This is a genomic window from Methylobacterium sp. 142-1Y (genome assembly GCF_057747795.1).
Map to the genome: position 1 here is coordinate 3,790,001 of NZ_CM173224.1, position 226,950 is coordinate 4,016,950.

Annotated in this window: 200 protein-coding genes, 2 tRNA genes, 2 rRNA genes and 2 pseudogenes (2 of these 206 only partly in view); 94 read left to right on the plus strand and 112 right to left on the minus strand. The window is 70.1% G+C overall.

The features are described 5' to 3' along the window. The 4 genes from AC3AOF_RS17345 to AC3AOF_RS17360 form a co-directional block, all read right to left on the minus strand. Positions 1-753 (minus strand): 23S ribosomal RNA (locus AC3AOF_RS17345) (it extends 2,050 nt beyond the left edge of the window). A 266-nt stretch (positions 754-1,019) separates the two neighbouring features. Next, positions 1,020-1,095: transfer RNA gene (locus AC3AOF_RS17350), tRNA-Ala, on the minus strand. A 41-nt stretch (positions 1,096-1,136) separates the two neighbouring features. Beyond that, positions 1,137-1,213: transfer RNA gene (locus AC3AOF_RS17355), tRNA-Ile, on the minus strand. Between the two features lie 155 nt (positions 1,214-1,368). After that, positions 1,369-2,852 (minus strand): 16S ribosomal RNA (locus tag AC3AOF_RS17360). The 16S and 23S rRNA genes sit together here with 2 tRNA genes alongside, the layout of an rRNA operon. Before the next feature lie 702 nt (positions 2,853-3,554). On the opposite strand from AC3AOF_RS17360, the gene cysC reads away from it, so the two are divergent. Together cysC and AC3AOF_RS17370 are read left to right on the plus strand one after the other, a co-directional pair. After that, entirely contained in the window at positions 3,555-4,073 is a 519-nt protein-coding gene (cysC, locus tag AC3AOF_RS17365; RefSeq protein ID WP_488346000.1) for an adenylyl-sulfate kinase, read from the plus strand. A gap of 107 nt (positions 4,074-4,180) precedes the next feature. Continuing rightward, a complete protein-coding gene (locus AC3AOF_RS17370) occupies positions 4,181-4,396 on the plus strand; it encodes a hypothetical protein (RefSeq protein WP_236989674.1) in 216 nt (71 codons plus the stop codon). Positions 4,397-4,400: 4 nt separating this feature from the next. On the opposite strand, the gene AC3AOF_RS17375 is transcribed toward AC3AOF_RS17370, so the two are convergent. After that, positions 4,401-4,703, minus strand: coding sequence for a hypothetical protein (locus AC3AOF_RS17375; RefSeq protein WP_236989673.1), 303 nt, complete (start codon positions 4,701-4,703; stop codon positions 4,401-4,403). Between the two features lie 278 nt (positions 4,704-4,981). Here AC3AOF_RS17375 and AC3AOF_RS17380 point away from each other — a divergent pair, with 278 nt between their 5' ends. The 7 genes from AC3AOF_RS17380 to AC3AOF_RS17410 all read left to right on the plus strand — a co-directional run bounded on the left by AC3AOF_RS17380 (position 4,982) and on the right by AC3AOF_RS17410 (position 12,832). Further along, on the plus strand, positions 4,982-6,484 hold the full coding sequence (locus tag AC3AOF_RS17380) for an ABC transporter substrate-binding protein (RefSeq protein ID WP_236989672.1): 1,503 nt from the start codon (positions 4,982-4,984) through the stop codon (positions 6,482-6,484). Continuing rightward, a complete protein-coding gene (locus AC3AOF_RS17385) occupies positions 6,484-7,428 on the plus strand; it encodes an ABC transporter permease (protein WP_488346001.1) in 945 nt (314 codons plus the stop codon). The genes AC3AOF_RS17380 and AC3AOF_RS17385 overlap by 1 nt, the downstream gene beginning before the upstream one ends. Beyond that, positions 7,425-8,330, plus strand: a complete 906-nt coding sequence (locus AC3AOF_RS17390) for an ABC transporter permease (RefSeq protein ID WP_488346002.1) — start codon at positions 7,425-7,427, stop codon at positions 8,328-8,330. Before AC3AOF_RS17385 ends, AC3AOF_RS17390 begins: the two co-directional genes overlap by 4 nt. Further along, positions 8,327-9,343: an ABC transporter ATP-binding protein gene (locus AC3AOF_RS17395; RefSeq protein WP_488346003.1), complete on the plus strand. Its 1,017-nt coding sequence runs from the start codon at positions 8,327-8,329 to the stop codon at positions 9,341-9,343. The genes AC3AOF_RS17390 and AC3AOF_RS17395 overlap by 4 nt, the downstream gene beginning before the upstream one ends. Next, a complete protein-coding gene (locus tag AC3AOF_RS17400) occupies positions 9,340-10,263 on the plus strand; it encodes an ABC transporter ATP-binding protein (RefSeq protein ID WP_488346004.1) in 924 nt (307 codons plus the stop codon). The genes AC3AOF_RS17395 and AC3AOF_RS17400 overlap by 4 nt, the downstream gene beginning before the upstream one ends. 231 nt (positions 10,264-10,494) lie before the next feature. After that, positions 10,495-12,072, plus strand: a complete 1,578-nt coding sequence (locus AC3AOF_RS17405; protein ID WP_488346005.1) for a gamma-glutamyltransferase family protein — start codon at positions 10,495-10,497, stop codon at positions 12,070-12,072. 7 nt (positions 12,073-12,079) lie between these two features. Then, the gene (locus AC3AOF_RS17410; protein WP_488346006.1) at positions 12,080-12,832 is read left to right on the plus strand and encodes a 2-keto-4-pentenoate hydratase; all 753 of its coding nucleotides are present in this window, start codon (positions 12,080-12,082) and stop codon (positions 12,830-12,832) included. A 400-nt stretch (positions 12,833-13,232) separates the two neighbouring features. Here the strand turns inward: AC3AOF_RS17410 and AC3AOF_RS17415 are convergent, their stop codons facing one another. Both AC3AOF_RS17415 and AC3AOF_RS17420 read right to left on the minus strand, forming a co-directional pair. Next, positions 13,233-14,423 carry a DSD1 family PLP-dependent enzyme gene (locus AC3AOF_RS17415; RefSeq protein WP_236989665.1) on the minus strand — a complete coding sequence of 397 codons (1,191 nt, stop codon included), beginning with the start codon at positions 14,421-14,423 and terminating at the stop codon, positions 13,233-13,235. A gap of 48 nt (positions 14,424-14,471) precedes the next feature. Then, positions 14,472-16,877: an EAL domain-containing protein gene (locus AC3AOF_RS17420; RefSeq protein ID WP_488346007.1), complete on the minus strand. Its 2,406-nt coding sequence runs from the start codon at positions 16,875-16,877 to the stop codon at positions 14,472-14,474. Between the two features lie 357 nt (positions 16,878-17,234). On the opposite strand from AC3AOF_RS17420, the gene AC3AOF_RS17425 reads away from it, so the two are divergent. The 6 genes from AC3AOF_RS17425 to AC3AOF_RS17450 all read left to right on the plus strand — a co-directional run bounded on the left by AC3AOF_RS17425 (position 17,235) and on the right by AC3AOF_RS17450 (position 23,620). Beyond that, positions 17,235-18,446 (plus strand): ABC transporter substrate-binding protein, encoded by a 1,212-nt coding sequence (locus AC3AOF_RS17425; protein WP_236989663.1) that lies wholly within the window; start codon positions 17,235-17,237, stop codon positions 18,444-18,446. A 4-nt stretch (positions 18,447-18,450) separates the two neighbouring features. Then, positions 18,451-19,695 (plus strand): cytochrome P450, encoded by a 1,245-nt coding sequence (locus AC3AOF_RS17430; RefSeq protein WP_488346008.1) that lies wholly within the window; start codon positions 18,451-18,453, stop codon positions 19,693-19,695. 330 nt (positions 19,696-20,025) lie between these two features. Further along, the gene (locus AC3AOF_RS17435) at positions 20,026-20,943 is read left to right on the plus strand and encodes an aldo/keto reductase (RefSeq protein ID WP_236989661.1); all 918 of its coding nucleotides are present in this window, start codon (positions 20,026-20,028) and stop codon (positions 20,941-20,943) included. Continuing rightward, on the plus strand, positions 20,933-21,646 hold the full coding sequence (locus AC3AOF_RS17440; protein ID WP_488346009.1) for an NADPH-dependent F420 reductase: 714 nt from the start codon (positions 20,933-20,935) through the stop codon (positions 21,644-21,646). The genes AC3AOF_RS17435 and AC3AOF_RS17440 overlap by 11 nt, the downstream gene beginning before the upstream one ends. After that, positions 21,643-22,974: an NTP/NDP exchange transporter gene (locus AC3AOF_RS17445; protein WP_488346010.1), complete on the plus strand. Its 1,332-nt coding sequence runs from the start codon at positions 21,643-21,645 to the stop codon at positions 22,972-22,974. Before AC3AOF_RS17440 ends, AC3AOF_RS17445 begins: the two co-directional genes overlap by 4 nt. Further along, on the plus strand, positions 22,967-23,620 hold the full coding sequence (locus AC3AOF_RS17450; RefSeq protein WP_488346011.1) for a class II aldolase/adducin family protein: 654 nt from the start codon (positions 22,967-22,969) through the stop codon (positions 23,618-23,620). The genes AC3AOF_RS17445 and AC3AOF_RS17450 overlap by 8 nt, the downstream gene beginning before the upstream one ends. Positions 23,621-23,823: 203 nt before the next feature. On the opposite strand, the gene AC3AOF_RS17455 is transcribed toward AC3AOF_RS17450, so the two are convergent. After that, positions 23,824-24,807: an MBL fold metallo-hydrolase gene (locus AC3AOF_RS17455; RefSeq protein ID WP_488346012.1), complete on the minus strand. Its 984-nt coding sequence runs from the start codon at positions 24,805-24,807 to the stop codon at positions 23,824-23,826. A gap of 297 nt (positions 24,808-25,104) precedes the next feature. On the opposite strand from AC3AOF_RS17455, the gene hydA reads away from it, so the two are divergent. Then, positions 25,105-26,601 carry a dihydropyrimidinase gene (gene hydA, locus AC3AOF_RS17460; protein WP_488346013.1) on the plus strand — a complete coding sequence of 499 codons (1,497 nt, stop codon included), beginning with the start codon at positions 25,105-25,107 and terminating at the stop codon, positions 26,599-26,601. A 58-nt stretch (positions 26,602-26,659) separates the two neighbouring features. Continuing rightward, a complete protein-coding gene (locus AC3AOF_RS17465) occupies positions 26,660-27,064 on the plus strand; it encodes a carboxymuconolactone decarboxylase family protein (RefSeq protein WP_488346014.1) in 405 nt (134 codons plus the stop codon). 437 nt (positions 27,065-27,501) lie between these two features. On the opposite strand, the gene AC3AOF_RS17470 is transcribed toward AC3AOF_RS17465, so the two are convergent. Then, positions 27,502-27,912, minus strand: a complete 411-nt coding sequence (locus tag AC3AOF_RS17470) for a GNAT family N-acetyltransferase (protein WP_488346015.1) — start codon at positions 27,910-27,912, stop codon at positions 27,502-27,504. 350 nt (positions 27,913-28,262) lie between these two features. Then, the gene (locus tag AC3AOF_RS17475; protein ID WP_488346016.1) at positions 28,263-28,736 is read right to left on the minus strand and encodes a PLP-dependent transferase; all 474 of its coding nucleotides are present in this window, start codon (positions 28,734-28,736) and stop codon (positions 28,263-28,265) included. 49 nt (positions 28,737-28,785) lie between these two features. Here AC3AOF_RS17475 and AC3AOF_RS17480 point away from each other — a divergent pair, with 49 nt between their 5' ends. Next, positions 28,786-29,229, plus strand: coding sequence for a PhzF family phenazine biosynthesis protein (locus AC3AOF_RS17480; RefSeq protein ID WP_488346017.1), 444 nt, complete (start codon positions 28,786-28,788; stop codon positions 29,227-29,229). Positions 29,230-29,445: 216 nt separating this feature from the next. Here AC3AOF_RS17480 and AC3AOF_RS17485 read toward each other — a convergent pair whose 3' ends face one another. Together AC3AOF_RS17485 and AC3AOF_RS17490 are read right to left on the minus strand one after the other, a co-directional pair. Next, positions 29,446-30,768: an MFS transporter gene (locus AC3AOF_RS17485; protein ID WP_488346018.1), complete on the minus strand. Its 1,323-nt coding sequence runs from the start codon at positions 30,766-30,768 to the stop codon at positions 29,446-29,448. 186 nt (positions 30,769-30,954) lie between these two features. Continuing rightward, positions 30,955-32,310, minus strand: coding sequence for an NAD(P)H-dependent oxidoreductase (locus AC3AOF_RS17490; protein WP_488346019.1), 1,356 nt, complete (start codon positions 32,308-32,310; stop codon positions 30,955-30,957). Between the two features lie 139 nt (positions 32,311-32,449). Here AC3AOF_RS17490 and AC3AOF_RS17495 point away from each other — a divergent pair, with 139 nt between their 5' ends. From AC3AOF_RS17495 to AC3AOF_RS17505, 3 genes are read left to right on the plus strand one after another with little or no spacing between them, the layout of a single operon-like run. Continuing rightward, positions 32,450-32,893 (plus strand): bleomycin resistance protein, encoded by a 444-nt coding sequence (locus tag AC3AOF_RS17495; protein ID WP_488346020.1) that lies wholly within the window; start codon positions 32,450-32,452, stop codon positions 32,891-32,893. After that, positions 32,890-33,336 (plus strand): bleomycin resistance protein, encoded by a 447-nt coding sequence (locus tag AC3AOF_RS17500; RefSeq protein WP_488346021.1) that lies wholly within the window; start codon positions 32,890-32,892, stop codon positions 33,334-33,336. Before AC3AOF_RS17495 ends, AC3AOF_RS17500 begins: the two co-directional genes overlap by 4 nt. 5 nt (positions 33,337-33,341) lie before the next feature. After that, positions 33,342-33,725, plus strand: coding sequence for a VOC family protein (locus AC3AOF_RS17505; protein ID WP_236992759.1), 384 nt, complete (start codon positions 33,342-33,344; stop codon positions 33,723-33,725). A 21-nt stretch (positions 33,726-33,746) separates the two neighbouring features. Here the strand turns inward: AC3AOF_RS17505 and AC3AOF_RS17510 are convergent, their stop codons facing one another. From AC3AOF_RS17510 to AC3AOF_RS17520, 3 genes are all read right to left on the minus strand, one after another. Further along, positions 33,747-35,693, minus strand: coding sequence for a potassium transporter Kup (locus tag AC3AOF_RS17510; RefSeq protein WP_442919255.1), 1,947 nt, complete (start codon positions 35,691-35,693; stop codon positions 33,747-33,749). A 152-nt stretch (positions 35,694-35,845) separates the two neighbouring features. Further along, positions 35,846-36,517 (minus strand): nucleotidyl transferase AbiEii/AbiGii toxin family protein, encoded by a 672-nt coding sequence (locus tag AC3AOF_RS17515; RefSeq protein ID WP_488346022.1) that lies wholly within the window; start codon positions 36,515-36,517, stop codon positions 35,846-35,848. Positions 36,518-36,521: 4 nt separating this feature from the next. After that, positions 36,522-36,785 (minus strand): hypothetical protein, encoded by a 264-nt coding sequence (locus AC3AOF_RS17520; protein ID WP_236989651.1) that lies wholly within the window; start codon positions 36,783-36,785, stop codon positions 36,522-36,524. A gap of 239 nt (positions 36,786-37,024) precedes the next feature. Between AC3AOF_RS17520 and AC3AOF_RS17525 the strand changes: the two genes are divergently transcribed. Both AC3AOF_RS17525 and AC3AOF_RS17530 read left to right on the plus strand, forming a co-directional pair. Beyond that, positions 37,025-38,086, plus strand: coding sequence for an SDR family oxidoreductase (locus AC3AOF_RS17525; RefSeq protein ID WP_236989650.1), 1,062 nt, complete (start codon positions 37,025-37,027; stop codon positions 38,084-38,086). Between the two features lie 119 nt (positions 38,087-38,205). Beyond that, positions 38,206-40,587 (plus strand): methyl-accepting chemotaxis protein, encoded by a 2,382-nt coding sequence (locus AC3AOF_RS17530; protein ID WP_488346023.1) that lies wholly within the window; start codon positions 38,206-38,208, stop codon positions 40,585-40,587. Between the two features lie 61 nt (positions 40,588-40,648). Here AC3AOF_RS17530 and AC3AOF_RS17535 read toward each other — a convergent pair whose 3' ends face one another. The 3 genes from AC3AOF_RS17535 to AC3AOF_RS17545 all read right to left on the minus strand — a co-directional run bounded on the left by AC3AOF_RS17535 (position 40,649) and on the right by AC3AOF_RS17545 (position 43,817). Continuing rightward, entirely contained in the window at positions 40,649-42,091 is a 1,443-nt protein-coding gene (locus AC3AOF_RS17535) for an alpha/beta hydrolase family protein (RefSeq protein ID WP_236989648.1), read from the minus strand. Between the two features lie 128 nt (positions 42,092-42,219). Beyond that, on the minus strand, positions 42,220-43,002 hold the full coding sequence (locus AC3AOF_RS17540) for a 2-keto-4-pentenoate hydratase (RefSeq protein WP_488346024.1): 783 nt from the start codon (positions 43,000-43,002) through the stop codon (positions 42,220-42,222). Beyond that, a complete protein-coding gene (locus AC3AOF_RS17545) occupies positions 42,999-43,817 on the minus strand; it encodes an SDR family NAD(P)-dependent oxidoreductase (protein WP_236989646.1) in 819 nt (272 codons plus the stop codon). The genes AC3AOF_RS17540 and AC3AOF_RS17545 overlap by 4 nt, the downstream gene beginning before the upstream one ends. Before the next feature lie 127 nt (positions 43,818-43,944). On the opposite strand from AC3AOF_RS17545, the gene AC3AOF_RS17550 reads away from it, so the two are divergent. Beyond that, on the plus strand, positions 43,945-44,616 hold the full coding sequence (locus tag AC3AOF_RS17550) for an RraA family protein (protein ID WP_488346025.1): 672 nt from the start codon (positions 43,945-43,947) through the stop codon (positions 44,614-44,616). Positions 44,617-44,829: 213 nt separating this feature from the next. Here the strand turns inward: AC3AOF_RS17550 and AC3AOF_RS17555 are convergent, their stop codons facing one another. Both AC3AOF_RS17555 and AC3AOF_RS17560 read right to left on the minus strand, forming a co-directional pair. Beyond that, entirely contained in the window at positions 44,830-45,453 is a 624-nt protein-coding gene (locus AC3AOF_RS17555; protein WP_236989644.1) for a flavin reductase family protein, read from the minus strand. Positions 45,454-45,457: 4 nt separating this feature from the next. After that, positions 45,458-46,402: pseudogene (locus tag AC3AOF_RS17560) on the minus strand (acetamidase/formamidase family protein). Between the two features lie 107 nt (positions 46,403-46,509). Between AC3AOF_RS17560 and AC3AOF_RS17565 the strand changes: the two are divergent. Next, positions 46,510-47,391 carry a beta-keto acid cleavage family enzyme gene (locus AC3AOF_RS17565; protein WP_488346026.1) on the plus strand — a complete coding sequence of 294 codons (882 nt, stop codon included), beginning with the start codon at positions 46,510-46,512 and terminating at the stop codon, positions 47,389-47,391. Positions 47,392-48,135: 744 nt separating this feature from the next. On the opposite strand, the gene AC3AOF_RS17570 is transcribed toward AC3AOF_RS17565, so the two are convergent. From AC3AOF_RS17570 to AC3AOF_RS17600, 7 genes are all read right to left on the minus strand, one after another. Next, complete coding sequence (locus AC3AOF_RS17570) at positions 48,136-49,050, minus strand: DMT family transporter (protein WP_488346027.1); 915 nt, start codon at positions 49,048-49,050, stop codon at positions 48,136-48,138. Between the two features lie 436 nt (positions 49,051-49,486). Next, positions 49,487-49,903, minus strand: a complete 417-nt coding sequence (locus AC3AOF_RS17575; protein ID WP_488346028.1) for an aminotransferase class IV — start codon at positions 49,901-49,903, stop codon at positions 49,487-49,489. Continuing rightward, entirely contained in the window at positions 49,900-51,243 is a 1,344-nt protein-coding gene (locus AC3AOF_RS17580; RefSeq protein WP_488346029.1) for an aspartate aminotransferase family protein, read from the minus strand. Before AC3AOF_RS17580 ends, AC3AOF_RS17575 begins: the two co-directional genes overlap by 4 nt. Further along, the gene (locus AC3AOF_RS17585; RefSeq protein ID WP_488346030.1) at positions 51,240-51,668 is read right to left on the minus strand and encodes a RidA family protein; all 429 of its coding nucleotides are present in this window, start codon (positions 51,666-51,668) and stop codon (positions 51,240-51,242) included. The genes AC3AOF_RS17580 and AC3AOF_RS17585 overlap by 4 nt, the downstream gene beginning before the upstream one ends. Positions 51,669-51,720: 52 nt before the next feature. Further along, the gene (locus tag AC3AOF_RS17590) at positions 51,721-52,872 is read right to left on the minus strand and encodes a Rossmann-fold NAD(P)-binding domain-containing protein (protein ID WP_488346031.1); all 1,152 of its coding nucleotides are present in this window, start codon (positions 52,870-52,872) and stop codon (positions 51,721-51,723) included. Positions 52,873-52,948: 76 nt separating this feature from the next. Next, positions 52,949-53,734, minus strand: coding sequence for a HalD/BesD family halogenase (locus AC3AOF_RS17595; RefSeq protein WP_488346032.1), 786 nt, complete (start codon positions 53,732-53,734; stop codon positions 52,949-52,951). A gap of 64 nt (positions 53,735-53,798) precedes the next feature. Continuing rightward, complete coding sequence (locus tag AC3AOF_RS17600; protein ID WP_236989637.1) at positions 53,799-54,659, minus strand: 2OG-Fe dioxygenase family protein; 861 nt, start codon at positions 54,657-54,659, stop codon at positions 53,799-53,801. Between the two features lie 1,096 nt (positions 54,660-55,755). Between AC3AOF_RS17600 and AC3AOF_RS17605 the strand changes: the two genes are divergently transcribed. After that, positions 55,756-55,980: a hypothetical protein gene (locus AC3AOF_RS17605; RefSeq protein ID WP_236989635.1), complete on the plus strand. Its 225-nt coding sequence runs from the start codon at positions 55,756-55,758 to the stop codon at positions 55,978-55,980. A gap of 273 nt (positions 55,981-56,253) precedes the next feature. Here AC3AOF_RS17605 and guaB read toward each other — a convergent pair whose 3' ends face one another. The 7 genes from guaB to minC all read right to left on the minus strand — a co-directional run bounded on the left by guaB (position 56,254) and on the right by minC (position 63,423). Next, positions 56,254-57,747: an IMP dehydrogenase gene (guaB, locus tag AC3AOF_RS17610; RefSeq protein WP_236989634.1), complete on the minus strand. Its 1,494-nt coding sequence runs from the start codon at positions 57,745-57,747 to the stop codon at positions 56,254-56,256. A gap of 389 nt (positions 57,748-58,136) precedes the next feature. Then, complete coding sequence (locus AC3AOF_RS17615; RefSeq protein WP_488349010.1) at positions 58,137-59,546, minus strand: flavin-containing monooxygenase; 1,410 nt, start codon at positions 59,544-59,546, stop codon at positions 58,137-58,139. A 77-nt stretch (positions 59,547-59,623) separates the two neighbouring features. Then, positions 59,624-60,526 (minus strand): alpha/beta hydrolase, encoded by a 903-nt coding sequence (locus AC3AOF_RS17620; protein ID WP_488346033.1) that lies wholly within the window; start codon positions 60,524-60,526, stop codon positions 59,624-59,626. Between the two features lie 3 nt (positions 60,527-60,529). Further along, positions 60,530-61,348 carry an SDR family NAD(P)-dependent oxidoreductase gene (locus AC3AOF_RS17625; RefSeq protein WP_488346034.1) on the minus strand — a complete coding sequence of 273 codons (819 nt, stop codon included), beginning with the start codon at positions 61,346-61,348 and terminating at the stop codon, positions 60,530-60,532. Between the two features lie 85 nt (positions 61,349-61,433). Beyond that, the gene (minE, locus tag AC3AOF_RS17630) at positions 61,434-61,694 is read right to left on the minus strand and encodes a cell division topological specificity factor MinE (protein WP_236989630.1); all 261 of its coding nucleotides are present in this window, start codon (positions 61,692-61,694) and stop codon (positions 61,434-61,436) included. Further along, on the minus strand, positions 61,691-62,506 hold the full coding sequence (minD, locus tag AC3AOF_RS17635; protein ID WP_236989625.1) for a septum site-determining protein MinD: 816 nt from the start codon (positions 62,504-62,506) through the stop codon (positions 61,691-61,693). Before minD ends, minE begins: the two co-directional genes overlap by 4 nt. A 140-nt stretch (positions 62,507-62,646) precedes the next feature. Continuing rightward, positions 62,647-63,423, minus strand: a complete 777-nt coding sequence (gene minC, locus AC3AOF_RS17640) for a septum site-determining protein MinC (RefSeq protein WP_488346035.1) — start codon at positions 63,421-63,423, stop codon at positions 62,647-62,649. A 231-nt stretch (positions 63,424-63,654) separates the two neighbouring features. Between minC and AC3AOF_RS17645 the strand changes: the two genes are divergently transcribed. The 3 genes from AC3AOF_RS17645 (at position 63,655) to fhuF (ending at position 67,554) form a co-directional block, all read left to right on the plus strand. Further along, complete coding sequence (locus AC3AOF_RS17645; protein WP_488346036.1) at positions 63,655-65,424, plus strand: hypothetical protein; 1,770 nt, start codon at positions 63,655-63,657, stop codon at positions 65,422-65,424. 172 nt (positions 65,425-65,596) lie between these two features. Continuing rightward, positions 65,597-66,847, plus strand: coding sequence for an MFS transporter (locus AC3AOF_RS17650; RefSeq protein ID WP_488346037.1), 1,251 nt, complete (start codon positions 65,597-65,599; stop codon positions 66,845-66,847). Further along, positions 66,844-67,554 carry a siderophore-iron reductase FhuF gene (gene fhuF, locus AC3AOF_RS17655; RefSeq protein WP_488346038.1) on the plus strand — a complete coding sequence of 237 codons (711 nt, stop codon included), beginning with the start codon at positions 66,844-66,846 and terminating at the stop codon, positions 67,552-67,554. The genes AC3AOF_RS17650 and fhuF overlap by 4 nt, the downstream gene beginning before the upstream one ends. A gap of 10 nt (positions 67,555-67,564) precedes the next feature. On the opposite strand, the gene AC3AOF_RS17660 is transcribed toward fhuF, so the two are convergent. The 5 genes from AC3AOF_RS17660 to AC3AOF_RS17680 all read right to left on the minus strand — a co-directional run bounded on the left by AC3AOF_RS17660 (position 67,565) and on the right by AC3AOF_RS17680 (position 72,663). Then, positions 67,565-68,740 (minus strand): glutathionylspermidine synthase family protein, encoded by a 1,176-nt coding sequence (locus AC3AOF_RS17660; protein WP_488346039.1) that lies wholly within the window; start codon positions 68,738-68,740, stop codon positions 67,565-67,567. Then, positions 68,740-69,390, minus strand: coding sequence for a DUF1190 domain-containing protein (locus AC3AOF_RS17665; protein ID WP_488346040.1), 651 nt, complete (start codon positions 69,388-69,390; stop codon positions 68,740-68,742). Before AC3AOF_RS17665 ends, AC3AOF_RS17660 begins: the two co-directional genes overlap by 1 nt. A gap of 24 nt (positions 69,391-69,414) precedes the next feature. Next, complete coding sequence (locus AC3AOF_RS17670; protein WP_236989617.1) at positions 69,415-69,813, minus strand: DUF350 domain-containing protein; 399 nt, start codon at positions 69,811-69,813, stop codon at positions 69,415-69,417. A 96-nt stretch (positions 69,814-69,909) separates the two neighbouring features. Next, positions 69,910-71,565, minus strand: a complete 1,656-nt coding sequence (locus AC3AOF_RS17675) for a methyl-accepting chemotaxis protein (protein ID WP_236989616.1) — start codon at positions 71,563-71,565, stop codon at positions 69,910-69,912. A 165-nt stretch (positions 71,566-71,730) separates the two neighbouring features. Then, positions 71,731-72,663, minus strand: coding sequence for a LysR family transcriptional regulator (locus AC3AOF_RS17680; RefSeq protein WP_236992757.1), 933 nt, complete (start codon positions 72,661-72,663; stop codon positions 71,731-71,733). 227 nt (positions 72,664-72,890) lie between these two features. Between AC3AOF_RS17680 and AC3AOF_RS17685 the strand changes: the two genes are divergently transcribed. From AC3AOF_RS17685 to AC3AOF_RS17705, 5 genes are all read left to right on the plus strand, one after another. Then, a complete protein-coding gene (locus AC3AOF_RS17685; protein WP_236992756.1) occupies positions 72,891-74,411 on the plus strand; it encodes an ABC transporter substrate-binding protein in 1,521 nt (506 codons plus the stop codon). Positions 74,412-74,421: 10 nt separating this feature from the next. Next, entirely contained in the window at positions 74,422-75,336 is a 915-nt protein-coding gene (locus tag AC3AOF_RS17690) for an ABC transporter permease (protein WP_488346041.1), read from the plus strand. Next, a complete protein-coding gene (locus AC3AOF_RS17695) occupies positions 75,333-76,253 on the plus strand; it encodes an ABC transporter permease (protein ID WP_488346042.1) in 921 nt (306 codons plus the stop codon). Before AC3AOF_RS17690 ends, AC3AOF_RS17695 begins: the two co-directional genes overlap by 4 nt. A 274-nt stretch (positions 76,254-76,527) precedes the next feature. After that, positions 76,528-77,943: a M20 family metallopeptidase gene (locus AC3AOF_RS17700; RefSeq protein ID WP_488346043.1), complete on the plus strand. Its 1,416-nt coding sequence runs from the start codon at positions 76,528-76,530 to the stop codon at positions 77,941-77,943. 268 nt (positions 77,944-78,211) lie between these two features. Then, complete coding sequence (locus AC3AOF_RS17705; RefSeq protein WP_236989612.1) at positions 78,212-79,825, plus strand: ABC transporter ATP-binding protein; 1,614 nt, start codon at positions 78,212-78,214, stop codon at positions 79,823-79,825. A gap of 31 nt (positions 79,826-79,856) precedes the next feature. Here the strand turns inward: AC3AOF_RS17705 and AC3AOF_RS17710 are convergent, their stop codons facing one another. Further along, positions 79,857-80,279: a hypothetical protein gene (locus AC3AOF_RS17710; protein ID WP_488346044.1), complete on the minus strand. Its 423-nt coding sequence runs from the start codon at positions 80,277-80,279 to the stop codon at positions 79,857-79,859. On the opposite strand from AC3AOF_RS17710, the gene AC3AOF_RS17715 reads away from it, so the two are divergent. Both AC3AOF_RS17715 and AC3AOF_RS17720 read left to right on the plus strand, forming a co-directional pair. After that, positions 80,278-81,501: an aminotransferase-like domain-containing protein gene (locus AC3AOF_RS17715; protein ID WP_488346045.1), complete on the plus strand. Its 1,224-nt coding sequence runs from the start codon at positions 80,278-80,280 to the stop codon at positions 81,499-81,501. The two genes, AC3AOF_RS17710 and AC3AOF_RS17715, sit on opposite strands and share 2 nt — an antisense overlap. A gap of 108 nt (positions 81,502-81,609) precedes the next feature. Next, the gene (locus AC3AOF_RS17720; protein WP_488346046.1) at positions 81,610-82,590 is read left to right on the plus strand and encodes a catalase family peroxidase; all 981 of its coding nucleotides are present in this window, start codon (positions 81,610-81,612) and stop codon (positions 82,588-82,590) included. Here the strand turns inward: AC3AOF_RS17720 and AC3AOF_RS17725 are convergent. From AC3AOF_RS17725 to AC3AOF_RS17740, 4 genes are read right to left on the minus strand one after another with little or no spacing between them, the layout of a single operon-like run. Then, positions 82,557-83,198, minus strand: coding sequence for a class I SAM-dependent DNA methyltransferase (locus AC3AOF_RS17725; protein WP_236992755.1), 642 nt, complete (start codon positions 83,196-83,198; stop codon positions 82,557-82,559). The two genes, AC3AOF_RS17720 and AC3AOF_RS17725, sit on opposite strands and share 34 nt — an antisense overlap. A 7-nt stretch (positions 83,199-83,205) precedes the next feature. Further along, positions 83,206-83,958, minus strand: coding sequence for a PIG-L deacetylase family protein (locus tag AC3AOF_RS17730; protein WP_488346047.1), 753 nt, complete (start codon positions 83,956-83,958; stop codon positions 83,206-83,208). After that, positions 83,958-85,094 carry an acyl-CoA dehydrogenase family protein gene (locus AC3AOF_RS17735; protein WP_488346048.1) on the minus strand — a complete coding sequence of 379 codons (1,137 nt, stop codon included), beginning with the start codon at positions 85,092-85,094 and terminating at the stop codon, positions 83,958-83,960. Before AC3AOF_RS17735 ends, AC3AOF_RS17730 begins: the two co-directional genes overlap by 1 nt. After that, a complete protein-coding gene (locus AC3AOF_RS17740; RefSeq protein WP_488346049.1) occupies positions 85,087-86,322 on the minus strand; it encodes a glycosyltransferase family 2 protein in 1,236 nt (411 codons plus the stop codon). The genes AC3AOF_RS17735 and AC3AOF_RS17740 overlap by 8 nt, the downstream gene beginning before the upstream one ends. 247 nt (positions 86,323-86,569) lie before the next feature. Between AC3AOF_RS17740 and AC3AOF_RS17745 the strand changes: the two genes are divergently transcribed. Together AC3AOF_RS17745 and AC3AOF_RS17750 are read left to right on the plus strand one after the other, a co-directional pair. Further along, complete coding sequence (locus AC3AOF_RS17745) at positions 86,570-87,211, plus strand: outer membrane protein (protein ID WP_236989605.1); 642 nt, start codon at positions 86,570-86,572, stop codon at positions 87,209-87,211. Positions 87,212-87,627: 416 nt separating this feature from the next. Then, positions 87,628-88,728 carry a hypothetical protein gene (locus AC3AOF_RS17750; protein ID WP_488346050.1) on the plus strand — a complete coding sequence of 367 codons (1,101 nt, stop codon included), beginning with the start codon at positions 87,628-87,630 and terminating at the stop codon, positions 88,726-88,728. Between the two features lie 70 nt (positions 88,729-88,798). Here the strand turns inward: AC3AOF_RS17750 and AC3AOF_RS17755 are convergent. The 7 genes and pseudogenes from AC3AOF_RS17755 to AC3AOF_RS17785 form a co-directional block, all read right to left on the minus strand. Beyond that, a pseudogene (locus tag AC3AOF_RS17755) lies at positions 88,799-89,455 on the minus strand (ABC transporter ATP-binding protein); the annotation flags it as partial. A 79-nt stretch (positions 89,456-89,534) separates the two neighbouring features. Beyond that, positions 89,535-91,340 (minus strand): branched-chain amino acid ABC transporter ATP-binding protein/permease, encoded by a 1,806-nt coding sequence (locus AC3AOF_RS17760; protein WP_488346051.1) that lies wholly within the window; start codon positions 91,338-91,340, stop codon positions 89,535-89,537. A 283-nt stretch (positions 91,341-91,623) separates the two neighbouring features. After that, the gene (locus AC3AOF_RS17765; RefSeq protein WP_236989601.1) at positions 91,624-92,484 is read right to left on the minus strand and encodes a branched-chain amino acid ABC transporter permease; all 861 of its coding nucleotides are present in this window, start codon (positions 92,482-92,484) and stop codon (positions 91,624-91,626) included. 24 nt (positions 92,485-92,508) lie between these two features. Continuing rightward, positions 92,509-93,705, minus strand: a complete 1,197-nt coding sequence (locus tag AC3AOF_RS17770; RefSeq protein ID WP_488346052.1) for an ABC transporter substrate-binding protein — start codon at positions 93,703-93,705, stop codon at positions 92,509-92,511. A gap of 45 nt (positions 93,706-93,750) precedes the next feature. Continuing rightward, positions 93,751-94,839 carry a mandelate racemase/muconate lactonizing enzyme family protein gene (locus AC3AOF_RS17775; protein ID WP_488346053.1) on the minus strand — a complete coding sequence of 363 codons (1,089 nt, stop codon included), beginning with the start codon at positions 94,837-94,839 and terminating at the stop codon, positions 93,751-93,753. Positions 94,840-94,873: 34 nt separating this feature from the next. Continuing rightward, on the minus strand, positions 94,874-95,983 hold the full coding sequence (locus AC3AOF_RS17780) for a mandelate racemase/muconate lactonizing enzyme family protein (protein WP_488346054.1): 1,110 nt from the start codon (positions 95,981-95,983) through the stop codon (positions 94,874-94,876). Positions 95,984-96,487: 504 nt separating this feature from the next. After that, complete coding sequence (locus tag AC3AOF_RS17785; protein ID WP_236989597.1) at positions 96,488-96,757, minus strand: hypothetical protein; 270 nt, start codon at positions 96,755-96,757, stop codon at positions 96,488-96,490. Between the two features lie 164 nt (positions 96,758-96,921). On the opposite strand from AC3AOF_RS17785, the gene AC3AOF_RS17790 reads away from it, so the two are divergent. The 4 genes from AC3AOF_RS17790 to AC3AOF_RS17805 all read left to right on the plus strand — a co-directional run bounded on the left by AC3AOF_RS17790 (position 96,922) and on the right by AC3AOF_RS17805 (position 102,144). Beyond that, positions 96,922-97,431 (plus strand): (2Fe-2S)-binding protein, encoded by a 510-nt coding sequence (locus AC3AOF_RS17790; protein ID WP_236989596.1) that lies wholly within the window; start codon positions 96,922-96,924, stop codon positions 97,429-97,431. Continuing rightward, positions 97,428-98,483: an FAD binding domain-containing protein gene (locus AC3AOF_RS17795; RefSeq protein WP_488346055.1), complete on the plus strand. Its 1,056-nt coding sequence runs from the start codon at positions 97,428-97,430 to the stop codon at positions 98,481-98,483. Before AC3AOF_RS17790 ends, AC3AOF_RS17795 begins: the two co-directional genes overlap by 4 nt. Further along, positions 98,476-100,701, plus strand: coding sequence for a xanthine dehydrogenase family protein molybdopterin-binding subunit (locus AC3AOF_RS17800; protein WP_488346056.1), 2,226 nt, complete (start codon positions 98,476-98,478; stop codon positions 100,699-100,701). Before AC3AOF_RS17795 ends, AC3AOF_RS17800 begins: the two co-directional genes overlap by 8 nt. 483 nt (positions 100,702-101,184) lie before the next feature. Beyond that, positions 101,185-102,144 (plus strand): D-2-hydroxyacid dehydrogenase, encoded by a 960-nt coding sequence (locus tag AC3AOF_RS17805; RefSeq protein WP_488346057.1) that lies wholly within the window; start codon positions 101,185-101,187, stop codon positions 102,142-102,144. Between the two features lie 333 nt (positions 102,145-102,477). Here the strand turns inward: AC3AOF_RS17805 and AC3AOF_RS17810 are convergent, their stop codons facing one another. Then, positions 102,478-102,888, minus strand: coding sequence for a tellurite resistance TerB family protein (locus AC3AOF_RS17810; RefSeq protein WP_488346058.1), 411 nt, complete (start codon positions 102,886-102,888; stop codon positions 102,478-102,480). A 543-nt stretch (positions 102,889-103,431) separates the two neighbouring features. On the opposite strand from AC3AOF_RS17810, the gene msuE reads away from it, so the two are divergent. The 5 genes from msuE (at position 103,432) to ssuD (ending at position 108,024) form a co-directional block, all read left to right on the plus strand. After that, positions 103,432-104,016: an FMN reductase gene (msuE, locus tag AC3AOF_RS17815; RefSeq protein WP_488346059.1), complete on the plus strand. Its 585-nt coding sequence runs from the start codon at positions 103,432-103,434 to the stop codon at positions 104,014-104,016. Continuing rightward, positions 104,013-104,960, plus strand: a complete 948-nt coding sequence (locus AC3AOF_RS17820) for an aliphatic sulfonate ABC transporter substrate-binding protein (RefSeq protein WP_488346060.1) — start codon at positions 104,013-104,015, stop codon at positions 104,958-104,960. Before msuE ends, AC3AOF_RS17820 begins: the two co-directional genes overlap by 4 nt. A 7-nt stretch (positions 104,961-104,967) precedes the next feature. Next, entirely contained in the window at positions 104,968-105,765 is a 798-nt protein-coding gene (gene ssuC, locus AC3AOF_RS17825; RefSeq protein WP_488346061.1) for an aliphatic sulfonate ABC transporter permease SsuC, read from the plus strand. Between the two features lie 31 nt (positions 105,766-105,796). Beyond that, entirely contained in the window at positions 105,797-106,624 is an 828-nt protein-coding gene (locus AC3AOF_RS17830; RefSeq protein WP_488346062.1) for an ATP-binding cassette domain-containing protein, read from the plus strand. 236 nt (positions 106,625-106,860) lie between these two features. Then, complete coding sequence (ssuD, locus tag AC3AOF_RS17835) at positions 106,861-108,024, plus strand: FMNH2-dependent alkanesulfonate monooxygenase (RefSeq protein WP_488346063.1); 1,164 nt, start codon at positions 106,861-106,863, stop codon at positions 108,022-108,024. Positions 108,025-108,083: 59 nt separating this feature from the next. On the opposite strand, the gene AC3AOF_RS17840 is transcribed toward ssuD, so the two are convergent. The 9 genes from AC3AOF_RS17840 to repA form a co-directional block, all read right to left on the minus strand. Beyond that, positions 108,084-108,584, minus strand: coding sequence for a type II TA system antitoxin MqsA family protein (locus AC3AOF_RS17840; protein ID WP_488346064.1), 501 nt, complete (start codon positions 108,582-108,584; stop codon positions 108,084-108,086). Positions 108,585-108,650: 66 nt separating this feature from the next. Continuing rightward, complete coding sequence (locus tag AC3AOF_RS17845; RefSeq protein WP_488346065.1) at positions 108,651-108,959, minus strand: type II toxin-antitoxin system MqsR family toxin; 309 nt, start codon at positions 108,957-108,959, stop codon at positions 108,651-108,653. A gap of 70 nt (positions 108,960-109,029) precedes the next feature. Continuing rightward, positions 109,030-109,323, minus strand: a complete 294-nt coding sequence (locus AC3AOF_RS17850) for a FitA-like ribbon-helix-helix domain-containing protein (RefSeq protein ID WP_488346066.1) — start codon at positions 109,321-109,323, stop codon at positions 109,030-109,032. A 66-nt stretch (positions 109,324-109,389) separates the two neighbouring features. Then, complete coding sequence (locus AC3AOF_RS17855; protein WP_488346067.1) at positions 109,390-112,608, minus strand: error-prone DNA polymerase; 3,219 nt, start codon at positions 112,606-112,608, stop codon at positions 109,390-109,392. Between the two features lie 238 nt (positions 112,609-112,846). Then, positions 112,847-114,349, minus strand: coding sequence for a DUF6504 family protein (locus AC3AOF_RS17860; protein WP_488346068.1), 1,503 nt, complete (start codon positions 114,347-114,349; stop codon positions 112,847-112,849). After that, a complete protein-coding gene (locus tag AC3AOF_RS17865; protein WP_236989583.1) occupies positions 114,267-115,007 on the minus strand; it encodes an ImuA family protein in 741 nt (246 codons plus the stop codon). The genes AC3AOF_RS17860 and AC3AOF_RS17865 overlap by 83 nt, the downstream gene beginning before the upstream one ends. Before the next feature lie 2,144 nt (positions 115,008-117,151). Then, positions 117,152-118,285: a replication protein RepA gene (locus AC3AOF_RS17870; RefSeq protein ID WP_488349011.1), complete on the minus strand. Its 1,134-nt coding sequence runs from the start codon at positions 118,283-118,285 to the stop codon at positions 117,152-117,154. A gap of 198 nt (positions 118,286-118,483) precedes the next feature. Next, positions 118,484-119,527, minus strand: a complete 1,044-nt coding sequence (gene repB, locus AC3AOF_RS17875; protein ID WP_488346069.1) for a plasmid partitioning protein RepB — start codon at positions 119,525-119,527, stop codon at positions 118,484-118,486. Beyond that, a complete protein-coding gene (repA, locus tag AC3AOF_RS17880; RefSeq protein WP_203157413.1) occupies positions 119,524-120,744 on the minus strand; it encodes a plasmid partitioning protein RepA in 1,221 nt (406 codons plus the stop codon). Before repA ends, repB begins: the two co-directional genes overlap by 4 nt. Before the next feature lie 245 nt (positions 120,745-120,989). On the opposite strand from repA, the gene AC3AOF_RS17885 reads away from it, so the two are divergent. After that, on the plus strand, positions 120,990-121,601 hold the full coding sequence (locus AC3AOF_RS17885; RefSeq protein WP_488346070.1) for a pyridoxamine 5'-phosphate oxidase family protein: 612 nt from the start codon (positions 120,990-120,992) through the stop codon (positions 121,599-121,601). A 68-nt stretch (positions 121,602-121,669) separates the two neighbouring features. On the opposite strand, the gene AC3AOF_RS17890 is transcribed toward AC3AOF_RS17885, so the two are convergent. Then, entirely contained in the window at positions 121,670-123,709 is a 2,040-nt protein-coding gene (locus AC3AOF_RS17890; protein WP_488346071.1) for a methyl-accepting chemotaxis protein, read from the minus strand. Positions 123,710-124,077: 368 nt separating this feature from the next. Between AC3AOF_RS17890 and AC3AOF_RS17895 the strand changes: the two genes are divergently transcribed. Next, positions 124,078-125,043 carry a C45 family autoproteolytic acyltransferase/hydrolase gene (locus AC3AOF_RS17895; protein ID WP_488346072.1) on the plus strand — a complete coding sequence of 322 codons (966 nt, stop codon included), beginning with the start codon at positions 124,078-124,080 and terminating at the stop codon, positions 125,041-125,043. 21 nt (positions 125,044-125,064) lie between these two features. On the opposite strand, the gene AC3AOF_RS17900 is transcribed toward AC3AOF_RS17895, so the two are convergent. The 6 genes from AC3AOF_RS17900 to AC3AOF_RS17925 form a co-directional block, all read right to left on the minus strand. After that, positions 125,065-126,822 (minus strand): ABC transporter ATP-binding protein, encoded by a 1,758-nt coding sequence (locus AC3AOF_RS17900; protein ID WP_488346073.1) that lies wholly within the window; start codon positions 126,820-126,822, stop codon positions 125,065-125,067. A gap of 401 nt (positions 126,823-127,223) precedes the next feature. Next, complete coding sequence (locus tag AC3AOF_RS17905) at positions 127,224-128,624, minus strand: DUF2142 domain-containing protein (protein ID WP_488346074.1); 1,401 nt, start codon at positions 128,622-128,624, stop codon at positions 127,224-127,226. Beyond that, on the minus strand, positions 128,621-129,310 hold the full coding sequence (locus tag AC3AOF_RS17910) for a TVP38/TMEM64 family protein (RefSeq protein WP_236989577.1): 690 nt from the start codon (positions 129,308-129,310) through the stop codon (positions 128,621-128,623). The genes AC3AOF_RS17905 and AC3AOF_RS17910 overlap by 4 nt, the downstream gene beginning before the upstream one ends. Beyond that, on the minus strand, positions 129,307-130,077 hold the full coding sequence (locus AC3AOF_RS17915) for a glycosyltransferase family 2 protein (protein ID WP_236989576.1): 771 nt from the start codon (positions 130,075-130,077) through the stop codon (positions 129,307-129,309). Before AC3AOF_RS17915 ends, AC3AOF_RS17910 begins: the two co-directional genes overlap by 4 nt. A 227-nt stretch (positions 130,078-130,304) precedes the next feature. Further along, positions 130,305-131,261 (minus strand): glycosyltransferase family 2 protein, encoded by a 957-nt coding sequence (locus tag AC3AOF_RS17920; RefSeq protein WP_488346075.1) that lies wholly within the window; start codon positions 131,259-131,261, stop codon positions 130,305-130,307. Then, entirely contained in the window at positions 131,258-132,232 is a 975-nt protein-coding gene (locus tag AC3AOF_RS17925; RefSeq protein ID WP_488346076.1) for a glycosyltransferase family protein, read from the minus strand. The genes AC3AOF_RS17920 and AC3AOF_RS17925 overlap by 4 nt, the downstream gene beginning before the upstream one ends. A gap of 218 nt (positions 132,233-132,450) precedes the next feature. Between AC3AOF_RS17925 and AC3AOF_RS17930 the strand changes: the two genes are divergently transcribed. After that, positions 132,451-133,500 carry an RHE_PE00001 family protein gene (locus AC3AOF_RS17930; RefSeq protein WP_488346077.1) on the plus strand — a complete coding sequence of 350 codons (1,050 nt, stop codon included), beginning with the start codon at positions 132,451-132,453 and terminating at the stop codon, positions 133,498-133,500. A 323-nt stretch (positions 133,501-133,823) separates the two neighbouring features. On the opposite strand, the gene AC3AOF_RS17935 is transcribed toward AC3AOF_RS17930, so the two are convergent. Continuing rightward, positions 133,824-134,069 (minus strand): type II toxin-antitoxin system ParD family antitoxin, encoded by a 246-nt coding sequence (locus AC3AOF_RS17935; RefSeq protein WP_488346078.1) that lies wholly within the window; start codon positions 134,067-134,069, stop codon positions 133,824-133,826. Positions 134,070-134,209: 140 nt separating this feature from the next. On the opposite strand from AC3AOF_RS17935, the gene AC3AOF_RS17940 reads away from it, so the two are divergent. From AC3AOF_RS17940 to glpK, 11 genes are all read left to right on the plus strand, one after another. Then, positions 134,210-135,007, plus strand: coding sequence for a DeoR/GlpR family DNA-binding transcription regulator (locus AC3AOF_RS17940; protein ID WP_488349012.1), 798 nt, complete (start codon positions 134,210-134,212; stop codon positions 135,005-135,007). Positions 135,008-135,156: 149 nt separating this feature from the next. Beyond that, positions 135,157-136,701 carry a glycerol-3-phosphate dehydrogenase gene (glpD, locus tag AC3AOF_RS17945; RefSeq protein ID WP_488346079.1) on the plus strand — a complete coding sequence of 515 codons (1,545 nt, stop codon included), beginning with the start codon at positions 135,157-135,159 and terminating at the stop codon, positions 136,699-136,701. A gap of 23 nt (positions 136,702-136,724) precedes the next feature. Continuing rightward, on the plus strand, positions 136,725-137,810 hold the full coding sequence (locus AC3AOF_RS17950; RefSeq protein WP_236989569.1) for an ABC transporter ATP-binding protein: 1,086 nt from the start codon (positions 136,725-136,727) through the stop codon (positions 137,808-137,810). A gap of 15 nt (positions 137,811-137,825) precedes the next feature. Next, complete coding sequence (locus AC3AOF_RS17955; RefSeq protein ID WP_488346080.1) at positions 137,826-138,911, plus strand: ABC transporter ATP-binding protein; 1,086 nt, start codon at positions 137,826-137,828, stop codon at positions 138,909-138,911. Continuing rightward, complete coding sequence (locus tag AC3AOF_RS17960) at positions 138,908-139,879, plus strand: carbohydrate ABC transporter permease (protein ID WP_207178149.1); 972 nt, start codon at positions 138,908-138,910, stop codon at positions 139,877-139,879. The genes AC3AOF_RS17955 and AC3AOF_RS17960 overlap by 4 nt, the downstream gene beginning before the upstream one ends. After that, complete coding sequence (locus AC3AOF_RS17965; protein WP_048449309.1) at positions 139,879-140,676, plus strand: carbohydrate ABC transporter permease; 798 nt, start codon at positions 139,879-139,881, stop codon at positions 140,674-140,676. The genes AC3AOF_RS17960 and AC3AOF_RS17965 overlap by 1 nt, the downstream gene beginning before the upstream one ends. 18 nt (positions 140,677-140,694) lie before the next feature. Continuing rightward, on the plus strand, positions 140,695-140,976 hold the full coding sequence (locus tag AC3AOF_RS17970) for a DUF2160 domain-containing protein (RefSeq protein WP_236989565.1): 282 nt from the start codon (positions 140,695-140,697) through the stop codon (positions 140,974-140,976). 73 nt (positions 140,977-141,049) lie between these two features. Further along, positions 141,050-142,795 carry an ABC transporter substrate-binding protein gene (locus AC3AOF_RS17975; RefSeq protein ID WP_488346081.1) on the plus strand — a complete coding sequence of 582 codons (1,746 nt, stop codon included), beginning with the start codon at positions 141,050-141,052 and terminating at the stop codon, positions 142,793-142,795. Between the two features lie 94 nt (positions 142,796-142,889). Then, the gene (locus AC3AOF_RS17980) at positions 142,890-143,129 is read left to right on the plus strand and encodes a type II toxin-antitoxin system Phd/YefM family antitoxin (protein ID WP_203157428.1); all 240 of its coding nucleotides are present in this window, start codon (positions 142,890-142,892) and stop codon (positions 143,127-143,129) included. Continuing rightward, positions 143,126-143,560 (plus strand): type II toxin-antitoxin system VapC family toxin, encoded by a 435-nt coding sequence (locus AC3AOF_RS17985; RefSeq protein ID WP_488346082.1) that lies wholly within the window; start codon positions 143,126-143,128, stop codon positions 143,558-143,560. The genes AC3AOF_RS17980 and AC3AOF_RS17985 overlap by 4 nt, the downstream gene beginning before the upstream one ends. 30 nt (positions 143,561-143,590) lie before the next feature. Beyond that, positions 143,591-145,084, plus strand: a complete 1,494-nt coding sequence (gene glpK, locus AC3AOF_RS17990; RefSeq protein ID WP_236989562.1) for a glycerol kinase GlpK — start codon at positions 143,591-143,593, stop codon at positions 145,082-145,084. 211 nt (positions 145,085-145,295) lie between these two features. Here glpK and AC3AOF_RS17995 read toward each other — a convergent pair whose 3' ends face one another. Both AC3AOF_RS17995 and AC3AOF_RS18000 read right to left on the minus strand, forming a co-directional pair. Further along, entirely contained in the window at positions 145,296-146,162 is an 867-nt protein-coding gene (locus AC3AOF_RS17995; RefSeq protein ID WP_236989561.1) for an NAD(P)-dependent oxidoreductase, read from the minus strand. A gap of 96 nt (positions 146,163-146,258) precedes the next feature. Next, positions 146,259-147,053 (minus strand): ABC transporter substrate-binding protein, encoded by a 795-nt coding sequence (locus AC3AOF_RS18000; protein ID WP_488346083.1) that lies wholly within the window; start codon positions 147,051-147,053, stop codon positions 146,259-146,261. A 175-nt stretch (positions 147,054-147,228) separates the two neighbouring features. Between AC3AOF_RS18000 and AC3AOF_RS18005 the strand changes: the two genes are divergently transcribed. Both AC3AOF_RS18005 and AC3AOF_RS18010 read left to right on the plus strand, forming a co-directional pair. Beyond that, positions 147,229-148,956 carry a PilZ domain-containing protein gene (locus AC3AOF_RS18005; protein ID WP_488346084.1) on the plus strand — a complete coding sequence of 576 codons (1,728 nt, stop codon included), beginning with the start codon at positions 147,229-147,231 and terminating at the stop codon, positions 148,954-148,956. Between the two features lie 251 nt (positions 148,957-149,207). After that, positions 149,208-149,486, plus strand: coding sequence for a hypothetical protein (locus AC3AOF_RS18010; protein ID WP_488346085.1), 279 nt, complete (start codon positions 149,208-149,210; stop codon positions 149,484-149,486). A gap of 84 nt (positions 149,487-149,570) precedes the next feature. On the opposite strand, the gene AC3AOF_RS18015 is transcribed toward AC3AOF_RS18010, so the two are convergent. From AC3AOF_RS18015 to glgX, 5 genes are all read right to left on the minus strand, one after another. Beyond that, entirely contained in the window at positions 149,571-150,227 is a 657-nt protein-coding gene (locus tag AC3AOF_RS18015; RefSeq protein WP_488346086.1) for an intradiol ring-cleavage dioxygenase, read from the minus strand. Positions 150,228-150,262: 35 nt separating this feature from the next. Continuing rightward, on the minus strand, positions 150,263-151,879 hold the full coding sequence (locus AC3AOF_RS18020) for a hybrid sensor histidine kinase/response regulator (RefSeq protein WP_236989557.1): 1,617 nt from the start codon (positions 151,877-151,879) through the stop codon (positions 150,263-150,265). A gap of 427 nt (positions 151,880-152,306) precedes the next feature. After that, on the minus strand, positions 152,307-154,226 hold the full coding sequence (locus tag AC3AOF_RS18025; RefSeq protein WP_488346087.1) for an AI-2E family transporter: 1,920 nt from the start codon (positions 154,224-154,226) through the stop codon (positions 152,307-152,309). Positions 154,227-154,492: 266 nt separating this feature from the next. Beyond that, positions 154,493-154,870: a response regulator gene (locus AC3AOF_RS18030; protein ID WP_236989555.1), complete on the minus strand. Its 378-nt coding sequence runs from the start codon at positions 154,868-154,870 to the stop codon at positions 154,493-154,495. Positions 154,871-155,051: 181 nt separating this feature from the next. Further along, on the minus strand, positions 155,052-157,331 hold the full coding sequence (glgX, locus tag AC3AOF_RS18035) for a glycogen debranching protein GlgX (protein WP_488349013.1): 2,280 nt from the start codon (positions 157,329-157,331) through the stop codon (positions 155,052-155,054). 194 nt (positions 157,332-157,525) lie between these two features. On the opposite strand from glgX, the gene AC3AOF_RS18040 reads away from it, so the two are divergent. Further along, the gene (locus tag AC3AOF_RS18040) at positions 157,526-157,954 is read left to right on the plus strand and encodes a CBS domain-containing protein (protein ID WP_236989554.1); all 429 of its coding nucleotides are present in this window, start codon (positions 157,526-157,528) and stop codon (positions 157,952-157,954) included. A 6-nt stretch (positions 157,955-157,960) separates the two neighbouring features. Here the strand turns inward: AC3AOF_RS18040 and AC3AOF_RS18045 are convergent, their stop codons facing one another. From AC3AOF_RS18045 to cobD, 3 genes are all read right to left on the minus strand, one after another. Continuing rightward, the gene (locus tag AC3AOF_RS18045; protein WP_488346088.1) at positions 157,961-158,242 is read right to left on the minus strand and encodes a hypothetical protein; all 282 of its coding nucleotides are present in this window, start codon (positions 158,240-158,242) and stop codon (positions 157,961-157,963) included. A gap of 103 nt (positions 158,243-158,345) precedes the next feature. Then, positions 158,346-159,641, minus strand: a complete 1,296-nt coding sequence (locus AC3AOF_RS18050) for a KpsE/RkpR family capsule polysaccharide export protein (RefSeq protein WP_236989553.1) — start codon at positions 159,639-159,641, stop codon at positions 158,346-158,348. A 105-nt stretch (positions 159,642-159,746) separates the two neighbouring features. Beyond that, complete coding sequence (gene cobD, locus AC3AOF_RS18055) at positions 159,747-160,745, minus strand: threonine-phosphate decarboxylase CobD (RefSeq protein ID WP_488346089.1); 999 nt, start codon at positions 160,743-160,745, stop codon at positions 159,747-159,749. Here cobD and cbiB point away from each other — a divergent pair. After that, the gene (gene cbiB, locus AC3AOF_RS18060; RefSeq protein ID WP_488346090.1) at positions 160,744-161,739 is read left to right on the plus strand and encodes an adenosylcobinamide-phosphate synthase CbiB; all 996 of its coding nucleotides are present in this window, start codon (positions 160,744-160,746) and stop codon (positions 161,737-161,739) included. The genes cobD and cbiB overlap by 2 nt on opposite strands. Before the next feature lie 4 nt (positions 161,740-161,743). Here the strand turns inward: cbiB and AC3AOF_RS18065 are convergent, their stop codons facing one another. From AC3AOF_RS18065 to AC3AOF_RS18100, 8 genes are all read right to left on the minus strand, one after another. Further along, positions 161,744-162,811 (minus strand): GSU2403 family nucleotidyltransferase fold protein, encoded by a 1,068-nt coding sequence (locus tag AC3AOF_RS18065; RefSeq protein ID WP_488346091.1) that lies wholly within the window; start codon positions 162,809-162,811, stop codon positions 161,744-161,746. Between the two features lie 122 nt (positions 162,812-162,933). Further along, positions 162,934-164,289: an MFS transporter gene (locus tag AC3AOF_RS18070; RefSeq protein WP_488346092.1), complete on the minus strand. Its 1,356-nt coding sequence runs from the start codon at positions 164,287-164,289 to the stop codon at positions 162,934-162,936. Between the two features lie 116 nt (positions 164,290-164,405). Further along, positions 164,406-165,389, minus strand: a complete 984-nt coding sequence (locus tag AC3AOF_RS18075; RefSeq protein WP_488346093.1) for an efflux RND transporter periplasmic adaptor subunit — start codon at positions 165,387-165,389, stop codon at positions 164,406-164,408. A 9-nt stretch (positions 165,390-165,398) separates the two neighbouring features. Then, positions 165,399-165,602: a DUF1656 domain-containing protein gene (locus AC3AOF_RS18080; protein ID WP_236989548.1), complete on the minus strand. Its 204-nt coding sequence runs from the start codon at positions 165,600-165,602 to the stop codon at positions 165,399-165,401. Then, positions 165,602-167,644, minus strand: coding sequence for an FUSC family protein (locus AC3AOF_RS18085; protein ID WP_488346094.1), 2,043 nt, complete (start codon positions 167,642-167,644; stop codon positions 165,602-165,604). Before AC3AOF_RS18085 ends, AC3AOF_RS18080 begins: the two co-directional genes overlap by 1 nt. Next, entirely contained in the window at positions 167,641-168,132 is a 492-nt protein-coding gene (locus AC3AOF_RS18090) for a MarR family winged helix-turn-helix transcriptional regulator (protein ID WP_488346095.1), read from the minus strand. The genes AC3AOF_RS18085 and AC3AOF_RS18090 overlap by 4 nt, the downstream gene beginning before the upstream one ends. 239 nt (positions 168,133-168,371) lie before the next feature. Beyond that, positions 168,372-168,740, minus strand: a complete 369-nt coding sequence (locus AC3AOF_RS18095) for a hypothetical protein (RefSeq protein ID WP_236989545.1) — start codon at positions 168,738-168,740, stop codon at positions 168,372-168,374. 85 nt (positions 168,741-168,825) lie between these two features. Further along, positions 168,826-169,059 (minus strand): hypothetical protein, encoded by a 234-nt coding sequence (locus AC3AOF_RS18100; RefSeq protein WP_236989544.1) that lies wholly within the window; start codon positions 169,057-169,059, stop codon positions 168,826-168,828. A 470-nt stretch (positions 169,060-169,529) separates the two neighbouring features. On the opposite strand from AC3AOF_RS18100, the gene AC3AOF_RS18105 reads away from it, so the two are divergent. The 3 genes from AC3AOF_RS18105 (at position 169,530) to AC3AOF_RS18115 (ending at position 171,947) form a co-directional block, all read left to right on the plus strand. Continuing rightward, the gene (locus tag AC3AOF_RS18105) at positions 169,530-170,450 is read left to right on the plus strand and encodes a sugar kinase (RefSeq protein ID WP_488346096.1); all 921 of its coding nucleotides are present in this window, start codon (positions 169,530-169,532) and stop codon (positions 170,448-170,450) included. 16 nt (positions 170,451-170,466) lie between these two features. Further along, positions 170,467-171,111, plus strand: a complete 645-nt coding sequence (eda, locus tag AC3AOF_RS18110) for a bifunctional 4-hydroxy-2-oxoglutarate aldolase/2-dehydro-3-deoxy-phosphogluconate aldolase (protein ID WP_236989542.1) — start codon at positions 170,467-170,469, stop codon at positions 171,109-171,111. Between the two features lie 206 nt (positions 171,112-171,317). Further along, positions 171,318-171,947, plus strand: coding sequence for a L,D-transpeptidase (locus tag AC3AOF_RS18115; protein ID WP_236989541.1), 630 nt, complete (start codon positions 171,318-171,320; stop codon positions 171,945-171,947). 282 nt (positions 171,948-172,229) lie between these two features. Here the strand turns inward: AC3AOF_RS18115 and AC3AOF_RS18120 are convergent, their stop codons facing one another. After that, a complete protein-coding gene (locus AC3AOF_RS18120) occupies positions 172,230-173,078 on the minus strand; it encodes an AraC family transcriptional regulator (protein WP_488346097.1) in 849 nt (282 codons plus the stop codon). 490 nt (positions 173,079-173,568) lie between these two features. Between AC3AOF_RS18120 and AC3AOF_RS18125 the strand changes: the two genes are divergently transcribed. Beyond that, a complete protein-coding gene (locus tag AC3AOF_RS18125; RefSeq protein WP_488346098.1) occupies positions 173,569-174,789 on the plus strand; it encodes an MFS transporter in 1,221 nt (406 codons plus the stop codon). On the opposite strand, the gene AC3AOF_RS18130 is transcribed toward AC3AOF_RS18125, so the two are convergent. After that, positions 174,790-175,167 carry a gamma-butyrobetaine hydroxylase family protein gene (locus AC3AOF_RS18130; RefSeq protein WP_488346099.1) on the minus strand — a complete coding sequence of 126 codons (378 nt, stop codon included), beginning with the start codon at positions 175,165-175,167 and terminating at the stop codon, positions 174,790-174,792. A 116-nt stretch (positions 175,168-175,283) separates the two neighbouring features. Here AC3AOF_RS18130 and moaA point away from each other — a divergent pair, with 116 nt between their 5' ends. Then, a complete protein-coding gene (gene moaA, locus AC3AOF_RS18135; RefSeq protein ID WP_236989537.1) occupies positions 175,284-176,333 on the plus strand; it encodes a GTP 3',8-cyclase MoaA in 1,050 nt (349 codons plus the stop codon). On the opposite strand, the gene AC3AOF_RS18140 is transcribed toward moaA, so the two are convergent. Both AC3AOF_RS18140 and AC3AOF_RS18145 read right to left on the minus strand, forming a co-directional pair. Then, positions 176,330-176,533, minus strand: coding sequence for a hypothetical protein (locus AC3AOF_RS18140; RefSeq protein WP_488346100.1), 204 nt, complete (start codon positions 176,531-176,533; stop codon positions 176,330-176,332). The genes moaA and AC3AOF_RS18140 overlap by 4 nt on opposite strands. Positions 176,534-176,696: 163 nt before the next feature. Next, entirely contained in the window at positions 176,697-177,911 is a 1,215-nt protein-coding gene (locus tag AC3AOF_RS18145) for an NADP-dependent isocitrate dehydrogenase (RefSeq protein WP_048433085.1), read from the minus strand. 307 nt (positions 177,912-178,218) lie between these two features. On the opposite strand from AC3AOF_RS18145, the gene AC3AOF_RS18150 reads away from it, so the two are divergent. Further along, the gene (locus tag AC3AOF_RS18150) at positions 178,219-178,965 is read left to right on the plus strand and encodes an RNA methyltransferase (RefSeq protein ID WP_236989535.1); all 747 of its coding nucleotides are present in this window, start codon (positions 178,219-178,221) and stop codon (positions 178,963-178,965) included. A gap of 124 nt (positions 178,966-179,089) precedes the next feature. Here AC3AOF_RS18150 and AC3AOF_RS18155 read toward each other — a convergent pair whose 3' ends face one another. After that, positions 179,090-180,103 carry an NADP-dependent oxidoreductase gene (locus tag AC3AOF_RS18155; RefSeq protein ID WP_236989534.1) on the minus strand — a complete coding sequence of 338 codons (1,014 nt, stop codon included), beginning with the start codon at positions 180,101-180,103 and terminating at the stop codon, positions 179,090-179,092. A gap of 188 nt (positions 180,104-180,291) precedes the next feature. On the opposite strand from AC3AOF_RS18155, the gene AC3AOF_RS18160 reads away from it, so the two are divergent. Next, the gene (locus AC3AOF_RS18160; RefSeq protein ID WP_488346101.1) at positions 180,292-180,696 is read left to right on the plus strand and encodes a DUF4174 domain-containing protein; all 405 of its coding nucleotides are present in this window, start codon (positions 180,292-180,294) and stop codon (positions 180,694-180,696) included. A gap of 66 nt (positions 180,697-180,762) precedes the next feature. On the opposite strand, the gene AC3AOF_RS18165 is transcribed toward AC3AOF_RS18160, so the two are convergent. Continuing rightward, positions 180,763-181,308 carry a hypothetical protein gene (locus tag AC3AOF_RS18165; protein ID WP_488346102.1) on the minus strand — a complete coding sequence of 182 codons (546 nt, stop codon included), beginning with the start codon at positions 181,306-181,308 and terminating at the stop codon, positions 180,763-180,765. Positions 181,309-181,456: 148 nt separating this feature from the next. Between AC3AOF_RS18165 and AC3AOF_RS18170 the strand changes: the two genes are divergently transcribed. From AC3AOF_RS18170 to AC3AOF_RS18190, 5 genes are read left to right on the plus strand one after another with little or no spacing between them, the layout of a single operon-like run. Beyond that, complete coding sequence (locus AC3AOF_RS18170; RefSeq protein WP_488346103.1) at positions 181,457-182,248, plus strand: phosphodiester glycosidase family protein; 792 nt, start codon at positions 181,457-181,459, stop codon at positions 182,246-182,248. Positions 182,249-182,291: 43 nt separating this feature from the next. After that, positions 182,292-182,795 carry a pantetheine-phosphate adenylyltransferase gene (gene coaD, locus AC3AOF_RS18175; RefSeq protein WP_488346104.1) on the plus strand — a complete coding sequence of 168 codons (504 nt, stop codon included), beginning with the start codon at positions 182,292-182,294 and terminating at the stop codon, positions 182,793-182,795. 30 nt (positions 182,796-182,825) lie between these two features. Further along, on the plus strand, positions 182,826-183,374 hold the full coding sequence (locus AC3AOF_RS18180; RefSeq protein ID WP_236989530.1) for a peptidylprolyl isomerase: 549 nt from the start codon (positions 182,826-182,828) through the stop codon (positions 183,372-183,374). A gap of 3 nt (positions 183,375-183,377) precedes the next feature. Beyond that, a complete protein-coding gene (locus tag AC3AOF_RS18185; RefSeq protein WP_488346105.1) occupies positions 183,378-183,839 on the plus strand; it encodes a hypothetical protein in 462 nt (153 codons plus the stop codon). Continuing rightward, positions 183,836-184,291: a peptidylprolyl isomerase gene (locus AC3AOF_RS18190; RefSeq protein WP_091746664.1), complete on the plus strand. Its 456-nt coding sequence runs from the start codon at positions 183,836-183,838 to the stop codon at positions 184,289-184,291. Before AC3AOF_RS18185 ends, AC3AOF_RS18190 begins: the two co-directional genes overlap by 4 nt. Positions 184,292-184,550: 259 nt before the next feature. Here AC3AOF_RS18190 and mobA read toward each other — a convergent pair whose 3' ends face one another. The 6 genes from mobA to AC3AOF_RS18220 form a co-directional block, all read right to left on the minus strand. Beyond that, the gene (mobA, locus tag AC3AOF_RS18195; protein WP_488346106.1) at positions 184,551-185,189 is read right to left on the minus strand and encodes a molybdenum cofactor guanylyltransferase MobA; all 639 of its coding nucleotides are present in this window, start codon (positions 185,187-185,189) and stop codon (positions 184,551-184,553) included. After that, positions 185,186-186,331 carry an Mrp/NBP35 family ATP-binding protein gene (locus tag AC3AOF_RS18200; RefSeq protein ID WP_488346107.1) on the minus strand — a complete coding sequence of 382 codons (1,146 nt, stop codon included), beginning with the start codon at positions 186,329-186,331 and terminating at the stop codon, positions 185,186-185,188. Before AC3AOF_RS18200 ends, mobA begins: the two co-directional genes overlap by 4 nt. 129 nt (positions 186,332-186,460) lie before the next feature. Next, on the minus strand, positions 186,461-187,234 hold the full coding sequence (locus AC3AOF_RS18205) for an ABC transporter ATP-binding protein (protein ID WP_236989527.1): 774 nt from the start codon (positions 187,232-187,234) through the stop codon (positions 186,461-186,463). Next, positions 187,231-188,268 carry a FecCD family ABC transporter permease gene (locus AC3AOF_RS18210; RefSeq protein WP_236989526.1) on the minus strand — a complete coding sequence of 346 codons (1,038 nt, stop codon included), beginning with the start codon at positions 188,266-188,268 and terminating at the stop codon, positions 187,231-187,233. Before AC3AOF_RS18210 ends, AC3AOF_RS18205 begins: the two co-directional genes overlap by 4 nt. Continuing rightward, positions 188,265-189,287, minus strand: a complete 1,023-nt coding sequence (locus AC3AOF_RS18215) for an iron ABC transporter substrate-binding protein (protein WP_488346108.1) — start codon at positions 189,285-189,287, stop codon at positions 188,265-188,267. The genes AC3AOF_RS18210 and AC3AOF_RS18215 overlap by 4 nt, the downstream gene beginning before the upstream one ends. 230 nt (positions 189,288-189,517) lie before the next feature. Further along, positions 189,518-189,727 (minus strand): TOBE domain-containing protein, encoded by a 210-nt coding sequence (locus AC3AOF_RS18220; protein WP_236989524.1) that lies wholly within the window; start codon positions 189,725-189,727, stop codon positions 189,518-189,520. A gap of 210 nt (positions 189,728-189,937) precedes the next feature. Here AC3AOF_RS18220 and AC3AOF_RS18225 point away from each other — a divergent pair, with 210 nt between their 5' ends. The 3 genes from AC3AOF_RS18225 to AC3AOF_RS18235 all read left to right on the plus strand — a co-directional run bounded on the left by AC3AOF_RS18225 (position 189,938) and on the right by AC3AOF_RS18235 (position 193,301). Further along, positions 189,938-190,447, plus strand: a complete 510-nt coding sequence (locus tag AC3AOF_RS18225; RefSeq protein WP_236989523.1) for a pyridoxamine 5'-phosphate oxidase family protein — start codon at positions 189,938-189,940, stop codon at positions 190,445-190,447. Between the two features lie 167 nt (positions 190,448-190,614). Beyond that, a complete protein-coding gene (gene pncB, locus AC3AOF_RS18230; RefSeq protein WP_236989522.1) occupies positions 190,615-191,907 on the plus strand; it encodes a nicotinate phosphoribosyltransferase in 1,293 nt (430 codons plus the stop codon). A gap of 257 nt (positions 191,908-192,164) precedes the next feature. Further along, the gene (locus AC3AOF_RS18235) at positions 192,165-193,301 is read left to right on the plus strand and encodes a diguanylate cyclase domain-containing protein (protein ID WP_488346109.1); all 1,137 of its coding nucleotides are present in this window, start codon (positions 192,165-192,167) and stop codon (positions 193,299-193,301) included. Positions 193,302-193,440: 139 nt separating this feature from the next. Here the strand turns inward: AC3AOF_RS18235 and hemC are convergent, their stop codons facing one another. Both hemC and AC3AOF_RS18245 read right to left on the minus strand, forming a co-directional pair. Next, positions 193,441-194,376 (minus strand): hydroxymethylbilane synthase, encoded by a 936-nt coding sequence (gene hemC / locus AC3AOF_RS18240; protein ID WP_236989520.1) that lies wholly within the window; start codon positions 194,374-194,376, stop codon positions 193,441-193,443. A gap of 112 nt (positions 194,377-194,488) precedes the next feature. Beyond that, entirely contained in the window at positions 194,489-194,788 is a 300-nt protein-coding gene (locus AC3AOF_RS18245) for an antibiotic biosynthesis monooxygenase family protein (RefSeq protein WP_488346110.1), read from the minus strand. A 215-nt stretch (positions 194,789-195,003) separates the two neighbouring features. Between AC3AOF_RS18245 and AC3AOF_RS18250 the strand changes: the two genes are divergently transcribed. After that, positions 195,004-195,483, plus strand: coding sequence for an RNA polymerase subunit sigma-70 (locus tag AC3AOF_RS18250; RefSeq protein WP_236989518.1), 480 nt, complete (start codon positions 195,004-195,006; stop codon positions 195,481-195,483). A 154-nt stretch (positions 195,484-195,637) separates the two neighbouring features. Beyond that, complete coding sequence (locus AC3AOF_RS18255) at positions 195,638-195,940, plus strand: carboxymuconolactone decarboxylase family protein (RefSeq protein ID WP_236992751.1); 303 nt, start codon at positions 195,638-195,640, stop codon at positions 195,938-195,940. 285 nt (positions 195,941-196,225) lie between these two features. Here the strand turns inward: AC3AOF_RS18255 and AC3AOF_RS18260 are convergent, their stop codons facing one another. Next, positions 196,226-196,690, minus strand: a complete 465-nt coding sequence (locus AC3AOF_RS18260) for an Hsp20 family protein (RefSeq protein ID WP_099899369.1) — start codon at positions 196,688-196,690, stop codon at positions 196,226-196,228. Positions 196,691-196,990: 300 nt separating this feature from the next. On the opposite strand from AC3AOF_RS18260, the gene AC3AOF_RS18265 reads away from it, so the two are divergent. Beyond that, complete coding sequence (locus AC3AOF_RS18265; RefSeq protein ID WP_236989517.1) at positions 196,991-198,010, plus strand: alpha/beta hydrolase; 1,020 nt, start codon at positions 196,991-196,993, stop codon at positions 198,008-198,010. Between the two features lie 48 nt (positions 198,011-198,058). Here AC3AOF_RS18265 and hisN read toward each other — a convergent pair whose 3' ends face one another. From hisN to AC3AOF_RS18285, 4 genes are all read right to left on the minus strand, one after another. Continuing rightward, entirely contained in the window at positions 198,059-198,850 is a 792-nt protein-coding gene (gene hisN / locus AC3AOF_RS18270; RefSeq protein WP_236989516.1) for a histidinol-phosphatase, read from the minus strand. Between the two features lie 92 nt (positions 198,851-198,942). Further along, positions 198,943-201,036: an AI-2E family transporter gene (locus tag AC3AOF_RS18275; RefSeq protein WP_488346111.1), complete on the minus strand. Its 2,094-nt coding sequence runs from the start codon at positions 201,034-201,036 to the stop codon at positions 198,943-198,945. Between the two features lie 126 nt (positions 201,037-201,162). Next, positions 201,163-203,172 carry a penicillin-binding protein 1C gene (pbpC, locus tag AC3AOF_RS18280; protein ID WP_488349014.1) on the minus strand — a complete coding sequence of 670 codons (2,010 nt, stop codon included), beginning with the start codon at positions 203,170-203,172 and terminating at the stop codon, positions 201,163-201,165. Between the two features lie 307 nt (positions 203,173-203,479). Next, the gene (locus tag AC3AOF_RS18285) at positions 203,480-204,409 is read right to left on the minus strand and encodes a GntR family transcriptional regulator (protein ID WP_488346112.1); all 930 of its coding nucleotides are present in this window, start codon (positions 204,407-204,409) and stop codon (positions 203,480-203,482) included. On the opposite strand from AC3AOF_RS18285, the gene pcaB reads away from it, so the two are divergent. From pcaB to AC3AOF_RS18300, 3 genes are all read left to right on the plus strand, one after another. Next, on the plus strand, positions 204,393-205,745 hold the full coding sequence (gene pcaB / locus AC3AOF_RS18290) for a 3-carboxy-cis,cis-muconate cycloisomerase (RefSeq protein ID WP_488346113.1): 1,353 nt from the start codon (positions 204,393-204,395) through the stop codon (positions 205,743-205,745). The two genes, AC3AOF_RS18285 and pcaB, sit on opposite strands and share 17 nt — an antisense overlap. A gap of 315 nt (positions 205,746-206,060) precedes the next feature. Then, positions 206,061-207,401, plus strand: coding sequence for a cation:dicarboxylate symporter family transporter (locus AC3AOF_RS18295; RefSeq protein WP_488346114.1), 1,341 nt, complete (start codon positions 206,061-206,063; stop codon positions 207,399-207,401). A gap of 70 nt (positions 207,402-207,471) precedes the next feature. Next, positions 207,472-208,878, plus strand: a complete 1,407-nt coding sequence (locus AC3AOF_RS18300) for a class II fumarate hydratase (RefSeq protein ID WP_236989511.1) — start codon at positions 207,472-207,474, stop codon at positions 208,876-208,878. Positions 208,879-208,973: 95 nt separating this feature from the next. Here the strand turns inward: AC3AOF_RS18300 and AC3AOF_RS18305 are convergent, their stop codons facing one another. From AC3AOF_RS18305 to AC3AOF_RS18330, 6 genes are all read right to left on the minus strand, one after another. Then, on the minus strand, positions 208,974-209,990 hold the full coding sequence (locus AC3AOF_RS18305; RefSeq protein WP_488346115.1) for a DUF808 domain-containing protein: 1,017 nt from the start codon (positions 209,988-209,990) through the stop codon (positions 208,974-208,976). Positions 209,991-210,692: 702 nt separating this feature from the next. After that, entirely contained in the window at positions 210,693-211,160 is a 468-nt protein-coding gene (locus AC3AOF_RS18310; protein ID WP_488346116.1) for a hypothetical protein, read from the minus strand. Beyond that, positions 211,145-211,549: a DUF2188 domain-containing protein gene (locus AC3AOF_RS18315; protein WP_236989508.1), complete on the minus strand. Its 405-nt coding sequence runs from the start codon at positions 211,547-211,549 to the stop codon at positions 211,145-211,147. The genes AC3AOF_RS18310 and AC3AOF_RS18315 overlap by 16 nt, the downstream gene beginning before the upstream one ends. A 107-nt stretch (positions 211,550-211,656) precedes the next feature. Beyond that, positions 211,657-213,339, minus strand: coding sequence for an efflux transporter outer membrane subunit (locus AC3AOF_RS18320; protein ID WP_488346117.1), 1,683 nt, complete (start codon positions 213,337-213,339; stop codon positions 211,657-211,659). A gap of 47 nt (positions 213,340-213,386) precedes the next feature. Then, on the minus strand, positions 213,387-216,524 hold the full coding sequence (locus tag AC3AOF_RS18325; RefSeq protein ID WP_488346118.1) for an efflux RND transporter permease subunit: 3,138 nt from the start codon (positions 216,522-216,524) through the stop codon (positions 213,387-213,389). 73 nt (positions 216,525-216,597) lie between these two features. Continuing rightward, complete coding sequence (locus tag AC3AOF_RS18330) at positions 216,598-217,902, minus strand: efflux RND transporter periplasmic adaptor subunit (RefSeq protein ID WP_488346119.1); 1,305 nt, start codon at positions 217,900-217,902, stop codon at positions 216,598-216,600. Positions 217,903-218,438: 536 nt separating this feature from the next. Between AC3AOF_RS18330 and AC3AOF_RS18335 the strand changes: the two genes are divergently transcribed. The 8 genes from AC3AOF_RS18335 to AC3AOF_RS18370 all read left to right on the plus strand — a co-directional run. Continuing rightward, positions 218,439-219,056 (plus strand): ParB-like protein, encoded by a 618-nt coding sequence (locus AC3AOF_RS18335; protein ID WP_488349015.1) that lies wholly within the window; start codon positions 218,439-218,441, stop codon positions 219,054-219,056. A gap of 775 nt (positions 219,057-219,831) precedes the next feature. Then, entirely contained in the window at positions 219,832-220,074 is a 243-nt protein-coding gene (locus AC3AOF_RS18340) for a hypothetical protein (RefSeq protein WP_236989503.1), read from the plus strand. Between the two features lie 141 nt (positions 220,075-220,215). Beyond that, positions 220,216-221,355, plus strand: coding sequence for an FtsW/RodA/SpoVE family cell cycle protein (locus tag AC3AOF_RS18345; protein ID WP_488346120.1), 1,140 nt, complete (start codon positions 220,216-220,218; stop codon positions 221,353-221,355). A gap of 105 nt (positions 221,356-221,460) precedes the next feature. Further along, the gene (locus AC3AOF_RS18350; RefSeq protein ID WP_236989501.1) at positions 221,461-222,576 is read left to right on the plus strand and encodes a UDP-N-acetylglucosamine--N-acetylmuramyl-(pentapeptide) pyrophosphoryl-undecaprenol N-acetylglucosamine transferase; all 1,116 of its coding nucleotides are present in this window, start codon (positions 221,461-221,463) and stop codon (positions 222,574-222,576) included. A 103-nt stretch (positions 222,577-222,679) separates the two neighbouring features. Next, positions 222,680-224,095, plus strand: coding sequence for a UDP-N-acetylmuramate--L-alanine ligase (gene murC, locus AC3AOF_RS18355; protein ID WP_236989500.1), 1,416 nt, complete (start codon positions 222,680-222,682; stop codon positions 224,093-224,095). A 15-nt stretch (positions 224,096-224,110) separates the two neighbouring features. Continuing rightward, entirely contained in the window at positions 224,111-224,794 is a 684-nt protein-coding gene (locus AC3AOF_RS18360; protein ID WP_488346121.1) for an endonuclease domain-containing protein, read from the plus strand. Further along, positions 224,791-225,711 carry a UDP-N-acetylmuramate dehydrogenase gene (gene murB / locus AC3AOF_RS18365; RefSeq protein WP_488346122.1) on the plus strand — a complete coding sequence of 307 codons (921 nt, stop codon included), beginning with the start codon at positions 224,791-224,793 and terminating at the stop codon, positions 225,709-225,711. The genes AC3AOF_RS18360 and murB overlap by 4 nt, the downstream gene beginning before the upstream one ends. Positions 225,712-226,214: 503 nt before the next feature. Next, on the plus strand, positions 226,215-226,950 hold the 5' portion of the coding sequence (locus tag AC3AOF_RS18370) for a cell division protein FtsQ/DivIB (protein ID WP_488346123.1). The gene runs 284 nt beyond the window's last position; 736 of the gene's 1,020 nt are visible here — the first part of the coding sequence; its start codon is at positions 226,215-226,217; its stop codon lies beyond the right edge, outside the window.

The window sequence follows — 226,950 nt, forward strand, 5'->3', positions numbered from 1 at the left end:
GCACCTTCATCCTGCGCATGGCTAGATCACCTGGTTTCGGGTCTAGAGCCACGAACTGAACGCCCTGTTCAGACTCGCTTTCGCTGCGCCTTCGCCTACCGGCTTAAGCTCGCTCGTAACTCTAAGTCGCTGACCCATTATACAAAAGGTACGCAGTCACCCAGAACGAATCTTGGGCTCCCACTGTTTGTAAGCATCCGGTTTCAGGAACTGTTTCACTCCCCTCGTCGGGGTGCTTTTCACCTTTCCCTCACGGTACTGGTTCGCTATCGGTCGCTGAGGAGTACTTAGGCTTGGAGGGTGGTCCCCCCATCTTCAGACAGGATTTCACGTGTCCCGCCTTACTCGTGTCCTGGCATTGGCTTGTCCCGTACGGGGCTGTCACCCATCCTGCCGGCCATTCCAGGCCGTTCCGGTAAGCGTCATGCCAGGCGCTGGCCTGGTCCGCGTTCGCTCGCCACTACTGACGGAGTCTCGTTGATGTCCTTTCCTCCGGGTACTGAGATGTTTCAGTTCCCCGGGTTCGCTTCAAACCCCTATGGATTCAGGATTTGATACCTTCTCGAACCGCCGTAGCGCAGGCCCACGGTTTCCCATGAACCCACGATACGGTGGCTGAAGGTGGGTTTCCCCATTCGGAGATCCTCGGATCAAAGCTCGTTCGCAGCTCCCCAAGGCTTATCGCAGCGTACCACGTCCTTCATCGCCTCTCAGCGCCAAGGCATCCACCAGATGCTCTTAAGGCACTTGATCGCTCTCATGATCGGTGTCCGGTGTGGTCGAAAGCCTTTGGCTTCGACCACGACCATCCACGGTCACGATAAAGACCGGCAGCAGGTTCTTTCGAACCCGCTGCCTTATGCTTGCCGAACGCACCCAGGTCCGCCGCTTTCGCAACGGCCCGGGCACATTCCCTCTTCACGATGTCAGATATCCGCAGCCACCCGCTGATGCGTCGATGGTGCGAAGCTCTTTGATCCGGACGACCCTCGACCTCACTGCCGATCGGCAGGGGAGGGTGGTGGAGCTGGACGGGATCGAACCGACGACCTCATGCTTGCAAAGCACGCGCTCTCCCAACTGAGCTACAGCCCCGAGTGGGACGTGCTCCAGCGGCAGAGGTCATCTCCTGATCCTGGTGGGCCTGGGACGACTCGAACGTCCGACCTCACCCTTATCAGGGGTGCGCTCTAACCACCTGAGCTACAGGCCCGTCGCTTGAGCCGCAGCCCAGCGTGTCCGGATGATGAGAAAGAGAAACGAAGACGGCGCGTCCCGCCAATTGGGTCCTGACTGGACCCTTGATCCAACGACGCCGTACGAGGAGAGGACCGGTCACCCGATCGTCCTAACAAACAGCATCCTTAGAAAGGAGGTGATCCAGCCGCAGGTTCCCCTACGGCTACCTTGTTACGACTTCACCCCAGTCGCTGACCCTACCGTGGTCGCCTGCCTCCTTGCGGTTGGCGCAGCGCCGTCGGGTAAGACCAACTCCCATGGTGTGACGGGCGGTGTGTACAAGGCCCGGGAACGTATTCACCGTGGCGTGCTGATCCACGATTACTAGCGATTCCGCCTTCATGCACCCGAGTTGCAGAGTGCAATCCGAACTGAGACGGCTTTTGGGGATTCGCTCCAGGTCGCCCCTTCGCTGCCCATTGTCACCGCCATTGTAGCACGTGTGTAGCCCATCCCGTAAGGGCCATGAGGACTTGACGTCATCCACACCTTCCTCGCGGCTTATCACCGGCAGTCTCCCCAGAGTGCCCAACCAAATGATGGCAACTAGGGACGTGGGTTGCGCTCGTTGCGGGACTTAACCCAACATCTCACGACACGAGCTGACGACAGCCATGCAGCACCTGTGTGCACGCCTCCAAAGAGGACAACGGATCTCTCCGCATAACATGCCATGTCAAGGGATGGTAAGGTTCTGCGCGTTGCGTCGAATTAAACCACATGCTCCACCGCTTGTGCGGGCCCCCGTCAATTCCTTTGAGTTTTAATCTTGCGACCGTACTCCCCAGGCGGAATGCTTAATGCGTTAGCGGCGCCACTGACCTGCATGCAGACCAACGGCTAGCATTCATCGTTTACAGCGTGGACTACCAGGGTATCTAATCCTGTTTGCTCCCCACGCTTTCGCGCCTCAGCGTCAGAACCGGACCAGACAGCCGCCTTCGCCACTGGTGTTCTTGCGAATATCTACGAATTTCACCTCTACACTCGCAGTTCCGCTGTCCTCTTCCGGTCTCAAGCCAACCAGTATCGAAGGCCATTCCGTGGTTGAGCCACGGGCTTTCACCCTCGACTAAATCAGCCGCCTACGCGCCCTTTACGCCCAGTGATTCCGAGCAACGCTAGCCCCCTTCGTATTACCGCGGCTGCTGGCACGAAGTTAGCCGGGGCTTATTCCTCCGGTACCGTCATTATCGTCCCGGAGAAAAGAGCTTTACAACCCTAAGGCCGTCATCACTCACGCGGCATGGCTGGATCAGGGTTGCCCCCATTGTCCAATATTCCCCACTGCTGCCTCCCGTAGGAGTCTGGGCCGTGTCTCAGTCCCAGTGTGGCTGATCATCCTCTCAGACCAGCTACTGATCGTCGCCTTGGTGAGCCGTAACCTCACCAACTAGCTAATCAGACGCGGGCCGATCCTTCGGCAGTCAAGCCTTTCCCCATAAGGGCGTATCCGGTATTAGCTCAAGTTTCCCTGAGTTATTCCGAACCGAAGGGCACGTTCCCACGCGTTACTCACCCGTCTGCCGCTGACCCCGAAGGGCCCGCTCGACTTGCATGTGTTAAGCCTGCCGCCAGCGTTCGCTCTGAGCCAGGATCAAACTCTCAAGTTGAAGAGCTGATCATAGCTGATCACAACTAAAACGGAGGCTCACGACCGACCGGCGTTTCCACCAATCGTGTGAGCACCGAAACGTTAAGACCAGCATCATCCTACTCACGATCCCACCCGAAGGCAGGATCCGCAGGGACGACGCCGTCCACGCTTCTCTTTCTCGTATGAACTTGTCAAAGAGCGGTCCGGTCAGAAACCGGGCACCATCGGCAAAAACGTGACCAGCGCCTGACCAAGGTCAGGCTCGCCGGCCCGGACTGTCTCGAAGATGGCTCAGCGACCGGTCCGCGGGAGCGGCCGGCGCCGATGGGTGGTCGTATAGGCCCTGCTTCCCGGACCCGTCAACCCCTCTGCGAAACTCGTGTGACAGAGGCCGCGCCGCTCGAGCCTAAGCCCGGATCTGCATGACACATGTAACCCGACTCGGCGCGGCAGACACAGCGTCCGACTGGCTTGATGGGCGTGCGGAGCCTCGCTTGACGGGCGGGTGCAACTTCCGGAAGAAGGCTGCCTGATTCGCCAAACGGGCTAGGCTGGATGGCCAGCCGCATCGATTGCGAAGGTCGCCATCTGAATGAACACCTCTGGTGATGCTGCGCCCTCAGAGCAGGTCGTCGCCCCGGCTGTCCTCCGAGCCGTACCCACGATCGGGAAGGGTGCACGAGCGGAGCTGAAGGGCCAGAAGCCGCTGATCCTCTGGATGACCGGCTTGTCCGGCGCCGGCAAGTCGACGATCGCGACCCGCGTCGAGGAGCGGCTGTGGCGTTGCGGCCATCACACCATGCTGCTCGACGGGGACAACCTGCGCTTCGGGCTCAACAGCGATCTCACCTTCACGGATGCCGCACGGATCGAGAACATCCGCCGGACGGCCGAGGTCGCTAAGCTGATGCTGGATGCCGGCCTGATCGTGATCTGCTCCCTGATCTCGCCCTTCCGGCGCGAGCGGATGCTGGCGCGCCAGCTGGTGGGTCCGGACGAGTTCCTCGAGGTCTTCGTCGACGCTCCTCTCGACGTTTGCAAGCGGCGCGATCCCAAGGGGCTCTATGCCCGCGCACTCGCCGGGCAGATCCCGAACTTCACCGGCATCTCGTCGCCCTACGAGCCGCCGGAGGCACCCGAGATTCATCTGCGGACGGATGCCGACGATGTCGACGCCCTGGCCGAGCAGGTTCTGGAGGCGTTGCGAATCCGGGGCGCCACGACCTGCGGTTCGTGACGACCCGTACTGCATGAGCCGGATGCGCTGTAAGCGGTGGTCCCGCCCGCGGCGCCACGCTATGTTGCACTGCAGCATAACGTGGCGCCGGAGCGGAGCGTAAGGCGATGGTCGAGATGATCCCCGTGGCGGAGGCGGCCGGATTCACGGCCGGGTGCCTTGCCATCCATGCCGCCCGGAGCTGGGCCGAGACCCTGACGCCGATTCTGGCTTACCTGGTTTTCGCCCTCGGCGTCTGCCTGCTGATCGTCGCTGGCATCCAGAACGCCGCCGATCCGGATCAGCTCGTCGCGATGATGACCGAGGCGATGGCGACCTACTGACAAATCAGGCGGCCGGAGGCTGGGCCTCGGACGAGGATGCCTCGGCTTTGGCCTCCTCGGCGCATTTGAGGCAGAGCTGCCGCTTGGCCAGCAGGGCGGCGACGGCGTTCGCGCCCTCGAAGCTGACGACGTGGCCGCATTCGAGCACGTTGAGCACCCGCTGATCCGGATCGTCGCGCTCGCCCGACGGATAGCAGCGGATCGCCGTCACGCGGCGCATCGGGATCTCTGCCTGCATGGCGATGCCCTGGAACCTCGTCTCGGGGCGGCGGAAACGCCGCGCCGCAGCGACCCAACCCAGGGTCACGCCGGACGCTCCATAGCACGGACGATGCCGTCACGCATGGGGCCTTGGCCTGCGTCACGTCGCGGGGGTGGGGCGCGCCGAGGGCGGATCACGCGCGGCGAGGGAAGATCTAACAATCCGCCGCGACGGGCATTGCACCGCTCCCCGCCGCGGGCGCAGAGTGGCGAGGACGATCGCAACCTCGGGGTGCCCGCTGGCACGGATGCTGCCTGCGAGCGTAGTCCGGACGGGAGTTCCGAACGCTCCCGGTTGCCGACGATCCTGCAGAAGGAAGCGCGATGCCGCGTCTCTTCACCGCCTGCCTGCTCGCGGGCCTCGCCCTCGCCGCCCCGATGGCGGGAGGCGTCCAGGCCCAGACCCTGCGCTTCGGCCTGATGGAGGATCCGGACGCCCTCGATCCGACATTGGCCCGCACCTTCGCCGGCCGAATGGTGTTCGCGGCCCTCTGCGACAAGCTGGTCGATACCGGGCCCGACCTGAAGCCGGTGCCGCAGCTTGCGACCGAGTGGGCGTGGTCCGACGACCAGAAGAGCCTCACGCTGAAGCTTCGTTCGGGCGTGCGCTTCCACGACGGCGAGCCGATGAACGCCGCCGCGGTGAAGTACTCACTGGAGCGCCACCTGAAGCTGCCCGGCTCGCAGCGCCGCGGCGAGATCGCGCCGATCGACACCGTCGAGGCGGTCGACGACCTCACCGTCAGGATCGCCCTGAAGACGCCGTTCGCGCCTTTGCTGGCGCAGTTCACCGATCGGGCCGGGATGATCGTCTCGCCCAAGGCCGCCGAGCGGCTGGGCGACAAGTTCGCCACCGCGCCGGTCTGCGCCGGACCCTACAAGTTCGTCGAGCGGGTGCCGCAGGACCGCATCGTGGTCGAAAAATTCGACGATTACTGGAACAAGGACGCGATCCAGATCCGGCGGATCGAGTTCCGGCCGATCCCCGACACCACGGTGCGGCTGACCAACCTCCGGGCCGGCCAGCTCGACCTGATCGAGCGGCTCGCTCCCACCGATCTACCCCAGGTGAAGCGCGACCCGAAGCTGAAGGTGGGCCAGGCCTACGAGCTCGGCTTCTCCGGCATCGTGTTCAACACCGCCCGCGAAGGCTCGCCGGTGGCGGACCCGCGGGTGCGCGCCGCCTTCGAGGCCGCCATCGACCGCAACGCGATCACGCAGGTGGTCTATAACGGCGAGTACCTGGCCGGGAACCAGTGGGTCTCGCCGAAGAATCCGAATTACGTCACCGAGTATCCGGTGCCGAAGCGCGATGTTGCGAAGGCCAGGGCGCTGCTGAAGGAGGCCGGGATCGAGAAACCCGCGATCACCATGATGGTCTACGCCAACAACGACGCGCCGCAGGTCGGCCAGGTGATCCAGGCGATGACCCGCGAGGCCGGCTTCGACGTGAAGCTCCAGGCCACCGACTTCACCACCTCCCTCGACCAGGCCGACAAGGGCAGTTTCGAGGCCTATCTCTACAACTGGAGCGGCCGGCCCGACCCGGACGGCAACACCTACAGCTTCCTCGCCTGCAAGACGCCGCTGAACTATTCGCGCTACTGCAACCAGGAGGCCGATTCGGCGATGAATGCCGAGCGGCTGACCACCGATCCCACGGCCCGCAAGGCGGCCTGGAAGCGGCTCGCCGACCGGGTGCTGACCGACAAGCCGCTGGTCTACCTGTTCCACCGCCGGCTGCTCTGGGCCTATTCGCAGAAGCTCACCGGCTTCGGCGAGTATCCGGACGGGCTCGTGCGCTTCACCGGCCTGAAGCTCGACTGATGCTGCGCTTTCTCGCGCGACGCCTGGCCCTGGCGGTCCCGACCCTGGTGCTGGCCTCGATGATCATCTTCGCCCTGCAGCAATTGCTGCAGGGCGACACCGCCACCGCGCTCTCGGGCGAGGAGCGCGACCCGGAGGTGATCGCCTTCATCCGCGCCAAGTACCACCTCGACCGGCCGCTGCCGGTCCGCTACGGCTACTGGGCGGCCGGGGTGCTGCAGGGCGATCTCGGCGAATCGATCCGGCTGCAGAAGCCGGTGATCGAGCTGATCCGCGAGAAGCTGCCGGTGACGCTGGAACTCGCCTGCCTGGCGATGCTGGTGGCTCTGGCGATCGGCGTGCCGATGGGCATCCTCTCGGCGGTCCGGCCCGGCACCTGGATCGACGGGCTCGCCAACGGGATCGCGCTCTGGGGCCTGTCGGTGCCGAATTTCTGGCTCGGCATCCTGATGATCCTGCTGTTCTCGGTGCAGCTCGGCTGGCTGCCGGCCTCCGGCTACGTGCCGCCGGGCGAGAGCCTGTCGGAGAACCTGCGCTCGATGGCGATGCCGGCCTTCGTGCTCGGCAACGCCATCGCGGCGGTGATGATGCGCCACACCCGCGCCGCCATGCTCGGCGTGCTGCAATCCGACTACGTCCGCACCGCCCGGGCCAAGGGCGTGCCGACCGCCCGGGTGGTTTTGCGCCACGCGCTCCCCAACGCGGCAATCCCGATCATCACGCTGGGTGCCCTCGAATTCGGCCAGCTCCTCTCCGGCGCGGTGCTGACCGAGCAGGTGTTTTCCGTGCCCGGATTCGGCAAGCTGATGGTGGATGCCGTGTTCAACCGCGACTTCGCCACCGTGCAGGGCGTCGTGATCTGCACCACCGCGACCTACATCCTGCTCAATCTCGCGGCCGATCTCGCCTCGGCGCTGGTCAACCCGAAGCTCAGGCGCGCATGAGCGAGGCCGGTCTCTCCACCCCGGCGGAGATCGCCGCCCCGGCCGTCGCCCTGCCGCCGGAACCGGGGGCGTTTCGCGCCTTCTGGCGCCGGTTCAGCCGGCGGCGCGGGGCGCTCGCCGGGCTCGTCGTCGTGGTGCTGCTCGCGGTGCTGGCGCTCGGCGCCGAGTGGATCGCGCCCTACGATCCCACCGCCACCGACTGGGGCGCGGTGCGGGCCGCGCCCGATCTCGCCCACCTCTTCGGTACCGACGAGGTCGGCCGCGACGTGCTCTCGCGCATCGTCTTCGGCACAAGGGCCTCTCTCGGCGCTGGCCTGACCTCGGTGGCGCTCGCGGTGGCGCTCGGCCTGCCGCTCGGCATGCTGGCGGGCTATGCCGGCGGCGCGATCGACGGGGCGATCATGCGCCTGACCGACGCGCTGCTCGCCATCCCGTTCCTGATCCTCGCCATCGCGCTCGCGGCCTTCCTCGGCCCCAGCCTCACCAACGCCATGGTGGCGATCGGGCTCTCGGCGACCTCGATCTTCGTGCGGCTCACCCGGGCGCAGGTGCAGGCGGTGGCGGCGGAAGAGTTCGTCGAGGCGGCCCGCGCCATCGGCAACCCGCCCTGGCGGATCGCGCTCCACCACATCCTGCCCAACATCGTGCCGGCGATCCTGGTCCAGGCGACCCTCACCATCGCGGCGGCGATCATCGCCGAGGCGAGCCTGTCCTTCTTAGGGCTCGGCCAGCAGCCGCCCGAACCGTCCTGGGGCTCGATGCTCAACACCGCCAAGAACTTCCTCGACCAGGCGCCCTGGATGGCGATCTGGCCGGGGATCTCCATCTTCGTCGCGGTGCTCGCCTTCAACCTGCTGGGCGACGGCTTGCGCGACGCCCTCGACCCGCGGGAGCGGCGATGAGCGACTCCCCTCCCCTGCTGGATGTCCGCGATCTGGCCGTCGCCTTCGACACCGATGGCGGCACGGTGCATGCCGTCAACGGCGTGAGCTACACGTTGCGCGAGGGCGAGACCCTCGGGATCGTCGGCGAATCGGGTTCGGGCAAGAGCGTCCACGTGCTCGCCATGCTCGGGCTGGTGCCGCGACCGCCGGGGCGGATCAGGGCTGGGCAGGTGCTCTTCCAGGGGCGCGACCTGCTGGCGCTGCCGGAGCGGCTTTTGCGCCGGGTGCGCGGGCCCGAGATCGGCATGGTGTTCCAGGACCCGATGAGTTCGCTCAACCCGGCGATGACGGTGGGCGCCCAGATCGCCGAGCCCCTGCGGCTGCATCGCGGCCTCGATGCGCGCTCGGCCTACGCGCGGGCGCGCGACCTCCTCGACCTCGTGCGCATCCCGGAGGCGGGCCGGCGTCTCGATCAGTATCCGCACGAATTCTCCGGCGGCCAGCGCCAGCGGGTGATGATCGCGATCGGGCTCGCCTGCCGGCCCAAGCTCCTGATCGCCGACGAGGCGACCACCGCCCTCGACGTCACCGTGCAGGCCGAGATCGTCGCCCTGGTGCAGGACCTGAAGCGCGAGATCGGCATGGCGATCGTCTGGATCACCCATGATCTCGGCGTGGTCGCGGGCATCGCCGATACGGTGCAGGTGATGTATGCCGGGAGAATCGTCGAGCGCGGGCCGGTCGACGCGGTGTTCTCCGATCCGCGCAACGCCTACACGCTGGGGCTCCTGCGCTCCCTGCCGGATCTCACACGCGGCCGGGCCGGGCGGCAGCGCCTGCGCCAGATTGAGGGCAGCCCGCCCGACATGCGTCATCCGCCGCCGGGCGATCCCTTCGCGCCCCGCAACCCCTACGCCACGCCGCGCTGCCGGGCGGAAGCGCCGCCGCTGGCGCAGGTGGCGGGCAGCGTGCCGGGCCATCTCGCGGCGGCCTGGTACGACCTGCCGGCGCTGCTGGAGGCCGGGCGATGAGGCCGGTCAAGCCCGAGCCGCTGCTCGCGGTGCGAAATCTCAGCAAGCACTACCCCTTGCGGCACTGGTGGGGCGGCAAGGCTTCCGTCTTTCGCGCGGTCGAGGGCGTGAGCTTCGACATCGCGCCCGGCGAGACGCTCGGCCTCGTCGGCGAATCCGGTTCCGGCAAGTCGACGATCGGCCGGGCGGTGACGATGCTGAACCCGCCGAGCGCCGGCACCGTGGCCTTCGAGGGCACCGACCTGGCCAGTCTTCCGGCCCGCGAGATGCGGCGGATGCGCCGGCGCATCCAGGTGATCTTCCAGGACCCCTACGCCGCCCTCAACCCGCGGATGAGCGCCGGGGCCTACGTCGCCGAGCCGTTCCGGCTGCACCGGCCGGAGATGGGGGCCGCGGAGCGCCGCGACGCGGTGGCCTTCCTGTTCCAGCGGGTCGGGCTCGATCCGCGCTTTGCCGGGCGCTACCCGCACCAGTTCTCCGGCGGCCAGCGCCAACGGCTCTGCATCGCCCGGGCGATCGCGCTGAAGCCCAGCTTCATCGTCGCCGATGAGCCGATCGCGGCGCTCGACGTGTCGATCCAGGCCCAGGTGGTCAACCTGCTGCAGGACCTGCAGGAGGAGCTGGGCCTGTCGTATCTCTTCATCTCCCACGATCTCAGGATGGTGCGCTACCTCTGCCACCGGGTCGCGGTGCTGCGGCGCGGCCGGATCGTGGAACTGGCCGACAGCGGCACCCTGTACGAGGATCCGCGCCATCCCTACACCCGGGCGCTGCTCGGCGCGGTGCCGGTGCCGGATCCCGCCGTCGAGCGGGCCCGCCTGCGGGCGAGGCGCGAGGCGCCTTCCGTCGACATTCCGGAGGCCGGGGCGCTGGAGGAGGTCGCCCCCGGGCATTGGGTGGCGCAGGCGGCGCATGCGTGAGTGCTTGCTTGGTGCTTCCTCCGATTTCATACCCGCCATGTCATTCCGGGGCCGCGAAGCGGAGCCCGGAATCCAGAACCACTGGTCGTTCAGGAGAAGGCGGACAGCGTGCCGCCTCGCTCTCCTCCACCTGAGCGTCTGGATTCCGGGCTCCGCTTCGTGGCCCCGGAATGACGGGGAGGATGTCAGTTTCGTCGATCGACCCGATCGACCTTCAGAGGACACGTCACGGTGAGGGATTTTTCGAGGCCCGGGCGCTCGCCCGTCTATGCCGCCAACGCCGCCGTCGCGACGTCGCACCCGCTCTCGACGCTGGCCGCCATCGAGGTGCTGCGCTCGGGCGGCAACGCGGTCGATGCCGGCATCGCCGCGGTGGCGGTGCAATGCGTGGTCGATCCACTGATGACCGGCATCGGCGGCGATTGCTTCGCCCTCTACGCGCCGAAGGGGGCGAAGGCGCCGATCGCGCTGAACGGCTCGGGCCGCAGCCCGGCGGCGGCGCACGATGCCTGGTTCCTGGAACGCGGCATCACGCTGACCCCCACCTCGCCCCACGCCGTCACCGTGCCCGGCGCGGTCGCCGCCTGGGCCAAGCTCTCGGAGGATCACGGCACCCGCAGCCTCGGCGAACTGCTGCAGCCGGCCATCCGCTACGCGGAGGACGGCTACCCGGTGCAGCCGCGCGTCGCCCTCGACTGGTCGCGCAGCGTCGAGCGGGTCGCCGGCGACCCGGCCTCGGCGGCGACCTACCTGATCGACGGGCAGGCTCCGACCGTCGGCACGATCATGCGGCATCCGAAGCTCGCCGCCACGCTGAAGCGCATCGCGGCCGAGGGCCCGCGCGGCTTCTACGAGGGGCCGGTGGCCGAGGACATCGTGGCGCGCCTGCGCGATCTCGGCGGGTTGCACACCCTCGACGACTTCGCCACGGCGTCCCCTGAGATCGTCACCCCGGTGACCACCCGCTACCGCGGCTACGACGTTTACGAATGCCCGCCGAGCGGCCAGGGCCTCGCGGTGCTGATGATGCTCAACGTGCTGTCGCACTACGACATCTCAGGCCTGTCGGAACTCGACCGGGTCCATCTCTTCGCGGAAGCCTGCAAGCAGGCTTACCACCACCGCGACGCGCTGTTCGCCGATCCGGTCCTCAACCGGGTGCCGGTCGAGCACCTGCTGTCGGAAGCCTGGCGGGCGAGCGCCCACGGCGCCATCGACATGGCCCGCGCCCGGGAGCCGGTGATCTGGCCCGAACTCCTCCACAAGGACACGGTGTACCTCAGCGTCGTCGATCGCGACGGCAACGCGCTCTCGCTGATCAACTCGATCTTCCAGGGCTTCGGCAGCGGCATCACCGCGCCGGAGAGCGGAGTGTTGCTGCACAATCGCGGCCTGTCCTTCCGGATCGATCCCGGCCACCCGAACACGATCGGGCCGCGCAAGCGCCCGATGCACACCATCATCCCCGGCATGCTGATGCGGGACGGCGAGACGGTGGCGCCGTTCGGCGTGATGGGCGGGCATTACCAGGCGATGGGCCACGTGGAACTCCTCACCGGCATCATCGACCGCGGCCTCGACGTGCAGGAGGCTCTCGATGCCCCGCGCAGCTTCGCTTATGGCGGCGGGGTCGAGATGGAGCCGGGCTTCGGGGAGGGCGTCGTCGCCGGGCTCGAGGCGCGAGGGCACCGCATCATCCCGGCCTCCGGCCCGATCGGCGGCGGTCAGATCATCTGGATCGACCGGGAGCGCGGGGTGCTCGCCGCGGGCTCCGACCCGCGCAAGGACGGCAGCGCGCTCGGCTATTGAGGTGACCATGCCCTTTGACGTCAACGCCGCGGCGGCGGCCCTCCTCGACGCCCGCCGCTCGAGGACCCGCCTCGGCGCCCTCCCCGAGGGCGCCCGGCCGGGCAGCGAGGCGGAAGCCTACGCGGTCCAGGATGCGGTCGTCCGGGCGCTCGGCCCGGTCGCCGGCTGGAAGGTGGGGGCGCCGAGCGCCACCGCCACCCCGGCCCGGGCCGCGCTCAACGCCGACACGATCTTCGAGACCGACCACTTGCCGGCCTCGCTGTTCCACCTGATCGGGGCGGAGGCCGAGATCGCCTACCGCTTCGGCCGCGACCTGCCCCCGGAGGCCGGGCCCTACGACCGCGAGGCGGTGCTGGCGGCGGTCGCCACGATGCATCCGGCGATCGAGATCGCCGATACCCGCTTCACGGTCTTCGGCGCGGTCGACCCCCACAGCCAGCGCGCCGACCAGCAGAACCACGGCGTCCTGGTGCTCGGGCCCGGCCTGACGGAGTGGCGTCACCTCGACCCGGTGACGCAAGCCGTGCGGCTGACCATCGACGGCAAGGTCCTGCACGACCAGGTCGGCGGCAACTCGGCGGTCGATCCGGTGCGCCTGCTGGTCTGGCTCGCCAACGAGGGCGCGCGGTCGCTGGGCGGGATCAAGGCCGGGCAGGTCGTCACCACCGGTTCCTGCACCGGCACGGATTTCGTGACGGCGCCGACCCGGATGGTGGCGGAGTTTTCGGAGTTGGGGAGCGTGGCGCTGGCGATCGGATAACAGGAGCGGTGCGCTCCCGGAACGGAGCAAGGCTCGCGCCAAACCCTCCTCCCTTCGCGGCAGGGCTGTCCGGGGAAACGTAAAGCGCGGGGTTTCCCCCTCCCCCCTCTGCGGGGGAGGGTGGCCCCTGCGTCAGCAGGGGTCGGGAGAGGGGACGCCGCCTCCGGAAATGTCGCGACCGTGGTGAAGGGCGCCAGTCCGGTATCGTCGCGCTGCCCCTCTCCCGGCTCGCATCCGCTCGCCACCCTCCCCCGCAGAGGGGGGAGGGTTGGGCCGCCGAGCCATTTCTTTCCCCGAACAGCCCTGCCTTTGCGGGGGCGGGGTTTTCCGACGCGTTTTTCAGGTGACGCAGTCCCCGGGCCGATCATCCCTCGGCCCGCACGTCCTCCACGACCCCGGATCAAAACACCTTGCCGCGCGCCGTGACCGGCCAGAGGCATTCGACGCGGCCGTGGCGAATCCCGACATACCAGTCGTGGAGGTTGCAGGTCGGGTCGCAATGCCCGGGAATCAGGAGGATCTGCGCGCCGAGGCTCAGCTGCGCCTCGGGATCGGACAGGGTGCAATGCTCGTCGGAGAGGCCGGTGGCCGCGATGCCGGAGAGGCCGTGCACGAGGGGCAGGCCCGAATCCGCCGCCACGGCCTTGAGGCCGGCATCGCAGACGGCGCGACCCGTCCCCGGCACGCTGATCACCGTCGCCAGGACGAAGAGCGCGTGCTCGAAGGCTCCGGGCGCGGTCTCCCGCACCCGGGCGTAATCGGCATCCATGAAGGCGTAGCTGCCGGCCTGGATCTCGGTGTAGACCCCCGACGCGCCCTCGATCTCGAAGCTGCCGGTGCCCGCGCCGGTGATCCGGTCGCAAGATAGACCCTCGGCGCGGATCGCGTCGCGCGTCGCTTCCGTCAGCGCGATCGAGGTCGCCAGGGCGGCACGGCGCTCGGCGGGATCGACGATGTGCTGGGCGCGCCCGTAATAGGATTGGAGCCCGGCGAAACGCAGGCCCGGGCTGTCGTCGATCGCCCTCGCCAGGGCCACGCTCTCGGCGATCGATCCGGTCCCGCAGCGCCCGGAGCCGCAATCCATCTCCACCAGCACGTCGAGCGTGACGCGGTCCGATCCCGTCTCGGCCCGGCGGGCCGTCACGGCGCGGGCGAAGGCGGCGACCTGGTCGGGGTGATCGGCGCAGACGGCGACGGTGCCGCGCTCAGTCAGCCGCACCAGGCGCGCCACCCGGGCCTCGCCGACGACTTGGTTGGAGACGAGCACGTCGGTGATGCCCGCCCGCATCAGCGCCTCGGCCTCCGAGACCTTCTGGCAGCAGACACCGACGGCGCCGCCCCGCGTGGTCTGGGCCTGCGCCACATCGGCGGATTTGTGCATCTTGGCGTGGGCCCGCAGCGAAACCCCGAGTTCCGCGGCGCGGCGGCGCATCCGGTCGAGGTTGCGCTCGAACGCGTCGAGATCGACGATCAGGGCAGGCGTCGCGACCGCAGCGACGGGATCGCCCACCCGGGCCGGAATGTCGTAGCCCGGCTCCCAGACCGTCGCGGTGATGGCGTCTTGATCCCGGCTCGGCTGTGCTGTGCTCATCGGGGTGCGGACCTGCGGAAGGGTGACGGCCGCGAGACGGCGCGCGGCTCACGCCTTCACGTGATGCTCCTCCGCCGGCACCCCGTCCAGCGGCACCGGCCGCCCGAACAGGTAGCCCTGGACCTCCGTGCATCCCTCCCGCCGCACCGCCGCGTACTGGGCCTCGGTCTCGATGCCCTCGGCGGTGATGGTGGCGCCGAGCTGGGCCGCGATGCCGACCACGGCGCGCACGATCGCGGCGGTATCCGGATCGGCGATGTCGGCGATGAACGAGCGGTCGATCTTGATCGCGTCGAAGGGGAAGCGGCGCAGGTAGCTCAAGCTGGAATAGCCGGTGCCGAAATCGTCCAGCGCGATGCGCACGCCGAGGGGGCGAAGGGCCAGGAGCAGGTCGGCAGCGTCGCCCTCGATCAGCAGGCTCTCGGTGATCTCGATCTCGAGCCGGTCCGCCGCCAGGCCGGATTCGCGCAAGGCGGACTGGACGGCGGCGATCAGTGGCCCGTGCTTCACCTGCGCGGCAGAGACGTTGACGGCGACGCGGGTGCCGTCGGCCCAGGTCGCCGCGTCGCGGCAGGCCTGGTGCAGGATCCAGGTGCCGAGGCGGTCGATCAGGCCGGTCGCCTCGGCAAGCGGGATGAAGGCACCCGGCGCCACCAGGCCGCGGGTCGGGTGGCGCCAGCGCACCAGGGCCTCGCGGCAGACGAGCCGGCGCTCGGCCGCGGTGACGATCGGCTGGTAATGCAGCTCGAATTCGCCGCGCTCCAGGCCGAGGCGCAGGTCGAGCTCGAGGCCGTGCTGCTCGGCGACCGCCGCATCCATGCCCGGATCGTAGAGCCGGAAGGTACTGCGGCCGGCGGCCTTGGCGCCGTAGAGCGCCCGGTCGGCCCGGGCCATCAGCGTGTCGGCGTCGCGGCCGTGGCAGGGGGCGAGCACGACGCCGATGCTGACGCCGACATGCATCGGCCGGCCGGCGACGACGACCGGCGCCTGCATCGCCGCGATCAGGCGGCCCGCGGCCTGCGACGCCGCCAGCGGGTCGCCGTCGCCGAGGAGCACCGCGAACTCGTCGCCGCCGAGCCGCGCGATGGTGTCGTCGGGGCGCAGAACCGCCCGCATCCGCCGGGCGACCTCGCACAGGAGCGTGTCGCCGGCGGCGTGGCCGAGGGTGTCGTTGACCACCTTGAACCGGTCGAGGTCGAGCCACAGGATCGCGCCGGCGCCCTGCCGGAGCAGGGCATCGAGGCGCTCGCGGAACAGGGTGCGGTTCGGCAGGTCGGTCAGCGCATCGTGGCGCGCCATGTGGGCGATGCGCCGCTCGGCCTCGCGCCGGGCGGTGATGTCCTCGACCTGGAGCAGGGTCGAGACCGGGTTTTGCGGCAGGTGCAGGCCCACCGCCGAGACCCGAGCCCAGATCGGGCCGCCATTCGGGCGGGGAAAGCGCATCTCGCGCACCGCCGGCCCGCGATCCCCGGCGGCTTGCGCCGACGCCGCCAGCATCTCCGCCAGCACGCCCGCATCCTCCGGCGCGACGAGGTCGGCGAGCGGCCGGCCGACCGGGTCGGCGCCCTCCCCGAGGGCGGAGCGGAAGGCGCGGTTCGCCTCGACCAGCCGGCCCGCGGCATCGACCACCAGCATCCCGGACGGCGCGTGCTCGATGATGCCGCGGAAATGGCTCGCGCTGCGCAGGGCCTCTTCCCCGGCGGCCCGGAGCGTCGCCTGCTCGCGCTTGAGCGCGCTGATGTCGAAGTGGAAGCCGGTGCGCGCCCCGCCTTCGCGTACCCGCTCGATCACCCGGATCCAGCGCTCGCCCGGCAGCGGCACCTCGAACGGGGCCCCGGCGAAATGCTGGGATTCGCGCAAGTGCGCCAGGAGCTGGGCCGGCGCGGCCTCGCCGGAATCCTGCCAGGCCCGCGCCACCACCGCCTCGAGGGTCAGGCCCGCGGCCTCGGCGGGGGACAGGCCGTAGAGCTGGCCGAACTGCCAGTTGGCCGAGACGATGCGCCCGTCGGCATTCGCCGCCGCGATTCCGTCCGGCGCCCCGTTGCCGGCCTCCGCGGCGGGGGACCGGGGGGACGAGCCGGCCTCCCGGGTGATCTGCCGCCACAGCCGCACCCGGCCGAGGCCCGGGATGGTCTGGGCCGAGACCTGCAGCCAGGTGCCGCGATGCTCGAACTCGAACGGCCGGGTCTGAGCCTGGTGACGGGCGATCCCGCTCGCGATGTATTCCTCGACGTAGCGGAACTCGTCGGAGGTCAGGCGGGCGCGATAGAAGCGCCGCAGGTTCTCGCGGTAATGCTCGCCGGCATGCACGAACCCGTCATGCTCGGGGAAGAGGTAGAGGAAGGTCTGGTTCCAGGCGAGCGTCCGGTCGTCGGCGTCGAACGCGCACAGGCCGATGTCGAGGCCGTCGAGCAGGTCGGCGAGGAGGCCGAGGCTCGGCTTGGGCTTCAGCATACGGGCGACCTCGATGGCTCACGTCAGCGTCGACACCGGCCGCCATGACCGGGAGGACTGGACGCAGCGGCAGGGTTCGACCGTAGCGTGCTTCACCCCGCGGCCCAAGCTCCCACGATCCGGCATCCCGGGAAGACCCACCGATCCCACGGGTCGATCGCTATCGTGCTTAAATCTCCGCCCCTGCCGCCGGGCGCGGGGTTCCCGCCTCCGACAATCCCGGAAACCCTTGCGATCCCGGAAACCCTTGCCATCCCGGAAACCCTTGCCATCCCGGCGCGGATCGGCTGTGAAGGCGGAAGTGACGACAGGGCGACCACGCGCGGGAACGACGCGGGCGCCGGGAGGAACCGACCGATGACCCGTTTCGCCACCCGCCTGTGCGGGGCCGTCCTGACGCTCGCGGTTCTCGCGGGCCCGGCAGCGGCGCAGATCTCCGACGACGTGGTGCGGATCGGCGTGCTCACCGATCTCTCGGGCCCCTACGCCGATAGCGGCGGGCGCGGCTCGGTGGCAGCGGCCGAGATGGCGGCCAAGGATTTCGGCGGCAGCGTCCGGGGCAAGCCGGTCGAGATCGTCTCGGCCGACCACCAGAACAAGCCGGACGTGGCCTCTGCAATCGCCCGGCGCTGGTACGACGTCGACAAGGTCGATGCCGTCGTCGACCTGCCGGTGACGGCGATCGCGCTCGCCGTCCAGGCGGTGGCCAAGGAGAAGAACCGCACGGTGATGATCACCGCGGCGGCGACCTCCGACCTCACCGCCAAGACCTGCTCCCCCGTCAGCTCGCACTGGACCGACGATACCCACGCGCTGACCGCCGGCACGGCCCGCGCCGTGTTCGAGCGCGGCGGCAAGTCCTGGTACTTCATCACCGTCGACCACGCCTTCGGCCACGCGCTGCAGAAGGAGGCGACCACCGTCGTCGAGTCGCTCGGCGGCAAGGTGGTGGGCACCTCGCGCCACCCGATCAACACCGCCGACTATTCGTCCTTCCTGCTCCAGGCCCAGAGCTCGGGCGCGGACGTGGTGGCGTTTGCCAGCGTCGGCGACGACTTCACCAAGGCGGTCAAGCAGGCCGACGAGTTCGGGCTGACCGGGGGCCGCCAGACGCTGACGGGCTTTCTCGTCTACGTCACCGACATCAAGGGCCTCGGCCTGCCGGTGGCGCATGGCCTGACCTTCTCCTCGGCGTTCTACTGGGACCAGAACGACGCCGCCCGCGCCTTCGCCAAGCGCTTCTTCGAGCGCACCGGCGCGATGCCGACGAAGAACCAGGCGCTGATCTACGCAGCGGTCACCCATTACCTGAAGGCGGTCGACAAGGCCGGCACCGACGAGGCGGTGGCGGCGAACGCCGCCATGCGGGCCCTGCCGGTGGCGTTCTTCGACCATCCCGCCACCTTGCGGGCCGACGGGCGCCTGCTCTACGACCCCGTGCTCTACCGGGCGAAGGAGCCCGCCGCCTCCAAGGGCCCCTGGGATCTCTACGAGGTGCTGCGCACCATCCCGCAAGGCGAGGCGTTCCTGCCGATGAACCCGGCCTGCGCCCCGAAGGAGCGCGGGTAAAGCGATGGCTGATGCAGCCCTCGCCGAAGGCTTCGACCTGCGGCGCCTGCCGGAGGGGTTCATCGCGAACCCCTACCCGTTCTACGCGGCGCTCCGCGCGCACGCCCCGGTCCATGCCTTCGGCAACGGGCAGATCCTGCTCACGCGCTATGCCGACCTGGAGCGGGTCTACAAGGACGCCGCGACCTTCAGCTCGGACAAGACCGTCGAGTTCGGAGCCAAGTTCAACAGCGCAGAGTTCCGGGCGTCGGAGACGGGAGCTTGTCCGCTCTACCGGCACCACACCACGAGCCTCGTCTTCAACGATCCGCCGCGCCACACCCGGGTCCGGCGCATCATCGCCGGCGCCCTGACGCCCCGGGCGGTCGCCGCGATGGAGGCCGGCATCGTCGCGCTGGTGGACACCCTCCTCGACGCGGCGGAGGCGCGGGGCCGGATCGACCTGATCGAGGATTTCGCCGCCGCGATCCCCGTCGAGGTGATCGGCAACCTGCTCGGCGTGCCGCGGGACGAGCGCGGACCGCTGCGGGACTGGTCGCTGGCGATCCTCGGCGCCCTCGAACCCGTCCTGTCGCCGGAGGTGGAGGCGGCCGGCAACCGGGCGGTGACCGCGTTCCTGGCCTATCTCGGCGGCCTCGTCGAAGAAAGGCGCCGGCATCCGGGCGATCCGGACAAGGACATCCTCACCCGGCTGATCCAGGGCGAGGTCGGCGGCGAGCGGCTCTCGCCGGAGGAGTTGCTGCAGAACTGCATCTTCATCCTCAATGCCGGGCACGAGACCACCACCAACCTGATCGGCAACGGGCTGCACCTGCTGACCGAGCATCCGGACGCCAGGTCGCGGCTCCTCGCCGAGCCGGACCTGATGCGCAAGGCCGTGGAAGAGATCCTGCGCTTCGAGAGCTCGAACCAGCTCGGCAACCGCGTGGCGACGACGGATTTCGCGATCGAGGGCCGAGACTTCCCGGCCGGCACCCAGATCACGCTCTGCATCGGCGCCGCCAACCGCGACCCGGCGCAGTTTCCCGACCCCGACATCTTCGACGTCGCCCGCGACCCCAACCGCCACCTCGCCTTCGCGAGCGGCATCCACCAATGCGTCGGCATGGCGGTGGCCCGGCTGGAAGGCCGGATCGCGCTGTCGCGCTTTCTGGCGCGCTTCCCGGATTACCACCTCGACGGGGTGCCGGAGCGCTCGCAAAGGGTGCGGTTCCGGGGGTTTTCGAGGTTGCCGGCGCGGCTGGGGTGAGGATCGCTCCGATTTATCGGCAGATTGCATCCCACCCGCGACCTCGTCCCGAGGTGTGGAGCGATCGCAGATCGCGGAGCCTCGAAGGAGAGCTCCAGAAATCGCCGAGATCAATGGAGCCCTCCTTCGAGGCTCCCTACGGTCGCACCTCAGGATGAGGTCGTGACTGGGAGAAAGAGGAACTCCGCGACGTCCTCGCGGATCGAGCCTGCGCCGAGAGTCATTCCCGGCCGCTTTCCCTCAAGCGCTTGTGTGCGGGCGCGCCGTGGGCAGGCCTCCCGCCGCGCCCTACTCTCCCGCCGGCGATCGACGAGCCGAAGGGACCTTTGCATGACGCTCCACCGCCGCGCCGTACTGGCCGGCTCCTTCGCCTGCTCCCTGGCCGGCCTGGTCTCTGGCCGCGCCTTCGCGCAAGGCGACGGCCCGATCCGCCGCCCGATCCCCTCCACCGGCGAGACGGTGCCGGCGATCGGCATCGGCACCTCGCGGCGCTACGACGTGGCGCCGGATTCGGATGCGATGGCGCCGTTGCGCGAGACCGTGGCGAAGTTCGTGGCCTTGGGCGGCACCGTGATCGACACCGCGCCGGATTACGGCCGGGCCGAGGAGGTGCTGGGCCGGATCCTCAAGGAGACGGGACTTCGCGACAAGGTCTTCCTGTGCAGCAAGGTGGCGGCCAAGGGCCGCGAGGCGGGGCAGGCGCAGATCGAGCAGTCGTTCCGCCGGCTGGGCACCGACCGGATCGACCTGATCGCGGTCCACAACCTGATCGACCCGCAGGCGCAGCTGCCGCTCCTGCGCGAACTCAAGGCATCGCGGCGCATCCGCTATCTCGGCGCCACGACCTGGGCCGAGGCGCAATACGCCGACCTCGAAGCCCTGATGAAGGCCGACACGCTCGACGTGATCCAGGTGAACTACGCGGTCGATGCCAGAAAAGCCGCCGAGCGCATCCTGCCCCTGGCGCGTGAGCGCGGCATCGCCGTGATGGTCAACGTGCCGTTCGGGCGCGAGCGGCTGTTCACCCTGGTGCGCGGCCGCGACCTGCCGCCATGGGCCGCCGAGTTCGACTGCCAGAGCTGGCCGCAATTCTTTCTCAAATACGTCCTGTCGCACGAGGCGGTGACCTGCCCGGTCCCCGGCACCGCGCAGGTGCGCTACGTCGAGGACAATCTCGGCGCCGCGCGCGGGCGCCTGCCCGACGCCGCGACCCGCCGCAAGATGGAGGAGTTCATCGATGGCCTGTGATCGCCGCACGCTGCTGCTCGCCGGGGTGATGGCCCTGGCGCTCGCCGCCGCTCCCGCCTTCGCGCAAGAATCCAAGAGTCCGATCGCGGTGATCGGCGGCGGCAATATCGGCGGCACCATCGGGGGCCTGTGGGTCAAGGCCGGCCACCCGGTGATGTTCGCCTCGCGCCACCCGGAGGATTTGAAGCCGCTGGTGGAAAAGCTCGGGCCGCTGGCGAAGGCCGGCACGGTCGAGCAGGCCCTCGCCTTCGGCGACGCGGTGCTGATCGCGGTGCCCTACAAGGCCTATCCGGACCTTGGAAAAACCTACGGCGCGGCCCTGAAGGGCAAGGTCGTGCTCGATGCCGGCAACGCCACCAAGGCCCGCGACGGAGAGCTGGCGGCGGAGGCCGAGAGCGCCGGCATCGGCGCCACCTCGGCCAAGTACCTCCCCGGCGCCCGGCTGGTGCGGGCCTTCAACGCCGCGAATTACCGGCTCTTCGCCCAGAACGCCCATCGCAGCGGCGCCCCGATGGCGGTGCCGATCGCGGGCGACGACAAGCAGGCCTTGGGCGTCGCCGCGACCCTGGTGCGCGATGCCGGCTTCGAGCCGGTGGTGGTCGGCGGCCTCGACGCCGCGAAAAAATTCCAGATGGGCAGCCCCGGCTTCCAGCGGGACGCGACCGGCCCTGAGGCGCGCAAGGCCTTCGGGATCGCCGAATGACCGTGGACACCACGCAGGCGGCGCAGGCCGGCCTGAAGGTGCCGGCCTGGCTCCGGCGCCTCACCGACGTGCGGCCGGAGGAGGTGCCGGCCCTCGGCTGGGCCTGGCTCTACATCTTCGCCCTGCTCTCGTCCTACTACGTGATGCGGCCGATCCGCGACCAGATGGGGCTGGCCGGCGGGCTCGAGAACCTGCCCTGGCTGTTCACCGCCACGCTGGTGGGCATGCTGGTGCTCAACGTGCCGTTCGGCTGGCTGGTGCGCAAGCTGCCGCGCTCCCGCTTCATCCCGATCACCTACCGCTTCTTCGCCGCCAACATCCTGGTCTTCGCGGTGGTCCTGTATCGCAGCGGGCCCGAGGAGGCGGTGTGGATCGGCCGGGTGTTCTTCGTCTGGCTGTCGATCTTCAACCTGTTCGTGGTCTCGATCTTCTGGGCGACGATCGTCGACGTGTTCGATACCGAGCAGGGCAAAAGGCTGTTCGGCTTCATCGCGGCGGGCGCCACGCTCGGGGCCATCACCGGCTCGGCCGTCACCGCGGTGCTGGCGCGCGACGTGCCCATCCCCTTCCTGCTGCTCGCGGCGGCCGCGCTCCTCGAAGTCGCGGTCATCAGCATGCGGGGCCTGTCGCGGATCTCCGACGCCCTGTCGCGCGAGCCGGGAGAGGCGGCGCAGGCCATCGGCGGCAGCCCGTTCGCCGGCATCAGCCGGGTGCTCGCCTCGCCCTACCTGCTCGGCATCTGCCTGTTCCTGCTGCTGTTCTCGATTACCTCGACCTTTCTCTACTTCGAGCAGGCCGGCATCGCGAAACGCAGCTTCCCGGATCGTGGATCGCAGACGGCGTTCTTCGCCAGCGTCGATCTCGCGGTGAACGTGCTGACGCTCGGCATCCAGCTCTTCCTCACCGGGCGGATCGTGAAGCGGCTCGGCGTCGGGCTCACCCTGGCGATCCTGCCGCTGGTCAGCGCGCTCGGCTTCGGGCTGCTCGCGGTGGCGCCCACCATCGCCAGCGTGGTGGTGTTCGGGGTCTTGCGCCGGGCCGGCAACTTCGCCATCGCCCGGCCGGTGCGCGAGGTGCTGTTCACCGTGCTGCCGCGGGAGGACCGCTACAAGGCCAAGGCCTTCATCGACACGGTGGTCTATCGGCTGGGCGACCAGGTCGGCGCCTGGTCCTATACCCTCGTGGCCTGGCTCGGCCTGAGCGCCACCGCGCTCTCGGTCCTGGCGGTGCCCCTGTCCCTCGCCTGGCTCGTCAACGGCCTCTGGCTCGGGCGCCGGCAAGATTCTATGGCTGACGGGAGGGAGCCGCAGGAGACGGGGAATGGCTGAGACCGAAGCGAGCTTGCGTGCCGGCATCGTCGCGACCTGCCGCAGCATGGCCGAGCAGGGCCTGAACCAGGGCACCGCCGGCAACGTCTCGGCGCGGTTCGGCGACGGCCTGCTCATCACCCCCTCGGGGCTGCCCTACGAGGAGATGACGCCCGACGACATCGTGCCGATGACCATGGACGGCCGGGCCGAGCATGCCCTCGCGCCCTCCTCCGAGTGGCGCTTCCACCGCGACATCCTGCGGGCCCGCCCCGACGTCTCGGCCATCGTCCACGCCCACCCGACCTACTGCACCGCCTTCGCGATGTGCCGCAAGGACATCCCGGCGGCCCATTACATGATCGCCGCCGCCGGCGGGCCGACCGTGCGCTGCGGCGGCTACGCGCTGTTCGGCACCGAGGCATTGTCGCAGCGGGCCCTGGAGGCGCTGGAGGATCGCACCTGCTGCCTGCTCGCCAACCACGGCATGATCGCCACCGGGCCGACTCTGGCCAAGGCCCTGTGGCTCGCCGTGGAACTGGAAACCCTGTGCCGGCAATACGCCGTGGCGCTCCAGGTCGGCCGGCCGCACATCCTGAGCGAGGCCGAGGTGGCGGAGGCGATGGAGCGGTTCAAGTCCTACGGGCCGCGGCCGAAGGCGGGGTGAGGCGTTCCGGATGCCTCCTGAGCGTCATCCCGGGGCCGCGCAGCGGAACCCGGGATCCATAACCGCCGAGGCTCCAAGATGAGACGGAACGCTGTCCGCCTTTTCAAGCATCGTCAGCGGTTATGGATCCCGGGTTCTCGTCTTCGACGAGCCCCGGGATGACGCAGTGCAGCGGAGAGGTCGAAGATAGTCGACCTCTGCCCCTACAGATCCATCTTCATCGCCTGCGGATAGTACCGGAACCCGCCCTGCCCGTTCTCCGCGACGTGACCGATGCCCGGCCAGGCGAAGTGGTAGGCCAGCACCGGGATGCGGTTCTTGGCCAGCATGGTCAGCATCTTGAGCCGGGTCTGGGCCGATTGCTTCGGGTCGGTGTCGTAGGCGAACTCGGTGAGCGGCTTCTCCATCAGCAGCACAGGGTGGTGCGTCAGGTCGCCGAGGTAGCAGAGGCTGTCCTTGCCCGAGGTGATCATGAACATCGTATGGCCGATGCTGTGGCCGGGCGCGGCGATCGCCTGGATCCCAGGCAGGAATTCCTGGCCGTCCTTGACGAAGACGAGGCGATCACGAATCGGCAGCAGGTTCTTGCGGGCCGTATCGAGGAAGGCGCTGAACGAGGCCGGCACCTTGGCGGGGTCGGTCCAGTAATCGAAATCGGCCTGCGAGATGTAGTACTGGGCGTTGGGGAAGTGCGGCGTGCCGTCGTCGCCGACGCAGCCGCCGCAATGGTCGACATGGGCGTGGCTCATCACCACGGCGTCGATGTCCTTCGGGTCGATGCCGGCCTGGCGCATCGTGGTCAGCAGCTTGCCGGTGGTCGGCCCGAACAGCTTGAGGGAGCCCATCCCGGTATCGAACAGCACCAGCTTGCTGCCGGTGTTGAGGATCAGGATGTTCTGCTCCAGCACCGCGTTCGACAGCGGCAGGAAGTTGCTGGTCAGCTGCGCGTCCATCTCGGCCGGGGTGAGGCCGAGGAAGTTGGTATGGGGGTCGCCGAGCGGCAGGGTCCCGTCGGAGACCATGGTGGCCTCGGCGTCGCCGAGGGTGAAGCGGTAGAAATACGGGCTCTGGCTGCGCAGCAGCGGCGCCTTGGCGCTCGCCGCACCCGGCAGCCCGGCCGTCACCGCGGCGGCCGCGGCGCCGAGCATCAGGCCGCGCCGGCTGGGATTGTCCAACCGAATCGTCATTGGGGCTCCTCCACGTTTCGTCCGCGGGCGCCTTGTTGCGCGCGCTCGAAACGGGACGTCTCCCGACGCGAGCGCGGCCGGAACCTCTGCGGGCCGATCTTTGTCCGCCGGCCCGGACGGGTTGTCAAACTGGACGTTGGGTCATGTGCCGCCCGCGCGGGCATGGACGCGGCGGCGCCGCCCGAAATGCGGGCCCCCTGCCCAACCGGACGGCAACCGGCCCGATCCTCCCCGGCCCCGGAATTGACAGCGTTTCGAGGCACTTCCTACACCCCTGGCAACCACGGAGGAGCCGCGATGCCGAGCCACGATTTCGACTACGACCTGGTGGTGCGCGGCGGGACGCTCGCCGGCCCGGCGGAGGTGTTCGAGGCCGATCTCGGGGTGCGCGACGGGGTGATCGCGGCCGTCGGCCGGAACCTCCGGCGCGGGGCGGAGGAGATCGACGCCCGGGGCCACATCGTCACCCCGGGCGGTCTCGACCCGCATTGCCACATCGAAGAACCCTCCGAGGGCGGCGGCGTGCAGGAGGAGAGCTTTGCCAGCGGCTCGGCCGCGGCGCTCGCCGGCGGCACCACCTCGTTCATCTGCTTCGTGCCGCAATGGAAGGGTCACCCGATCGCGGCGACCGCGGAGGGCTACGAGGCCCGCGCCCGGGCCTCGCGGGCCGATTACAGCTTCCACCAGATCATCACCGACCCGACGCCCGACGTGCTGGAGCGCGAGGTGCCGGCGCTGGTCGCCCGCGGCATCCGCAGCCTCAAGGTCTTCCTCACCTACGATCCGTTGCGGCTCACCGACGGGCAGTTCCTGGAGGTGCTGGCGACCGCGCGGCGCCTAGGCGCCTTCGTGACGGTGCATTGCGAGAATTACGACGCCATCGGCTGGCGCATCCGCGCCCTTCTGGAGGCCGGCCTCACCGACCCGCTCCAGCATGCCTGGGCCCGGCCGCCGGTGGTCGAGCGCGAGGCGACGCACCGGGCCATCGCGCTCGCCGAACTCGTCGACCAGCCGATCCAGGTCTTCCACGTCTCCTGCGACGAGGCGGCGGCTGAGATCGCCCGAGCGCGGGCGCGAGGCATCAAGGTCTGGGGCGAGACCTGCCCGCAATACCTGACCCTCTCGACCGACGACCTGGCAAAGCCGGATTTCGAGGGCGCCAAGGTGGTGTGCTCGCCCGCCCTCCGGGCGCCCGGCGAAGCGGAACGGATCTGGGCCCGCATCCGCGAGGGCACGCTCGACGTGGTCTCCTCCGACCATTGCGGCTTCTCCTTTGCCACCGCCAAGCGCGATCCCGGCGGCAGCGGCTACGGCCAGGGCGGCGCGAAGGCCCGGCCCGACGGGATGCCGGCCTTCAACGCGATCCCGAACGGCGTGCCGGGGATCGAGACCCGGCTGCCGGTGCTCTTTTCCGAGGGCGTCTCGGCCGGGCGCATCGACCTGCCGACCTTCGTGCGCCTGACCTCGACCAACGCCGCCCGCCTGTTCGGGCTGGCCGGCCGGAAAGGCACACTGGCGCCCGGCGCCGATGCCGACCTCGTGCTGTGGAACCCGGATGCCGAGCGGGTCCTGACCAATTCGGACCTGCACCACGCCATCGACTACACGCCCTGGGAGGGGATGCGCCTCAAGGGCCTGCCCACGATGACGATCCGGCGCGGCGAGATCGCGGTGCGCGAGGGCCAGGTGCTGGCGGAACCTGGCTCGGGCCGGTTCCTCGCCCGCGGCCCCTACGCGCTCGCCACACCGTCGGGCCGGGTGCCGGACGGGTTCGACGCGGCGGCCCGGCGCTGACGCGCTGGACGTCGGGCGCGCCCTCGCCGACCATGCCGGTTTCCTCGGGAGGACCGGCATGGCGACCGTGAGACTGTGGAGCGACGCGGAGGCGGACGGCCATCCCCGCGTCAAGGCGGTGTTCGACGACATCCGGGCTGTGCGCCGCTCGGACTTCATCAACAATTTCTGGCGCGCGCTCGCCAACCAGCCGACGGTGCTGGAGCGGACCTGGGCCGACCTGAAGCAGGTGATGGCCGCCGACGGCGCCCTCGACCCGCTGACCAAGGAGCTGATCTACATCGCGGTCTCGACCGCCAACGGGTGCAGCTACTGCATCCACTCCCACACCGCCGCGGCGCGGGCCAAGGGCATGACCGAGGCGCAGCACGGCGAGCTGCTGGCGGTGATCGGGATGGCGAACACGACGAACGCGCTGGTCACCGGGATGCAGGTGCCGGTGGACCGGGAGTTCGAGGTGTAGGGCGAACCATGGTTGGCTCGACCGTGTGAGCGGCTTCAGAGGGCGGAGACCGATGGTCGACGCCCGCATGGCCCCGACCGGCCTGTGCGGAAAACCTTCCAATCCCGGTTTCCGTCTACGGCATCAATCCGACAGGGTTTGTCGTGCGCCTTCCACGGCGGAGATCGGTCAGGTGGCCGGCTGGCCGGCACACCGCCGTCAAGCACATGTTTTCCGTATACCCGAGCCTGGTATGCGGAATGACCGCAAGGGGTGGGGCGCGGACCGTACCTCGCTGCCCGGGAGCGGACGTTCCGTTTCCGACCCTTCTAGGTCGTCGGCGGATCAGAGATTGCGGTCCGATGGCGGACGTTCAAACCACATTTGTCATATGGTCTACGCTTGGAGAGCGGAAGGATATGAACGACAATTTCAATAAGATTGGCATTCTTTCGAGTTCAGTGATCTGTTCCCTGGTATATCCACATGGGGATCGTGTTTCCTGCCTTTGAAAAACCATTATACTTGTAGAATTCGAAGGCACTTGATTCAGCAACTATCATATGTTGATGGAAGTTTTTATAGATTTCCTGCAAACGCCGCATTATTTCTCTGCCAATCCCCCGCCCGTGATAATTCGGCAGCACTAATAGATGAGGATAATATACAACGAGAAAGCCGTCTGAGATCGCATTGCCCAATCCAACAATCTCATCACCGTCCCAGGCTGAAACCACCGTCTCTGAATTCGACAATGCCTTAAGCAAAAGTTCTGGTTTTTCCGCCGATGACCACTTGTTTGCAGCGTAGAGGCTGACGACACCCTCGCTAGGAAATTCTTTTGTTTGACGATACTCGATGAGGCTCATTTACCGTTCCTATTGCTATTCCACTGCTGATTTACCATCAAGCCTTGCCCGCAGCGTCGAGCCGATGACCACCGTTTCCTGCGCAATCTAATCCTGACCCTTCGAGCTAGTTGAAGCTTGGGATGCGAACGGCAGCTCAGCCTAGTTCTGCACCAAAAGCCGACCGGCAGGAAACCACCCGACATCGCCGATCGACGTCGAGAAAGCGGACGCCTGGAAGCGGTCCATCCGCTTCCGATGCCTCGCAAACCTTTGAGAACGCGATCCAGCCTCGCAAAAGCGGATGACGCTCTTTGTTTTTGCCCAGCCCGCGTCGAAATAGGCAAACGCATCCCAAATCAAGGGCTCGATTAGCCGATCGAGGACAACGCCTGCCCTAGATCGGCGACGAGCGCCGCCGGGTCCTCGAAGCCGACGCCGAGGCGAACAAGGCTTGGCGGTAGATCGGCGGCCCGGAGTTGGTCTTCGTTCATCATGCCGGCCCACATCGCGGCGGGATGGACGACGAGCGTTGAGAAGGAGCCGAAGCTGGCCGAACGGTGTGCCAGCTTCAGCGCAGCGACGACACGTTCGGCTGCGTCCGCCCCGCCCGTAATCTCGAAGCTCAGGACACCGCCGAAACCGCTCATCTGCCGGCGGGCGAGTTCGTGTTGGGGATAGCTGCCGAGGCCGGGATAATGCACCCGCTCGACTGCTGGATCCTGCGCCAAGAAATCAGCCACGACCTGTGCCGTCCGGTTCAGCCGGTCCGCACGCATCGGCAGCGTGCGCAGACCCCGCAGCGCTAGCCAGGCCGCGAACGGGTCCAGCGTCGCGCCGAACACGTAGGCTTTCTCCCATATGGCCGAGATGCGGGCTCTCGATCCCACGAGGATGCCGGCGGAAACCCAGGTGGTGTCCGTTGGTATGCCGTTCCTCGTGGTCGAACTCGCCTCCCGCGAGGCCCTGCGCCGGTCATCCCCGGATCGCGCCGCCTTCGGCAGCCTGTTCCCGCTGGATGGAGCCTTTTCCGTGTATGCCTACACGCGTGACGTGGCCAAGGACACGGTGGAAGCCGACACCGACCTACAGGCGCGCATGTTCACCAGGCGCATGATGGAGGACCCGGCAACGGGAAGTGCCACCTCTGCCATGGCGGCGCTCCTGGCGGAACGGCTCCGCACGGCGGAGCTGTCGCTGCGCGTCGGGCAGGGCGCTGATATGGGCCGGCCCAGCCTGATGCTGGCGCGAACGAAGCAGGAGAACGGTGCCATGATGGCCTTTGTCGGTGGGCGTTGCGTGGAGGTGATAGAGGGCACCAGCACCTCCGGGAGCTGAGGGCGATGCTACCCTTACCCAATGCCCGGCTCAGCATGCGTGCGTCCGCTTGGGGTCACCAGCAGACCCATGAAGCGTTCGTCAGCGTCAGGTGTCAGCCAGCTTGACCGGCAGGCAATCTCGGATGACGGAAAACACCTGTTTTCCGTCATCCGAGCGTGACATCCCGAATGGCCGCGAGCGGCCGGATGCGGCCCCGGGCCGCCCCACCCCCTCCTACGCGGCGAGCGCCGCTTCCTTCGTCTCGGGCGTGGCGAGCATCGCGGCGACGCCCACCACGCTCGTCGCGATGACGTACCAGGCCGGCGCGAGGGGATCGCCGGTGACGCCGATCAGCCAGGTCACCACCAGCTGCGTCGTGCCGCCGAACACCGTGACGACGAAGGCGTAGGCCACCGAGAGGCCGGCGCTGCGCACGCTGCGCGGCAGGAGTTCGGGGATCGCCACCAGGCTCGCCGCGGCGCTCATGGCGCTGAGGGTCGCCAGCAGCGCCGACATGCCGAGCAGCGTCGCCGGGCCGGGTGCCTGCGTCATCAGCAGGAAGGCCGGATAGGCAGAGAGCAGCAGCAGCACCCGCGGCACGATCATCACCAGGCGTCGGCCGTACCGGTCGGCGAGCCGGCCGGCCAGCACCGCGAAGACCAGGATGCAGGCGCCGACCACCGCCGTCGCGGCGATCGAGAGGCCCGCCGGCAGCTTCAGGGTCGTGATCGCGTAGGTGGTCATGTAGTTGCCGACATAGGTCGAGACCGTACCGCAGAGCAGGATCGGCACGACCAGCGCCAGGGTGCGGCCATGGTCGCGCAGCAGCCGGGCGAGCACTGCGCCGGTGGTGGCCTCGGCGTGGCCGGTGCTCTCGCCGGCGGTCTCGGGCATCGCGCGGCGGATGTAGATCCCGACCGGGATGATGAGCAGGCCGAGCAGGAACGGGATGCGCCAGCCCCAGGCCTGCATCTGCTCAGGGCTCAGGCCCAGCGACAGGACCACGCCGATCGTGCCGGCGCAGAGCGTCGCGAGGCCCTGGCTGGCGATCTGCCAGCTGGCATAGAGGCCGCGCTTGCCCGGCGGCGCGCTCTCGATGAGGTAGGCCGTCGAGGGACCGACCTCGCCGCCGAGCGCGAAGCCCTGGATCAGGCGCCCGATCACCACCAGGATCGGTGCGGCCATGCCGATCGTGGCGTAGCCGGGGGTCAGGGCCAGCATCAGCATGCCGATCGCCATCAGGGCGATGGTCAGCATCATCGCCGGCTTGCGGCCGGCGCGGTCGGCATAGGCGCCGATGACCACGCCGCCGATCGGCCGGGTGACGAAGCCGATGCCGAAGGTGGCGACCGAGGCGAGCAGGCTGACCCAGGGATCGCCCGCCGGGAAGAAGGTCCGGCCGATCGTGACGGCGAAGAAGGCGTAGGTGGTGAAGTCGTAGAATTCGAGGGTGTTGCCGATCACCGCCGCGACGACGCCGCGCCGGCGCGCCGCCTCGTCCGCGGCGGCGACGGGTGCTTCGGCTCGGGTCTCGTCACGATCAATGGTGGCGGTCATGGTCGCTCCTCCGGGCGCTCCGCAGGCCTCGCGCGGGGGCGGGGCGCCCCCGGTGCGCATCGGGCCAGGGCCCAAGCCCCGGCCGTGCTCCGGCCCGTCGTTGTTTCGTCGACCCTGGAGACGGGACGGGCCCGTGTCCAAGACCGTTCGGGAACGGAAGCATTCCCGGGAGGAATGACGCCGGGATCAGGCCCCGCCCGCCTCCCCGCGGAACACCTCTTCCATCTCGCGCCGGAACCGGATCGCCGGGTCGTCGGCCGAGAACGCCACGTCGTCCCAGCTCACCGGCTTGCCGGCGGCGACCGGGCGGGTGAGGGTGAGGCCGTGCGCCAGCCCGATCGGCAGGCCGCCGGCACGGAGCGAATCGCGTGCCGGCATCAGCCGGCCGTAGACGGTGTAGCCGCCCTCCCCGTCCAGGCGCTCGCCGGCCTTCAGGTCGCGCTTGGCGGTCGCCACCACGTCGCCGGAGAAGCCCCGCGTGGTGCCGGTGGCTTCGCCCCGCACCGCGATGCTGGCGACCGACAGGCCGAGTTCGAGCCCGATCAGGTGATAGGGCTTGTACATCGCGCTGTAGGTGCCGCTCGGATCGGTCTTCAGGCCGTACTCCGCAAAGCACTTGCGGACGTAGTCGGAGGGCGCCTCGAAGGTGACGTAGACGCCCCAGCGCAGGTCGCGAAACACCGGGCGGCCGTCGCGCTCGAGCGACGACACCACCTCGACGGTGCCGTCCACCGGCAGGATGCCGCCGGCCGATCGCGGACGCAGCAGGGTCGGCAGGTCGTCGACGCCGCAAGCCGGGAAGGCGAGGCCGGCGGGCGGGGGCGTCAGGTCGCAGGCATTGGCGACAGCGGCCATCTCCAGCGCCGATTTGGTGCCGTCGAGGAAGGAGTTGAACATCTGCCGGTTGAAGTCGCCGCCCGCGACCTGCTCCTCGGTGAAGCCGTAATGGCCCCAGACCGTGTCGGGGGTCGAGGCGTGGTAGACCGGCAGGTACTTGGTGCCCTTGCCGGCGCAGACCACCCGGAACCCCGCCGTGCGGGCCCAGTCGACGAGTTCGGCGATGAGCGCCGGCTGGTCGCCATAGGCGAAGGAATAGACGATTCCGGCCTCCTCGGCCTTGCGGGCGATGAGGGGGCCGGCCAGCGCGTCGGCCTCGACATTGACCATCACGATGTGGCGCTTGTGCCGGCAGCAGGCGAGCGCGTGGCGGATGCCGGCGCCCGGATGCCCCGTGGCCTCGACGATCACCTCGATCCCGTCCGCACCGATCAGCCCTTCCGCATCGTCGGTGAGGAAGGTCGTGCCGTTGCGCATCGCCTCGGCCATGCTCCTGGCGTCATAGCGCTCCGCCGGCCAGCCGACCCGGGCGAGGGCGGCGCGCGCCCGCTGGGGATCGAGATCGGCGATGCCGACGACGTGCAGGCCCGGCGTGCGCGGCGCCTGCGACAGGAACATCGAGCCGAACTTGCCGGCCCCGATCACCCCGATCCGCACCGGATGGCCGGCCGCCGCCCGCGCGGCGAGCGTGTGGTACAGGCTCATGTCCCCTCCCCCGGGCGGCCGCCGGCCGCCCTTCGCGTGTCCTGTCGGCGCGCGTTTCAGGCGCCGTTGCGGCAAGCGTCACGGATCGGCAGCATGCGGTCAACCGGCGCGAATCGCCGGGCGGGGATGGGATACGGACATGGCCTTCACCTTCGCGCGGCTGACCCCGGAACTCCTGATCGCCGACCTGGCGCGAAGCCTGCATTTCTGGGTCGAGCTGATCGGTTTCCGCATCGCCTACGACCGGCCGGAGGAGGGTTTCGCCTATCTCGATCTCGACGGGGCGCAGGTGATGCTGGAGACGCGCCACCCCGCCTCGCGGCAATGGCTGACCGGCCCGCTCGAGGCGCCGCTCGGGCGCGGCATCAATTTCGAGATCGCCGTCCCGGCGGTGGAGCCGATCCTGGCCCGGCTGGAGGCGTCGGGCTGGCCGCTTTACATGGCGGTCGAGGACAAGTGGTACCGGGCCGGCGCAGTCGAGGTGGGCCAGCGCCAGTTCCTGGTGCAGGATCCGGACGGCTACCTGCTGCGTCCGGCCGCGAGCCTGGGGTCGCGGCCGGTGGGCACGGGGGTGACGGCATGACGGACACGCTGAGGCGCGCGACCCTGGTCCCGGAACTCGTGGTCGCCGATCTCGCCACGAGCCTGCGATTCTGGGTCGACCTGATCGGTTTCCGGATCGCCTACGAGAGGCCGGAGCACCGCTTCGCCTATCTCGACCTCGACGGGGCGCAGGTGATGCTGGACCAGTACGATCCGTCCGCCCGGCACTGGCTGACCGGCCCGATGGACCGGCCGCTCGGACGGGGCATCAACCTCCAGATCGAGGTCGCGGCGGTGGAGCCGGTCCTGGCCCGGCTGGAGGCGGCCGGGTGGCCGCTCTTCATGGCGGTCGAGGATGCCTGGTACCGGGCCGGCGCGATCGAGGTCGGCCAGCGCCAGTTCCTGGTACAGGATCCGGACGGCTACCTGCTGCGCCTTGGCGCGAAGCTGGGAGAGCGGCCCGCCACCGGGAGGGCGTCATGACTCCGATCCGCATCCGCGCCATCGATCACTTCGTGCTGGTCGTCCTCGACATCGACTCGACGGTGGCGTTCTACCAGCGCACGCTCGGCGTCGAGGCGCGCGAGATCGCGCCCGGGCGCTGGGCGCTGCACTTCGGGTCTCAGAAGATCAACCTTCAGCAGTTGCACGCAAGCGTCGATCCGCAGACCCGCCACCCGAGCCGGGGCGCAGGGGATTTCTGCCTGCTGACCGATACGCCGCTCGCCGAGGTCATTGCCCACCTGACGCGGGAGGGCGTCGCGATCATCAATGGGCCGATCGAGCGGACCGGCGCGACCGGACGGATCCTGTCGGTCTACTTCTACGATCCCGACGAGAACCTGGTCGAGGTGAGCAACGTCATCGGCTGAGGCAAGGACGGCCGACGTTCCTCAGATCTCGATCTCCGTCCCCACCTCCACCACCTGCCGGGTCGGCACGCAGAAGAAGGCGCCGGTGCGCTCGCCGTTGCGCATCATGAAGGCGAACAGGGTCTCGCGCCACGCCGCCATGCCGCGGTGGTTGCGCTTGGGGATGATCGTCTCATGGCCGATGAAGACCGTGACGTCCTCGACGAAATCGGCCGGCAACCCGCGATGGGCCACCGCGCAGGCGAGTCCGTCCGGGATCGAGGCCTCCTCCATGTAGCCGTAGCGGAGCGTCACCCGGTAGAGGTCGGGGGATACCTGGGTCACCTCGGCGCGGTCCGTCGCCGGCACCACCGGCTTCTCCTCGTAGAGCGCGGTGACGATGGTGCAGCGGGACGGCAGGGCGTGGCTGCGCTCGAGCAGCCGGCTCATGTGGAGCGGGATGCCCTTGGTGGCCGAGGACAGGAAGGCCCCCGCCCCCGGCAGGCGGATCGGCGGATCGGCGCGTAACGCCGCCAGGAAGGCGTCCTCGTCCTGGCGGGCGCCGACCCGGTTGGCCTCGGTCAGACGCGTACCCTGGAGCCAGGTCAGCATCGTCACGGCGACGATCGCGGTGAGCACGAGGGGATACCAGCCGCCCTCGAACACCTTCACGCTGTTGGCGCCCAGGAACACGAGGTCGATCGTCAGGAAGGCGCCGTTGACCAGGAGGACGAGGAGCAGGTTGTAGCCCCAGCGCCGGGCGATCAGCGCCGCGAGCAGCGTCGTGATCGCCATCAGGAGCGAGACCGCGATGCCGTAGGCGCCGGCCAGCGCATCCGAGGTCTCGAAGATCAGCACCGCGCTCAAGGTCGCGATGGCGAGCAGCCAGTTCACCGCCGGCACGTAGATCTGGCCTTGCGCGTCCCGCGCCGTATGGACGATGCGGATGAAGGGCAGGAAGCCGAGCTGCATCGCCTGCTGCGTCAGCGAGAATACGCCGGAAATGATCGCCTGCGAGGCGATGACGGTGGCGAGGGTGGCGAGCCCGATCAGCGGGTAATGCGCCCAGTCGGGACTGAGATGATAGAATGGGTTCTCGATCGCGCCGGGCTCGGCGAGCAGCACCGCGCCTTGCCCGAAATAGTTGACGACGAGGGCCGGCAGCACCAGCCCGAACCAGGCGAGCCGGATCGGCCGGGCGCCGAAATGGCCGAGATCGGCATACATCGCCTCGCCGCCGGTCACCGCCAGGAAGGCCGCGCCGAGCATCGCGAAGCTGACGCCCCACCCGGCATGGGTCAGGAACTCGACCGCCTTCAGGGGATTGAGCGCTGCCAGGATCTGCGGCGCGTGCAGGATGCCGCCCAGACCCAACAAGGCCAGGACCACGAACCAGACCAGCATCACCGGGCCGAAGATCCGCCCGATGAAGGCCGCGCCCTTGCTCTGGATCAGAAACAGCCCGACCAGGATCGCCAGGGTGATCGGCACCACCGCGCGGGCGAGGCCGGGCGCCTCGACCTTCAGGCCCTCGACGGCGCTGAGCACCGAGATCGCCGGCGTGATCGCCCCGTCGCCGTAGAGGAGCGCGGCGCCGATCAGCCCGACCACCAGGAGGAGGCCGGCCCAGCTGCGGGGCTCGGCGTGGCGGGCGCCGAGCAGGGCCAGCATCGCCACGATGCCGCCCTCGCCGTGATTGTCGGCCCGCAGGATCAGCACCGCGTACTTGAACGACACCACGACGAGGAGCGCCCACAGGATCAGCGACACCGCGCCGATCACCGCGGCGGGCTCCGCCTGGCCGTGGCCGGCGGCCTTCACCGCCTCCTTGAAGGCGTAGAGCGGGCTCGTGCCGATATCGCCGTAGACCACCCCGAGGGCGCCGAGCAGCAGGGCCGGCTTCAGCCGGCGCTCCGGCTCCTGCGCGTCCGACTTTGACGGATCCTCGTCCACCGTCGCGAGCTGACCCACGGGCGCCTCCGCCGGCATGCCGGGGCGCCGTCGAAGGCCCCGCTGCCGCGATCAGGAACGCGGAGCCTCGCGTCCGGCTCCGTCGGGGGCATGGCCTAGGCGAAGAAGCCATACCCTAGCGGCATGGCCAGCTCGCGGCACGGCCGGCGATCTCGACCGGCGTGCCGAGCTTACAGGCCGAGGGCGACACGAAGGATTGTTTGAGTCGTCGATTGCGCCTCGACCGGCAGATGCCTGTTATGTGGCCGAAGCATGAGTTGCCCCATGAGGCTGGATGCGAATGCCGGGTCCATGGCATTGGCAACGGCCAGCGCCTCGGTGCATCGATCCGCCCCGCATGCCTTTAACGCATCGACGACGTAGCTCTGGCCGCATTCTTGTGCGACAGCCGCAATGTCGAACATGTCGCGCGGTTGAAGCCGCGAGCCTCGGTAATAGATCTTTTTGGCAACGATCTCAGCCGGCGTTTCGACGCGAACACTCCGACCACGGACTTCGGATGCTTTCGCGGACGCATCAGTGATCGACCCACAACATATGAAATCGATCTCACCCAAACCGTCGAAAATCAACTTCAACACCCGCGCGCCGTCGCTCTCATAATCATCAGGCCATCGATCCAGCACCAAATCTTGTGCGATTGGGTTGAGGAACGGCAATATTTGCGGATCATCCAGAAAGAGGTCGACATCGTGACTTTCGCGATGATCGATCTGCAACATCAGGGCCGTTCCACCGCCGAATGTCCAATCGAAGTCGTACGCAATGTCTCTGGCCTGGTCGATAAGGCGCAGCGACAGATCGAACAGTCGTGACCATTGGCTCGGCCGCACGCGAGGCATGATTTCAAGTCGACAGAGGCAACGGATATCCAGCCTTGGCCGCAAACTGAGCGGCGATGCTCCGTACCCGACCCTCGTCGATACCCATGGAAGCGATGAACTGCTTCTGAAGCTCTTCGCTTACCTCGGAGAAAAACGCAAAAACTGAGGCATCATTGGCATTGACGCTGGCCGGATCCAAGATCTTGGCGGCGAGCTGACGCGCCGAGAGGTCGGCCCCATAGGGCGTGTTCACCGTCGACAGCACTTTCGTCGCCACCCCAACCATGACCACCTCTCGATCAGCTGTATAACGGTCAATTTATTTAGTCGTTCGCAATGTCTCGAACAAGAACTCGCAGACGGCCAGATCGGGACGGGAAGCCACCGCATGGGGCAAGCTCGCATGGGGCAAGCTCGCATGGGGCAAGCTCGCATGGGGCAAGCTCTCATGGGGCAAGCTCTCATGGGACCCGACACGCCCGCCCGCGTTGTCCCGCCGACCAAGAGCGAACAAAGGAACCGGACATGACGGAGACCGTGCTGATCGTCGGCGCCAGCGGGATCGTCGGCAGCGCTGCAGCAGAGGTGATGGGCGAGGCCGGCTGGACCGTGCTGGGTCTCGCCCGCAACCCGCCGGCGCAAGAGGGGGTCGTGCCGGTCGCCGCCGATCTGCAGGATCCGGACGGGCTCATGGCCGCCTTGGCCCCGCACCGGCCGACCCGGGTGGTGCTCTCGACCTGGATGCGCCGGCCGACCGAGGCCGAGATGATCCGGGTCAACGGCGCGATGGTGCGCAACCTCCTCGACGCGCTGCGGCCGGCCGGGAGCGTGCGCCACGTCGCGCTGGTGACGGGCCTGAAGCACTATCTCGGGCCGTTCGAGGCCTACGGGAAGAGCGCGGTGCCCCAGACCCCGTTCCGCGAGGAGCAGGGCCGGCTGCCGGTCGAGAATTTCTATTACGCGCAGGAAGACGAGGTCTTCGCGGCGGCCAGGCGCGACGGCTTCTCGTGGAGCGTGCACCGGCCGCACACCGTCATCGGCAAGGCGGTCGGCAACGCGATGAACATGGGCACGACGCTCGCCGTCTACGCCACGCTCTGCCGCGAGACCGGCCGGCCGTTCCGCTTTCCCGGTTCGCCGATGCAGTGGAACGGGCTCACCGACATGACCGACGCGCGGCTGCTCGCCCGCCACCTGCTCTGGGCCTCGACCGCGCCGCAAGGGGCGAACCAGGATTTCAACGTGGTGAACGGCGACGTCTTCCGCTGGAGCTGGATGTGGGGGCGGCTCGCGGCCTGGTTCGGGCTCGAGCCGGCGCCCTTCGACGGCACGATCCGGCCGCTCGAGGAGCAGATGGAAGGCGACGCCCCGCTCTGGGCGGAGATCGCGACGAGGCACGGCCTCGCCGAGCCGGACCTCGACCGTCTCGCCTCGCCCTGGCACACCGATGCGGATCTCGGCCGGCCGATCGAGGTCGTCACCGACATGAGCAAGAGCCGCCGCCTCGGCTTCCTCGATTACCAGCCCACCGAGGACGCCTTCCTCGACCTGTTCTCGCGGTTACGCGCCGACCGGCTGATCCCCTGACAATCCGCCTGACGCTGACAAAGCACAGATCGGGCGCCTCAACCGCAGGCTGCAGTGATGTAGTAGGAATTGCTTCAGACCTCACCGCTATCCTGCGGGCGGTGAGGAGATACGGAAGAATGTCCATCAGGGCGCGCGTATTCGGGGGGTTCGGGCTGATCCTCCTGCTGACGGTCGCGGTTGCGGCGATCGGGTGGCACAGCCTGACGGGCTTCGCCCGGCGGGTCGACACGGCCAATGCGGCACAGCTGCTGGCCGGCGAGATCGGGGAACTGGCGCTCGCCACCGACCGTGCCCTGAAGAGCGACGATGTGCGCCGGGACGGGGCGCTGACGGCGGCGATCGGCCGGGTACGGGCCAGCGCCGGCGCCTTCTCGGGCCGCCTGGCCGACGACCCGCCGGCCGCCGCCGCGGCGGCCGGCATCGCGGGCGCGCTCGACGGGTTCGAGGCCGCCGTGAAGGCCTTCGGCACCCAGAAGGCGACGGCGCGGGCGCTCCAGGACCGCCACGCGGCTCTGATCGCCGAATTGCAGACCAATGTCGCCGGCATCGGCACGGCGCAGGAGCGCCAGCTCGCCGAGGCCGGCAAGGCCCTCGACAAGGCCCTCGCCGACCAGAAGACCGCCACCAACACGGCCGTCGTGGTGGCCTTCGCGATCCGCTCGGCGCTCGAGATGCAGGTGCTCCAGGTCGGCTACCTGGCCGGCGACGGCGACGACGGCAACCTCGAGCTGCAATCGAAGGTGAATTCCGTCGCCGTGCTGCTGCGCCGCCTCGGCGCCATGACCTCGGTCGAGACCGTCGAGCCCGCCCTGACGGCCCTCAACGCCTATGGCGCCAAGATCGACCAGCCGGTCGCGGCCGGCGGCAAGGCGGCGCTCGGCGACGACCTCGCGCCCCTGTTCGGCAGCCTGATCGTCGGCCTGCGCCAGATCGAGCAGGCGCAGAACAACGCCCAGACCGCCGCCCAGGTGACGTTGCGCCAGCAGCAGGACAAGGTCGCCTCGGCCACGAGCCTGCTCGTCGCCAGCGGCAAGGCGATCTCCGCCGCCAAGGAGGCCGAGCGGCTGGAGCAGCGCCTGATCCTCGCCCGCGACGCCGCCGCCGCCGCGACCCTCGACGCGACCGCCGCCGAACTGATCGACCAGGGCGAGACGATCCTCTACGGCGACATCGACGCCGCCGCGCAAGGCGTGTTGCGCGACCTGAACACCAAGGTGCGGGCGTTCAAGGACAGCATCCCGGACATCGTGAAGGCGAACGAAACACAGGCCGCGATCTTCGCCGACCTCGACCGGCGCTCGGCCGAGCTGGTCTCGGCGGCGCAGGGCATCGGCGCGAGCGAGCTCGCCCAGCTCGGCGCCGAGCGCGACAGGGCCCTGTGGCTGCTGGCCGCCGGCGTGGCGCTCGCCTGCGCCATCGGGGCGGCGCTTGCCCTCCTGATCGGGCGCGGCATCACCCGGCCGATCGACCGGCTCTCGGGCGCCATGCGGGCGCTCGCCGGCGGCGACCTCGCCACCGAGGTGCCGGCGCAAGGCCGCAGCGACGAGATCGGCGCCATGGCGGGCACCGTGCGGGTGTTCCGCGAGGCGCTGATCGCCAAGGACGAGGCCGACCGGGCCGCAGGGGCGGAAGCCGCCGCCAAGGCCGAGCGGGCCGCGCGCCTCGACGCCGTGACCCGCACCTTCGAGGCCAACGTCGTGGCGATGACCGAGACCTTGGGGGAGGCTGCCGCCGGCATGGAGGCGACCGCCCGGACGATGACCCAGGCCGCCGAGACCACCAACGGCCGCTCGGCCGAGGTGGCGGGCGCCGCCGAGCAGACGCTGGCCAACGTCCAGATGGTGGCGGCGGCGAGCGAGGAACTGTCGGTGTCGATCGACGGCATCGCCGCCCAGGTGGCGCAATCCTCCGACATCGCCCGCGACGCGGTCGACCAGGCGCGCCGGACCGACGAGACGGTGCAGCGCCTGGTGAAGTCCGCCGACCAGATCGGCGACATCGTGAGCCTGATCTCGTCGATCGCCGGCCAGACCAACCTCTTGGCGCTCAACGCCACGATCGAGGCGGCCCGGGCCGGCGAGGCGGGCCGGGGCTTTGCGGTCGTCGCCGCCGAGGTCAAGGAACTGGCGAGCCAGACCAGCCGCGCCACCGCCGAGATCGCCCAGCAGATCGGCCACATCCAGGAGACCACCGGCGGCGTCGTGCAGGCGATCCGGGACATCTCGGGGGTGATCGAGCGGATGTCGGAGATTGCCGAGGGCGTGGCCGGCGCCGTCGACCAGCAGGGCTCGGCGACCCAGGAGATCGCCCGCAACGTCCAGCACGCGGCGCAGGGCACGCAGGCGGTGACGACCGGCATCGTGGCGGTGCAGCGCGAGGCCGGCAGCACGGGGGCGGCGGCCGCCGAGGTGCTCGGCGCGGCGGACCGGCTCGGGCGCTATGCCGGGGAGCTGGAGCGGGAGGTGGCGGTGTTTTTGAAGGGGGTGAAGGCGGCCTGACGCCGGTCCTGCGACGGATGGAATTGAGAAAGGGGGTGCGGGCGGGCCCGCATCCCGTTTCTTATTGCGAGGAAGCTCCAGCCTTCGGCTCGGTCCAGACGACCTGGCCGTCGACCGCGTAGGGGCGGCAGGCAAGCTGCTTGGCACGGCAGCCGTCGAGCAGCGTCGACAGCGGATCCGTCCCCGATGCGGCAGCGCCCCAGGCTCCACCCGGCGCGATCACGAAGGCCCGGGGACGGTCCATGGCGAGGAACCGGCGGTAACCGGTGCGGCCTGCCTCGGTGAGGTACGGAACGGCGCCGACGTCGTCGATCGCCGCAAAGCCGCTCGGCGGCGGCACCGAAGAGGGCTGCGTCCAGACCACGTCGCGGTTCACCGCGTAGACCTTGCACGCCATGCTCAGCGCCCGGCACTCCGCCAGGGCCCGCGCCAGGGGATCGAACCCGCCATAGGTCTCGTTGGCGTGCCGACCCGGCGCGATCACGAAGACGCGGGGAATGGGTCGCGTCAGGAAGGTTCGGTAGAGGTCGCGGGCCGGCGGCGTCAGGTGTGGGACCGCCTCGACATCGTCGATCGCCGCATAGCCGCTCGGCGGCGGCGAGGGCGTCGGCAGATACTCCGGATGGGTCGCCGCCGACGGCAGGCCGAGGCCGGCGAGGAATGCGTCGAGCCGCGGCGCGAAGAGCGGCAGGCCGTCGGACGAGGCGAGCAACGTGTGCGAATCGTCCCGGAAGCGGCCATAGGCGACCACCTCGACCGGGGCGCCGCCGGAGGCGTAGGCCGTCCGCATCGCCCGCCAGGTCGCCGCCGGGAAGAAGCGATCGTTGTCGCCGTAGATCCAGAGCGAGGGCACGCGGCTGCGGGCGCCGAAGCCGCGGGCCGCCTCGATCAAAGCCGGCTCCCAGGCCCGGCAGGTCGTCGCCCGCAGGCCACCGTGGAAATCGATCACGGCCCGGATGCGCGGGTCGCGCCGGGCCCCGGTCGCGAGGGCGTTGAAGCCGCCGAAGCTCTGCCCTGCCACGACGACGCGGCCCATATCGAGCGTCGGGTCGCGGGCGAGGCCGTCGAGGACCGCCAGGATGTCGGCGGCGTTGGCCGCGCCGTAGGCGTCGAGCGCGCAGCCCGAGACCGAGACGTCCCCGCCGGAGCGGCCGAAGCCGCGCATCATCGGCGCCGCCACGGCGTAGCCGCGCGACAAGAAGTAGTAGGTCGCGAAGGTGTTGGTGCTGGTTGCCATGGAGCGGCGGGCCGCCCCGTTCGCCGAACCGTGATTCCAGAGGATGACGGGAAACGGCCCGGGGCCCGACGGGGTCAGAAGGGTGACGTCCAGCGTGACCGGCCGGGCTGGATCACCCGGCAGCATCAGGTCGCGCCGCGAGATCGGTGCCGAGGGCCGCAAGGCCGCATCGGACGTCTCCGGGTCAGGTTTCCGCATCGGCTCCGCGGCCCCGGCCGAGGCGCCGGCAAGCAGCAGGGCGGCGCAGAAGGCGAGGCGCAGGCTCATCAGAACGGGCTTTCGTGGGGCGTTACCCGCAGAGCGGCGAGGCCGCGGTCACACCCGTATACTGCAAAGCCGGGCGCCCGATCAGCGCTCCAGGGTTGCAGCCGCCCGCAACCCCGAGAACCGGCGGGTTATTCCGTTCCGACCCGCACCGTCAGCGCCCCCAATCCCCCCAGCTCAGCCCGCACCACGTCCCCCGACTCGACCGGCAGCGGCACCGTGGTGGTGCCGGTGGTCACCACCTCACCCTTGCGCAGGGTGATCCCCTGCCTCGACAACGCGTTGGCGAGCCAGGTGAGCGCGAGGCGGGGATCGTCGAGGGCGTTGCCGCCGCGGCCGTGGTGGGGCTCCCTTCCCTCGGCCGCGATGCGGGTCGGCATCGCGGCGAGGTCGAGGCTGCGCCAGCCCTCCGGCGCCGGGGGGCCGAGGACGAAGAGGTGGGCGCAGGCATTGTCGGCGACCAGCGCCGCCTCCCCTGCCCTCTCGAAGGCGTCGAGGCGCGAATCCGGGAACTCGATCGCCGGATGCGCGTCGGCCACCGCCGCCATCACCTCCTCGACGGTGTAGGGCTGAGGGCGCGGCGGCAGGTCGGCCCCCATCCGGAACGCCACCTCGGGCTCGGCCACCCGCATCTGGTTGCCGGCGAGAGGGATCACATCCTCCAGTGACAGGACCTGCTCGGCCAGCAGCCGCCCGGCGAGCGGCCCGTCGGCGCCGATATGGCGCTGGCCGGCGAGGCTCGTCGCGGCGATCTTCCAGCCGTAGAGCGGTGCGGCGCTGCGCGGCTCCAGCAGGGCCTGGATCCGGTAGGCCTCGTCGCGGTCGGCGGGCGCGAGGTCCGGCGGGAGGGCCGTGAGCAGGCGGCCCTCGCGCCAGTGGCGCCAGAGCAGGTCGGACGCGTCCTGGAGGCTCACGCGATCCTCCCGGTCAGGCCGCCATCGACGGGGAGCGCCACGCCGGTGATGTAGGCGGCCTCGTCGGAGGCCAGGAACAGGGCGGCGTTGGCGACGTCCCAGGCGGTGCCCATCCGGCCCATCGGGCAGGCGGCGTCGCGGGCGCGCACCATCTCGTCCGGGTCCTGGTACTGGCCGGAGATCTGCTGGTGGATCAGCGGCGTGTTCATCAGACCGGGCATGATCGCGTTCGCCCGGATGCCATCACGGGCGTATTGCAACGCGAGGCCTAGGGTGAAGTTGTTCACCGCGGCCTTGGCGGCGTAGTAGGCGGCATACGGATAGCCGGTGTAGCGGATCGCCGCCGCCGACGAGATGTTGACGATGCTGCCCGCGCGCTGCGCCAGCATGTGCGGCAGCACGTGCTTGCAGGTGAGAAAGCAGGTGGTGAGGTTGAGGTCGAGGGTGCGGTGCCAGTCGGCCTCGCTCAATTCGACCGGACCGCCCATCTGCGCGTAGCCGACATTGTTGTGCAGCACGTCGATGCGCCCTTGCGCCGCCATCACCTCGGCGACGAGGGCGGCCACCGCGGCCGAATCGGTGGCGTCGCAGGAGGCCGCCGTGGCGGCGCCGTCCTCGCGGCGGATGATCTCGGCGGTCTCTTCGGCCGCCTCGCGCCGCACGTCGACGCAGACCACCCGGGCGCCGTGGCGCGCGAAGGTCACCGCCGCGGCCTTGCCGTTGCCCCAGCCCGGCCCCGCGGAGCCGGCGCCGAACAGCAGCGCCACCTTGCCCTCGAGCCGCCGCGAGCCCGGGGCGCTCCCGCCCTCCGCCATGTCGTTCCTCCCGTGAGCCCCCTTCAGGGAGCCATGTTGTCCTCGCGCCTGTCGGCGGGGTGCGGCCCAGCCTATAGAGATCGGCGACCGGCCGCAAAACCGAAGACGGCCACAAGGAGGAGACGCCATGCCGACCCGCATCATCGCCGAGACCCCGCCCCGCCTCTCCGCCGACCTGATCGCGCGGTTTTCCGCCGTGCCGGTGGCGGTGGTGGTCGATCTTCTGGAGGGCCGCACCCAGGTCGATCCGGCGATCCGGCCGCTGCGGCGCATCGCCGGAGGCCCGACGCTTCTGGGCAGCGCCGTCACCGCAATCTGCGACCCGAAGGATTACGGCGCCGTGCACCACGCCATCGCGGTGGCGCAGGCCGGCGACGTGGTGGTGATCGATGCCGGAGGGCGCAGCGACGTCGCGATGATCGGCGACCTGCTGTCGACCGCGGCGCGGCGCAAGGGCATCGTCGGCCTTATCGCCGACGGGGCGGTGCGCGACACCGGCATCCTCGGCGGCTGGGACGATTTCGTGGTGTTCACCCGCCACGTCACCGCCCGCGGCCCGGCCTCGAAGGACGGCGGCACCGTCGATGCCCCGGCGACGATCGGCGGCGCAACGATCCATCCCCGCGACCTGATCCTCGGCGACGACGACGGCGTCGTGGTGATCCCGCGCGAGGCTGCGGAAGAGCTGATCGCCAAGGCCGAGGAGCGCGCCCAGGCCGAGATCGGCTGGGAAAAGCGGCTCTCGGCCGGGGAGACCACGCTGGCGGTGTTCGGGGTGCCGGACGCGGTCCGGGGGTGAGCGTCATTCGCCGAAGCCTCTTCGGCTCGGCGGTGAAAACGATGCGTACCAAGAGGCTAGGCAGAGCTGCACCCTGCGACTCCGTCGTCCACGACACGACCGCAAAGCCCGCAGTGATCGAGCTCTCCCACCCGCGACCTCATCCTGAGGTCGCGGGTGGGAGGAAGTGGCGACGCTGCCAGAAATTCCGCCGCGTCCCGTCTGCAACTGTGCTCAGCGCCCCTTCGCGTCCTCGACCGTGACCCGGGGCACCGCGAAGCGGTCGCCGGTGCGGGCGTAGAGGTCGCCGTAGAGCCGTCCCACCGGCAGGAAGGCGCCCTCGCGCAGGTGGCGCCCGTCCGGGGTGAAGAGGTCGTCCCTCGCATGCAGCGACACGACCTGCCCGAGCACGATCCGGCGCTCGGGCGAGAGATCGAGCACCGTATGGGTGCGGCAGCCGAGGCTCGCCGGCGCCTCGGCGATCCGCCCCGGCGCCACGCCGGTGCAGGGCAGGAGCGTCAGCCCCGCCGCCGGGATCTCGCTCTCGCCGGGCGGGAACTCGGCGGCACAGATATTCATGCCCGCGACCAGCCCCTCGTCGACGAGGTTGACCACGAACTCGCCCGTCTCGGCGATGGCAAGAGCTGTGTCCTTCAGGGTCCCGTCGGAGCGCAGGTTGAAGCTCAAGGCGACGATCGGCGGCTCCTCGGCCAGCACCTGGAAGAAGCTGATCGGCGCCGCGTTGTCGGTGCCGGCCGCCGAGCGCGTGGTCACGAGGGCGATCGGCCGCGGGGTCACCAGGGCGGTGAGCAGGCGGTAGCGGTCGCGGGAGGGTAAGTCGGCGAAGCGCAGGTCCATGCGCTCACCCGATTCCGGGAAGCGCGCTTTTCGGCAGCAGCATGTGAACCCCCTTGTCGCCGTCCACCGTCTGGGTGATGCGCAGGTTTCCGGCGAGCGAGCACAGCATGTAGGCCGGGTTGCGGGAGAGGCGAGTGCGGGCGCAGACGTGGCGGATCATGTCGCGGACCGCCTGGCGCATCGCCTCGTCCAGGCTCTCGTGCAGGCCGATCGACACGAGGTCGGTCGGCGTCTCGGCGAAGGTCCAGTCGAGGGACAGATCCTTGCGCACCGTCAGCCGGAACGTGCCGGTGGGCCCGGTCTCCAGCGCCGTGATGCGGACCTCGCCGTCGCCCTGCACGCCGTGGCCATCGCCGGCAGAGAACCCCGCCCCTCAGCGAAGACCGGACGATACAGGGTGATGCCGGCCTTCAGTTCCCTGCTGTCCATGTTGCCGCCCAAGCGGCGCGGCACCGGCGAGGTCAGTGCCCCAGGCCGGCGGCGCGGTGGCGGGGATGCCGAAGAACGGATCGAGCGGCAGTTCCGTGCCCCAGGGCAGAACCGCGACGCCGCGACCGACGTCGATGTCCGGGCGGATGGTCTCGTGATCCGTGAACTCGTCCGGGAGCGTGCCGAGCAGCGGCAGGATCGCGACGAAACCCCGATCCATCCGGAATTTCAGGTTGAGGAGATCGACCTGGAGCACGTTGCCTGGCAGAGCGCCGCGGACATGGATCGGCCCGGTGACGAAGTGCGGCCCCAAGCCCGGCGCGAGCGCGTCGAGGGCCGCGAGGCAATCGGCCGGGCGACGGGCGGGATCGGGATGGAGCGTCGCGCGCCCGCCGGCCGGATGGGAATGCAGCGTGACGGTGTCGCCGGATTCAACCGTCAGCACCGGCTTCGGGGCGGCGTCGAAACAGCCCAGGACCGTCGTGTCGGGTGTGGCGGGGATCTCGTGATGACTGGGCAAGAAAGCCTCCCGGGCGGAGTCTGCCAGTGCCTGCACGAGCCGAACCGACCCGGAAGACAGCGGCGCGCTCCCGGCGCATGATGCGGACGAAATCACGGGAGGCACCGATGGCGGAGATCTGGATCGAGGCAGCCCTGAACGGGCCGTGGGGGCGCGAGCGTCAGCCCGGCATCCCGATCACCGTCGACGAGGTGGTGGCCGACGGGCTCGCCGCGGTGGCGGAAGGGGCGGCGATCATCCACGTCCACGCCTACGATCCCGAAACCGGGCGCCAGAACGACGCCTGGGAGACCTATGCCCGCATCATCGAGGGCATCCGGGCGAAGGCCGACGCGATCGTCTACCCGACGATCCCGCTCGCCGGCTCCGGTTATGCCGCGAGCGCGGCGACGCGCTACGCCCATACCGAGGAGCTGGCCCGGCGCGGCCTGATCGAGTGGACGGTGTGCGATCCGGGTTCGACCACCTTCCTGCGCCATGACGAGGCGTCCGACGAGGCGAGCGGCTTCCTCTACGAGAACCCGATGGCCGATATTCGCGAGGGCCTGCGCATCGCCCGCACCCACCGCATCCGCCCGGGCTACGCCATCTACGAGCCGGGCTTCACCCGCCTCGGCGCCGCCCTCGCGGCGCTGGAGCCGCGCCCGCCGGTGCCGGTCTACCGCTTCATGTTCTCGGACGAGTTCGCCTGGGGTTTCCCGCAGCGGCCGGGCTATCTCGACGCCCATCTGGCGCTGCTGGCCGAATGCGCGCCGGGATCGCCCTGGATGGTGGCGGGCCTCGGCGTCGACATCCTGCCGCTGGTGTCGGCGGCCGTCCCCCGGGGCGGCCATGTCCGGGTCGGGCTGGAGGACGCGCCGTGGGGATCCGCGCGGGGCAACCGAGCCTGGGTAGAGGCAGCGCGGCGGGCGATCGAGGCGGCCGGCGGGACGGTCGCGGGGGCCGCGGCGGTGCGTCGGGACCTGGCGGGACGGGACGGGGCGGGCTGAGGACCCGCTGCGCGAGCCGGCGACGGGGCTCGCGACATGACGCGCGCCGGGTTTCCCGAAGGCTCCCACTTCGGATGGAGCCATGACGCGGCGGACGGCCCCGCTTTTTGCTGTTGCCGCGCTCGGCCGCCGGTCTCGGCCACGATCGGCGTCGACGACGAGCACCGGGAGGTCCGCGGGTTCGAGCCGGGCGGGCTACACTCGGCGCGGCAAACAGCGGCCCGATCTGATCCTTGGCCTCACGCAGGCTTGTCGACCACAGTTCCAGCATCGCTTCGAGCGAGGCAGTCGACATCGCAAATTCCTGTCTCTCTCCATCGAATAGGGAACCGAACCTGCAAATGCAATTCTCGATCACTTCACGATCGCGCTGCAATCGTGAAGCTCTCTAGGCCTTTGATTTTGCCGCATTTTCTTCGATGAACCGGCATCCATTTCGTCGGACAATGCTCTAATGGCCAGGAGGCGCTTTTCACCGGCGTCAAGATGGCACCGGAGAGAATTTTGCTACCTCGCCGGCCTTTTTTCGGTCGCTTGTTGGGTTCCGTCGGGTGCGCTCCCGGGGCCGCAGAGGGGTTTTCAGCCGCAGGACGTTCTGGCTGACGCGCAACCAGTTCGAACAGACGATCGCGGACTTCGTCGTGATCGTTGCGGAGACGGAGAGGGTCGAGGCGATGATCGAGTTCGACGATGCAAGCTGCGATGCAGAGAAGGACAGGATCGCGCTGCACTGCTGGGGCCGGGTCAGTCTTCGGCGGGTAAAGGGGGTGAGAGCTTGCCGCTGTGCGATCGTGTCGTCAGCGTCAAAGCCGCGCTGAACATGATGATGACGCACCCGATCGTCGACTGCATGGAAGGTCGCTCGCCGAATGCGACGTAGCCGATCCCAGCGGCGTAGATGAGCGATACGTAGAAGAACGGTGCCAAGAAACTGGCCTCCGCCAGCCGTGCGGCTTGGATGACACAAGCTTGACCGACAACGGCGACAACGCCGACCGCCACAAAGAGCCAGACAATCTCAAGGCTCGGCATGATCATCACGGGCGCAGCGAAGATGCCCGCGAGCACCGAACCAGTCAAATTGCTGTAGAAGAGGATCGTTATTTTACTGTCATGCGTTTGGCTCAGCCACTTAACCCCCACGACTTCAGCACCCATAAAGGCAGCCGCAGCCAGTGCGACCAAAGCTCCCGTGCTGATCATGTTGAAGTCCGGCGTTGCGATTACGAGAGCCCCCAAAAGTCCCACGGAGGCGGCAAGCCAGCGCCGACCGATGATCGGTTCTCCGAGCGCAAAGGTTGCGATCACCATAGCGAAAATCGGACTTGTGAAACCGATCGCCGTTGCCGAAGCAAGTGGAATACTGCGGACCGCCTCGAACATGAGGGCGATGCCGCCGAGTCCCGCGATGGTCCGCCAGAGATACCGCGAGGGTGCCTCCACCAGCAACCGAGCCGGCTTTGACATTACGGCCGGCAAGAGCACCAGAGTTGCTATAGCGTATCGCCAGAATGTCACCTCCAAGGATGGGATATTTGCATGTCCGACGATTGCGATAAATTTTGCCAGTGCGTTCATCAGCGAGAACGCAAATGCGCCTGCGAGGATCCAGCACCCTGCCCGAAAGCGATTCGCGGCAACGACGTTATGAGTGGTCACGTATCTCACTCTTTCGGCATGATTTATGTCAAGTGTTTATTTTGAATAATGATCATACAACATGCAAGTCTCCTAAAACACAATACAATGACCTGTAGAACAATACCACGCAAGGATGCAATAAATTTTCGACGTCTTGAGACCACGCCTTCGAGATCGAACAATATTTCGCTACGCTCCGCATAGCCACGCCGGTTACCGGACTGCTTGTAGGCGCCCAAGAGCATCTGCATCCTGGCTTCGGTCGTCGATGTCGACGCTGCCCGCGCATCTCGACCGTCAGCCACCGCGCGCGACCGAGGTCGGCCGACTGGATATAGAAAACGAGATCGCAGACGATATCGTTGGCCATTTCCATCACCTCGTCTTCGCTCTCGTTGGAGGGAACGAACAAGACTGAACACAGGACCGAACCCAAGATCTTTTCGCGGGATCGTCATCGGGCCCTCCTCCTGCAGGAGGAGTCCGCCATATGGCTCGGGTCAGGATCCATCTTTGGAATTGGCTCGACGTCGGTCGACAGTGCAAAGCGGGTGGAGCGAGGATCCGGCACAACATCGCCCTCCTTCTCCCAGATCATAAGTCCAATATAAAGTTCCGTTCCAGAGGGGCGGTGGCGCACGCTCTCGATTGCGATGCCGAACATCTCGTCGACCTCGATCGCAGGCTCCAGTCCCAGGGCCAGAGTTGATTGTACACAGTGCGGGAAATGGCCCATGAGATCCGGTGCGGTACTCTCAAATGCACGAGCGCCGTCGAAAACCATAGCACCCAGCCACATTGCCTGGGTTGCAGGACCGACCGAATTCACATCTCCGCTTTGCAACCGGCCCTGGTACAACGCCCACCTCATGGCGGCGTCCCTTTGGCGAAAACTTGATGGATCGCATCCTTTAGTTTCGCAGCGATCTGCTCAAGTTGTTCGTCGGACGTTATGAAAGGCGGCGACAAGAGAATGTGATCACCACAGCCGCCAGGGAGGTTGCCGCCGCCAGGGTAGCACAGCAGTCCCCGCTCCATCGCCGCGGCCTTGATCCGCGTCGCGACAGCGCCGCCCGAATTGAACGGCTGCTTGGTTGCTCTGTCTTCGACGAACTCGACGGCCCAGAAAAAGCCCCTCCCTCTGATATCGCCGACATGAGCGTGCCCGCCGAGTGCCTCCCTCAAGAGTTGGCCTAGAACGGGGCCCCGATCGGCAACACGGCGAACTAGCTTCAAGCGATCGAGTTTTTCGATGACGGCGAGCGCGGCGGCGCACACTGTCGCGTGGCCCATATACGTTTGCCCATGCATGAAACTTCTGGAACCGGCCTCAAGGACGGAATGGACTCGAGAGGACACGACCATGGCGCCGACCGGCTGAAATCCCCCGCCTAATCCTTTCGCCACACAAACGATATCGGGCTCGACGCCTTCGTCATGACAGGCCAGCCAAGACCCGCAGCGCCCCATGCCGCACATGATTTCGTCGAGTATGAGGATAATGCCATGCCGGTTACAAATGTCACGAACGTGGCGAAAGTATCCGTCGACCGGAGGGACTGCGCCGATCGTTGCTCCGGCTACGGTCTCTGCCACGAAAGCGGCAATCCGAGTGGCTCCGACGCGTTGGATCTCCAGTTCCAACTCTGCAGCCAAACGCCCACCATATTCAGCATCAGTCTCGTCCGGCCGCTTATAGCGGTAGGGATAACAAGTCTGGACAAGGCTTCGATGGTCGTTCGAAAACCAGGGTGCGAAAGCAACCTTTCGATTCTCGAGGCCGCCGAACCCGAGAGCGCCCAATGTCGCACCATGGTAACTCAGGGTGCGTCCGATGACGTGCACGCGATGGGGCTCACCGCGCTCAAGATGATACTGCCGTGCCAACTTAAGAGCTGCTTCCATCGACTCGGAGCCGCTACTGAAAAAGAGGGCCGATCGAGCCCAGGGACCGCAGAGCCCGACCAAGCGATCGCCGAGTAATTCCGTCGCCTCACTGGTAAAAAAGCTTGAGTGAACGTAGGCAACATCGCGCATTTGCGCGAAAACTGCCGCCGCGATCTCACCGTCGCCATGGCCGAGGCAGGATACAGCTGCGCCTCCGCATGCATCGAGATATGTCCGGCCCTCGCGATCGTTCAAAAACACGCCTTTGCCGTTGGCGACAAGCGGGGGTTTGCGTCCCAGTGTTCGGTGCAGGATCGAGTTCATGCGCTCTGCCTCCAGCAGATACAGCGGCACGGTAGACGCCGCGACTCGCGAATAGCCACGCCGTTCACACGGAACCTTGCCCCGTATGGTAGCCCGGCAGCCTGTTCGACTGTGCGGGCAGGTCTCTTGCCGGAGCGGAATAAGCGGTTGTAGATCGCGCTGATCGCGGGAAGCTCGTCGAGCTCCGCAAGCGCCAGGCCGAGGAAAACCAGATCTTCGACTTCAAATCCTGCTGCACTGAGGACGGCAAATAGATTTAAGAAACTGTTGATAGCTTCAGCCTCGGTCGTACCGGCGCGATAACGTCCGAGCATGTCTACAGAAAGCTGACCTCCAATATAGCATATATCATTTATAACGACCGCATGGCTGATTCCAGCGCGGGACGGCGGCACATTTGGTCCGAAACTTATATGCTGGCGCACGGTATCTAAATCCGATTGGCAAATTCAGCATTTACGAGATTGATCGATCATCTCATTCACCGATCCGTCCGTGGGGGTATATCGTCGACCGCTTCTGATACGTAAGAATTTTCTTGTTTTGCACTGTTCCGCGAACGATCTCGGCTGCGTTTGAAAGAACCGGATTATGGAAAATTGCGTCGTGTCCGTCAGCAACGATGGGGAGGTAGCGCAGGACTTCGCGTGAAATTTGGAAAGTTGCCGCATCCCAAAGATAGGCTGGTGTGTGGTCGACGGCGCATATCGTCGCCTGCCCATACTCGTATGTCGGATGTTCGAAGCTTGTTGTACGGGAAAAATAAAATCCCATCCCAGGGTCGCAACTGATGTCGACGATTAAGCAACGATGGTCAAAAGCACCGAGATCACCTTCACGAACATACATGAGCGGATCTTCCGGATCTTGTTCTCCGCAATTGACGATAATATCGGCGGTCGACAAAACATCGACGAATGGCACAAGAGGTTCGTTTGAATTGGCAGGCTCGACACAACTCCCATGAGCTTCGTCACGAAAAATTTGCCGAAATGCGACCCCGGGCGGCCGCTCAGTCACCTCGCCGACGGGGCGTCGCGTATACACGGTGATGTTATCAAATCCGCGCGCAAGCAGCGCTTCAATCGCCGCTTGACCCGCAGAGCCGAACCCGATGACAATGACAGATTGTGAGGGGCCGTACAGGCCGTCGAGGCCCTTGAGACTGAGCGCATGCAGGATACCAGCATAACCCGCCAAACGGTTATTTCCGGAGAACACGTGCCTCGAACGTTTGGAGCCGATGCCTTTCATATTCTGAGTTTCGAACATCCCCTCGAAAGTCACAACCGTGTGGCGCCGAGCAATGCAAATATCTGCGAGATGCCCATAGAGCACGAAATGCAGCCATCCCCAGAGAATAGCTCCCGGCTTTAGAGCAAGAAGATCGCCCGGCATCGGCTTGGGCAGAACGGCGATGTCGCAGGAAGATAAAAGGCTCTCGCGATCCTCAAACGAATATCCGAGATCGGCGATTTTTTTGCTGTCTAACCCGAAGACTGACCCGTATCCTCGTTCCAAGGTGAGGCGCGACCGGAGCGCGGCATCGATATCTTTTAGATGGGAAGGATGAACGGGCATACGATGCTCGTTTTCTTTCAATGATGTACCCATAAGTGCGATCTTCATGGAAAATCTCCCCCTGGCTGAGGATCAGTGACACCGCGACGCCCACTCTCCGGAGCGTCGCGGTTCAGTCGACCAGTTAGAAATCGTAGATCGCGTCCATCGTCTCGTGGCCGTGTTGGCGCTCGAGATCGCGATGGCCCGCAAACGTGAAATTCAGAATAATTCTGGTCCCATCTCGCTCTAGCGGGTACGTACGATGTAGAGTTGTGTCGGTTGCAAAGAAATAAATATCTCCTGTTTCGTGCATGTAGGTCCGGATCGGATTTTCGACCAAGTGCCGGTGAACTTCAGGATTCGCCTTATTCCAGATGGTGTGGGGGACACATTGCAGCATACCGCCATGATCGATTGGCGGTGCCTCGACGATGAAGATCAATGCCCATTGGTAATCGCCCCAATGCCAACCATGCGTGTCGCCGATTTGATCCTGACGCGTAATGGTCATGCGCTCGTTGTCGAAATCACAATCCCGCACCGCGCTCTCGGCAATCCGGTCGAGCAGGCTGCGCAAACCGGGCAACCTGTAGAGTTCGCTGATGAATGGCGAAGCGTTGGAAATCTCGGTGTAATTGACAGTCCGCATTTTCCGCGGAGAGTTGTCGGTCGTCTGCACCTTGATGTCGATACGCCTAGACCGCGTTTCGGTGAGCGCCGTGACTTCATGGCGAAGTCGTGCCTTTAGTTCGTCTGTCAGAAGATTGGTCAGGCGAACATACCCATCACGCCGTAATTGCTGACGCATTCGCCAAATCGAGTCGGAGTCAAACACATTATCATAATGGCGAACCAACTCAGCATTGGCGATTGATGGCAACCCTGTCGAGTCGAGAGAAGTATTGCTCTGCTCACGTGCTTGAGACATGAAGTATCTCCAGTTTCATGCGAAAGTTGCTCGGCACTAACCGGGCCGACCATGCGGAAAGACGTCACACGTGGTGCTCTGCAAGAAGCGGAGTGAAGTCGATCAGAATGATCGACCGTTCGGCTGGCCGCGCCGGATCTTCAGCCCGGATCGAGCCGACGTGGTGACTGACGGCGGGGTCGTGGATTGCGTAGCCGGCATGCGCCTGTTCCAACGTGAACCGCGCGAAGATGTCTTTTTCTTCTAGTTCGTCGGGGTGGACGCCAGCGTGAATGGGCGCCGCAATAGCATTCTCTCCACCGATGCAATTCTCGCGACGAAACAAATGTGCGAATGTGAAACGCTCGCCATCTTGGTGCAAGTGATCGGGTGTCGAGAAGGCAGCGAGTTCACCTGGGGCTACCAACAGCTTGACAAGACTGATGCCGAGCTGATGCGGTTGACGCGCTTCGTACTCGTCCCAGAAGGTCCGTGCGAAGTCGCTCTGGACGAGATGCTGCAGGTAGCAGCCCGTGAGTACATCATGGCTGACCGCCCTGAATCTGCGACGTGTATCGGTGAAGCCAGGGTGGTAACGCCCCTGATAATATTCCGTCTGCGGATGTCCGTCCTCGCTGACGGCCGGCGGAAGCCACTCGACGCGCCGGTTCCACGGCATGAATACGCCGCGGGAATGTGCCCGAAACCGATTTGCGCCGCGACCGTACGGATCCTCCGGAAGGGTCTCGAATTCGGTTGCGAGGCGCATCAACGAACGTTGCATCGTGGCTTGGAGAAATAGGTCATCCGGGTGAATGAGGGTAAAACCGTCTCGCTCGAGAGCGCATGTCTGGACGTTACGGGATACGATAGCGGTATCGTCGACTGTTGGAATCTCGGCATCGGGGATTCGCAAAGTCAGACTCGAAAACGAGGCGGTGGTCATCGGATGAACTCCATCTTCTTACAGCCGCGCAGATACCACGAAGCATAGATTTGACATTAAATCATCGAACGATGCGAATTGCGACATGAAATACGATCGTTCTGGATATTTGACAAAGTGCAATCCATTAAATGATGAAATAATATAATGACGATGATTTTTTTATAAATTCCTGATAAAACTATACGACTAATTTTTAGTCACAGAGATGCCCTGGAGAGGGCCAGGCATTTCCTGTGCGACATCGCCGAGCGATTTCATTCGACAGGATGTCGCTTGTGATGATTTGCGCCTGCTGGAGAATGCTCGACATCATAGTTTCCCATTGTTGATGATCATGGGTTCTATCCAGCTGAGTCTCGGCTTTGCAGGCATGGCTGACGTTCGTCAGAACTAGCCTCGAATGCCGGTCGGGCGCGCGGATCCGGCCGGGGCCGGACCCCGACATGTCGTCTCTGCGCCAAGTTTTCGAGCTGACTGTCCCGTACCCCGCGATGGGCCGAGGATCGCGTTATGTTCGACATGGTTGTCAAACTTGACGTAGATGTCAATCATGAATTTTGCAGGTCACGCAAAATGATCGGCGCTTGGCAGTTCGATGAGCCGGCGGTCCTCGAAAAGGCGCTCGATTTGTTCGACCAGCAGGGGCCCGCGGTGACGTCCATCTCGGCTCTCACCCGGGCACGGCCGTGCAGCGCGGATCGCTCTGCAATGCCTACGGTGCCAAGGAGACCCTGTTCCTCAAGGCGTTCGAACTCTCTACGTCCCGGTTCCTTGGCGCAGTCCGGCTCAGTCTCGCCGGCACGGGCGCGAGCGAAATCCTCACCCGCCTCGTCGAAACGCGGAGTTTCGCCGTCGGGATGGAGGGGTCCCGCCGCGGGTCGACCGACACCGGTCATCGCACCTGCCGGCGCGCACGGCTCAACCCGTTGAACGAGGCCGGACTCGACCGGGTCCGATGCCGTCGAGGGTCCGGACGGGGCGATGAGGCAATCGAGAGAAAATGGGGCTCGGAGACGCTCCGGTGTCGGGAGGCGGGGAATTCCCAATCCCCTCTTTCGCCGGCACGACACCATGTTTTAATGTCGAGCCGACCATGCGGCCTCCGGATGATCGGACTCGCGAGGTCGGGGCCGGAACGTGTTGCCGGGCATCGGTGCCGCTCGACAATGCCGGTTGGCACGCAAAGCCCGACCCGGCGGTGCCCGAGGGCGTGCGGCTGGTCTACCTGCCCTACACGCCCGAACTGCAGCCGGCCGAGACGCTGCGGCCGCAGGTCGATGCGCTCGTCGTCAACCGATCCATCGCCAACTCCGGATGAACTGGCACGCGTGGTCGAGCAGCGCTGCGAGGCCTTGGGCGAGCGGACCGATATCATCCGCACGGCCCAAAGGCTTCCACCGGCTCCCCGACACCGCCGAGCCGAAACCTGAGCTGGACCAAACAACCGAAAATCGTGTCGGTCCATCTTCGATCGACCGACATCTAAAGATGAGGCTATGAGCGGGACAGCCGAACGTATCGATGAACCGACCTGCGGTACACCACACATGAAGCCAAAGGTCGTCGTCTTGCGACCTTTGAGATCAATCGATCACACCCGCCCCGGATAGTTCGGGCTCTCGCGGGTGATCGTCACGTCGTGGACGTGGCTCTCGCGCAGGCCGGCATTGGTGATGCGGATGAATTGCACCTTCTCCTGCATCTCCGGGATCGTCGGGGCGCCGACATAGCCCATGGCGGCGCGTAGCCCCCCCATGAGCTGGTGCAGCACCGCCGCGACCGGGCCCTTGTAGGGGACCTGGCCCTCGATGCCCTCGGGCACGAGCTTGTGGGTGTCGCTGACCTCGGCCTGGAAGTAGCGGTCGGCCGAGCCGCGCGCCATGGCGCCGACCGAGCCCATGCCGCGGTAGCTCTTGTACGAGCGGCCCTGGTACAGGAAGACCTCGCCGGGCGCCTCGTCGGTGCCGGCCAAGAGAGAGCCGAGCATCGCCACCGAGGCGCCGGCGGCGATCGCCTTGGCGAGGTCGCCGGAATACTTGATGCCGCCATCGGCGATCACCGGTACGTCGGCCTCGTTGCCGGCCTCGACCGCCTCCATGATGGCGGTGAGCTGGGGCACGCCGACGCCGGCGACGATGCGGGTGGTGCAGATCGAGCCCGGGCCGATGCCGACCTTGATGGCGTCGGCGCCGGCATCGATCAGCGCCTTCGCGCCCTCGCGGGTCGCGACGTTGCCGGCGATGACCTGCACGGCGTTCGAGAGGGTCTTCACCCGGCGCACGCTCTCCAGCACCTTGGCCGAGTGGCCATGCGCCGTATCGACCACGATCACGTCGCACCCGGCATCGATCAGGCGCTCGGCCCGCTCGAACCCGCCATCGCCCGTGGTGGTGGCCGCCGCCACCCGCAGGCGGCCCTGCTCGTCCTTGATGGCGTTGGGGTAGGCGACCTGCTTCTCGATGTCCTTGACGGTGATGAGCCCGATGCAGCGGTAGTGGTCGTCGACGACGAGCAGCTTCTCGATGCGGAACTGGTGCAGCAGGCGCTTGGCCTCGTCCTGGGTCACGCCCTCGCGCACGGTGATCAGCCGGTCGCGGGTCATCAGCTCGGCGACCGGCTGGCTCTGGTTGGTGGCGAACCGCGTGTCGCGGTTGGTCAGGATGCCGACGAGCTTGCCGCGCGAGCCGTTGGGGCCGCGCTCGACCACCGGGATGCCCGAGATGCCGTGGTGGCGCATCAGCCCGTAGGCGTCGGCCAGGGTCTCGTCCGGGTGGATGGTGATCGGGTTGAGCACCATGCCGGACTCGTACTTCTTGACCAGCCGCACCTGCTCGGCCTGTTCCGGCGGCTCGAGATTGCGGTGGATCACCCCGAGGCCGCCGTTCTGCGCCATCGCGATGGCCATCCGGGCCTCGGTCACCGTATCCATCGCCGAGGCGATGATCGGCATGTTGAGCCGGATCGTGCGGGTGAGGCGGGTGCCGAGATTCACCTCGGCCGGCATCACCGAGGATGCGGCGGGGCGGAGCAGGACGTCGTCGAAGGTCAGGCCCTCGATGATCGAATCGGTGCTGATGCGGGCCATGAACCAACTCCTGGTGCGTGCAGCACCCTTGAGAGAAACCGCGGGATCGGCGTCGCACGATGCGATCCGCCCGTCTTGAGTTGGCACCGGCCGATAGCACGCGTCTGTGACGGGCGCAAAGCGCTATCGCTGCAGCGCAAGCATGCGTCCCACGACTCTTGCGGCGGAGCGGTCCCGCCAAGCCGGCTCGATCGTACTGCGTCGTTGAAAGATCAAGCGCCTCCCCTCCCCCTTGTGGGGAGGGATTCGGGGGTAGGGGTGGTGCAGGAGGCACTGCCGAGGTCTATCCGGCACCACCCCCACCCCTGGCCCCTCCCCACAAGGGGGAGGGCAATGAGCGCGTTCTCACAACGGGTTGGCCATCAGAGGCGATATGTGAGCCCGCACGCTCACACCGGCGTCAGCACGAATTCGGACCAGTCCGGCGCCCGCATCGCCCGCTGGTAGGCCACCACCGTGCCGGGCCAGAGCGCGACGTTGCGCCCTTGCGCATCCTGGTACCAGCTGGCGCAGCCGCCCTGCTGCCAGATGCTGTCTGAGAGCCGGGCCTCGAGTTCGGCGAGGTCGCGCGCCTGCGCCTCCGGCGTCGGCTCGATCGCCGCGAGGTTGCGCGCCTTCATCTCGGCGAGGCAGGCGAGCACGTACTCGACCTGCGCCTCGATCATCAGCACAACGGAGTTGTGGCCCAAGCCCGTATTCGGCCCGAGCAGCATGAAGAAGTTGGGAAAGCCCGCAAGCGCCAGGCCGCGATGCGCCGCCACCCGCTCGCCCCAGGCGCGCGCCAGGATCAGCCCGTCGCGGCCGACCACCGGCACCCGGGCGAGCGAGGCGGTGACGTCGAAGCCGGTGGCCAGCACCAGAACGTCGAGGGGGTGGTGGCGGCCGTCCTGCATCGTCACCCCGTCCGGCGTCACCGTGCGGATCGGGTCGGTCTCCAGGGTCACGTTCGGCCGGGTCAGGGCCGGGTAGTACTCGTCCGAGAGCAGCACCCGCTTGCAGCCGAGGCGGTAGGGCGGCACGAGCTTCGCCCGTAAGGAGGGATCGGCGACCTGCTTACGCAGATGATGCCGGCTCGCGGCCTCGGCCAGCCGCGTGAGGCCCGAGACCCGGGTGAAGCCCAAGGCCGCCCGCGCCTCCCGGGTCCAGAACTGGACCGCGCGCAACAGCCGGCGCGCAGCGGGCAGCCGGCGAAACAGCGCCTGGAGGCCTTTGCCGATCGGCCGGTCGTTGCGCGGCATCACCCAGGGGGCCGTGCGCTGGAACAGGGTGAGATGCCCCACTTGCGGGGCGATGGCCGGCACGACCTGGATCGCGCTCGCCCCCGTGCCGATCACCCCGACGCGCTTCCCCTGAAGCGGGACGCCGTGGTCCCATCCGGAGGTGTGGAAGAGCGGGCCGAGATAGGTGTGCAGGCCGGGAATGGCGGGAATCGCCGGGTGGTGCAGGGCCCCCATGCCGGAGACCAGCACCCGGGCCTCCAGCGGGCCGCGCTCGGTCTCGACCCGCCACAGGGACCGCGTCCCGTCCCAGACCGCGCCGGTGACGGCGGTGGAGAGGGCGATGTGGTTCTTGAGGTCGAACCGCTCGACCAGCTCGCGCAGATAGGCGGCGATCTCGGGCTGGCCGGCATAGGTGCGGGTCCAGTCGGGCTTCGGGGCGAAGGACAGGGCGTAGAGATGGGCCGGGATGTCGCAGGCCGCGCCCGGATAGGTGTTCTCGTGCCAGGTGCCGCCGACCGCGCCCGCCTTCTCCACCACCAGCAGGTCGTCGATGCCGGATTGCCGGCAGCGGATCGCCATGGCGAGACCGGAGAAGCCGGCCCCGATCACCAGCACGGCGAGGGGCTTGTCCGGCCACGGCGCGGCCGACGATGCCGTCACCGGACGGCCTCCGGCACCCGCGCGTGGCTCTTCAGGAAGGCGGCGGCCTCGGAGAGGGAGCGGCGGGCCTCGGGCAGGAAGGTCTGGGCGAGCTGCCAGACATGCGGCACCACCGGCCAGACCGTCACGGCGGCGGAGACGCCCGCGGCCCTCGCCTTCTCGACGAAGCGCACCGAATCGTCGCGCAGCACCTCCCGGGCGCCGACATGGAACAGCAGCGGCGGCAGCCCGGCGAGATCGCCGCGCAGGGGCGAGGCGAGCGGGTCGGCGGGGTCGTGCCCGGCGAGATAGGCCTCGACGAGGTCCTGGAGCTTCGTCGGATCGAACATCGCGTCGCGGCGGGCGTTGCTGCGCATCGATTCGCCCTCGCCCAGCATGTCGGTCGAGGGCGAGAACAGTACCGCGGCGGTGGGCAGCGTCAGCCCGTCCCGGCGCGCCCGCAGCATCAGCGCGAGCGAGAGGTTGCCGCCGGCGGAATCCCCCGCGATGCCGGCGGGCCCGGCGGCCGCGAAGGCCGACCAGGCCGCCGCCGCATCGTCGAGGGCGGCCGGGAACGGGTGCTCGGGGGCGAGCCGGTAATCGGGGCAGAACACCCGGAAGCCCCGCAGCGCGAAGCCGCCGGTGACCGACCGGTGGGTGCGGGGCGAGCAGGCGATGAAGCCGCCGCCATGCAGGTAGAACAGGCGCGGGGCATCGGTTGCGAGGTCGGGGCGCTCGGCCCACTCGCCCGGGACGCCGCCGACGCTGCCCTCGCGAAACACGATGCCGGGCGGCTCGGGGAACTTCGCCTGGTTCATGAGCCGCCGCACCGCCGCGACGTCGCCGCCGGTGCGGGCGAATCTCGGCTTCACCTGAAAGCGGATGATCCAGTCGAAGACGTGGGCGCGCAGGCTCGGCATGCTCTACTCCATGGCGCGGGCGATCAGCGACCAGTAGCGCACCGGCATCAGGCGCTGGATCAGCGTGACCTGGGCGGCATCGCGCCCGACGATGATGCGAGGCTCCCGCCGGACGATGCCGCGCAGGATGCGCGCGGCCGCCGCCTCGGGGGACAAGCGCAGGTAGCGCTCGGCCGCGGCCTTGCCGCTCGCGACCGCGTCTGGGTCGAGGCGCGGGCCGGCGCGGGCGTTGCGGGCGATCGCCGTGGCGACGCCGCCCGGATGCACCACGCTGACCCCGAGGGTGGTGCCGGCATATTCGTGCCGCAGCGCCTCGGAGAAGCCGCGCACCGCGAACTTGCTCGCCGCGTAGGCCGTCTGGCCCGGCGGGGCGACGATGCCGTAGAGGCTCGACAGGTTGACGATCTGCGCCGCCGGCCGGCTCTCCAGCTGGCCTAAGAAGGCGTGGGTCATCCGCACCACGGCGCGGAAGTTCACGTCCATCAGCCAGTCGAAATCGCTGAGTTCGAGATCGGCGAAGCGGCCGGCCAGCGCCACGCCCGCATTGTTGACCAGGAGATCGAGCGGCCCGTGCCGGGCGGCGACCGCGTCGGGCAAGGCGGCGATGCGGTCGGAATCCGTGAGGTCGAAGCAATGGGCGCCGACCTCGCATCCCAGCGCCCGGATCGCGGCCTCGCTGCGGGCGAGGCCGTCGGGATCGCGGTCGACGAGAACGAGGCGGGCGCCTTTCCGGGCGAGGCTTAAGGACAGGGCCGCGCCGATGCCGCTGCCGGCCCCGGTGACCAGGGCCAGTCTGTCGTGCAGTGGAAAGGCGTCCGCCAACAGCTCGCTCCGTCCGGCCCCTGGCGATGGACATCGCGCGGGCAGGCCTTGAGCGCAAGGGGCGCAGGAACCGAGATGCCGGGAGTCAGGCGGCCCGGTGGACGGCCTTCGGCAGCTCGACGTCGATCTCCAGGGTCGAGACGGCGTCGCCCCGCTCCATGGTGATCTTCACCTTCTCCTGGTCGATCGCGACGTGCTTGGCGATCACCGCGAGGATCTCCTCGCGCAACACCGCCACCAGGTCCGAGCGGCCGAAGGCGGTGCGCTCGTGGGCCAGCAGGATCTGAAGGCGCTCGCGCGCCACCGGCGCCGTTCCGCGGCGCGACAGCAGGCTCAGCAGGTTCATGCCGCCCTCCGGGGGAAGAGTTTGCCCAACAGCGAGCGCTTCTCGCTCGGTACGATCATCTCGACCGTCTCGCCCTTCAGGCGGCGCACCGCATCGGTATAGGCCCGGGCCGGCGCGCTCTGGGGCGCGTTCAGCGTGACCGGGCTGCCGAGGTTCGAGGCCTTCAAGACCTCCTCGCTCTCCGGGATCACGGCGAGCAGCGGGATCGACAGGATCTCCAGCACGTCGTCGATCTTCAGCATCTCGCCGCGCTCGGCCCGGTTGGGGTCGTAGCGGGTGAGGATCAGGTGCTTGTCCAGGCGCTCGCCGTTCTTGGCGCGCTCGGTCTTGGAATCGAGGAGCCCGATGATGCGGTCGGAATCGCGCACCGAGGAGACCTCGGGATTGGTGACGACCACCGCGATGTCGGCGTGGCGCATGGCGAGCGTCGCCCCGCGCTCGATGCCGGCCGGGCTGTCGCAGATCACCCAGTCGAATTTTTCGCGAAGCTCGCCGACGACGCGGGCGACGCCCTCGTCGGTGAGCGCGTCCTTGTCCCGGGTCTGCGAGGCGGGGAGCAGCGACAGCGTGTCGAGGCGCTTGTCGCGGATCAGCGCCTGCGGCAGCTTGGCATCGCCCTGGACGACGTTGATGAGGTCGTAGACGACCCGGCGCTCGGCGCCCATGATGAGGTCGAGGTTGCGCAGGCCCACGTCGAAGTCGACGACGCAGACGTTCTGCCCGGCCTGGGCGAGGGCGGCCCCCAGCGCCGCCGTCGTGGTGGTCTTGCCCACCCCGCCCTTGCCGGACGTCACCACTATGATCTTGGCCATTGGGAGTGCTCCCCCGAGTCATCGGGATGAGGCGGCGTCCCGGGATCCGGGCCGCACGCTCACGGGATTGGTTGCGTGTCTCGCCGGGCGGACCGGGGCGCCGGGGCGCCCGCGACGAGCCTGCCCGGCCGTCCTGTCGTTCAGTCCAGGGCGGCGATGCGGAGGGTTTCCCCCTCGAGCCAGACCTGGACCGCCTTCTTGCGCAGCTTCGGATCGGTGGTGTCGGCGGTACGGAACAGGCCGTCGATGCCGATCAGCTCGGGCTCGAACTTGCGGCAGCAGATCCGTGCCCGGGGATTGCCGCCCGCGCCCGCGATGGCGCGGCCGCGCAGGGCCCCGTAGACGTGGATCGAGCCGCCGGCCAGGATCTCGGCGCCGGAGGCGACCGAGCCCATCACCGTCACGTCGCCTTCCGGGTGATAGACCGACTGGCCGGAGCGCAGCGGGGTCTCGAGGACGAGGGAGTTCGGCTTGCGCGGCTCCGGCGGCTTGACGGGCTCGGGGGCCTTGGCTTCCGGCTCCGCCATCTCGGCCGGGCGGCCGCCGCTGAGCAGAGGCGGCAGCGCCGGGCCGAGCCAGGCCGGCTCGGCCTTCTCGACACCCATGATGCGGATGCCGCGCTGCTTGAGCTCGTCGAGGAGGCCGGCGATGTCGGGCGTCGCCGCCGCGGCATCGTGGTCGCCCTCGGCGGGCTCGGCCGCCTCGGGGCCGGCCGCATCTCCCCGGAGGGAGTCCTTGGCCAGGCCCGAGACGTCCAGAATCACGGCGCGCTCGGAGAAGAGCGTCGGCGAGCGCTGCACCAGGGCATCCAGGTGCGAGAACCAGTCGCCGAGCGGCGTCTCCGGCGCGAGCACGAGCGCCCGGAACGAGCGGCCGCGCAGCGGGAGGGAGGGGCGGGTGAGGCTGATGCTGGTCACGGCGGTTGACGAGTTGTTACCGAAAGCCATGAAGCGCGCAGCGTGGTTACCGGATCGTTAATGACGCCGGCGAGGTCGAGAATTCATCGGGGGACGGGCCGTCGGGGCACAGGGGTCGGGCACAGGGGTCGGGGCCGCCCCGGCTCCGTGATATGGCCGCGCGATCGTGCGGCCGGCTTCCCTCCGCGAGGATTCCGGGCGGTCGGCTCCCATCCCGCAGCGAGGTACGGCATGCGTCTTCCCCCTCTGGTCATGATCGCCGCCTCGAGCCTCGCGCCGGCGCCCGCCCTGGCCCAGGGTGCCGCGCTTCCCGGACCCGTGCCGAACCGTCCGGCCAACGACGCCGGCCCCGCTCCGGCAGGGCCCGGACAGGGCGGCGTTTCCGGGGCTCGCCTGACGCTGGCGGACGGCGCGACGGCGGCCCTGGGCAGCGTGGTCCCGACGCTCGACATGACGCGCGGCGAGATCGGGGGGCGGGCCGTCCCGCTGCGATCGTTCGTCGTCAGCGGGTTCGCCTCGGCGGGGGACGAGGGTGCCGCCGCCCGCTACGTCCGCGGCACCGCGGCCGGCCCGATGGCCGTGCAGGATGCCGCCGGGACGTGGTTCCAGCTCGACCTCTCGGGCCCCGTCATCCCCGCCGGGTGGTGGGGCGTCGTCGCCGGCGACAAGTCCAAGGCGGCCCAGAACGGGATCGCCATCAACCGCGCGATGGCGGCACTGGGTGCCCGCAGCGGCGGCACCCTCCAGCTTCCCGCGGGCGACATCTGGGTGGACCGCACGCTGGACAACAGGTTCAGCTACGTCCTCGTGCGCGGGCAGGGCATGGGCAGCAGCCACGATACCGGTGCGCCGCCGGTCGGGACGCGCATTCTCCCGACGGCGCCGGTCACGGTCCTGCGCCACCGGTCGCAGACGGCCGCCGAGCGCGGCGTGCCGCCGGCGCAGAACTTCAAGACGGTGGGCGGCGGCTTCGACAACCTCATGGTCGATGGCGCGGGGATCGCACCCCGCCTCCTCCATGTCACCTCCGTGACCCACGCGCTGCACCGCCTCTATCTGGCCAATGCGGTGTCCCCCGGCACCGAAGCGGCGCTCTACGACACCTACCCGGATTACCGCGTCCGCAAGGGCCAAGCGCAGCAGCTCGGCGAGGCCGGGGACAATCAATACGGGCAGGTGTCGTTGCAGATGCGCCAGGATCCGGGGCGCGGCACGGGCTCTCTCGGCTGCGTGAACTTCGGCGGAACCTCCTTCAACGGCAACACCTCGTTGATGACGGGGATCGAGATCATCTGCCGTCACGCCGACGGCGTGGGCGTGCGGCTGTCGAACGCCGACAACCTGGAATTCGCCTTCATCCGGGACCAGCCGGTCGGCGGGTCGGGGGCGGCCCTGCTGGTCCAGGCGGCCGTCCCGGGCGACAGCGCCGGGCAGATCACCGTGCGCACCCTCTCGGCCGGCAGCGCCATCAAGGTCGAGGCGGTCGCCGACCGCCCCGGCGCGGTCTCCGTCGGCGACCTCCACATCATCGACCTGGACGGCGGCAACGGCACGCCGATGCCGGTGGGGCCGAACATCAAGGTCGACAATACCGGCAACGCGACCTTCGTCAGCACGGGCAGCAGCCTGTCGGGCCTCGCCCTCGGCAACGGCGTCGCATCGGCGGCGACGGCGCGGGCCTATCTGGCGAATCATCCCGTCTTCAGCGCGGTCGTCGCCAACCAAAGCAATGCGGGCCTCGCCTATCTGAGCAACACGACCCCCTACATGCAGCGCGTGGACACGGCCACGAACCGGTTCCAGTTCCTCGGGCCCGATACCCACGAATTCGGCACCGCTCTGCGCGTCGCCGGCGCCGTCGGCTTCAACGGCGCCGCACCGGTCGGACGGTGCAAACTGTCGGGTGCCCTCCCGACGGACGGGAGCGCCGGCAACGCCGCCCTCGCGACCGCACTCAACGCGGTGCGCTCCTGCCTCGTGACCAACGGCCTCGCGCAGTAGGGCCGGGCCGAATTCCGCGCGCGACGGGACAGCGGCCTGTGCCCGACGGGCGCGGCGGCGCCCTTGCGGACCGGGGCCCACCCCCGTAATCTGCAAGTCACTGTACGCAAAGAAGAATTAGTGTGATTCCAAAGTACCGCCTGGTTCTCACGGCAAGCGGGCTCCCCCCGCGGTGAGGCACGCCGCCGCGATCCGCAACGCCCACGGTCTCCTCGCCGGATGGCGCCCGCTCGCCCCGTTCTTCTGCCTCTACGTGACCTTCGGGGCCACGCTCGGCTTCCTGTCGGGCGGGGCGCCGCTGATCCTGCGGGCGCGGGGACTCGACCTCGGCGGCGTCGGGCTGTTGCAGCTCATCAACCTGCCGGTCGGGCTGACCTTCCTGTGGGCGGCCGTGCTCGACCGGGTGCGCCTGCCTTTTCTCGGCCGCCGCCTCGGCTGGATCGTCGCGGCGCAGGGTGCCACGGTCGCGCTGCTCGTGGGCTTGAGCCTCGGCGAGGACTGGCCGCTGCCGGCCTTGCTGGCGCTCGCCATCGCGACGTGCGCCTGCGTCGCCACCATGGACATCGCGCTCGAAGCGCTGGTGGTCGAGACCGTGCCCGCGGACAGGCGGGCCTTCGTCGCCTCGGCCAAGCTCTGCGGCGGATCGCTCGGGGGCATCCTGGGCGTCGGCGTGCTGGTCGGCTCCTACGACGCCTTGGGCTGGCCGGCGGCGTTGCTCGGCTGCGCCGCCCTCGACGCGCTCTGCCTGCTGCCGATCCTCGCCTATCCGGAGGCGCGGCTGCAGGGGGCCGGCGGGGTCCCCGAGCGCCGGTCGGGCGGGTTCGCGCGCCTGCGGGTGCTCACCGGCCGCATCGCGGCGCTCGGCGCCTATTTCGCCGCCGCCTATCTCATCGGCGGCCCCAACACCCTGGCGCTGCTCGATCTCGGGGTGCCGCTGACCCGGGTCGGCTTCCTCACCGGCACCGTCCTGCCGGCGGTCAACCTGGTGATGGCAGCGATGGCCGGGGGCCTCGCCACCCGGTTCGGCACCGTGCGGCTGATCGCCTTCGGCGGGACCGGCGTGCTCGCCGCCGGCGGCCTGATGGCGGCGTCCTGCGCGCTCCGCTCCGCGGATCTCGCCGTGACGGCCACGATCCTGAACTTCGTCTTCGGCGGCTTCCTCGGGGTGCCGGTGTTCAACATGATCTACCGCTGGTCGCAGGGACCGCGCCCCGCCACCGATTACGCGCTCCTGTTCGGCGCCGCCTTCTTCGCGGCGATGCCTTTGCGCGTCGCCGCCCCGGCGCTCGCCGGCTGGGCGGGCTGGCCGGGCTACTTCACCGCCACGCTGCCGCTCTACGCGGCGGCCCTGGCGTGGCTGGCGCTCACGATCGCCCGCACCCTGCGGACCGACCGGGCGGCGGGGCGAGGGACCGCGCGATGATCCCCGACCTCGCACCCCATGTGCCTGCCTCGCTCGGCACCTACCGCGACGGGGTCGCCGCCGATCCCGGGGGCCGCGCGGCGACACCGCTCTCCGCCCTGCACGATCCCGCGGTGTTCGACGCCACCCTCTCCGCCTTCGAGGCCGGGCTCGGCTCGAGGTCCGGTGCGGTCGATCGGCGGGCGCTGGTCTCGTACTGGAGCCAGTTCTACCTCGCGCCGCTCGCCACCCCGGCGATGACGGCGCTCGTGCGCCTGGGCCGGCCGCTGCCGCTCACCTTCGCGACGACGCGCCTCGAACTCGACGGGGCGGGCCGCCCGGCCCGGTTCCTGGTGCGGCCGGAGGCGCCGGAGGGCGGCTCGCCCGGGCTCGCGGGCCTGATCGAGGATCATCTGCGGCCCTTCGTCGAACTGTGCCGGGCGCAATGCGGCATCGCCCCCCGGGTGATCTGGGGCAACGCGGCGGTGATCCTCGACTACGTCGCGCGCGAGCTCGGCGAGCCCGAGACCCTGGCCCGCCCGGAGGTCGCGACCTGCCTCGGCTGGTGCGGCGGGCCGGCTTGCGCCCTCAGCCCGCTCGCCCGGGCCCTGTGCGACCGGCGGCGGCGCACCTGCTGCCTGCGCCAGCGCCTGCCGGGGGTGCCGTCCTGCGGCGATCTGTGCCCGGTCCGGGAAGGTGGGCGGTGCTGCGCCGCCGACGGCTCGTGACCCGGGCCGGTCACGGGTCGATGATGTGCGGCACGAAGCGGGCCCGGTCCGTGGTGATCGGCCCGTCGCCCTCGCGCAGGCATAAGCCCGCGGGCTCGTCGCCGACGATCCAGCTGCCGATCAAGGCGTGGCGCCCGTCGAAGCACGGCAGCGTCGCGAGGCCCTGGCGGATGAAGCCCTCGGCCCCGTACGGCCCCTCCTCCCGCGCCGCGACGGCGCCGTCCTGCACCATCAGGACGTTGGCGCCCTCCCGGGCATGGATCGGTTTCCTGACGAAGCTCCCGCCGAGGGCGGCCTTGGCCGGATCCGCCTCGAAGAAGGCCGGCAGCAGGTTCGGATGGCCCGGCGCCATCGCCCAGAGATGGGCGAGCATTCCCTTGTTGGAGAGGACCGCCTTCCAGGGCGGCTCGATGAAGCGGGTCGGCGAGGGACCGACCGCGCGGCCGAACGGATCGGCAAAGATCCATTCCCACGGATAGAGCTTGAACAGAGCCTCGATCGGGTGCCCGGCCCCATCGACGAACCAGCCTTCGGCATCGAGCCCGATCGCCTCGACCGGCAGGAACGGCGCGGACAGGCCGGCCTGGAGGGCGCAATCCTGGAGGTAGGCGACCGTGCCGCGATCCTCCGGCGCGTCGGCAAAGGCCGCGAAGGCGATGCCGGGGGTGCGGAGGGTGACGGCGACGGTCGCGAGACGCGCGACCAGCCGCTCGTGCAGCGCGTTGAACTGGTCTGAGCCCGAAGGCAGGCGGCCCCGGGCGAGGCCATCCTCGAGCCAGAGCCACTGGAACACCGCGCTCTCGTAAAGCGCGGTCGGCGTGTCGGCGTTGTATTCCAGGAGCTTCGCCGGCCCGGTGCCGGCACCGCCATAGCTGAGGTCGAGGCGGCCGTAGAGGCCGGGGTCGCGCCGGCGCCAGCTCGTCCGGATCGCGTCCCAGGCGTGGTCGGGGATCGCCAGGGAGGCGAGGATCGCGCCGTCCTCCACCGCCCGCTCGACGAAGGCGAGGCAGAGCGCGTGCAACTCGCGGCTCGGCTCCTCGATGTCCCGCTCGATCTCCGCGAGGCTGAAGGCGTAATGCGCGCTCTCGTCCCAGTAGGGCGCGCCGTCGAAGGAGTGGAAGTGGAACCCGGCGCAGGCCGCGTGCTCGCGCCAGTCCGGCCGCTCGGGGCTGGCGACGCGGCGCATCAGCCGCCCCCGGATCCGTGCCCGCTACTTGGTCCGCTGCTTGCCGCCGCGACCGCCCGCCCGGTCCCGCCGAAGCCGCCGCGGGCGATGGTGCGGGGCGTCGAGGCGGTGCTGCGGGCAACGCTGGCTGGGACATGGGCCCGCGAGCCGCCGCCCGCGGAAAAAATCCGGGCGCCCGAGCCGGTGCAGTAGCCGCCGGCATATCCGCCGCCATGAGCGTGCCGCTCCTCCTGCGGGGCGTGGGCGTAGAGCGGCTGGACCGGCAGGTCCTGCTCGTCGGTCCGCCCCATCATGAAAGCGGCCATCGCCGGGAGGAAGCGCCCTTGCGCCGCCGCCGTCACCGTCTCGCCCGGGACGCAGCCGCCGGGGCCGTGATGGCGCTCGCAATCGGCCAGGGTCTCGTAGCGCGGCGCGCTCGCCGCGTAGGCGGCGCGGGCCGCCGCCTCGGCCTCCGTGCAGGCCTGGGCGCTGCGCACCCGCTCGGCGATGCAGGCGCCCAAGCTGCCGTAGACCAACACGTCCTCGTCCCGCTGCGAGGAATCGAGGCGGGCCAGCGCGAAGGCCGCGGCGCCGGCACCGGCGACGAGCACCAGGGAGATCGTGGCCGAGCGCTTGGAGCGGCGGGCCGGGTCCGGGGCAAGAGCACTCATGAGACCTCAGCGCTCATGCGACCCTCAATAGGTCATCGAGGCGGCGTTGAGCACGCCGCCGGCCAGGGCGGCGGCGCCGAGCAGGACGGCCGCCGCCATCCGGTCCTCCTCGATCCGCCGCGACAGGTCCGGCAGGACGAGGCGGACGAGCCAGTAGACCGCGATCTGCACCACCAGGGCGACGAGGCCCCAGACCAGGCAGTCGAGCACGGACGCCGCATTGTAGATCGCCACCGCCAGCGGCAGGGCGAAGCCGAGGAGGCTGCCGCCGAGCGACACCGAGGCCGCCGTCACGTCCCGGCGGATCAGCGCCAGCTCGTTATGCGCCGTGGCGAGGGTGTAGACGGCGAGGTACAGGCCGGTCAGGCCCGCGGCGGTACCGAGATAGAGGAGAAAGTCGGGCAGGCCGGCGATCGAGGTCATCGGTCCGGGGCCGCCATCGCGGTCGAGGAATCGCCAGCAGGCATGGCGGCGATCATCCGCGGGCGGGGACGGCCCGTCAACTCCGCCGCCCCGCCGTCACGCCGCCCGCACGGTGTCGAGGAAGCGCGCCACCTCCGCCGAGAGATGCGCGGAGTGACGCGACAGGGTGGAGGCCGCCGACAGCACCTGGCCCGCCGCCGCCCCGGTCTCCTCGGCGGCCTCCGCCACCCCGACGATGTTGGCCGTCACCGCGCCGGTCCCGGCCGCAGCCTCCACGACGTTGCGGACGATCTCCCGGGTCGCCGCGCCCTGCTGCTCCACCGCCGCAGCGATGGAGGCGGCGACGCCCGAGATCTCCTCGATCCGCACCGTGATGCCGCCGATCGCCCCCGCCGCGCGACCGGTCGAGGCCTGGATCGCCGCGATCTGAGTGGTGATCTCCTCGGTCGCCCGTGCGGTCTGGCCGGCGAGCGCCTTCACCTCCGCCGCCACCACCGCGAAGCCGCGGCCGGCGGATCCCGCGCGGGCCGCCTCGATGGTGGCATTGAGCGCGAGCAGGTTGGTCTGGGCGGCGATGGACGAGATCAGCCCAGCCACGTCGCCGATGCGCGAAGCGGCCTCCGCCAGAGCCTGGACGCGGGCCGCGCTCTCGCCGACCTCCGCGACCGTCGCCCGGGTCAGCCGGGCCGACCCGTCGACCTGGCGGCCGATCTCCTCGACCGAGGCGCCGAGCTGCTCGGTGGCCGCCGCCACGGTGCCGACATTCGAGGAGGCCTCCTCGGCCGCATTCGACACGGCGGTGGACCGGGCGGCGGTCGCCGTCGCGGTCGCGTTCATGGTCATGGCGGTGTCCTGGAGGTCGGTCGCGGAGGCCGAGACCTGGGAGAGGATCCCGCCGACCGACCGCTCGAACGCCTCGGCCATCTCACGCATGCCGGCGCGGCGCTGCGCCTCGGCCGAGGCGCGGGCGAGCGCCGTCTCCTCCTCCAGAGCCCTGGTCCGCACCATGCCCTCCTTGAACACCTGCACGGCGGCGGCCATCGCGCCGACCTCGTCGCGCCGCCCGGCGCCGGGGATCGCGGTCGTGGCGTCCCCCGCCGCCAGCCGGCGCATCGCCGCGTCGAGCTGGCGCAGGGGCGCGACGGCCCGGCGCAGGCTGAGCCACAGCACGACGGCGCCGGCCAGCGCCAGCACGAGGCCGAAGCCGGCCGACTGGGCCTTCAGGCGATCGATCAGGGCGTAGTAGTCGCCCTTCTTGACGCCGGCATAGAGGACCCCGATCACCGAACCGCCGGCATCCCGGATCGGCTCGTAGATGGTCAGGTACGGAACGCCCAGGATGGTCGCCTCGCCGCGGAAGGTCTCGCCCCGCACCAGCACCGCCTGGTAGACGGGCCCCTGCGCCAGGGTGGTGCCGACGGCGCGGGACCCGTCGGGATTGACCACGTTGGTGGCGATCCGCCGATCGCCCTGGAACACCGTCGCCGTGCCGCCGAGGATGTCGCGCACCCGGTCCACCGCCGGGTCGGCGGGGCCGACGACGTGCGATCCGATCGCCAGGCGACCGTCCCGCAGCGCGAAATGCGGCGCGCCGCCCTCGTCGGCCAGGGTCTGCCTGAGCAGGCGGAGGTTGCCGCCGAGGGTGTCCGTCGCGTGGCGCAGCATCTCCGCCTCGACCTCGCGCATGATGCTGCCGACCACACCGCCGATCGCCAGCAAGAGGATGACGATCCCGATCAGGCTGCTGCGCATGGCCAGGGACATCGCAGGAAGCCCAGGAGTTCGACCCGACATGACGAACGGTTTCCAGACAGGGAACAACAGTCATTCGCCGATATATAGCGCCCAGATCACTTGGCAAGAACGAGTATATCGTCCATTCGGACTAGGCAACCCAATGACATTATTAAAATTGACTTAAACATCGGTCGAGCCCCTGGCGGTACCGTCGCCATCCCCCATAGGCGGCAACGCCGCCACCAGCACCGACAGGAAGGCCTGCACCGCCCGCGGCAGGCGCCGGTCGCGCATGGTCTGGACCTCGATGCCGCGGGCCAGGCTGCGGCGGGACCGGATCGGCAGCACCCGGAACTCGCCGCGCCCGACCTGGCCCTGGAGCGCGATCGACGACATCAGGGTCAGGCCGCTTGTGACGCGCACGAAGGGCAGGATGGCCGAGAGCACGTTCGCGCTGAGCACCGGTTCGATGGCGATGCCCTCCGCCGCGCAGGCCGCGTCGAGGATGGTGCGCAGGGTCGTGTCCCGGGGCAGGAGCGCGACCGGATAGGCGGCGAGGTCGGTGAGCCCGATCAGTCTTCGTTCGGCGAGCGGATGGTCGGGCGCGCACAGGGCCACCATGTCGAGGCTGTTGCGGTAGGCCACCGCCGTGTCGGTGGAGGGCTCCAGGCTGAAGGTGAGCCCGATATCGGCCTCGCCCTGCACCACCCTCTGGGTCGCCTGGCCCGGCGGCAGCGCGCTCAGCTCGAAGCGGATGCCCGGATGGCGGGCATGGAACGCTGCGATCACGCCCGGCACGAGGTCGATGGCGAAGGCCTCGGTGGTGGCGATGCGCACCAGGCCGCGCTGCAGCCCCTCCAGTTCCTGGATCTCGGTGACGACCTGCTCGGCGCTCGCCAATACCTGATGGGCGTGGCGGGCCAGCAGCTCGCCGGCCTGGCTCAGCACCATGCCGCGGGGCCGCCGCTCGAACAGGGGGCAGGCCAGCTCCGCCTCCAGGTTGGCGATCTGCCGGCTGATCGCCGAGGGCGCGACGTTGAGCCGGGCGGAGGCCGCCGCGATCGTGCCCTCGCGGGCGACCGCCAGGAAGTAGCGCAACGCCGTCGTCTGCATCGCCACCCCATGCCTTGCCGTTTCGGCAACGATCCTATCGAAAAATTCGACTTGCTGCGATCGGTTCTGCGCAACATCCTGGCAGGGTGAATTTTGCGGCAGTGCAACATGACGGGTGGAGACGCCCACGCTGCCCCCGACGAGGCGGAGCCGACATGTCGACACGGATCGAAGCGGGCCAAGTGCGGGTAGGCAAGGAACGGACGCGCCTCATGCAGACGGGACGGATGCGCAGGGCCGGCGCCCTCCTGACGGGCCTCCTCCTCGCCGGGATCGCGGGACCTGCGCTGGCCGGCAAGGCCAACGACACCCTGGTCTACGCCTCCGACAGCGAGCCGGAGAACCTGAGCCCCTACCACAACAACCTGCGCGAGGGTGTGATCCTGGCCCGCAACGTCTGGGACACGCTCCTCTACCGCGACCCGAAGACCGGCGAGCACCAGCCGATGCTGGCCACCGCCTGGACCTGGGTCGATCCGGTGACGCTCGACCTCACGATCCGCGACGGCGTGACCTTTCACAACGGCGATCCGCTGACGCCCGAGGATGTCGCCTTCACGTTCAACTACGTGCTGACGCCCGAGGCCAAGGTCGTCACCAAGGGCAACGTCGACTGGATGAAGTCGACCGAGGTGACCGGCCCGCACAGCGTGCGCATCCACCTCAAGGCGCCGTTCCCGGCCGCCCTCGAATACCTCGCCGGCCCGACCCCGATCCTGCCCGCCGCCTACTTCAAACGAGTGGGTCTGGCCGGCTTCAGCAAGGCGCCGGTCGGCACCGGCCCCTACCGCATCGTCTCGACCGAGAGCGGCAAGGGCGTGAAGATGGTGCGCAACGACAAGTACTGGCCGGGCAGCCCGATCGGGCAGGCGAAGATCGGCAAGCTCGAATTCCGCATCATCCCCGACGGCGACAGCCGGATGGCCGAATTGATGACCGGCGGCGTCGACTGGATCTGGCGGGTGCCGACCGACCAGGCCGAGCAGCTCAAGCGCGATCCCACCCTGACGGTGGTCTCCGCCGAGACGATGCGGGTCGGCTTCCTGCAATTCGACGTAGCGGGCCGCGCGATGGAGAACTCGCCGCTCAAGGACGTGCGGGTGCGCCAGGCGATCGCCCACGCCATCGACCGCAAGGCGATGGTCGACAACCTGGTGCGCGGCGGCTCCCGGGTGATGAACGCGCTCTGCTTCATCGAGCAGTTCGGCTGCACCGAGGAGGGCGTGCCCACTTACGCCTACGATCCCGCCAAGGCGCGGGCGCTCCTCAAGGAGGCCGGTTACGGCAACGGCATCGACATCGACCTCTCCGCCTATCGCGAGCGCGACTATGCCGAGGCCGTGATCGGCTACCTGCGCGCCGTCGGCATCCGGGCGAAGCTCAACTACCTGCGCTACGCCGCCATGCGCGACGCGATGCGGGCCGGCAAGACCTCGATCGGCTACCAGACCTGGGGCTCGTTCTCGATCAACGACGTCTCGGCCTTCACCGGCACCTACTTTCGTGGCGGCGAGGAGGATCTGGCCCGCGATCCCGCGGTGATCGCCGATCTCCAGGCCGGCGACACCAGCATCGATCCGGCGGTCCGCAAGGCGAAGTACAAGGAGGCGCTGACGCGCATCGCGGCCGAAGCCTACGCCCTGCCGATGTTCTCCTATCCGTCGAACTACGCCTTCACGGCGGACCTGAACTTCACCGCGCAGACCGACGAGGTACCGCGCTTCTTCGCGGCCTCGTGGAAGAAGTAGGGGACGCGCCATGCTGGGCTTCGCGCTGCGGCGCATCCTCGTCGCGATCTGCGTCGCGCTGACCGTCTCGGTGGCGAGCTTCCTGCTCCTCCACCTCTCGGGCGACCTCGCCACCGCCATCGCCGGCCCGGAGGCCACGGGCGAGCAGATCGCCGCGGTCCGCGTGCAGCACGGGCTCGACCAGCCGCTCGTGGTCCAGTTCGGCACCTGGGCCTGGAACGCGCTCCACTTCGATTTCGGACGCTCGTTCTACTTCCCCGAGCCGGTCACCGACCTGCTCGCCTCCCGGATGCCCGTGACCCTGACCCTCGGGGTCATCGCGCTGGCCGTCGCCCTGCTGGTGGCGATCCCGCTCGGGGTGCTGGCGGCGTTCTACCGCGACACCTGGATCGACCGGACGGCGCTCGCCGTCTCGGTGCTGGGCCAGGCGATGCCGAGCTTCTGGTTCGGCCTCACCCTGATCATGATCTTCTCCGTCAACCTGCGCTGGCTGCCGGCCTCCGGCAACGGATCCTGGAAGAACTTCCTCCTGCCGGCGGTGGCACTGGGCTACTACGCGATGCCGGCGGTGATGCGGCTCACCCGCAACGGGATGCTGGAGGTGCTGTCCTCGGACTACGTCCGCACCGCCCGGGCCAAGGGGCTGCCGCCGCGCAAGATCCTGATCCGCCACGCGCTCCGCAACGCGGTGATCCCGGTGATCGCGCTCGCCGCGGTGCAGTTCGGCTTCATGCTCGGCGGCTCGATCGTGATCGAGGCGGTGTTCTCGCTCCAGGGCCTCGGCCAGCTCGCCTGGGAATCGATCGCCCGCAACGATTTCCCCGTCGTCCAGGCGATCGTGCTGGTGCTGGCGATGATCTACATCGCGCTCACGCTCGCCGCCGACCTCCTCAACGCCCTCCTGGATCCGAGGCTGCGCGCATGACCACCCGGCCCGCCTCCCCCGCCGTCCCGGCTCCCGCCGAGACCGTCCTGCCTCCGGCTCGCTCTCCCGCGATGATCGCGCTGCGGCGCGGCCTGTCCCATGGCGGCTTCCTGATCGGGGGCGGCCTCGTCGGGCTCGTGGTGCTCGTCGCGCTCGCCGCCCCCCTCATCGCCCCGCACGACCCTTACGCGCAGGACGTGTCGCGCCGGCTGATCCCGCCGATCTGGCACGCCAAGGGCAGCATGGAGCACTGGCTCGGCACCGACAAGCTCGGGCGCGATTACTTGAGCCGCCTGATCTACGGCAGCCAGATCTCGCTGCTGATCGGGTTCTCCGCCGCCCTGATCTCGGGGATCATCGGCACGACGCTCGGCGTGCTCGCCGGCTATTACGGCGGCCGGGTCGACGCGGTGGTGAGCTACATCGTCACCACCCGGCTCGCCATGCCGGTGGTGCTGGTGGCGCTCGCCATGGCCTCGCTCGTCGGCGGTTCGCTGAAGGTGGTGGTGCTGGTGCTCGGCTTCCTGCTCTGGGACCGCTTCGCGGTGGTCACCCGCGCGGCGACCCGGCAGGTGCGGGGCCAGGATTTCGTCGCCGCCGCCAAGGCCTCGGGCTTCGGGCCGGTGCGGATTCTCGCGCAAGAAATCCTGCCCAACATCCTCAACGCGCTGATCGTGGTGGCGACCCTGGAGATGGCGCACGCCATCCTGCTCGAAGCGGCGCTCTCCTTCCTCGGGCTGGGCGTGCAGCCGCCGCTGCCGTCCTGGGGCCTGATGATCGCCGAGGGCAAGCAGTACATGTTCTTCCAGCCCTGGGTCATCACCATCCCGGGCGTGGCCTTGCTGGTCCTGGTGCTCGGCATCAACCTCCTGGGCGACGGGGTGCGGGACATCACGGCTCCGGAAGGACGGCATTGAGGATGTCTCCGTCGGCTTTTCCTTTCGTCCCGCCCTCAACCTCATCCTGAGGTGACCGGCGATCGAAGATCGCTGCGCGAAGCAGCCTCGAAGGAGGGCTCCAGTTAGCTCGGAGATTTCTGGAGCCCTCCTTCGAGGTCAGTCCATCTCCGATGGACCGACACCTCAGGATGAGGTCGCGGGTGGGATGGAGCGAGGCCAACCGGGGTTCCACCAAGCGACGATCGAGATCTAGCAATTCTTCTCTTCTCACACGCGCATAGAAAGTCCCCCCATGTCGCGACGCGACGCCATCGCGCTGGCCCACCGGCATTACGACGACGGTCAGTTCCTCACCGTGCTCCGTGAGGCGGTCGCCCTGCCGACCGAGAGCCAGGCCCCGGACCAGGGGCCGGCACTCGCCGCCTACCTCACCCGGTTCATGATCCCGGCTCTGTCGCGGCTCGGCTTTGCGACCCGCCTCCTCGACAACCCGCAGGCGGGCCGCGGGCCGTTCCTGATCGCGACGAGGCACGAGGGCGACGACCTGCCCACCGTGCTCACCTACGGCCACGGCGACACGGTGCGGAACTACCCCGAGCAGTGGCGCGAGGGCCTGCACCCGCTCGCGGTGACGGTCGAGGGCGAGCGCTGGTACGGGCGCGGCACCGCCGACAACAAGGGCCAGCACCTCATCAATCTCGGCGCCCTCGAGGCGGTGATGCAGGCCCGGGGCGGACAACTCGGGTTCAACGTCAAGTTCCTGATCGAGATGGGCGAGGAAGCGGGCTCGCCGGGCCTGCGCGAGGTCTGCCGGGACGAGGCCGAGGCGCTGAAATCCGACCTCCTCATCGCCTCCGACGGGCCGCGGATCGAGGCGAGCCGGCCGACGATGTTCCTCGGCTCGCGGGGCGGCTACACCTTCGAGCTGATCGTGAACCTGCGCGAGGGCGGCCACCACTCGGGCAATTGGGGCGGGCTGCTTCGCAATCCCGGCACCGTGCTGGCGAGCGCCATCGCGAGCCTCGTCGACGGGCGCGGACAAATCCTCCTCGACGCCCTGCTGCCGCCGCCAATCCCCGAGGGCGTGCGCGCGGCGCTTTCCGACATCACCGTCGGGGGCGATCCGAACGCGCCGGCGATCGACGAGGGCTGGGGCGAGCCGGGGCTGACGCCCGCCGAGCGGGTCTTCGGCTGGAACACGCTGGAAGTCCTGGCCTTCAAGTGCGGCGATCCGGACGGGCCGCAGAACGCGGTGCCGCCCTCCGCCAAGGCGACGATGCAGCTGCGCTTCGTCGTCGGCACCGACTGGGAGGGGCTGCTGCCGGCGATCCGCGCCCATCTCGACGCGAAGGGCTTCCCGATGGTCGAGGTGCGGGCGACCCGCGGCGAGGTGTTTCGCGCCACCCGCCTGCCGGTCGAGGATCCGTGGGTGGGGTGGGCGCTCGCCTCGATCGAGGCGAGCACGGGAAAACGCCCGGCACTCCTGCCCAATCTCGGCGGCTCGCTGCCCAACGACGCCTTCTCGGAGATCCTGGGGCTCCCGACGCTGTGGGTGCCGCATTCCTACCCGGCCTGCTCGCAGCACGCGCCCGACGAGCACCTGCTCGGCGGCCCGACCCGCGAGGCCCTGGGGCTGATGGCCGGGCTGTTCTGGGACCTCGGCGAGACCGGGCCGGCGGTCCTGGCGGGGCGGAAGGCGGTGGGGTGAAGGGTCGTTCCCCCTCACACGAAGGCGCGGCGAGACACTCGTCATCCCACCCTCGACCTCATCCTGAGGTGTCAGTCCATCGAAGATGGGCTGACCTCGAAGGAGGGCTCCATTTCGCTCGGCGACTTCTGGAGCCCTCCTTCGAGGCTCACTTCGTTCGCACCTCAGGATGAGGTTGCGGGCGGGGCTAGAACACAGTCGAGCAAATCGCGCAGAGACATAGAACAGCACAAGTCGCTTGAATGATGCCGCGCATAGAGGGCCAGAGATGAGCGAACCGATCGTCCAGATCCGCAACCTGACCCTCGCCCTGCCGCGGGGCGCCGACCGGCCGCACGCGGTCGAGGGCCTGAACCTCGACCTGATCCCGGGGCGTATCCTCTGCGTCGTCGGCGAATCGGGCTCGGGCAAGTCGATGAGCGCCTACGCGCTCACCGGTCTGCTGCCGCGCTCGCTGAAGGTCGCCGGCGGCGAGATCCTGTTCGAGGGCCGGGACCTCTTGCGCCTCGACGAGCGCGCCTGGCGCGACTTGCGCGGCCGGCGGATCGCCATGATCTTCCAGGAGCCGATGACGGCGCTGAACCCGGTGATGCGCATCGGGGACCAGATCGCCGAGATGTTCGAGGCGCACGACCTGCTCACCCCCCGGGAGAGGCGCGCCCGCGCGGTGGCGCTGGCCGGCGAGGTCGGCCTGCCGGAGCCTGAGCAGATCGTCCGGGCCTATCCGCACCAGCTCTCGGGGGGTCAGCGCCAGCGGGCGATGATCGCGATGGCGCTCGCGCTCGAACCCGCCGTGCTCGTCGCCGACGAGCCGACCACGGCGCTCGACGTCACCACCCAGGCCCAGATCCTCAAGCTGATCCGCGAGATCCAGCAGCGCCGCAACATGGCGGTGTTGTTCATCACCCACGATTTCGGCGTGGTCGCCGACATCGCCGACCACGTCGCGGTGCTCCAGCGCGGCCGGCTGGTCGAATCCGGCTCGGCCGAGGCGGTCCTGCGCCATCCGCAACACGCCTACACCAGGGCGCTCCTCGCCGCCGTGCCGAGCCTGACCCCGCCCAAGCGCGAGCCGATCACCGAGGCGCCGGTCGCCCTCTCGGTGACGAACCTCGCCAAGACCTACGCCACCCGTTCGGGCCTCCTCGGCAAGCCCCGGGTGGTGGCGGCGGTGAAGGAGGTGAGCTTCGATCTGCGTCGCGGCGAAACCCTCGGGATCGTCGGCGAATCCGGCTCCGGCAAGTCGACCACGGCGCGGCTGGCGATCCGCTTGATCGAGCCCGACCACGGCACGGTGCGCCTCGGCAGCCTCGACTTCACGGCGCTCGGGACCAGGGAGCTCCGCGACGAGCGCCGGCGGATCCAGATGATCTTCCAGGACCCCTTCGCCTCGCTCAATCCCCGCCGCACCGTCGAGCAGATCATCGCCGGCGGACCCATCGCCCACGGCACCCCGGCCCGCCAGGCACGGGCCCGGGCGCGCGAACTGCTCGACCTCGTCGGCCTGCCGCCGAGCGCCGCCGAGCGCTACCCGAACGCCTTCTCGGGCGGCCAGCGCCAGCGCATCGGCATCGCCCGGGCGCTCGCGATGGAGCCGGACGTGCTCGTCGCCGACGAGGCGGTCTCGGCCCTCGACGTCTCGGTCCAGGCGCAAGTGTTGGCGCTCCTGGAAGACCTGAAAGCACGCCTCGGCATCGCGATGCTGTTCATCACCCACGACCTGCGCGTCGCCGCCACGATCTGCGACCGGATCGCCGTGATGCACCGCGGCGAGATCGTCGAGATGAACCGCACCGAGGCGTTGTTCCGGGCACCGGAGCATCCCTATACGCGCAGCCTCCTGGCGGCGGTGCCGGGGGCGATGTTCGCCGAAACGGCGTGAACAGCGCTGATCGTGGGAACCCTAGAGAGCTTCACGATCGCGTTGCAATCGCGAAGCTCTCCAAGTCCTTGTCATGCCGCATTTTCTGCGACGAACCGGTTTCTATTTCTTCGGAAAATGCTCTAGGAGTGGAATAGCTGGATTTTCTCGTTTCATACGATTTCCGACTGATCGCTTCGCGATGCGGAAATCGGCTTCGCTCACGCGCCGCGCGGGCTGGTGATACGAAATCCGGAAGATCACTTCCGGATTTCGTATCACCGCAGGCGGAATGCTGTCCGGGTAAAGGAAAGGCGCGGGTTCTCTCCTCTCCCCGCCCGCGGGGAGAGGGGATTTCCTGCGCCACTCCTTTCAGTGGATAGGCCCGCGAAGAGGCAGGAGAGGAACTCGTCACATCTCGCGCATCCAATGGTAGATCGGCGGCGTCACCCGAACCCGACGAGCCGACCGCCATGGTGCCCTCCCCTCCCCACCTCCCGACACGGCCGGCCTTCGCCCGGTGGATGGGCACCACGAACCAGATCACCCGCACCTTCCTCGCCGCGGGCGCCATCCCCGACCTGATCAACGTCGCCGGCGGCCTGCCCGACCCGGGCCTCTACCCGACCGACCGCCTGGCCGAGATCGCCCGCCGGGCCGTCGCCGAGCATCCGGACGAGGTCCTGGGCTACGGGCCGGTCGAGGGGCTGCCGGCCTTGCGCGACGCCCTCGCCCGGCGCTTCGGTTCGCCCGCCCTGCCGCTGACGCGCGACAACGTATTGGTGACCACCTCCGGGATGCAGGGTCTCGACCTCGTGGGAAAGGTGCTGCTCGACGAGGGCGGGCTGATCGCCGGCCAGCACCCGACCTATCTCGGCGCCCTCGATGCCTGGCGCCCGCGCGCGCCGTCGTTCCGCAACCTCCTCCTCGACGCGCCCGGCTTCGACGCCCGCGCGGCGCTCGCGGGCGCGCAATTCGCCTACGCGGTGCCGAACTTCTCGAATCCCACCGGGCGCCTCGTCGGGCTGGAGACCCGCCGGGCCCTCGTCGCGGCGGCGCACGAGACCGGCACCTGGCTCGTCGAGGACGATCCCTACGGTACCCTGCAGTACGACGGCGAAGAGTTGCCGCGCCTGATCGAATTGTCGGCGCAGGCCGCGCCGGGCGCGCCGTATGCCGGCCCGGTCGTCTCCATGGGCACGCTGTCGAAGGAGATCGCGCCCGGCCTGCGCATCGGCTGGATCATCGCAGGCCCGGCGATGATCGAGGCGCTGACGCTGGCCAAGCAGGGCTCGGACCTCTGCACCAGCGGCCTGACGCAGCGCATCGCGCTCGCGGCGATCGAGACCGGCCTGATCGAGGCGATCCGCCCGGCCGTCGTCGCCTTGTACCGCGCGCGCCGGGACGCGCTCTGCGCCGCGCTCCACACCCACCTGTCCGCGTGGTTCGACTGGGAGGTGCCGGTGGGCGGCATGTTCGTCTGGGCGACCGCCCGTGATCCGGGCCTCGACACCGACGCCCTGCTCCCGCACGCCCTGGCGGCCGGGATCTGCTACGCGCCGAGCAGCGTGTTCGACGCCGCCGGGGCGAACCGGCGAGGGATGCGGATCAACTTCACCCTCAACCCGCCGGAGCGGCTCGCCGAGGGGATGCGGCGCCTCGCCGGAGCGGTCGCCGCATTCCGGCGCGCCGGCTGACGCTGCCCGCCACCGAGAAGAAACGATCCCGATACGGTTTGGAATTGGACTTGCCATAAAGTTGCGCGCAATTCAAAGTGCTCTCGATACAATCGAGGAAGCGCTTCCATGATCCGGTCCTTCTCCGTCCTGGCCGGCGCCGCCGTGCTGGCCTCATCCATATTGCCTGCGCCGGCCCAGGAGGCCGATCCGGCCGCCATCGTCGCCCTGCAATTCGCCGTCAGCGGCGACCACAAGGGCGTGCGGGCGAGCGGCGCCAAGGGCGTCTGCCTGAAGGGCACCTTCACGCCCGCCTCGGACGCGGCGAGCCTGTCGAAGGCGCCGCAATTCACCAAGACCGTGCCGGTCACCGCCCGCTTCTCGATGGGCGGCGGCAACCCCAAGATCTCGGACAAGACCAAGCCGACGACCCGCGGCTTCGCGATGCGGATGCAGGATCCCGCCGGCGACCTGACCTTCGTGACCATCTCCGCCCCGATCTTCTCGACGAAGACCCCGGCGCAGCTGCTCGAATTCCTCCAGGTCCGGGCGCCCGGGCCGGATGGCAAGCCGGACGCCGAGAAGATCAAGGCGTTCGCGGCGAAGAACCCCGAAACCGGCCGCCAGGCGGCATGGCTCAACGCGCGGCCGGTGCCGGCGAGCTTCGCGGGCACCGATTACTGGGCGGTGCACGCCTATACGCTGACCAACGCCAAGGGCGACAAGACGACGGCCAAGCTCAAGTTCGTCGCCGCCGGCAAGGCGACCCTCTCGGACGAGGAGCTGAAGGCCAAGCCCGATGCGTTCTACGCCGACGAATTGAAGGAGCGGCTGTCCCGGGGCCCGGCGAAGTTCGACCTCGTGGCGATCCTGGCCGAACCGAACGACCCGACCACGGACGTCACCGCGACCTGGCCGGAGGACGAGCGCAAGCAGAGGACGCTCGGCACCCTGGCGATCACCGGAATCGAGCCCGACGCTCCTTGCGACGCCGCGACCTTCGATCCCGTCGTCGACCTGCCCGAGGGCATCGCCGGCCCGGCCGACGACCCGATGTTCGCGATCCGCTCGCCGGCCTACGCGGTGTCGCTGTCGCGGCGCTCGAACTGAGGTTCGGGACGGCGGGGCGGCCCGCCGTCCCGCAGCACGTCGAGCCGGTAGGCCTCTGTCCGGACCTGCCGGTCGACGGCGAGACGGTCCCGCGTCTCGCGGATGAACAAGTCGGCGGCCTCGTCACCGGTCAGGGGATAGTGCGTCTCGCCGGTCCAGTGCACCAGGACGACGTCGCCGCCGGGACGCAGGCTCTCCCGGACACGGGACGCGAGGCGGGCGACGTCGGCGGCGTCGAGGTAGTAGACCACCTCCGACAGCAGGATCAGGTCGAAGGTGCCCTCCGGCCAATCGCCCGGCACCTGGGCTTGCAGCAGGCGCAGATGGGCCAGGTCCCGGCAGCGCGCGAGGGCCTGGGCCAGGGCGGCCTCGGCCACGTCGAGGGCGGTGAGGGTGCCGCAACGGGGCGCGAGCGCCGCCGTCAGCACCCCGATCGAGCAGCCGATCTCGAGACCCGCCGCGTAATGCGGGCGCGGCAGGGCCGCGAGGGTGGCGGCGTACTTGTCGCGCTCGTAGGGGCTGGCGGCGAAATTCCACGGATCGGGATCGGCAGCGTAGCGCGCGTCGAAATAGTCCGGCGGCAGCGTGGTCGTGTGGCGGGTCACGATCCTGTCCTCACGGCGCGACCTCCAGGAAAATCTCGTGACTCCGCGCGAAGCGGGCGAGCATCGCCGGCTCCAGGCGGAAGCCCTCGGGATCGTCGGCGATGAGGTCGGTGGTCTGCGAGCGATGGGCGGCGATGGCCGCCGCCTTGGCGGGGAGATGCCGGGTGACATCCAGGCGGACGCCCCGGGGCGCGGCGCCGATTTCGGTCTCCGGCGGCAGCGTCCAGCCCCAGACCGGGTAGGCGTAGAGGCGCACATCCCCGCGGAGATCCCGGCAGATCAGGTCCCGGGCGCGGCGGGCGAGCGCGGCGCTCGCCGCATGGTCGCAATGCGGATCGTGCTCCCAGGTCACGAATAGGGCGCCCGCGCCGCAAGCCCGGGCCGCAGCGGCGATCGCCCCGGCCGCCGCCTCGGCCTCGGGGCCAATGGCCGGGACGAACCGGTCGGGCAGGCGCAGGAAGGCGACGTGCTCTGGCGCAAGCCCGAGATGCGCCACCGCCGCCAGGGTCTCTGATTCGCGTAAATCCCGCAGGCGCTCGGGCGGATGGCTCCGCGAGTTCGGATGCGAGCCGACCCCGTCGCTCACCACGACGAGACGCACCGGAACTCCTCGGGCGCGGGCCTCGGCGACGAGCCCGCCGCAGCCGAGGCTCTCGTCGTCGGGATGGGGTGCCACCACGACGATCCCGCCCGCCGGCACGAGGTCTTCGAGCGTGTGCACGGGCAGCGCCTCGGCGGCGGCGAGGACGGCGTCGGCCCGCATCAGCGCGGCTCCCACAGGGCGGCCATCGGCCCGTCGGCGGCGAGGATCGTGGCGGCGGCGCTGGTGAGCGCCCGGTCGGGGGCGGGCTGGCGCAGGTAGGTCGCGAGGTCGCGCGATAGCCGTTCCAGGGGATGCCCGCGCAGGAAGCCCTGGAGGCCGACCGAGCGCTGGGCGAGGCCCAGCACCTCGAGCCCCGCCCGCTCGACCGCGAGCCGGGTGAGATCGACGAAGGCGACGAGGCGCTCGGCCGGAAGGGCCTCCTCCGCCATCAGGGCCGCCGCCCGGCCGACGAAGAGCCGGGCCCCTTCGAGCGCGATCACCCCCTCGCCGAGCCGGGCGAGCTGGTGGGGATCGTCGCCGCGCCCGGTCCGGGCGAGATGGCCGCGCCAGGCCTCGAACACCGCCTCGATGCCGCCTAACTGCACCGCCGCGAAGCGCCAGGCGCCGCCGGAGAAATGCGGCTGGCGGTGGTAATCGCCCGACCCGCCGAGGTGGGCGAGCGGCGTGAGGCCCGTGAGGTCGACGGTGCCGGTGGCCGAGGCACGCATGCCCTGCGCGCGCCAGGCCGAAAGGTCGGCCCGCGTACCGGGTTCAAGGGAGGCGACCAGCATCAGCGGCTCGGCCTCGCCGGGACGCCGCGCCGTCACCAGGGCGCGGGTGACGTGCCCGGCCCCCGACGCGAAGGTCTTGACCCCGGCAAGCCGCCCGTCCGGCCCAAGGACGAGGCCGCCCGCCGGCGGCTCGGTGTTCCAGACCCCGAACAGGTGGCCCGCGCGGGCATCCGCGAACAGGGCGCGCCTGTCCGCCGGTGCGGCGTAGCGGGCAACGAGCTGGAGCGCGTTGACATGGCCCTCGTAGAGCCGGCCGAGGGCCAGGCTGCCGAGGCCGACGAGGCGCAAAACCGCGGCGAGGTCGGCCGCGCCCGCCTCCTGCCCGAGGCCGGCCCCGCCCTCACCCACGGGCACCGGGGCGGCGAGCAGGCCGGTTCGGGCGAGATCGGCCACGTCCTCGGCCGGGAAGCCGTCGTCGCGATCGTTCGCGTCGGCCCGCCCGGCCGCCAGGGCCGCGACCCGGCGGGCGGCGGCGACGCTGTCGGGCGCCTGACCCTGCACCGCGTGAAGGGCGGATTCACGCATTGCCGGCCTCCTCGGACGCGCGGCCGAGGGTGGGCCGGGCAGGGCTGGGCCGGAAGGCGCCAAGGAGCCCCACGCCCTGTGCCCCGCGCCGCAATCCGGCGAGCACGAGGCGGGCCGCGCGGATCTGCCGGGGCAGCGCGCGCGGGCGCAACGGGCGGGCGGCGAGGAGCGGGCTCGCCGCCTCGATGGCCACGAGGACCGCCCCGAGGGTGGGGAGGCCGGCGATGCGGTGCGCCTCAAGCGGCGGCACGCGCAGCCAGGGCGCCCACAGCCCGGTCCGCGCGAGGCGCCCGGTCGCGTGGAGGCGCCGCAGCCGCCGTCCCCAGGCGAACCGGAACAGGGCGGCTCTCAGGGGTTCGAGGCGCGGGTCGCACGGGGCCTCCGGCACCGCGCAGCGCTCCCGCATCGTATCGGCGGCCCCGCCCGGGGCGCGGCCGTCGAGCCGGCCCGAGGTGACGACGACGATGTCGGGATCGTGGCGCACCCGGGCATCCGCCCGCAGGAGGGAGGCCACGAAGGCGCGGTCCTCGCCCAGGGGCAAAGCCGGCATGCCGCCGGCGGCGCGGTAGGCGGACAGCCGGACCGCGAGGCTCGCCCCGGATCGGGTCGCGTGCCGCGGCCAGGGATCGTGCGCGACCGGATCGATCAGCGATTCGAGGGCGACGAGCAGCGCTTCGTAGGCGCCCTCCAGCCGGCCGCGGGCGTGGAGCGCGTCGGGCAGCCGCGCGGCCTCGGCCTCGTCGAGGGCGATGCGTCCGGCGACCGCGTCGGCTCCTTCCGCCAGGGCCGCGAGGTTGCGCGCGACCCAGTCGGGCGGCACGCGGCTGTCGGCGTCGGTGGTCAGGATCACGCCGTCCGGCGCCGCTTCCTGGAGCCAGGCGGCGCCCGGCGCCGCTTCCTGGAGCCAGGCGGCGGCCGCCTCCATCGCCTCGCGCCGGGCCCAGCCGGCCTGCGCCCCGGCGAAATCGCGCGTGATCACCCGAACCCGGACCGGCAGGCCGGCCAGAATCGCCGCCACCGCCTCCGCCGTGCCGTCGGTGCAGTTGTTGAGGAAGAGGACGATCCCGAGGGCGTCCGGCCCGATCTCCTCCTGCGCCGCCAGCGCATCCAGGCAGGCACCGATCCGGTCGACCTCGTTGCGGACCGGAACGGCGACGACGCAGAGCGGCGCGGGCGGGCCGTCGGAATCCGGCCTCCGGGTTCGGCCCGGATCCTCTGTCTCGGTCACGCGCGGCGTCTCCGGGGCCTGGCTTGGTCGCCCTCGGACATCAACATAGGACATACTCCACCCCAGTGCCTAGGGTGCGACCAAATCGACCGCTTCTCCGATCGATCGCTTCTCCTGGCGAAGCCCGCCCGCCGCCCACGACCGGTCTTCAGGCTTCGGCCCGGAATGTTTCGGCCGGACCATGCAGATACAAACCTCCGCCGTGCCCCCCGGTGCGAAGCGGCCCGCTCTCGGCTATCGTGGCGGCATGACCGGACGCGCCGCTTCCCGCTCCCGCCGCCGCCTCGCGGCCTGTCTCACCGCCTGTCTCACCCTGGGCCTCGCCGCCCTCGGGCCGGCGCCCGCCGCGGCCCAGGGTTTCGCCGGCTTCGGGTTCCTGCCCGTCTTTGCCTGGCCGCAGAACCTCGAGGAAGGGTCCGGCGGGGATGGGCGCTGGTCCGGCTCCTATGCCCGGCTGTCGACCGGGTTCGAGGCGGTGTCGTCGCGGCATTTCGGCAGCTATGCCGGGCCGACCATCGGCTTCGAGGGCGGGCGGATGTGGCAGGAGGGCCGGTTCGTCTACGGCATCTCCGGCGGGTTCGACTACCTCGCGGCGACCTCCGGCGGCCTGACGCCGGGCTATGGGGCCTTGAGCTACACCCGCGACTTCGCCGGCGGAGTGCAGGTGAAGGTCGGCACGCTGCTCACGCCGGACGTGCTGCTCTACGCCCGGGCGGGCGCCGCGGCCGTGCACGGCACGGTCCGGGCCGGGGCGACCCCGGTCTCGATGCCGTTCTCGCGCGACGACATCGCGGTCCTGCCGAACGCCCATGTCGGGGTCGAGTGGGCGATCACCGACCGCCTGTCGGTCGCCGTCGAGGCGGGGGTGGTCGGCGGCGGCCTGCGCTGAGGCAGGCGCCGCCGACATCCGACCCGTCGCATCGAGACGCAAACACATTCGATAACAATTCAGCCAAAAAATCATTTCCACCCGACGCAACCTCCCGATCGGCGAAACGAATTCCCGGCACGATCGAACGCAAATAGCGCCTCGCGAAGCGATCAAGCCCCGGCCTTTTCCTTCCAAGGCCGTGGATTTTGCTCGATCCATGGTCCGCCATGCCGCAAAATCGCCCGGTTTTGGCACGCATTCCTGCCTGAACAACGGCTCCGCTCGGCGAGACCGGCATGCGTGACCGCATCTCGCGGCTGCCGCGCCCGGCGCCGTGCCCAGCATGGGAGATCTGGCATGATCCCTGACCGGACGATGCCCCGCGCATCCCCGACCGACCGGGCCGCCCCCTCGAACGGAGGCTGACGGTCCCGATGCGCCGCGCCATCATCCATATCGGCACGCCGCGCACCGGCACCTCGTCGCTGCAGATGCTGCTCCACACCCGCCGGGACGACCTGCACCGGGCCGGCCTCCTCTACCCCGACCTGACGCCGGCCTCCGCGGCGCAGCCTCACGTCAGCCACCAGCATCTCGGCGAGACCCTGGACGGGCGCCGGCCGCGGCGCGAGCGGAGCGAGCTGATGGCGCGCCTCGATCGGGCGCTTGCCGAGAGCCGGGACGAGGTGGCGCTCCTCTCCTACGAGAGCCTGTGCCAGCTGCCGCCCTGGCACCGGGCGCCGGGCCTCCTCTGCGGCCTGTTCGAGCGCCGGGGCTTCCGGCCCGAGATCCTGATGACGGTGCGCCCGCAGGCGGCCTACCTGCAATCGCAATATACTTGGCGGATCCAGTTCCTGCGCGAGGCCCGGACCTTCGCGTCGGCCTTCGAGGCCGAGTTGCGGGCGCGGCGGTTCGATTACTGGCGCGGCCTCACGGCCTGGGCGCGGGCCGCCGCGTGGCGCGTGCACCTCGTGCCGGTTCAAGACCGACTGTCTTCGGCCCCGCTGATCGAGCGGATCGCGGCCGAGCTCGGGCTGGCCGACCGGCTGCTGCCGCTCCTGACGCCGGCCGACCTCGCCTATCGCACCAACGCGAGCCTCGGCCCCGTCGGCGTCGAGGTGTCGCGCCGCCTGCGGGTGGGCGGGGCCGGCGGCGCGCAGGGCCTCACCCGCGCGGTGACCGAGCGCATCGAGACCCTGGCCCACGAGCGCGGTTTCGACGGCGAGCCGTTCCGGGCCCTCGATCCGGCGATGACCGCGCGGGTCGGCGAGGTCTATGGCCGGCGCAACGACGCCCTCGCCCGCCGGGTCTGGGGCACCGACTGGGCCGCGCGCGTCGCCGACCCGCCGCCCCGGGCGGTGAACGAGCTGGCCCGGCTCGGGCCCGACAGCGGGCGGGAGGCCCAGGTGGCGGAGATTCTCGGGACGATCCGGGGCGAGTTCGCGGGACGGCTCCCGGTCGCGCCGCCGGGCCTGCGCGGATGCGTCGGGTCGGCGTTCGCCAGGGTGATGCAGTTCGCCCGGAGGATCCTGTAGCCGCGGGCTCCTGATCCCGTTCGGCCGCGCCATGCCCTTTCCCCGGTATCGTCACCGCCGCGGCCGGCCTTCAGGCCTGCACCATTCCCGCATCGCCGAAATACGCCCGCTCCAGCCGCTCCGGCAGGTCGGGCGCGCCGGCCTCCGATTCGAGCACGATCCGCCCCTGCGCCAGGGCGTAGACCCGGTCCGAGACGGCGCGGGCCTTCTCGACCAGCTGCTCCACCAGCAGCACCGCGGTGCCCTGCCGGCGCAGCCGCGCGACCACCTCCAGCACCCGGTCGACCAGAACCGGCGAGAGGCCGGCGGAGGGCTCGTCGAGCATCAGGAGGCGCGGGCGCTGGACCAGGCCTTGGGCCACCGCCAGCATCTGCTGCTGGCCGCCGGACAGCGAGGCGCCCTTGTCGTGGGCCTTCGCGGCGATCTCGGGGAAGTGGGACAGCGCTTCCGCGATCCGCGCCTCGCGCTCGCCCCGCGGCAGGTCGTAGGCGGCGAGCAGCAGGTTCTCGCGCACGCTCTGCCCGGTGAAGACGCGGTGGCCCTCGATCACGTGCGAGAGCCCGGCCCGGACGGCAGCACGAGGCCCGGCCCCCGAGAGCAGGGTGTCCCCGAGCCGGACAGTCCCGGCCCCGACCGGCAGCAGGCCGGACAGCGCCCGCAGGAGCGTCGACTTGCCGGCGCCGTTGGGGCCGAGCAGGGTCACCACCTCGCCCGCCCGCACCGTCAGGTCGACGCCGTGGAGCACACGGATCTTGCCGTAGCCGGCCTCCAGCCCCTCGACCCGCAGGAGCGGCGGGCTCTCGGGATCATGCGCCGAGATAGGCACTGACCACCTCCCTGTGGCTGCGGATCTCCGCCGGCGTGCCGGCGGCGAGCACCCGGCCGAGATTGAGCACCGTGACCTCGTCGCAGATGGCGAAGATCAGGTCGGCGTGGTGCTCGACGAGGAGCACGCCCACGCCCGCATCCGCCACCGCCCGGATCAGCCCGCCGAGGCGCTGGATCTCCAGCGCCGAGAGGCCCGCCGCCGGCTCGTCGAGGAGCAGGAAGGCCGGGCGCAGCATCAGGGCGCGGGCGATCTCGAGGAAGCGCAGCTCGCTGTGCTGGAGCCGCCCGGCCCGGACCTCGTCGAGGCCGTCGAGCCCGACCGCCCGGAGCGCGAGGCGGGCCTGGTCGCGCAATCGCCGCTCGTCCGCGCGGTGTCGCGGGAGCGCGAGGAGCGATTCCGCCAGGCTGGCGCGCCCCGCGACGCTGCCGCCGAGCATGACGTTCTCGATCACGCTCGCCTCCCCGACGATCCGCGGGGTCTGGAAGGTGCGCGCGATGCGCAGGAGCGCGCGGGCCTCCCGCGCCTCGGCGAGCAGCGAGCGGGCGCCGAGGGTCACCTGCCCCGCTTGCGGCCGGTAATAGCCGGAGATGACGTTGAGCGTCGTGGTCTTGCCCGAGCCGTTGGGGCCGATCAGGCCGTGGACTCCGCCGGGGCGCAAGGTGAGGTCGAGCCCGTCGATCGCCTTCACGGCGCCGAAGCTCAGGCGCACGCCCGTGAGCGTGATCGGCTGCCGGACCGATGCGCCGCCCGCGAGTTCCTGGAGCGCGGCGGTCCGCGGGGCGATGCTGCGCTCAGGCGGCAGCGGGCGGCGTTTGCCGCGGTCGAGGAGGTCGGCGATGCCGCCGGGCAACGCCACCACGATGACGAGGAGCAGGACCGCGTAGAGGAAGGTCGACCAGGCCGCGAGGGGGGCCGCCACCTCCGGCAGGACCGTGAGCAGAACCGTGCCGATCAGCGGCCCCAGCACGGAGCCGCGCCCGCCGATCAGCACCGCGATGAAGAACAGGAGCGAGAGGTCGAAGGTGAAGGCGTCCGGGGTGATGTAGGTCTGGAGCGAGGCGAACAGCCCGCCGGCGATGCCCGCGACGCAGCCGGCGAACAGGAACACCGCGACAAGGAGTCTTGGCTTGGCGATGCCGACGGCTTCCGCCGCCACTTCCGCGTCGCGGACCGCCACCAGCGCCCGGCCCCAGCGGCTGCCCGCGACGTTCAGGGTCATCCAGGTGCAGAGCACGGCACCGGCGAGGCACAGGCCGTAGAAGCCGAAGCGGGAATCGAAGGGCGCGGGCATCTCCGGCCCGGTGATGCCGATGCCGCCGCCGGTCACGTCCTGCCAGGCGAGCGCCACCTGCATGACGATGGTGGCGAAACCGAGCGTCGTCATGGCGAAGTAGAAGGTGCGCAGGCGGAGCGCCGGCAGCCCGACGATCACCCCGACCACGGCTCCGACGGCGCCAGCGCAGGCGAGCGCCAGGACGACCGGGAACGCCGGCAGGACGGTGCCGGCGGCGAGCACGCTGGCGGTGTAGGCGCCCACCAGCAGCAAGGCGACATAGCCGATGGCGAGCTGCCCGGCGAAGCCGACGACGAGGTTGAGACCCGAGACCAGGATCCAGTAGATCGCCGCCCGCGTGGCGATCAGCGTCCAGTAATCGTTGCCGGCGAGCGGCACCGCGAGCGCCAGGCCGAGGATGAGGAGGAAGGGTGCGGCACCGGCCAGCCGCGCTCCCAGCCCTGTGCGGGCGGGGGTGTCGGAGGCCGCGAGGGCGGATGGAAGACTCATGCGATGTCCCCCCGATCCGTTCGCATCGAGACAGAGCGCGGGTTTCCCCCTCTCCCCGCGGGCGGGGAGAGGCTTTCGCCCCCCTTGCCGGGGGCGAAAGGAGCGTAGGCGTAGCCGGAGCGAGGGTGAGGGGGTCTCGACGCGTGAGGCTCCTCCGGAAACACCCCCTCACCCCCGCCCTTCGGGCTCCCTGAGCCCCTTCGGAGCTCAGGCCTCTCCCCGCCCGCGGGGAGAGGGGATCCCGCGCCATCGTCGTATCGGACCACATCACGCGAAAACCGGATCATACGCGCCTCGCCTGGGCGGAGCCGAGCAGGCCTTGGGGGGCGGCCAGCAGCACGACGATGAACAGGGTGAACACCGCCACCGACGCGAAGATGCCGCCGACGACGAAGTTCGCGGTCTGCTGGAACAGCCCGAGGACGAGGCCGCCGATCAGCGCGCCGCGGTTGTTGCCCAAGCCCCCGAGCGCCACCGGGATGAAACCGTAGAAGTTCAGGTGCGGCCCGTTGGCGAAGAAGGCGAGCAGCAACTCGCCGCCGGCATAGCCCGCGAGCGCCCCGATGGCGCCGGCGAGCCCGTAGCTCATCACCCTGAGGCGGCGCTCGGGCAGGCCCAGGGCGCGGGCGGCGAAATTGTCCTCCGCCACCGCCAGGAAGGCGTGGCCGAGAAGCGTGCGCCGGTAGAGCAGTTCGAGCCCGACCACGACGAGGAGACAGGCCACGACCGGCAGCCAGAACTTCTCGTCGAGGATGGTTTCGCCGAAGCCCCCGAGGAGGCGCGGGAAGGGCTGCGGCTCGGTGCTCCAGCCGATCGCCGTGACCTGCTGGATCATCAGGGCGAGCGCCAGCGTCGAGAGCACGTAGAGGTGCTGGTCGAGGCTCTTCAGGACCGGGCGCACCGCCACGAACTCGGTGACGATGCCGATGAGCGCCCCGCAGGCGAGCGTCGCGACGAGCCCGAGCGGCCAGGGCAGGCCGAGGCGAAGGGTGAACAGCGAGCCGAGCACGCCGCCGAGCATCCCGAGCTGGCCGGCGGTGAAGCTCATCACCCGGGAGGTCGAGAACATCGTATTGTAGGTGATGCCGATCAGCGCGTAGATCGCGCCGACGGCGAGGCCCGAGGCCAGAATCGAGGCGAGCATGGCGGTGCTCCCCGGATCGCCACCTCAGGAATAGCCCGGAGCGAGCCGGAAGCTGCCGTCGCGGCCGGAATTGGCCGCCGACATCACCACCTCGTCGGTCGGGTAGCCGTTATGCTGCGTCGGCGTGTAGGTGTAGTCGCCGAAGATGCCGGGATATTTCGTCAGCCCGTTCCAGTGCTTGACGATCGCGTCGGGCGCGCTCGATCCGGTCTCCTCCACCGCCTTGGCGATCAGGTTCACCGCATCGTAGCCGGCCGCCACCCACCACAGCAGGGTGTCGGCGAGCGCGACCTTGCCCTTGAGCCGCGCGACGAACTCCTCGCTGCGGGCATCGAGCTTGCCGTCCTCGCCGTAGGAGCAGCTGCGGTAGCCGATGGCGTAGACCTTGTCCCAGTTCTGCGGCTTCTCCAGCAATCCGCCGATCTCGCCCGAAGCCATCGAGGGATGGCCGATGAAGGGCACGTCCCAGCCCATCCGGGCGCGGGTGTTGAACAGGCGGGCATCCATGCCGGTCGACACGCTCCAGACCACGATCGCCTCGGCGCCGGCATTGCGGGCGCGCAAAAGGTCGGGGGTCATGTCGGGCTGGGTCGAATCGATGTTGCCGAGATAGACCACCTCGGCCCCGTCCTGCTTGAACGCGGCGGCGGAAGCCTTGGCGGCGGTGACGCCGTAGCCGGTCGTGTCGCCGATCACCGCGACGCGCTTCACCTTCAGGACCTTGAGGCAGTAGCCGCGCACCGCATCGTCCCACTGGGTGTTGGACGGGGCGATGCGGAAGGCGTTGGGGTATTTCGCCGGGTCGATCAGGCTGTCGACCACGCAGGGGTGGATGTTCGGCATCTTCGCCCGCGCCATGATCGGGGTCACGGCGAGCGACTCGCCCGAATTGGTCGGCCCCCAGATGGCGTGGACCTTGGCCTGGCTGATCATCTCCTGGGTCGCGTTGACCGCCTTGGTCGGGTCTCCCTGCGTGTCGCGGGTGACGAGTTCGACCTTGCGGCCCTTGACCCCGCCGGCGCCGTTGATCGCCTCGACGGCGAAGACGACGCCGCGGTTGAACCCGACCGTCGGGGCCGAGCTCGGGCCCGTCATCGCGGCGAGCCAGCCGATGCGCAGGGGCTCGCCCTGCGCCAGGGCCGGCCGGGGGAACCCGAGGGCCGCCGCCCCCGCGAGGCCGGCAGCATTCATCACGAGCGCACGACGGTTCGTCGTCACCATGGCGTTCTCCTCCCGTTGTCGTTTCCCGGCCGGCGCGTTTGGTTTTTAAGCGCCTTGCCGCTCCAGGTGCCGGATCCTGTCCTCGTCGAAGGTGAACCCGAAGCCTGGCCGCTCCGGTACGATGGCGGATCCGTCGGCGAAGTCCAGTCTTTCGCAGTAGAGTTCGGAGAACCACGGCATGTATTCAAGCGAATGCGCGTTCGCCAGCGCCCCGAGCACGCTCAGGCTCTGCTCCGGGAACAGGTGGCTCGAGACCGGCAGGTCGTGCGCCTCGGCGAGATGACCGACCCGCATGAACTCGGTGACGCCACCGACCCGTTGCAGGTCCGGCATCAGGATGTCGGCGGAGCGCAGCTCGATCATCCGGCGGAAGCCGTAGCGGGTATAGTCGGTCTCGCCGCTGGCGATCGGGGTGTCGAGGGCGGCGGCGACGCGGGCCAGCCCCTCGACGTCCCAGGCCGGCAGCGGCTCCTCGAACCAGGTGAGGTCGAATTCCTCCAGCCGCCGCCCGAGGCGGATGGCGTCGTTCTCGGTGAGTCCCTGGTTGGCATCGGCCATGAGCCGGATCTTCGGGCCGATCGCCGCGCGGACCGCCCGCACCCGGTCGATGTTCCAGTCCGGATCGCCGGCCGAGAGGCGCATCTTCATCATCCGGAAGCCCGCCGCCTTGAAGCGCGCGGCTTCCGCGACCAGCTCGTCCGTCGAGCGGTCGAGCCACAACCCGCCGGAATGGTAGGCCGGGACGCGGGCGCTGGCCCCGCCGAGCATCCGGTAGAGCGGCAGCCCGGCGCGCTTCCCCGCCAGGTCCCACAGGGCGCCGTCGAGGGCCGAGATGCCCATGACCGGCATGCCCTTGTGGCCCATGAAGTTGACGTCGCGCCAGGCCCGCGACCAGAAGCCGGCGATGTGGCCGGCATCCTGGCCGATCACCAGGTCGGCCATCTCGTCGATCAGGCTTCGCAGCACCTTGGTGCGGCGGTCGTTCAACGTGAACACGATGTTCTGGCCGGTCAGCCCGTCCGCGTGGACCGTGACCAGGATGCAGCCGAAGGCATGCAATTGCCCGAGCGCCGAGCCGATCGGCCGCTCCGGGCGCAGGACGATGGGGCGCGTCTCGACGCGTTCGACCTTCATGGCGTGTCCTCTCTGTTCTTGTGCCGTTCTGTTTTTATGCCGTGCGGACGATGTCGCCGACCCGGTAGCGGTCGAGGACACCGGGATCCGGGTCGCAGCCGAGGCCCGGGCCGGTGGGCACTCGCACGTGGCCGTTCTCGGCCCGGACCCAAGGATCGAACGGGTTCGCCTCCATGTCGAGCCACAGCACCTCGACGAGCGGGTCTTCGACGCGGGCAGCGATGACGTGCATCGTCGCGATGAAGCCGGGGCCGAAATACGGGCTGTGGGGGGCGGGCCGCACCCCGTGCGCCTCGCAGAGCGTGATGACCCGCAGCATCTCGCCGACGCCGCCGATCTTGGTGACGCTCGGCTGGGCGACGTCGATGGCGCCCGCCTCGATCAGCGCCTTGAAGCCGAACAGGCCGGCGGTGTTCTCGCCGGCGGCGATCGGGATGCCGCGGGCCCGCACCTGCGCCAGGCCATGCACGTCCTCCGGCGGCCAGACCGGCTCCTCGAACCAGAGGAGATCGTGGGGCGCGAAGGCCTCGGCCATCCGGAGGGCCGCCGGCACGCTCCAGGCGCAGTTCACGTCGACCATCAGGGCCGCGCCGTGCGCCCGCGTCACCTCGGCCGCCGCCGCGACCGCCTCTTGCGTCACCTCGTGCAGCTTGATGTGGCGGTAGCCGGCCGCGCAGGCCGCCTCGACATTGCGGCGCACCAGAGCGGGGTCGTGATAGGCCAGCAGCGACGCATAGGCCGGCAGCCGCTCGCGCACGCCGCCGAGAAGCCGCGCCACGGGTTGGCCCGCCCGCTTGCCGGCGAGGTCCCACAGCGCCGTCTCGATGCCTGAGAAGGCGAACACGAACGCGCCGTTGCGGCCGAGCAGATGCGTGGCGTGGAGCACGCTCCGGCTCATCTCGGCGATGTCGCCGGACGAGCGCCCGAGCACGAGGGGCGCCACGATTCCATCGAGGGCGGCCCGGGTCGCCTGGATGCCGGCATGGCCGAAGGCCTCGCCCCAGCCGACCAGCCCCTCGTCGGTCTCGACCCGCACCAGCAGGATGTCGAGATGGGTCCAGGCCTTGCCGGCGAAGCGGGCCGGCGGGCCGCCCATGTCGAACGGCAGCGACACGATCTGGGACTGGATGTCGACGATCCTCACCCGTTCCTCCCTGCGCAGAGCCTGTTGGTCGGCTCGTCGGCCGCGGCGCCCGCGAGGTGAATCGGGGCCGCGATGGGGAGTCGATACGAGAAGGGCCTGCTGCGCAATCGGTCAGGGTGGGTGGGAGGTATGACTTGCCGGATATCTCGCCGGACACACTGCGGCGCACGACAAGAACCCAAGCGGTCATGGGCCAAGTTTTTAGATCACATGCCCCACCCGCGACCACATCCTGAGGTGCGACTGAAAGGAGCCTCGAAGGAGGGCTCCAGAAGTCGCAGTTCTATCTGGAGCCCTCCTTCGAGGTCAGTCGATCGTTGATCGACCAACACCTCAGGATGATGCCGCGGATCGGAATACCAGGCACGGTGACCGAAACTCGAACTACTCCGTCATGCACCGTGCAGACATACGAAAGCCCGCCCCCGCTTGACGCGGAGACGGGCTTTGACGGCTCGCGAGAGCCAGGGTCCCGAACGGGGCGAACGGGACCCTGTCGCTCGATCAGCGGCCGTAGACGTACGGGGCGGCCGGGGCGTAGCCCGGGGGCACCTCACGAACGATCACGCCGCGCGAGTCGCGCGGATAGACGATGACGCTACCGGTGCTGTCGACGGCCGGGGCACCGCCCGGAGCGCCGTAGGCGCGCTCAGCACCGGCCAGCGGGCCGCCGGCCTGCGAGCCGGAGCGGTTGTAGGGCGAGCCGCCCTGGGCGAAGGCGGGGGCGGCGGCGACGGTCAGCAGGGCCGCGGCGAGGGCGAGGCGGGTCTTCATCGTAAGTACCTGTCAGTTGAGGGGGACCGCGTTGCGGTTTCGCAGCGTCAACCATCCGCCCCGCGAAAGGTTCACTGCGACATGTGCGCTGCCGCACGCGGCCGCACCTGGGCGGTGCGAGGCACAGGATTAGCTTGGAGCGGGTCTAGCCTGGAGAACACCGCATGAGCGTCGACATCGTCCTGACGGTGAACGGCACGAGGCGCACGATTCCGATCCCCGACCCGCGCACGACCCTGCTCGACCTGCTGCGCGAGGGCCTGCACCTCACCGGCACGAAGAAGGGCTGCGACCGCGGCCAGTGCGGCGCCTGCACGGTGCTGGTCGACGGAAGGCGGATCAATTCCTGCCTCGCCTTAGGCATCAGCCTCGATGGGGCCGAGATCCTGACCATCGAGGGATTGGCGGAGAGCGGCCGCCTGCACCCGGTGCAGGAGGCCTTCATCGCCCATGACGGGTTCCAGTGCGGCTTCTGCACGCCTGGGCAGATCATGAGCGCCGTCGGGCTGATCCGCGAGGCGCAAGCCGGCGACGATCCCGAGCGGGTGCGCGAGGCGATGAGCGGCAATGTGTGCCGCTGCGGCGCCTATGCGGGCATCACCGAGGCGGTGCTGGAGGCGCAGGCGGCCATGAACCAGCATCCGGGAGACAAGCGGCAGGGAGAGGCGGCATGATCCCGTTCGAATACGTCCGCGCCACCGACGTGGCGGGCGCGGTCGCCGCGGGTTCGGCGCCCGGCGCGGCCTATCTCGCCGCCGGCACCAACCTCCTCGACCTGATGAAGGGCGACGTCGCCCGCCCGACCCGCCTCGTCGACATCACCCGCCTGCCGGGCCTCGCCGCCGTCGAGCGGCGGGACGACGGGTCGGTCCGCATCGGGGCGCTTTCCCGCAACAGCGACCTCGCCCACGATCCCGCCTTCGCCCGCGCCTATCCGGCCGTGGCGGAAGCGCTGCTGTCGGGCGCCTCGGCGCAGCTGCGCAACGCCGCGACGGCCGCCGGCAACGTGATGCAGCGCACCCGCTGCCCCTACTTCACCGACACGGCGAGTGCCTGCAACAAGCGCGAGCCTGGCAGCGGCTGCGACGCGCGCGGGGGAGAGACGCGGCTGCACGCGGTCCTCGGCTGGAGCGAGGCCTGCATCGCCACCCACCCGTCGGATTTCTGCGTGCCGCTCGCGGCTCTGGACGCGAGCGTCGAGATCGCAGGCGCCGTCGGCACCCGCACGATCCCGCTCGACGCCTTCCACCGCCTGCCCGGCGACGCGCCCGAGCGCGAGACGGTGCTGGAGCCGGGCGAGCTGATCACCGCCCTCGTCCTGCCGCCGGAGGCCTCCGCCTTTGCCGGCCACAGCCGCTACCTCAAGGTCCGCGACCGCACGTCCTACGCCTTCGCGGTGGTCTCGGCGGCGGTGGGCCTGCGGCTCGAGAACGGGCGCATCGCCGAGGCCCGGCTGGCGCTCGGCGGCGTCGCCCTCAAGCCCTGGCGGGCCAGGGGAGCGGAAGCCCTCCTCGCCGGCCGCGCGCCCGACGAGGCCGCCTTCCGGGCGGCGGCGGATGCCGCGCTCGCCGAGGCAAGACCCTCCGGCGACAACGCCTTCAAGATCGAGCTCGCCCGCCGCCTCGTGGTGCGGGCGCTGCGCCACGCCGCCGCCGGCACGCCGGAGCGCCTGCCGGCCCTGCCGGCTTCCGTCTTCGCCCCCACCCCGGAGGCCGCGCATGTCTAGTCCGATCCGTCACGGCTCGAATCTCGGCCAGCCGCTCACCCGCCGGGACGGGATCCTGAAGGTGACCGGCGCCGCGCCTTACGCCGCCGACCACCACCCGCCCGGCATGCTCTACGCCGTGATGGCGGTGAGCCGCATCGCCCGCGGCCGCGTCACCCGCCTCGACGTCGCGGCGGCGCAAGGCCATCCCGGCGTCGTCGCGGTGATGACGCCGGACAACAAGCCGGCCCTCGCCCAGCACCCGGACGAGAAGCATGACGGCTTCACCTTCCGGCTCGACCTCCTGCAGGACGACCGCGTGCGCTACGCCAACCAGCCGGTTGCGGTGGTGATCGCCGAGACGCTGGAGGCCGCGACCGAGGGCGCCGCCCTGCTCGATCCGGCCTACGAGGCGGAGACACCGGCGGTCGGGCTCGATGCGGCGGCCCCCTTCACCCCGCCGGCGATCGGCGTCGGCGATCCGGCCGACCTGGAGACGGGCGACGTGGCGGCGGGCCTCGCCGCGGCTTCGCGGCGGATCGAGGCGACCTACGAGACGCCGGCCCAGTACCACAACGCCATGGAGCCCCACGCCGTCGTCGCCACCTGGGACGGCGACAGGCTCGACCTCGACATGCCCTCGCAGGGCCTCGCCATGGCGCAGGGGCGCATCGCCGGCCTGTTCGGCATCTCGCCGTCGAACATCCACATCCGCAGCCCGTTCCTCGGCGGCGGCTTCGGCTCGAAGGGGATGATCGCCGGACCCCAGGTGCTCGGCATCATGGCGGCCCGCCTCGTCGGCCGGCCGGTGAAGCTCGTCATGACCCGGCCGCAGATGTTCGGCCCGGTCGGCCACCGCGCCCCGACGCGCCAGACCCTGCGGCTGGGCGCCAGCGAGGATGGCGGCCTCACCGCCCTCGACCACGAGACGCTGACCGCGACGAGCCGCTTCGACGACTTCATCGAGCCGAGCGGCGGCGTCTCGCACACGCTCTACGCCGCGCCGGCGCTGGCCACCCGCCATAGGGCGGTGCGGCTCGATACCGGCACGCCGCTCTTCATGCGGGCGCCCGGCGAGGCTTCGGGCAGCGTGGCGCTCGAGGGCGCCATCGACGAGATGGCCGAGGCCTGCGGCATGGACCCGCTGGACTTCCGCCTGCGCAACTACGCCGAGACCGAGCCGGCCTCCGGCAAGCCGTTCTCCTCGAAGGCCCTGCGCGAGTGCTACGCGCAAGGCGCTCACGCCTTCGGGTGGGCCAGGCGCTCGCTCGCCCCGAGGCAGATGCGCAATGCCGACGGTCTTCTCGTCGGCTGGGGGGTCGGCACCGCCACCTTCCCGGCCCTGATGTTCCAGGCCGAGGCGCGGGCGTCGCTCAAGGCCACCGGCGAGGCGTCGGTGGCGATCGGCGCCATCGACATGGGCCAGGGCGCCTGGACCGCGCTCGCCCAGATCGCCGCGGAGGAACTCGGCCTTCCCATCGACGCGATCGACTTCCGCATCGGCTCCTCGGACCTGCCGAATGGCGGCATCGCCGGCGGCTCGGCCCACACCGCCACCGCCGGCACGGCGATCAAGGGGGCCGCCGCCGACGCGATCACCCAACTCGCGGCGCTCGCGACGCAGGATTCGCGTTCGCCCCTCTACGGCGCCGGCAATGCCGGAGTGATCGCCCGCGACGGCCGCCTGGTGCGCCGCGACGACGAGAGCCGGTCCGAGGCCTTCACCGAGATTCTGGCTCGCGCCGGCCGGGACGCGGTCGAGGGCAAGGGCGCGGCCGGGCCCGACGCGGCGCGGGAGCATTACGCCATGCACGCCCACGGCGCGGTCTTCGCCGAGGTGACGGTCGATCCCGATCTCGGCCAGATCCGGGCGACCCGCCTCGTCGGCGCCTTCGCGGCCGGGCGGATCATCAACCCGCGGCTGGTGCGCAGCCAGTATTACGGCGGGATGATCTGGGGCGTCTCCTTCGCCCTGCACGAACAGGCGGTGATGGACCCGCGCTCGGGCCGGCCGATGAACGCCAATTTCGCCGAGTACCACGTGCCGGTGAATGCCGACGTGCCTTCCCTGGAGGCGATCCTGGTCGAGGAGGAGGACCCGCACGTCAACCCGCTCGGCATCAAGGGCGTGGGCGAGATCGGCGTCACCGGGAGCGCCGGGGCGATCGTCAACGCGATCTGGCACGCGACCGGCAAGCGGGTGCGCAAGCTGCCGGTGACGCTCGACAAGGTGCTGTAGGGGGTTGAGCAGGGCTCGGAGCCTCCCGCCGAGGCTCCGGGCCCATAACCCATCTCCCCGCCGCCACGGCGCAAGGCTGTCCGGGTAAAGAAGAGGCGCGGACCTCCCCTCTCCCCGCGGGCGGGGAGAGGCCTGAGCTCCGAAGGGGCTCAGGGAGCAGCGAACCGCAGGTTCGCCGCGAGGGTGAGGGGGTGGTTCCGGAGGAGCCTCATCCGGAGATACCCCCTCACCCTCGCTCCGGCTGCGCCTCCGCTTGCCGACGACACGACAAGGTGTCGTCGGCCCTCTCCCCGCCCGCGGGGAGAGGGGAAACCCGCGCATCAATTTCCATCGGACAGCCCTGCCCCATGGCAGGAGAAAAACCCACGCCCCCACGGCCGGGTTCACCGCCTAGCGGCCTCCTTTCGGATCGGCCCGACAGCTTGCCTCGGCCGCATGCCCGGTGTGAACTCCGGCCCCCCGAGAACCCCGAGCCGCCTGCCGATGACCGCTCCCGCCCGTCCCATCGTCCTTGCCCACGCCGCCTACCGCCTCGGCGACGCCTACGCCGCCAAGGGGGGGCCCGAGCCCTTCGTCGAGGTGCGCAGCCTGGAGGCCCTGGAAGCGGCGGTGGCGGAGGCCGAGGTGCTGGTGGTCTCGGGGCTCTGGCGCCATTCCCTGCTGGAGCGGGCGCCGCGCCTGCGCTTCATCCAGTCGGTCAGCGCCGGCACCGACCAGTTCCCCAAGGAGGCGTTGCGCGAGCGCGGCATCCGGCTCGCCAGCGCGCAGGGCGGCAACGAGCGCGCGGTGGCCGAGCACGCCCTCGCGCTGATGCTCGGCCTCACCCGCCGCCTGCCCGAGGCCCTGCGCCACCAGGCCGCCGCGACCTGGCGGCCGATGATCGCCGATCCGGCCGGGCGCGAGCAGGAACTCGGCGGCCGGACGCTGCTGGTGATCGGGCTCGGGCGCATCGGCACCCGCATCGCCCGGCTGGCGCAAGCCTTCGACATGCGGGTGATCGGCCTGCGCCGCCGCCCGCTCCAGGCCGGCGACCCGGTCGAGGCGGTGTTGTCCCCCGACCGGCTGCACGAGGCATTGGCCCAAGCCGACGTGGTGGCGCTCGCCTGCCCGCTGACGCCGGAGACCGAAGGCCTGATCGACGAGGCGGCGCTCGCCGCGATGAAGCCGGAGGCGCTGCTGATCAACGTCGCCCGCGGCCGGGTGGTCGATCAGGACGCCCTGGCCCGGGCGCTGACCGCGGGACGGATCGCCGGCGCCGGCCTCGACTGCTTTCGCGACGAGCCGCTGCCCGCGGCGGCGCCGTTCTGGGCCATGCCGAACGTCATCGTCACGCCGCACAGCGCCGGGGAGACCAGCCTCTACGAGGGCCGGGTGATCGACCTGCTGATCGAGAATCTCGGGCGGCTGCGGCGGGGGGAGGAGCTGGTGAATCCGGTGGTGTGAGGCGCCAGCCTCGGGGAGCGTCTCTGTCGCCGCCGAGGCTCATGCACACACAACGAACCGTGCGCGTCCTCCTCTCCCCGCGGGCGGGGAGAGGGCTCCGGCGACCCCGTCGTCGACGGAGCGAGCCGCGAACCGCAGGTTCGCCGCGAGGGTGAGGGGGTGTTTCCGAAGGAGTCTCACTCGTCGAGACCCCCTCACCCCCGCTCCGGCTTTCGCCTCCGCTTGCCGCGTCCCCTGAACGGTGACGCGGCCCTCTCCCCGCCCGCGGGGAGAGGAGAGACCCGCGTCTATCCCGGAAGCCGGGTGGATCAGACCCGCCCGCCTCCCCCACCCTCACCGGTCCAGCACCGCCCGGTCGTTCTTCGCCACCAGCGCCCGGAAGTACGGGGTCAGGTCGTTCTCCGACAGGCCGAAGGCCTGGGCGAACTGCATGATGAGCTGCTGCTCGCCGGCTTCCGCCTCGCCGTCGGCCATGGCGCTGTCGATCATGTTGAGGATGATGCAGAGGCGCTGGTCCGGGCGCAGGCGCGGCGCGGCGTCGGCCAGGAACTGGGCCGGCTGGGTGGCGCGGGCGTATTTGACGGCGGATTCGAGGTGCTGGCGGGTGGTGTTGCGGCCGAGCACCGACATCAGGTGGCCGATCTCCTCCGGGTCGATCTCGCCGTCGGCGCCCATGCAGTAGATCAGCGACACCGCGAGGCAGGTCCGCGGCGTGAGGTCGAGCGAGGTCTGCGACTTGAACATGTTGAACATCGTCGGGGGCCCCTGGCAAGGTGCTCTGGTGACAGGCTGAAGCGATCTGTCAGCAGGCGTTCGATTACCGCAACGACGCGGCGGTGTCGATCGTCCGCGCTCCTGTCGATCGCGAGTATTTTTCCTCGATGCCATCTTCCATTAGCCAGGCGAAATCCCCATATGGCGGCCGCGTTAACTTCATTACGTTTGAATTCATGATTTAATCCACAATCAATTCTTGAAAATTTGGCATGCCATGGGGGGGCAGGTGAGCGGAGGCGAGCGATGGCATCGGTCGCGCTCCCACGCCGGCCGTCACTGACACATCAGCATATCCCCCGATCGGCCTACGATCTTTCTCATGCATCGCCGGGAACGAAATCGTATCTTCTCTCTTTTGTCGTTGTTGTAGCAGGATCAACTCCCGCTATACGCCCATTTGAAATCTCATTTCATTGACTGATCTCGGCCTCGGTCGCATCGTAGGGACATCGAGCACGGCGGCGGCGACACCCCGTCCGCGCCCCGCCCCCGACCATCGGATCGACCTCCATGACGCGACTGCGCCTCGTCGGCTTCTCCGCGAACATCCAGCGGCCCTCGAAGACCCGCACCCTGGTGGAAGCGATCGCCGCCGAGGCGGCCGTGCGGCTGCCGGTCGAGGTGCGGATCTTCGACCTCGTCGATGCCGGCCCCGGCCTCGGCGGCGCGCTCTCGCGCGATCAGCTCTCCCTGCCGGCCCGCCGCCTCGTCGAGGCGGTGGAGGAGGCCGACGCCCTCGTGGTCGGCACCCCCGTCTACAAGGGCGCCTATACGGGCCTGTTCAAGCACCTGTTCGACCTCGTCTCGCCGGACGCTCTCGCCGGCAAGCCCGTGGCCCTCGCGGCGACCGGCGGGGGTGCGCGCCACGCGCTGGTGGTCGAGCACGCGTTGCGCCCGCTCTTCGGCTTCTTCACCGCACTGACGGTGCCGACCGCAATCTACGCCTCCGATCCCGATTTTCGCGACGGCGGCCTCGAATCCGCGGCGATCCGCCAGCGGGTGGCGGAGGCCGGCAGCCAGCTCGCCGGCCTCGCCGGGGCCCGGGCGGCGCAAAGTCCCGCTCCGCTGGCCCGTGTCGCCGGAGGCGTCCGGTGATCGACCGTCGCAGCTTCCTCGCGGCGGCGCTCGCAGGAGCCGCCGCCCTGCCGGCTCGGGCCGCGAGCGGCGATACGCTGCGCATCGGCTACCAGAAGAACGGCATCCTGGTCGTCGCCAAGCAGCAGGGCGCGATCGAGGCGAGGCTGAAGCCGCTCGGCGTCGGAGTCACCTGGGTCGAGTTCTCGTTCGGGCCGCCGCTCCTCGAGGCGATCAGCCTGGGCGCCATCGATCTCGGCCAGACCGGGGACGCGCCGCCGATCTTCGCGCAAGCCGCCGGGGGCCCGATCACCTACGTGGCGGCGCAGGAGGCCGCGGGCTCGGGCGCGGCGGTGCTGGTGCAGAAGGATTCGCCCATCCGCACCCTCGCGGATCTGAGGGGCAAGCGCGTCGCCTTCGCCAAGGCATCGAGCGCGCACAACCTCACCATCGCGGCCCTGGAGAAGGCGGGGCTGACCTACCGCGACATCGAGCCGGTGACCCTGGCGCCGGCCGACGCCGCCGCGGCCTTCGCCCGCGGCAGCGTCGATGCCTGGACGATCTGGGACCCGTACTTCGCCATCGCCGAGATGCAGCCGACGACCCGGGTGCTGGCGCTCGCCACCGACATCGCCAAGCCCAACACCTTCTTCCTCGCCCACAAGACCGTCGTGGCCGAGCGCGCCCCCGTGCTCGACGCGGCGCTCGGTGCCCTCGGCGGCGTGGCGCGCTGGTGCGAGGCCAACCGGGGCGAGGTGGCGGCGCTCCTCTCGAAGGGCACCGGCGTGCCGCTCGCCGCCACCCGCCGGGCGGTCGACCGCACCGACTACGTCATCGGCCCGATGACACCGAGCGCCATCGCCGAGCAGCAGCGCGTCGCCGACCGCTTCCATTCCCTCGGCCTGATCCCGCGGCCGATCCGGATCGCCGATGCGCTCCGCGCGCCCGTCTCCCAGAACGGCTGAACCCGTCATGTCCACGCGTCCCCTCGCCCTCCCCTCCCCTGCCGCCGCGGCGCAGCGCCTCGCTCCCTGGCTCCTGCCGGCCGTGATCCTCGTCGGCTGGCAGATCGCCGGTTCGGCCGGGCTGGTCTCGACCCGGCTGATGCCTGCCCCCCTCGATGTCGCCGCCGCCGGCTGGCGCCTGGCCGAGACCGGCGAACTCTGGACCAATCTCGGCGTCAGCTTCCTGCGGGCGGCGAGCGGCTTCCTCATCGGCGGCGGCATCGGCTTCGGCCTGGGGCTCGCCAATGGCTTGTCGCGCCTGTCGGACCGGCTCACCGACACTACCGTGCAGATGATCCGCAACATCCCGCACCTGTCGCTGATCCCGCTGGTCATCCTGTGGTTCGGCATCGGCGAGGAGGCCAAGCTCTTCCTGGTGGCCCTCGGGGTGTTCTTCCCGATCTACGCCAACACCCTGCACGGCATCCGCTCGGTCGATCCGCAGCTGGTCGAGATGGGCCGGATCTACGGCATGTCGAAGCCCGAACTGTTCTGGCGCGTGGTGCTGCCCGGCGCCCTGCCGTCGATCTTCGTGGGCCTGCGCTACGCGCTGGGCATCATGTGGCTGACCCTCATCGTCGCCGAGACGATCTCGGCCTCCTCGGGCCTCGGCTACATGGCGATGCAGGCGCGCGAGTTCATGCTGGTCGACGTCGTGGTGCTGGCGATCCTGATCTACGCGCTCCTCGGCAAGGTCGCCGACCTCCTGACCCGCCGGCTGGAACGCGCCTGCCTCGCCTGGAACCCGGCCTATCGCTCGGCCTGATCCCTCGCTCCCGCTTCCAGGATTCGTCACCATGATCGCCAGTACCCTCCGCCGCTTCGAGGGCGTCGCCCCCGTCTCCCGCCCGAGCCTGCGCCGCGACGTTCTCGATCGTGAGATCGCCCGCGACCGGACCGCGACCGGCCTCGGCATCACGCTGCGCGGCCTGTCGAAGTCCTTCGACGGCGGCCCGCCGGTGATCGACGGGCTCGACCTGCACATCCCGGCCGGCCAGTTCGTCGCCGTGGTCGGGCGCTCGGGCTGCGGCAAGTCCACCCTGCTGCGCCTGATCCTCGGCCTCGAGACGCCGAGTGCCGGGCGCGTGGCCGTCGAGGGGGCCGAGGCCCCGCGCCGGATCATGTTCCAGGAGCCGCGGCTCCTGCCCTGGGCACGGGTCCTCGACAACGTCGCGGTGGGTCTCGGCCGCGGCGGGCCGGCGGCAGAGCGGCGGGAGCGCGCGGCGGCGGCGCTTCACGAGGTCGGCCTCGCCGAGAAGGCGGGGCAATGGCCCGCCACCCTCTCGGGCGGCCAGCGCCAGCGCGTCGCGCTCGCCCGCGCCCTCGTGAGCCATCCGGGGCTGCTCGCCCTCGACGAGCCCCTCGGGGCGCTGGACGCGCTGACCCGCATCGACATGCAGGCGATGATCGAGCGGATCTGGCGCGCGCAGGGCTTCACCGCGCTCCTCGTCACCCACGACGTCGCCGAGGCGGTGGCGCTCGCCGACCGCATCCTGGTGGTCGAAGCCGGCCGCATCGCCCTCGACGTGCCGGTCACGGTGCCCCGCCCGCGCCGCCGCGGCGATCCGGATCTCGCCGCCCTGGAAGGGCGGATTCTCGATCATCTGCTGGATGGACGGGGCTGACGAAGCCGCCGACGCCGACAAGCTCGTGCTCAGACCCGTATCCCACCCGCGAACCTCATCCCGAGGTGCGACTGCAAGGAGCCTTGGAGGAGAGCTCCAGAAATCTCCGCGATTCCTGGAGCCCTCCTTCGAGGCCAAGCGATCTTCGATCGCCCGGCACCTCAGGATGAGGTTCGCGGGTGGGATCATTGAAAAACTGCCGCCGAACAGGCGCCCCTCTTTCACCGGAGTTCCCCATGACCGGCCAGACCGACGTCCTCTGGTTCCTGCCCACCCACGGCGACGGCCGCTATCTCGGTGCCCAGGAAGGGGCGCGCGCCGTCACCCTGCCCTACCTGCGCCAGATCGCTCAAGCCGCGGACGAGCTCGGCTATTTCGGCGTGCTGCTGCCGACCGGGCGCTCCTGCGAGGATTCCTGGGTCGTCGCCTCGGCCCTGGTGCCGCTGACGCAGCGCCTGCGCTTCCTGGTGGCGGTGCGGCCGGGCCTGCAATTGCCTGCCACCGCCGCCCGCATGGCCGCGACCCTCGACCGGATCTCGGACGGGCGGCTCCTCATCAACGTGGTGACGGGCGGCGATCCGGTGGAATTGCGCGGCGACGGCGTGTTCCTCGGCCATGACGAGCGCTACGCGGTGACGGACGAGTTCCTGCGGGTCTGGCGCGGCCTCCTCTCCGGCGAGACCGTGACCTACCAGGGCGAGCACCTGCGGCTGGAGGACGGTCGGCTGATCTTCCCACCCGTGCAGAAGCCCTATCCGCCGCTCTATTTCGGCGGCTCGTCGCCGGCCGGGATCGAGGTCGCGGCCGAGCATTGCGACGTCTACCTGACCTGGGGCGAGCCCCCGGCCGGGGTGGCGGAGAAGATCGCCCGGGCCCGCGAGGCGGCCGAGAAGCGCGGCAAGACCTTCTCGTACGGCATCCGCCTGCACGTCATCGTGCGCGAGACCGAGTCGGCGGCCTGGGAGGCGGCCGAATCGCTGATCTCGCGCCTCGACGACGCCACCATCGCCAAGGCGCAGGCGACCCTGGCGCGCCAGGATTCCGTCGGCCAGAGCCGGATGATGCAGCTCCATGGCGGCCGGCGCGACAAGCTCGTGGTGTCGCCGAACCTCTGGGCCGGCGTCGGCCTGGTGCGCGGCGGGGCCGGCACAGCCCTCGTCGGCTCCCCCGACCAGGTCGCCGACCGGATGAAGGAATACATCGATCTCGGCATCGACCGCTTCATCCTCTCCGGCTACCCGCACCTGGAGGAGGCCTACCGCTTCGCCGAGCTGGTCTTCCCCAAGCTCCCCTTGCGCAAAACCACCGGCCGGGAGGCGACGAACGCCCGCAACGACGGCCCGTTCGGCGAGGTGATCGCCAACGACATCGTGCCGTCGCGGGGGGTGTCGGCGCATTGAGGAGTGCGCTCCCCGTCGCCGATGCAGGAGCAGCCTGTTCGGCGACGGGACCAAGTGGCTCAGGGAGCCGGCGTGGCCAACTTCGACGCAAACAGCCCCTCATAAAGTCGATCGACCGCGACCGCCCGCAGGGCGGTGCGGATGAGTGTCGCGTCGCTGACCGACGGCGACGCGGGCTCGCCGCGCGCGGGCTTCTCGAACAGTTCCGGATGCTGGATCGCCAGCTTCAGCAGCCGCTTGGTCGGCTCGGACGGGGTGATCTCGCCGCTCTCGTATTTCTCGAACGACTTCTCGCCCGTGCCGAACAGCAGCCCGGCGTCCCGCTGCGACAAGCCCAGCCGCTCGCGGAGTGCCCGGAAGACGACCGGCACGAACAGGGTTTCTCCGCGGGCCAGCATCCTCGCCGTCCGCTCGGCGAGTTCCGCGACCTGGTTGTCCTCATCGACCAGCTGGCCTTCCTCGTCATCCGGATCGGTCAGCGAGCACCACCAGCCAGGCTGCCTGTAGGTGAAGACCTGCCCATCGATCTCGATCGACAGCGTCTTCTCACCGCGCGTCATGAGGCGACCGCTTTCCGCGCTCGGCATCGTCTCGGGGTAATGTCTCGGTGTTTTTCTTGCCACGACTCATGCCTCCTTGAAGCTGATCAGCAAAAATTCTCCCACACTGTCGGTCGTGAACTTGACGTAGAGAGTTCGGCTCTCATGCACCGGTTTGTAGACGTCCTGCCAAATTTTATGATCGACATGAGATGTCATGGACTTGTCGAAATCGGAGATCCGCAGAGCCTGCACGATCGCGACCAATTCCGAATCGCCGATGTTCAACGCGAAGGCTCCGCGCCGGGAGACCGAGGAACGGTTGAGCCGTGCCGGATCGGCGAAGGCTGCCTTGATCGCGGCGAGGTCGTAGTGAGGCTTCTGCTTCTCGGTCATAGCAGCCCAAGGCCCCACCATAATGGGGGTAAGAAGCGGTGCGTCAAGCAGACCGCGCTTGCCTTTCGCATCAATCCGTCAGCTCGCGCAGAGCGCAGCGGCGGCGCTTCATGATCTCGTGCGCCCTGTCCCTCTGCTGCTTGATCGCGACCGGCGGATGCGGCTCAAGCTCGACTCCGCCGAGCGGCACGAAGCGGCGGCGGATCGCCTCGGCCAGGCCGACCGTCTCACGCGGGGGAGACACCACCGTCTCGGCGAGGATCGCGCGCGCCTCCGCCTCGATGGATCGGCCGTTGCGCGCGGCGCGCAGGCGTAGCGCTTCTTCGACTTGGATGTCGAGATTGCGGATCGTGAGCGTAGCCATGGCCGACTCGCGTAAGGGCAGGTCGGAAGTGTAGCGTAGACGATCGAGATGCGGCAGTGCCGCCCCTCACCGGAAATCCCGGCTCCCCACCCGCAACGGCCGCGCCGCTCCCCGGGCATCCGCACCTCCGCGCCGCGCCTCGTCGCCCCGTCCGCCATCGACCGCCAGCGGCTCACCCGAATCCCCCGCCACCCGGCCCAACAGGTCCGAGCGGTCGATCAGGTGCTCGGCGACGAGGTGGATCACCTCGCCCTCGCGCTGCACACGGCCGCGGGCGGCCATCAGGCCGGCCTGGAGGATCAGGGTGCGCTGGCGGGTGAACAGCGAGGGCCAGATGACGAGGTTGGCGGTCTCGGTCTCGTCCTCCAGCGTGATGAACATCACCCCCTTGGCCGAGCCGGGCTTCTGGCGCACCAGCACCAGCCCCGCCACCGTTACCCGGGCGCCGTCGCGCAGGCGGCGAAGGACCGCGCAGGAAGAGACGCCGTCGCGGGAGAGTTCGGCCCGCAGGAAGGCGAGCGGATGGCGGCCGAGGCTGAGGCCCGCAGCCCGGTAATCCGCCACCACGGCGGCCCCCTCCCCGAGCGGCGCCAGGCGCACCGGCGGCTCGGCGAGTTCAGGGACGGGGGCGGCATCGCGCCGGTCGGCCGCCGCGAAGAGCGGCAGCGGCTCGGGGGCAAGGCCGCGGATCGCCCACAGGGCCTCGCGCCGCCCGAGGCCCAGGCACGCGAAGGCATCCGCGGCGGCGAGACTCCGCAGACCTTTCAGCGACAGCCCGGCCCGGCGCCACAGATCCTCGACCGAGCGGAACAGGTCGGCCTCGCGGGTCGTCGCGATCCGGGCGCCGTCCTGGTTGGGCAGCCCCCGCACCAGCCTCAACCCTAAGCGCACCGCCAGCCTCCCCTCCCCCGCCGGCTCCAGGGTGCAGTCCCAGCGCGAGGCGTTGACGCCGATCGGCCGCACCTCGACCCCGTGGGCCCGGGCGTCGCGCACGATCTGGGCCGGGGCGTAGAAGCCCATCGGCTGGGCGTTGAGGAGGGCGCAACAGAACACCTCGGGATGCCGGCACTTCAGCCAGGACGAGGCGTAGGCGATGAGGGCGAAGGAGGCGGCGTGGCTCTCCGGAAAGCCGTAGGAGCCGAAGCCTTCGAGCTGGCGGTAGGTGCGGGCGGCGAAATCCGGGTCGTAGCCGTTGGCGATCATCCCGCCGATCAGCTTCTCCTCGTAGAGGTTGATCGTGCCGTCGCCCTTGAAGGTGCCCATGGCCCGGCGCAGCCCATCGGCCTCAGCCGCGGTGAAGCCGGCGGCGACGATCGCGACCTGCATCGCCTGTTCCTGGAACAGCGGCACGCCGAGGGTTCGCTTCAGCACCGCCTTGAGGGCCTCGGTCGGGTAGGTGACCTCGTCGAGCCCGCGGCGCCGGCGCAGGTAGGGATGGACCATGTCGCCCTGGATCGGGCCCGGCCGGACGATCGCGACCTCGATGGTGAGGTCGTAGAGGTCCTTTGGCTGCATCCGCGGCAGCATCGCCATCTGCGCCCGGCTCTCGATCTGAAAAACCCCGATCGTGTCGGCCTTCCGGATCATCGCGTAGGTGGGTTCGTCGTTCGGCGGGATGTCGGCGATCTCCCGCGGCGGGCCGGTCTCCGGCCGGTGCTCGGCGAGCAGCGCAAAGGCCCGGCGCAGGCAGCCGAGCATGCCGAGGCCCAGCACGTCGACCTTCATGAACCGCAAGGCTTCGATGTCGTCCTTGTCCCACTCGATGATCTGGCGGTTCTCCATCCGCGCCGGGACCACCGGGCAGAGCCGGTCGAGCCGGTCGAGGGTCAGGACGAAGCCGCCGGGATGCTGGCCGAAATGGCGCGGCGTGCCGATCAGGGCCCGGCCGATCTCCAGCGTCAGCCGTAAAGCGCGCTCGGACAGGTCGAGGCCGAGCGCCTTGGCCTCGCGCTCGCCGACGCCGTCGCGCGACCAGCCCCAGACCAAGCGGGCGAGCGCCCCGGTGACGTCCTCGGGCACGCCCAGCACCTTGCCGACCTCCCGCACCGCGCCGCGGGCGCCGTAGCGGATCACCGTGGCGGTGAGCGCCGCCCGCTCGCGGCCGTAGGTGGCGTAGATCCACTGGATCACCTCCTCCCGGCGCTCGTGCTCGAAATCGACGTCGATGTCGGGGGGCTCGTCGCGGTTCTCGTTGATGAAGCGGGCAAAGAGCAGGCCCTGCTCCACCGGATCGATGGCGGTGATGTGAAGGCAGTAGCAGATCGCCGAATTCGCCGCCGAGCCGCGGCCCTGGCACAGGATGCCCTGAGACCGCGCGTAGCGGACGATCGCCTCGACGGTGAGGAAGTACGGCGCGTAGGCCTTCTTGGCGACGAGATCGAGTTCGTCACCCAGCTGCTTGCGGACCGCGTCGGGCACCCCGGCCGGAAAGCGCCTCGCCGCCCCCTCCCAGGTCATCGCCGCGAGCCGCACTTGCGCCGGGCGGCCATCGTCGCCGGCCTCGTCCGGGTAGGTGTAGGTCAATTCATCCAGGGAGAAGCGGCAGGATTCGGCGATCGACGCGGCCCGGGCCAGGGCCTCGGGATGGCGGGCGAACAGGCGCGCGGTCTCGTCAGGGTCGTGCAGGTGGCGCCCGGCATGGCGCTCGCGGGCAAAGCCCGCCGCCGCGATGGTGGTCTTGAGGCGGATGCAGGTGACCACGTCCTGCATCATGCGGCGCTCCGGCACATGATAGAGCACGTCGCCCAGCACCACGGTCGGCACCCGGGCGGCCCGGGCGAGGCCCGCGATCCCCTCCAGCCGCAGGTGATCGTTGACGCCGAAGCGGCGCGACAGGCCGCAGGACAGGTCCCGGCCGAAGATCGCCTTCAGGCGGCGCAGGCGCTCGGTCAGGGCGTCGTCCGGCCGGTCGGCGGGCAGCACCGCCAGGAGGCCCTCGCTCCACTCGGCCACATCCGCAGTTGTCAGGTGGCAACCGCCGTTCGGCGCCCGCTCGCGCGAGCGGCCGATGGTGAGGAGGCGGCAGAGCCGGCCATAGGCCTCCCGGTCGGCGGGATAGACCAGCAGGCTCCAGCCTTCCGCTAGGTCGAGCCGGCAGCCGACGATCAGGCGGCAGCCGGTGGTGCGGGCAGCAGCGTGGGCCCGCACCATCCCGGCCAGCGAGTTGCGGTCGGTGACCGCGAGCGCCCGGATGCCGAGGAGAGCGGCGGCGGAAAAAAGTTCTTCGGGCGAGGAGGCGCCGCGCAGGAACGAGTAATGGGTGGTGACCTGGAGCTCGACGGTCATGGGGAGCGCGACCGGCTGACGACGGCCGTATCGCCGTCATCCCTTCTCTTCCACGCCGCGACCTCATCCTGAGGTGCGACTGAAAGGAGCCTCGAAGGAGGGTTCCAGGGATCGCAGCGATGTCTGGAGCCCTCCTTCGAGGCTCCGCGATCTGCGATCGCTCCACACCTCAGGATGAGGTCGCGGGTGGGATGAAATCCAGCGGCCGGAGACGGCAAGCTTCGAGGGACCGGGCGCATCACGCCTCCCCCAGCCCATGCAGCCACCAGCGCGCCCCGTCCCGCGTCAGGGAATCGCGGAACAGCCAGTAGCGGGCGCCGGTCTCGTCCTCGACCCGGTAATAGTCGCGGGTGGCCGAGATCTCGTCGTCGGACAGCCACCATTCGCCGAAGATGCGCTCCGGCCCGTCGGCCCGGGCCACGCGGCGGCGGGTGCCGCGCCAGGTGAAGGCGGAGGGCGGCGCATCGGGAAGGGCGGCCAGCACCGCCACCGGCTCCGGGGCCGGCAGCAGCCGGCCGGGGCGCGGCAGGTCGGCGGGCCAGGTGATGCCGGTGGCGGGGCTCAAGGCCGCGACCCGGCGCACCGCCCGCTCGGGCCATTCGCTCTCGACCGGAGATCGGCGAAACACCCGGCCCGGCCCGAGGCGCAACACCAGCCGGTCGACCAATTCGGCCATCGTGTCCGGGTCTGATTCCGCGCCGGGTGCCGCGAGCTGGCGCGCGTCCAGGCGCTCGACCCTGGGGGCCGAGAGCCGCGCCTCGTCGAGGCCGTGGCCGGGATCGATGGTGGTCAACCGCTCGGCGAGCAGGCGGGCGAGGTGGCGCGAATCGCGGCTCGGCCGGGCGGTGCCGACGCTGACCGACTGGTCGAGCCCGTCGACGCGGCGGAATACCAGGTCGAGCCGGCGCGCCCCGAGCCCGTGCCGGGCGAGGGTGTCGGCGAGCATCGCGGTCAGCCGACCGGCTACCCGGGCCAGCGTCTCGGGCGCGCCGATCGGCTCCGCGAAGGCGAGGCGCACGGTGTGCTCGACCGGCGGCGCCAGATAAGCCAGCGGTTCGGGGGCATGACCCAAAGCCTGGGCGAGGCGGCGGGCGGGCGCCTCGCCGAAGCGCAGGCGCAACGGGCCGCTCGGCTGCTCCAGCAGCTGTCCGACCCGCGCGATGCCGAGCTGGCCCAAGCCCGAGACGGTGTCGCCGTCGAGGCGCAAGGCGCGGAGCGGCAGGGCGAGGAGCGCGTCCCGCTGGCCGCCGGGCGGCAGCACGATTTCGGGGCCGAGGCAGCGGGACGCCGCCCAGGCGGCGCCGGGGGTATCCGCCAGCGCCGCCCGGACCCGGTAGCCGGCCCGGCCGAGGCGGCGGCGCAAATGGGCCAGCAGGGCCGCCTCGCCGCCATGCAGGTGGGCGGCGCCCGCCACGTCGATCCAGATCCCGTCCGGCGGGTCGGGGGCGACGAGGGGGGCGTAACACAGGCACCAGGCCGCGAGACGGCCGAGCGCCGCGGCGTCGCCCTCCGGATCGGCGGGGATCACCGTGAGACCCGGCACCATGGCTTGCGCCTGGGCGAGAGCGAGGCCGGGGCGCAGTCCGAGAGCCCGGGCGGCGCGGTCGACGGCACCGACGACCCGGCGCGGGCCGTCCTGGGCCACAGCCACCAGCGGCTCATCCGGCGGCGGCCCGCCGTGCCGGCGCCGCCACAGGTCGGTCGGCCAGGTCGGCAGGAACACGCAGATGACCCTTCGCATCGGGAGCCTCGAGGAGCCAGGTGCGGGGCTCGGCGCCCCGGGCGCGCAGCAGCGCCACGGTCCAGCGGGCCCGCGACAGGCCCGGCACGGAAAGAGCGGCGGAGGGCGCCGCGGTGACGCCCCAGCGGGTCGCGGCGGCGTTGGGCTCCGGGACCGCGCCGCCCCGGCGGCGGATCACCAGGGCGAGGCCGCCGCTGCCCTCGGCGGCGAGCTGGAGCCGCCGCGACGGGGTGAGCCCGAGCCGGGCGACCTCGCCGACCACCGCCGCGAGGCCGCGATGGCGCAACCCCTCCTCCATGGTGGGCAGCACCTCGGCCTCGCGCCGGGTCTCGGCGTAGAGCACCCGATCGGGATGGAGGCCGACCGCGGCGAGGCCGGGGGCGAACAGGTCGCGGCTCGCCAGGCACCACAGGACCGGACCGGGGAGCCGGGCGAGGATCGCGGCGGTGAACAGGGCTGCGAGCGCCCCCTCCCCGTCCACCGGTCCCGCCGCCAGCACCTCGTGCACCGCGCCGAGGCGCAGGCCCCCGCCCGGAAGGTGCGCGTCGAGGTCGGCGACGCCGAAGGGCAGGACCGGACGGTCCGTCCCCTCGGGCGCCAGCCCGCCGATCCGCTCGCGCAACGCCGCGAGCTGCCGTTCCCGCTCGGCCTGCCGCATCTCATGCCCATCACCGAACCGAAACAACAACTCGTTCTTGTTTTGTTCGGTTTCATGAGCGTGTCAATCGGGGCTGTGGATGGCCGGGCCGTCAGAGCCTGTGAAACCCGGGTGCCTGTTGACGGCAGCGGGGATAGCGGGGTCGGCGCGGCCGGGAAAGCCCGGGATCACAAGGGGATCGGGTGGGAGCGCGATGCGGGATGCGGGCGGGCATAGCCGTTGGACAACGCTGCAGAAGCCGCCAGGAGCGCCGCTGAGCTGGATTCGAGGCCGGCGGGTGCCGTATAACGGTCGTGGGGCGCGACGGGCCTCCACGGGCCTCCTGGCGGAGAATCCGGAGTTTGCGGCTCGTCGGAAGTCGCCCTCGGATTCGGGGCCATGAAACCGGGGTCGTTCGGGAGTGCCTTTCGGCCTCGCGCGGCACGCCGAGTTGCCTACGCGGCGCCATCCGCGATTCACACAGCTTTCCAAGCTGTTAATCGGGGGCCTGCGCCGAGTAACCTACGCCCCCACGCCGAGTCGCCTTCGCCGACCCCCCGATTCCGCGCAGACCTGCCTACGCAGATGCGCCGAGTTGCCTGCGCGAATGCGCAGACCAGCCTACGCGAATGGGCCCTAACCCCTTGCAGGGTTTGATAAAATCGCGGCCCCATATAATACCCATATAGCTCTACGGATTCAGACTCGGAATCTAGATTCAGAATCTCTCATAAAAAGGCTTTTCGAGATCAGGAGTTAGGAGCTTTTCGGGGTGAGCGGCGTGGAGGCGGCGCCTGAGGCCGTCAGCAGGATCGGAGCCTGAGCCCCCTCCCCTGCCTCCCAGAGTCTTGGACGCCCGGGACCGAGTCGGAGACTCCGGGGCAACGAGTCCTCGTTCGACAAAGCCCAGATCAGCCGGAGTCGTTTCCCCGTGGAAGAGTCGAGGCGAGGCTTGAGTCGGTGGAACCGACTCGCCTGTACGCTGGCTGATGATTCGCCGTCCCGATCCGGGACTCTGCCTCGACTCTCGGCGCATGATCGGAGCCCGGCAATACTTTGTCGTGACTCCCGGAGCCGGCCGGACGAAGGGTTACCGATGGGCTGTTTGGTCGCGCAAGAGCGTAGGCAATTCGGCGTGGAGTCGTTCACGTCCCGTAGGCAGGTCTGCGTGGGCAATGCCAGGCGAAAGACATGGAATCTCAATGGGGAAGCGGGAGATTCGGGAGGCTGGCCGGCCGTGGGGCGCGTAGGCAATTCAGCGTGGCTGGATGTGCTCCCGGCAGTAGCGGGGCGTAGGCAACTCGGCGTAGGGAGGCCGGGTGCAATGTTGTGGCTGGGTAAGGTGTCTGGATATTTTATTGATTGATATAACGATAAATATCCATCGCACCTGTAATATACCGATTTATTTTGTAATACTCATTCGCGCATTGCACGCACATACAAGATGAACGTCTCGCAATCGACAGATAATAGACCATCCACGTCATCCCGGGACTCGTCGGAGACGAGAACCCGGGATCCATAACCGCTGACGAGTCCGGAAAAGGCGGCCAGCGTTCCGCTTCACCCTGCATCGTCAGCAGTTATGGATCCCGGGTTCCGCTGCGCGGCCCCGGGATGACACCGAGGCACGGGACACGACAGCGGCGTGAAGGCTGCCGGCATGAAGCTGTCCCACCCTCGACCTTATCCTGAGAGCCTGTTTGAGCAGGATTTTCTACTAAGGACTTGAGGCAAGTGGCATCATCCTACCCTCTAAGCTCATCCTGAGGTGTTAGCCGATTGAAAATCGGCTGACCTCGAAGGAGGGCTCCAGTTAGCTCGGAGACTTCTGGAGCCCTCCTTCGAGGTCAGTCCATCAAGGATGGACTGATACGAAATCCGGAAGATCCCTTCCGGATTTCGTATCACGAGCCCGCGCGGCGCCTGAGCGAAGCCGATTTCCGCATCGCGAAGCGATCAGCCGGAAATCGTATGACACCTCAGGATGAGGTGGTGGGAGGGAGACCCTTGTTATCGTCGTGCAGGGCGTGAAAACGTCAGAGATGAAAAGAAAATAATCCTATCAACAGTCATGACAAACACAACGCCGTCTCGGCGCTCACACGCGCACCGTCACCCGCCGCCGCGACCCCCCTCCCCTCGTAGGCAAGTCGGCGGAATCAAGCCCTTGCCCGGGCTCGCTTATTCGCGAGCGCCGCCTTCGGCGGCACCAGCAGGTCCTTGGGATCGGAGGGCAAGAGCTGCATGCCGCCATCGTCGAGGGTCAGGCGCAGACGCGGAAACACCTCGGTGAGATGGGCGACGTCCTTGCGGAATTCCTGGCGGAACGAGCGGATCGAGCCGTTCTCGCTGCCGAATTGCTTGTAGAGGTTGTCCCAGGTGAGCCGCAGGGGCCGCTCCAGGCGCGAGAGCCGGTAGCCGACCCAGAACAGGAGGTCGAGCTTGCGTGCCGACCCGGCAAAGGCGCGGGCGGCGCGGATGTCGACCGGCAGGGCGTGCTGGATCAGGTTGTCGTAGAACTCGCGGTGGAAGGTGATGGTCGAGGACCATAAGAGGCCCTGGTCCGGGTGGTTGTGCAAAGGCAGCCACACGTCCATCTGGCGAAACGGCGGCACGTTGAGAGTCGAGGCGCGGGTGCCGTCCCACAGGCCGATCTGCATCGAGCAGGCGGCGAGCCGGTTGAGCTGCTCCTTGAACTGCTTGAGCGTGCCGCGCTCGCCGCCGGTGACCGGAAAACCCATGTCGCGGATGAAGCCCGACATGCTCTGCGCCACCTCGACCTTGGGGCTGCGCTGGCGCACGGCTTCCGTGCAGAGATGCAGCAGCAGGAGCCGCGCCTTCGGGCCGTAGGGCAGCCCCTGCATCTCCATCTCGCCGGTCGACGGGTTGATGAGCCGGCCGGCATTGATGGCGAGCGTGTTGCGGCCGTATTCCCGCGAGACGTTGGTGACGCCCTTCGGCTCGCGATACGGCAGGCCGCAGAGCGCCAGGACCGAGTGGATGTGCTGGATGTTCTCGGGCGCCGCGGGCTCGTTCTCGATCACCTCGCGCACCATGTCGCGGCGGCGCGCGTTGCGGGGCAGCCGGGCACGCTCGGCCGCGGCCTCGGCCTTCAGCTCCACCAGCTTCTCGCGCGCTTCGGACTCGGCGTCGCGCTTGGCCTGGCTGGTGCGCACGAAGGCGAGCGTCGCCTTGTAGGCGACGCTGCCGCGCGCCTTCTCGACGATCTCGATCAGGTCGGGGTCGCGCACGCCCTCGACCGGTTCGAGGACGGGTTGCGGCGGGGTCGTCATCTCCACCAAAGGGCTCCGCACGGGGATGCGCGCCGTCGGGGCGTGCATCGTGACTCTGCATGGCGGAGTCGTAACGCGCGAAACCCGAATCGGCAGAGTCCAAGTCTGCCGATTCCCGAAGCAGAGCACCAGATTCCTGTGAATCTCTGTGTCTAACCGGCGAGTCTTCGACTCGCCGGTTGCGCATGGGATCGAACCTTAATCGGTCTCGTCGCGCGTCTTCGACTCGGCGAAGGCGGCGTAGAGCTGGGGAAGACTCTGGATCAGGTAGGCGGCGAAGTCCGGCTCGACCGTGTCGTCGACGGTGAGCTGGGTGCCCTGGCGGCCGCGCTCGATCCGCACCACCGGCCGGCCGCCGAGATTGGTCCAGACCGCCGGGGTCGGCGCCGGCCGCGGCGCCGGTGCGGTGAGGCCGGCGAGCAGCCGGGCGAAGCGGTCGTCGGAGGATAGCTGCGAAAAATCCGGCGCCGCCAGGATGCGGGCGACCACCTCCCCGGCTCCCTCCCGGGCCAGAGCCTCGACGAGCGCCGTCCAGCGCGGCCGCCCGGCCTTGGGCGCCGGACCCAGAGCCGCCACGACCTCCGCCGGCACCGCCCGGCCGATGCCGATCAGGCGCGACAGCTGGGTCTTCTCGACGGCCAAAGCCGCCATGATGGTGGCGCGGTCGAAGCCGCGATCCTCGAGCGCGATGGCGAACAAAGCCCGCTCGATATAGCTGAGATCGGCCCGGGCCGAGTTCTCCTGGCCTTGCGCGACGACCAGATCCTCGTCGGTGAGCGCCTTGACCACCGCCCGCACCGGCCGGCCGAGCTCGGCCGCCGCGCGCAGGCGGCGATGGCCGTAGGCCACCTGATAGCGTCCCTCCGCGCTCGGATGCGGCCGCACCAGGATCGGCACCTGCTGGCCGCGCTCGCGGATCAGCGCCACGAAATCCGCGTGCTCCTGCGGGTCGCCGGTGAGGCGATCCTTGACGAAGGACCCATCGATGAGGCCCGGGTCTATCTCGACCACCCGGTCGCCGGAGGCGACCATGGCGCGGGCCTCGGCCGCCGCGCTGGCGATGCGCCCGAGGCTGCGGCCCATGGCGCCGACGGCGCCGGAGCGCACCAGGGGGCGCGGCGCCTCGGCGGGCGTCTCCACCGTCTCAGGCAGGTTGCCAGCTGGCAACTCCGTTTGCGCGTCTTGTTGCGGTTCTTGGGAACGGGCGCTCAAGGCCGCGCGGAGGGCATCCTTGCGCTTCATGCCGGCACGCGTCCCCAGGCGCGGTGCATCAGGGCCTCGATCTCGCCGTTCACCCCGTCGAGCGCCTCGATCGCCCGGTCGTAGGTGGCGCGGGTGAAGCTCTCGCGGCCGATCTCGTAGAGCGTCTGCTTCGACAGGCCGGCATCCGAGATCGCGGTCGATTTCAGCATCAGGTGGGTCAGCACCCGCTCGCGGAACAGCGAGCGCATGAAGCCGACCATCTGGGTCTGCGGCGCGTCCGACGGCTCGTAACGAGTCACGACGTAGCGCAGGAAGTCGTAATCGAGGTCGGCGCCGGCCTCCTGCACCACCCCGAGCAGGTCGGAGGCCATCAGCAGGAACTGGCACATCGACATCACGTCGAGCATCTGGGGATGCACCGTCACCAGCATCGCGGTGGCGGCGCAGAGCGCGCCCAGCGTCAGGAAGCCGAGCTGCGGCGGGCAGTCGAGGATCATCACGTCGTAATCGTCGGCGACGCTGCCGAGCGCCGTGGCGATGCGGCCGAAGAACGGCTCGGCGTTGCGATCGGCCAGCACCCGCGGGGTGTCGTGCTCGAACTCCATCAGTTCGAGGTTGCCGGGCACGAGGTCGAGGCCCGGGAAGTAGGTCTTGCGCACCACCTCACTCAGCGGCTTCTGCTCGTCGTCGTGGCGGATCGCGGCGTAGAGGGTCTGGTTGGGGCCGACGTCGAATTCCGGCTGGTAGCCGTGGAGCGCGGTCAGCGAGGCCTGCGGGTCGAGGTCGACGGCGAGCACCCGGTAGCCGCGCAAGGCGAGGTACTGGGCGAGGTGGGCCGCCGTTGTGGTCTTGCCCGACCCGCCCTTGAAGTTCACCACCGCGAGCACCTGGCAATGCTCATCGCCGGAGCGGTGGGGCACGTAGCCCTTCGCCTTCGGGCCGTCATCGAGGAGCTGGCGCAGCTCGTTGATCTGGTCGAGCGTGTAGGAGCGCCGGCCGCCGGGGCCGATCTCAGGCTGCGGTCCCTTGCTCGCCAGCGAGAGCTGGCGCAGGTAGCCGTCCGCGACCCCGATCAGCTTCGCCGCCTCGCCGGAGGAGAACGAGCGCAGCAGCTTGTGCGAGGCCGGCGGGAAGAGGGTGCGCCGCAGCGCGTTCAACTCGTTCGACAGGGCGCCGCCATCGTCGGCGATGATCCGGGTGATCGAGGGACGGTCGGAGATCGCGGCTCTCGCCTGCTCCTGCGGCTGATCGGGCATTTACGGCTTCCAGGCGAATTGCGGAGAAAATCCGTAAGACGATGCCAGCGTGGCCGTGGGGACGCAATCGGTTTTTGGTTAAGATCGATTAACCATCTCGGGACGGACGGAAAGTTGCCAGCTGGCAACCGCGACCCGGCCTGTGCCTCGGTGAGGGAATCTCACGCATGGGTGCGATCTCCTCGATGGTCACCAGCCCGTCGATCGCCTAACCGAGCCACGAGCCTCACGCGGGAGACGGGCAGATGGCGACCCTGGAGACTGTGGCGGACCTGGAACGGGTCTACGGCGCGGTCGGCGAGGCCTCGACCGCGAAGGTCGCCGACCACATCACGCCGCATTATCGGCGCTTCATCGAGGTCGCGCCCTTCGCCGCCCTGGCGACGAGCGGCCCGGAGGGGCTCGATTGCTCGCCGCGCGGCGACCGTCCGGGCTTCGTGAGGGTCGCCGATCCGCGCACGCTTTTGCTGCCCGACCGCCGCGGCAACAACCGGATCGACAGCCTGCGCAACGTCGTGCGCGATCCGCGGGTCGGGCTGATGTTCCTGATCCCCGAGATCGGCAATGCGCTGCGGATCAACGGACGCGCGGTGATCGACGACGATGCGGCACTCTGCGCTTCCTTCGCCGTCGAGGGCAAGGCGCCGCGCACCGTGATGGTGATCCGGGTGGTCGAGGTCTATTTCCAGTGCGCCCGGGCGCTGATCCGCTCCGGCCTGTGGCGGGACGAGGCCCGGGTCGATCCCAAGACCCTGCCGACGCCGGGCCAGATCCTGGCCGAGATGAGCGAAGGCCGCGTCGGCGGCGAGAGCTACGACGCGGCCTGGGCCGAGCGGGCAAAACAGACGATGTGGTGACGAAAAAAAACCCTCCGCGTCACGCGGAGGGCCGGGCCCGATCGAAGGGGAGGGCGGGCCTGACGGGTTCAGGCCGCCTGGATGTCGCGCAGGAAGCCGTCGACCTCGCGCTTCACGTTGAGCGACTGCGTCGCCAGCTCGGCCGCGGCGCTCAGCACCTGCGAGGCGGCGCTGCCGGTTTCACCCGACGAGACCAGCACCCGCGAGACGTTGTGCGATACGTCCCGGGTGCCGCGCGCCGCCTCGCTCGCATTGCGCGAGATCTCGCCGGTGGCGGCGGTCTGCTGCGTGACCGTCGCGGCGATCGCGGCGCTGATCTCGCCCATCCCGGCGATGGTGCGGTTGATCTGCCGCATCGCGTCCGCCACCTGACCGGTGGCGGCCTGGATCGCGCCGATCTGGCCGGTGATCTCGTCCGTGGCCCGGCCGGTCTGGTTGGCGAGTTCCTTCACCTCCGCGGCGACGACCGAGAAGCCGCGGCCGGCCTCGCCGGCCCGGGCCGCCTCGATCGTGGCGTTGAGCGCCAGCAGGTTGGTCTGTGCGGCGATAGTCGAGATGAGGGTGACGGCGGCGCCGATCTGGTCGGCCGCACTGTTCAGGGCCGCCATGGCGGTGCCGGTCGCCGCCGCTTCCTGCGCGGCGTGCGACGCGACATCGTTCGATCGCAGGACCTGCCGCTCGATCTCCTGGAGCGAGGACACCATCTCCTCGGCGGCCGCCGCCACGGTCTGCACGTTGACCGCCGTCTGCTCGGCCGCGGCGCTCGAGGCGACGGCCTGGCCGTTGGTGTCGTCGGCGACCTGGGTCATCGAGCGTGCCGTCGCGTCGAGCTCGGTCGCCGCCGAGGTGACGATCTCCAGCGAGCCGGCGATCGTCCGCTGGAAGTCGGAGACGAGCCGGTCGATGCGGTGCGCGCGCGCCACCCGGCGCTGCTGCTCCGCCTCGCTCTCGCTCATCAGGAGGTCCGCCTGGTGCGCCTTGTCGCGGAAGACTTCGAGTGCCCGGTTGATCCGGCCGATCTCGTCGCCGCGCTCGGTGCCGGTGATCGTCACGTCGTAGCGCCGGTCGATCAGGGCCTGGACCGTCTCGAGGCACCGCTTGAGCGGCGTCCCGATCATGGTCCGGCTCGTCACCACGATGACGCCGACGAGGACGACGAGGATGAGGAGCCCGCCCGCGGCGGTCTCGGCGATGCGCCAGTAGATCGGCCGTGTGAACGCCGCAGCCGGCACGTCCATCACCAGGGCCCAGGTCGTGTTCATGCCCGGCTGGGTGAAGGGGTAGACGAAGCGGACCGAGCCGTCCGGGCTGCCCCGGAGGGTGCGCGGATGCCGGTCGGCCAGGGCGGCAGCGACCTCTTGGCCGCCGATGCCGTCATACTCCTTCATCAGGAGGTCGCCCTGCGGCGGGACGATCCACTTGCGGGCATTCGACAGCAGCAGGACGCGCCCGCCCTCGAACGGGCGCAACGCCGCGAACGCCGCGGCGAGCCCGCTCAAGCGGATATCGACTCCGGCCACTCCGACGACGGTGCCACCGACCTTGAGCGGCGAACTGATCGAGGTGACGAGCTGGCCCTGGTTGGTCACGTAGGGTTCGACGAGGACGCTCCGGCCCGACGTGACCGGGCTCCTGTACCATTCCTCCGTGGCGACGATCGGGAACGTCCCGAAGGCGAGGGTGCCGTCGTCCTGTCGCGTCCAGTACGGGGTGAAGACGCCGTCATCGTTCTCGAAACCGTGTCCGGTCAGGGCCTTCGCCGCCCGTTTGTCGGTGGTGTCGGACATCCAGGCGCCGAAGATGTTGGGGTAATCCTGGATCAGGGCCTTGGTCGCCGCGACGGCGTCGGCCTTGCGGACGCCGTCGCCGCTCAGTTGCCCCGACATCGTCGCCGCGAGGGCTCGGCTGGCGGAGATCGCATCGACGATCGGGATCGAGGTCTCCGCCGTTGTGCTGGCCGCCTTCTCCGCGGCGATCTGCAGGATCTCGCGATTCGTCCGTTCCGCCGCCATCCATCCGGAGATGCCGACGAAGCCGGCCAGGGTCAGGCCGATCGCCGATCCCGTGATCACCATCAAGCGGCTGGACAGGCTGTTCCTGATATTCATCGGTAAAGATCCGGTGGATTTTCCTATTTTGGTTGCATGATTTGGTTGATGAAAGATGAATGATTGAACGGAAAAAATAAAGAAGATGCCTCTACAAGGTAACGTCCAATGCTCCGCTGCGGCAGGGCCCCCTTGGCCGACCGCGGTCGGCGTCCACGGCGGAAAGCCGGAGCGCTCGTACCGCGGCGAGACGTCTCCCGACCCGGACGGGCCGAAGAGGGGATTCCCGACGCCGGATGACTATATCGCCGGACGATACGGGTCCGGTGGGAGCGAGGCCGGGGCACGACCGCAGCGGCGATGGCTGCGCGGGAGCGGACACCGCTCCTGAGCCATGAGCAAGGAGCCGGGCCGGAGGAGCGACAGGAATGGAAAAAACCTTCACCGCCCATGTCGAGGACCGCCCCGGCGCCGGCTGGCTCGCCCGCTTCCGGGACGGGCGGGACGAGGCGGCGCGGTGGTATCTCGGGGAGGGGGCGCCCGAGCGGCCGACGGCCGCGGAGTGCCGTGCGGCGCTCGCGCGCCACATGCCCGAATTCGTGGCCCCTTACGACGACCTGTGCGCGATGGTCGGCGACGACGACCTGGCCCACCGCATCCTCAGCCATTACCGCCCGGCCCCGCACCGGCAGGGATGCAGCCAGGCGGTCTGGCTCGGCGCCGACGGCCCGGCCCTGATCCGCAACTACGATTATCCCCTGACCGTCATCACCGGCCGCATCGAGATGACCGCCTGGGCGGGACGCCGGGTGATCGGGATGGTGCAGCGGCCCTGGGGCGGCTGCCTCGACGGGATGAACGAGGACGGGCTGGTGGCCAGCTGCACGCTGGGCGGCCTCGCCCGGCGCGGCGAGGGCTTCGCCATCATCCAGATGCTGCGCTACGTGCTGGAGACCTGCGGGTCGGTCCGCGAGGGGGTGGCCGCGCTCCGCCGCCTCCCGGCGGTGCAGCTCCACAACGTCACGCTCCTCGACCGGACGGGCGATCACGCGACGGTGTTCCTCGGGCCCCGGCGCGAGCCCGCGGTGACGCGCCAGAGGACCTGCACCAACCACCAGGAGCGGATCCTGCCCGCCTCCCGCTCAGCGCTACGCCAGCGGGTGCTGGAGGAGGCCCTCGACGATCCGTCGACGACCCTCGCGACGCTGGCCGCGCGCTTCTTCGAGGCGCCGCTCTACTCGCGCAAGCTCAGCTTCACCACGGCCTACACCGCCCTGTACCGGCCGGAGGCGGGCCGCGTCGATTACCTCTGGCCCGGCCACCGCTGGAGCCAGGGCTTCGACCGGTTCGAGGAGGGGGCCTATACCCACGATTACGGTGCGCTGGAGCCGTGATCCGTCGCGGCCCCGCCACGATCACGCCTGCTCCCCCGCCCGCACCTGCGGCAGCACCTGCTCCGGCGGGCCCGAGGCGACGATCCGTCCGCCCTCCAGCACGTGCACGGTATCGGCGCCCGCGAGGCTGGTGAGGCGGTGGGCGATCATGATGAGCGTGCGGGTGCCGGCAAGCCCCTGCACCGCCCGCATCACCACCCCCTCGGTCTCGCTGTCGAGGGCGGAGGTCGCCTCGTCGAACACGATCACGTCGGGGTCGTGGTAGAGCGCCCGGGCGATGCCGATGCGCTGGCGCTGGCCGCCGGAGAGCCGGGCGCCGCGCTCGCCGACGCGGGTGGCGTAGGCCTCCGGCAGGGCGGCGACGAAGTCGTGCGCACCGGCGAGCCTGGCCGCCCGCTCCACCGCCGCCGGGTCGATCGTGTCGAGGCCGAAGGCGATGTTCTCCGCGATGGTGCCGTCGATCAGGAAGATGTCCTGCGGGACGTAGCCGATGCGGTTCTGCCAGGCCGGCAGGGTGGCGGCATCGAGCGTCACGCCATCGACGGCGATGCGGCCGGTGGTCGGATGCAGGAAGCCGAGGATCAGGCCGATCAGCGTCGACTTGCCCGAGCCGGTGCGGCCGACGAGGCCGACCGTGGTGTGGGCCGGAATCGTCAGAGTGACACCCGAGAGCGCCGGGCGGCCGGGCTCGTAGTCGAATCCAAGGCGATCAAGGCGGATCGCCTCGCGGAACGGCAGGCGCTCGGGGGGCCGGGGGAGCAGGGGGCGCTCGCCCGCGAGCCCGTCGACCACCAGCCGCACCGCTGGCAGGGTGAAGCGCAGGAGCGCCAGCGCGTTGAACACGTTCTGGAAGGCCGGCAGCATCCGGTAGCCCGCGAAGGCGAAGAGGCCGAGCAGCGGCAGGATGCCGGCGGTGTCGAGCCCCTGCGAGAGCGCGAACAGCACCACCACGATCACGCCGCCGAAGGCGAGCGCCTCGATGACGAAGCGCGGCAGCTGCCCGGTGAGCAGGCTCTCGGCGCTCGCTTGCGCATAGGTGCGGGCGGGGGCCTCGAACCGGCTCGCGAAGGCCTGCGCCCGGCCGTAGAGCTTCAGTTCGGTGAGGCCGCCCAAGGTCTCGTGCACCACCTGGAACCGGCCCGCATTGCCGGCCACGGCCCGGGCGCCGATGCGGGCGAGCCGCGCCCGCACCACCAGGAAGATGCCGACATAGAGCCCGCCGAAGCCGGCGCCGAGGATCAGCGCCAGGCGCGGCGACACCACGAGCAGGAAGGCGATGACGGCGAGCGCCGAGGTCGCCCGCGAGGCGATGACGGTGGCCGGCGTCAGCACGCCGACGACGAGGCGGTCGGTCTCGCTCAGGATCGTCTTGGCGAGCTCGGCGCTGTTGGCGGTGGTGAAGAACAGCCGCTCCCGGTCGATCGTGCGAAACAGCAGGCGGCGGGCGAAGCCGTAGCCGACGCTGTGGCTGAAGCGCAGCTGGGCGTAGGTGAGCCCGGCATTGACGCAGGAGGTGGTGAGGATGGCGAGAAGCGCCGCCAGCCCGACCACGATCAGGAAGGTGCGGTCGTCGGTCAGGCCCAGACCGTCGCGAAGGGCGCCGAGCGCCGGGACCCGCGCCGCCGCGCCGGGATCGCCGACCAGCGTCAGGAACGGCACCACCGAGGCGACGCCGACCACTTCGAGCAGGGCGGCGAGCGCCAGCCCGGCTCCGATCAGCCCGGCGCGGCGGCGCTCGCGCGGGGTCATGGCGCGGAGGAGGTCGATCAATGCGCGCATGGGGCGGGATTCGAGAGGGGAGGGGAGGGGGTCATGCGGTCCTGTCGGGCGCCGCTCGCATCCAGCTGGCGCGGGTTCTCTCCTCTCCCCGACAGATCCCGGGCTTGCCCGGAATCTGCATGCGAAGAACGAAGTCGGACAAGCCCGACTTCGTTGCGGGGAGAGGGCCGTGTCGACGTCCAGGAGACACGGCAAGCGGAGGCGTAGCCGAAGCGAGGGTGAGGGGGCGGTTCCGGAGGAGCCTCATCCGGCATCACCCCCTCACCCTCGCGGCGAACCTGTGGTTCGCTGCGCGGGCTCCCTTCGCACCCGGCAAGGGGTGCGAAGGCCTCTCCCCGCCCGCGGGGAGAGGGGGAAACCCGCACGATCCGGCGCGTGAATTCGATCGGCCCGCTCCGCCCTCAGAACATCCGCGCGGTCGCGAGCGGCACCGCGACGAGGTCGAGGGCCGCCACCGCGGTAGCGATGACGAAGGCCCAGCGCAACCCGGAGACCCCGGCGGGACGCGGTGCGGCGGCGAGGACGAGCATCGGGATCAGCGGCAGGAAATAGCGCCCCTGCGGCCCGTCGATCCGCACCTCGCCGACATTCGTCCAGGACAGGTACTGCGAGATGGCGACGAGCCAGGCGGTGACGAGGGCCGCGGTCACGAGCAGCGCCAGGTCGATCCCGCGCAGCCGGATGCTTCGCCCGCACAGGACCGCGAGCCCGGCGAGACCGGCGCCCCAGGCCGCGTACACGACGGCCGGCAACGGCTTGTCGGCCCAGCCGAAGAGGCCGATCGCGCCGGCGGCGAGCGTCAGGGCGCGCTTGACCGCGAACAGGCACTGTGCCGGCAGGGTGAGGAGCAGGCCGGGATGATCGAGCAGGATCCGGGCCTGCGCCCCCGTGTCGGTGCCGAGGAAAGGCGCCGGGCGCGGGCCGGGCCAGAGCGGGCCGGCCTCGTAAGCCAGACGCGGCACCGGCGTCGCGATGCGGGTCGTGACGAGGAGGGTCCAGGCGATGCCCGGCAGCACCGCCAGCACGGCGATTCCGACCCGGCGCCAGAAGAGCGGGTTCACCCAGAAACGCAGCGGCAGCGGCACCAGCAGCATCGCGGCGATCGCCGCATAGGGCGGCTTGGCCAGCACCACCAGGGCGATCAGGAGGGCGGCCACGCCTCGGCGCCACGATTCCTCCCCGGTCAGCAGCGCGGCGGCGAGCGCGCAGGCGGCGATCATCAGGGCGTCTTGGTTGGGGGACGCGGCGAGCGACAGGCTCATCGGCAGGACCAGGACCCCGAAGAGGAGGGGACGGCCGCGCCGGGCCAGCGCCAGAGCCGCGAGCCCGAGGGCACCGTAGGCCGCCCCATTGGCGAGCCGCCCGAGGAGGGCCGCCTTGGCCGGCGTGAGCCCGAGCGCCTGCCCGAGGCCGATCCCGAGGGCGGCCGGGACGTAGAAGCCCGGGAAGTAGGTGCCGATGGTGTAGAGCGGCAGGAAGGCCGGGCGGCCGGGCGCCGGCATCGGCTCGGGCTCCGGAATCTTGTCGGGCGCGAGCGCCCGGCTGCGGCTCAGGACCTCCCAGGCCGGATCGACGGTGACGCCGACGGCCGGGCGGCTGACGCCGTCGGAATAGGTCACGGTCTCCCGGTGGCCGACGACCTGGCCGTCGAGGAGGGCCACCGCCCGCAGCAGGTGGGCGGATTCGTCCGCCACCTCGCCGAAGGGCACGAGGACGGCGAGGAGCAGGCAGAGCGGCAGGCCGAGGGCCGCGAAGGCCGCGCACCAGACCCGTGGCCCCGTCCAGTCGATGGGACCCGTCACGGCTGCTCGCCCGCGAGGCGCCCGGCGAGGCGCTTGAGCTTGCGCACCAGCAGCACGGTGGCGCCCAAGCCGAGGACGAGGATGCCGCCGCGCAGCCACTCCGCCTCGCCGGCGAGCGCGGTACGCCCGAGCGCGCCCAGCATCACGTAGACGAGGAGCGCCGGCAGCGCCGCCAGGGTGCCGAGCAGGTAATCGGCGAGCCGCACGCTGCTCAGGCTGAGCGCGTAGCTCGTCGGCGCGAACGGCATCACCGGGGAGAGCCGCATCAGGCAGACGAGGCGCCAGCCCTCCGCCGCCACCGAGCGGTCGAGGGCGGCGACCCAGCGCCCGCCGGTGAGGAAGCCGGGCCGGCGCCCGCGCAGCAGCCCCCGGCCGATCCAGAAGCTCAGCAGCGCTCCCGCCATCGTGCCGGCCGCCGCCGCGGCGAAGCCCGCACCGAGGCCGAGCAGCGTGCCGGCGGCGATGCCGAGCAGCGAGGCCGGCAGCACGCCGCTCGCCGCGATCAGGGCCTGGGCCGCGACCAGCACCATCGGCCCGGCGGCGCCCTGGCGCTCGCACAGGGCCGAGAGCCAGGCCACCATGTCCCCCGGCGTGCCGGGCGCCACCAGGCCGAGCCCGAGGGGCAGGAACGCCAGGGTGGCGAGGCCGGCCAGAATGCCCGCGGAGGCCAGGGTGCGGCGCGTCACGGCCGCGCCTGCACGGGCTTGGGGGCAGCGGGCCCGAAGAGCGGATCGGCCCTGAGGCCCCAGCGGTGCAGCCGGTAGACGAGCGAGGTCTTCAGCACGCCGAGGCCGTAGACGACGCTGCGGCGGAAGTTGATCGAGGAGGCCTCGGCGAAGTAGCGCGTCGGGCAGGAGATTTCGCCGATGCGGAATTCGGCGTCCATCGCCTGGGCCAGCATCTGGTTGTCGAAGACGAAATCGTCCGAGCAGCGGTCGAGGGGCAGTGCCTCCAGCACCGGGCGGCTCCAGGCGCGGTAGCCGCTGTGGTACTCCGACAGCTTCTGCCCCATCAGGATGTTCTGCACGAAGGTGAGGCCGCGATTGGCGACGTACTTGTAGAGCGGCATGCCGCCGACGAGCGCCCCCTTGCCGAGGATGCGCGAGGCCAGCACCGCGTCGTACTCGCCCGAGACGATCATCGAGGCCATCGCGGTGACGAGGCGCGGGGCATATTGGTAATCGGGGTGGAGCATCACCACGATGTCGGCGCCGCGGGCGAGCGCCGTGCGGTAGCAGGTCTTCTGGTTGCCGCCGTAGCCGCAATTCCGCGGATGGCGCACGACCGTCAGGCCGAGCTCGCCGGCCACCGCCACGGTGTCGTCGCGGCTGGCATCGTCGACCAGGATGACGTCGTCGACGATGTCGAGGGGGATTTCGGCATAGGTGCGCCGCAAGGTCGCCGCGGCATTGTAGGCCGGCAGGACGACGGCGATCTTCTTACCGTGAAGCATGGAGAGGTCCGAACTTGCCGCGAGAGCCGTACCCGGCGGGGATGCTCTCAGGTCACTGTTACCGCTTCGTCTCCGGCGCGGCGGTCTTCCCGCCATCGCCTGAAGCTCTAGGCAGTCCCGCGCCGGGTTGCCAGGGCGACGACTGGGCCTGCGCGCGATTGTCCGCGGGCTGTTGCCGGAAAACCGTAGGGCAGGGGGCTCATCGGCGAGGTCTCACCGGCAATCGCTCATCGGGTGCCGATCGCCCGCATCAGGCCGGGCAGCGCCCGGGCGAGCAGGCCCGCCCCGCGCACGATCTCGCCGGCCTCTTCCCGCGAGCGCCGCGCCAGCGCCTGGACGAGGCGCAGCGGCACCTGCGCGCCGAAGGCCGTCGCCACGAGCGCCAGCGCCGTCGCCCGGCCGTGGTGCTTGGCGGCGTAGCGGATCTGGCTCTCGAGGAAGCAGGCCAGCCGATGGGCCTTGGCCGCCCGGGTAGTGCCCTGGCCCTCGTGCCGCACGGTGATGCCGGCGAGGTGGCGTACGGCAAGGCCCGCATCCCAGGCCCGGGCGCAGAGATCGACATCCTCGTAATAGACGAAGAACCGCTCGTCGAAGCCGCCGAGCGCCGTGAAGAGCGAGCGCCGGATCATCAGGAAGGCGCCCATCACCTGATCCACCGCCCGGTCCTCGCCATGATCCCACTCGGTCATGAAATGGGAGGGCACCAGCCGCGCCCGGTCGAGGAGGAGCGCCTGGCCGACCAGCGAGACGGCGCTCGGCCGCCTCGCGCAGGAACGCTGCACGCGGCCCGCCTCGTCGAGGAGCTGCGCGCCGACGATGCCGGTGCCCGGCTCCGCCATCAGGGCCGCATGCGCCCCGGCGAGGCTCTCGCCCGTGACCCGCGCATCGGGGTTGAGGAACAGGATCGCGGGCGCCTGCCCCCGCGCCGCCCCGGCATTGCAGGCCCGGCCGAAGCCCTGGTTGTCGGGATTGGCGATCACCGCCGGGCCGTGTCGCAAGGACGGCAGGTCCTTGAGCGAGCCGTCGCGCGAGGCGTTGTCGACGACGACGACCCGCAAGGAGAGGGTGTTTCCGAGGTGGCTTTCCGCCGCCGCCAGGCTGGCGAGGCAGGCTCGCAGCAGGGCGCCGCCGTTCCAGTTGACGATCACCACGTCGAGGGCGGCGTCCGGAGCGGTCTCGGTCATGACGGGTCTTTCGGCAATGCTTGCGGCAGTCCCGGCGGCCGCCCGAGCCGGCCGCGCAGGCCGTCGAGCGCCGCGCCGCAGAGATGGGCGAGCACGCCGGGGCGGTAGCCGGAATCGGCCCAGTAGAGCAGGGCCTGGAGCGGCAGGTAGGCGGCCTGCCGCGTCTTCCAGCGCCGGGGCACGTGCGGCAGCCGCCAGGCATAGACGCTGTTGCGCAGGTAGGCCCCCATCCGGAACAGCGGCTGGCGCGGCATCTCGATGCCGAGAAGCCGGGAGCGGATCACCCCGGCGCCGACCCGGTGGGGCAGGGCGGTGCCCGTCTCCATCCAGCAGCCATAGCCGAGGCTCCAGGCGCGGAAGCACCATTCGAGGTCGACGCCGTCGATGAAGAAGTCGTCCCGGAACGGGCCGATCCGCGCATAGGCCGCGAGATCGACGAGCGAGCCGGAGGTCGCCAGGAACTCGACCGGCACGAGGGAGCCGTAATCCGGGAATTCCGGCCGACGCGGATAAGCCGGCGCCTTGCGGCCGGGTGCCGCTTCGGGACGCGGGCCGACCACGGCCGGCGGCAGGCTCAAACTCCGCAGCCGCGCCAGCGCGGCTTCCAGCTCCGAGACCTGCCCGGGCGTGAAGACCGCATCCTGGTCGAGGAGGAGCACCTGGGTCGCGCCGGCCTCGATCGCCGCCCGGGCGATGGCGTCGAGGGCGCCGCCGATTCCGATATTCTCCCCCGCCGACAGCACCCGGGCGCCGCACCCGGCGAGATGGGCCGCGTCGTCCGCGGGCAGGCCGCCATTGTCGAACACGATGGTCAGGCGCGATTCCGCCTCGATACGGGCGCGCAGGGCCGCGAGCTGCGCCGCATCCGGGCGGAACACGGTGATGCCGATGGCGACGGGGGAGGAGGGCAGGATCGTCTCGGCGAAGGGCTGGAGCACGCCCGCAACCGGCGCGGCGTCGGGATGGATCATCGGTGACCTCGTCGCCGTAGGGCTGCCGGGCCGGGCGGGTCAATACGCCGCCGCGGCAGCGAAATTGCGGCGGCCGGCTGATGGATATGTGGGAAAAATACCCACGTCAAGCGGATCGACTGGCATGGAATTCGTGCCGGCATCGGCCGGCCTACCGACAGTCGACCAAGCGAAAGCCGGTTTCGTTTGGGTGAGGGATTCCCTATCGTGACGCCGCAATGGTTTACGATTTCGACACCATACACCGTCCTGCCACGTGGCGGCGCCTGACCGGGCCCCTGGAGACGGCCTCCGACGCCCTGGTGCGGGTCGACGAGCGCCTCGTCCGGGCCGAGCCGGTGCTCGCCGACGGCGCCCGGGCGCGGGCGCACCTGCTCGACGCCCAGGCCGCCCTGCATCTCGACGGCGAGCTCGTCGCACTCGAGGATCTGGTGCTGCACGAGGCGGCGATGGATGTGCGCCGGCCGACGCTCGCCCTCGGGCGCGCCGTCGCGGTGCTGGCCGAGCGCCGCCGCCTCGCCGCTGCGGCTCCGGGCCGGGCTTTCCCGGGCGCCGGCTGGGCGCTGACGGCTGGAACCGTGCCGGAGGACGAGGACGACGAGCCCGACCCGGACGCGATGGCGGAGGCGGACTTCGCCGCCATCGACCAGTTGCTCGCCCGTACCCGCCGCACCCTGGCGGATCACGCGGCGGGCGCACCGGCCCGGCGCTCCGCACCCGACGATCCCGGGACCGCCTGGCACAACATCCTCGACGAGGCCCGCGACCTCCCGGCCGTGCTGGCGGCGGCGATCGCCCTCGATGCCTGGCTGGTGCTCGATCCCGCTCCGCGCGCGGGCCATCGCGGACCCCTCGCCGCGGCCGCCCTGCTGCGGGCCCGGGGCAAGGCCGGTGCCCACCTGCCGGCCCTGGCGCTGGGCCTGCGCGAGAGCCGGGTGCGCTGGTCGCGGGCGCTGCCGCTCACCGATCGCCTCGCCGGCCTCCTCGGCGCGGTCGAGGCCTCCGCCCGCCTCCTCGGGCGCGACCTCGACCGCCTGGCGCTCGCCCGCGAGGTGATGCTGCGCGCCTGCACCGGCAAGCGCCGGACCTCGCGCCTGCCGCACCTCGTCGACCTGTTCGTCGGCACACCCCTCGTCACGGTGGCGAGCGCCGCCCGGGCGCTGTCGGTCACGCCGCAGGCGGTGGAGGCGATGCTGGCGGAACTGGGATCGGCGCGGCCGCGGGAATTGACGGAGCGGCGGCGGTACCGGGCGTGGGGGATCGTTTGAAGAGATTTATTGTTTGCATCTGACGATTTGATACGGAATCCGGAAGATCACTTCCGGATTCCGTATCATCAGCCCGCGCGGCGCCTGAGCGGAGCCGCTTTCCGCATCGCGAAGCGATCAATCGGAAAGCGTATGACACCCGCCGAGTCATTCCGGGACCGCGTAAGCGGAGCCCGGAATCCAGAGCCGCAGGTGGAGTAGGATGGAGCGGGTTGCGACTCGCCTTTTTCTGAAACAGCCGCGGTTCTGGATTCCGGGATCCGCCGCGCGGCCCCGGAATGACGCGGTGGTTGTCAATATTGTCGAAGAAAATTAGACAGGACCTATGACAAAGCGGGTCGTCGCATCGATGCCAGGAACCCGTCGGCATCGAAATCTTCGAACCCAAAGCTGGCCTCGCCCTCGATCAACGCTGCCCGCAGCCCGTCGCGCGCGGTGTCGTGCGCTTCGAGCAAGCGCAAACCCGCCTCGATGACCTCCCCGGCCGAGGCAGAGCGGCCGCTGGCGATCCGACGGTCGATGAACGCGACGAGATCGTCGTCGAGCGTGATCGTCAGGGTCCGTGTCATGATCCACCTCCGCCTGCGATCGTAGCAGACGGCACAGCCCCCGGACGATCGATCCCGCCCGATTGCGCCCGCCCCCGCTTGCCCCGACAATGCCCGCCCCCGCGGCTCCCCGCGGGCAAGAACAAGGCATGCGCGTCGTGATCGACCAGGTTTCCCAGCGCCAGCAGGACATCCTCGCCCTCGCCCGCCTGCACGGGCGGGTCAGCGTCGAGGATCTGGCGGCGCGGTTCGAAGTGACGCCGCAGACGATCCGCAAGGACCTGAACGAATTGTGCGACAGCCGGCTGCTGTCGCGCATCCATGGCGGTGCCGTGGTGGCCTCGGGCGTCGAGAACGTGTCCTACGAGGCCCGCCGCCTCGTCGCCCATGGCGAGAAGCGGGCGATCGGCGAGGCGGCGGCCCGGCTCATCCCCAACAACGCCTCCCTGTTCATCAATATCGGCACCACCACCGAGGAGGTGGCGCGCGCGCTCGGCGACCACGAGGATCTGCTGGTCATCACCAACAACCTCAACGTCGCGACCCTGCTCTACCGCCACCCGAAGATGAGCCTGATCGTCGCCGGCGGGCCGGTGCGGCGGGCCGACGGGGCGGTGATCGGCTCGGCGGCGGTCGATTTCATCAACCAGTTCAAGGTCGATTACGCGGTGATCGGCGTCTCGGCGATCGACGAGGACGGCACGCTCCTCGATTTCGACTATCGCGAGGTCAGGGTCGCCCGCGCCATCATCGAGAATGCCCGCCGGGTGATCCTGGTCGCCGACAAGCTGAAGCTGGAGCGCTCGGCGCCGATCCGGGTCGGCCACCTGCGCGAGCTCGACTCCTTCGTCACCGACGCGCTGCCCTCCGCGGTCTTGAGGGAGATGTGCGCGGCCCACCGCGTCCAACTGGTCGAGGCGGGCTTGAACGCGCACGAGACCTCCGACGCCGCGGAATAGCCGAAACCGCAAGGCACTCGAACCGAAAGCATCGGACTTTCGTTCGCACCTTCCTCTTTTCGGTTTCGCTTGCGCCTGCGTCTGGCTGCGGCTAGATTCGCGCCAGGATGCAAACGAAAGAGCCGAATGGCTCCGACAGGGAGGTGGCTTTGGCCCCCAGGCAGCAGCCCGGCGACGAGCGCGGGGTGTTCGACCTCGCGGTGATCGGCGGCGGCATCAATGGCTGCGGCATCGCCCGCGACGCGGTCGGCCGCGGCGCCTCGGTGGCGCTGTTCGAGCAGAACGACCTGGCGAGCGGCACCTCCTCGACCTCGACCAAGCTGATCCATGGCGGCCTGCGCTACCTCGAACACTACGAGTTCCGCCTGGTCCGCGAGGCCCTGATGGAGCGCGAGGTGCTGTGGGGCATGGCGCCCCACATCGTCTGGCCCCTGCGCTTCGTGCTGCCGCACCATTCGGGCTTGCGGCCCGGCTGGCTCCTGCGCCTCGGCCTCCTGCTCTACGACAACCTCGGCGGCCGCAAGCGCCTGCCCGGCACCCGCACCCTCGACCTCACCCGGGATCCCGCCGGCGAGCCGCTCAAACCCGGCTTTCGCCGCGCGTTCGAATATTCGGATTGCTGGGTCGAGGATTCGCGCCTCGTGGTGCTGAACGCCCGCGACGCCGCCGAGCGCGGCGCGATGATCCGCACCCGCACCCGGGTCGTCACCGCCGCCCGCGCCGGGGGGCTGTGGGAACTGACGGTCGAGGACCGCCAGACCGGCGCCCGCGATACCGTGCGGGCCCGCACCCTCGTCAATGCCGCCGGTCCGTGGGTGGCGAACGTGCTCACCGGCGTGGCGAGGGCCAACTCCACCGAGGGCGTGCGTCTCGTCCAGGGCAGCCACATCGTGGTGCGCCGCCTGTTCCAGCACGACCGCGCCTACATCTTCCAGAATGCCGACCAGCGCATCATCTTCGCGATCCCCTACGAGCGCGACTTCACGCTGATCGGCACCACCGACCGCGACTACACGGGCGACCCCGCCGACGTGAAGGCGAGCGAGGAGGAGATCGCCTATCTCTGCGCCGCGGCGAGCGAATATTTTCGCGAGCCGGTCACCCGCGACGAGGTGGTGTGGACCTATTCCGGCGTGCGCCCGCTCTACGACGACGGCGCCTCGAAGGCCCAGGAAGCCACCCGCGACTACGTGCTGACCCTCGACGCGCCGGAGGGCCAGCCGGCGATGCTCTCGGTCTTCGGCGGCAAGATCACCACCTATCGGCGGCTGGCCGAATCGGCCCTCGACCGGCTGAAGGACCACCTGCCGGCGGCCGCCAAGGCGCCGTGGACCGCTGGCGCGGTCTTGCCAGGTGGCAACTTCCCGAAGGAGAGCTACGACGACGTGGTGGCCGGGCTCGCGCGCCAGCATCCGGGAATCCCCGAGACGCTGATCGCCCGGCTGGTGCGGGCCTACGGCACCGATGCCCGCGAGATCCTGAGCGGGGCGCGCGGACTCGCCGATCTCGGCCGGCTCTTCGGCGCCGACCTCACCGAGCGCGAGGTGCGCCACCTGATGCGGCGCGAATGGGCGGTGAGCGCCGAGGACGTGCTCTGGCGCCGCTCGAAGCTCGGCCTTAGGGTCGCCCCCGCCGAGGCCGCCGCCCTCGACGACTACATGCGCCGCGCCGCTGCCACGTCCGACGCGGCCTAACCAAGAAGAGACGGGAGGGCGCCATGACCCTGATCCTGGAGAACGTCACCAAGCGGGTCGGCCCCGAGACGCATATCCGCGACGTGAGCCTCGCCCTGCCCAAGGGCTCGCTCAACGTGCTGCTCGGCCAGACCTTGGCCGGCAAGACCACCCTGATGCGCCTGATGGCCGGGCTCGAGGCGCCGAGCGAAGGACGGATCATCGCCGACGGCAAGGACGTGACCGGGCTGCCGGTGCAACGCCGCAACGTCGCGATGGTCTACCAGCAATTCATCAACTACCCCTCGCTCTCGGTCTACGAGAACATCGCTTCGCCGATGCGGGTCGCGGGTGTCGCGAAGGGCGAGATCGAGGCGCGGGTGCAGGAGGCGGCGGGATTGCTGCGGCTGACGCCCTACCTCAAGCGCAAGCCGCTCGAACTCTCGGGCGGCCAGCAGCAGCGCACCGCCATCGCCCGGGCCTTGTGCAAGCGCGCCGACCTCGTGCTGATGGACGAGCCGCTGGCGAACCTCGACTACAAGCTGCGCGAGGAACTGCGCGAGGAATTGCCGCGCATCTTCGCCGCCACCGGCGCGATCTTCGTCTACGCCACCACCGAGCCGGCCGAGGCCCTGATGCTCGGCGGGCGCACCGCCACCCTGCACCAGGGCCGCGTCACGCAGGTCGGCCCGACGCCGGACGTCTACCGCCGGCCCCAGGACCTCGTCACCGCCAAGGTCTTCTCCGATCCGCCGCTCAACACGCTTCCCGTGACGAAGACCGGCGGCCGGATCCTGCTTCCCACCGGCGGCCAGGTCCGGGCGACCGGCCCGCTCGCCAGTGTGCCGGACGGCGCCTACACGATCGGCTTTCGCGCCCATCACCTCGCCCTCGATCCCCTGCCGGGGGAGGCGATCGCGCTGCCGGCCACCGTCTCGGTCGCCGAGATCACCGGCTCGGAGAGCTACGTCCACGTCGATGCCGGCGAGAGCCGCCTGATCGCGCTGGTGGCCGGCGTGCGCCGGCTGGAGCCCGGCACGGCGGTGACCGCCACTCTCGACCCCCGCCATGCCCTGGTGTTCGACGCAAGCGGCCGCACGGCCGCCCTCGACCTGCCCGTGGCGGCCTGACGCAAGAGGGGATCCATGGCCCGCATCACCCTCGATCATCTCGCCCACGCCTACGGCCCGAACCCGCAGGGGCCGCAGGATTACGCGCTCAAGGAAATCGACCACGTTTGGCGCCAGGGCGGGGCCTACGCGCTGCTCGGCCCTTCCGGCTGCGGCAAGTCCACGTTGCTCAACATCATCTCGGGCCTCGTGGTCCCGACCCGCGGCCGCATCCTGTTCGACGACCGCGACGTCACCACGGTGCCGACCGAGGGGCGCAACATCGCTCAGGTGTTCCAGTTCCCGGTCGTCTACGACACCATGACGGTGCGGGAGAACCTGGCCTTCCCGTTGAAGAACCGCCGCGTGGCGCCGGCCACCATCCGGTCGCGGGTGGAGGAGATCGCCGGTCTCCTCGACCTGACCCGGGTGCTCGACCGCCGCGCCAACAACCTGACGGCGGATATGAAGCAAAAAATCTCGCTCGGCCGGGGCCTCGTGCGCCCGGACGTGGCGGCGATCCTGTTCGACGAGCCGCTCACCGTCATCGACCCGCACCTGAAATGGCAGCTGCGCTCGACCCTCAAGGAGCTTCACCGCAAGCTCGACCTGACGATGATCTACGTCACCCACGACCAGACCGAGGCGCTGACCTTCGCCGATACGGTGGTGGTGATGCATGACGGTGCGGTGGTGCAGACCGGCACGCCGGACGAATTGTTCGAGCGGCCGGCCCACACCTTCGTCGGCCACTTCATCGGCTCGCCGGGGATGAACCTGCTGCCCGCCCAGGTGCAGGGTGCGACCGCGACGATCGAGGGCCACGCCATCCCGCTCGCCCGGCACTATTCCGACCTGCCGAAGGGCAAGCGCATCGAGCTCGGCGTCCGGCCGGAATACGTGCATCTCGCGCCGAAGGGCCTCGGGCTCCCGGTGCAGGTCAAGCGCATCGACGATATCGGCCGCCAGCGCCTCGCCCGGGTCGAACTCGGCGGCCGGCCGCTCGTCGCCACGGTGGCGGAGGGCCAGAGCCTCGATGGAACGGAAGCGGCGCTGACCCTCGATCCGCGCCAGATCCACATCTACGCCGACGGCGCCCTGGTGCCCGGGGAGGCCGCATGACCAAGACCGTCAACCAGAAGGCCTGGCTCCTCGTTCTGCCGGTCTTCGCCGTCGTCGCCTTCTCGGCGGTGCTGCCGCTGATGACCGTGGTCAACTACTCGTTCCAGGACACGTTCGGGAACAACCAGTTCTTCTGGAACGGCCTCGGCTGGTTCCAGGAACTGCTCGACCCGTCGACCCAGTTCGGCGAGCGCTTCTTCGATTCGCTGTGGCGCAACCTCCTGTTCTCCGCGATCATCCTGGCGATCGAGGTGCCGCTCGGCATCGCGGTGGCCCTGTCGATGCCGCGGGAGGGCCGCTCGGTCGCCTTCTGCCTCGTGCTGATGGCCCTGCCGCTCCTCATCCCGTGGAACGTCGTCGGCACGATCTGGCAGGTCTTTGCCCGCACCGATATCGGGCTCCTCGGCGCGACCCTCAACAGCCTCGGCATCGACTACAACTACGCCGGCTCGGCGCTCGCCGCCTGGGTCACCATCGTGACCATGGATGTCTGGCACTGGACCAGCCTCGTCGCGCTCCTGTGCTACGCGGGTCTCAAGTCGATCCCCGACGCCTATTACCAGGCTGCCCGCATCGACGGGGCGAGCCAGTGGGCGATCTTCCGCACGATCCAGCTGCCGAAGATGCGCCGCGTCCTGCTGATCGCCGTGCTGCTGCGCTTCATGGATTCGTTCATGATCTACACCGAGCCCTTCGTGCTCACCGGCGGCGGGCCCGGCAACGCCACGACCTTCCTGTCGATCGACCTCGTCAAGCTGGCTTTGGGTCAGTTCGATCTCGGCCGGGCGGCGGCGATGTCGCTGGTCTACAACCTCATCATCCTGAGCGTCTGCTGGGTGTTCTACACCGTGATGACCAACGTGGACGCCGGCAACCGCACGGTGCTGGCCGACGATCCGGCCGATGCGGCCGCCGCCGGCAGCTTGGCCCCCGCCACCACCATCCCGCTCGACCGGAGGGCCGCCTGATGCGCCCGCGCCATGTCGTGATGACGCTCTACCTCCTGTTCCTGATGGTCCCAATCTACTGGCTCGTGAACATGAGCCTGAAGACCAACCAGGAGATCAATTCCGGCATGACGCTCTGGCCGCATGCCATCACGTTCGACAACTACATCCGGATCTTCACCGATCCGAGCTGGTACGGCGGCTACCTGAACTCGCTGTCCTACGTGGCGATCAACACCGTCCTGTCGATCGGGCTCGCTTTGCCGGCGGCCTACGCCTTCTCGCGCTACAGCTTCATCGGCGACAAGCACCTGTTCTTCTGGCTGCTGTCGAACCGGATGGCGCCCCCGGCGGTGTTCGCGCTTCCCTTCTTCAACCTCTACTCGGCGGTCGGCCTGTTCGACACGCCCTGGGCGGTGGCGCTCGCCCATTGCCTGTTCAACGTGCCGCTGGCGGTGTGGATTCTCGAAGGCTTCATGTCCGGCGTGCCGCGCGAGATCGACGAGACCGCGGCGATCGACGGCTATTCCTTCCCGCGCTTCTTCGTAAAGATCTTCATGCCGCTGATCGCGTCGGGCATCGGCGTCGCCGCCTTCTTCTGCTTCATGTTCTCCTGGGTCGAGCTTCTTCTGGCGCGTACCCTGACCTCGGTCGACGCCAAGCCCATCGCCGCCACCATGACCCGCACGGTCTCGGCCGCCGGCATGGATTGGGGCCTGCTCGCAGCGGCCGGCGTGCTCACCATCGTGCCGGGCGCCCTCGTGATCTGGTTCGTGCGCAACTACATCGCCAAGGGCTTCGCCCTCGGGCGGGTGTGATCGGGGAGAGCCAGTCCGATGCTCGATTTCGCCTGGATGGCCTGGACCTGGCAGACCGCCACCTTCTTCGCGGTCATCGCCGGCCTGCTCGCCCTGATGACCGCTTTGGCTTTGTGGCGCCCGGAGACCGAGAAGGTCGGGATCCTGCGCATCCCCACCACCCGGGGCGACCGGCTGTTCCTGACGCTGGTCGGCACCGCCTTCATCAATCTCGCCTGGCTCGGCCTCGTCGGCCCGAGCCTGGAATGGGCGCTCGCGCTCTCGCTCGTTTACGGGGCGGTGATGTTCCGCTTCGCTTGAGACAACCCGTCGCCACGTCCGGCAGCCAGCCGGCATCAGGCGGGTCGAGTACCACCAGAGGGAGGACTACCATATGAAACGCCATTCTCTGCTCACGGCCGCGAGCGCGCTCGCGCTCAGCCTCGCCGCCGGCCACGCCTTTGCCGGCATGGAGGAAGCCAAGCGCTGGGTCGACACCGAGTTCCAGCCCTCGACCCTGTCGAAGGACGAGCAGCTCAAGGAGATGCAGTGGTTCGTCGATGCGGCGAAGCCCTTCGCCGGCATGGAGATCAACTTCGTCTCCGAGACGCTGACCACGCACGAATACGAGGCCCGCACCCTGGCGAAGGCCTTCACCGAGATCACCGGGATCAAGGTGCGCCACGACCTCCTGCAGGAGGGCGACGTGGTGGAAAAGATCCAGACCCAGATGCAGTCGGGCAAGAACATCTACGACGGCTGGATCAACGATTCCGACCTCGTCGGCACCCATTTCCGCTACGGCCAGACCGTCGCCCTGTCGGACTTCATGAAGGGCGAGGGCAAGGACGTCACCTCGCCGACCCTCGATCTCGAGGACTTCATCGGCAAGTCCTTCGGCACCGGCCCGGACGGCAAGCTCTACCAGCTGCCCGACCAGCAATTCGCCAACCTGTACTGGTTCCGCTACGACTGGTTCACCCGCGCCGACCTCAAGCAGAAGTTCAAGGCCAAGTACGGCTACGAGCTCGGCGTGCCGGTCAACTGGTCGGCCTATGAGGACATCGCCGAATTCTTCAGCAACGACGTGAAGGAGATCGACGGCGTCAAGGTCTATGGCCACATGGACTACGGCAAGAAGGACCCGTCCCTCGGCTGGCGCTTCACCGATGCGTGGCTGTCGATGGCCGGCAACGGCGACAAGGGCATCCCGAACGGCAAGCCGGTCGACGAGTGGGGCATCCGCATCGAGGGCTGCCGTCCGGTCGGCTCCTCGATCGAGCGCGGCGGCGACACCAACGGCCCGGCCGCGGTCTACGCCGTCACCAAGTATGTCGACTGGCTGAAGAAGTACGCGCCGCCCCAGGCCGCCGGCATGACCTTCTCGGAGTCCGGCCCCGTGCCGTCGCAGGGCAACGTCGCCCAGCAGATCTTCTGGTACACCGCCTTCACCGCCGACATGGTCAAGCCGGGTCTCCCGGTGATGAACCAGGACGGCACGCCGAAATGGCGCATGGCGCCCTCGCCGCACGGGCCGTACTGGAAGGAGGGCATGAAGCTCGGCTACCAGGATGCCGGCTCGCTCACCCTCTTGAAGTCGACCCCCCTCGATCGCCGCAAGGCGGCCTGGCTCTACCAGCAGTTCATCGTCTCGAAGACGGTCAGCCTGAAGAAGAGCCATGTCGGCCTCACCTTCATCCGTGAGAGCGACATCTGGGACAAGTCCTTCACCGAGCGGGCGCCGAAGCTCGGCGGCCTGGTCGAGTTCTACCGGTCGCCGGCCCGCACCCAGTGGACCCCGACCGGCGTGAACGTGCCGGACTACCCCAAGCTCGCCCAGCTGTGGTGGCAGAACATCGGCGATGCCTCCTCGGGCGCCAAGACCCCGCAGGCGGCGATGGACGCCCTCGCCAACGCCCAGGACGACGTGATGGCGCGCCTGGAGCGCTCCAAGGTCCAGGGCGAGTGTGGCCCGAAGCTCAACCCCAAGACCTCGGCCGAGCACTGGTACGAGCAGGCCAAGAAGGACGGCACGCTGGCCCCCCAGCGCAAGCTCGCCGACGAGAAGCCGAAAGGTGAGACGATCGACTACGACACGCTCATCAAGAGCTGGCCGGCCTCGCCGCCGAAGCGCGGCTGACGCTAAAGGAGCCGGGGCGCATCAGCCCCGGCTCTCCTTTTCGCGGACGGCCGGATTCCGTATCCTGGCGGCCGATGCCGCCACGGAGGTTGTCATGGCCTATTACAGGATGGAAGACGCCATCACCCGCTTGCCCGAACTCCTCGCCAAGGCGAGTGCGGGTGAGGAGGTGATCATCACACGTCTGGACGAGGATTTGATTCAGCTCATTCCGACTGAGCCGCGGCCGGTAACGAAGGAGGAGATGGATCGGCTTCGCGAACGGCGGGTAACTCTTTCCAAGCCAGTCGATATCACTGCCGTTGTCCGTCAGATGCGGGACGAGGGGCTGTGAGCCGTATCTATTGCGATACTAACGTCCTGCTTCCAGCTTTCGTCAAGGAGGCCGAAAGCTCAAGAATCGAGGCATGGCTGCTCGATCCGGCGGTCCAACCTGTCTTCTCCGATCTCGTCGTTCTGGAATTCTCAGCGACACTCTCCCGGTTGGTGCGTGAGCGCAAAGCGAAAGCCGAGGAAGCCCGCGAGGTCGTTGGACTGTTCACTTCTTGGCGCGAGGTCCGTGGCCGCCCGCTGACCATCACCCGCCAGATGTTCGCCCTCGCCCGCACCATCGTCGAGGACGCCGCCCTCGGCGTGCGCGGCCCCGACGCCCTGCACCTCGCGCTGCTCCAGGTCACCGGCCTGTCCTTCGCCACCTTCGACACGCGGCTTCGCCGGGCGGCCGACACGATCGGCCTCGCCACCCTGGAGCCGCCGCCCCTCTAGATCCGCCGCAACCGCGCCAAGAGCCTCCCGATGTCCTCCCTCATCCTCGCCATCGACCAGGGCACCACCTCCTCGCGCGCCCTTTTGTTCCGGCCCGACACCTCGATCGCGGGTCTCGCCCAGGCCGAGTTCCCGCAGCATTTCCCGGCCTCGGGCTGGGTCGAGCACGAGCCGGAGGATCTCTGGCGCACGACGCTCGAGACCTGCCGGGCGGCGATGAAGCAGGCCGGGGTGACGGCCCGGGACGTGGCGGCGATCGGCATCACCAACCAACGCGAGACGACGCTCGTCTGGGACAAGCGCACCGGCGAGGCGGTGCACCGCGCCATCGTCTGGCAGGACCGGCGCTCGGCCGGGATCTGCGCCCGCCTCAAGGAGGCGGGCCACGAGCCGATGGTGACGGCGAAGACCGGCCTGATCCTCGACCCCTATTTCTCCGGCACCAAGATCGCCTGGATCCTCGACAACGTGCCGGGCGCCCGCGCCCGGGCCGAGGCGGGGGAACTCGCCTTCGGCACCGTCGATTCGTATCTCCTGTGGCGCCTCACCGGCGGCCGGCTCCACGTCACCGACGCCACCAATGCCTCGCGCACCCTGCTCTTCGACATCCATCGCGGTGCCTGGGACGACGAGCTGATGGCGCTCTTGGGCGTGCCGGCCTCGATGCTGCCGGAGGTGCGCGATTCCTCCGGCGATTTCGGTGAGACCGACCCGGAGCTGTTCGGCGCCGCGATCCCGATCCGGGGCGTCGCCGGCGACCAGCAGGCGGCGACGGTGGGACAGGCCTGCTTCCGGCCCGGCATGGTCAAGTCGACCTACGGCACCGGGTGCTTCGCCCTCCTCAATACCGGGTCGCAGCCGGTCGCCTCGAAGAACAAGCTCCTCACCACCATCGCGTATCAGCTGAACGGCCGGCGCACCTACGCGCTGGAGGGCTCGATCTTCGTCGCCGGTGCGGCGGTGCAGTGGCTGCGCGACGGGCTCGGAATCATCGAATCGGCCGCCGAGACCGGGGCGCTCGCCGAGCGGGCCGATCCGGCGCAGGACGTCTACCTGGTGCCGGCTTTCGTCGGCCTCGGCGCGCCCCATTGGGAGCCCGATGCCCGCGGCGCCCTGTTCGGCCTGACCCGCGGCACCGGACCGGCCGAGCTCGCCCGGGCGGCTTTGGAGAGCGTCTGCTACCAGACCGCCGATCTTCTGGCCGCCATGCGGGCCGACTGGTCGGACGGGGAGGGGAGCGCCACGGTGCTGCGGGTCGATGGCGGCATGGTCGCCTCCGACTGGACGATGCAGCGCCTCGCCGACCTCCTCGCCGCCCCCGTCGACCGGCCCGAGGTCAAGGAGACGACGGCGTTGGGCGCAGCCTATCTCGCCGGCCTCGCCTGCGGCCTCTACCCGGAGCCCGAGCACTTCGCCGACCATTGGCGCCTGGAGCGCCGCTTCACTCCGGCGATGGAGCCGAGCTTGCGCGAGCGCCGGCTGGCGGGGTGGCGCAAGGCGGTGAGCTGCCTGGTGGGGAAGTAGAGGCACGCTTTTTCGCGCCAGATTTCCCCCTCGCAGGGTCATCCCGGGGCTCGCCGAAGGCGAGAGCCCGGGATCCAGAACCGCGGAGGGTGCAGAAACAAGCGAGATGCGTTCCGCTCTATCCTGAACAACCTGCGGTTCTGGATTCCGGGCTCCGCTGCGCGGCCCCGGAATGACGCGGAGGGTGAGACGAAAGGCGGTTGGCGCGCCTTTACTTCTCCAGCCGCGCAATCAGGCTCGACGTGTCCCAGCGCCCGCCGCCCATGCTCTGCACCTCGGCGTAGAACTGGTCGACCAAAGCCGTCACCGGGAGCTTCGCCTTGTTGCGGCGGGCCTCGGCGAGCACGATCGACAGGTCCTTGCGCATCCAGTCGACGGCGAAGCCGAAATCGAACTTGCCCTGGTTCATGGTCTTGCCGCGATTCTCCATCTGCCAGGAGCCGGCGGCCCCCTTGGAGATCACGTCGAGCACCGCCTCGATGTCGAGCCCGGCCTGCTTGCCGAAATGCACCGCCTCCGACAGGCCCTGGACGAGGCCGGCGATGCAGATCTGGTTCATCATCTTGGCGAGCTGGCCGGCGCCGACCGGCCCCAGCAGGCGGCAGGCGCGGGCATACGACCCGATCACCGGCTCGACCCGGGCGAACGTGTCGGCATCGCCGCCGCACATCACCGTCAGCACGCCGTTCTCGGCGCCGGCCTGGCCGCCGGAGACCGGGGCGTCGATGAAGCCGAACCCGGCCTTCCCGGCGGCTGACGCCAGCTCGCGGGCCACCTCAGCCGAGGCGGTGGTGTGATCGACGAAGACCGCACCCTTGCCCATCGCCGCGAAGGCGCCGTCCGGCCCGGTCGTGACCTGGCGCAGGTCGTCGTCGTTGCCGACGCAGGCGAAGACGATCTCCTGGCCTTCCGCCGCCTCGCGCGGCGTCGCCGCGGCCTTCCCGCCATGGGCCTTCACCCAATCGTCGGCCTTGGCCTTGGTGCGGTTGTAGACCGTGACGTCATGGCCCTTGGCGGCGAGGTGACGGGCCATCGGCCCCCCCATCACGCCGAGACCCAGAAACGCGACCTTTGCCATGCGCTCGCTCCTCCCACGCCGTTATCCCGGCGGTCGGCCCCCGGTGTAGTGAGCCGCGCCTACGCCCGTCAAACGCGTGTCGTCACCCAAATATCGTCACTTCGTGTCGAACGGGATGTACTTCGCCCGAAGGCGGTCGTAGCGCCCATCCGCGATCAGCGCGGCGAGCGCCCGCTCGACGGTCTCGCGCAAGGCGGTGTCGCCCTTGCGCAGGCCGATCCCGGCGCCCTCGCCGAGCAGCGGCTCGCCCGCCGGCACCTCGCCGACGAGGCGGCAGCAGGCCTCGCCCTCGGGCCGCGCGAGGAAATTGGCGAGTTCGAGCTTGTCGCCCAGCACGACGTCGACCCGGCCGGCCCGCAGGTCGAGGGTCGCGTCGGCGAGGCTGTCGAAGGTACGGATCTCGGCGCCCGGTACCCGCTGCTCCAGATAGGCGACCTGCGGCCCGTGCGCCGCCACGCCGATCGTGCGGCCCCGCAACGTCGCCGGCGTCGGGTTCGGCAGCGAGGTGTCCTGCCGCGCCACGTAGGCGAAGGGAATCCGCATGTAGGGCCTGGTGAAGGCGATGCGGGCGGCCCGCTTCGGGGTGATCGCCATCGCCGCCATGATGGCGTCGTACTCGCCCGCCTCCAGGCCCTTGATGATGCCGTCCCACTGGTGGAGCACGATCGTGCAGGTGAGCTTGGCCTCCGTGCACAGGGCCTGGGCCAGGGCGACCTCGAACCCCGCCGGCTTGCCGTCCTCGACGTAGTTGAACGGCGGGCGGCCGCCTTCGGTGGCGATCCGCACGGGCGAGGGCGGCGGGGCGGCGGCAGGGGAGGGCGCATCCTCGGCGAGGGCTGGCGGGGCGGCCAGCAGCGTCAGGAGCAGGAGGCGGGAGAGCAGGCGGCTCATCCGGCGGCGGTCTCTCATGGAAGGGGGCGAAACCCCGGAAATGGGGGCGGACCCTGCCACGGCCACGCCCGCCGGCGCAACTCGCGCGTCGGGCCGGCACCCGGATCCGGGCCGGCCGCAGTGACGCATCGTCAGGGTTAACCGGCCTTTAAGCGCGGCGCGCTGTGATGCGGCCATGCGTTTGAGCTTCCGCCCGCCCCATCCGCCCCGCGACCCCGCCGACGCGGTCGAGATCCTGCCGCCGCTCGCCGCACCGGCGCCGGCGGTCGACGGGCCGGAGCGCATGGCGGGCCGGGCCGGGCGTGACGCCGTCGACCGGGTCGAGGCCGAACTGGTCCGGGCCGCCCGCGCCGTCGGGGTCGCCGCCCGGGACGGCTGCGCCGAGACCGGAGCTGCGGCGGCCGACGCCGCCGCCCTCGCCCGCGGGCTCGATGCGTTGGGAGTCCGGGCCGACGAGGCGGGCATCCGCGGCCGGGCGCTCGGCGCCTCCGCCGAGACCCTCGCGGCCGAGACCGAGGGGCTCGCCGGCGTGCTGGTCCAGGCCGGCCGCCATCTCGAGCGCACCGATGCCGAGAGCCGCGTGCTCCAGGCCGAGATGATGAACGCCGCGCAGGATTCCGCCCGCGTCGTCGAGGCGGTGGCGACCCTGGCGCGGCAGGCCAACCGCCTCGCCCTCAACGCCACCGTCGAGGCCGCGCGGGCCGGGGCGGGCGGCGCGCCGTTCTGGCAGGCGGCCGAGGAATTCAGGCTGCTCGCGGCCGATGCCGCCCGGGCGGTGGAGGAGGTGCGGTCCCTGAGCCGTCGCCTCTCCGGCCCCGGGGCGGTGGCGATGGGGGGCCTGGCGACCTCGCTCGCCTGCCTGCGCCCGGCCTTCGCCACCACGGCGGCGGCCGCCGAGGCGCAGGCCGCCTCCGCCTGGCGGCTCTCCGACGCGGCGCAGGATCTCGCCGAATCGACCGGCGATCTCGTCGGGGACGCTTCCGCGGCGGCGGCCGCCGCCGACGAGGCGGCAAGGCGCATGGAGGCCGCCCGCTCCGCCGGGGCGGGTCTCGCCGGCCTTGCCGGAGGGCTCGCCGGACGGGCCGTCGCGTCCCTGCGCCAGGCGGAGATCGGCGACCGGCGGGTCCATGACCGCTATCCGGTCGATCTCGCCGCGCGGGTCGGCAATTGGGGCCTCGGGCGGGTGCTCGACCTGAGCCGGGGCGGGCTGCTCCTGGTCCCGCCGGAGGGCTGCGGCGGCGCCGTCGGCGCGCGGCTCGCCCTCGATCTGCGCGGCATCGGCCGGATGCAGGTGCAGGTGGTGGGGGCGAGCGTCCGCGGCCTGCATTGCGCCGTCACGGAGGCCGTGTCCGAGGCGCGGCTGCGCGACGCCCTGGTGGCGGTCGAGGAGGAGAACCGGCCGCTGATCGCCGCCGCGCAAGGCGGCGCCGCCTCGGTCGCCACGACCCTCGAACAGGCGCTCGCCGCAGGCCGGCTCGCCCCGCACGCCCTGTTCGACACCACCTACCGCCCGGTCGTCGGGATCGAGCCGCCGCACTACCTCACCGCCGCGGTGCCGGCCCTGGAAGACCTCCTGCCGCCGATCCTCGAGCCGCTGCTGCTGGCCGATCCGCGCACGGCCTTCTGCATCGTGGTCGACCGCAACGGCTACGCCCCGGTGTACAACCGCGCCCAGTCGCAAGCGCCGCGGACCGGCGACCCGGCCTGGAACGCCCTGCACGCCCGCCAGCGCCGGCTCTACGACGACCGCACCGCCCTCTCTGCCGCCCGCTCGACCCGGCCCTTCCTGGTCCAGGCCTGCCCGCAGGACGAGGCCGGCCGCCAGCCCCTGCGCGAGGTCGCGAGCCCCATCCGCGTCCATGGGCGGCATTGGGGGGCGCTCAGGATGGGGTTCCGAATCTGAGGGTCTCCACAGCCCACGACACGGGAGGCTGCGCGGGTGCGGGAGCGACGACGTCCGCGCATGAACCCTCCCCCCCCTTTGCGCAGGGCAATCGCACAAGAGATGGCTGTGGGTCGATCTGCCCTGAATGCGACTTCAAAGAGCGGTCTCTCGGCCCGGGGAGGCCGCGCGGTGAGTGCCGTTCCGGCCATCTTCCGCGAGGCGCGCGCCCCCCGCGTCCCAATGCTCGCCATCCTCTTGCGACCATCCCGATGCCGACGAGCCTGGACCTGACCGGCTGCGTCGTCACCGCCGATGCCCTGCACGGCCACCCGGCGATGGCCCGCATCGTGCAAGCCCGTGGGGCGGAGTATGCCTTGTGCATCAAGGGCGACCATGGCTCGCCGCGGGCCTTCACCGAGCGCGCCTTCGGCAGGCCGACGGGCACCCACCCTTCAGCGAGCGTCACGATCAAGGACACGGGCGACGGGAGTGGCGTCGCGCCAGTGTCATTCCCGTGCCCGAGGGCGCGCCGGACTTCCCGGGCCTGACGGCGCCGGGCCGGATCGAGGCGGAGCGGGAGATCGGCGGCACGCTCGAGCGCAGCATGCACTACGTGGCGTTGTCGGAATTTATCACGCCCCCTTCACCACCAGCGTCAGCGCCGCCTGATACCCCCCGCCCTCCCGGCGCACCTCCGCGATGCCCCGGCCCTCGGGGTCGTCCTGGCGCAGGAGGATGTCGCGGGCATTGCCGATCCGGCCGCGCCGGGGGCGGCCCGCATAGGCGGGTCCGGCATGGACTGCCTCGCTCACCGCGTCGGGGAAGTAGATCTGGCCCGTGAGCGCCGTCCGGCCGCCGAGGATCACCTTCACGTGCAGGTGGGGCGTGCGGCCCGGATACCAGCCCGGATAGATCGTCCGGAACGCCACCCGGCCGGTCGCGTCGGCGACCTGCGTGCCGCGCAGGAAGGTCCGGCCGACCGTGGACGCAGCCCGATCGCCCTGGTCGGGATAGCCCGAGTAGCGCCCCTGCGCGTCCGCATGCCAGAGATCGACGCGGGCCGCCGGCAGGGCGACGCAGTCGCGCAAGGTCACGACCTGCAAGGTCACCCCGAGCGGCGTGCCGTCCCGGTCCTCCCGGATGTCGGAGCGCAGCAGGCGGGGATCGAGGTAGAACGGGCCCTCCACCGCCTGCGGGGTCAGGAGGCAGGTCGCCTGCCCCGGCCGGGGCGCCAGGAGGCCGGCCGCGAGGGTGCCGAGCATCACGCGGCGGGTCGGGCGATGCGACATCGAAGAATCCTCCTCCCGGCGCCCGCCAGCGTGTCTCAGCTCACCCCGTTCGGCCCGTCCAGCACCGCCCGCACCCGGCGCGCCAGCTCCATCCGGCGATAGGGCTTGTTGATGATCTCGAACTCGCTGCCGCCGGCATCGGTGCGCTCCAGCGACGCCTCGGCGTAGCCGGTGGTGAGCAGCACCTTGAGGCGGGGCTGGCGGCGGCGCGCCTCGCGGGCGAGCATCACGCCGTTCATGCCGCCGGGCATGATCAGGTCCGAGAACAGCAGGTCGACCCGGTCGCCGCTGTCCAGCAATTCGAGGGCCTGGCGCCCGTCGGTGGCGAGCAGCGTCGTGTAGCCGAAATCGCGCAGGATCGCCCGGGCGAGCTCGGCGACGTCGCGGCGGTCGTCGACGATCAGGATCGTCTCGGTGCCCTCGCGCTGGAGCCCGCGATGGCCCGGGCCGGGGGCCGGACGCTCGTCGCTGTCGCTCATCGGGAAGTAGAGCCGCACGGTGGTGCCGTGGCCGGCCCGCGATTCGATCACAACGGTGCCGCCGGACTGCTTGGCGAAGCCGTACACCATGGCGAGGCCTAAGCCCGTGCCGCGCCCCTCCTCCTTGGTGGTGAAGAACGGCTCCATCACCCGGGCCAGGATCTCCGGTGGCATGCCCAGCCCGGTATCCGCCACCGAGACCGAGACGTAGCGCCCGGTCTGGGGCAGGCCGGAGGGCAATTCGTCGACGTCGAAGACGTGGTTCTCGGTCTTGATCGTCACGGTGCCGCCGCCCGGCATCGCGTCGCGGGCGTTGAGCAGCACGTTGAGCAAAGCCACCTCGGTCTGGGTCGGGTCGAGGCGGGCGTTCCACAGGCCCTCGGGCAGGTCGGTCTCGACTGCGATCCGGTCGCCGAGGGTGCGGCCGGCGAGGTCGCGCATGCCCTCGACGAGGTTGTTGAGGTTCACCGCCCGCCCGTCGAGGCGCTGCTTGCGGGCGAAGGCCAGGAGCTGCTGGGTCAGGGTGGTGGCGCGCTCGGCGGCGTTGCGGATGTTGTCGACCGCCCGGGTCATCCGGCGCGGATCGGTCGCCGGGTCCTCGAGCCCCGATTGCAGGATGTCGACGTAGCCGACCACCACCTGGAGCAGGTTGTTGAAGTCGTGGGCGATGCCGCCGGTGAGTTGCCCCAGGGCTTCCATCTTCTGCGACTGGCGCAGGGCCTCCTCGGCGTCGCGCCGGCGCGACACGTCGAGCTGCGAGCCGAAGAAATAGACCAGCTCGCCCGTCGGATCGTAGACCGGCGAGATGAACAGCGCGTTCCAGAAGGTCGAGCCGTTCTTGCGGTAGTTCAGGATCTCGGTCGCGATTTCCTTGCGCTCGGCGATGGCGCGGCGCACCTCCGACACCGTCTCGCGGTCGGTCTCGGGTCCCTGCAGGAAGCGGCAGTTGCGGCCGACCAGCTCCTCGGGTGCGTAGCCGGTCATCGCCCGGAAGGCCTGGTTGGCGAAGATGATCGGATTGTCCGGCTGGCGCGGATCGGTGACGATCATCGGCATCCGCGTCATCTCGACGGCGGCGAAGAAGATGTCGCTGTGGTGGTCCGACACGTCGGTGGGGACGTCCGCCACGGTCGGCCGGGTCCCGAGTTCGGTCGGCGTTCGCTTCACACTCATCGTCGCTCCGGTGGCCCGCTGGCCGAATCCCGCCTTGGCGCATGGGATCCTACATCCAGCGCCCTTGCACAATGGTCGATGCTACCAGAAGGCAACCGCGACCGGGCGTCGCTCCAGACCTGGATAGGCATGACTTGAACAGGCATGACTTGGACAGGCCTGCCGACGCAAGGTTACCGTCTCATCCATCGACGGGCAAGCGGTGACCCCGGCCCGGGGGCGGCCGCCACGACTGGATTCCGTCATCGCGATCGGGCGGATGGACTGTCCTATTCCGGCACGACATCCCGGGTGTGAGATGCGGGCGCCGGGATATGCGCCGACAACGGGGCGCGATCCGGATCTATGCTTTTCGATCCTCGACCGGCCGGAGCGGACCTGACGACGGCGCCGCCGGACCTGACGGCGGCCCGCGGCGCCGTCCCGGTCAGGCGTCCTCGCGCTGCGGCACCTTCCGAGTCTCGCCGGCACCCGAGAGCGCCAGGGCGGCGTCGAGGGCGTCGCTGATCGTGGTGACCAGGATGTCGGCGGAGGTCGCCCGGCGCAGGCGGTCGCGGCCGGCCGGGTCGCGCTCGCGCCAGATCGCCACCATCACCCGCACGCCCGGGATCGCCCGCCGGGCGAGGCGGGCGGCGAGCCGGATGTGGGAGGTGCTGATCGGCTCGATATAGGACAGGCAGACTAGGGCGACGCCCGCGGTGTCCGGCCGCTCGCCCTTGTTGAGGGCGTCCTGGCTGATGGTGCGGGCGTTCAAGCCGTGGCCCCCGAGCACCTGGGCCAGCATGCCGGCGGCCGCCGCATCGAACGGGCCGCGGGCCGCCACCACGAGAACCGGGGCGGGCCCGCGCCAGGCCGGCGCCAGATCCTCGGGGCGGCGCACGATCGCGGTCGAGGCCCGGTCCGGCCCGAGCGCGGCCACCGCCGCCTCGGTCTCGGCGCTGCGGACCGCCGACGCCCCTTTTCGGACCGGCAGGGTGCCCAGCGTCGTCACCACGCTCTCGATCGCCTGCCCCACCGCCTGCTGCCGGTCGGCGGCGAGCGCGCCGCTCGCCCGGTCGTTCTGGGCGAGCCGCAGGCCGCCGAGCGCGATCTCGTCGTAATAGGTGGCGAGCGCACGCTCCTTCAGCACCTGGCGCGCCTTGTCGATCGCCTCCAGGGGGTCGCCCGCCAGCATGCGCTGGTAGAAGATCTCGGAGGGCGCCAGCGCCGGCCGGTCGCCCAGCATCACGTCGAGGAAGGCCAGCCGCTCGACATGGCGGCCGAGCACCACCAGGCAGACGGTGATCGGGGTCGCGAGGACGAGGCCGACCGGCCCCCACAGGAAGGTCCAGACCGTCGCGGCGAGAATCACCGCCACCGGCGAGAGCCCGGTCGAGTGGCCGTAGAGCAGCGGCTCGACGACGTGGCCGGCGATCGGCTCGACGACCGCGAACAGCACCACCGTCGCGATCAGCATCGACCAGCCCGGATCGACCGCCGCGGCGAGCATGAGCGGGAAGGCCATGCCGATCACCGCCCCGATATAGGGCACGAAGCGCAGGATCGCCGCGAGCACGCCCCACAGGATCGGGCTCGGCACGCCGATCAGCCAGAGGCCGATGGCGATCACCACCCCGAAGGCGAGGTTGAGCCCGGCCTGCGCGAGGAAGAAGCGCGAGAGGCGGGCCACCGCGTCGTCCATCGCCGCCGTGGTGGCGCGCAGGTCTCCGGAGCCGGCGAGCCGGATGGCGCGGTTGCGCAGGTCCTCGCGCTGGGCGAGGAAGAACAGGGTGAAGAGCAGGATTAGGCCGACCGTGGCGAGCGGGTGCAGCACCGGCGCCACGACGCTGCCCAGGGTCGAGAGGAGACCGGCCTTCGGCTCGCGCACCTCGACCAGCATCGGCTTCTCGGGATCCGTGGGGCTCCGCGCCTTGGCGGGCTCGGGCGGCTGCAAGTCCTGGCTCAGGTCCTGCACCGACTGGAACAGGCGCTCCAGGGTGGCGCCGCCGCCGGCCTGGGCCCGCAGGGCCCCGATCTTCTCGCGCATCGTCACGGTGTAGCGCGGCAGGTCCGAGGCGAGCTGCGAGGCCTCGTTGGCGATCAGCATCCCCAGGCCCCCGATCCCCGCGAAGGTCGCCAGAACGACTACGAGCACGGCCAGCGAGCGCGGCAGGCGCCGGCGCTGGAGGCCCCGCACCGCAGGCGCCAGCACGAAGCTGAGGAGCACCGCGAGCGTGATCGGCATCAGCACGTCCCGCCCGAGGGACAGGATCGCGCCGATCGCCAGCACCAGCAGGCAGGTCGCCAGGGCCGTGAACACCGGCATCGCGTCGCGCAGGCGGCGCGCCGTCACGGGATCGTCGATCATCGGCTTCTCGAAACCTGTTCGATCGGCAAGGGCGGCATGACGGGCATCTATTTTTCCTATCCGCGACCTCATCCTGAGGTGCGAGCGAAGCGAGACTCGAAGGAGGGCTCCGGGGATCGCAGTGCCTTCTGGAACCCTCCTTCGAGGCTCACTCCGTTCGCACCTCAGGATGAGGTCGCGAATGGGATAGGGCACCGGCTGAATCGAACAGATCGGTACGCCTTCGCATCAAACGACGCGAAGGCGATCCGCGCCCGCCTGCGCGGTCAGGACGACGGCGGCGTGCCGAGGGCGGCGCCGATCTGGGTCAGGAGCTTCGAGAAGTCGACCGGCTTGGGGTGGTAATCGTCGCAGCCGGCCTGGATCACCTTCTCGCGGTCGCCGGACATGGCGTGGGCGGTGAGCGCGATGATCGGGATCCGGGCGGTCTCGGCGTCGGACTTGAGCGCGCGGGCCGCCGACCAGCCGTCGAGGACCGGCAGGTTCATGTCGAGCAGGATGATGTCCGGCCGGCTGGTGCGGGCCTTCATCACGCCCTCCTCGCCGTCATGGGCGAGCACCACCTCGTAGCCCCGCCGCTTGAGCCGCCGGGACAGGAAGTCCCAGATTTCCTCATGGTCCTCGACGAGAAGGATCTTTGCCACCGCCCGCACTCCGCGCTCGCACGATCCCCGGGGCGGCCGGCTCGGCCGCCCCGGGGAATCTTCGCCTGTTCGATGGGACCGTCATTCACGGCCCTCCCACGCTGACGCGCGGGCAGGGCAAATGTTTCCGAGCCCCGAACGTTTCCGATCCCTCTGCAAAGTGGGCAGGCCCGCCCGGATGTCACCCCTCCGGCGTCAGCCCGAACGCCACGCTCTCGGATTCCGCCCGCTCGAAGGCCTGGATCACGTGCTGGTAGGAGCGCCAGGTCTCGCTCGCATGGTCGACGTCGGTCGGGCGCAGCACGAACATCAGCATCGAGCGGCCGGTGACCGCGTAGGTGTCGCCGACGGCGAACCGGGCGAGGTCCTGGGTGTCGGGCAGGTTGGTGTCGAGCACCCGCATCCAGGCATCGCCCCCCACCACCTCCGGCAGGGTGAACTCGACCACGTCGTGGTAGGCGTTGAACAGCAGCATCAGGGTCGCCTCGCCCCCGCGCCGGTGGATGCCGCTCGTCTGGGCCCGTCCGTCGAGGACCACCGCGAGCGAGCGGGCGCCGCCGTCGTTCCAGTTCTCCGGGTTCATCTCGGTCCCGGCGGGGGTGAGCCAGCTCACGTCCTTGACGCCGAGATCGGCATCGTAGGCGCCGGTGAGGAAGCGCCCGCGGCTCAGCATCGGCAGCGACTTGCGCAGGATCAGGAGGCGCTGGGTGAACTCGGCGAGATCCCGCTCCTCCTCGCCGATCGCCCCCCAGTCGATCCAGGAGATCTCGTTGTCCTGGCAATAGGCGTTGTTGTTGCCCTTCTGCGTGCGGGCGAACTCGTCGCCGGCGAGCAGCATCGGGGTCCCGCGCGACAGGAGCAGCGTCGCGAGCAGGTTGCGCATCTGGCGCATCCGCACCGCCCGGATCTCGGGATCGTCGGTCGGGCCTTCCGCTCCGTAATTGTAGGACAGGTTGTGCGAGTGGCCGTCGCGGTTGTCCTCGCCGTTCGCGGAATTGTGCTTCTCGTTGTACGAGACGGTGTCGGCGAGGGTGAAGCCGTCATGGGCGGTGATGAAGTTCACCGAGGCCCAGGGGCGCCGGCCGCGCTTGTTGAACTTGTCGGCCGAGCCGGTGAGGCGGGAGGCGAGCGCCGGCAAGAGACCCTCGTCGCCCTTCCAGTAGCCGCGCACCTCGTCCCGGAAGCGGTCGTTCCACTCGGCCCAGCCGGGCGGGAAGCCGCCGACCTGGTAGCCGCCCGGACCGCAATCCCACGGCTCGGCGATCAGCTTGACCGAGGACAGGACCGGGTCCTGGCGGCAGGAATCGAGGAAGCCGCCGCCCTCGTCGAAGCCGTAGGGCTCGCGGCCGAGGATCGTCGCGAGGTCGAAGCGGAACCCGTCGACCCGCATCTCGGTCGCCCAGTAACGGAGCGAATCCGTCACCATCTGCAGCACCCGCGGATGCGAGAGGTTGACGGTGTTCCCCGTGCCGGTGTCGTTGATGTAGTAGCGCTTCTGGTCCGGCAGCAGGCGGTAATACGAGGCGTTGTCGATGCCCTTGAAGGACAGGGTCGGGCCCTTCTCGTTGCCCTCGGCGGTGTGGTTGTAGACCACGTCGAGGATCACCTCGAGGCCGGCCCCGTGCATGCGGGCCACCATCTCCTTGAACTCGGAGAAGGCGAAATCCGGCACCGCGGCGTAGCGGCGGGCGGGGGCGAAGAACGAGAGGGTGTTGTACCCCCAGTAATTCACCAGGTCCTTCTCCAGCAGGTAGCTGTCGTTGACGAAGGAATGGATTGGCAGAAGCTCGACCGAGGTGACGCCGAGGCTGCGGATATAGGCCAGCACCTCAGGCGTGCCGAGGCCCGCATAGGTGCCGCGCAGGCGCTCGGGTACCGCCGGGTGCAGCTTGGTGAAGCCCTTGACGTGGGTCTCGTAGAACACGGTCTTGTCCCACGGCACGTTCGGCTTCTGATCGCGGCCCCAGGTGAAGGCGGGGTCGATCACCCGGCACTTTCGGGTGAAGGGGGCACTGTCGCGGGTGTCGAAGGTGGTGTCGTCGCCGCTCTCCATCACGTAGCCGAAGAGCGCCGGGTTCCAGGTGATGGAACCGACCAGCGCCTTGGCGTAGGGGTCGAGCAGCAGCTTGTTGGGGTTGAAGCGGTGGCCGGCCTCCGGCTCGTAGGGGCCGTGGACCCGGTAGCCGTAGATCGTGCCGGGGCGGGCATCCGGAAGATAACCGTGCCAGACCTCGTCGGTGTATTCGGGCAGCTCGATCCGCTCGATCTCGGTCTCGCCGGAATCGTCGAACAGGCACAGCTCGACCTTGGTGGCGTGGGCGGAGAACAGCGCGAAGTTGACGCCGAGGCCGTCCCAGGTGGCCCCCAACGGGAAGGGCTGGCCCTCGCTGATGCGCGTGGCGCGCCGGGCGAGAGGCGAGGCCGCCGGGGCTTCCGGGGCGGGCTTGGACGTGAGTTCCATGTTCATGGGGGCGTTCGACGATCCCGGAGGCGAGAAGCCTGACTGTGGGCTGAACGCGCCGGCCCTCGCCCAAGCTCCCGGCGCGCCGTCAAAATTTCATACGTGTGATTTTCGGCGCGGGAATCGCGGCCCGGTCCGGAGCCGCCGCCGCCGCCGCGGGTTGCCGGAGTCACGAGGCGTGACGAGGGATTTCGATGGGTGCGACGGTCGCGGACGTGATGAGCAGGGACGTGGAGTTCATTCCCGGCGACGCCCCGGTGCAGGAGGCCGCGGTGCTGATGGGCGAACTCGATGTCGGCGCCCTGCCGGTCGGCACGCCGGACGCCCTCGACGGCGTGATCACCGACCGGGACATCCTCTACCGGGTCGTCGCCCAGGGGCTCGACCCGCGCGAGACGCGGGTGAGCGAGGTGCTGTCGCGCCCGGTCGTGTCCTGCGCCGAGACAGATCCGTTGCGCGCCGCCCTCGACCTGATGGCCGCCCACCACGTCCGGCGCCTGCCGGTGCGGGATGCCGGCGGGCGCGTCACCGGCTGGATCACCCTGGCCGACCTGTCGCGGGCGCTGCTGCTCGGCGGCGACGCGCTCCAGACCTCGCTCAAGCGGCTGACCGAGGAGGCGTGAGCGCGCTCAGGCGTCGGACGCGGCGGCGGCGTTGGCCGCCGCGTTGGCGCGCTCGGCCTCCAGGATGGTCTGGCGGGCGAGGTAGCGGGTGACCAGCGCCTCGACGTCGCGGATCGTCTCCTCGACGAGGTGCTCCTGGAGCCGGGCGCGGGGATCGTCGGGCTGGAGGTTCTCGCGCTCCTGGAGCCGGCGCATCGCCTGCTTGACCACCTGGTAGACCGCCTCGCGCTCCTCGCGGGTCATCGCCGGGGAGACGGCCCGGGCGACCAGGTCCGTGAAATCGGACATCGGGGTATTGCTCGTCCTTCAGGCTCGCGGGTGCCCGTACGGCGCCCCGGGCCGCTTCATCGCACGGCCCGGGCCGGGATCGAAGCCCCCGGGCCTGCCGGCGTCACATGTTGTGGTCCTTGACGCCGGCGATGAGCAGGCTCGAGCAGCCCCAGAGCACCAGGAAGGCGAAGAAGGCCACGAACAGGGCGTGCCCGCGCATCGGCACGGTGGAGAGCTCGGGCCGGGTCGGCGGCACGAAGACCGCGAGGTAGACGTGCTGGCGGTTCGCCGCCACCCGGGCGCGGTCGAGCATCGTGGTGGCGGAGTCGTTCAGCTTCTCGGCGATGGTGCGCTCGACCATCAGCCCCTCGTATTCCAGGATCGCGTCCGAGACGTGCCGTCCGCCGACGGCCAGCCCGTCGCTGGTCAGCGAATCCTCGAGCTGCTTGATCTGCTGGTTGGTGGCGGTGAGGCTCGCCACGATGGTCTGGATCGAGCGCGACTTCTCGTCGAGGCCGGAGCTCCGCAGCACCTGCAGGTCGTTCTCCGACTTGATCTTGTCCTTGCGCAGGGAGACCAGGCTGGTCATCGTCGCCTCGGCCGACTTCGCCGGATCGATGATGCCCCAGCGGTTGCGGAACTCGCGTAAGGCCAGGTGGGCCTTGCGCATCCGCTCCTCGCTCGCCGCCAGGTCGTCCTGGCTGTGCTTGAGCATGTCCTGCTGCGCGCGGGAGGAGACCGCGTTGATCAGCGCCTCGGCGCGGGCCACGATGTGGCGGCTGATCGCCAGGGCGTCGTCGGGGGTGAAGGCCTGCACCGTCAGGGTGAGCACGCCCGAGACGAGATCGATATGGACCTGGACGTGCTTGCGCCAGTACTTCAGCAACTGCTCGATCGGCTTGTCGCCGGAATAGCGCGTCCAGAAGTCGGCCTCGTCGCGGGTGAACATCCGGACGACGTCGAGCTCCTTCTGGGCGCTCTCCAGCATCGGCTGGCTCTGGATGTATTCCTGGACGATGTAGCTGTCCTGGCTGTTGTTCTTCTGGATCAGCGAGGAGAATTCGCCGAGCTGGACGTTGCCCATCGGCTCGACCTCGCCGCGGACGGCGAAGCGGGCCTCGACCACGTACTGGTCGGCGGCGAAGACGAACAGGTAGATCCCGACCACCGCCGTCGGCAGCAGCACGAAGAGGGCGATATTGCGCAGGAGCCGGGTCATGACCCGGTTCCGGGTGCCCTCGTGGGGCAGGAACGGCAGGCGGGTCCAGCGCAACGGGTTGAGCAGGGCCGGCAGCCGGCTCCCGGGAGAGATCGGCTCGACCGTCTCGGCGTTGCGGCGCAGATCGGGCACGGTGCGCCGCGCGAACGCGATCATGCTGCCGAGCCTGTCGCGCCGTTTGACCTCGTCCGCGTCCATTCTGCCTGATTCCCCGCGCGGCGCCGGCCGCCCTCGTAAACCCGATCATGGGTCCGGTTATCTCGGTTTTTCGATGCTTCGGTTTTCGGCCTTTTTAAAGGCGCCTCACCGGTCGCCCAGAGCCGCTTCGAGGCGGCTCCAGGCCGCTTCGTCGGAGGGCAGGCCGAAGCGCAGGCGCGCCGGCGCGGCCTCGAACCGGCGCACGAAGATCCCGGCGCGGCCGAGACGCCCGAACAGGCCCGGGCCGTCGGAAAAGTCGGCGGTGCGAAACAGCGCCGTCCCGCCGACGATCCGGCCGCCGGCGGCGGCGAGCAGGCCGTCGAGCCGGGCCGCGTCGAGGCGCCGCGCGGCGGCCGCCTCGCGCCGCCAGGAGACATCCGCCAGCGCCCGGCGGCCGATCGCGATCGCCGGTCCCGATACCGCCCAGGGTCCGATACCGCGGCGCACCCCGCCGATCAGGGGCTCCGCCGCCACCGCGAAGCCGAGCCGCAGGCCCGCGAGGCCGTAGGTCTTGCCGAAGGAGCGCAGCACCAGGCAGCCCGGGGGCGGCGCCCCGCACAGGCTCTCGACGGGTTCGAGATCGGCGAAGGCCTCGTCGACCACGAGCCAGCCGCCGTGCCCGGCGAGCCGCACCGCCGCCGCCGCGAGGTCGCGGGTCGGCACCACCCGCCCGTCCGGGTTGTTCGGGTTGACGACCACCACCACGTCGGCCTCCGCGGCGAGATCCGCCGCGTCGGACACGGCGTGCCCGGCCCGGGCCCAGGACGCGGCGTGCTCGGCATAGGTCGGACCCACGACCGCGACGCGGCCGGGCGGCCGCAGCCGCGGGATCAGGTCGATCAGGGCCTGCGTGCCCGGCGCGGCGACGACGTGGTCCGGCCGCGCGCCGTAGGCCTCGGCCGCCGCGGCCTCGAGGTCGGCGAGGTCGGCCGGGGCCGGCAGCCGCGTGAAGGCGCTGGCCTCCGGGGCCGGCCACGGATAGGGGATCGGGTTGATCCCCGTCGACAGGTCGATCCAGGGCTCGGGGGCCGAGGGGAAGAGCCGGCAGGCCTCGCCGAGGTCGCCCCCGTGCCGGATCGGCTCCGCCTCCATTTCACGTATCATGGCCGCCCTGCTGCACCCGCCCGACAGCCTCCCGGTTCTCGTCCTCGCCCTCGCGATCGAGGCCGCCCTCGGCTATCCGGACCGCCTCTACAGGCTGGCCGGCCACCCTGTCACCTGGATCGGCGCCCTGATCGCCGCCCTCGACCGGCGCCTCAACCGGGAGACCGATTCCGAGGGGCGGCGGCGCCTCGCCGGGGTGCTGGCCTTAGGAGTCGTCCTCGCGGCGACCGGTCTCGCGGCGTCGATCCTGGCGCTCGCCTGCGGGGCGCTCGGGCTCCTGCCCGGCATCGCCCTCTGCGCGGTGCTCGCCGCGAGCCTGCCGGCGCAGCGCAGCCTGCACGACCACGTCGCCCGGGTGGCGAAGGACCTCGACCGCGACGGCCTTCCCGGCGGGCGCCGGGCGGTCTCGATGATCGTCGGGCGCAACCCCGAGACCCTCGACGAGGCCGCGCTCTGCCGCGCCGCGATCGAGAGCCTGGCGGAGAATTTTTCCGACGGCATCGTGGCGCCGGCTGTCTGGCTCGGTGCCGGCGGCCTGGCAGGCGGCGCGCTCTACAAGGCGATCAACACCGCCGACAGCATGATCGGCCACCGCACGCCCCGGCACGAGGCCTTCGGCTGGGCCGCCGCCCGCCTCGACGACCTCGTCAACCTGCCGGCCTCGCGCCTCACCGCCGGGCTCGTCGTCGCGGCCGCCGCCCTGACCCCGGGGGCCTCGGCCCGGGGGGCGCTCCACGCCGTGCGGCGCGATGCCGGACGCCACCGCTCGCCCAATGCCGGCTGGCCCGAAGCCGCGATGGCCGGCGCACTCGGCCTGCGGCTCGCCGGCCCGCGGATCTATGGCACCACCCGGGTCGAGGATGCCTGGATGGGGTCGGGCCGGGCGGAGGCGACGAGTGCCGACATCGTCCGGGCGCTGGTGCTGTACCGGCGGGCCTGCGGGTTGCTGTGGGGGCTGGCGGCGGGGCTCGCCGGTATCGCGCTGGCGGTGTGAGCCTTCACCAGTCCGGCTCGATGGATTCGTCGGCCACGCCCGGCGCGGGCAGGATCTCGGCGGCGCGGTCGCGCAAGGCGCGTGGGATCGCCCCGAGGGCCGGATCCTCGAAGGACAGGTGCGGCAGGCGCTCCGCGACGAGGCCGGCGACGAGTCGGGCCTGGCCCGCGTCGCGCCCGCGCTTCAACGGATCGCGGTCGTCGCGGGCGGCGAGCCAGGCCTTGTGGAGCGCGAAGGCCCGCGGATCGGGCACCACCAGGCCGACCGGGTAGCCGCGGGCATCGAGCGTGACCGCGCTCACCTTCGGGCTGTTGACGAGCCAGGCGAGACCCTCGATCTCGACGGCGCTGAGATCGTCGGACGAGGTGCCGATCCGGCTGCGGGGACTGCGTGCCATCCGGTCCGGCGGCAGCGGCTGGATCAGGTCGACCATGAAGCCGTCCCGGTTGACCGCCCGGAAGCTTCCGGCCCCCATCGGCTCGAACGACCTGTCGACGCTGCGCAGGAGCCCGATCAGGCCTTCCCGCTCCAGGTCGACCCCCGGCAGTGCCTCGGCGACGAGGCTCAGGCGGGCACGGGCGTCGAACAGGAGATCGATATCGCCGGTGGCGAGGTGGCCGCTGGCGATGCGCAGGCCGGCCAGGCGTTCATAGGCGAAGAGCGCGTGGGTGCCGACGACCCGGATGCCGGTGCCAAGGAGCCGCGCCGCCGCGAGCGCCCGCAGGGCTCGCGCCGCGACGACCGGCATCCGCCCGAGCCCGAGGGCGCGGTTCACCGGCGCCATCGCGTCCAGTCGCCGGGCGAGGTCGGCGAGGCGCTGCTTCACCCGCGCACGGCCGTCATGGAACGCCGCATGGGCGGCCTCGGTCTCGGGGCAGCGGAGCCCGAGGGAGGACCAGGTGGCCTTCCGCTTGCGGTAGAGATACTGGCGCCCGCGCACCGTCTTCCAGGCCATCGAGCCGGCGAAGCGCTGGCCCAGTTCGGTCCGCGCCGCCTGGTACGCGGAAAAGACCTGCTCGGCATCGACGAACTGGCGAACCTGCTCGTGCGTCCAGTCGGTGAAATCGGCCATCGCGGATCGGATCGGGCTGCCTGTCGCCCAATCCTACACCGTTCCACCCCATCAGACCATTGATATCAAAGACGTTATCCCTTTCCGGACCGAAACCGATCCGAAAAGGGATAATTCCGTCCTCAGCGCCGCGCCGGCGCGAGCCCCCCGGCCTCGGCCGCGTTGCGGCGCTTCAGGATGCCCTGGACCACGAACACCATCGCCGCGCCGACGACGAGGCAGGCGGCGAGGAAGAGCATCGGCACGAGCTTGCTGCCGCTGACGTCGCCGATCCACGGCACGACGTTCTGGGCGATGAAGCCGCCGAGATTGCCGACCGAGTTGATCATCGCGATGCCGGCCGCCGCGGTGGCGCCGCGCAGGAAGGTCGGGGGCAGCGACCAGAAGACCGGCTGGCCCGAGAAGATGCCGGCGGCGGCCACGCACAGGCAGGCGAACTTCACCGCGTCGCCGGGCAGCACGACGCTGAGGACGAGGCCGAGCGCCCCGACGAGGGCCGGGCCGGCGATGTGCCAGGTGGTCTCTCCGGTGCGCGCCGCGTGCCGGGGCACCCACCACAGGGCGAAGCCGACGCAGATCCACGGGATGATGTTGATGACGCCGTTCATGGTGTTCGAGACGCCGAAGCCCTTCACCACCGTGGGCAGCCAGTAGCTCAGGCCGTAGGCCGCGAGCGGGAAGGCGACGTAGAGCAGCGCGAGCAGCACGACGCGGGTGTCGGCGAGCACCCGGAACGGGTTGCTGTGGTCGGTGTGCGGGGTGGTCGCCGCCTCGCGCGCCAGGGTGTCGGCGAGCCACCTCTTCTCGTCGGCCCCCAGCCAGGGCGCCTTCTCGGGCCGGTCGGGCAGGATGAAGAACACCACGAAGGCGAGCAGCACCGCCGGCACGCCGGTGGCGATGAACACCCATTGCCAGCCGCGGTAGCCGAGCGCCCCGTCGAGGTCGAGGAGCGCGCCGCCGATCGCCGCGCCGACGGCGTTGGCCACCGCGCTCGCGATCATGAACCAGCCGACCATCCGGCCGCGGAAGACCTGCGGGAACCACAGGGTCAGCGCGTAGAGCACGCCGGGGAAGAACCCGGCCTCCGCCGCGCCGAGGAGGAAGCGCAGCACGTAGAACATCACCGGCCCGGTCGAGAAGCCGAGCAGGATCGTGATGATCCCCCAGGTCGCCATGATGCGGGTGAACCACACCCGGGCGCCGACCCGCTCCAGGATCACGTTCGAGGGGACCTCGAACAGGAAGTAGGCGAGGAAGAACAGCGAGGCGCCGAAGCCGTAGGCCGCCTCGCTCAAGCCGAGATCGCCCACCATCTGGAGCTTGGCATAGGAGACGTTCTGCCGGTCGATGTAGGCGATCAGGTACATCAGGCCGAGCAGCGGCATCAGCCGCCAGGTGATCGTCGCGATGGTGCGGGCGCCGAGGGCGTCCTGCTGCGGGTCCGCCCTGTTCTGGGCTGCCCTGTTCTGGTCTGCCATGGGGGCCTCCTCCCGGCCGCGCTGGATATTGCGTCTTGTCGGCGCTCCTTAATCCGGCCTCGTGCGGGGCGGAAGTGATATCGGTACCACACAAGCGAGGCGTGACCTGCCGGGCGTTAGCCCTTGGTCGCCGGCAGTGCGGCCTTCAGCGCTTCCCAGCCGTCGCGCAGGCCGAGATGGCGCAAACCCAAATTCCTGAGATTGTCGAAGGGACGGATCTCCGGCCGCTCGCCGCGCGGGTGCACCACCACGGTGGCGGTGCGCCCGACGGTGAGGCGGTCGCGGTCGATGGCGGGATCGAGGGCGATCCGCACCGGGACGCGCTGGGCGAGGCGCACCCAGGCGAAGGTCGGGTTGACGTTGGCGAGGAGCGACGCGCCGGCGCTGCGCTCCCGGTCCTCGATGCCGGCGGCGACGCTCTCGACCGTGCCGGTGACGTCGCGGTCCTCGCCCATCAGCCGCACGGTGACCGGGTCGCCGGGATGGATGCGGTCGAGCTTCGTCTCCTCGAAATAGCCCTGGACGTGCAGGGTGTCGCTGTCGACGAGCGCCATCACGGCCTTGCCGACCCCGACATAGGCGCCGGGGCGCAGTTCGAGGTTGCTGATCCGGCCGTTGACCGAGGCGCGCACCTCGGAGCGGTCGAGGTTGAGCCTGGCGAGGTCGCGGTCGGCGACCGCCTGGTCGTAGGCGGCCCGGGCACTCTGATCGGCGGCGAGCGTCGCCTCGAGCTTCTGCTGCGACACGACGTTGTCGCTGAGCTGGCGGTAGCGGGCGAGATCGGCCTCGGCCTGGACGAGGTTCGCCTTGCGGCCGGCCACCACGGCCTCGGCCTGGCGAAGCGCGAGGCCGAAGCGGTCCGGATCGATGCGGAACAGCACGTCGCCGCGCTTGACGCGCTGGTTGTCGCGCACCTCGACGTCGCGCACCAGCCCCGACACGTCGGGGGCGACACCGACGACCTCGGCCCGCACCCGTCCGTCGCGGGTCCAGGGAGCTTCGAGGTAATAGTCCCAGAGGGCCGTCCCGACGATGACGGCGAGCGCCAGCATGGCGGCGGTGACGGCGAAGCGGCCGAGGAAGGCGAGCGCGCGGGTCATGGTGGTTCTTCAGGTCAGGCGGCCGGCGAGCGAGACGACGCCGCCGAGGCACACGAGGTAGAGGCAGAGGTCGAAGAGCGGCCGGTGCCAGACCAGCCGGTAGAGCCCGAGGGCACCGATCAGGCGGCGCACCACGAGGTTGATCAGGAAGGCGGCGAGGGCCCAGACCAGCAGGGCCGGCACGAAGACGCCGTAGAGGTCGATATCGGCCATCAGGCGGCCTCCCTCGCGAGCAGGGCGGCGCCGGGAGGCGCCGCCGCGGGAAACAAAGCCCGGCGCAGGCCCACGAGGCCGAGGAGCGCGTCGCGCCGGGCGTCGTGTCCCGACGCGCCGACGGGTTCCGCCTCGATCCGCGCGAGCGCCGCGTCGATGCGGCGGAGCAAGGTTTCGGGGGCCGGCCCGCGCGGCCCCTCGTAATGGCCGGCCACCGCGTCGAGGGCGGCATCGAGCGCCGCGACGGCCTCGCGCGGCAGGCCGTGGCGGGCGCGCCGCAGCGAGACGAGGTTCATGCCGACCCGCAGGGCCGCCAGGGTGTCGATCCGGGACAGATCGCTGTCGGGCCCGGCGGCGGCCAGCCGCGGCACCAGGAGGCCGAGGCGGTCGAGCATCAGGTGGGCGAAGGCGGTGCGGTCGCCGTGCCCGCGCCGCCGCGCCGCCCGGGCGAGATCAGCGCGGCTCGCCGCGACCAGCCGGCGGGCGCCGTGCTCCGCCCCGACCGAGCGCACCAGCCGGGTCACCAGGGCGGCGAGCCAGATGCCGCCGACCAGCGCGATGCCCGAATTGACGTAAGCTCCGAATTCCGACGCGTAGCGGTCCTGGATCGCCAGCAGCGCGTTGCCGTTGACGCCGAGCGCCAGCCCCACCGGCAGGGTTTTGGGATTCGTCATCAGCAGGCCGCACAGGATCAGGGGCGGCGCCAGCACCAGGGCGAGGCTGACGAAATCGTGCACCAGCGGCATCACGCCGAACAGCAGCACGCCGATCGCCAGAGCGGCCACCCCGGTCCAGGTGGCGAAGCTCAGGATCGCCGGGACCGGATCGTCCTGGGTCGCGAACATGCAGCACAGCACCGCGCCCATCATCGCCGCGGTGGCGCCGTCGGGCCAGGCGGTGGCGATCCACACCACCACGCAGGCGACGATGCCGAAGAACGCCCCGAGGGCGGAGCGGAACGCCATGCCGTGGTCGCGGTGGCGCGGCGCCCGGCCGCCGAACTCGCCCGCATAGGCCAGGGGCTCGCGCAACGAACCGTCGCCGCGGGCAACGCCGTCCTGCAACGCCCGGCAATCCCGGCCGATCGCCACCAGCTCGCGCAGGCGCTCGATCAGGCTCGCCCGCACCAGGGCGCTCCAGGATGGATGAGTGGAGAGCGCGCGGTCGGAGGCCTCGATGCGGGCCGTGAGCGCGTCCGCCCCGGCGGCCGGCGCTCCTTCCGCCGACCACGCCTCGACATCGGCGAGCAGGTGGCGCAGCTCCGGCGTGAGGCCCGACAGGCTCTTGAGCGCCGCGATCCGATCGGCGAGGGAGGAGAGGACCGGCAGCAGCATCAGCATCCGGCCGCGCAGGAGCTGCACCAGCGGCACCGCTCGGCTCTGGGCCGAGGTGTCGTAGGCGAGATGGGTCGAGAGAGCGTCGATCTCCGCGGCCTCCGCGGCCAGCCGCAGGCGCCGGGTCCGGAGGGCGGGCGCCTCGCCGACGCCTGAGAGCACGTCGCCGGTCCAGCGCCCGGCCTCCCCCAGCCAGGCCCCGACCCGGGCCGCCAGTACCGGACCGACCGGCTCGGGGACGACGAGGCTCGCCACCAGGGAGGCGCAGAGGATGCCGAGCGTGATCTCCTCGGCCCGCGACACCGCGGTGTCGAAGATGGTCTCGGGGTTCGTGACCGCCGGGAAGCCGATCAGCGCGGCGGTGTAGCCGGCGAGCATGAACAGGTAGGCCCGCGGCGTGCGGTCGAGGAGCGAGAGATAGAGGCAGCCGGCGGTCCAGAGGGCGAGCGCCAGGGTCAGCACCTCCGGGGCGTTGACGAGGGGCGGCACCATCGCGACCGCGGCCGAGACGCCGATCAGCGTGCCGACGACCCGGTAGAGGGCCTTGGAGCGGGTGGCGCCGGAGAGCGGCTGCATGGTGATGTAGACGGTCGCCATCGCCCAGTACGGCCGCGGCAGGTCGACCCACAGGGCGATCCCGAGGGCAAGCAGCGCCGCCCCGCTGACCTTGAGGGCGAAGAGCCATTGGCGCCAGCCGGGCAGGATCACGGGCGTCCTCCGATGACCGGATGCGGTGAGGCGTCCGAGCCGCAGGCGAGGCTCGCCCCGCGCGGGCCCTCGGCCTGGAGCGCGCGCAACACCGTCAACGCCGCCCGCAGGTCGTCGTCGCCGACATGGGTGAAGACCGCCGCGCGCAACGTGTCGAACCGCGCCTCGATGGCGGCGGCGCGGGCGCGGCCCTCCTCCGTCAGGTGCAGGACCTTGGCGCGGCGGTCGGTCGGGTCCTCCCGGCGGGTGACGAGGCCGGCCTCGCAGAGTTGGTCGAGGAGCCGCACCAGGCTCGGGCCCTCGACGCCCAGCGCGTCGGCGAGCGTGGTCTGGCGCAGGTCGCCGCCGAGCCGCCCGATCAGCAGGAGCGGCAGGGCCGTCGCCTCGGTCAGCCCGTAGGCGGTCACGACCTCGTCGGCGGCCCGCCGCCAGACGCGCCCGGCCTGGAGCAGGGTGAGGGTGAGGGATTGCAGAAGGTCGCGTCGCATCGCCGTCGCGTTCGGCCAAACCGATGATTGATCGGCCTCATAGATAGGATGCTAACGATTCGGCTGGAAGCGCGGCCGGCGCGGGACGGCCATGCGCGCGGAAGCGCGTGATCGGCCATGCGCGTGGAAGCGCGTGATCGGTCATGCGCGCGGACGCGCGTGGTCGATTGTCGGCGCGGAAGCGCGTGATCGATCGTCGACGCGGAAGCGCAGGGGCGACCCTGCACGGGAGCGACGTGCTAAAGCTTGGCGGCGGCGTCGCGGTCGGGGGTCCAGTCGATCTCGACCACGGTCACGCCGTCCTGGCGGTTGTAGCGCAGGGCGGTGTGCCGCATCGCCCGCAAGGACGCGGCATCCTCGGCGCGGGGACACTGGACGGGGTCGTGGGCGCGGTGGGTCCGGTCGAGCATGCGCCCGAAAGCGGCGTCGAGGGACGGCATCGCCGCGACGGTCGAGAACGGCGCCGACAGGTAGACCGTGCGGGAGGGCCCGCGGGCGAGACAGTAGCGCCAATCGGCGGCGGCCGGGGTGGCGGCCAGGGCGAGTCCGGTCGCGGCGCCCAGGAACACGAGCTTCGGTAACGCAGCGCTCTGAAGCGGGATTCTCATCGAATCGGGGATCTCGGAATGGGTCTCGGGGCCGTCCCGATGCGCGGCGCATGCGGCGTCAGCAAGGCGCAAGAAGGCGAATGGGTCAGGACAGGGCCCCGCCCTCGGCCTCCTCGGCCTCGAGGCTCAGGCTCCAGACCCGGGCGCCGTCCTCGGTCACGAGCCAGGCCTCGCCGGTCCGGTCGCCGAAGACCTCGTCGGCCCGTCCGAGCACACGGGCGGCGGCGTGGCGCACGCTCGGCGCCACGATCGGCAGATCGTGAAGCGGATGGGCCCCGCTTCGGTCGCGTGAGGTGGAGAGCAGGCGATAGAGGGGCATGGCGAGCGAACTCCGGAAGACGGCGGGGGGTCTGGCGATCCCGGGTGTCTGACGTGATCGGCGGCTGCCTTCTTTGGTGTCGAACCGTCCTCCGCGGCGGGTTCAGACCGTCGCGGGCTCCTTCGCTGCGTTCGCCCAAAGGCGACGCAGGGTCAACGCTTTTAACCCCGTCCCCGGACCGTTCAAGAGTTAACTCAGGGCATATCACCCAAGGGCAGCACGTTGCACGACGGAGGAGAGGCCGTTGACACGGCACCTCTCCTCCGCCTTGTGGGGAGGAGCCGGAGGTGGGGGTGGTGCCGGAGAAAGCTCGCGCGTTGCACGGCCCCATCCCGCAGCTTGCAGCGATACCGGGCAGGCCCGGGATCGCCGGGGAGAGGACGACGCCCGCATCGTCGATGCCTTGATCCCGGCCTTGATCTCGAGACGGAGCGTCGATCCGCCGGCACGACGGGAGAGGAACGAACACGATGGCAACCAGGGTCGCCTGCATCGGCGAGTGCATGATGGAGCTGTCGGAGCGACCCGACGGCAGCCTGCTGCGCGGCTACGGCGGCGATACGCTCAACACCGCCCTCTACCTCGCTCGCCTCGGCGTCGCGGTCGATTACGTGACGGCGCTCGGCGACGATCCGTGGAGCGAGGAGATGCTGGCGGCCTGGGCCGCCGAAGGGGTCGGCACGGGCCAGGTGCGGCGCCTGCCCGGGCGGATGCCGGGGCTCTACATCATCCGCACCGACGCATCGGGCGAGCGCAGCTTCCATTACTGGCGCGACAGCGCCGCCGCCCGCGACCTGTTTTCCGGCCCCGGCGCCGCCGACACGCGTGCCGCCCTGGCGGGCTACGACCTCGTCTACGTGTCGGGCATCAGCCTGTCGCTCTACGGCGAGGCCGGGCGCGAGGCCCTTGCCGAGACCTGCCGAGCCGTGCAGGCCCGAGGCGGGCGGGTGGCCTTCGACACCAATTACCGGCCCCGCGGCTGGCCCGACAAGGCGAAGGCGCAAGCCGCCTTCCGCGAGGCGATGGCGGCGGCCGACCTGATCTTCGCCTCCGCGGAAGACCTCGACTGGCTCTACGGGCCGGACGCTGAGGAGGAGGTTTTGCGCCATCACGGCCGCTGCGAGATCGTGCTGAAGGGCGGCGGCTCGCCGCCGAGCGTGCGGGTGCTGAGCGGAACCGAGGACGTCACGGTTCCGGCCCTGGCCGTGGACGCAGTCGTCGACACCACCGCGGCGGGCGACAGCTTCGCGGCGGCCTACATGGCGGCGCGGCTCGCCGGGCGCGCTCCCGCCGAGGCCGCCGCGTGCGGCCACCGCCTCGCCGGCACCGTGATCGGCCATCGCGGCGCCGTGATCCCCCGGGCGGCGATGCCCGACCTGCCGCTCGCTTGAAAGGACAGGGACGTCCATGACCACCGAATCCCGCAGCCAGCGCCTCGACGCGCTGCTCGCCGCCTCGCCGGTGATCCCGGTCATCACCGTACCGGAACTCGCCCATGCGGTGCCGCTGGCCCGCGCCCTGGTGGCTGGCGGCATCACCACCCTCGAGATCACCCTGCGCACCCCGGTGGCGCGGGACGCCGCGAAGGCGATCATGGCGGAGGTGCCCGAGGCCGTGGTCGGCCTCGGCACGGTGCTCACGCCGGCCGACCTCGAGACCGCCCATGCCCTCGGCGCCCGCTTCGCGCTCAGCCCCGGGGCGACGCCGGACCTCCTGCGGGCGGCGGCCGCCAGCGACATGGTGTTCATGCCCGGTATCGCCACGCCCTCCGACCTGATGCAGGTGCTCGCCGCCGGCTTCACGGTGGCGAAGTTCTTCCCCGCCGTGCCGGCGGGCGGCATGGCGGCGCTCAAGGCCCTCGGCGGCCCGTTCCCGCAGGCCCGGTTCTGTCCGACCGGCGGGATCGGCGAGGCCGATGCGAAGGCCTGGCTGGCGCTCCCGAACGTCGCGGCGGTGGGCGGCTCGTGGCTGGCGCCGGAGGCCGAGATTCGCGCCGGGAATTTCTCCGCCATCACCGAGCGGGCGCGGCGCACCCTCGCGGCGCTTCAGTAACACACCGGAAACGTGCCCGCGCCGCCACGGTGTGGCGCGGGCACAACGCCGCCTTCGCAACCGCGAAGCTTGGCCGGATTTAAGCTTGGCTTTGAGACGTGGGCGTTTACGGCTTGGCTATTGGTTCCGCCGTACGGTGCTGGTCGCGTTCGCACCGTCCTCGCTCCGCGCGTCCCCGTCCAAGCTGTCCTTGCCAAGAGGCTTTCATGCGCCGCTTCGTTCCCGCCCTGGCCGGGCTGGTCTGCGCCGTCACCGCCTGGGCGGCGCCCGCCGCCGCCTACGAGATCGACCCGCTCACCCGCCAGCCCCTCGACCAGCCGCTCGCCGTCACGGTGCGCTCCGCCGCTCCGGCGGCCGCTGCCGATCCCCTCGACGCCTCGGTGCCGAAGCTGAGCCCGATCCCGCGCGAGACGGTGGCCTATTCCGGCCCCTACGGCGCCGGCACCATCGTGGTCTCCACCGCCGAGCGCCGCCTGTACTACGTCCTCGGCAACGGCCAGGCCCTGCGCTACGGCGTCGGCGTCGGCCGCCCGGGCTTCGCCTGGAACGGCGTGCAGTCCATCTCGATGAAGCGCGAATGGCCCGATTGGCGCCCGCCGGCCCAGATGATCCGCCGCCGGCCCGACCTGCCGCGCTACATGAAGGGCGGCCCGGAGAACCCGCTCGGCGCCCGCGCGATGTATCTCGGCGGCTCGCTCTACCGCATCCACGGCTCGAACGAGCCCGAGACCATCGGCACCGCCGTCTCCTCCGGCTGCATCCGGATGACCAACGACGACGTGATGGACCTGTATACCCGCGCCAAGGTGGGGACGAAGGTGATCGTGCAGCGCTGATCGGCGCGCAGGGTTCAATCGATGGAAAAAGGCCGGCCTCGTGCCGGCCTTTTTCGTGTTCATGCGTCTGATATTCTCGGTTGTATGGCGTGGGGCCCTCTTTCCCGAGCAGGCTATCGCATTCACACATCTCGGTCTGAGCGCTTCGCCATTTGAGAATAGCACGCCTCTCCTCCCCCCGGCGATCCCGGGCTTGCCCGGTATCGCTGCAGGTTGGGGGGAGCCGGAAGTGGGGATGGTGCCGCGTGGAGCTCGACGCTTAATCCTGCACCACCCCCACCCCTAACCCCTCCCCACAAGGGGGAGGGGAAAGCGCCAGTCTTCCCAACGGCTTAGTCCCCCTCGCCGCCTCAGCCCCGCCGGCCTCCCCCGCATGGAGGCCTGCGGCGCGCAGCCCAGGTCGTGCCGGAACCCGTAGACGAAGACCGAGGTCGAGCCGTAGCCCGGCGTCATCGCCGTCCGCGTCACGTCGAGCCCGCCGCCCATCGGTTCGATCGCCTTGAACAGCCGCAGGCACCGGCGCCAGTCGCGCAGGCTCATGCCGAGCTCGGCCTCGAAGCGGCGGGCGAGGGTGCGGCCCGACAGGCCGAGCGCCCGGCCCCACGCCTCGGGGGCCCGGGCATCGGCCGGCTCGGCGTAGAGCGCTTCGCAGAGCCCCACGAGCGGGCCTCCGCGCGGCCGGGGCAAGGCTCCCGGCAGGGGAGTGGCGCGGCGGAGCTGGTCGGGAATCAGGCCGGCGACGCGCCCGGCATAGCCGTCGGCGTCGTCCTGCCCGTCGATCGCCGCCGCCTCGACGATGAGGGCCTGGAGCAGGGCCGAGACGCCGGACACCGTCGGCTCCACCGGCAGCCTCGCACCGACCGCGTCGGCGATCCACAGGCTGCGGAACGCGGTCCCGAGCAGCGAGCCGACCCGATGCCCGGTCGGTCGCCACACCGCCTGTTCCGGTGAGATCACGAAGGAGCGGCCGGCCACCGCCACGGTCAGCACGCCGGAGATGGTGTAGACGACCTGATGCCAGTCATGCGCGTGCTCAGGAAAGGCGTGGTACGCCGGGATGCCCTGCGCCCGCACCGTGAGCGGCTGCGGCGACCTCACACCATGCGGCGTCTCGATCGTCACCCACCGCATGCGGGGCTCCAGTTCGGCGGAAATTCTCCACAGCTTGGCACCCCGTCGAAATACGGACGGCCGGTGCTCCGCCATGCAGGAGAAGACTCTTGCTGTCCCAGGCGGGAATCGGAGAAGAAGACCCTCATGGCCCACCATGATCGCCGCGGCCTGCCGGTCACGACCCGCTCCGACGCCGCCGCCGCACATGACCGCGCGGGCATCGATCTCCTGCTCGCCGCTTGGCCGGGCGCCGCCGAGGCGCTCGACGCCGCGATCGCGGCCGATCCGGATTTCGCCCTCCCCTACGCCGCTCGGGCGCGCCTGCACGCGATGCGGGCGGAATCGGCGGCGGCGCAAGATCGCATCACCCGAGCCGCCGCCTGCGAGGCGCGCGCCGGGACCGAGCGCGAGCGCAGCCATGTCGTGGTCCTGTCGCTGGCGATCGACGGCCGGTCGGGGCCGGCCCTGGCGCGCCCGCTCGCCCATCTCGAATCCTGGAGAGTCATCGATGTCGAACCCCGCCGCCCCGATCGCCGGGCTCCCCCTTCCCGCCGCGACCGGCACCGGCAACGTGCTGCGCCTCGCGCTCGCCCAGGCCCTGGCCGGCGCCAACTCGGTCGTGGTCTACGCCACCGGCGCCGTCATCGGCAGCCGGCTGGCACCCGATCCGGCGCTCGCCACCCTGCCGATCTCGATCTTCGTCGTCGGCATGGCCGCCTGCACCCTGCCGGCCGGGCGCATCGCCCGGGCCCATGGCCGCCGCACGGCCTTCCTGGCCGGAACCGGGTGCGGCGTGCTCGTCGGGCTGCTGGCGGCGCTCGCCGTGGTGCTGTCGTCGTTCTGGATTTTCTGCCTGGCGACCTTCTTCGGCGGCGCCTACGCGGCGGTGGTGCTGTCGTTCCGCTTCGCCGCCGCCGATTGCGTCGCGCCGGCGCGACGCCCGCGGGCGCTGTCGGCCGTCATGGCAGGCGGCGTGTTCGCCGGGATCATCGGGCCGCAGCTCGTCAGCCACACGATGGACCTGTGGCCCGCCCACGCCTTCGCCGCGACGTTCCTCGCGCAAGCCGCGGTGGCGGCGCTCTCGGCCGTGGTGCTGATGGGCGTGCGGCTGCCAGGGCCGACGCAAGCCGACCGCTCCGGCGGACGCCCGCTCAGCCTGATCGCCCGCCAGCCGCGCTTCATCACCGCGGTCCTGTGCGGGGTGGTGTCCTACCTTCTGATGAACTTCCTGATGACCGCCGCGCCGCTGGCGATGCACCTGTGCGGGTTCACGCAAGCCGACGCCAATCTCGGCCTGCAATGGCACGTGATCGCCATGTATGCGCCGAGCTTCTTCACCGGGCGGCTGATCGCCCGGTTCGGGGCTCCCGCCGTGGTGGCGGCCGGGCTCGCGCTCACCGCGACCGCGGCGGTCGTCGGGCTGTCGGGCCTGGATCTCGCCCATTTCTGGGCCTTCCTGGTCCTGCTTGGCCTCGGCTGGAATTTCGGCTTCGTCGGCGCCTCCGCCATGGTGCTCGACTGCCACCGGCCGGAGGAGCGCACCCGGGTGCAGTCGCTCAACGACTTCGTGGTGTTCGGCACGATGGCGGTCGGCTCGTTCTCCTCCGGCGGGCTGCTGGCCCATTACGGCTGGGACGTGGTCCTGTGGGTGTCGTTCGGGCCGCTCGCGGTGGCGGTCGCGGCGCTCACCGTCGCGGCGGCGTCGCGGCCGGCCCCGGCGGCGGTCTGATCACCGCCGCCGCGCCGGCTCGCGGCTCAAGGAACGGGCCGCCAGTTCCTCCTCGTAGCGGGCAAAGCGCGTCGCCTGCTCTTCGCCCAGGCGGCGCAGGAAGTCGAAGGCGTAGATCCCGGTATCGTGCATGTCGTCGAAGGTGAGCTTGACGGCGTAGTTGCCGACCGGTGCCACCGCCAGGATCTGGACCTCGCGCTTGCCGGGAATCCACTGGCGCTCGGAGGGCGCATGGCCCTGGACCTCGGCCGAGGGGCTCTCGACCCGCAGGTACTCCGCCGGCAGGGCGTAGGCCGAGCCGCTGGCGTAAGCGACATGAAGCGTGCGCTTGTCGCGCGACAGCCGGATCTCGGTCGGCCAGTCAGCCTCGTCGGTCATGGCTTGCGTCTCTCCTTACGCCTCTGGCACAACTTGCCGGCGGTCTCACGAGCGCTCATATGCAGGCCGACACCCGGCCGCCAGAGCCTTGAGTCCCGCCGAGGAAGTTGAAGCGCATGTGGGGTCCCCGTACCGACGATCCGATGCCGGCGGTGTCCGTGCCGCCCCGGCCGGCGCCGCTGATCGATCCGTTCCAGCGCGCGATCACCTACCTGCGCGTCTCGGTGACCGATCGCTGCGACCTGCGTTGCGTCTACTGCATGTCCGAGGACATGGCCTTCCTGCCCAAGCGCGACCTGCTCACGCTGGAGGAGCTGGACCGGGTCTGCTCGGTCTTCGTGGAGCGCGGCGTGAGGAAGCTGCGCATCACCGGCGGCGAGCCGCTGGTGCGCCGGGACATCATGCGGCTGTTCCGCAACCTCTCGCGCCATCTCGCCTCCGGGGCGCTGGAGGAGATGACGCTCACCACCAACGGCACCCGCCTGCGCCAGCACGCCGCCGAGCTGGCGGATCTCGGCATGCGCCGGATCAACGTCTCCCTCGACACCCTCGACCCCCAGAAATTCCGGGCGATCACGCGGCGCGGCGACCTCGACACGGTGCTCGACGGCATCGCGGCGGCGCGCGAGGCCGGCCTGAAGGTCAAGATCAACGCCGTGGCGCTGAAGGGCGTCAACGAGGACGAGATTTCAGGCATGCTCGCCTGGGCCCATGGGCTCGGCATGGAGATGACGCTGATCGAGGTGATGCCGCTCGGCGACATCGAGCCCGACCGGGTCGACCAGTTCCTGCCGCTCTCGGTGGTGCGCGAGCGGCTGTCCGAGCGCCTTACCCTCACCCCGCTGCCCGACCGCACCGGGGGCCCGGCCCGCTACGTGCGGGTGGAGGAGACCGGCGGACGGCTCGGCTTCATCACGCCGCTCACCCACAATTTCTGCGAGAGCTGCAACCGGGTGCGCCTGACCTGCACCGGCCAGCTCTACCTATGCCTCGGCCAGGAGGACGCCGCCGACCTGCGGGCGGCGCTCCGCGCCTCCCCCGACGACGCCGTGGTGGCCGAGGCCATCCGAGAAGCCATCACCCGCAAGCCGAAGGGCCACGACTTCGTCATCGCCCGCGCGGCCAAGCCCGCGGTGCCGCGGCACATGAGCACGACCGGGGGTTAGAGCAGCACCCGATCACGGTGCGACACGATACACGACACAACGGGGTGCACGATGCGGGCCATCGCCGGGTGGCGGTGTGGGGCATCGGCGGTGACGACGCAGCCGGTCAGATCCAGGCTCGCCAGCATCGGGATGGTCGCAAGAGGATGGCGAGCATGGGGGGGGCGCACCTCGCGGAAGATGGCCGGAACGGCATTCATCGCGCGGCCTCCCTGGTCGGAGAGGCCGCTCTCTGAACTCGCGTTCAGGGCAGATCGACCCAAGGCCATCTCGGACGCACTTGTCCCGCCCACTCGGGAGACACGCGACATCGTCTTCGATTGGAAGATGGAAAGGCGGCCGGGAGCCCGGCCGCCTCGGGCCTTATGCCGTCATCGCGGTCTTCAGGTTCTCGTCGATCTTGTCGAGGAAGCCGGTGGTCGAGAGCCACTTCTGGTCGGGGCCGACGAGCAGCGCGAGGTCCTTGGTCATGAAGCCGGCCTCGACGGTGTCGACGCAGACCTTCTCCAGGGTCTCGGCGAACTTGGCGAGATCGGCGTTCGAGTCGAGCTTGGCGCGGTGCGACAGGCCGCGGGTCCAGGCGAAGATCGACGCGATCGAGTTGGTCGAGGTCTCCTTGCCCTTCTGGTGCTCGCGGTAGTGGCGGGTCACCGTGCCGTGGGCGGCCTCGGCCTCGACGGTCTGGCCGTCGGGGGTGAGCAGCACCGAGGTCATCAGGCCGAGCGAGCCGAAGCCCTGCGCCACGGTGTCCGACTGCACGTCGCCGTCGTAGTTCTTGCACGCCCAGACGTAGCCGCCGGACCACTTCAGGGCCGAGGCGACCATGTCGTCGATCAGGCGGTGCTCGTAGGTGATGCCGGCCGACTGGAACCGCGACTTGAACTCGGCCTCGTACACCTCCTCGAAGATGTCCTTGAACCGGCCGTCATAGGCCTTCAGGATGGTGTTCTTGGTCGAGAGGTAGACCGGGAACTTGCGGGCCAGGCCATAGTTCATCGACGCGCGGGCGAAGTCGCGAATCGACTCGTCGAGGTTGTACATCGATAGGGCGACGCCGGCGCCCGGGAACTTGAACACCTCGCGCTCGATGACGGTGCCATCGTCACCCTCGAACTTGACCGTCATGCGGCCCTTGCCCGGCACCTTGAAGTCGGTGGCGCGGTACTGGTCGCCATAGGCGTGACGGCCGACCACGATCGGCTGGGTCCAGCCCGGCACGAGGCGCGGCACGTTCTTGCAGATGATCGGCTCGCGGAAGATCACGCCGCCGAGGATGTTGCGGATCGTGCCGTTCGGCGACTTCCACATCTCCTTGAGGTTGAACTCCTTCACCCGGGCCTCGTCCGGGGTGATGGTGGCGCACTTGACGCCGACGCCGTGCTTCTTGATCGCCTCGGCGGCCTCGATCGTCACCTTGTCGTTGGTGGCGTCGCGGTGCTCGACCCCGAGGTCGTAGTATTCCAGCGGAACGTCGAGGTAGGGGTGGATCAGCTTGTCCTTGATGGACTGCCAGATGATCCGGGTCATCTCGTCGCCGTCGAGCTCGACGACGGGGTTCGCCACCTTGATCTTCGCCATGTCTGATCCAGCCTTCCGTGATCCGGGGGCCGCCCGCATGCCCGGGTAAGGCACGCGGCCGGCCGTGGCGCGGTCATAGCGCGCTGCACAAACAGGGGGAAGCGCCGGGACGGAATGGTTTTTCTCCGGTGTCACGAAAAAAGCCCCGGCGCGGGGGCACCGGGGCTGCAAGGAGGTCCGCCCTAACAACACGGATCGGGGCCGGTGGGTTCCCGGGCAGGCGCGACGCCCCTTCGCGATCCGGGCGGAAGGCCTTATGTGCCGGCAACTCCTCCCGTCCGATCACGTCCATGACCGATCGCATTTCATGACCGCTTCCTTGCCGAACCGCCCCGTCATCATCCTGGTCGAGCCGCAACTCGCGGAGAATATCGGCATGACCGCCCGCGCGATGGGGAATTTCGGGCTCGACGCCCTGCGCATCGTCAACCCGAAGGGCGGCTGGCCGATGAAGGGCGTGCGCGAGACGGCCTCGAGCGCCACCCACGTCCTCGACGGCACGACCGTCTTTCCCACGGTTCCCGAGGCCCTGGCCGACCTGCATTACGTGCTCGCCACCACGGCCCGGGAACGGGGCCAGATGAAGCGGGTCTTCGGGCCCGACGCGGGGATGGCGGAGGCGGCCGGCCGGCTCGCGGCGGGGGAGCGGGTCGGTATCCTGTTCGGGCGCGAGCGGGTCGGGCTGTCGAACGACGAGGTCTCGCTGGCCGATGCCATCGTCACCTTCCCGGTCGATCCGGAGCATGCCTCGCTCAATCTCGCCCAGAGCGTGCTCCTCGTGGGCTACGAGTGGCGGCGGGCGGCGGGACAGGCCGTGCTGCCGTTCTCCGGGGAGATGCGCTCGGGACCGGCGCCGCGGGGGGCCCTGATCTCGCTGTTCGAGAGCCTGGAAGCGGAACTCGACGCCGCCGGCTACTACCCGCCGGCGAAGCGCGACGGAATGATCCGCAACATGCGCGACATGTTCCACCGCATGGCGATGACCGAGCAGGACGTGAAGAGCTTCCGGGGGGCGTTGCGGGCGCTGGCACGGCGGCCAGCGGAGGACGAGTAGGTCTCCGCGGGTTCAATCGATCCCGCGGCGCGTCTGCCACCCTCTTGGTCATCCCGGGTTCCGCTGCGCGGCCCCGGGATGACGATGGAGGATGTAGCTTTCGTCTGCGAAAAACGAATGCGTCCTATAGCTTCACGATCAATTTCCCGAAGTTGCGGCCCTTGAGCAGGCCGATGAAAGCCTCGGGTGCGTTCTCCAGCCCCTCGACCACGTCCTCGCGGTAGCGGATCTTGCCCTCGCGCAGCCATTGGCCGACGTCCTTGTGGAAGGCCGGGCCCTGATCGGCGAAATCGGAGACGATGAAGCCGCGGAAATTCAGCCGCTTGCTCAAGACGGCGCGCATCAGGGCCGGCACCCGGTCGGGTCCGGCGGGCAGCTCGGTCATGTTGTAGTTGGCGACGAGGCCGCAGACCGGGATGCGGGCGAAGTCGTTGAGGAGCGGCAGCACCGCGTCGAACACCGCGCCGCCGACATTCTCGAAATACACGTCGATGCCGTCCGGGCAGGCCGCCGCGAGCGCGGCGGGCAGGTCGCCGGAGCGGTGATCGACCGCCACGTCGAAACCCAGCTCCTCGGTAAGGTGCCGGCACTTGTCCGGCCCGCCGGCGATGCCGACCGCGCGGGCCCCCTTCAGCTTGGCGATCTGGCCGACCAGCGAGCCGACCGGACCGGTCGCGGCGGCGACAACCACGGTCTCGCCGGCCTTCGGCGCCCCGATGGTGAGCAGCCCGGTATAGGCGGTCATGCCCGGCATGCCGAGGACGCCCAGCGCCGTGGTGACGGGGGCGGCGGCGGGATCGAGCTTGCGCAGACCCTGGCCGTTCGACACGGCGAAATCCTGCCAGCCGCCATAGGCCGACACCGTATCGCCGACCGCGAAGCCGGGATGGTGCGAGGCCACCACCTCCGACACCGTGCCGCCGACCATCACGTCGTTGATCTCGACCGGCTTGGCGTAGGACTTCGCCGCGCTCATCCGGCCGCGCATGTAGGGATCGAGGGAGAGGTAGCGGTTGCGCAGCAGCACCTCGCCCTCCTTGGCGACCGGCACCGTTCCGCGCTCGACGCGGAAATGGGCCGGGGTCGGCTCGCCGTGGGGCCGGGACGCCAGGACGATACGGCGGTTCACGTCGGACATGCGGGGACCTCCCTTCAGGGATTTTCTCGGGGTGCGGGCTGGCCTCCCGGCCACGCCCACGCGTCGATCCCGTCGCAACTGGGACGCGCGACCCCGCGCGTCAACGCCGCGCTGGCCGGAGTTTGTAAGAGCCTTACCTGCGAGAGATGCGCCGGTCCCGCCCGGCTCCACTGCGAAAGGGTTCGGCCATGCTCCCGTCCTCGCTCCTCGCCGGCGCGCTCCTGCTCGCGGCAGCGATCCCGGCTGCAGCCGCCGGCTCCGATCTCGACCGCTACCGCTGGAAGTCCCGGGTGCTGGTGATCGCGGCCGATGCCGGCGATCCCCGCGCCGCCGCGCAAGGACGCATCGCCGAGGCGGCGGCGTCGGGGATGCGCGAGCGCGACCTCGTGGTGGTGCGGGCGATCGGGGAGGGAAGGGGGGCGGCCGCCTTGCGTCGCCGCCTCGGCCTGCCGGCGACGGGATTCCGGGCGGTGCTGGTCGGCAAGGATGGCGGGGCGAAGCTCACCGCCGAGCAGCCGATCCCGGCCGAGCGCCTCTTCTCCACCATCGACGCCATGCCGATGCGGCGGGAGGAGGCGGCGGGACGCCGCTGATGGGCCCGTAACGGGAAAGGGCCGCCCTTGCGCGGGCGGCCCTCGTTGGATCGCAGTCGGTCGCCGTCAGTAGCAGCGGGTCACGAGGACGCGGCGGTAGCCCCACGGGGTCCAGCGCACGCGCGGCACCTCGTAGCAGCCGCCGCCATAGCCGTAATCGTAGCCGCCGCCGTAATACCCGACCGGGGCGTATCCGCCGTAGCCGTAGCCGCCGTAATACGGGTAGGCCGTGGCCGCCGCGAGGCCGAGCCCGACGCCGAGCCCGAGGCCCGCCGCGCCCCAGCCGTAGCCGCGGCGATAGCCGTAGCCGCCGCGCCAGCCGCCATAGCCCCCGCGCCAGCCGCCGAAGCCCACGCCGCGATAGCCGCCGTAACCGCCGCGCCAGCCGCCGAATCCGCCCCGGTAGCCACCGAAGCCGACCCCGCGATACCCGCCGAAGCCGCCGCGGAAGCCACCGCCGCCGAAGCCGCCCCGGAACCCGCCGCCGAAGCCGCCGCCATGGAAGCCACCACCATGGAACCCGCCACCGCCGAAGCCCCGCGCCTCGGCGGTGGCCGGAACGACGAGCAGCGCACCCGCGAGGGCCGCCGATGCCGCCAACATGCCCTTCATGATCCGATCTCCCTTCGAGAGATAATCCGTGAACCCCCAGGCACTCAGAACGCCGACGCTCGTTCTCCGGTTCATGCTGCAAAACGTCACGATCGCCCTATACCGGTATCCCGAAAACCGGTCGCACGGGCGGGGAGCGGAGAGGCACATGGTGGGTCTGATGGCGGGTATGACCGGGCGTATCGGGGCGGTGTTGCTAGGGGCGGGGCTCGCGTGGCTTCCCGCCGGCCCTGCCGCTGCGGCGCCCGGCCCTGTCCCCACCTCCACCCCGGCGGCCTCCTGCCGGCCGCAGACCCATGAAGGCCAGGCCTACGCCGTCTGCACCGTCGACCTGCGGCGCGCCCGGGTGAAGCTGTTCTGGCGCGGGCCCGACGGCCTGCCCTACGGCTCGCTCTCGCGGCTCGCCGGCCAGCAGGGCGACAAGCTCGCCTTCGCGATGAATGCCGGCATGTACGACAACGGCCTCGGCCCCGTCGGCCTCTACGTCGAGGACGGGCGCGAATTGAAGGCCGCCAACACTGCCAACGGCCCGGGCAACTTCCACATGAAGCCCAACGGGGTGTTCTACGTCGCGGGCGACCGCGCCGGGGTGATCGAGACCGGGCGCTACCTGAAGGCCCGTCCGCGCGCCGAATTCGCGACCCAGTCCGGCCCGATGCTGGTGATCAACAACCGCATCCATCCCAAGATCTCCGAGGACGGGCCATCGCAAAAGATCCGCAACGGCGTCGGCGTGCGGCCGGACGGGCATACGGCGGTGTTCGCGATCTCGGAGGCGCCGGTGAGCTTCGGGGCCTTCGCGCGGCTGTTTCGCGACGATCTCGGCTGCCCCAACGCGCTCTTCCTCGACGGCAGCGTGTCGAGCCTCTACGCCCCGTCCCTGGGCCGCCAGGACCTGAGCCGGCCCCTCGGGCCGCTGGTCGGTGCCGTGACGAAATGACGGGCGGTTCCGTCGGGCCCGAAAATGCTCTAGGGGGACCATGATGAACCGCACCGCGCTCTATGCCGGCTCCTTCGATCCGGTGACCAACGGCCATCTCGACGTGGTGCGCCAGGCCTGCCGCCTGGTCGGCCGCCTGGTCGTGGCGATCGGCGTGCATCCGGGCAAGACCCCGCTCTTCTCCGCCGAGGAGCGGGCGGAGCTGATCCGGGTCACCTGCGGGCCGCTCGCCGCCGAGACCGGGACGCGCCTCGAGGTCGTCACCTTTGCCGACCTCGCGGTGGCGGCGGCGCGGCGGCACGGCGCCAGCCTGTTCATCCGCGGTTTGCGCGACGGCACCGATCTCGATTACGAGATGCAGCTCGCCGGCATGAACGGCGCCATGGCGCCGGAGGTGCAGACCGTGTTCCTGCCGGCCTCGACCGGCGTGCGGCCGATTACCGCCACCCTGGTCCGCCAGATCGCCGCCATGGGCGGCGACGTGCGGCCCTTCGTGCCCGCGGCGGTGGCCGACCGCCTCGGCGCCCGCTTCGCCCCGTCCGCCTGACGCGGCCCTTCTTCCACCCAGGAGACCTCCATGATCCGCTGGCTCGCAGCCCTGGTGCTGTCCGTCGCCGCCTTCGGTGCCGCCGTCCCGGCGAGCGCCGCGCCCGACCAGAACACCGTCTATCTCGACACCAAGGACGGCCGGATCACCATCCAGCTGCGTCCCGACCTCGCACCCAAGCACGTCCAGCAGATCAAGACGCTGACGAAGCGCGGCTTCTACAACGGCATCGTGTTCCACCGCGTCATCGACGGCTTCATGGCGCAGACCGGCGACCCGACCGGTACCGGCATGGGCAAGTCCGACCTGCCGAACATCCCGGCGGAGTTCTCCAAGACGCCGTTCAAGCGCGGCACCGTCGGCATGGCCCGCTCGCAGGACCCGAACTCGGCCAATTCGCAGTTCTTCATCTGCTTCGGCGACGCCTCGTTCCTCAACAACCAGTACACGGTGGTGGGCGAGGTGACCTCCGGCATGGACGTGGTCGACAAGATCAAGAAGGGCTCGTCGGCCCAGAACGGCACCGTGCAGAACCCGGACAAGATCGTCCGGATGAGCCTGGCGCAGGACGGCCAGTAAACCTTGCGCGGCGGGTTTTTTCGCGCCGGCCTCGCGCTGGTGGTGTCGATCTCGCCCGCCGCCGCGCAGTTCGACGTCTACGACAACCCCTCGGTGCTCTCGCTGCCGACCACCCTGCGGGCGACCGTGCGGGTTCCGGTGACGCCGCCGGAGGGGCCCGCCGACACCCTGGCGGCGCTTTATCCGCACCTCGCCACCTGCTGGCGCGCCCCGGCCGGTCTCGGGCCCGGCGCGATCACCGCGCGCTTCGCGCTGCGGCGGGACGGGAGCCTTCAGGGCACCCCGCGGATCACGTTTTCGCGCGTTTCGCCCCGATGGCGGGACGCGCTCGTCGCCGAGACCCTGGCGTCGCTGGCCCGCTGCACCCCGGCGCGGCTGACGGCGGGGCTCGGCGGCGCCGTCGCGGGGCGTCCCATCGCCCTGCGTTTCGTCTACCCTGGTCCGATTCAAGGAGACCGACCATGACCGACAGCAACCGACTCGTGATGGAGACCAGCAAGGGCCGCGTGGTCATCGAGCTGCGCCCCGACCTCGCCCCCAACCACGTCGAGCGGATCACGACCCTCTCGGAGCAGGGCTTCTACGACGGCGTGCCGTTCCACCGCGTGATCGACGGCTTCATGGCCCAGACCGGCGATCCGACCGGCACCGGCACCGGCGGCTCCGAGCTGCCCGACCTGAAGGCCGAGTTCAACGCCGAGCCGCACGTGCGCGGCACCTGCTCGATGGCCCGCACCAACTTCCCGCACTCGGCCAACTCGCAGTTCTTCATCTGCTTCTCCGACGCCCGCTTCCTCGACAAGCAGTACACGGTGTGGGGCAAGGTCGTTGAGGGCATGGACGTGATCGACCAGATCAAGCGCGGCGAGCCGGTGCGCGATCCCGACACCATCAAGTCGATGCGCGTCGAGGCGTAATCTCATCATCGGCGAGCCGACGCTGCCGCGATGACCGCGGGAACCCTCCCCCCTCTGCGGGGGAGGGTGGCGAACGGAGTGAGCGCAGCGGGACGAAGTCCCGCCGAGAGGGGCAGCGCGACGGTGATCCAGAGGGCGCCCTTCATGACGGTCGCGACTTCTCCGGAAGCGGCGTCCCCTCTCCCGCCCCAGCGCGAGTGCTTCGCACTCGCCGTGGGGCACCCTCCCCCGCAGAGGGGGGAGGGTTCAAGCCCGAGCCTCAATAGATAAGCGTGCGGCCCTCGCCCGCCACCAGCCGCTCCGCCGCGAAAAAATCCTCCGGCGTGTTGAGGTTCAGGAACGGATCGACCGGTTCCGTCTCCCACGCCGCTTCCGCGGCGTTGTGCCGGGCGATCCACATGCCCACCCGCCGCAGGCCCCGCTCGACGAGGGCGGTCCGCAGGTCGTGGCGCAAGGACACCGCCCAGACCCCGTTCACGAAATGCAGCTGCCCGCCGGAGGCCGCGACCGCCATCTCGACGCCGTCGCGGCCCCGCGCCGCGTGGAGCCGGGCGACGAAGTCGTGGGGCAGGAACGGCGTGTCGCCGGCGACGCTCGCGACGTAAGGAACGTCCGGATGGTGGCTCGCGCAGAAATCGAGGGCGGCGAGCACGCCGGCGAGCGGCCCGGGCGCGTCGGGCAGCGAATCCGGCACCACGAAGCCCGTGAAGGCGCGGAACCGCCCCGGATCGCCGTTGGCGTTGAGGATCAGCCCGGCGGAGCATTGCGGGCCTAGGCGCTCGGCCACTCGTTCGAGCAGGGTCCTGTCGCCGAGCCGCAGCAGCGGCTTGTCGCCGCCGCCCATCCGGCGGGAGAGCCCGCCGGCCAGGATCACCCCGAGGGTCGGAGGAATACTCACTCGATCACGATCCGCGGCGCCGGGCGCGGGCCGGCGCCGCCGCTGAGATTCGTCCAGAGCGCCGCAGCGATCGCCCGGTAGGCGGCGGCCTGCGGCCCGTCGGGATCGACCGCCACGACCGGGCGGCCGGCATCCGAGGATTCGCGGATCGTCATGGTGAGCGGCACCTCGCCGAGGAACGGCACGCCCAGGGTCTCGGCCTCGTGGCGGGCGCCGCCATGGCCGAAGATGTGCGAGGTGCCGCCGCAATGCGGGCAGACGAAGGTCGCCATGTTCTCGACCACGCCGAGGATCGGCACCTCGACCCGGCGGAACATCGTGACCGCGCGCCGCGCGTCGATGAGCGCGAGATCCTGCGGCGTCGAGACGATCACCGCGCCGGCGAGCGGCGTGGCTTGCGCCAGCGTCAGCTGCGCGTCGCCGGTGCCCGGGGGCATGTCGACGATCAGCACGTCGAGTTCGCCCCAGGCGACCTCGCGCAGGAGCTGGGTCAGGGCCGATTGCACCATCGGGCCACGCCAGATCATCGCCGTGTCGGCGGAGATCAGGAAGCCGATCGACATCACCGGAAGGCCGTAGCCGTTGAGCGGCACGATGCGCTGGCCTTGCGGCGTGTTGATCGTCTCCGGCTTGCGGTCGAGGCCGAACAGCTTCGGGACCGAGGGGCCGTAGATGTCGGCATCGAGCAGGCCGACCTTGAGCCCCTGGGCGCGCAAAGCCAGGGCGAGGTTGCAGGCGGTGGTCGACTTGCCGACGCCGCCCTTGCCCGAGGCCACCGCCACGATGTGGCGCACCCCCGGCAGGGCCGGGCCGGGCCGGGGGCCACCTTGCGGCGCGCCGCCCGGGGCGGCGGGGCGGGGGGCGGGGCCGGCGCCGGTTCCGGCACCCGGACCGCGCTCGGCGGTGAGGCTCGCCAGAGCCGCCTTGACGCCGGGCACCTTGAGCACCGCGATCTCGGCCGCCTGGCGCACCGCCTCGAAGGCCTTGGCCTCCGGCGGCGCGATGCCGATCGAGAAGACGACCCGGCCGGAAGGGTCGATGACGATCTCCGACAGGCGGCCGGAGGCCGGCAGGCTGGTCCCCGCCGCATCGACCGTCACGCCCGCGAGCGCCTTCAGCACGTCGTCCCGGGTGATCGCCACGTCGTCTCGCTCCTGTCCGCCACGCGTATCCGTCCGGCGTCATGTAACCCCTGCGCCGGGAAACGCCAGCGCGGCGGGGACGGTCATCGGTGGGGGGCAGCGTGAGGCGCAGGTCTCGGAACGGCGTCCTCACCCGCCTGGCAGGAAGGCCCGTGCGCCGGTGCCTGAATCCCGCACCTCCTCGACCGGCGCGCCGTAGAGCCGGCTCAAGCTGGCGGCGTCCAGCACCTCCGCCACCGGGCCGGCGGCGAGGGCCGAGCCGCCGCGCAGCAGCAGCGCCCGGTCGGCGTAGCGGGCGGCCTGGTTGGGGTCGTGGGTGGTGAAGAGCAGGCCGAGCCCGTCGGCGCGCAGGCGTAGGATCTCGGCCATCACCCGGCCCTGGTTGCCGAAATCGAGGCTGGCGGTCGGCTCGTCGAGGACCACGATGCGGGGCTCCTGCGCCAGTGCCCGAGCCACCAGCACCAGTTGCCGCTCGCCGCCCGACAACCGCGTCACCGGGCGCTCGGCGAGATGGGCGATGCCCATGCGGGCAAGCGCCGCCTCCGCCGCCGCGTGGTCGGCCCGGGACGGGGCGGCGAGCAGGCCGGTGCGGCTGGTGCGCCCCATCAGCACGACCGCCCGTGCCGTGAAGGCGAAGGCGCTCGCCGCGGCCTGCGGTACGTAGGCCATCGCCTGCGCCCGCTCCCGGGCGGTGAGACTGCCGAGCGGCCGGCCCTCGACCCGGATCGTGCCGCCCAGAGCGGGCAGCAGGCCCAACAGGGTCTTCAGCAAAGTGGTCTTGCCGCCGCCATTCGGTCCGAGCAGCGCCAGGGCCTCGCCGGCGGCGAGCTGCATCGTGAGCCCCCGCCCGATCTCCCGGCCGGGATAGCCGAAGGCGAGGTCGTCGGCCTGGAGCAGGGTCACGACCAGTCCCGCTCCGCCCGGGCGAGCAGCCAGAGAAACACCGGCGTGCCCACGAAGGCGGTGAGGATGCCGAGCGGCACCTCGACCGGCGCCACGGTGCGGGCGAGGGTGTCGATGGTGAGTAGCGTCCCGGCCCCGAGAAGCGCCGCGGTCGGGATCAGCCGGCCGAAGCCGGGGCCGACGAGGAACCGGGCGAGATGCGGCACCACCAGCCCGACCCAGCCGACGATGCCGGCCGTCGCGACGCTCGCCGCCGTGACCAGGGTGGCGGCGGCCACGACGGCGACCCGCAGGGGGCCGGTGGCGAGGCCGAGCGCGCGCGCCTCCTCGTCCGGCAGGGACAGCACGTCGAGGCGCCAGCGCAGCAGCAGGAGGAGCGCGGTGCCGAGGATCACGGGACCGGCGAGCGGCAGCAGGTCGGCGGGGTGCGTGCCCGACAGGCTCCCTAAGAGCCAGAAGGTCATCGCCGGGAGCTGGTTGTAGGGGTCGGCGAGATACTTGATCAGCCCGACCCCGGCGCCGAGAAGCGAGCCGATGACGACGCCGGCCAGCACCAGCACCAGGACCGGATCGCGCCCCGACAGGGCGGTACCGAGCGCGTAGACGCAGGCGACCGCGATCAGCCCGCCCGCGAAGGCCAGCCCCTCGATCGCCAGCACCCCGAGGGACAGCCAGATGCCGACGACCGCGCCGAGTGCCGCCCCGGACGAGGCGCCGAGGATGTCGGGCGAGACGAGGGGATTGCGAAACAGCCCCTGGAAGGCGGTGCCGGCGACCGAGAGGGCGGCGCCGATCAGGATCGCGGCGGCGATGCGGGGCCCACGGATCTGCAGCACCACCGCCTCGACGGCAGGCGCCACGTCCGGCGCGTGGCCGGTGAGGCGGCCGAGGAGCACCCGGGCGACGTCGAGAAGCGAGACCGGATAGCGCCCGACCCCGAAGGCGAGGGCGGCGGCGAGCACCAGGGCCAGCAGCGCCAGCCACGGCCCGCCGAGCCGCACCGCCCGGATGCCCGCGAGGGCGATGCCGCTCACAGCGCTCCCGCCAGCACGCGGTCGAGGGCCGATTCGTCCGGCGTCACGTGGTAGAGCCGGCCGTAGAGGTCGCGGGCAACGCCCTTGATGTCCTCGGGGAACAGCGCCGGATAGAGGATTTTTCCGAGCCACCACAGGCCGATCAGGCGGTTGACCGAAGGCGGGAAATCGACCCAGCCGAAGGGCAGCGATGGGCTCACGTGGAGCCGCCCGGATCGCAGGGCCGGGGTCGCCTGCCACAGCGGGTCCTGCCGCGCTGCGGCCGTGAAGGCGGGGTCGAGGGCGACGATCACCTCGGGCGCCCAGGCCACCACGTCCTCCGGCGAGACCTGCGCCAGGCCGCTACCCGGGCCGGCGACGTCGACGGCGCCCATCAGCGTCAGCGCCTCGACGTTGATCGAGCCAGCCCGCGCCGTCTCGAGGCCGCGGAGGCCCCGGGCGAGGTAGACCCGGGGGCGCTTATCCTCCGGCACCGTCGCGACGCGCGCGCGCATCGTCGCCAGGATGCCCTCGGCGAGGGAGGCCAGGGGTTCGGCGTCGCGCCCGATCAGCCGTCCGAGGCTGCGATAGGTGGCGGGTGCCGAGGCGAGGCGCCCGTCGAGAAGGGCGTAGGGAATGCCGGTCTGGCCCTGCACCCGGTCGGCCAGCGAGCGGTAGGTCTCGGCGGTGGAGCCGACATCGAGGATCAGGTCGGGCTTGAGCGCCAGCACCGCCTCGAGGTTGGCGGTGTTGCCGCGCCCGGTGAGCCGCCCGACCTCCGGCAGGTCGGCGGCCGGCGGCAGCAGGTAGGGTTTTTCCGCCGGGCGGATCGCCCGCGGCCAGCCGAGCAGCAGGTCGGGGGCGAGCGTGTAGAGCAGGATCGCCGCCGGGGGACCTGCGGGAAACACCCTGGTGACGGGATGTCTCAGGGTGTCGAGCGTCCGGCCGGCATCGTCCCGCGGGGGCTCGGCGGCGCGGGCCGCGTTTGCCAGCGCGAAGGCTGCGGAGCCGATCAGGAGGGAGCGTCGGTCGAGCGGCATCGCAAAGGCACTCACAACCTGCCGTCCGGCATCATGAACGATCCCACCCACGACCTCATCCTGAGGTGCGACCGTCAGGGAGCCTCGAAGGAGGGCTCCAGGGATCGCGGAGACTTCCGGAGCCCTCCTTCGAGGTCAGTCGATTTTCAATCGACTGACACCTCAGGATGAGGTCGTGGGTGGGGTGAGCACGGCGTCTGCGATCCCGCTTCAGCCCACCACATTGCATCTCAATCCGTGGCGATCATCACGTCGCTGGACTTGATCACCGCCTTCACGGTCTTGCCGGGCGCCAGGCCCAGCTCGTCGGCGGATTCATTGGTGATCGCCGCTGTGACGATCTGCCCGCCGGCGAGCTCGACCCGGATATGGGCGGTGGTGGCGCCCTTCTTGACCTCGACGACCTTGCCGTCGAGCTGGTTGCGCGCGCTGATCTTCATCTCGGACTCGTGTCTTCGCATCGGATATGGCGGTGCCCCGCCATGCGGCCGCCGTTACCGCACAGATAGGCGCGCCGCCCTGTCAGGCGAGTCCGACATCACGGCCGAGTTTCGGCCGCGGGCAACCGAAACCAAAGCCGGCATCGTCCGTTGTCGTGCAGCTTCGAGCGGCTTTGCCCGCTCGCGACGTGTTTCGAGGGAGATCGACCGATGCACCAGGGCAGCCACCGCGACCACGAGGGCGCTAAGAAGCTCTTCGCGATGATCAAGGACGTGAAGGTCGCGATGATGACCACGGCCGATTCCGACGGGCAGCTGCGCAGCCGCCCGATGTGGAACCAGGATGCGGACGAAGCCGGCGACCTGTGGTTCTTCGTCAAGCAGGACGCGCCGGTGACCAACGAGATCGGCCGCGACAACCAGGTCAACCTCTCCTATTCCGATCCGTCGAGCCAGAACTACGTGTCGGTGTCGGGCAAGGCCGAGATCGTGCGCGACAAGGCACAGATCGATGCCAAGTGGAGCGAGAGCCTGAAGACCTGGTTCCCCGGCGGAAAGGACGATCCGTCGGTCGCGCTGATCCGCGTCCACCCGGAGAAGGGCGAGTACTGGGACAGCCCGAACTCGACGATGCTCCATCTCTACGGCTACGTGAAGGCGGCGGTGACCGGCGAGTCGCCGAAGACCGAGAAGAAGGCCGTCGATCTCGGCGCCCGCTGAAGGCGAGGCGCCGGCTGAGGATTGCAGCGGAAGCTGAGCGGTCACTCGGCTCGCGCGCTTGACTCAGGCGCCCGAACCGTGCGGGCTTCGCACCCGCCGTCGCCCCGCCCGAGGGGCGACGGTCCGGCCGCTCGCAGGAGGCGGCCCGAGGCAGGCAGGCACGGGCGATGCTCGATCTCGCGACCAGGGTCTACAACCACACCTGGAAGATCGACCCGATCATCCGCTCCGTGCTCGACACGGATTTCTACAAGCTCCTGATGGCCCAGACGATCTTCCGGCGGCATCGGAATGTCTCGGTCACCTTCGGCATCCAGAACCGCACCAGCCGGATCAGGCTCGCCGACCTCATCGATCCCGGCGAATTGCGCGAGCAGCTCGATCATTGCCGATCGCTGCGGCTGACGCGGGGCGAATCGACCTGGCTGCGCGGCAACACCTTCTACGGAAGGCGCCAGATGTTCTCGCCGGACTTCATGGACTGGCTCGAGAATTTCCGCTTCCCCGATTACCTCCTGGAGAAGCAGGACGGTCAATACGTGCTCACCTTCCACGGCCCGTGGATCGAGACCACGATGTGGGAGGTGCCCGCACTCGCCATCCTCAACGAGCTGCGCTCGCGCGGCGTGCTCAAGGGCATGGGCAAGTTCGAGCTGCAGGTGCTCTATGCCCGCGCGATGACCCGGATCTGGGAGAAGATCGAGCGGCTGAAGAACCTGCCGGGTCTTTCCATCGCCGATTTCGGCACCCGCCGCCGCCACGGCTTCCTGTGGCAGGACTGGTGCGTCGAGGCGATGATCGAAGGCTTGGGCTCGAGCTTCCTCGGCACCTCGAACTGCCTGATTGCGCTTCGCCACGACATCGAGGCGGTGGGCACCAACGCCCACGAGCTGCCGATGGTCTATTCGGCGCTGGCCGAGACCGAGGAGGAGCTCGCCCGCGCGCCCTACCTGGTGCTGGCCGACTGGCAGCGGGATTACGCCGGCAACCTCCTGGTGATCCTGCCCGATACCTACGGCACCACCGGCTTCCTGGAGCGCGGGCCGGCCTGGATGGCCGACTGGACCGGCATCCGCATCGATTCGAAGGACCCGATCGAGGGGGGCGAGGAGGCGATTCGCTGGTGGACCAAGCACGGCCGCAACCCGCGGGAGAAGCTGGCGATCTTCTCCGACGGGCTCGACGTCGACGTGATCGAGCGGATCCACCGCCATTTCCACGGCCGCCTGCGCATCGGCTACGGCTGGGGCACGCTCCTCACCAACGATTTCCGCGGGCTGGCGCCGGATGGCCGCCTCGACCCGATCTCGATCGTCTGCAAGGTGATCTCCGCCAACGGCCACCCGACCGTGAAGCTCTCCGACAATCCCACCAAGGCGCTCGGACCCGAGGACGAGGTCGAGCGATACAAGCGGGTCTTCGGCGTCGGCGCGCAGCGGGCGGTGCCGGTACTGGTCTAGAGCATTTGCCGACGAAGCGGATACCGGTCCGCCGAAGAAAGCGCGTCGAAATCGAAGACCTGTAGTGCCGTCCGATTGCAGCGCGATCTGACAACGCTCCAGGGGAGTATTCCGAACGGCAGATGGCTTCCGCTTTCCTCAGGCTGTGACACGAGAGGCCGTGCCGCGAAGATTCGGCCCGATCCCAGGGATATTGTCGGAATCGTCATAGATCCCGTGGTTCCGTCACGTCAGGAAACGGGGTGGACACACGGCGGATGCCCGCAGGCGCTGAAACGGACGATGTCTACGCCGCGCTGGTCGCCGAGCTTGCGCGCATCGCCCTGCCGACGACCATCATGGCCATCACGCTGGCGGCGGTGGGCCTGTTCATCGCCCAGGTCCTGGGCCATGCCTTCCTGTTCGCGGCGGTCGCGGTCGGCCTCCTGACTTCGGCATGCAAGCTCGCCCTCATCGTCCTGCAGATGCGGCGGCTGGCGAGGGGTCCGCTCACGCGCAAGGAGGCCCGCCGCTGGGAGTGGGGCCAGATCCTGACCACCATCGGGGTCGCCTCCTCGGTCGGCGCGCTCGTCGGCACGGTCTTCGCGCAGCCCCGGATGGATCTGCAGATGCTCGCGACCGGGCTGTTGTTCGGCTATTGCTCCGGCGTCGTCACCCACCTCTCGGTCCGGCCCTTCATCGCGGCCGGCGCGCTGCTGCTGGCGGCCCTGCCGGCGATCGTCTCGGCAGCCTGGGCCGGGGGCATGTCCCACGGCATCCTGGCGACGATGTTCAGCCTCTTCCTCGTCGGGGCGCTGCAGAGCGTCCTGTCGGCCCATCGCACGGCCATCCGGCAGATCCGGCTGCGCCTCGACATGGCGGCGCTCGCCCGCAGCGACGCCCTGACCGGGCTCGCCAACCGGCTCGGGCTGCGCGGGGCGTTCGACGGCTTGTCGGCGATGGGGAACGACAGCGTGGCGATCCACTGCTTCGATCTCGACGGCTTCAAGCCCGTCAACGACCGCTTCGGCCACGCGGCCGGGGACGCCCTGCTGCAGGAGCTCGGCGCGCGACTGCGCCTGCTTCTCGCCGCGCCCGCCCTGGCGGCCCGGATCGGCGGGGACGAGTTCGTGGTGCTCCAGCCCGGGGTACGGCACGTCGAGGAGGCGGAAACTCTCGCCCGCCGTATCGTCCACGCCCTCGGCGCACCCTACCAGCTCGGGACGCAGACCGTCACCGTCGGACTGAGCCTGGGCTTTGCCTGCGCGCCCTCGGCCTCGGCGGATCTCGACGATCTGCTCCGGGAAGCGGACGCGGCCTCCTACGCGGTCAAGCGGCGGGGCGGCGGGGTCGCCGCGGGCGGGCTCGGCGGCGCCCGGGAGCAGGAGCGGCGAGCTGGAACGATGCGGGTGTGACCCGCGCGCCGATCACTCCGTGCGGCGGTCCGCCCGCGGGCGCAGCCCCCGATCACCTTGCGATCGGACGCTGCTCTGGATTTTCGATTGTGCCGCATTCTCTCTCGACGAACCGGCACCCGCTTCGTCGGAAAACGCTCTATTGCAGCTTGTCCCGGTAGGTCTCGCCCGCTTTCGCCTTCAGCTCCGCGCCCGCCTCGCGCCCGATCGTCAGGGCGTCGGCGGCGGCGCCGGCGCGGTGGGTCGTCCAATGGGCGCTGCCGTCGGGCAGGAACAGGATCCCGTCGAGGGTCAGGCGGTCGCCGTCGATCTGGGCGAGCGCCGCGATCGGGGTGCGGCACGAGCCGTCGAGCTCTTCGAGCAGGGCTCGTTCGGCTCCCACCGCGATCGTGGTCGTGGGGCAGGCCACCACCTGAAGGCGCGCGATCACCTCGGTGTCGCCGGCCCGGCACTCGATGCCGAGCGCCCCTTGCGCCACCGCCGGCAGCATCGCGCTCACCGGCAGGATCTCCTGCGCGCGGTCGGCGAGACCGAGGCGCTCCAGTCCCGCGATGGCGAGCAAGGTGGCGTCGCAGGCGCCCTCCTCGAGGCGCTTCATCCGGGTATTGGCGTTGCCGCGCAAGGGGACGATCGTGAGGTCGGGCCGGTGCATCAGCACCTGCGCGCCGCGGCGCAGGGACGACGTGCCGACCCGGCTGCCCGGCGCCAGGGTGGCGAGGCTCTGCGCCCGCGGCGACAGGAAGGCGTCGCGGGGATCGTCCCGCTCCAGGATGCAGGCGATGACGAGCCCGTCCGGCAGCCAGGTCTCGACGTCCTTCATCGAATGGACGGCGATGTCGACCTGATCGGTCAGCAGCGCCTGCTCCAGCTCCTTGGTGAACAGCCCCTTGCCGCCGATCTCGGAGAGCGGCCGGTCGAGCACCTTGTCGGCCACCGTGGTGACGACGACGAGCTCCATCGCGCCGGGCTCGGCGAGGTCGGGATGGGCCGCCGCGATGCGGTCGCGCACCATCCCGGTCTGGGCGAGCGCCATCGGGCTGCCGCGGGTGCCGATGCGCAGGGGACGTCGGGCCATGTCGGGTGCCGTGAGATCGAGGAACCTTGACTCGCGAGTAGCGGGTCGGGCGCCTCATGTCACGCTGCGGCTGCGCTCGAGGCGCGCGCCCGGGCGCGGCGCGTCCCGCGGTTCAGAAGCCCTGGACCGCCAGCACCGTGTGCTCGACCTGCGGCGGAGCGGCGAAATGCTCCGAGACCAGGGCGCGCCAGGCCGGGAAATCCGCCGATTCGCGAAAGTCGACCGTGTGGTTCTCCAGGGTCTCCCACCGCACCATCAGGCGGTAGCGGGTCGGGATCTCGACCGAGCGTTGCAGCTCCATGCCACGGCAGCCCTTGGCACGGCGAAACAGCTCCGCCGCCCGGCCGACGCCGGCCTCGAAGGCGCTCTCGTGCCCGGGTTTCACCTCGATCTGCGCGATTTCCAGAACCATGCCGGTCTCCTGTCCGATCGGGGTCAAGCCATGCGCGAAGCCGCCGGCCTTGTCCAACGCGACGGGCGGCGGCGAGAGCGGTGGATGGCCTCCGGCGGCCGGTTGCCAAGCCGGAACAGGACGCGCACAAACCGTGGATGACCTGTGCACGGTGGCAACCGGCGCCGACCGGCGGCCGTTTCCCTGCCGGAACGTGACAGCGGAGTTCGGTCCCGATGGCGACGCTGAAGGAATTCGAGGAAGCCCTGCGCGAGAACGGCATGCAGATGGCGCTGGCGATTCTCGAGCGCCTGCGCGAGCGCGACCGCGCCACCCGGGTGGTCAAGCCCGGCCGCCGCATCGTCGGCAAGAAGATGACTCCGGAACTCGCTCGCGAGATCCTCGAGCTGCACGGCTCGACGGAGATGACCCAGCAGGAGATCGCCTTCAAGCTCGGCGTCAACCAGGGCCGGGTGAACGAGGTGATCAAGCGCGGCAAGTGGCTCTCGGGCGACCAGACCGCGCCCGAGGCCGTGGCCCGCGACAAGGGCAAGGCGCGCATCCAGGGCGCCGAGCCGAAGCGGCCGCGCAAGGCCGCCGCCAAAGCGGGGGCCAAGGCCGGGGCCAGGAGCGCCAAGGCCGGCACGGCCAAGGACAAGCCCGGCAAGTCGCCGAAGGCCCCGGCGACGGCGCAGCTCGCCTTCGGGGATCTCTGAGGCGATCTCCGAGGTAAGCCGCGCGGACGGGCCCAAAGCCGCATTGGGCGGCGGCCCGTGATCCTCTAACTGTCACGAGGCCGAGCCGCCCCGACCGATGGGCGGCCGGTCACGACACCGGCCAACCCGGGAGGATCACGCCATGTCCCACGCGATGTACGATTCCGCCAACCTCCAGAAGCTGCCCGCCCTGAAGACCCTCGCCCCGGAGGCGATGGGGGCGTTCGAGGCCCTCGACAAGGCCGCGCTCGCGGACGGCGCGATCCCGCGCAAGTACAAGGAGCTGATGGCGCTCGCCGTCGCCCTCACCACCCAATGCCCCTACTGCCTCGAAGTGCACCGCGAGGCGGCGAAGAAGGCCGGCGCGACCGAGCAGGAACTGGCCGAGACCGTCTTCGTGGCGGTGGCCCTGCGGGCCGGCGCGGCGCTCACCCACGGCACGCATCTCCTGCCCTGACGCTAAGCAGATTTCGCAAAAGTGGCCGCCGGTTTTGCGGAAAAAATCTGCGATAAAACAAGGATCTAAGCGGACGAAGCGTTGGCCTGCCAACGCAAGTCTGCTTAGAGCGCTTCGCGACCGCGTTGCAATCGTGAAGCTCTCCAGGCCGTCGATTCTGGCGCATTTTTTCCGACGAACCGGCATCCGCTTCGTCGGAAAATGCTCCAGCCCTGCCCTCCATACGAAGAAGCGCCCCGGCCTCGCGGCCGGGACGCTCCCCTAGGGATGAGTAGGCTTGAACGCTTACGCGGCCTTCTGGACGCTGCCCTCGATCGATTGCGGGCGGGAGCCCGAGGCGATCTGGATCTGGCGCGGCTTCTTGGCCTCCGGGATCTCGCGGACGAGATCGACGTGGAGCAGGCCGTTCTCCAGCACCGCACCCGTCACCTGAACGTGGTCGGCGAGCTGGAAGCGCCGCTCGAAGCCGCGGGCCGCGATGCCCTGGTGCAGGAACTCGGCCTGCTTGGCCTCGGCCTTGCGCTCGCCCTTCACGGTGAGCGCGTTCTCGCGGGTCTCGATCGACAGGTCCTGATCCGTGAAGCCCGCCACCGCGAGGGTGATGCGGTAGGCGTTCTCGGCCGTACGCTCGATGTTGTAGGGCGGGTAGGTCGGCGCCGCATCCGAGGTCACGAACTGGTCGAGAGCGGAAAACAGGCGGTCGAAGCCGACGGTCGAACGGTACAGGGGAGCGAGATCGAACTGACGCATGACATATTCTCCGTCTGAAGCAATATGTAGTCTGGTGGAACCGCCGCACGGGCCGGTCCCGGTCTTGCGCGCCGCCGTATCGGCCGGCGCCCTTCGCATATTGGATTGGGCTTTCGGCTGATCAAGACCGCCGCAAGCGGGAGGTTGCGAATTTTTTGCGAGGGGGCCGATCCAAGGGCCGGACAAGCCGGCCTCGCGCTCCACTTGTTAGGGGGTGCCGTGCCAGGATGCGCTGGATGACCCGGTGTCCGAACGATCCGTTCGGACACCGGGTCATCCAGCCCGCGCGGCGCTTGAGCGATGCGGAAACCGTATGCCAGCCTCGGAGGCCTTCTCGTGACCGTGCCGCTGCTCGCCACGCCCGACAACCCGATCCCGCCCGGGGCCGCGCTCCTGACGGTCCGGACCGCCGACGGCCTTTCCTTGCGGGTCGCCACCTGGGCGCCGACGGCGCGGGTCGTCCACGGCACGGTCTGCCTGGTGCAGGGCCGGGCGGAGTTCATCGAGAAGTACTTCGAGACCGTGGCGGAGCTGCGCGGCCGCGGCTTCCACGTCGTCGCCTTCGACTGGCGCGGCCAGGGCGGCTCCGACCGCACCGTCGAGGACCCGCACAAGGGCCATGTCGACGATTTCTCGGAGTACAAGCTCGACCTCGCGGCGGTGGAGAGCCAGGTGATGGAGGCGCGGATGCCGCGCCCGTTCTTCGGCCTCGCCCACTCGATGGGCGGCGCGATCTGCCTCACCGCGGCCCGGGAGGGCTGGCTGCCGTTCGACCGCCTCGTCGTCCTCGCCCCGATGGTGGCGATCTGCATGATCCGCCGGCCGAAGGCCGCGATGCGCCTCGCGGCATGCCTGCGGGCCTTGGGCTTCGGCCGCCGCTACGTGCCGGGGGGCTCGGCGGTCTCGATCGCCACCAAGCCGTTCCCGAACAACCGGCTCACCGCCGATCCCGTCCGCTACGCCCGCAACGCCGCCGCGGCGCTCGCGGTCGGGGCCGGGGCCATCGGCGACCCCACCATCGGCTGGCTCGCCGCCGCCTTCCGGGCGATGCGCCGCTTCGAGGATCCGCGCTATCCGCTGGGCATCCGCGTGCCGGTCCTGGTGGTGGCCGCCGGCGCCGATCCGGTGTGCAGCACCCCTGCGGTGGAGCGCTTCGCCGCCCGGCTGGCGGCCGGCCACACCATCACCCTGCGCGGCGCGCGCCACGAGATCCTGATGGAGCAGGAGGCGGTCCGCGAGCAGTTCTGGGCGGCGTTCGACGCGTTCGTGCCGGGGACGGCGTTGCCGGGGGTCGGGGAGGCGCGGGCCGAGGTGGCGTGAACGGAGAGTGCCGCCCCCGTCCCCGTCCCGGCGCCTAACCCCGGTGCATCAGGCGTTCAGCAGCGCCAACGCCGCCTCGTGCAGCCGCTTGTCCCCCGCCGCCACGATCCGCCCGCCCTTGGCGGCGGAAGTCCCCTCCCAGGTAGTGACGACGCCGCCGGCGCCCTCGATCACCGGGATCATCGCCACGATGTCGTAGGGCTTCAGCGCGGCCTCGATCACGAGGTCGATATGGCCGGCGGCGAGCATGGCGTAGGCGTAGCAATCGGCGCCGTAGCGGGCGAGACGGGTGGCCTTCTCCACGCGCTCGTAGGCCTGCCGGTCCGCCGTGCCCTCGCCGAACAGGCGCGGATCGGTGGTGTGCAGGATCGCGTCCGCCAGATCGCCTTTCCGGCGGGTGCGCAGGCGGCGGTGGCCGTGCGGGCCCTGGTAGTGGGCGGCCTCGCCGTCGCCGAAGAAGCGCTCGCCGGTGAAGGGCTGGTTCATCAGGCCGTAGCAGGGCACGCCGCCCCTGGTGAGCCCGATCAGGGTCCCCCAGATCGGCAGGCCGGCGATGAAGCCGCGGGTGCCGTCGATCGGATCGAGCACCCAGACGTATTCCGCATCCGGATTCTCCGTGCCGAATTCCTCGCCCAGGATGCCGTGGTCGGGAAAGCTGCGCTTGATGAGCTGGCGCATCACCGCCTCGCCGGCGCGGTCGGCCTCGGTGACCGGGTCGAAGGCGGCCTTGCCGGCGGCCTTGTCCTCGGTGGCGAAGGACGCGCGGAAGAAGGGCAGGATGGCCTGGCCCGATTGGGTGGCGAGCTCGTCCACGAACCGTGCGAAATCCACCACGCTCATGCTGTCCCCGATTCCCGCTCGATCCGCGGGCCCGCGGCCCGCATCCGCCGGATCGAAACGGCGGCGCGGCCCCGGCGTCAAGCCCCGGAGCTTCAGGCCCCGGCACGCTCGGGGACGGGCTCGAACTCTTCCTCGGTCTCGTACTCTTCCTCGGTCTCGTTTCGGATCTCTCGATCGTGGGTTTCTTGCGCCGGGGCGGGGGAGGGGGCGGCGGCCGGCGCGTCGCGCACAGCCTCCAGGCAGGCCTCGACGCCCTCGCGCAATGAGACCGCGTAATGGTCGGCGCCGAGCGATTTCCGGGCGCCGGGATCGCTCAGCACCGCGTCGTCCGCCGGCCATAGGCCCACCAGCACCTGCGCCTCGGGCGCCCGCCGCCGCACCCGCTGGACGAGGTAGCGCAGATGGGCCGGCGTGCCGCTGATCTCGAGATAGGAGATGCAGATCATCCGCGCCGCGGAGGCGTCGAGCGACCCGATCTCGGCCCGCGACACCGCCTCGAACGGCACCACCCGGGTGCCGAAGCCGTGCTTGTCGAGGAGCTGGGCCAGCATCATCGAGGCGGCCTCGTCGAGCGGCCCGCGGCCGGCGACGCAGAGCACCGCGCCCTCGCGTCGCCAGGCTTCCGGCAGGGCGTCCGGGGCGGGGGCGTCCGGCACGGCGGGCGCGGCCTCGCAGGGCACCTCCTCGTCCTGGCGGCCCGACAGGAGCCGGCCGGCGAGGGTGGTCTTGGCCTCCGGCGCCGCGTCGTCCCGGTCGGCCAGATCCTCGATCAGTTGCGCGATGCCGACGCGGATGCGCTCCAACTGGCTCCCGGTCAGCACGCCGCGGCGGGCATCGGTGGCGGCGAGCTGGAGGCCTTTGAGCGCCACCTCGTCGTAATAGGAAGAGAGCGAGCACTGGGCGAGGATGACCTCGGCCAGTTCCTGCGCCTCGTCCGGGTCGTCGGCCAGCATGCGCTGATAGAAGTTCTCGACCGGGGTCAGGGCCGGGCGGTCGCCGAACAGCACGTCGAGGAATTCGAGCTTGTCGACGTGGCGGCCGAGCACGACGAGGCAGACGGTGAGCGGCGTCGAGAGCAGGAGCCCCACCGGTCCCCACAGCCAGGTCCAGAACAGGGCCGAGACCAGGACCGCGAAGGGCGACAGCCCGGTCGAGTGGCCGTAGACCAGCGGCTCGATGAACTGGCCGACCAGCGGCTCCAGCACCAGGAACAGGGCTGCGGTCGCCAGCACCATGTTCCAGCCCGGATCGACGGCGGCCGCCAGCATCAACGGCAGCAGGGCCGACAGGAAGGCACCGATATAGGGCACGAAGCGCATCAGCGCGGTGAAGATGCCCCACAGGATCGGGTTCGGCACGCCGATCAGCCACAGGCCGACGCCGATGACGAGGCCGAACCCGGCATTGAGGGCGAGCTGGACCAGGAAGAACCGGCTCAGGCGCCGCGCCGCGTCGTCCATCGCCACGGTGGTGCGGTGCAGGTCGCTGGAGCCGACGAGGCGGATCATCCGGTCGCGCAGATCCTCGCGCTGGACCAGGATGAAGATCAGGACCACGAACACGATGCCGAGGGTGGCCAGCGGCGAGACGACCGGCGCCAGCACCTTCTCGGCGAGCTCGACCGGGCCGGGTTCGCGGTCGCGCATCTCGACCAGCACCGGCTTGTCGGGGTTCTGCACGGAGGGCGGCGGGGCGGGCTTGCCTGCAGGCTTCTCCTTCCGGTCCTCCGGTTTCTGCTCCGGTGCTCCGGCCTGCTGGATCTGGTGGTTGATGCTGCGCAGGTACCCGGCGAGGTCGCCGAGCGGCCCGGCCTTCAGGTTCTCGGCCTTCTGGGCGATGGTGCGCTGGTAGCGCGGCAGGCCGGTCGAGAGGTCGGCGACCTGCATGCCGATGAGCCCGCCCAAACCCGCCACCACGGCGAGCAGCAGCAGCACCGCGACGCCGACGGAGGGGATGCGCCCGAGCCGCAGCTTGCGCAAAAGCGCCACCAGCGGCCCGATGACGAAGCTGAGCAGGACCGCGATGGCGATCGGGATCAGGATCTCGCGACCGAAATACAGGGCCGCCACGATCACCGCGGCGATCACGAGCGGGGCCGCGAGACCGTCGCCGGGGGTCTCGGCGGCCTGGACCCGGGCCGGCTTCATCGGCAGGAGGCCCCTGCGATCGTCTCGCCCATCCGCCATGCGACGCTTAACTCCCACGCGCGCGGCGCTCGCCGTCTCGCCACGCTTCCACCGGGGAGGAACGGGGTGGGCGGCGAAACGATCCGCCGCTGACCCAGGGCCATTCTATCGAAAATGTGATCGGGCCTACTCGACCCGCACCATCACGCTGTCGCTGGCCCCCGTCGCGTCGAGCACCGAGATGCGCACGAAGCCGGCGCCGTCGGGCTGCCACTCGGCCTGGCGCCGGTCCGATTCGGTCACCGGCAGGCCGCCGACGAGCCAGGTCAGCGGCAGGGTGCCGCCGAGCGCCTTGAGGGCGAGGCCGGCGGGCGCTCCCTCCTGTGCGCCGAGGTCGATCCGCGCCCCGTCCGGCGGATAGGCGATGCGCAGGCGGTCGGTCGGGCCGGCCTCCCGGCGCAGGTGCCGCAAGGGCGGCGGCAAGGTGCTCGTCGTCGCCACCAGGGCGTCGCGGGGGCGCGCCACGGGCTCCGGGTCGCCGCCGAGGCGGGCGAAGGCGTCGAACAGCAGCGGCGCGGCGGCGATCCGCCCGACGAGGCCCGGCACCCCGGCCCCGTCCGGCCGCCCGAGCCAGACCGCCACGGTGTATCGGCGATCGAACCCGACCGCCCAGGCGTCGCGGTAGCCGTAGGACGTACCGGTCTTGTAGGCGAGGCGGTTCGGCAGGGCGCTCTCGGGCGGCGGCGTGCCGCGCAACACGTCGGCGACGTACCAGGAGGCGACCGGCTCGGCGATGCGCGGCAGGACCGCGTCGGTGGCCGGCGTGTCGAGGCGGCGCTTGAGCACCGGCACCTCGCCGCCGCGGGCGAGCCCGGCATAGAGCCGGGCGAGGTCTGTGAGCGTGATCCCCAATCCCCCGAGCGCCACCGGCAGGCCCGGCGCGGCGTCCCTAGGCAGCGCGATGGCGGCGCCGGCGGAGCGCAGGCGGGCGATGAAGCGGGCCGGCCCCACCGCCTCCATCAGCTCCACCGCCGGCACGTTGAGCGAGAGTTGGAGTGCGCGCCGCGCCGTCACCGTGCCCTGGAAGGTGAGGTCGAAGTTTTCGGGCGCATACGAAGCGCCAAACCGCGACGGACGGTCCTCGATCAGGGTTTCCGGGTGGGCCAGCCCCGATTCGAACGCCATGGCGTAGACGAAGGGTTTCAGCGCCGAGCCCGGCGAGCGGACCGCCCCGGTCATGTCGATGGCGCCCGAGCGGGTGGCATCGAGATAGCCGGCGCTGCCCACTTGAGCCCGCACCTCGCCGGTGGCGTCGTCGATGACGAGAAGCGCCGCCGACAGGCCGGGAGCGATCGCCGCCGCCCGCTCGGCCACCAGCGGTTCGAGCCGGGCCTGGAGCCGCGCGTCGAGGGTGAGGCGGTGCACGGCTAAGGCCGGCTCCTGCGCCAGAGCCGCTTCAGCGGCGTGGGGAGCCAGCATCGGGAAGGGCTTTCGCCCGTGCGGCACCGGCTCGGCCTTGGCGGCGGCGGCGTCCGCCGCCGGCACCACGAAGCGGGCGGCCGCGATGTCGAGCACCCGGTCGCGGGCCCGGCGCGCGGCCTCCGGGAACCGGTCGGGCCGCCGCCCCTCCGGCGCCTGGGGCAAAGCCACCAGCAGGGCGGCCTCGGCGAGCGTCAGCCGCGCCGGCTCGCGCCCGAAATAGGCGAGGCTCGCCGCCCGCAACCCCTCGATCGGCCCGCCATAGGGCGCGAGCGCGAGGTAGAGCCGCAAGACCCCGTCCTTGCCGAGGCGCCGCTCCAGTTCGATCGCCCGGGCGATCTGGCGGAGCTTGGCGGTGAGCGAGCGCTCGCCCCGCGGCTCGATCAGGCGCGCCACCTGCATCGACAGGGTCGAGGCCCCCGACACGATCCGCCCCGCCGCGAGCCACTGCCCGGCGGCGCGCAGGAGTGCCCGCGCATCGACCCCCGGATGGTCGCGGAAGCGCCGGTCCTCGTAGGCGGTCAGCATGGCGAGGAAGCGGGGATCGGTCGCCGCGGGTTCGAGCGGCAGCCGCCAGCGGCCGTCGGCGGTGGCGAAGGGGCGCAGCAGCGTGCCGGCCCGGTCGAGGACGATGGTGGAGCGGGCGTTCGCCGCCGTGAGGTCGAGGGGAGGGAGGTACGCGACGGTGGACCCGATCCAGCAGGCGGCGACCAGCACGGATCCGATGAGGATCAGGACGGACAGGCGCCGTCGCGTTGCCGGTGTCGTGCGCACGCTCGCTCCCCCCGGTCGTTCCTGCGGCCGGCTCAGGCCGATCCTGTCATACAGTCGCCGATTGATCGCTTCGCGATGCGGAAACCGGCTTCGCTCAGGCGTGTGAAGCCTACGGCTTCACCGCGCGGGCTGGTGATACGGCGTCCGGAAGGAATCTTCCGGACGCCGTATCACAGGTCGCGAGCCGGCGCGACGGCCGGTTCGGGGCTCGGCGCCGCGATGCGGGCCGGCCTCGATCGGCAGCATCCCCTCACGCGCCGGGCGCGTCGGCGGAACCGGACGATGCAGGCGGCTCGCCGTCGTGCCGCTTGAGGACGCTCTGATAGCTGTAGCGCTCGGCAGGATGGATGCTGAGGGAGACCTCCGCCATGCCGTAGGGGCTGAGGACGTACTGGCGCCGGATCGCGAGCGCGTGGCTTCCCGGCGCGACCTGCAGGTCGTCGGCGCAGGATGCGGGCACTCCCACCGCGCGGATGCTCTGGCGGATCTCGACGATGCGCCGGCCGGACACGGCTTCCAGCAACGTGCCGTAGATGCCCGAATGCGAGGCGATGCGCTCGCGCAGCGCGTCGCCGTAAGCGGCGTCGAGATAGACGTCGGTCCAGCAAATCGGCGGCGCCGACGGGGTGCCGGGCACGCGCCGCAGGAACGATACGCGCAGCCAGCGCCGGCCCGGCTGGCAGTCGAGCGCCGCGGCGAGATCGGCATCGGCGACCACGTCGGCGATGTCCTGAATCTGGCGCTCGGTCTCGGCGCCGAATTGCTGCACCGCCTCGATGGATTCGAGGTTCTGCGAGAAGCCCGCGGCCGGTGACGCGGTGGCCGCCTCGACCCTGGTTCCCGCGCTCTTGCGGCGGCTGATCAGCCCCGAATTCTGCAACTCGCGCATCGCCGCCCGCACCGTCGCCCGGCTGACCGCGAACTGGTCCGCGAGCGCGTGCTCGTTGGGAAGGAGCGAGCCCACGGGGTAGCGCCCATCCGCGATCGCCTCTGCGAGCAGGCGTGCGACGTATGCGTAACGCGTTTCCAACGAGACCGAACCTCCGCCCGAGCCGGCAGCCCCGCGAGAAGACGGAAGCGCCCGCAGCCCGTCAAGGGGCTTGACAGCTGTTATGTTCGTACATAATTTTTGTACGAACATAATGACCGGGAGGGACAGCGGCATGGCCGCCACCGTCATCGATTCGCTGCTGTTCCGGGATGCCTTCGGCACACCGGCAATGCGGGAGGTTTTTTCCGATCGGGCCCTGATCCGGCGCTACATCGAGGTCGAGGTCGCCCTGGCGCGGGCTGAAGCCGCTTGCGGCGTGATCCCGGCCGAGGCCGCGGAGGCGATCGCCCGCACCTGCTCTTTCGAGGCGCTCGATCTCGATCTCCTGCGCCGGGAGACCGACAATGTCGGCTACCCGATCCTGCCGCTCGTCCATCAGCTCGTGCATCAGTGCGGCGAGGCCGGGCGCTACGTCCATTGGGGCGCGACCACCCAGGACATCATGGACACCGCCACCGTGCTCCAGGTCCGGGCCGGCCTGGAGATCGTCGCGGCCGACCTCGCCGCCCTGCGGGGGATCCTGGCCGACCTGTCGGCCCGTTACCGCGACACGCCGATGGCCGGGCGCACCCACCTGCAGCAGGCCCTGCCCGTCACCTTCGGCTACAAGACGGCGATCTGGCTCGCCATGATCGACCGCCACGCCAAGCGCCTCGAAGAGCTGAAGCCGCGGGTGCTGGTCGGCCAGTTCGCCGGAGCGGCCGGGACGCTCGCGTCGCTCGGCGCGGAGGGGCTGCGCGTACAGGAGGCGTTCTGCCGGGAACTCGGGCTCGGCGTCCCGGCCTCGACCTGGCACGTCGCCCGCGACGGTTTTGCCGAGGCCGTCAACCTGCTGGCGCTCGTCACCGGCACGCTCGGCAAGATCGCCCTCGACATCATGATCATGGCCTCGACCGAGTTCGCCGAGGTCTATGAACCCTTCGTCACCGGGCGCGGCGCCTCCTCGACCATGCCGCAGAAGCGCAACCCGATCTCCTCCGAGCTGATGCTCGCCGCCGCCAAGGGCGTGCGCCAGCAGGCCGGCCTGATGCTGGATGCGATGGTCCAGGACTTCGAGCGGGCGACCGGCCCGTGGCACGCCGAGTGGATGGCGATCCCCGAGAGCTTCGTGCTGACCGCCGGCGCCCTGCACCAGGCCAAGTTCGCGCTGGGCGGCCTGATCGTCGACGAGGCGCGGATGCGCGAGAATCTCGGGATCAGCCGCGGGCTGATCGTCGCCGAGGCGGCGATGATGGCGCTCGCTCCCCATACCGGGCGGCAGCAGGCCCACGACCTCGTCTACGCCGCCTGCCGCGTCGTCAACGAGCGGGGCGGGACGCTGGCCGAGGCCCTGACCGCCATGCCCGAGGTGACGGCGCATCTCGACCGCGCCGCGATCGACCGCCTGACCGACCCGGCGAACTATCTCGGCTCGGCGCCCGAGATGGTCGACCGCGTGCTCTCCGGCGCGGCCCGCGGTGCCTGACTCCGACGCTGGAGCAGCGCCCGATCACGTCGCAATCGGATGCCGCTCCAGGTCTTTGGGTTCGCCGCATTGTCTGCGACGAGCCGGCATCCGCGTCGTCGAAAAAATGCTCCAGGCTCGTCGGCCTCGCGGCAAGACGAAGTCATGTTCAGTCGAAATCCTGGCGGTGGACGAGCGATGGCACCGGAGATCGCCCGATGATCTTCGGCGCCGCACCGCCATGAGTGTCGTCATCGTCGAACGCGCCGCATCGCCGGGCTTTCCGCCCGGCGGCAACGGGAGCGCGTGCCCTCTCACCCCCGACCCGAGGAAGCCATGCCCGACGCCACGCTCGATCCACACGCGATCGCCCCGAGACCCGCCACCGCCGCGAAGCCGAAGAGGAAGGCGCTCTGGCGCAACCTCGGCGTCCAGATCGTCGTCGCCATGGTGCTCGGCGCCGCCATCGGTTTCCTCCTCCCGGGCGTCGCGGTCCAGCTCAAGGTTCTCGGTGACATCTTCCTGCGCCTGATCAAGACGGCCGTGGCGCCGCTGGTCTTCCTGTGCGTCGTGATCGGCGTCACCTCGGCCGGCGACTTCAAGCGGGTCGGCAAGGTCGGCCTGATCGCGATGCTCTACTTCGAGATCGTCTCGACCATCGCGCTCGGCATCGGCCTGCTCGCCGGCAACCTGCTCGGCGTCGGCCAGGGCATGGCCGCCTCGACCCGGGCCGACCTCGCCCACGGCAAGGCGCCGACCGGCGCGACCGCGCCGCATTCCGCCCTCGACTTCATCCTCAACGTCTTTCCCGACAACTTCATCGGCGCCTTCGCCAAGGGCGAGCTGCTCCAGGTGCTCGTCATCGCGCTGATCTTCGGCGCCGCCCTGCTGCACTTGCCCGCCGAGAAGCGCCAGCCGATCGAGAACGGCCTCAACCGCATCTCCGACGCCTTCTTCGAGTTCATCCACCTGATCATGCTGGTGGCGCCGATCGGCACCTTCGGGGCGGTCGCCTTCGCGGTCGGATCGAGCGGCACCAGCGTGCTCCTGTCGCTGATCTACCTGATTCTCAGCTTCTACGCCGTGGTGATCCTGTTCATCGTGGTGGTGCTCGGCGCGATCTCGGCCCTGTTCAAGATCAACCTGTTCCAGTTCCTCGACTTCATTCGCGAGGAGATCTACATCGTGCTCGGAACCGCCTCGTCCGAGAGCGTGCTGCCGCGCCTCATCGAGAAGCTGCCGACCTATGGCTGCTCGCGCCAGAGCGTCGGCCTCGTGCTGCCGACGGGCTACGCCTTCAACCTCGACGGCACCTCGATCTACATGTCGATGGGCATCGTCTTCCTGGCCAATGCCTATCACGTGCCGCTCGATCTCTGGCAGCAACTCGGCATCCTCGGCGTCATGCTCCTGACCTCGAAGGGCGCGGCGACCGTCTCGGGCGGCAGCTTCGTGGTCTTCGCCGCGACGGTGGCGGCGACCGGAATCCTGCCGCTCGAAGGCCTGCCGATCCTGTTCGGCGTCTACCGCTTCATGTCGATCGCCGTCGCTACCACCAACGCCATCGGCAACAGCGTCGCCACCGTGGTGACGGCCAAGCTCGCCGGCGAGTTCGATCCCGCCATGGCGCAGGAGGCGATGGCCCGCCTGCGCGCCGAGCGCGCCGCCGCGGCCTGACGCATCCGGGGAGCCCGCGGGCTCCCCGACACCGTGATCGACACGCCCCCTCGCAGGACCGCAAGCCCACATGACCGACAAACCCGGAATCAGGATCGAGCACGACGCCTTCGGTCCGGTCGAGATCCCCGCCGACCGGTACTGGGGTGCGCAGACGCAGCGGGCGCTCGGCGTGTTCGAGATCGGCGACGAGCGCTTCCCAGCCTGCCTCGTGCGGACCTTCGGCCTGCAGAAGCTCGCGGCCGCCCGCGCCAACCGCCGCCTCGGGACGCTCGACCCCGCCCTCGCCGAGGCCGTCGAGGCGGCGGCGCGGGAGCTGTGGAAGGGCCGCTTCGACGGCCATTTCCCGCTGCCGATCTGGCAGACCGGATCCGGCACCCAGACCAACATGAACGCCAACGAGGTCATCGCCAACCGCGCCAACGAGACCCTGGGCCAGCCGCTCGGCCTGCGCCGGCCGGTCCATCCCAACGACCACGTCAACCGCTCGCAATCCTCGAACGACAGCTTCCCGACCGTCATGCATCTCTGCGTCGCGATCGAGCTGCACGAGCGGCTGATGCCCGCCCTCGGAACCTTGCGCGACACCCTCGCCGCCAAGGCGGCCGAGTTCGACGACGTCGTGAAGATCGGCCGCACCCACCTCATGGACGCGGTCCCGATGACGGTCGGGCAGGCCTTCGACGCCTTCGCCCGGCAGGTCGGCCTCGGGATCGAGCGGATCGAGGCTACGGCCCCGCGCCTGTACCGGCTCGCTCAAGGGGGCACCGCCGTCGGCTCCGGCCTCAACGCGCCGGCCGGGTTCGACGACGTCTTCTGCGAGGAAGTCGCGGGCCTGACCGGGCTGCCCTTCCGGCCCAATCCGAGCAAGTTCGAGGGCATGGGCGCCCACGACGCCCTCGTCGAGGTCTCGGGCGCGCTCCACGTGCTGGCGGTCTCGCTGATCAAGATCGCCAACGACATCCGGCTGCTCGGCTCCGGGCCGCGCACCGGCCTCGGCGAACTCGTCTTTCCCGATGACGGCCTGTCGTCGTCGATCATGCCGGGCAAGCGCAACCCGACGATCGCCGAGGCCCTGCTGCAGGTCGCCTTCCAGGTCGTCGGCAACCACGCGACGATCGCGGCGGCGGGGGCGTCCGGCACCTTCGAACTGAACGTCGCCAAGCCGGTGCTCGTCCACAACCTGCTGCAATCGATCCGCCTGCTGGCGGACGGGTCCCGGGTCTTCGCGGCGAAGCTGGTCCACGGCCTCGACGTCGACCGCGAGCGCCTCGCCGCGAACGTCGCGAACGCGCTCCTGCTGGCGACGGCGCTCAACCCGCTGCTCGGCTACGACCGCGTCGCCGCGATCACCCGGAAGGCGATGGCGGAGACCATCACTCCGCGTGCGGCCGCCATCGCGCTCGGCTACGTGACGGGCGAGGAATACGACCGCGTCGTCGACCCGAGGGCGATGATCGCGCCGGCGGCTCCCTGAGGGATGGTGCGACCCGACGACGTTGCCCGCTCGCAGGTCGGATCACGGGAACGGCGGGCCGCGGTCGAGGAGCGGCCGGGCGACCGCACCGGCGATCACGCCCCTTTCCGCGCGGGGCGTTGTCCGGTGCTGGGCTCGGGAGTTTTTCCACCACGCCGCAGCAGGCCCGACGCGACGCTCGCCACCGGGATCAGCGCCCCGCCGACGAGGAGGCCGACGAGCCCCGACGCCACCGCCGTCACCAGCCACTCGACGAGGCCCCGGATCGAGGGGACGAGCGCCCCCAGCCTCTCCGCCGCGTCATGCGCCGCATGCGCCGGAGCCGACAGGCCGTAGCCTTCGAGCCCGTGCAGCAGGATGCCGCCGCCGACCCAGACCATCGCGGCCGTGCCGACGATCGAGAGGATTTTCAGCAGGATCGGCATGCCCTTGACCACGCCCCGGCCGATCCCCCGGACGAGGCTGCCGACGGGCGGCTTCACGGTGCTCCGGGCGAGGACGAGCCCGACATCGTCGGCTTTCACGATCAGGGCGACGGCGCCGTAGACCGCCACGGTGATGCCGATTCCGACGATCGCGAGGACGACCGCCTTCATCCAGACGCTGCCTTCCGGCAGGGCGGCCAGCGTGATGGCCATGATCTCGGCCGACAGGATGAAGTCGGTCTTGATGGCGCCGGCCACGCGGCGCTCCTCGAGCGCCGGGTCGTTTCCGGCCCCGGTCGTGGGCTGCTCCTCGTCGGCATGGGCGTGGTGCGGGACCACGGCCTCGTAGATCTTCTCGGCGCCCTCGTAGCAGAGATAGGCGCCGCCCAGCATCAGGAGCGGGGTGATTGCCCACGGCGCGAAGGCGCTCAGCGCCAGGGCGCCGGGGAGCAGGAACAGGAGCTTGTTGCGCAGCGAACCGAGCGCGATCTTGCCGACGATCGGCAATTCGCGCTCGGCCGCGAAGCCCACGACGTAGCGCGGCGTCACGGCCGCATCATCGATGACGACGCCGGCGGCCTTCGTTCCGGCTCTCGCGGCTTGCGCGGCGACGTCGTCGAGGGAGGCCGCCGCCGATCTGACCATGAACGCGACGTCGTCCAGCAGAGCCAACAATCCGACGCTCACGGCACCCCCCTTCCAACCCGCGACAGCTTCGCTGGAAACGGACCAGAACAGATTCGGCTCCGTGCCGCGATCCCCGCGACGCTGCCACCGCCGACTCCCTCCGCTCCCTGCCATCGCGGCGAGGCGCAGGAGCGCGCCGGTCCGGTCGAGGACGACGGCGGAGCCGGTATTCGCCGCCGTGAGGTCGAAGGGTTGGGATGGGTGCGGGTAGACTAAAGCCAGGCGGTGGTCAGACCCAAGCTCGCGGCGGGAGCGGCAGCCGCCGGGACGGCGCCACATCGTCGATCCCACTGCTCTTGAGGTCGTGTGTGCTTCTTCCGCAGATCTCCTCCCGCCGCCGGGTCGAGCCGATCCTGCCGCCGGGCACTTTACGATCTTCTAAGGAATATCGACCGGAGCGATCACCTCCTCCCTCAGGCTGACGATGTACTCGGTGGCCATCAGGTTGAAGTCAGCGAATTGGAGTTCTTCCGGGGTCATGTCTTTCTGCCTGCACAGGACCGGCAGGATGGACCGGAAGGCCTCGTACTCGCGCAGAATACTTTGACCTCCCCCTGCATGGATGCCACCGGGGAGATGCCGCAGCCAAGTGGCGAGTTTCGCGATCAGCGTTCGAACGCAGCGGTCATGGGAGTGGATGTCCTGCCCGCCAATGTCGGAAATGATACGAAATCCGGAAGATCACTTCCGGATTTCGTATCATCAGCCCGCGCGGCGCCTGAGCGAAGCCGCTTTCCGCATCGCGAAGCGATCAATCGGAAAGCGTATGAAACGATGATAGCGGTAGGGCTCACGATCGAATACAATACAGCGCTTGCCGGCTTGATCCGTGCGGCCGAAGTGATGCGCTCCCAGCCAGAGACCCAGTTCGAGCGGCATATTGAAACGCGGCAGTGGTGGCTCGCCGTTCGTCTCGGTTCGAGAGATGTCGTGGATGCCGAACGGACACTCCCCGATGATCTTGATGATCTTATAGAGCCGGTTCTCGGCGCCATCGTCCATCTCAAGGGCACACCGAGCTCGGTAGCCGGAACGGACCACCGTGAAGACGATCGCGTTGAAGATCTCGGTGTATTCCGGATCGAACGGGCAATTGATGAAAACGTCGAGCGCCGTACTCGGTTTCTGCTTCCTCTTCGCGGCCGTCCGCGGGCTCACGTCTCGCGCCACGTCTTCCTCTTCCCGGCAGGCGAGCGACGGACGCGCTTGGCGATCGGGGCGTTGCCGGGTTCAAGCTCACGGGCGCGGGCCACAGCCTCCTTCTGCGTGTCCATGACCGCGCTGGCTCGCTTGGCCCCGGGCTTGCGGACCTCGTAGCGGCCGTCCTCGCGCTGCTGCACGCGAAGCTTGTCCGTCTCGACCAGAGACTTCGTGGCTTTGGTGTTGCGAGGTGTGCTCGGTACGCCGGCCTGCTTCAGGGCCAGCTTGATCGCCTGCCGGACCTCGGCGGACGTGAAGGTCTTCGAGCGCGTCTTGGGAGCCAGGACCTCTACGCCGTCGTAGGTGCGGCCGACCGTCTTGTAGCTGTCGGTGGAACGGCTGCGGGGTGCCCTGGCCATCGCTAACCCTCTGGGACATCGATGGGGCGGCTGAAATGACTCACCCGGTCACGCTAGCAGCGCGTGCCGCGGTTGTCATGATGATCCCGTGCGGCCGATCGCGCTCCTCACAGGAACGGCGCGATATCCTTCGGGTCCCGCATCGGCTTCACGTCACGCCGGTTCCACCAGCCGCCGCCGAGGGCCTGGAACAGGGCCGCAGTATCCGCGTACTGATTGGCCTGGGCCTGGGCCTGGGTCACCACCGCCTGGAGATAGGCCGACTGGGTGATCAGCAGCGAGGCGCTGCTGACCGCGCCGAGGCCGAACTGCTTGCGCACCAGTTCCACGCTCTGCTGGCTCGCCTTGACGGCGGCGTTGGCGGCGGCCACCGCGCGGCCATCGGCCTGGAGGGCGCGCAAGGCGTCCGCCACGTTCTGGTAGGCGGTGATGACGGTGGCGCGGTACTGGGCCTGGGCCTGGACCAGGTTCTCCTCCGCCGCCTGCTGGCGGCGGAACAGGGTGCCGGCATCGAAGAGCGGCTGGGCCACCGCGCCGGCGATGGTCCAGAGGCTGGCGGCCGGGTTGAGCAGCGCGGCGAAGTTGGTGGCGCTGGCGCCGGCCGAGCCCGAAATGGTGAATTGCGGCAGGCGGTTGGCCACCGCGACGCCGACCTGGGCGCTCGCCGCGTGGACCGCGGCTTCCGCCGCCTTCACGTCGGGGCGCTGCTCGATCAGCCGCGAGGGCAGGCTGACGGGCAGGGTGCGGGGCAGGTGCAGCGAGGCGAGCGTGAAGGTCTGGCTCACCTCCTCGCTCGGGAAGCGGCCGGCGAGCGCCGTCAGGAGGTTGCGCTGCTGCGACAGCGCCCGCTGCAGCGGCGGCAGCAATTGCTGCGACTGGGCGAGCAAAGCGGTCTGCTGCACCACGTCGGCGCCCGCGACCTGGCCGGCATTCTGCTGCTTGGTGATCAGGTTCAGGAGATCGGTCTGGGCCTGGATCACCTTCTCGGTCGCGGCGATCTGGGCCCGGAGCGACGCCTCCTGGATCGCCGCCGCGACGACGTTGGAGGAGAGCGTCAGGTAGGCCGCTTCCAGCTGCCAGAGCTGCCCCTCCTCCTGCGCCGCCTGCGATTCGAGGGAGCGCCTCGTGCCGCCGAACACGTCGGGGGCAAAGCTCACCGTCACCTGCGGGGTGACGAGGCTGTAGAGGAGCGCGTTGTTGTTGAGCGGCGATTGCAGGTCGCCGCCCGGAGCCTTGTTATAGGAGGATTGGGCGTTGAACCCGACCTGCGGGAACAGCGCGCCGCGCTGCGCTTCCGTGGTGGCCCGCGCCGCCCGCAAGCTGGCCTGGGCGGCTTCGAGGTTCGGGTTGCGGGCGAGCGCCTCCGCCACCAGGCTGTTCAGCGCCTTGGACCGGAACAGCGTCCACCACTCGCCCGGCACGTCGCGCCCTTGCGCGAAGCTCTGGCCGACCGCGCCGCCCTGGCGGGCCTCCCCGCTCACCTGCGGATCGCGCAAAGACTCCTTGGTGTAGCGGGTCACCGGCGGCGGCGTCGCGCCCTGGAAGTCGGGCCCGACCATGCAGGCCGAGGCCGACGCGGCTGCAAGCGCCGCCGCCAGGATGCGGGCCGCGGCGCGGGCGGTCGGGCGTCCTCCGGGGGCCTCGTCCTGTGCATCCCCATCCAGGTCGCGCGCATCCCTGTCACGCGAATCCGCGTCGCCCGACCCGGCCGGCGCCGCGGCGGACGCGGCGGCGCGGGGGACCGGGATCGCGGTCGAGAGGCGCAGGATGGCGCGCATGGAAGGGGGCATGCTGGATTCGGCAGGGGAGGGCGCGTCGGGTCGGGACAGCATCTATCTCACTCCGCCGGCTCGGGCTGTCGCGCCGGGGCGACAGGTGCCCGCGGACGGTGGCGGGAGAAGGCCGCGATCAGCACCGGCAGCACCACCAGGATCAGGATCGGGGCGAGCAGGATGCCGCCGACCACCACCAGCGCCAGGGGTTTCTGCACCTGCGAGCCGATGCCGGTCGAGATCGCCGCCGGCAGGAGGCCGACGCAGGCCGCCACGCAGGTCATCATCACCGGGCGCATGCGCACGTCGGCGGCGTGGTGGATGGCCTGCGCGCGGGCCCAGCCCTCGTCCATCAGCTGGTTGCAATAGGAGAGCAGGATCACGCCCTCCATGGTCGAGATGCCGAACAGCGCGATGAAGCCGATCGCTGCCGAGACCGAGAACGGTGTCCCCGTGAGGACCAGCGCGAAGATGCCGCCGATCAAGGCCATCGGGATCACGCTCAAGGTGAGCAGCGTATCGGTGAGCGAGGCGAAGTTGACGTAGAGCAGGAGCGCGATCAGCCCGATCGTCACCGGCACCACCAGCTTCAGCCGGGCGATCGCCCCTTGCAGGTTGCTGAACTCGCCGACCCATTCGAGGTGGTAGCCGGCCGGCAGATCGACCTGCTCGGATACGCGCCGTTGCGCCTCGATCACCGCGCCGCCGAGGTCGCGCCCGCGCACGCTGAACTTGACCGGGATGTAGCGCTCCTGGTTCTCGCGGTAGATGAAGGCGGCGCCCGAGACGAGCTGGACCTTGGCGATCTCCGACAGCGGCACCTGCATCACGCTGCCGCTCGCCGTCGTGACGCCGACCGTGATGTTGCGGATCGTCTCGAGCGAACGGCGGTAATCCGGTGCCAGCCGCACCCGCATCGGGAAGTGGCGGTCGCTGCCGTATTCGTAGAGGTCGCCCGCGGTCTGGCCGCCGATCGCCGCCGAGATGGTGGTGGCGATGTCGCCGGGCGCCAGCCCGTAGCGGGCGGCCCGCGCCCGGTCGATGTCGATGCGCACCGTCGGCTGGCCGAGCGAGGTGAACACCGCGAGGTCGGTCACCCCCGGCACCGTGGCGAGCGCCGCCTTCACGTCCTCGGCGGTGCGGGTGATCTGTTCGAGGTCGGTGCCGTAGATCTTGACCGAGTTCTCGCCCTTCACGCCGGAGGCCGCCTCCTGGACGTTGTCCTGGATGTATTGCGAGAAGTTGAACTCGATGCCGGGCAATTCCTCGCGCAGGCGGGCCGACATCTCTTCGATCAGCTTGTCCTTGGTGAGCCCGGGACGCCACTGGTCGGCGGGCTTCAGGGGCGCGAAGATCTCGACGTTGAAGAAGCCGGTCGCGTCGGTGCCGTCGTCGGGCCGTCCCTGGTGCGAGACGACCGTGGTCACCTCCGGGTAGGAGCCGATCAGCTTGCGCATCCGCTCGACGTAAGGGTTGCCCGCCTCCAGCGAGATCGAGGCCGGCATCGTGCCGCGGATGTAGAGGTTGCCCTCCTCCAGGGTGGGGAGGAACTCGAGGCCGAGCGTGCGCATGGCGAGCCCGGTGCAGCCGAGCATCGCCACCGTCACCAGGATCGTCAGGACCCGGTTGCCGAGGGTGAAGCCCTGGAGCGGCCGGAACAGGGCCCGCAGGATCTTCACGACGATCGTGTCGCGCTCCTCGACGCGGTTCGGCAGGATCAGGGCCGAGAGCGCCGGCGACACCGTGTAGGTGGCGATGAGCCCGCCGACGAGCGCGTAGGCGTAGGTCTTCGCCATCGGCCCGAAGATGTGGCCCTCGACGCCGGTGAGCGTGAAGAGCGGCAGGAAGCCGACGATGATGATCGAGGCGGAGAAGAAGATCGCCCGGTTCACCTCGCGGGCGGCCGAGGCGATCAGCCCGAGCTTGACGCCGCTGCCGGCTCGCGCCGGTCCCTTGTGCTCGGCGAGGTGGCGGAAGATGTTCTCCACCATGATCACCGTCGCGTCGACGATGAGGCCGAAATCGATCGCGCCGAGCGACAGGAGGTTGGCCGACTCGCCCCGCGCCACCATGATGGCGATGGCGAATCCGAGCGCGAAGGGAATCGTGGCCGCCACGATGATCGCGCTCTTCAGGCTGCCGAGAAACAGCCACTGCACCAGGAACACCAGCACCACGCCGAAGACGAGGTTGTGCATCACCGTGTGGGTGGTGGTGTGGATGAGCGCGCTGCGGTCGTAGAGCGGCACCACCTTCACGCCGGGCGGCAGGATGCCCGAGGAGTTGATCTTCTCGATCTCGGCCTCGACGCGCTGGATCGTCGGCAGGCTCTTGCCGCCGCGGCTGAGCAGCACGATCCCCTCGACGATGTCGCCGTTGTTCTCGTGGCCGACGATGCCGAGCCGCGGCGCGTTGCTGACCTGCACCTCGGCCACGTCCTTGATCAGCACCGGCACGCCGTTCACTTGCGTGATCATGGTGTTGCGGACGTCGTCCATGTCGCGGATCAGGCCGACGCCGCGCACCACCGCCGATTGCTCGCCGACGTTCAGCGTCTGGCCGCCGACATTGGTGCTGGAATTGTTGAGCGCCGAGACGACCTGGACCAGGGTCAGGCCTTGCGCCTGGAGCTTGTGCAGGTCGACCGCGACCTCGAATTCCTTGGTCTTGCCGCCGAAGGCCGAGACGTCGACGACGCCGGGAATCGCCTTGAAGCGGCGCTGGAGCACCCAGTCCTGCAGGGTCTTCAGGTCGGTCGAGGAGAAGCCCGGCGGTCCCATCACCTGGTAGCGCATGATCTCGCCGATCGGGCTCGTCGGGGAGATCTGCGGCTGGGCGTTGTTCGGCAGGGGCGGCAGCTGCGACAGCCGGTTGAGCACCCGCTGCAGCGCCTCCTGGTAGGTGAAGTCGTAGGTGAACTGGATCTTCACGTCCGAGAGGCCGAACAGCGAGATCGTCCGCGTCACCGTGGCGTTGGGGATGCCGGCGAGCTGCACCTCGAGCGGGATGGTGATGTAGCGCTCGATCTCCTCGGCCGACTGGCCCGGATTCTGGGTGATCACGTCGACGAGCGGCGGCACCGGGTCCGGATAGGCCTCGATGTTGAGCTGCATGAAGCTGGCATAGCCGATCGCGAGCATCGCCAGGAACAGGAGCAGCACCAGCACCCGCTGGCGCAGGGCGAAGTCGATCAGGCGGTTCATGCGCGGCTCGGGGTCGGGAGGCCGGGATGCGGCAGGTCGAGCTTCGGGAGGTCGAGGGTCATGAGGGCGGCCATCACGACGCCTTGTCGCCGGAGGCGGCCCGGTCGATGAACAGGCTGCCGCGGGTGACCACGCGCTCGCCGACCTTGAGCCCGTCCACGACCTGGACGAGGCCGCCGCCGCTCAGGCCCAGCGTGACCTTGCGCGACGCGATGGTGCCGTCCGGCCGCTCGATCCAGACCCGGGCGCGGGCGCCCTCGTAGACGATGGCGGAGGCCGGAATCGCCGGGGCGCTCTCGTCGCGGCCGGTCAGGATCGTGAAGGTCGCGAACATCTCGGGGCGCAGCAGGCCCTCGGCATTGTCGATCTCGGCCCGCACCGGCAGGCGGCGCGTGGCCGGGTCGAGGGCGGCGGCCATGTAGCTGATCTTCGCCTTGAACACCCGGTCGGGGAAGCCGATCACGCTCGCCTCCAGCTCCTGGCCGAGCTTGATCCGCGGCACCTCGGTCTCGCGCACGTTGGCGACGAGCCACACCGTCGAGAGGTCGCCGATGACGAAGGCCGGGTCGCTGCCCGCGGCGAGATACTGGCCCAGCCCCACCTTGCGCTGCACGATGGTGCCGGCGATCGGCGCGCGGATCTCGGTCTCGGGGCTCATCACGCCGCTCCGCGCGAAGGCGTCGATCTCCGCATCCGACTTGCCGAGGATGCGCAGGCGGTTGCGCACCGCCTGGAGCGCGGCCTCGGCCGAGCGCTGGTCGCTCTGCGCCGCGATCACGTCGTTCTGCGCCTGCTGCCAGTCCTTCAGCGCCACCGCCTTGGCCTGGAACAGCTCCTGGAGCCGGGCCGCCACGGTCTGGTTGAGCTTGAGCAGGGCGGCGTTCTTGGCCAGTGCGTTCGTCGCCGCCTGGTAGTCGTTGAGGGCGGAGACCATGTCGGCGGCCTCCAGGGTGAACAGCACCTGGTTGGCCTTCACCCGGTCGCCGGCCCGGACCATCACCTTGGTCACCCGGCCCGCGTAAGGAGAGTAGACCGGGACGTTGTCGTCCTCGTTGACGCCGATCCGCCCTTCCGCAAAACCCTCGGGCCGGAACGCCTTCGCCTCCACGGTCTGGATGCCGAAGCTCGCGAGCTGCTGCTTCGTCGGCCGGAAGGTCGGCGCGGCTTGCGTCTCGCCGGTCTCCGGTCCCTGACCCTCCACCCCCTGTCGCTGGGCCAGGAGGCCTTCCAGCCGCTCGCGAACGGGGGCGAGGGCCGGCACGAACCCGATCGCGGCGCCCGCGCCCGCGACGAGCAGGATCGCGACGATCCAGCCGCGGCGGCGCGCCGGCGCCCGGGAGGTCGCGGGCTCCATGGTCAGGGGGTTGTTGGTGTCCATCGCGCGCCGACCATTCGCCGGGGCGGTGCGGCCGGATCTCGGGACCACCGGGCGGTCCACCCCGCGACGGGGTGGCGTCCGAGCGGTCCCGGGCCGGCCGACCGGCCCTGTCTGTGCCTCGAGTCCGGGATCTCCCGGGTGTCCTGCCCTGTCCCTGCGTCAGATCCATGACAGGAACGGACGACGAAGCAGAATCCGGGCCGGGGCGCCGCCTCGCGGCCGGCATCCCGTGGTCGTCTCTTGGCGAGCAAACCGAAGCCAAGTCAAGGATGGCCGGGAGCGGTGCCTTTCACCGCGCAGGCATCGATCGGCACGAGGCCGCTCGCGTCATTCTACAGAGAAAATGCCTTTGTGGCAAAGGACTTTACGCGATAGAAACAGTGTCCTTCGACGATCGGGTTAGGCCGTTCGGCCGGTTTCGGCGGCAACTGTTAGCCCGTGAGGCTTCGGTCCGGCGCCTTGACCCTGGGGAGGGTGTGGCCGAATTTCGACACCCCGGCGCGGAAGACCCCGCGCGCAGAGCCTCGATGACCCGCATGTCCGTCCGCGACCCGATTCTCCACAGCGTCCCGCTCGCCGAGCTGCGCCCGACCCAGATGACGGTCGGCTACCGGGAGGTGGGGGCCAAGCGCCGGCGCTGGCGCGAGATCGACGACAAGGACCGCGAGGCGTTCCTCGCCTCGCACATGATCCCGGTCCTGCTCGGGCCGAAGAAGCGCCGCTACGTGATCGACCACCACCACCTCGCCCGCGCCCTCCAGGAGGAGGGGGTCGAGAGCGTGCTCACCACCGTGGTGGCCGACCTCCACCACCTGGAGAAGGACGCCTTCTGGATCGTGGCCGACCACCGCGCCTGGGTCCACCCCTACGATGCGGACGGCGTGCGCCGGGACGTCGGCGACGTGCCCAAGCGCATCGAGGACCTGGCCGACGACCCCTTCCGCAGCCTCGCCGGCGAATTGCGTCGCGCCGGGGGCTTCGCCAAGGACACGACCCCGTTCAGCGAGTTCCTGTGGGCCGATTTCCTGCGCCGGAACATCAAGCGCAAGGATGTGAAGCAGGATTTCTCCGAGGCCCTGGAGGAGGCCCTGTCGCTCGCCCGCTCCAAGCACGCGGTGTACCTGCCGGGCTGGTGCGGGCCGCACGAGGGCTGACCGTTGCCGCTCTCCCTGACATATGTCTTTCGCGAGGTCGTCGCGGGACCGGGCCTGCGGGATCTCGACGACGTCGTTCCCGCCGCCGCGGCCATCGCCGACGATGGTGCCGTGATCCCTGCGGGGACCGAGGGGACGATCGTGTCGGTCGACAACTCGGGCGAGACGTACACCGTCGAGTTCGCCGAGCCGGAGGGAACGCTTGCAGGAGGGAACGCTTGCAACCGTCGAGTTCCACGAGATGCGGCGCGTCCCGCGGGGTGCGCGGTCATCCGAGGGTCCGACGGAACAGGCGTGAGCGCTCTTCGGCCTCCGCGAGCGACAAGGACGTTTGGGAAAGGACGAGGCGCCAGAAATCTCCTCTTCCCTCGGGCGGGGACGAAGGGAGCAGAGAACCGCAGGTTCGCCGCGAGGGTGAGGGGGTGTTTCCGGAAGAGTCTCAGTCGTCGAGACCCCCTCACCCTCGCTTCGGCTGCGCCTCCGCTCGCCGTGTTCCCTGGACAGGAACACGGCCCTCTCCCCGCCCGCGGGGAGAGGAGGAAACCCGCGCTATTCTTGTTTGCGGACAGCCCCGCTGCCCGCCCGTAGAGAGGCCGAGCCCTCCCTGACATCGGCCGGTGCAAACGATGGAATGGGTCCGTCCGCAAGACCTCAGCACCGGGCTCCGCTCCGAGCGTCATCCCCTCCCATCAAGTTTATTTGCCGCACGCCTCCATCCGGCCTAGCCTTCCCGTCGGGCGCGCGGCGGGTCGCGTCGGAACGGGGGGACTTCGTCATGTTCGATACGCTCCTGAAGAGCATCGGTGCCGATCCGGTCGACAACGAGACCCATTTCTACAAGTTCACGCCGAAGCCCGACATTACGGCCTACGAGCTCGCCCTGATCCTGCGGCGCTTCGGGGCGCTGACGGCCGGCGCGGCGCCGCTCCACGGCGTGATGCTGATGCCGTGGGAGACGCTCGAGGACGAGTATGCCCGGCACTTCGAGCCGGCGCCGCACGGCATGTTCCAAGGTTGACGTTTCGAGGCTGAAGGCCTCAGCCTCCGCGCGGGCCCGCTTCTGCGCCACGACGATCCGCTTCGCTGCGGCGGCGCGGCAACACTCGGTTTACCATTCCGTCCGATGGTCGCGGCTGGTGAACGAGGGGCCCTTCAAGCCATGATGTCCCGTGCGGAACGCTCGCATCTCGGCGACTGGTGGTGGACCGTCGACCGGGCCTTGCTCGCCGGCCTCGGCGTGCTGATGACGGCCGGGCTGGTCTTCCTGATGGCCGGCGGTCCGCCGGTGGCGGAACGCCTCGGCCTGCCGACCTTCCACTTCCTCAACCGGCAGGTGATGTACCTGCTGCCGACCATCGCGCTGATCCTGGCGGTGTCGTTCCTGTCGCTGCGCCACATCCGGCGCATGGCGCTGGTGACCTACAGCCTCGGCATCGTGCTGTGCATCGCGGCCACCAAGTACGGGCCGGAGATCAAGGGCGCGCATCGCTGGATCCAGTTCGGGCCGATCGGCGTCCAGCCGTCCGAATTCGTCAAGCCCGCCTTCGTGATCCTGGCCGCCTGGGCCTTCGCCGAGGGGTCGCGCCGGCGCGACATGCCCGGCGGCACGCTCGCGGTCCTGCTCCTGCCGATGACCATCGTGCCGCTGATCCTGCAGCCGGATTTCGGCCAGACCATGCTGGTCACCATGGTGTGGTGCTCGATGGTGTTCGTGGCCGGCCTGCACTGGTTCTGGGTCGGCGGCCTCGGCGGGGCCGGCCTCCTCGGCGTGGCGGCGGCCTACCAGTTCCTGCCTCACGTGCGCGCCCGCATCCAACGCTTCATGGACAAGGAATCCGGCGACAACTTCCAGACCTTCTGGTCGCAGGAATCGTTCAATTCCGGCGGCTGGTTCGGCACCGGCCCGGGCGAGGGCGTCGCCAAGCGCCACCTGCCCGACGCGCATACCGACTTCATCTTCTCGGTGGCGGGCGAGGAATTCGGCGTCATCGTCTGCATCGCCATCGTGCTGCTGTTCGCCTTCATCGTGATGCGCGGCCTGATGCTGGCGCGGCGCAGCGACGACATCTTCTGCCGGCTCGCCATCACCGGGCTCACCGCCCTGTTCGGCCTCCAGGCCTGCATCAACATGGCGGTGAACACCCGGATGATGCCGGCCAAGGGCATGACCCTCCCGTTCATCTCCTATGGCGGCTCGTCGCTGATCTCGCTCGCCCTCGGCATGGGCTTCCTCGTGGCGCTGACCCGGCGCCGGCCGCGCACCACGCTCCTCAACCGCGACGAGAACGCGGCGCGGTAAGCGCCCGGGGGTGACCTCGGGGGCCCGCCGTGACACACGGGGGCCCCTCGACGCCGATCCCTGACCGGAGACCGCATTGTCCATCCCCCGCACACCGGCCGCCCGATGACCGTCGCCCAGCCCCTCGTCCTGCTCGCCGCCGGCGGCACCGGCGGCCACCTCTTCCCGGCCGAGGCCCTGGCGTTGCGCCTGCGCGAGCGCGGCATCCGGGTGGTGCTCGCCACCGACAGCCGTGTCGCGGCGTTGTCGGGCGAGTTCCCGGCCTCGGAGATCGTGGCGGTGCCCTCCGCCACCCCGTCGAGTGGGCGCTCCCCCTTGCGCCGCGTCGCCGCCTTCGCGACCCTCGGGCGCGGCTTCGCGGCGGCCGTGCGCGAGGTGCGCCGCCTCAACCCGGCGGTGGTCGTGGGCTTCGGCGGCTATCCGACCGTGCCGCCGCTGCTTGCCGCCCAGATGCTGCGGGTGCCGACCCTGCTGCACGAGCAGAATGCCGTGATGGGCCGCGCCAACGGCTTTCTCGCCCGCGGCGCGACCGTGATCGCCACCGGCTTCCCCGAGGTGCGGGGCGTGCCCGTGAAGGCGCGGGCGCGCCGGGTCCATACCGGCAACCCGGTCCGCCCGGCGGTGCTGGCGGCCGCCGCGATGCCCTATCCGGCGGTCGGGCCGGACGCCCCGCTCCAGCTCCTCGCCTTCGGCGGCAGCCAGGGCGCCCGGGTGATGAGCGACGTGGTGCCGGACGCCGTCCTGCGCCTGGACCCCGCCTTGCGCGCCCGTCTCACGGTGATCCAGCAGGCCCGTTCGGAAGACCTCGCCCGGGTGCAGACGCTCTACGAGGGCGCGGGCCTTGCCGCCTTCACGGCGGCGCCGTTCTTCAAGGACTTGCCGGCCAAGATGGCCTCGTCCCACCTCGTGGTGGCGCGCTCCGGCGCCTCGACGGTGGCGGAACTGGCGGTGATCGGCCGGCCGTCGATCCTGGTGCCGCTGCCAGGATCCCTCGACCAGGACCAGGCGGCCAATGCCGCGGTTCTGGGCGGAATCGGCGCCGCCTTTCCCAGACCACAAACGGACTTCACCCCTGAGCGGCTGGCCGCCGATCTCGGCGCGCTGCTCGGCGATCCCGACCGGCTCGCGAAAGCCGCCGCCGCCGCCAAGGGGGCCGGCCTGCCGGATGCCGCCGAGCGCCTCGCCGCCCTGGTGGTCGAGACCGCCCAAGCGGCCCGTTAGCGGCCGCAAAAGCAAACAATGTCGGCCCGCCGACGGCCGCCCATCGAACATCTCGGCCCTCGCGGCCGTCGATCGAACAAGAAGAGTTAAGGACCCCGACTCCATGAAGCTGCCGGACAAGCTCGGACCCATCCACTTCATCGGCATCGGCGGCATCGGCATGTCCGGCATCGCCGAGGTGATGCACAATCTCGGCTACACGGTGCAGGGCTCGGACGCGTCCGACAACGCCAACGTGCGCCGCCTGTCCGAGAAGGGCATCCGCACCTTCGTGGGCCACCGGGCCGAGAACCTCGCCGAGGCCGCCCTCGTCGTGGTCTCGACCGCGATCCGCCGCGACAACCCGGAGCTGGTCTCCGCCCGCGAGCGCCGCCTGCCGGTGGTGCGCCGGGCCGAGATGCTGGCCGAGCTGATGCGCTTCAAGTCCTGCGTGGCGGTGGCCGGTACCCACGGCAAGACCACCACCACCTCCCTCGTCGCCACCCTGCTCGACGCCGGCAGCCTCGATCCGACGGTGATCAACGGCGGCATCATCAACGCCTACGGCACCAATGCCCGGATGGGCGAGGGCGACTGGATGGTGGTCGAGGCCGACGAATCCGACGGCACCTTCCTGAAGCTGCCGGCCGACATCGCCATCGTCACCAACATCGATCCCGAGCATCTCGACCATTTCGGCTCGTTCGACGCGATCAAGGACGCCTTCCGCGCCTTCATCGACAACATCCCGTTCTACGGCTTTGCCGTGATGTGCATCGACCACCCGACGGTGCAGGACCTCGTCGGGCGCATCGAGGACCGGCGCATCGTCACCTATGGCGAGAACCCGCAGGCCGACGTGCGGCTCATCGACGTCGACCTGAAGGGCGGCCAGAGCCGGTTCCGGGTGATGATCCGCGACCGCCGTCCCGGCTTCCGCCTGGAGATGGAGGACCTGGTCCTGCCGATGCCGGGCAAGCACAACGCGCTCAACGCCACCGCGGCGCTGGCGGTCGCCCACGAGCTCGGCGTCTCGCCCGACGCGATCCGCAAGGCGCTGGCGAATTTCGGCGGCGTCAAGCGGCGCTTCACCCGCACCGGCGAGTGGAACGGCGTGCAGATCTTCGATGATTACGGCCACCACCCGGTCGAGATCCGGGCGGTGCTCAAGGCCGCCCGCGCCTCGACCGACGGCGGCGTGATCGCGGTGGTCCAGCCCCACCGCTACTCGCGCCTCGCCTCGCTGTTCGACGATTTCTGCACCTGCTTCAACGACGCCGACACGGTGATCGTCGCCCCCGTCTACGCCGCCGGCGAGGCGCCGGTCGAGGGCATCGACCGCGACACCCTGGTGGCGGGCCTGACCTCCCGCGGCCACCGCAACGCCATCGCGCTCGAGCGCACCGAGGACCTGGCCGGCATCGTCGGCGGGCTCGCGCGTCCCGGCGACTACGTGGTGTGCTTAGGCGCCGGCAACATCACCCAATGGGCCTATGCGCTCCCGGGCGAGCTCGCCGCGAGCGGCGAGAAGGCGGCGTGAGCCGCTGACACTGCGATGCGCGGCCCCGACGATCCCGGTACGGCGCGGGCCCGCACCCTGAGGCGGGCTCAAACCGCCGCCGAGCAGGCGCTCTGGTCGCACTTGCGCGACCGACGCCTGGCGGAGGCCAAGTTCATGCGTCAATTGCCGATCGGTCGCTACTTTGCCGATTTTGCCTGCCGTGAGGCGAAGCTGATCGTCGAGCTCGACGGCAGCCAGCATGCCGAGAGCGGTTACGACCGTGAGCGGGACGCCTGGCTGACCTCGCAGGGCTGGCACGTGCTCCGGTTCTGGAACGGCGAGGTCGCGCGCAACGTGACGGGCGTCCTCGAAACCATCCTGGCCGCCATCGTGGAGCGCCGCCCCTCCTCCTCTTCTTGCGGGCGGCAGACTCGTCCGGAGAAAGGAGAGGCGCGGGTTTCTCCTCTCCCCGCGGGCGGGGAGAGGGCCGTGTTCCCGTTCAGGGGACACGGCAAGCGGAGGCGAAGCCGAAGCGAGGGTGAGGGGGTCTCGACGCGTGAGGCTCCTCCGGAACCACCCCCTCACCCTCGCCCTTCGGGCTCGCTGCATCCCCTGAACGGGGACGCAGCCCTCTCCCCGCCCGCAGGGAGAGGAGAGAACCCGCGCCTTTTCCTGGCCCAAGACAGCCCCGCCGCAAGCGGGGAGGGGCATCCCGCATCATCCCAAACGGATCCATGACGACCTCCGCCGCCATCCTCGCCGCTCTGGAGCCCGCCGCCTTGCGCGGCCGCCTCCTGCCCGATCATCCCCTCGCCGACCTGACCTGGTTCCGGGTCGGGGGACCGGCCGACGTGCTGTTCACCCCCGCCGACGAGGACGACCTCGCCGCGGCGCTCTCGGCCTTGCCGGCGGAGGTCCCCGTGACGGTGATCGGGCTCGGCTCGAACCTGATCGTGCGCGACGGCGGCGTGCCCGGCCTCGTCATCCGCCTCGGCGGCAAGGCCTTCGGGTCCATCCTCATCGAGGGCGAGACGATCCGGGCCGGCACGGCGGTGCCCGACATGAAGCTCGCCCGCGCCGCGGCCGAGGCCGGGCTCGACGGGCTCGCCTTCTATCGCGGCATCCCGGGCTCGATCGGCGGGGCGCTCAGGATGAATGCCGGGGCGCATGGCGGCGAGACCACCGACGTGCTGGTCGAGGCCCGGGCCGTCGACCGCAAGGGCGCCCTGCACGTCCTGTCCCATTCGGAGATGGGGTTCGCCTACCGCCACTGCGCGGCGCCCGCCGACCTGATCTTCACCCAGGCGACCTATCGCGGCAGGCCCGGCGACCGGGCGTCGATCGAGGCCGAGATGGACCGGGTCACCGCGGCCCGGGAGGCGGCGCAGCCGATCCGCGAGCGCACCGGCGGCTCGACTTTCAAGAACCCGGACGGGGCCAAGGCGTGGCAGCTCGTCGATGCCGCCGGCTGCCGCGGGCTGACCCGCGGCGGCGCGCAGGTGTCGGAGATGCACTGCAACTTCCTGATCAACCGCGGCGGCGCCACCGCCGCCGACATCGAGGGCCTGGGCGAGGAGGTGCGGGCGCGGGTGCGCGAGACCTCCGGCATCGACCTGCATTGGGAGATCAAGCGCATCGGCGTCGCCGCGCGCTGATTCGCGAATCACCAGGGCCGCGGCCCCGGCGCGGCCCGGATGGTAACCATTCAGGCCGTCCCGGTTTGCCGCGGTCGGGGGCGCCCCGTTCCCCGCCGGGGCCACCTCCCGATACAGGCGCGGCCCGGCCGATCGGCATGTAAGCTCTTGAAGACGCGCCGCTTCCCGGCTTCTGCCCGACCGGCCGGCAGGCCCCGCTCCGACCCGCCGCCCGGGCGTGGCCCCCCGGCGACGGGGGGCTCCGGGGTTACGCGATCCCTGTGCGCGGGGCGAAAATTTTACCGGATATTTACCAGCGAGTTCGACAGTCGGGGTTAACGGCGCATCAAGCACTTGGATGCCGGGCGTGAGCCGTGCCGACCCTTCGCGACGACGCCATGCCGGCTCCGATGCCCGGTATGACGGTGGTGCGGCGGGCCGGTACGCGAACCCCGGACCACCCAAGCGCCCCCGCGCCGGAGATCGCAGCCCGTGTCGGGTATCGTTTTCGGTGAACTCGCCCCATGGATGGTGGTGGACGCTTCCCTGAGCCGCTGACCGCCGCCGGCTATGCCGGTGCGGAGGCCGGCATGACCGCTCCCCCTCCCGGGGCGGCGCCGGCCTGGAGCGCGCCTGCGCGCGATGCGCGCGCCGGTGACCCGCGCCTCGGCGAATCGCTGCTGGCCCGCGTCCTGCCGCGGTTCCTGCGCCCGCGCCGCGCCTCGGTGGCGGTGCCGATCGAGCGGCGGATGCCGCGCCATCTCGGGATGGGCCTGGCCTTCGGGTTCTTCGGCCTCGTCGCGGGGGCGGGCTTCGTGTCCGGCGGCGGCTATGCCGAGGTCTCGGCCCGCTACGGCACGCCCTTCGACATGGCCGCCCGCGCGCTCGGCTTCGGCCTCGACAAGGTCACGATCTCGGGGCTGGTGCAGCTGCACTCGGCCGAGATCCTGAAGGCCGCCGGCATCGACCAGCGCAACTCGCTGCCCTTCCTCAGCGTGGTCGACGTGCGCGACCGCCTGTCGAGCGTGCCGCTGATCGGCGCGGTCTCGGTCCGCAAGATCTACCCGCGCGAGCTCCTGATCACGCTGACCGAGCGCGAGCCGAGCGCCCTGTGGCAGCGCAACGGCGAGATCGCCGTGATCGCCGCCGACGGCACGGTGATCGACCAGATGCGCGACGGCCGCTTCGCCGACCTGCCGCTGGTGGTGGGCGACGAGGCGAACCTGCGCACCAAGGAATACCTCGCGCTCCTGGAGGCCG

Coding starts and splice junctions, on each gene's coding strand:
- AC3AOF_RS17690 (WP_488346041.1), top strand. CDS start 74,422: ATGCTGGGCTTCGCGCTGCGGCGCATCCTCGTCGCGATCTGCGTCGCG.
- AC3AOF_RS17705 (WP_236989612.1), top strand. CDS start 78,212: ATGAGCGAACCGATCGTCCAGATCCGCAACCTGACCCTCGCCCTGCCG.
- AC3AOF_RS18285 (WP_488346112.1), bottom strand. CDS start 204,409: ATGACGGTGGCGGCCATGCCGCTGTCCCTCCCGGTCATTATGTTCGTA.
- AC3AOF_RS17745 (WP_236989605.1), top strand. CDS start 86,570: ATGACCGGACGCGCCGCTTCCCGCTCCCGCCGCCGCCTCGCGGCCTGT.
- AC3AOF_RS17895 (WP_488346072.1), top strand. CDS start 124,078: ATGGAAAAAACCTTCACCGCCCATGTCGAGGACCGCCCCGGCGCCGGC.
- AC3AOF_RS18250 (WP_236989518.1), top strand. CDS start 195,004: ATGGCGACGCTGAAGGAATTCGAGGAAGCCCTGCGCGAGAACGGCATG.
- repA (WP_203157413.1), bottom strand. CDS start 120,744: ATGCCCGATCAGCCGCAGGAGCAGGCGAGAGCCGCGATCTCCGACCGT.
- AC3AOF_RS18260 (WP_099899369.1), bottom strand. CDS start 196,690: ATGCGTCAGTTCGATCTCGCTCCCCTGTACCGTTCGACCGTCGGCTTC.
- AC3AOF_RS17660 (WP_488346039.1), bottom strand. CDS start 68,740: ATGCGCCGCGTCGCCAGCCCCGAGCGGCCGGACTGGCGCGAGCACGCG.
- AC3AOF_RS17595 (WP_488346032.1), bottom strand. CDS start 53,734: ATGTCTCAAGCACGTGAGCAGAGCAATACTTCTCTCGACTCGACAGGG.
- AC3AOF_RS18075 (WP_488346093.1), bottom strand. CDS start 165,389: ATGACCCGCGCGCTCGCCTTCCTCGGCCGCTTCGCCGTCACCGCCGCC.
- AC3AOF_RS18255 (WP_236992751.1), top strand. CDS start 195,638: ATGTACGATTCCGCCAACCTCCAGAAGCTGCCCGCCCTGAAGACCCTC.
- AC3AOF_RS17385 (WP_488346001.1), top strand. CDS start 6,484: ATGCTGCGCTTTCTCGCGCGACGCCTGGCCCTGGCGGTCCCGACCCTG.
- AC3AOF_RS18120 (WP_488346097.1), bottom strand. CDS start 173,078: ATGCGGTGGGTGACGATCGAGACGCCGCATGGTGTGAGGTCGCCGCAG.
- AC3AOF_RS17470 (WP_488346015.1), bottom strand. CDS start 27,912: ATGAGCCTCATCGAGTATCGTCAAACAAAAGAATTTCCTAGCGAGGGT.
- AC3AOF_RS18080 (WP_236989548.1), bottom strand. CDS start 165,602: ATGGCCGATATCGACCTCTACGGCGTCTTCGTGCCGGCCCTGCTGGTC.
- coaD (WP_488346104.1), top strand. CDS start 182,292: ATGAACCGCACCGCGCTCTATGCCGGCTCCTTCGATCCGGTGACCAAC.
- AC3AOF_RS18155 (WP_236989534.1), bottom strand. CDS start 180,103: ATGTCCGACGTGAACCGCCGTATCGTCCTGGCGTCCCGGCCCCACGGC.
- AC3AOF_RS17720 (WP_488346046.1), top strand. CDS start 81,610: ATGATCCGGTCCTTCTCCGTCCTGGCCGGCGCCGCCGTGCTGGCCTCA.
- ssuD (WP_488346063.1), top strand. CDS start 106,861: ATGACCGGCCAGACCGACGTCCTCTGGTTCCTGCCCACCCACGGCGAC.
- AC3AOF_RS17615 (WP_488349010.1), bottom strand. CDS start 59,546: ATGGCGATCCGCTGCCGGCAATCCGGCATCGACGACCTGCTGGTGGTG.
- AC3AOF_RS18300 (WP_236989511.1), top strand. CDS start 207,472: ATGACCGACAAACCCGGAATCAGGATCGAGCACGACGCCTTCGGTCCG.
- AC3AOF_RS18295 (WP_488346114.1), top strand. CDS start 206,061: ATGCCCGACGCCACGCTCGATCCACACGCGATCGCCCCGAGACCCGCC.
- AC3AOF_RS18265 (WP_236989517.1), top strand. CDS start 196,991: ATGCGGAAACCGTATGCCAGCCTCGGAGGCCTTCTCGTGACCGTGCCG.
- AC3AOF_RS18040 (WP_236989554.1), top strand. CDS start 157,526: ATGGGTGCGACGGTCGCGGACGTGATGAGCAGGGACGTGGAGTTCATT.
- minE (WP_236989630.1), bottom strand. CDS start 61,694: ATGAACCTGCTGAGCCTGCTGTCGCGCCGCGGAACGGCGCCGGTGGCG.
- AC3AOF_RS18325 (WP_488346118.1), bottom strand. CDS start 216,524: ATGAACCGCCTGATCGACTTCGCCCTGCGCCAGCGGGTGCTGGTGCTG.
- AC3AOF_RS17785 (WP_236989597.1), bottom strand. CDS start 96,757: ATGAAGACCCGCCTCGCCCTCGCCGCGGCCCTGCTGACCGTCGCCGCC.
- AC3AOF_RS18245 (WP_488346110.1), bottom strand. CDS start 194,788: ATGGTTCTGGAAATCGCGCAGATCGAGGTGAAACCCGGGCACGAGAGC.
- AC3AOF_RS17715 (WP_488346045.1), top strand. CDS start 80,278: ATGGTGCCCTCCCCTCCCCACCTCCCGACACGGCCGGCCTTCGCCCGG.
- glgX (WP_488349013.1), bottom strand. CDS start 157,331: ATGGAACTCACGTCCAAGCCCGCCCCGGAAGCCCCGGCGGCCTCGCCT.
- AC3AOF_RS17850 (WP_488346066.1), bottom strand. CDS start 109,323: ATGGCTACGCTCACGATCCGCAATCTCGACATCCAAGTCGAAGAAGCG.
- AC3AOF_RS18005 (WP_488346084.1), top strand. CDS start 147,229: ATGCGTTTGAGCTTCCGCCCGCCCCATCCGCCCCGCGACCCCGCCGAC.
- AC3AOF_RS17620 (WP_488346033.1), bottom strand. CDS start 60,526: ATGCCGAGCCTGCGCGCCCACGTCTTCGACTGGATCATCCGCTTTCAG.
- AC3AOF_RS18065 (WP_488346091.1), bottom strand. CDS start 162,811: ATGGCCGATTTCACCGACTGGACGCACGAGCAGGTTCGCCAGTTCGTC.
- AC3AOF_RS18070 (WP_488346092.1), bottom strand. CDS start 164,289: ATGGCAGACCAGAACAGGGCAGCCCAGAACAGGGCGGACCCGCAGCAG.
- minD (WP_236989625.1), bottom strand. CDS start 62,506: ATGGCCAAGATCATAGTGGTGACGTCCGGCAAGGGCGGGGTGGGCAAG.
- AC3AOF_RS17925 (WP_488346076.1), bottom strand. CDS start 132,232: ATGATCCATCCCGACGCCGCGCCGGTTGCGGGCGTGCTCCAGCCCTTC.
- AC3AOF_RS17865 (WP_236989583.1), bottom strand. CDS start 115,007: ATGCGGCAGGCCGAGCGGGAACGGCAGCTCGCGGCGTTGCGCGAGCGG.
- AC3AOF_RS18335 (WP_488349015.1), top strand. CDS start 218,439: ATGTCCGTCCGCGACCCGATTCTCCACAGCGTCCCGCTCGCCGAGCTG.
- AC3AOF_RS17730 (WP_488346047.1), bottom strand. CDS start 83,958: ATGCGGGCCGACGCCGTCCTCGCCGCCGCCGAGGCGCTGCCCGTGCAC.
- AC3AOF_RS17950 (WP_236989569.1), top strand. CDS start 136,725: ATGACCCTGATCCTGGAGAACGTCACCAAGCGGGTCGGCCCCGAGACG.
- AC3AOF_RS17530 (WP_488346023.1), top strand. CDS start 38,206: ATGTCCATCAGGGCGCGCGTATTCGGGGGGTTCGGGCTGATCCTCCTG.
- AC3AOF_RS18115 (WP_236989541.1), top strand. CDS start 171,318: ATGCGCCGCTTCGTTCCCGCCCTGGCCGGGCTGGTCTGCGCCGTCACC.
- hisN (WP_236989516.1), bottom strand. CDS start 198,850: ATGAGCGTGGTGGATTTCGCACGGTTCGTGGACGAGCTCGCCACCCAA.
- AC3AOF_RS17430 (WP_488346008.1), top strand. CDS start 18,451: ATGGCTGATGCAGCCCTCGCCGAAGGCTTCGACCTGCGGCGCCTGCCG.
- eda (WP_236989542.1), top strand. CDS start 170,467: ATGACCACCGAATCCCGCAGCCAGCGCCTCGACGCGCTGCTCGCCGCC.
- AC3AOF_RS17920 (WP_488346075.1), bottom strand. CDS start 131,261: ATGACCGAGACCGCTCCGGACGCCGCCCTCGACGTGGTGATCGTCAAC.
- AC3AOF_RS17380 (WP_236989672.1), top strand. CDS start 4,982: ATGCCGCGTCTCTTCACCGCCTGCCTGCTCGCGGGCCTCGCCCTCGCC.
- AC3AOF_RS17970 (WP_236989565.1), top strand. CDS start 140,695: ATGCTCGATTTCGCCTGGATGGCCTGGACCTGGCAGACCGCCACCTTC.
- AC3AOF_RS17765 (WP_236989601.1), bottom strand. CDS start 92,484: ATGCTCGCCTCGATTCTGGCCTCGGGCCTCGCCGTCGGCGCGATCTAC.
- AC3AOF_RS18145 (WP_048433085.1), bottom strand. CDS start 177,911: ATGGCGAAGATCAAGGTGGCGAACCCCGTCGTCGAGCTCGACGGCGAC.
- AC3AOF_RS18095 (WP_236989545.1), bottom strand. CDS start 168,740: ATGAGAATCCCGCTTCAGAGCGCTGCGTTACCGAAGCTCGTGTTCCTG.
- AC3AOF_RS18140 (WP_488346100.1), bottom strand. CDS start 176,533: ATGAATGCCGTTCCGGCCATCTTCCGCGAGGTGCGCCCCCCCCATGCT.
- AC3AOF_RS17995 (WP_236989561.1), bottom strand. CDS start 146,162: ATGGCAAAGGTCGCGTTTCTGGGTCTCGGCGTGATGGGGGGGCCGATG.
- AC3AOF_RS17580 (WP_488346029.1), bottom strand. CDS start 51,243: ATGAACTCGATCCTGCACCGAACACTGGGACGCAAACCCCCGCTTGTC.
- AC3AOF_RS18345 (WP_488346120.1), top strand. CDS start 220,216: ATGATGTCCCGTGCGGAACGCTCGCATCTCGGCGACTGGTGGTGGACC.
- AC3AOF_RS17370 (WP_236989674.1), top strand. CDS start 4,181: ATGGTCGAGATGATCCCCGTGGCGGAGGCGGCCGGATTCACGGCCGGG.
- AC3AOF_RS17790 (WP_236989596.1), top strand. CDS start 96,922: ATGAGCGTCGACATCGTCCTGACGGTGAACGGCACGAGGCGCACGATT.
- AC3AOF_RS17890 (WP_488346071.1), bottom strand. CDS start 123,709: ATGAATATCAGGAACAGCCTGTCCAGCCGCTTGATGGTGATCACGGGA.
- AC3AOF_RS18170 (WP_488346103.1), top strand. CDS start 181,457: ATGGTGGGTCTGATGGCGGGTATGACCGGGCGTATCGGGGCGGTGTTG.
- AC3AOF_RS17900 (WP_488346073.1), bottom strand. CDS start 126,822: ATGCGCGCATTGATCGACCTCCTCCGCGCCATGACCCCGCGCGAGCGC.
- AC3AOF_RS18125 (WP_488346098.1), top strand. CDS start 173,569: ATGTCGAACCCCGCCGCCCCGATCGCCGGGCTCCCCCTTCCCGCCGCG.
- guaB (WP_236989634.1), bottom strand. CDS start 57,747: ATGGCCCGCATCAGCACCGATTCGATCATCGAGGGCCTGACCTTCGAC.
- cysC (WP_488346000.1), top strand. CDS start 3,555: ATGACCGGCTTGTCCGGCGCCGGCAAGTCGACGATCGCGACCCGCGTC.
- repB (WP_488346069.1), bottom strand. CDS start 119,527: ATGAAGCGCAAGGATGCCCTCCGCGCGGCCTTGAGCGCCCGTTCCCAA.
- AC3AOF_RS17445 (WP_488346010.1), top strand. CDS start 21,643: ATGACCGTGGACACCACGCAGGCGGCGCAGGCCGGCCTGAAGGTGCCG.
- AC3AOF_RS17465 (WP_488346014.1), top strand. CDS start 26,660: ATGGCGACCGTGAGACTGTGGAGCGACGCGGAGGCGGACGGCCATCCC.
- AC3AOF_RS17435 (WP_236989661.1), top strand. CDS start 20,026: ATGACGCTCCACCGCCGCGCCGTACTGGCCGGCTCCTTCGCCTGCTCC.
- AC3AOF_RS17930 (WP_488346077.1), top strand. CDS start 132,451: ATGGTTTACGATTTCGACACCATACACCGTCCTGCCACGTGGCGGCGC.
- AC3AOF_RS17860 (WP_488346068.1), bottom strand. CDS start 114,349: ATGCGAAGGGTCATCTGCGTGTTCCTGCCGACCTGGCCGACCGACCTG.
- AC3AOF_RS17415 (WP_236989665.1), bottom strand. CDS start 14,423: ATGAGCACAGCACAGCCGAGCCGGGATCAAGACGCCATCACCGCGACG.
- AC3AOF_RS17440 (WP_488346009.1), top strand. CDS start 20,933: ATGGCCTGTGATCGCCGCACGCTGCTGCTCGCCGGGGTGATGGCCCTG.
- AC3AOF_RS17490 (WP_488346019.1), bottom strand. CDS start 32,310: ATGAGCCTGTACCACACGCTCGCCGCGCGGGCGGCGGCCGGCCATCCG.
- AC3AOF_RS17390 (WP_488346002.1), top strand. CDS start 7,425: ATGAGCGAGGCCGGTCTCTCCACCCCGGCGGAGATCGCCGCCCCGGCC.
- AC3AOF_RS17935 (WP_488346078.1), bottom strand. CDS start 134,069: ATGACACGGACCCTGACGATCACGCTCGACGACGATCTCGTCGCGTTC.
- AC3AOF_RS17495 (WP_488346020.1), top strand. CDS start 32,450: ATGGCCTTCACCTTCGCGCGGCTGACCCCGGAACTCCTGATCGCCGAC.
- AC3AOF_RS18150 (WP_236989535.1), top strand. CDS start 178,219: ATGACCGCTTCCTTGCCGAACCGCCCCGTCATCATCCTGGTCGAGCCG.
- AC3AOF_RS17515 (WP_488346022.1), bottom strand. CDS start 36,517: ATGCCTCGCGTGCGGCCGAGCCAATGGTCACGACTGTTCGATCTGTCG.
- ssuC (WP_488346061.1), top strand. CDS start 104,968: ATGTCCACGCGTCCCCTCGCCCTCCCCTCCCCTGCCGCCGCGGCGCAG.
- AC3AOF_RS17535 (WP_236989648.1), bottom strand. CDS start 42,091: ATGAGCCTGCGCCTCGCCTTCTGCGCCGCCCTGCTGCTTGCCGGCGCC.
- AC3AOF_RS17845 (WP_488346065.1), bottom strand. CDS start 108,959: ATGACCGAGAAGCAGAAGCCTCACTACGACCTCGCCGCGATCAAGGCA.
- AC3AOF_RS17685 (WP_236992756.1), top strand. CDS start 72,891: ATGCGCAGGGCCGGCGCCCTCCTGACGGGCCTCCTCCTCGCCGGGATC.
- AC3AOF_RS18020 (WP_236989557.1), bottom strand. CDS start 151,879: ATGAGTGTGAAGCGAACGCCGACCGAACTCGGGACCCGGCCGACCGTG.
- AC3AOF_RS17960 (WP_207178149.1), top strand. CDS start 138,908: ATGACCAAGACCGTCAACCAGAAGGCCTGGCTCCTCGTTCTGCCGGTC.
- AC3AOF_RS17455 (WP_488346012.1), bottom strand. CDS start 24,807: ATGACGATTCGGTTGGACAATCCCAGCCGGCGCGGCCTGATGCTCGGC.
- murB (WP_488346122.1), top strand. CDS start 224,791: ATGACGACCTCCGCCGCCATCCTCGCCGCTCTGGAGCCCGCCGCCTTG.
- AC3AOF_RS17830 (WP_488346062.1), top strand. CDS start 105,797: ATGATCGCCAGTACCCTCCGCCGCTTCGAGGGCGTCGCCCCCGTCTCC.
- AC3AOF_RS18015 (WP_488346086.1), bottom strand. CDS start 150,227: ATGTCGCATCGCCCGACCCGCCGCGTGATGCTCGGCACCCTCGCGGCC.
- AC3AOF_RS17525 (WP_236989650.1), top strand. CDS start 37,025: ATGACGGAGACCGTGCTGATCGTCGGCGCCAGCGGGATCGTCGGCAGC.
- AC3AOF_RS17485 (WP_488346018.1), bottom strand. CDS start 30,768: ATGACCGCCACCATTGATCGTGACGAGACCCGAGCCGAAGCACCCGTC.
- AC3AOF_RS17510 (WP_442919255.1), bottom strand. CDS start 35,693: ATGCCGGCGGAGGCGCCCGTGGGTCAGCTCGCGACGGTGGACGAGGAT.
- cobD (WP_488346089.1), bottom strand. CDS start 160,745: ATGATACGTGAAATGGAGGCGGAGCCGATCCGGCACGGGGGCGACCTC.
- AC3AOF_RS17425 (WP_236989663.1), top strand. CDS start 17,235: ATGACCCGTTTCGCCACCCGCCTGTGCGGGGCCGTCCTGACGCTCGCG.
- msuE (WP_488346059.1), top strand. CDS start 103,432: ATGACGCGACTGCGCCTCGTCGGCTTCTCCGCGAACATCCAGCGGCCC.
- AC3AOF_RS17915 (WP_236989576.1), bottom strand. CDS start 130,077: ATGCTTCACGGTAAGAAGATCGCCGTCGTCCTGCCGGCCTACAATGCC.
- AC3AOF_RS17710 (WP_488346044.1), bottom strand. CDS start 80,279: ATGGCGGTCGGCTCGTCGGGTTCGGGTGACGCCGCCGATCTACCATTG.
- AC3AOF_RS18180 (WP_236989530.1), top strand. CDS start 182,826: ATGATCCGCTGGCTCGCAGCCCTGGTGCTGTCCGTCGCCGCCTTCGGT.
- AC3AOF_RS17980 (WP_203157428.1), top strand. CDS start 142,890: ATGGCCTATTACAGGATGGAAGACGCCATCACCCGCTTGCCCGAACTC.
- glpK (WP_236989562.1), top strand. CDS start 143,591: ATGTCCTCCCTCATCCTCGCCATCGACCAGGGCACCACCTCCTCGCGC.
- AC3AOF_RS18235 (WP_488346109.1), top strand. CDS start 192,165: ATGCCCGCAGGCGCTGAAACGGACGATGTCTACGCCGCGCTGGTCGCC.
- AC3AOF_RS17400 (WP_488346004.1), top strand. CDS start 9,340: ATGAGGCCGGTCAAGCCCGAGCCGCTGCTCGCGGTGCGAAATCTCAGC.
- fhuF (WP_488346038.1), top strand. CDS start 66,844: ATGATCCCCGACCTCGCACCCCATGTGCCTGCCTCGCTCGGCACCTAC.
- AC3AOF_RS17590 (WP_488346031.1), bottom strand. CDS start 52,872: ATGAAGATCGCACTTATGGGTACATCATTGAAAGAAAACGAGCATCGT.
- AC3AOF_RS17775 (WP_488346053.1), bottom strand. CDS start 94,839: ATGAAGGTCGAACGCGTCGAGACGCGCCCCATCGTCCTGCGCCCGGAG.
- AC3AOF_RS17600 (WP_236989637.1), bottom strand. CDS start 54,659: ATGACCACCGCCTCGTTTTCGAGTCTGACTTTGCGAATCCCCGATGCC.
- AC3AOF_RS18360 (WP_488346121.1), top strand. CDS start 224,111: ATGCGCGGCCCCGACGATCCCGGTACGGCGCGGGCCCGCACCCTGAGG.
- AC3AOF_RS18220 (WP_236989524.1), bottom strand. CDS start 189,727: ATGAAGATCAGCGCGCGCAACCAGCTCGACGGCAAGGTCGTCGAGGTC.
- AC3AOF_RS17520 (WP_236989651.1), bottom strand. CDS start 36,785: ATGGTTGGGGTGGCGACGAAAGTGCTGTCGACGGTGAACACGCCCTAT.
- AC3AOF_RS17565 (WP_488346026.1), top strand. CDS start 46,510: ATGGCGGAGATCTGGATCGAGGCAGCCCTGAACGGGCCGTGGGGGCGC.
- AC3AOF_RS18275 (WP_488346111.1), bottom strand. CDS start 201,036: ATGGCGGATGGGCGAGACGATCGCAGGGGCCTCCTGCCGATGAAGCCG.
- AC3AOF_RS18190 (WP_091746664.1), top strand. CDS start 183,836: ATGACCGACAGCAACCGACTCGTGATGGAGACCAGCAAGGGCCGCGTG.
- AC3AOF_RS17410 (WP_488346006.1), top strand. CDS start 12,080: ATGCCCTTTGACGTCAACGCCGCGGCGGCGGCCCTCCTCGACGCCCGC.
- AC3AOF_RS17760 (WP_488346051.1), bottom strand. CDS start 91,340: ATGAGTCTTCCATCCGCCCTCGCGGCCTCCGACACCCCCGCCCGCACA.
- AC3AOF_RS17645 (WP_488346036.1), top strand. CDS start 63,655: ATGCGTCTTCCCCCTCTGGTCATGATCGCCGCCTCGAGCCTCGCGCCG.
- AC3AOF_RS17855 (WP_488346067.1), bottom strand. CDS start 112,608: ATGACCGTCGAGCTCCAGGTCACCACCCATTACTCGTTCCTGCGCGGC.
- AC3AOF_RS17665 (WP_488346040.1), bottom strand. CDS start 69,390: ATGAGTGCTCTTGCCCCGGACCCGGCCCGCCGCTCCAAGCGCTCGGCC.
- AC3AOF_RS18025 (WP_488346087.1), bottom strand. CDS start 154,226: ATGATCGACGATCCCGTGACGGCGCGCCGCCTGCGCGACGCGATGCCG.
- AC3AOF_RS17450 (WP_488346011.1), top strand. CDS start 22,967: ATGGCTGAGACCGAAGCGAGCTTGCGTGCCGGCATCGTCGCGACCTGC.
- AC3AOF_RS18330 (WP_488346119.1), bottom strand. CDS start 217,902: ATGGACACCAACAACCCCCTGACCATGGAGCCCGCGACCTCCCGGGCG.
- AC3AOF_RS17870 (WP_488349011.1), bottom strand. CDS start 118,285: ATGACGACCCCGCCGCAACCCGTCCTCGAACCGGTCGAGGGCGTGCGC.
- AC3AOF_RS17680 (WP_236992757.1), bottom strand. CDS start 72,663: ATGCAGACGACGGCGTTGCGCTACTTCCTGGCGGTCGCCCGCGAGGGC.
- AC3AOF_RS18215 (WP_488346108.1), bottom strand. CDS start 189,287: ATGCCGCTCGACCGACGCTCCCTCCTGATCGGCTCCGCAGCCTTCGCG.
- AC3AOF_RS17975 (WP_488346081.1), top strand. CDS start 141,050: ATGAAACGCCATTCTCTGCTCACGGCCGCGAGCGCGCTCGCGCTCAGC.
- AC3AOF_RS17395 (WP_488346003.1), top strand. CDS start 8,327: ATGAGCGACTCCCCTCCCCTGCTGGATGTCCGCGATCTGGCCGTCGCC.
- AC3AOF_RS17795 (WP_488346055.1), top strand. CDS start 97,428: ATGATCCCGTTCGAATACGTCCGCGCCACCGACGTGGCGGGCGCGGTC.
- AC3AOF_RS17575 (WP_488346028.1), bottom strand. CDS start 49,903: ATGAGGTGGGCGTTGTACCAGGGCCGGTTGCAAAGCGGAGATGTGAAT.
- AC3AOF_RS18160 (WP_488346101.1), top strand. CDS start 180,292: ATGCTCCCGTCCTCGCTCCTCGCCGGCGCGCTCCTGCTCGCGGCAGCG.
- AC3AOF_RS17700 (WP_488346043.1), top strand. CDS start 76,528: ATGTCGCGACGCGACGCCATCGCGCTGGCCCACCGGCATTACGACGAC.
- AC3AOF_RS18045 (WP_488346088.1), bottom strand. CDS start 158,242: ATGTCCGATTTCACGGACCTGGTCGCCCGGGCCGTCTCCCCGGCGATG.
- AC3AOF_RS18090 (WP_488346095.1), bottom strand. CDS start 168,132: ATGCGACGCGACCTTCTGCAATCCCTCACCCTCACCCTGCTCCAGGCC.
- hemC (WP_236989520.1), bottom strand. CDS start 194,376: ATGGCCCGACGTCCCCTGCGCATCGGCACCCGCGGCAGCCCGATGGCG.
- moaA (WP_236989537.1), top strand. CDS start 175,284: ATGTGGGGTCCCCGTACCGACGATCCGATGCCGGCGGTGTCCGTGCCG.
- AC3AOF_RS17695 (WP_488346042.1), top strand. CDS start 75,333: ATGACCACCCGGCCCGCCTCCCCCGCCGTCCCGGCTCCCGCCGAGACC.
- hydA (WP_488346013.1), top strand. CDS start 25,105: ATGCCGAGCCACGATTTCGACTACGACCTGGTGGTGCGCGGCGGGACG.
- cbiB (WP_488346090.1), top strand. CDS start 160,744: ATGGCCGCCCTGCTGCACCCGCCCGACAGCCTCCCGGTTCTCGTCCTC.
- AC3AOF_RS18000 (WP_488346083.1), bottom strand. CDS start 147,053: ATGAGCCGCCTGCTCTCCCGCCTCCTGCTCCTGACGCTGCTGGCCGCC.
- AC3AOF_RS17840 (WP_488346064.1), bottom strand. CDS start 108,584: ATGACGCGCGGTGAGAAGACGCTGTCGATCGAGATCGATGGGCAGGTC.
- AC3AOF_RS18010 (WP_488346085.1), top strand. CDS start 149,208: ATGCCGACGAGCCTGGACCTGACCGGCTGCGTCGTCACCGCCGATGCC.
- AC3AOF_RS18340 (WP_236989503.1), top strand. CDS start 219,832: ATGTTCGATACGCTCCTGAAGAGCATCGGTGCCGATCCGGTCGACAAC.
- AC3AOF_RS18105 (WP_488346096.1), top strand. CDS start 169,530: ATGGCAACCAGGGTCGCCTGCATCGGCGAGTGCATGATGGAGCTGTCG.
- AC3AOF_RS17965 (WP_048449309.1), top strand. CDS start 139,879: ATGCGCCCGCGCCATGTCGTGATGACGCTCTACCTCCTGTTCCTGATG.
- AC3AOF_RS18320 (WP_488346117.1), bottom strand. CDS start 213,339: ATGCCCCCTTCCATGCGCGCCATCCTGCGCCTCTCGACCGCGATCCCG.
- AC3AOF_RS17670 (WP_236989617.1), bottom strand. CDS start 69,813: ATGACCTCGATCGCCGGCCTGCCCGACTTTCTCCTCTATCTCGGTACC.
- AC3AOF_RS17955 (WP_488346080.1), top strand. CDS start 137,826: ATGGCCCGCATCACCCTCGATCATCTCGCCCACGCCTACGGCCCGAAC.
- AC3AOF_RS18050 (WP_236989553.1), bottom strand. CDS start 159,641: ATGGACGCGGACGAGGTCAAACGGCGCGACAGGCTCGGCAGCATGATC.
- AC3AOF_RS18225 (WP_236989523.1), top strand. CDS start 189,938: ATGCACCAGGGCAGCCACCGCGACCACGAGGGCGCTAAGAAGCTCTTC.
- AC3AOF_RS17800 (WP_488346056.1), top strand. CDS start 98,476: ATGTCTAGTCCGATCCGTCACGGCTCGAATCTCGGCCAGCCGCTCACC.
- pncB (WP_236989522.1), top strand. CDS start 190,615: ATGCTCGATCTCGCGACCAGGGTCTACAACCACACCTGGAAGATCGAC.
- AC3AOF_RS17555 (WP_236989644.1), bottom strand. CDS start 45,453: ATGGACCTGCGCTTCGCCGACTTACCCTCCCGCGACCGCTACCGCCTG.
- AC3AOF_RS17605 (WP_236989635.1), top strand. CDS start 55,756: ATGCGGCCTCCGGATGATCGGACTCGCGAGGTCGGGGCCGGAACGTGT.
- AC3AOF_RS17545 (WP_236989646.1), bottom strand. CDS start 43,817: ATGGCGGAGGGCGGGAGCGCCCCGGGCTCGCGGCGGCTCGAGGGCAAG.
- AC3AOF_RS17735 (WP_488346048.1), bottom strand. CDS start 85,094: ATGCGTGAATCCGCCCTTCACGCGGTGCAGGGTCAGGCGCCCGACAGC.
- AC3AOF_RS17500 (WP_488346021.1), top strand. CDS start 32,890: ATGACGGACACGCTGAGGCGCGCGACCCTGGTCCCGGAACTCGTGGTC.
- AC3AOF_RS18130 (WP_488346099.1), bottom strand. CDS start 175,167: ATGACCGACGAGGCTGACTGGCCGACCGAGATCCGGCTGTCGCGCGAC.
- AC3AOF_RS17550 (WP_488346025.1), top strand. CDS start 43,945: ATGCCGACCCGCATCATCGCCGAGACCCCGCCCCGCCTCTCCGCCGAC.
- AC3AOF_RS18315 (WP_236989508.1), bottom strand. CDS start 211,549: ATGGCCAGGGCACCCCGCAGCCGTTCCACCGACAGCTACAAGACGGTC.
- AC3AOF_RS17480 (WP_488346017.1), top strand. CDS start 28,786: ATGCCGGCGGAAACCCAGGTGGTGTCCGTTGGTATGCCGTTCCTCGTG.
- AC3AOF_RS18165 (WP_488346102.1), bottom strand. CDS start 181,308: ATGAAGGGCATGTTGGCGGCATCGGCGGCCCTCGCGGGTGCGCTGCTC.
- pcaB (WP_488346113.1), top strand. CDS start 204,393: ATGGCCGCCACCGTCATCGATTCGCTGCTGTTCCGGGATGCCTTCGGC.
- AC3AOF_RS17805 (WP_488346057.1), top strand. CDS start 101,185: ATGACCGCTCCCGCCCGTCCCATCGTCCTTGCCCACGCCGCCTACCGC.
- murC (WP_236989500.1), top strand. CDS start 222,680: ATGAAGCTGCCGGACAAGCTCGGACCCATCCACTTCATCGGCATCGGC.
- AC3AOF_RS17420 (WP_488346007.1), bottom strand. CDS start 16,877: ATGCTGAAGCCCAAGCCGAGCCTCGGCCTCCTCGCCGACCTGCTCGAC.
- AC3AOF_RS17675 (WP_236989616.1), bottom strand. CDS start 71,565: ATGCGCAGCAGCCTGATCGGGATCGTCATCCTCTTGCTGGCGATCGGC.
- AC3AOF_RS17750 (WP_488346050.1), top strand. CDS start 87,628: ATGCGCCGCGCCATCATCCATATCGGCACGCCGCGCACCGGCACCTCG.
- AC3AOF_RS17810 (WP_488346058.1), bottom strand. CDS start 102,888: ATGTTCAAGTCGCAGACCTCGCTCGACCTCACGCCGCGGACCTGCCTC.
- AC3AOF_RS17885 (WP_488346070.1), top strand. CDS start 120,990: ATGGCGACCCTGGAGACTGTGGCGGACCTGGAACGGGTCTACGGCGCG.
- AC3AOF_RS17770 (WP_488346052.1), bottom strand. CDS start 93,705: ATGGTGACGACGAACCGTCGTGCGCTCGTGATGAATGCTGCCGGCCTC.
- AC3AOF_RS18350 (WP_236989501.1), top strand. CDS start 221,461: ATGACCGTCGCCCAGCCCCTCGTCCTGCTCGCCGCCGGCGGCACCGGC.
- AC3AOF_RS18100 (WP_236989544.1), bottom strand. CDS start 169,059: ATGCCCCTCTATCGCCTGCTCTCCACCTCACGCGACCGAAGCGGGGCC.